Source organism: Pseudomonas sp. LBUM1664, from assembly GCF_059695895.1.
The window spans coordinates 4399117-4624170 of record NZ_CP166791.1 but is presented as its reverse complement, the minus strand read 5'-3'; the positions used below and the strand labels follow the sequence as shown (position 1 = coordinate 4624170).

At 58.9% G+C, this 225054-nt stretch carries 220 protein-coding genes, 7 tRNA genes, 3 rRNA genes and 7 pseudogenes (2 of these 237 cut by a window edge); 158 read left to right on the top strand and 79 right to left on the bottom strand.

Annotated elements, in window-relative coordinates; all coding sequences use genetic code 11:
• Positions 1–25 precede the first annotated feature (25 nt).
• On the bottom strand, positions 26–1315 hold the full coding sequence (gene gltA, locus ACA047_RS21635; RefSeq protein WP_497352789.1) for a citrate synthase: 1290 nt from the start codon (positions 1313–1315) through the stop codon (positions 26–28).
• A gap of 365 nt (positions 1316–1680) precedes the next feature.
• Between gltA and sdhC the strand changes: the two genes are divergently transcribed.
• The 11 genes from sdhC (at position 1681) to ACA047_RS21580 (ending at position 15664) form a co-directional block, all read left to right on the top strand.
• Positions 1681–2055 carry a succinate dehydrogenase, cytochrome b556 subunit gene (gene sdhC / locus ACA047_RS21630; protein ID WP_003179220.1) on the top strand — a complete coding sequence of 125 codons (375 nt, stop codon included), beginning with the start codon at positions 1681–1683 and terminating at the stop codon, positions 2053–2055.
• The gene (sdhD, locus tag ACA047_RS21625) at positions 2049–2417 is read left to right on the top strand and encodes a succinate dehydrogenase, hydrophobic membrane anchor protein (RefSeq protein ID WP_304554365.1); all 369 of its coding nucleotides are present in this window, start codon (positions 2049–2051) and stop codon (positions 2415–2417) included. The genes sdhC and sdhD overlap by 7 nt, the downstream gene beginning before the upstream one ends.
• A 3-nt stretch (positions 2418–2420) precedes the next feature.
• Positions 2421–4193 carry a succinate dehydrogenase flavoprotein subunit gene (gene sdhA / locus ACA047_RS21620; RefSeq protein WP_497352786.1) on the top strand — a complete coding sequence of 591 codons (1773 nt, stop codon included), beginning with the start codon at positions 2421–2423 and terminating at the stop codon, positions 4191–4193.
• 11 nt (positions 4194–4204) lie between these two features.
• Positions 4205–4909 (top strand): succinate dehydrogenase iron-sulfur subunit, encoded by a 705-nt coding sequence (locus ACA047_RS21615; protein WP_497352785.1) that lies wholly within the window; start codon positions 4205–4207, stop codon positions 4907–4909.
• Positions 4910–5171: 262 nt separating this feature from the next.
• On the top strand, positions 5172–8003 hold the full coding sequence (locus ACA047_RS21610; RefSeq protein WP_497352783.1) for a 2-oxoglutarate dehydrogenase E1 component: 2832 nt from the start codon (positions 5172–5174) through the stop codon (positions 8001–8003).
• A gap of 42 nt (positions 8004–8045) precedes the next feature.
• Positions 8046–9269, top strand: coding sequence for a 2-oxoglutarate dehydrogenase complex dihydrolipoyllysine-residue succinyltransferase (odhB, locus tag ACA047_RS21605; protein ID WP_497352781.1), 1224 nt, complete (start codon positions 8046–8048; stop codon positions 9267–9269).
• Positions 9270–9379: 110 nt separating this feature from the next.
• A complete protein-coding gene (lpdA, locus tag ACA047_RS21600; RefSeq protein ID WP_497352779.1) occupies positions 9380–10816 on the top strand; it encodes a dihydrolipoyl dehydrogenase in 1437 nt (478 codons plus the stop codon).
• Between the two features lie 196 nt (positions 10817–11012).
• Positions 11013–12179, top strand: coding sequence for an ADP-forming succinate--CoA ligase subunit beta (gene sucC, locus ACA047_RS21595; RefSeq protein WP_007919879.1), 1167 nt, complete (start codon positions 11013–11015; stop codon positions 12177–12179).
• Positions 12179–13063, top strand: coding sequence for a succinate--CoA ligase subunit alpha (gene sucD / locus ACA047_RS21590; protein ID WP_003179236.1), 885 nt, complete (start codon positions 12179–12181; stop codon positions 13061–13063). The genes sucC and sucD overlap by 1 nt, the downstream gene beginning before the upstream one ends.
• Positions 13064–13420: 357 nt before the next feature.
• Positions 13421–14734 (top strand): branched-chain amino acid transport system II carrier protein, encoded by a 1314-nt coding sequence (gene brnQ / locus ACA047_RS21585; protein ID WP_497352777.1) that lies wholly within the window; start codon positions 13421–13423, stop codon positions 14732–14734.
• A gap of 192 nt (positions 14735–14926) precedes the next feature.
• Positions 14927–15664 (top strand): DUF599 domain-containing protein, encoded by a 738-nt coding sequence (locus tag ACA047_RS21580; RefSeq protein WP_497352775.1) that lies wholly within the window; start codon positions 14927–14929, stop codon positions 15662–15664.
• Positions 15665–15733: 69 nt separating this feature from the next.
• Here the strand turns inward: ACA047_RS21580 and ACA047_RS21575 are convergent, their stop codons facing one another.
• Positions 15734–15982 carry a hypothetical protein gene (locus ACA047_RS21575; RefSeq protein WP_497352773.1) on the bottom strand — a complete coding sequence of 83 codons (249 nt, stop codon included), beginning with the start codon at positions 15980–15982 and terminating at the stop codon, positions 15734–15736.
• A 157-nt stretch (positions 15983–16139) separates the two neighbouring features.
• Between ACA047_RS21575 and ACA047_RS21570 the strand changes: the two genes are divergently transcribed.
• The 7 genes from ACA047_RS21570 (at position 16140) to ACA047_RS21540 (ending at position 21713) form a co-directional block, all read left to right on the top strand.
• Positions 16140–16616, top strand: coding sequence for a PaaI family thioesterase (locus ACA047_RS21570; RefSeq protein WP_497352771.1), 477 nt, complete (start codon positions 16140–16142; stop codon positions 16614–16616).
• On the top strand, positions 16613–17092 hold the full coding sequence (locus tag ACA047_RS21565) for a PaaI family thioesterase (RefSeq protein WP_497352769.1): 480 nt from the start codon (positions 16613–16615) through the stop codon (positions 17090–17092). Before ACA047_RS21570 ends, ACA047_RS21565 begins: the two co-directional genes overlap by 4 nt.
• 271 nt (positions 17093–17363) lie before the next feature.
• Complete coding sequence (locus tag ACA047_RS21560; protein ID WP_497352767.1) at positions 17364–18125, top strand: 2OG-Fe dioxygenase family protein; 762 nt, start codon at positions 17364–17366, stop codon at positions 18123–18125.
• 34 nt (positions 18126–18159) lie between these two features.
• Complete coding sequence (gene speD / locus ACA047_RS21555; protein WP_497352765.1) at positions 18160–18561, top strand: adenosylmethionine decarboxylase; 402 nt, start codon at positions 18160–18162, stop codon at positions 18559–18561.
• Between the two features lie 11 nt (positions 18562–18572).
• A complete protein-coding gene (locus ACA047_RS21550) occupies positions 18573–19022 on the top strand; it encodes an ester cyclase (protein WP_497352763.1) in 450 nt (149 codons plus the stop codon).
• Positions 19023–19053: 31 nt separating this feature from the next.
• Positions 19054–20232, top strand: coding sequence for an aminotransferase class V-fold PLP-dependent enzyme (locus tag ACA047_RS21545; protein WP_497352761.1), 1179 nt, complete (start codon positions 19054–19056; stop codon positions 20230–20232).
• A 26-nt stretch (positions 20233–20258) separates the two neighbouring features.
• Positions 20259–21713: a glutamine synthetase family protein gene (locus ACA047_RS21540; protein ID WP_497352759.1), complete on the top strand. Its 1455-nt coding sequence runs from the start codon at positions 20259–20261 to the stop codon at positions 21711–21713.
• A 42-nt stretch (positions 21714–21755) separates the two neighbouring features.
• On the opposite strand, the gene ACA047_RS21535 is transcribed toward ACA047_RS21540, so the two are convergent.
• Positions 21756–22613, bottom strand: a complete 858-nt coding sequence (locus ACA047_RS21535; protein ID WP_497352757.1) for a DMT family transporter — start codon at positions 22611–22613, stop codon at positions 21756–21758.
• A gap of 20 nt (positions 22614–22633) precedes the next feature.
• Entirely contained in the window at positions 22634–23545 is a 912-nt protein-coding gene (locus ACA047_RS21530; protein WP_497352755.1) for a LysR family transcriptional regulator, read from the bottom strand.
• A 175-nt stretch (positions 23546–23720) separates the two neighbouring features.
• Between ACA047_RS21530 and ACA047_RS21525 the strand changes: the two are divergent.
• The 3 genes and pseudogenes from ACA047_RS21525 to ACA047_RS21515 all read left to right on the top strand — a co-directional run.
• Positions 23721–23902, top strand: a pseudogene (locus tag ACA047_RS21525) (hypothetical protein); the annotation flags it as partial.
• A gap of 87 nt (positions 23903–23989) precedes the next feature.
• A complete protein-coding gene (gene htpG, locus ACA047_RS21520; RefSeq protein ID WP_497352753.1) occupies positions 23990–25894 on the top strand; it encodes a molecular chaperone HtpG in 1905 nt (634 codons plus the stop codon).
• A gap of 67 nt (positions 25895–25961) precedes the next feature.
• Positions 25962–26684 (top strand): dienelactone hydrolase family protein, encoded by a 723-nt coding sequence (locus ACA047_RS21515; RefSeq protein WP_497352751.1) that lies wholly within the window; start codon positions 25962–25964, stop codon positions 26682–26684.
• A gap of 133 nt (positions 26685–26817) precedes the next feature.
• Here the strand turns inward: ACA047_RS21515 and ACA047_RS21510 are convergent, their stop codons facing one another.
• Entirely contained in the window at positions 26818–27678 is an 861-nt protein-coding gene (locus tag ACA047_RS21510) for a pirin family protein (protein ID WP_497360476.1), read from the bottom strand.
• A gap of 127 nt (positions 27679–27805) precedes the next feature.
• Between ACA047_RS21510 and ACA047_RS21505 the strand changes: the two genes are divergently transcribed.
• The gene (locus ACA047_RS21505; RefSeq protein WP_497352749.1) at positions 27806–28822 is read left to right on the top strand and encodes an amidohydrolase family protein; all 1017 of its coding nucleotides are present in this window, start codon (positions 27806–27808) and stop codon (positions 28820–28822) included.
• Between the two features lie 134 nt (positions 28823–28956).
• A complete protein-coding gene (locus ACA047_RS21500) occupies positions 28957–29421 on the top strand; it encodes a DUF3859 domain-containing protein (protein WP_497352747.1) in 465 nt (154 codons plus the stop codon).
• A gap of 199 nt (positions 29422–29620) precedes the next feature.
• Here the strand turns inward: ACA047_RS21500 and fabB are convergent, their stop codons facing one another.
• The 5 genes from fabB to ACA047_RS21475 form a co-directional block, all read right to left on the bottom strand.
• Positions 29621–30841, bottom strand: a complete 1221-nt coding sequence (fabB, locus tag ACA047_RS21495) for a beta-ketoacyl-ACP synthase I (RefSeq protein WP_497352745.1) — start codon at positions 30839–30841, stop codon at positions 29621–29623.
• A gap of 11 nt (positions 30842–30852) precedes the next feature.
• A complete protein-coding gene (gene fabA / locus ACA047_RS21490) occupies positions 30853–31368 on the bottom strand; it encodes a 3-hydroxyacyl-[acyl-carrier-protein] dehydratase FabA (protein WP_497352743.1) in 516 nt (171 codons plus the stop codon).
• 281 nt (positions 31369–31649) lie between these two features.
• Entirely contained in the window at positions 31650–33551 is a 1902-nt protein-coding gene (locus tag ACA047_RS21485; RefSeq protein ID WP_497352741.1) for an ATP-binding protein, read from the bottom strand.
• Positions 33548–34480 carry an ABC transporter substrate-binding protein gene (locus ACA047_RS21480; protein ID WP_497352739.1) on the bottom strand — a complete coding sequence of 311 codons (933 nt, stop codon included), beginning with the start codon at positions 34478–34480 and terminating at the stop codon, positions 33548–33550. The genes ACA047_RS21485 and ACA047_RS21480 overlap by 4 nt, the downstream gene beginning before the upstream one ends.
• Complete coding sequence (locus ACA047_RS21475; RefSeq protein ID WP_497352737.1) at positions 34481–36604, bottom strand: TonB-dependent receptor plug domain-containing protein; 2124 nt, start codon at positions 36602–36604, stop codon at positions 34481–34483.
• A 221-nt stretch (positions 36605–36825) separates the two neighbouring features.
• Between ACA047_RS21475 and ACA047_RS21470 the strand changes: the two genes are divergently transcribed.
• From ACA047_RS21470 to ACA047_RS21435, 8 genes are all read left to right on the top strand, one after another.
• Positions 36826–37851 (top strand): NAD(P)H-dependent glycerol-3-phosphate dehydrogenase, encoded by a 1026-nt coding sequence (locus ACA047_RS21470; protein WP_497352735.1) that lies wholly within the window; start codon positions 36826–36828, stop codon positions 37849–37851.
• 27 nt (positions 37852–37878) lie between these two features.
• Positions 37879–38226 carry a DUF4389 domain-containing protein gene (locus ACA047_RS21465; RefSeq protein ID WP_497352733.1) on the top strand — a complete coding sequence of 116 codons (348 nt, stop codon included), beginning with the start codon at positions 37879–37881 and terminating at the stop codon, positions 38224–38226.
• Positions 38223–38666: a phosphohistidine phosphatase SixA gene (sixA, locus tag ACA047_RS21460; RefSeq protein ID WP_497352731.1), complete on the top strand. Its 444-nt coding sequence runs from the start codon at positions 38223–38225 to the stop codon at positions 38664–38666. Before ACA047_RS21465 ends, sixA begins: the two co-directional genes overlap by 4 nt.
• A 136-nt stretch (positions 38667–38802) precedes the next feature.
• On the top strand, positions 38803–39246 hold the full coding sequence (locus tag ACA047_RS21455) for a hotdog fold thioesterase (RefSeq protein ID WP_497352729.1): 444 nt from the start codon (positions 38803–38805) through the stop codon (positions 39244–39246).
• A gap of 187 nt (positions 39247–39433) precedes the next feature.
• On the top strand, positions 39434–40228 hold the full coding sequence (locus tag ACA047_RS21450) for an alpha/beta fold hydrolase (protein WP_497352727.1): 795 nt from the start codon (positions 39434–39436) through the stop codon (positions 40226–40228).
• The gene (locus ACA047_RS21445; RefSeq protein WP_497352725.1) at positions 40225–41076 is read left to right on the top strand and encodes an alpha/beta hydrolase; all 852 of its coding nucleotides are present in this window, start codon (positions 40225–40227) and stop codon (positions 41074–41076) included. Before ACA047_RS21450 ends, ACA047_RS21445 begins: the two co-directional genes overlap by 4 nt.
• A gap of 129 nt (positions 41077–41205) precedes the next feature.
• Complete coding sequence (locus ACA047_RS21440) at positions 41206–42024, top strand: DUF4892 domain-containing protein (protein ID WP_497352723.1); 819 nt, start codon at positions 41206–41208, stop codon at positions 42022–42024.
• Between the two features lie 62 nt (positions 42025–42086).
• A complete protein-coding gene (locus ACA047_RS21435) occupies positions 42087–43124 on the top strand; it encodes an AI-2E family transporter (RefSeq protein WP_497352721.1) in 1038 nt (345 codons plus the stop codon).
• Between the two features lie 88 nt (positions 43125–43212).
• On the opposite strand, the gene xopAW is transcribed toward ACA047_RS21435, so the two are convergent.
• From xopAW to ACA047_RS21420, 3 genes are all read right to left on the bottom strand, one after another.
• Entirely contained in the window at positions 43213–44055 is an 843-nt protein-coding gene (xopAW, locus tag ACA047_RS21430; protein WP_497352719.1) for a XopAW family type III secretion system calcium-binding effector, read from the bottom strand.
• A 249-nt stretch (positions 44056–44304) separates the two neighbouring features.
• Positions 44305–45351, bottom strand: coding sequence for a sensor histidine kinase (locus tag ACA047_RS21425; RefSeq protein ID WP_497352717.1), 1047 nt, complete (start codon positions 45349–45351; stop codon positions 44305–44307).
• Positions 45351–46109: a response regulator gene (locus tag ACA047_RS21420; protein WP_497352715.1), complete on the bottom strand. Its 759-nt coding sequence runs from the start codon at positions 46107–46109 to the stop codon at positions 45351–45353. The genes ACA047_RS21425 and ACA047_RS21420 overlap by 1 nt, the downstream gene beginning before the upstream one ends.
• A gap of 291 nt (positions 46110–46400) precedes the next feature.
• On the opposite strand from ACA047_RS21420, the gene pyrF reads away from it, so the two are divergent.
• On the top strand, positions 46401–47102 hold the full coding sequence (gene pyrF / locus ACA047_RS21415) for an orotidine-5'-phosphate decarboxylase (protein ID WP_497352713.1): 702 nt from the start codon (positions 46401–46403) through the stop codon (positions 47100–47102).
• A 109-nt stretch (positions 47103–47211) separates the two neighbouring features.
• Here the strand turns inward: pyrF and ACA047_RS21410 are convergent, their stop codons facing one another.
• On the bottom strand, positions 47212–48216 hold the full coding sequence (locus tag ACA047_RS21410) for an NADP-dependent oxidoreductase (protein ID WP_497352711.1): 1005 nt from the start codon (positions 48214–48216) through the stop codon (positions 47212–47214).
• Between the two features lie 226 nt (positions 48217–48442).
• Here ACA047_RS21410 and ACA047_RS21405 point away from each other — a divergent pair, with 226 nt between their 5' ends.
• The 4 genes and pseudogenes from ACA047_RS21405 (at position 48443) to ACA047_RS21390 (ending at position 52886) form a co-directional block, all read left to right on the top strand.
• Positions 48443–49204, top strand: coding sequence for an SDR family oxidoreductase (locus ACA047_RS21405; RefSeq protein WP_497352709.1), 762 nt, complete (start codon positions 48443–48445; stop codon positions 49202–49204).
• A 206-nt stretch (positions 49205–49410) separates the two neighbouring features.
• The gene (locus ACA047_RS21400; RefSeq protein ID WP_497352707.1) at positions 49411–50808 is read left to right on the top strand and encodes an aminotransferase-like domain-containing protein; all 1398 of its coding nucleotides are present in this window, start codon (positions 49411–49413) and stop codon (positions 50806–50808) included.
• Between the two features lie 110 nt (positions 50809–50918).
• Positions 50919–52025: pseudogene (locus ACA047_RS21395) on the top strand (HAMP domain-containing protein); the annotation flags it as partial.
• Complete coding sequence (locus ACA047_RS21390) at positions 52005–52886, top strand: methyl-accepting chemotaxis protein (RefSeq protein WP_497360474.1); 882 nt, start codon at positions 52005–52007, stop codon at positions 52884–52886. The pseudogene ACA047_RS21395 and the gene ACA047_RS21390, both read left to right, overlap by 21 nt.
• Positions 52887–52994: 108 nt before the next feature.
• On the opposite strand, the gene ACA047_RS21385 is transcribed toward ACA047_RS21390, so the two are convergent.
• A complete protein-coding gene (locus ACA047_RS21385; protein ID WP_497352705.1) occupies positions 52995–53753 on the bottom strand; it encodes a hypothetical protein in 759 nt (252 codons plus the stop codon).
• A gap of 370 nt (positions 53754–54123) precedes the next feature.
• Here ACA047_RS21385 and ACA047_RS21380 point away from each other — a divergent pair.
• From ACA047_RS21380 to ACA047_RS21360, 5 genes are all read left to right on the top strand, one after another.
• Positions 54124–54199 (top strand) — tRNA-Glu (locus ACA047_RS21380).
• A 2-nt stretch (positions 54200–54201) separates the two neighbouring features.
• A tRNA-Gly gene (locus ACA047_RS21375) sits at positions 54202–54277 on the top strand.
• Between the two features lie 105 nt (positions 54278–54382).
• A tRNA-Glu gene (locus ACA047_RS21370) sits at positions 54383–54458 on the top strand.
• Positions 54459–54461: 3 nt separating this feature from the next.
• Positions 54462–54537 (top strand) — tRNA-Gly (locus ACA047_RS21365).
• A 287-nt stretch (positions 54538–54824) separates the two neighbouring features.
• Complete coding sequence (locus ACA047_RS21360) at positions 54825–55457, top strand: LysE family translocator (RefSeq protein ID WP_497352703.1); 633 nt, start codon at positions 54825–54827, stop codon at positions 55455–55457.
• Positions 55458–55539: 82 nt separating this feature from the next.
• Here ACA047_RS21360 and ACA047_RS21355 read toward each other — a convergent pair whose 3' ends face one another.
• The 4 genes from ACA047_RS21355 to ACA047_RS21340 form a co-directional block, all read right to left on the bottom strand.
• Complete coding sequence (locus tag ACA047_RS21355; protein WP_497352701.1) at positions 55540–56796, bottom strand: aminotransferase-like domain-containing protein; 1257 nt, start codon at positions 56794–56796, stop codon at positions 55540–55542.
• A 63-nt stretch (positions 56797–56859) separates the two neighbouring features.
• The gene (locus ACA047_RS21350; protein WP_497352699.1) at positions 56860–58005 is read right to left on the bottom strand and encodes a trans-sulfuration enzyme family protein; all 1146 of its coding nucleotides are present in this window, start codon (positions 58003–58005) and stop codon (positions 56860–56862) included.
• Positions 58002–59483, bottom strand: coding sequence for an AmmeMemoRadiSam system radical SAM enzyme (amrS, locus tag ACA047_RS21345; RefSeq protein ID WP_497352698.1), 1482 nt, complete (start codon positions 59481–59483; stop codon positions 58002–58004). Before amrS ends, ACA047_RS21350 begins: the two co-directional genes overlap by 4 nt.
• A 99-nt stretch (positions 59484–59582) precedes the next feature.
• Complete coding sequence (locus ACA047_RS21340; RefSeq protein WP_497352696.1) at positions 59583–60299, bottom strand: YczE/YyaS/YitT family protein; 717 nt, start codon at positions 60297–60299, stop codon at positions 59583–59585.
• A gap of 201 nt (positions 60300–60500) precedes the next feature.
• On the opposite strand from ACA047_RS21340, the gene ACA047_RS21335 reads away from it, so the two are divergent.
• Positions 60501–60932 (top strand): Lrp/AsnC family transcriptional regulator, encoded by a 432-nt coding sequence (locus ACA047_RS21335; RefSeq protein WP_497352694.1) that lies wholly within the window; start codon positions 60501–60503, stop codon positions 60930–60932.
• A 131-nt stretch (positions 60933–61063) separates the two neighbouring features.
• Here ACA047_RS21335 and ACA047_RS21330 read toward each other — a convergent pair whose 3' ends face one another.
• The gene (locus ACA047_RS21330; protein WP_497352692.1) at positions 61064–61690 is read right to left on the bottom strand and encodes an alanyl-tRNA editing protein; all 627 of its coding nucleotides are present in this window, start codon (positions 61688–61690) and stop codon (positions 61064–61066) included.
• A gap of 90 nt (positions 61691–61780) precedes the next feature.
• Here ACA047_RS21330 and ACA047_RS21325 point away from each other — a divergent pair, with 90 nt between their 5' ends.
• Positions 61781–62779: a LysR family transcriptional regulator gene (locus ACA047_RS21325; protein WP_497352690.1), complete on the top strand. Its 999-nt coding sequence runs from the start codon at positions 61781–61783 to the stop codon at positions 62777–62779.
• 65 nt (positions 62780–62844) lie between these two features.
• On the opposite strand, the gene ACA047_RS21320 is transcribed toward ACA047_RS21325, so the two are convergent.
• Together ACA047_RS21320 and ACA047_RS21315 are read right to left on the bottom strand one after the other, a co-directional pair.
• Entirely contained in the window at positions 62845–63252 is a 408-nt protein-coding gene (locus ACA047_RS21320) for a PA2817 family protein (protein WP_497352688.1), read from the bottom strand.
• 88 nt (positions 63253–63340) lie between these two features.
• Complete coding sequence (locus tag ACA047_RS21315; protein ID WP_497352686.1) at positions 63341–65788, bottom strand: acyl-CoA dehydrogenase; 2448 nt, start codon at positions 65786–65788, stop codon at positions 63341–63343.
• Positions 65789–66028: 240 nt separating this feature from the next.
• Here ACA047_RS21315 and ACA047_RS21310 point away from each other — a divergent pair.
• The 4 genes and pseudogenes from ACA047_RS21310 to ACA047_RS21295 form a co-directional block, all read left to right on the top strand.
• A pseudogene (locus ACA047_RS21310) lies at positions 66029–66243 on the top strand (cysteine protease); the annotation flags it as partial.
• Between the two features lie 44 nt (positions 66244–66287).
• Positions 66288–66911 carry a glutathione S-transferase family protein gene (locus tag ACA047_RS21305; RefSeq protein WP_497352684.1) on the top strand — a complete coding sequence of 208 codons (624 nt, stop codon included), beginning with the start codon at positions 66288–66290 and terminating at the stop codon, positions 66909–66911.
• Positions 66912–67085: 174 nt separating this feature from the next.
• Positions 67086–68018 carry an ABC transporter ATP-binding protein gene (locus tag ACA047_RS21300; RefSeq protein ID WP_497352682.1) on the top strand — a complete coding sequence of 311 codons (933 nt, stop codon included), beginning with the start codon at positions 67086–67088 and terminating at the stop codon, positions 68016–68018.
• The gene (locus ACA047_RS21295; RefSeq protein ID WP_497352680.1) at positions 68015–68794 is read left to right on the top strand and encodes an ABC transporter permease; all 780 of its coding nucleotides are present in this window, start codon (positions 68015–68017) and stop codon (positions 68792–68794) included. Before ACA047_RS21300 ends, ACA047_RS21295 begins: the two co-directional genes overlap by 4 nt.
• An 83-nt stretch (positions 68795–68877) precedes the next feature.
• Here the strand turns inward: ACA047_RS21295 and ACA047_RS21290 are convergent, their stop codons facing one another.
• The gene (locus tag ACA047_RS21290; RefSeq protein WP_497352678.1) at positions 68878–69393 is read right to left on the bottom strand and encodes a DUF2062 domain-containing protein; all 516 of its coding nucleotides are present in this window, start codon (positions 69391–69393) and stop codon (positions 68878–68880) included.
• Between the two features lie 145 nt (positions 69394–69538).
• On the opposite strand from ACA047_RS21290, the gene ACA047_RS21285 reads away from it, so the two are divergent.
• From ACA047_RS21285 to ACA047_RS21230, 12 genes are all read left to right on the top strand, one after another.
• The gene (locus tag ACA047_RS21285) at positions 69539–71785 is read left to right on the top strand and encodes a DNA internalization-related competence protein ComEC/Rec2 (protein ID WP_497352676.1); all 2247 of its coding nucleotides are present in this window, start codon (positions 69539–69541) and stop codon (positions 71783–71785) included.
• 96 nt (positions 71786–71881) lie between these two features.
• Positions 71882–72517: a flagellar polar localization protein PocA gene (pocA, locus tag ACA047_RS21280; protein ID WP_497352674.1), complete on the top strand. Its 636-nt coding sequence runs from the start codon at positions 71882–71884 to the stop codon at positions 72515–72517.
• Positions 72514–72942 carry a flagellar polar localization protein PocB gene (pocB, locus tag ACA047_RS21275; RefSeq protein WP_497352672.1) on the top strand — a complete coding sequence of 143 codons (429 nt, stop codon included), beginning with the start codon at positions 72514–72516 and terminating at the stop codon, positions 72940–72942. The genes pocA and pocB overlap by 4 nt, the downstream gene beginning before the upstream one ends.
• The gene (gene lpxK / locus ACA047_RS21270; RefSeq protein ID WP_497352670.1) at positions 72942–73952 is read left to right on the top strand and encodes a tetraacyldisaccharide 4'-kinase; all 1011 of its coding nucleotides are present in this window, start codon (positions 72942–72944) and stop codon (positions 73950–73952) included. Before pocB ends, lpxK begins: the two co-directional genes overlap by 1 nt.
• 22 nt (positions 73953–73974) lie before the next feature.
• The gene (locus ACA047_RS21265; protein ID WP_497352668.1) at positions 73975–74160 is read left to right on the top strand and encodes a Trm112 family protein; all 186 of its coding nucleotides are present in this window, start codon (positions 73975–73977) and stop codon (positions 74158–74160) included.
• Entirely contained in the window at positions 74157–74921 is a 765-nt protein-coding gene (kdsB, locus tag ACA047_RS21260; protein WP_497352666.1) for a 3-deoxy-manno-octulosonate cytidylyltransferase, read from the top strand. The genes ACA047_RS21265 and kdsB overlap by 4 nt, the downstream gene beginning before the upstream one ends.
• The gene (locus tag ACA047_RS21255) at positions 74921–75385 is read left to right on the top strand and encodes a low molecular weight protein-tyrosine-phosphatase (protein WP_497352664.1); all 465 of its coding nucleotides are present in this window, start codon (positions 74921–74923) and stop codon (positions 75383–75385) included. Before kdsB ends, ACA047_RS21255 begins: the two co-directional genes overlap by 1 nt.
• Complete coding sequence (gene murB, locus ACA047_RS21250; RefSeq protein ID WP_497352662.1) at positions 75382–76401, top strand: UDP-N-acetylmuramate dehydrogenase; 1020 nt, start codon at positions 75382–75384, stop codon at positions 76399–76401. Before ACA047_RS21255 ends, murB begins: the two co-directional genes overlap by 4 nt.
• Positions 76402–76665: 264 nt before the next feature.
• Positions 76666–77136 carry a (2Fe-2S)-binding protein gene (locus ACA047_RS21245; protein ID WP_497352660.1) on the top strand — a complete coding sequence of 157 codons (471 nt, stop codon included), beginning with the start codon at positions 76666–76668 and terminating at the stop codon, positions 77134–77136.
• The gene (locus ACA047_RS21240) at positions 77133–79436 is read left to right on the top strand and encodes a xanthine dehydrogenase family protein molybdopterin-binding subunit (protein WP_497352658.1); all 2304 of its coding nucleotides are present in this window, start codon (positions 77133–77135) and stop codon (positions 79434–79436) included. Before ACA047_RS21245 ends, ACA047_RS21240 begins: the two co-directional genes overlap by 4 nt.
• Before the next feature lie 11 nt (positions 79437–79447).
• A complete protein-coding gene (locus tag ACA047_RS21235) occupies positions 79448–80419 on the top strand; it encodes an XdhC family protein (protein ID WP_497352656.1) in 972 nt (323 codons plus the stop codon).
• A 20-nt stretch (positions 80420–80439) separates the two neighbouring features.
• On the top strand, positions 80440–81030 hold the full coding sequence (locus tag ACA047_RS21230; protein WP_497352654.1) for a nucleotidyltransferase family protein: 591 nt from the start codon (positions 80440–80442) through the stop codon (positions 81028–81030).
• 163 nt (positions 81031–81193) lie between these two features.
• Here the strand turns inward: ACA047_RS21230 and rne are convergent, their stop codons facing one another.
• Positions 81194–84397 carry a ribonuclease E gene (gene rne / locus ACA047_RS21225; protein ID WP_497352652.1) on the bottom strand — a complete coding sequence of 1068 codons (3204 nt, stop codon included), beginning with the start codon at positions 84395–84397 and terminating at the stop codon, positions 81194–81196.
• A 698-nt stretch (positions 84398–85095) separates the two neighbouring features.
• Here rne and rluC point away from each other — a divergent pair.
• From rluC to sppA, 3 genes are read left to right on the top strand one after another with little or no spacing between them, the layout of a single operon-like run.
• Complete coding sequence (gene rluC / locus ACA047_RS21220; protein WP_497352650.1) at positions 85096–86052, top strand: 23S rRNA pseudouridine(955/2504/2580) synthase RluC; 957 nt, start codon at positions 85096–85098, stop codon at positions 86050–86052.
• Entirely contained in the window at positions 86042–86704 is a 663-nt protein-coding gene (locus tag ACA047_RS21215; protein ID WP_497352648.1) for an HAD-IA family hydrolase, read from the top strand. Before rluC ends, ACA047_RS21215 begins: the two co-directional genes overlap by 11 nt.
• A gap of 20 nt (positions 86705–86724) precedes the next feature.
• Positions 86725–87714: a signal peptide peptidase SppA gene (gene sppA / locus ACA047_RS21210; protein ID WP_497352646.1), complete on the top strand. Its 990-nt coding sequence runs from the start codon at positions 86725–86727 to the stop codon at positions 87712–87714.
• A gap of 64 nt (positions 87715–87778) precedes the next feature.
• On the opposite strand, the gene ACA047_RS21205 is transcribed toward sppA, so the two are convergent.
• Positions 87779–88357 (bottom strand): Maf family protein, encoded by a 579-nt coding sequence (locus ACA047_RS21205; RefSeq protein ID WP_497352644.1) that lies wholly within the window; start codon positions 88355–88357, stop codon positions 87779–87781.
• Between the two features lie 104 nt (positions 88358–88461).
• Between ACA047_RS21205 and ACA047_RS21200 the strand changes: the two genes are divergently transcribed.
• From ACA047_RS21200 to araH, 23 genes are all read left to right on the top strand, one after another.
• Positions 88462–88989, top strand: coding sequence for a YceD family protein (locus tag ACA047_RS21200; protein WP_497352642.1), 528 nt, complete (start codon positions 88462–88464; stop codon positions 88987–88989).
• A 13-nt stretch (positions 88990–89002) separates the two neighbouring features.
• Positions 89003–89185: a 50S ribosomal protein L32 gene (rpmF, locus tag ACA047_RS21195; protein WP_003179396.1), complete on the top strand. Its 183-nt coding sequence runs from the start codon at positions 89003–89005 to the stop codon at positions 89183–89185.
• Positions 89186–89188: 3 nt separating this feature from the next.
• Positions 89189–90199 (top strand): phosphate acyltransferase PlsX, encoded by a 1011-nt coding sequence (gene plsX, locus ACA047_RS21190; RefSeq protein WP_497352640.1) that lies wholly within the window; start codon positions 89189–89191, stop codon positions 90197–90199.
• 124 nt (positions 90200–90323) lie between these two features.
• A complete protein-coding gene (gene fabD / locus ACA047_RS21185; RefSeq protein ID WP_497352638.1) occupies positions 90324–91262 on the top strand; it encodes an ACP S-malonyltransferase in 939 nt (312 codons plus the stop codon).
• A 15-nt stretch (positions 91263–91277) separates the two neighbouring features.
• Entirely contained in the window at positions 91278–92021 is a 744-nt protein-coding gene (gene fabG, locus ACA047_RS21180) for a 3-oxoacyl-ACP reductase FabG (RefSeq protein ID WP_497352636.1), read from the top strand.
• 190 nt (positions 92022–92211) lie between these two features.
• Positions 92212–92448 carry an acyl carrier protein gene (gene acpP / locus ACA047_RS21175; RefSeq protein ID WP_003442511.1) on the top strand — a complete coding sequence of 79 codons (237 nt, stop codon included), beginning with the start codon at positions 92212–92214 and terminating at the stop codon, positions 92446–92448.
• A gap of 108 nt (positions 92449–92556) precedes the next feature.
• The gene (gene fabF, locus ACA047_RS21170) at positions 92557–93801 is read left to right on the top strand and encodes a beta-ketoacyl-ACP synthase II (protein WP_497352634.1); all 1245 of its coding nucleotides are present in this window, start codon (positions 92557–92559) and stop codon (positions 93799–93801) included.
• Positions 93801–94616, top strand: a complete 816-nt coding sequence (gene pabC / locus ACA047_RS21165) for an aminodeoxychorismate lyase (RefSeq protein WP_497352632.1) — start codon at positions 93801–93803, stop codon at positions 94614–94616. The genes fabF and pabC overlap by 1 nt, the downstream gene beginning before the upstream one ends.
• 3 nt (positions 94617–94619) lie before the next feature.
• Positions 94620–95777, top strand: coding sequence for an endolytic transglycosylase MltG (gene mltG, locus ACA047_RS21160; RefSeq protein ID WP_497352630.1), 1158 nt, complete (start codon positions 94620–94622; stop codon positions 95775–95777).
• Between the two features lie 19 nt (positions 95778–95796).
• Complete coding sequence (gene tmk / locus ACA047_RS21155) at positions 95797–96429, top strand: dTMP kinase (protein ID WP_497352628.1); 633 nt, start codon at positions 95797–95799, stop codon at positions 96427–96429.
• Complete coding sequence (locus ACA047_RS21150; protein WP_497352626.1) at positions 96422–97408, top strand: DNA polymerase III subunit delta'; 987 nt, start codon at positions 96422–96424, stop codon at positions 97406–97408. Before tmk ends, ACA047_RS21150 begins: the two co-directional genes overlap by 8 nt.
• A 28-nt stretch (positions 97409–97436) precedes the next feature.
• Complete coding sequence (locus ACA047_RS21145) at positions 97437–97793, top strand: PilZ domain-containing protein (RefSeq protein ID WP_497352624.1); 357 nt, start codon at positions 97437–97439, stop codon at positions 97791–97793.
• A gap of 10 nt (positions 97794–97803) precedes the next feature.
• Complete coding sequence (locus tag ACA047_RS21140) at positions 97804–98598, top strand: TatD family hydrolase (protein ID WP_497352622.1); 795 nt, start codon at positions 97804–97806, stop codon at positions 98596–98598.
• Between the two features lie 384 nt (positions 98599–98982).
• Entirely contained in the window at positions 98983–99621 is a 639-nt protein-coding gene (locus ACA047_RS21135; protein ID WP_003204240.1) for a TetR/AcrR family transcriptional regulator, read from the top strand.
• 138 nt (positions 99622–99759) lie between these two features.
• Positions 99760–100728: a GTP 3',8-cyclase MoaA gene (locus ACA047_RS21130; RefSeq protein WP_497352620.1), complete on the top strand. Its 969-nt coding sequence runs from the start codon at positions 99760–99762 to the stop codon at positions 100726–100728.
• Positions 100729–100919: 191 nt separating this feature from the next.
• The gene (locus ACA047_RS21125) at positions 100920–101525 is read left to right on the top strand and encodes a DUF4823 domain-containing protein (protein ID WP_497352618.1); all 606 of its coding nucleotides are present in this window, start codon (positions 100920–100922) and stop codon (positions 101523–101525) included.
• A 14-nt stretch (positions 101526–101539) separates the two neighbouring features.
• Positions 101540–102100 carry a DUF1285 domain-containing protein gene (locus tag ACA047_RS21120; protein ID WP_497352616.1) on the top strand — a complete coding sequence of 187 codons (561 nt, stop codon included), beginning with the start codon at positions 101540–101542 and terminating at the stop codon, positions 102098–102100.
• Positions 102101–102190: 90 nt separating this feature from the next.
• Positions 102191–102937, top strand: coding sequence for a FadR/GntR family transcriptional regulator (locus ACA047_RS21115; protein ID WP_497352614.1), 747 nt, complete (start codon positions 102191–102193; stop codon positions 102935–102937).
• On the top strand, positions 102934–103809 hold the full coding sequence (locus ACA047_RS21110) for an SMP-30/gluconolactonase/LRE family protein (protein WP_497352612.1): 876 nt from the start codon (positions 102934–102936) through the stop codon (positions 103807–103809). The genes ACA047_RS21115 and ACA047_RS21110 overlap by 4 nt, the downstream gene beginning before the upstream one ends.
• A 237-nt stretch (positions 103810–104046) precedes the next feature.
• Positions 104047–104865, top strand: coding sequence for an SDR family oxidoreductase (locus ACA047_RS21105; protein ID WP_497352610.1), 819 nt, complete (start codon positions 104047–104049; stop codon positions 104863–104865).
• 175 nt (positions 104866–105040) lie between these two features.
• Positions 105041–106045: a substrate-binding domain-containing protein gene (locus ACA047_RS21100; protein ID WP_497352608.1), complete on the top strand. Its 1005-nt coding sequence runs from the start codon at positions 105041–105043 to the stop codon at positions 106043–106045.
• Between the two features lie 66 nt (positions 106046–106111).
• Entirely contained in the window at positions 106112–107656 is a 1545-nt protein-coding gene (gene araG / locus ACA047_RS21095; RefSeq protein ID WP_497352606.1) for an L-arabinose ABC transporter ATP-binding protein AraG, read from the top strand.
• A gap of 9 nt (positions 107657–107665) precedes the next feature.
• The gene (araH, locus tag ACA047_RS21090) at positions 107666–108634 is read left to right on the top strand and encodes an L-arabinose ABC transporter permease AraH (RefSeq protein WP_497352604.1); all 969 of its coding nucleotides are present in this window, start codon (positions 107666–107668) and stop codon (positions 108632–108634) included.
• A 145-nt stretch (positions 108635–108779) separates the two neighbouring features.
• Here the strand turns inward: araH and ACA047_RS21085 are convergent, their stop codons facing one another.
• Together ACA047_RS21085 and ACA047_RS21080 are read right to left on the bottom strand one after the other, a co-directional pair.
• Positions 108780–109121 (bottom strand): hypothetical protein, encoded by a 342-nt coding sequence (locus tag ACA047_RS21085; protein ID WP_497352602.1) that lies wholly within the window; start codon positions 109119–109121, stop codon positions 108780–108782.
• Between the two features lie 83 nt (positions 109122–109204).
• Positions 109205–109861: an HD domain-containing protein gene (locus ACA047_RS21080; RefSeq protein ID WP_497352600.1), complete on the bottom strand. Its 657-nt coding sequence runs from the start codon at positions 109859–109861 to the stop codon at positions 109205–109207.
• Positions 109862–109978: 117 nt separating this feature from the next.
• Here ACA047_RS21080 and ACA047_RS21075 point away from each other — a divergent pair, with 117 nt between their 5' ends.
• Positions 109979–110461, top strand: a complete 483-nt coding sequence (locus ACA047_RS21075) for a GNAT family N-acetyltransferase (RefSeq protein WP_497352598.1) — start codon at positions 109979–109981, stop codon at positions 110459–110461.
• Positions 110462–110466: 5 nt separating this feature from the next.
• On the opposite strand, the gene ACA047_RS21070 is transcribed toward ACA047_RS21075, so the two are convergent.
• On the bottom strand, positions 110467–111099 hold the full coding sequence (locus tag ACA047_RS21070; RefSeq protein WP_497352596.1) for a glutathione S-transferase family protein: 633 nt from the start codon (positions 111097–111099) through the stop codon (positions 110467–110469).
• 188 nt (positions 111100–111287) lie between these two features.
• Between ACA047_RS21070 and ACA047_RS21065 the strand changes: the two genes are divergently transcribed.
• From ACA047_RS21065 to ACA047_RS21045, 5 genes are all read left to right on the top strand, one after another.
• Positions 111288–112271: a 2-dehydro-3-deoxygalactonokinase gene (locus ACA047_RS21065; protein WP_497352594.1), complete on the top strand. Its 984-nt coding sequence runs from the start codon at positions 111288–111290 to the stop codon at positions 112269–112271.
• Between the two features lie 13 nt (positions 112272–112284).
• Positions 112285–112905 (top strand): 2-dehydro-3-deoxy-6-phosphogalactonate aldolase, encoded by a 621-nt coding sequence (locus tag ACA047_RS21060; RefSeq protein ID WP_497352592.1) that lies wholly within the window; start codon positions 112285–112287, stop codon positions 112903–112905.
• A gap of 48 nt (positions 112906–112953) precedes the next feature.
• Positions 112954–114102, top strand: coding sequence for a galactonate dehydratase (gene dgoD, locus ACA047_RS21055; RefSeq protein ID WP_186707213.1), 1149 nt, complete (start codon positions 112954–112956; stop codon positions 114100–114102).
• A 189-nt stretch (positions 114103–114291) separates the two neighbouring features.
• Positions 114292–115602 (top strand): MFS transporter, encoded by a 1311-nt coding sequence (locus tag ACA047_RS21050; protein WP_497352589.1) that lies wholly within the window; start codon positions 114292–114294, stop codon positions 115600–115602.
• A 59-nt stretch (positions 115603–115661) separates the two neighbouring features.
• Positions 115662–116465 (top strand): IclR family transcriptional regulator, encoded by an 804-nt coding sequence (locus ACA047_RS21045; protein ID WP_497352587.1) that lies wholly within the window; start codon positions 115662–115664, stop codon positions 116463–116465.
• A gap of 6 nt (positions 116466–116471) precedes the next feature.
• Here ACA047_RS21045 and ACA047_RS21040 read toward each other — a convergent pair whose 3' ends face one another.
• Positions 116472–117524: an NAD(P)-dependent alcohol dehydrogenase gene (locus ACA047_RS21040; RefSeq protein WP_497352585.1), complete on the bottom strand. Its 1053-nt coding sequence runs from the start codon at positions 117522–117524 to the stop codon at positions 116472–116474.
• Positions 117525–117702: 178 nt separating this feature from the next.
• Between ACA047_RS21040 and ACA047_RS21035 the strand changes: the two genes are divergently transcribed.
• The gene (locus tag ACA047_RS21035; RefSeq protein WP_497352583.1) at positions 117703–118593 is read left to right on the top strand and encodes an AraC family transcriptional regulator; all 891 of its coding nucleotides are present in this window, start codon (positions 117703–117705) and stop codon (positions 118591–118593) included.
• Positions 118594–118686: 93 nt separating this feature from the next.
• On the opposite strand, the gene ACA047_RS21030 is transcribed toward ACA047_RS21035, so the two are convergent.
• Positions 118687–120351, bottom strand: coding sequence for an electron transfer flavoprotein-ubiquinone oxidoreductase (locus ACA047_RS21030; protein WP_497352581.1), 1665 nt, complete (start codon positions 120349–120351; stop codon positions 118687–118689).
• Positions 120352–120896: 545 nt separating this feature from the next.
• Here ACA047_RS21030 and ACA047_RS21025 point away from each other — a divergent pair.
• The 14 genes from ACA047_RS21025 to ACA047_RS20960 all read left to right on the top strand — a co-directional run bounded on the left by ACA047_RS21025 (position 120897) and on the right by ACA047_RS20960 (position 132411).
• On the top strand, positions 120897–121646 hold the full coding sequence (locus ACA047_RS21025) for an electron transfer flavoprotein subunit beta/FixA family protein (protein WP_014339477.1): 750 nt from the start codon (positions 120897–120899) through the stop codon (positions 121644–121646).
• A gap of 2 nt (positions 121647–121648) precedes the next feature.
• Positions 121649–122578 (top strand): electron transfer flavoprotein subunit alpha/FixB family protein, encoded by a 930-nt coding sequence (locus tag ACA047_RS21020; RefSeq protein ID WP_497352578.1) that lies wholly within the window; start codon positions 121649–121651, stop codon positions 122576–122578.
• Between the two features lie 91 nt (positions 122579–122669).
• Positions 122670–123494 carry a substrate-binding periplasmic protein gene (locus ACA047_RS21015; RefSeq protein WP_497352576.1) on the top strand — a complete coding sequence of 275 codons (825 nt, stop codon included), beginning with the start codon at positions 122670–122672 and terminating at the stop codon, positions 123492–123494.
• 9 nt (positions 123495–123503) lie between these two features.
• Positions 123504–123863 (top strand): DUF4398 domain-containing protein, encoded by a 360-nt coding sequence (locus ACA047_RS21010; RefSeq protein WP_497352574.1) that lies wholly within the window; start codon positions 123504–123506, stop codon positions 123861–123863.
• Entirely contained in the window at positions 123860–124669 is an 810-nt protein-coding gene (locus tag ACA047_RS21005; RefSeq protein ID WP_497352572.1) for an OmpA family protein, read from the top strand. Before ACA047_RS21010 ends, ACA047_RS21005 begins: the two co-directional genes overlap by 4 nt.
• A gap of 199 nt (positions 124670–124868) precedes the next feature.
• Entirely contained in the window at positions 124869–126308 is a 1440-nt protein-coding gene (locus ACA047_RS21000; protein ID WP_256232877.1) for an aminotransferase-like domain-containing protein, read from the top strand.
• Positions 126309–126396: 88 nt separating this feature from the next.
• Entirely contained in the window at positions 126397–126870 is a 474-nt protein-coding gene (locus ACA047_RS20995; RefSeq protein WP_497352570.1) for a translation initiation factor 2, read from the top strand.
• A 148-nt stretch (positions 126871–127018) separates the two neighbouring features.
• On the top strand, positions 127019–127273 hold the full coding sequence (locus ACA047_RS20990; RefSeq protein WP_497352568.1) for a YkgJ family cysteine cluster protein: 255 nt from the start codon (positions 127019–127021) through the stop codon (positions 127271–127273).
• A gap of 53 nt (positions 127274–127326) precedes the next feature.
• Positions 127327–127935, top strand: coding sequence for an START domain-containing protein (locus ACA047_RS20985; RefSeq protein WP_497352566.1), 609 nt, complete (start codon positions 127327–127329; stop codon positions 127933–127935).
• 150 nt (positions 127936–128085) lie between these two features.
• Entirely contained in the window at positions 128086–128322 is a 237-nt protein-coding gene (locus ACA047_RS20980) for a hypothetical protein (protein WP_497352564.1), read from the top strand.
• A gap of 201 nt (positions 128323–128523) precedes the next feature.
• On the top strand, positions 128524–128865 hold the full coding sequence (locus ACA047_RS20975; protein WP_041021831.1) for a ribonuclease E inhibitor RraB: 342 nt from the start codon (positions 128524–128526) through the stop codon (positions 128863–128865).
• 375 nt (positions 128866–129240) lie between these two features.
• Positions 129241–130650: a circularly permuted type 2 ATP-grasp protein gene (locus tag ACA047_RS20970; protein WP_497352561.1), complete on the top strand. Its 1410-nt coding sequence runs from the start codon at positions 129241–129243 to the stop codon at positions 130648–130650.
• A gap of 10 nt (positions 130651–130660) precedes the next feature.
• Positions 130661–131611, top strand: coding sequence for an alpha-E domain-containing protein (locus ACA047_RS20965; RefSeq protein ID WP_497352559.1), 951 nt, complete (start codon positions 130661–130663; stop codon positions 131609–131611).
• Positions 131608–132411, top strand: a complete 804-nt coding sequence (locus ACA047_RS20960; RefSeq protein WP_497352557.1) for a transglutaminase family protein — start codon at positions 131608–131610, stop codon at positions 132409–132411. Before ACA047_RS20965 ends, ACA047_RS20960 begins: the two co-directional genes overlap by 4 nt.
• 126 nt (positions 132412–132537) lie before the next feature.
• On the opposite strand, the gene ACA047_RS20955 is transcribed toward ACA047_RS20960, so the two are convergent.
• On the bottom strand, positions 132538–133350 hold the full coding sequence (locus ACA047_RS20955; protein ID WP_497352555.1) for a c-type cytochrome: 813 nt from the start codon (positions 133348–133350) through the stop codon (positions 132538–132540).
• A 607-nt stretch (positions 133351–133957) separates the two neighbouring features.
• Between ACA047_RS20955 and ACA047_RS20950 the strand changes: the two genes are divergently transcribed.
• The 3 genes from ACA047_RS20950 (at position 133958) to ACA047_RS20940 (ending at position 138145) form a co-directional block, all read left to right on the top strand.
• Positions 133958–135163: an acetyl-CoA C-acetyltransferase gene (locus ACA047_RS20950; protein ID WP_497352553.1), complete on the top strand. Its 1206-nt coding sequence runs from the start codon at positions 133958–133960 to the stop codon at positions 135161–135163.
• Positions 135164–135187: 24 nt separating this feature from the next.
• Entirely contained in the window at positions 135188–137332 is a 2145-nt protein-coding gene (locus ACA047_RS20945; RefSeq protein WP_497352551.1) for a 3-hydroxyacyl-CoA dehydrogenase NAD-binding domain-containing protein, read from the top strand.
• A 96-nt stretch (positions 137333–137428) separates the two neighbouring features.
• On the top strand, positions 137429–138145 hold the full coding sequence (locus ACA047_RS20940) for an amidotransferase (protein ID WP_497352549.1): 717 nt from the start codon (positions 137429–137431) through the stop codon (positions 138143–138145).
• 46 nt (positions 138146–138191) lie between these two features.
• Here the strand turns inward: ACA047_RS20940 and ACA047_RS20935 are convergent, their stop codons facing one another.
• The 3 genes from ACA047_RS20935 to ACA047_RS20925 form a co-directional block, all read right to left on the bottom strand.
• Positions 138192–139163 carry a magnesium and cobalt transport protein CorA gene (locus ACA047_RS20935; RefSeq protein ID WP_497352547.1) on the bottom strand — a complete coding sequence of 324 codons (972 nt, stop codon included), beginning with the start codon at positions 139161–139163 and terminating at the stop codon, positions 138192–138194.
• 128 nt (positions 139164–139291) lie between these two features.
• Positions 139292–140014, bottom strand: a complete 723-nt coding sequence (locus ACA047_RS20930) for a 1-acylglycerol-3-phosphate O-acyltransferase (RefSeq protein WP_497352545.1) — start codon at positions 140012–140014, stop codon at positions 139292–139294.
• A gap of 214 nt (positions 140015–140228) precedes the next feature.
• The gene (locus ACA047_RS20925; RefSeq protein ID WP_497352543.1) at positions 140229–140918 is read right to left on the bottom strand and encodes a crotonase/enoyl-CoA hydratase family protein; all 690 of its coding nucleotides are present in this window, start codon (positions 140916–140918) and stop codon (positions 140229–140231) included.
• Positions 140919–141226: 308 nt separating this feature from the next.
• On the opposite strand from ACA047_RS20925, the gene ACA047_RS20920 reads away from it, so the two are divergent.
• Positions 141227–141316 (top strand) — tRNA-Ser (locus tag ACA047_RS20920).
• A gap of 122 nt (positions 141317–141438) precedes the next feature.
• On the opposite strand, the gene ACA047_RS20915 is transcribed toward ACA047_RS20920, so the two are convergent.
• Together ACA047_RS20915 and ACA047_RS20910 are read right to left on the bottom strand one after the other, a co-directional pair.
• Entirely contained in the window at positions 141439–142065 is a 627-nt protein-coding gene (locus tag ACA047_RS20915; protein WP_497352541.1) for a LysE family translocator, read from the bottom strand.
• Between the two features lie 163 nt (positions 142066–142228).
• The gene (locus ACA047_RS20910; RefSeq protein WP_497352539.1) at positions 142229–142714 is read right to left on the bottom strand and encodes an Lrp/AsnC family transcriptional regulator; all 486 of its coding nucleotides are present in this window, start codon (positions 142712–142714) and stop codon (positions 142229–142231) included.
• Between the two features lie 390 nt (positions 142715–143104).
• Here ACA047_RS20910 and ACA047_RS20905 point away from each other — a divergent pair, with 390 nt between their 5' ends.
• Both ACA047_RS20905 and ACA047_RS20900 read left to right on the top strand, forming a co-directional pair.
• Complete coding sequence (locus ACA047_RS20905) at positions 143105–143323, top strand: hypothetical protein (RefSeq protein ID WP_497352537.1); 219 nt, start codon at positions 143105–143107, stop codon at positions 143321–143323.
• A gap of 99 nt (positions 143324–143422) precedes the next feature.
• Positions 143423–144043 carry a LysE family translocator gene (locus ACA047_RS20900; RefSeq protein WP_497352535.1) on the top strand — a complete coding sequence of 207 codons (621 nt, stop codon included), beginning with the start codon at positions 143423–143425 and terminating at the stop codon, positions 144041–144043.
• Between the two features lie 22 nt (positions 144044–144065).
• On the opposite strand, the gene ACA047_RS20895 is transcribed toward ACA047_RS20900, so the two are convergent.
• Positions 144066–144881 carry a DUF1206 domain-containing protein gene (locus ACA047_RS20895; RefSeq protein ID WP_497352533.1) on the bottom strand — a complete coding sequence of 272 codons (816 nt, stop codon included), beginning with the start codon at positions 144879–144881 and terminating at the stop codon, positions 144066–144068.
• Between the two features lie 173 nt (positions 144882–145054).
• The gene (locus ACA047_RS20890) at positions 145055–145564 is read right to left on the bottom strand and encodes a DinB family protein (RefSeq protein ID WP_497352531.1); all 510 of its coding nucleotides are present in this window, start codon (positions 145562–145564) and stop codon (positions 145055–145057) included.
• Positions 145565–145632: 68 nt separating this feature from the next.
• Here ACA047_RS20890 and ACA047_RS20885 point away from each other — a divergent pair, with 68 nt between their 5' ends.
• Positions 145633–146268 (top strand): TetR/AcrR family transcriptional regulator, encoded by a 636-nt coding sequence (locus tag ACA047_RS20885; protein ID WP_497352529.1) that lies wholly within the window; start codon positions 145633–145635, stop codon positions 146266–146268.
• Positions 146269–146280: 12 nt separating this feature from the next.
• Here the strand turns inward: ACA047_RS20885 and ACA047_RS20880 are convergent, their stop codons facing one another.
• Both ACA047_RS20880 and ACA047_RS20875 read right to left on the bottom strand, forming a co-directional pair.
• Positions 146281–146769 (bottom strand): GNAT family N-acetyltransferase, encoded by a 489-nt coding sequence (locus ACA047_RS20880; protein ID WP_497360472.1) that lies wholly within the window; start codon positions 146767–146769, stop codon positions 146281–146283.
• Positions 146770–146775: 6 nt separating this feature from the next.
• Positions 146776–147270: pseudogene (locus ACA047_RS20875) on the bottom strand (GNAT family N-acetyltransferase); the annotation flags it as partial.
• Between the two features lie 183 nt (positions 147271–147453).
• Between ACA047_RS20875 and ACA047_RS20870 the strand changes: the two are divergent.
• Both ACA047_RS20870 and ACA047_RS20865 read left to right on the top strand, forming a co-directional pair.
• Positions 147454–148260, top strand: coding sequence for a DeoR/GlpR family DNA-binding transcription regulator (locus ACA047_RS20870; protein WP_497352527.1), 807 nt, complete (start codon positions 147454–147456; stop codon positions 148258–148260).
• Between the two features lie 105 nt (positions 148261–148365).
• On the top strand, positions 148366–149292 hold the full coding sequence (locus ACA047_RS20865; RefSeq protein WP_497352525.1) for a Gfo/Idh/MocA family protein: 927 nt from the start codon (positions 148366–148368) through the stop codon (positions 149290–149292).
• A gap of 46 nt (positions 149293–149338) precedes the next feature.
• Here ACA047_RS20865 and ACA047_RS20860 read toward each other — a convergent pair whose 3' ends face one another.
• Complete coding sequence (locus tag ACA047_RS20860) at positions 149339–150226, bottom strand: LysR substrate-binding domain-containing protein (RefSeq protein WP_497352523.1); 888 nt, start codon at positions 150224–150226, stop codon at positions 149339–149341.
• Positions 150227–150405: 179 nt separating this feature from the next.
• Between ACA047_RS20860 and ACA047_RS20855 the strand changes: the two genes are divergently transcribed.
• Together ACA047_RS20855 and ACA047_RS20850 are read left to right on the top strand one after the other, a co-directional pair.
• Positions 150406–150780 carry a tautomerase family protein gene (locus ACA047_RS20855; RefSeq protein WP_497352521.1) on the top strand — a complete coding sequence of 125 codons (375 nt, stop codon included), beginning with the start codon at positions 150406–150408 and terminating at the stop codon, positions 150778–150780.
• Between the two features lie 213 nt (positions 150781–150993).
• Positions 150994–151734, top strand: a complete 741-nt coding sequence (locus tag ACA047_RS20850; RefSeq protein ID WP_497352519.1) for a transporter substrate-binding domain-containing protein — start codon at positions 150994–150996, stop codon at positions 151732–151734.
• Between the two features lie 88 nt (positions 151735–151822).
• Here ACA047_RS20850 and ACA047_RS20845 read toward each other — a convergent pair whose 3' ends face one another.
• Complete coding sequence (locus tag ACA047_RS20845) at positions 151823–152485, bottom strand: NADPH-dependent F420 reductase (protein ID WP_497352517.1); 663 nt, start codon at positions 152483–152485, stop codon at positions 151823–151825.
• Between the two features lie 100 nt (positions 152486–152585).
• On the opposite strand from ACA047_RS20845, the gene ACA047_RS20840 reads away from it, so the two are divergent.
• A complete protein-coding gene (locus tag ACA047_RS20840; protein WP_497352515.1) occupies positions 152586–153482 on the top strand; it encodes a LysR family transcriptional regulator in 897 nt (298 codons plus the stop codon).
• Positions 153483–154167: 685 nt separating this feature from the next.
• Here ACA047_RS20840 and ACA047_RS20835 read toward each other — a convergent pair.
• The 3 genes from ACA047_RS20835 to ACA047_RS20825 form a co-directional block, all read right to left on the bottom strand.
• Positions 154168–154737 (bottom strand): GNAT family N-acetyltransferase, encoded by a 570-nt coding sequence (locus ACA047_RS20835; protein WP_497352513.1) that lies wholly within the window; start codon positions 154735–154737, stop codon positions 154168–154170.
• A 452-nt stretch (positions 154738–155189) separates the two neighbouring features.
• Complete coding sequence (locus ACA047_RS20830; RefSeq protein ID WP_497352511.1) at positions 155190–156188, bottom strand: NADP-dependent oxidoreductase; 999 nt, start codon at positions 156186–156188, stop codon at positions 155190–155192.
• A gap of 48 nt (positions 156189–156236) precedes the next feature.
• Positions 156237–157025, bottom strand: a complete 789-nt coding sequence (locus ACA047_RS20825; protein ID WP_497352509.1) for an SDR family NAD(P)-dependent oxidoreductase — start codon at positions 157023–157025, stop codon at positions 156237–156239.
• Positions 157026–157198: 173 nt separating this feature from the next.
• On the opposite strand from ACA047_RS20825, the gene ACA047_RS20820 reads away from it, so the two are divergent.
• Positions 157199–157777: a TetR/AcrR family transcriptional regulator gene (locus ACA047_RS20820; RefSeq protein WP_497352507.1), complete on the top strand. Its 579-nt coding sequence runs from the start codon at positions 157199–157201 to the stop codon at positions 157775–157777.
• 52 nt (positions 157778–157829) lie between these two features.
• On the opposite strand, the gene ACA047_RS20815 is transcribed toward ACA047_RS20820, so the two are convergent.
• A complete protein-coding gene (locus ACA047_RS20815) occupies positions 157830–157991 on the bottom strand; it encodes a DUF2986 domain-containing protein (RefSeq protein WP_461966011.1) in 162 nt (53 codons plus the stop codon).
• 199 nt (positions 157992–158190) lie between these two features.
• Between ACA047_RS20815 and ACA047_RS20810 the strand changes: the two genes are divergently transcribed.
• Positions 158191–158865, top strand: coding sequence for a BON domain-containing protein (locus ACA047_RS20810; RefSeq protein ID WP_497352504.1), 675 nt, complete (start codon positions 158191–158193; stop codon positions 158863–158865).
• 74 nt (positions 158866–158939) lie between these two features.
• Here the strand turns inward: ACA047_RS20810 and ACA047_RS20805 are convergent, their stop codons facing one another.
• Positions 158940–161216, bottom strand: a complete 2277-nt coding sequence (locus ACA047_RS20805) for a response regulator (RefSeq protein ID WP_497352502.1) — start codon at positions 161214–161216, stop codon at positions 158940–158942.
• A 473-nt stretch (positions 161217–161689) separates the two neighbouring features.
• On the opposite strand from ACA047_RS20805, the gene ACA047_RS20800 reads away from it, so the two are divergent.
• From ACA047_RS20800 to ACA047_RS20775, 6 genes and pseudogenes are all read left to right on the top strand, one after another.
• Positions 161690–163072, top strand: a complete 1383-nt coding sequence (locus tag ACA047_RS20800) for an NAD-dependent succinate-semialdehyde dehydrogenase (RefSeq protein WP_497352500.1) — start codon at positions 161690–161692, stop codon at positions 163070–163072.
• A gap of 63 nt (positions 163073–163135) precedes the next feature.
• Positions 163136–164287: an NAD(P) transhydrogenase subunit alpha gene (locus ACA047_RS20795; RefSeq protein WP_497352498.1), complete on the top strand. Its 1152-nt coding sequence runs from the start codon at positions 163136–163138 to the stop codon at positions 164285–164287.
• The gene (locus ACA047_RS20790; protein ID WP_497352496.1) at positions 164284–164625 is read left to right on the top strand and encodes an NAD(P) transhydrogenase subunit alpha part 2; all 342 of its coding nucleotides are present in this window, start codon (positions 164284–164286) and stop codon (positions 164623–164625) included. The genes ACA047_RS20795 and ACA047_RS20790 overlap by 4 nt, the downstream gene beginning before the upstream one ends.
• Before the next feature lie 9 nt (positions 164626–164634).
• Entirely contained in the window at positions 164635–166071 is a 1437-nt protein-coding gene (locus tag ACA047_RS20785; protein WP_497360470.1) for an NAD(P)(+) transhydrogenase (Re/Si-specific) subunit beta, read from the top strand.
• 79 nt (positions 166072–166150) lie between these two features.
• Positions 166151–167185: an alcohol dehydrogenase AdhP gene (adhP, locus tag ACA047_RS20780; protein ID WP_497352494.1), complete on the top strand. Its 1035-nt coding sequence runs from the start codon at positions 166151–166153 to the stop codon at positions 167183–167185.
• 36 nt (positions 167186–167221) lie between these two features.
• Positions 167222–167332 (top strand): annotated as a pseudogene (locus ACA047_RS20775) (GNAT family N-acetyltransferase); the annotation flags it as partial.
• A gap of 32 nt (positions 167333–167364) precedes the next feature.
• Here the strand turns inward: ACA047_RS20775 and ACA047_RS20770 are convergent.
• On the bottom strand, positions 167365–168330 hold the full coding sequence (locus tag ACA047_RS20770) for a DMT family transporter (RefSeq protein WP_497352492.1): 966 nt from the start codon (positions 168328–168330) through the stop codon (positions 167365–167367).
• A 92-nt stretch (positions 168331–168422) separates the two neighbouring features.
• Here ACA047_RS20770 and ACA047_RS20765 point away from each other — a divergent pair, with 92 nt between their 5' ends.
• From ACA047_RS20765 to dapF, 3 genes are all read left to right on the top strand, one after another.
• On the top strand, positions 168423–169331 hold the full coding sequence (locus tag ACA047_RS20765; RefSeq protein WP_497352490.1) for a LysR substrate-binding domain-containing protein: 909 nt from the start codon (positions 168423–168425) through the stop codon (positions 169329–169331).
• Positions 169332–169525: 194 nt separating this feature from the next.
• A complete protein-coding gene (locus ACA047_RS20760) occupies positions 169526–170104 on the top strand; it encodes a GNAT family N-acetyltransferase (protein WP_497352488.1) in 579 nt (192 codons plus the stop codon).
• Between the two features lie 52 nt (positions 170105–170156).
• Positions 170157–170978, top strand: coding sequence for a diaminopimelate epimerase (gene dapF / locus ACA047_RS20755; protein WP_497352486.1), 822 nt, complete (start codon positions 170157–170159; stop codon positions 170976–170978).
• 7 nt (positions 170979–170985) lie between these two features.
• On the opposite strand, the gene ACA047_RS20750 is transcribed toward dapF, so the two are convergent.
• Positions 170986–171927: a LysR substrate-binding domain-containing protein gene (locus ACA047_RS20750; RefSeq protein ID WP_497352484.1), complete on the bottom strand. Its 942-nt coding sequence runs from the start codon at positions 171925–171927 to the stop codon at positions 170986–170988.
• A 109-nt stretch (positions 171928–172036) separates the two neighbouring features.
• Between ACA047_RS20750 and ACA047_RS20745 the strand changes: the two genes are divergently transcribed.
• Positions 172037–173089, top strand: coding sequence for a Gfo/Idh/MocA family protein (locus ACA047_RS20745; protein ID WP_497352482.1), 1053 nt, complete (start codon positions 172037–172039; stop codon positions 173087–173089).
• A 65-nt stretch (positions 173090–173154) separates the two neighbouring features.
• Here ACA047_RS20745 and ACA047_RS20740 read toward each other — a convergent pair.
• Positions 173155–173282, bottom strand: a pseudogene (locus ACA047_RS20740) (NIPSNAP family protein); the annotation flags it as partial.
• A gap of 42 nt (positions 173283–173324) precedes the next feature.
• Positions 173325–174188 carry a LysR family transcriptional regulator gene (locus ACA047_RS20735; protein WP_497352480.1) on the bottom strand — a complete coding sequence of 288 codons (864 nt, stop codon included), beginning with the start codon at positions 174186–174188 and terminating at the stop codon, positions 173325–173327.
• Positions 174189–174300: 112 nt separating this feature from the next.
• Here ACA047_RS20735 and ACA047_RS20730 point away from each other — a divergent pair, with 112 nt between their 5' ends.
• Positions 174301–174909: a LysE family translocator gene (locus tag ACA047_RS20730; protein WP_497360468.1), complete on the top strand. Its 609-nt coding sequence runs from the start codon at positions 174301–174303 to the stop codon at positions 174907–174909.
• A 350-nt stretch (positions 174910–175259) separates the two neighbouring features.
• Here ACA047_RS20730 and ACA047_RS20725 read toward each other — a convergent pair whose 3' ends face one another.
• Both ACA047_RS20725 and ACA047_RS20720 read right to left on the bottom strand, forming a co-directional pair.
• Positions 175260–176129 (bottom strand): AraC family transcriptional regulator, encoded by an 870-nt coding sequence (locus ACA047_RS20725; RefSeq protein ID WP_497352478.1) that lies wholly within the window; start codon positions 176127–176129, stop codon positions 175260–175262.
• A gap of 92 nt (positions 176130–176221) precedes the next feature.
• The gene (locus ACA047_RS20720; protein WP_497352476.1) at positions 176222–176938 is read right to left on the bottom strand and encodes an SAM-dependent methyltransferase; all 717 of its coding nucleotides are present in this window, start codon (positions 176936–176938) and stop codon (positions 176222–176224) included.
• A 183-nt stretch (positions 176939–177121) separates the two neighbouring features.
• Here ACA047_RS20720 and ACA047_RS20715 point away from each other — a divergent pair, with 183 nt between their 5' ends.
• On the top strand, positions 177122–177610 hold the full coding sequence (locus ACA047_RS20715; RefSeq protein ID WP_497352474.1) for a GNAT family N-acetyltransferase: 489 nt from the start codon (positions 177122–177124) through the stop codon (positions 177608–177610).
• A gap of 32 nt (positions 177611–177642) precedes the next feature.
• Here ACA047_RS20715 and ACA047_RS20710 read toward each other — a convergent pair whose 3' ends face one another.
• The 3 genes from ACA047_RS20710 to ACA047_RS20700 form a co-directional block, all read right to left on the bottom strand.
• Positions 177643–178407, bottom strand: a complete 765-nt coding sequence (locus ACA047_RS20710) for a Fic family protein (RefSeq protein WP_497352472.1) — start codon at positions 178405–178407, stop codon at positions 177643–177645.
• Entirely contained in the window at positions 178404–178664 is a 261-nt protein-coding gene (locus tag ACA047_RS20705) for a hypothetical protein (RefSeq protein ID WP_497352470.1), read from the bottom strand. The genes ACA047_RS20710 and ACA047_RS20705 overlap by 4 nt, the downstream gene beginning before the upstream one ends.
• A gap of 203 nt (positions 178665–178867) precedes the next feature.
• A complete protein-coding gene (locus ACA047_RS20700; RefSeq protein ID WP_497360466.1) occupies positions 178868–179086 on the bottom strand; it encodes a short-chain dehydrogenase in 219 nt (72 codons plus the stop codon).
• 474 nt (positions 179087–179560) lie between these two features.
• Between ACA047_RS20700 and ACA047_RS20695 the strand changes: the two are divergent.
• From ACA047_RS20695 to ACA047_RS20670, 6 genes and pseudogenes are all read left to right on the top strand, one after another.
• Positions 179561–181750: pseudogene (locus tag ACA047_RS20695) on the top strand (response regulator).
• A 96-nt stretch (positions 181751–181846) separates the two neighbouring features.
• Positions 181847–182098 (top strand): hypothetical protein, encoded by a 252-nt coding sequence (locus tag ACA047_RS20690; protein ID WP_497352468.1) that lies wholly within the window; start codon positions 181847–181849, stop codon positions 182096–182098.
• A gap of 319 nt (positions 182099–182417) precedes the next feature.
• On the top strand, positions 182418–182831 hold the full coding sequence (locus ACA047_RS20685) for a glycine zipper domain-containing protein (RefSeq protein WP_497352466.1): 414 nt from the start codon (positions 182418–182420) through the stop codon (positions 182829–182831).
• Positions 182832–182982: 151 nt separating this feature from the next.
• Positions 182983–183156, top strand: a complete 174-nt coding sequence (locus ACA047_RS20680) for a hypothetical protein (protein ID WP_497352464.1) — start codon at positions 182983–182985, stop codon at positions 183154–183156.
• Between the two features lie 66 nt (positions 183157–183222).
• Complete coding sequence (locus ACA047_RS20675) at positions 183223–183420, top strand: hypothetical protein (RefSeq protein WP_497352462.1); 198 nt, start codon at positions 183223–183225, stop codon at positions 183418–183420.
• A 191-nt stretch (positions 183421–183611) separates the two neighbouring features.
• Positions 183612–184307 carry an HAD-IA family hydrolase gene (locus tag ACA047_RS20670; RefSeq protein ID WP_497352460.1) on the top strand — a complete coding sequence of 232 codons (696 nt, stop codon included), beginning with the start codon at positions 183612–183614 and terminating at the stop codon, positions 184305–184307.
• A gap of 76 nt (positions 184308–184383) precedes the next feature.
• Here ACA047_RS20670 and ACA047_RS20665 read toward each other — a convergent pair whose 3' ends face one another.
• Positions 184384–185130, bottom strand: a complete 747-nt coding sequence (locus ACA047_RS20665) for a 3-oxoacyl-ACP reductase family protein (protein ID WP_497352458.1) — start codon at positions 185128–185130, stop codon at positions 184384–184386.
• Positions 185131–185256: 126 nt separating this feature from the next.
• On the opposite strand from ACA047_RS20665, the gene ACA047_RS20660 reads away from it, so the two are divergent.
• Positions 185257–186180 carry a LysR family transcriptional regulator gene (locus tag ACA047_RS20660; RefSeq protein ID WP_497352456.1) on the top strand — a complete coding sequence of 308 codons (924 nt, stop codon included), beginning with the start codon at positions 185257–185259 and terminating at the stop codon, positions 186178–186180.
• A gap of 10 nt (positions 186181–186190) precedes the next feature.
• Here the strand turns inward: ACA047_RS20660 and ACA047_RS20655 are convergent, their stop codons facing one another.
• Both ACA047_RS20655 and ACA047_RS20650 read right to left on the bottom strand, forming a co-directional pair.
• Positions 186191–186919 (bottom strand): aspartate/glutamate racemase family protein, encoded by a 729-nt coding sequence (locus tag ACA047_RS20655; protein WP_497352454.1) that lies wholly within the window; start codon positions 186917–186919, stop codon positions 186191–186193.
• Between the two features lie 38 nt (positions 186920–186957).
• Complete coding sequence (locus ACA047_RS20650) at positions 186958–187698, bottom strand: phosphoadenylyl-sulfate reductase (RefSeq protein WP_497352452.1); 741 nt, start codon at positions 187696–187698, stop codon at positions 186958–186960.
• Positions 187699–187872: 174 nt separating this feature from the next.
• Here ACA047_RS20650 and thrH point away from each other — a divergent pair, with 174 nt between their 5' ends.
• Entirely contained in the window at positions 187873–188490 is a 618-nt protein-coding gene (gene thrH, locus ACA047_RS20645) for a bifunctional phosphoserine phosphatase/homoserine phosphotransferase ThrH (RefSeq protein WP_497352450.1), read from the top strand.
• Between the two features lie 148 nt (positions 188491–188638).
• On the opposite strand, the gene pabB is transcribed toward thrH, so the two are convergent.
• The 4 genes from pabB to rloA all read right to left on the bottom strand — a co-directional run bounded on the left by pabB (position 188639) and on the right by rloA (position 193207).
• Positions 188639–189982 carry an aminodeoxychorismate synthase component I gene (pabB, locus tag ACA047_RS20640; RefSeq protein ID WP_497352448.1) on the bottom strand — a complete coding sequence of 448 codons (1344 nt, stop codon included), beginning with the start codon at positions 189980–189982 and terminating at the stop codon, positions 188639–188641.
• A 164-nt stretch (positions 189983–190146) separates the two neighbouring features.
• Positions 190147–191133, bottom strand: a complete 987-nt coding sequence (locus ACA047_RS20635; RefSeq protein WP_497352446.1) for an alpha-L-glutamate ligase-like protein — start codon at positions 191131–191133, stop codon at positions 190147–190149.
• Entirely contained in the window at positions 191133–192665 is a 1533-nt protein-coding gene (gene rloB / locus ACA047_RS20630) for an osmotic stress tolerance membrane protein RloB (RefSeq protein ID WP_497352444.1), read from the bottom strand. The genes ACA047_RS20635 and rloB overlap by 1 nt, the downstream gene beginning before the upstream one ends.
• 5 nt (positions 192666–192670) lie before the next feature.
• Positions 192671–193207, bottom strand: a complete 537-nt coding sequence (rloA, locus tag ACA047_RS20625) for a retropepsin-like aspartic peptidase RloA (protein WP_497352442.1) — start codon at positions 193205–193207, stop codon at positions 192671–192673.
• 281 nt (positions 193208–193488) lie between these two features.
• Between rloA and ACA047_RS20620 the strand changes: the two genes are divergently transcribed.
• The 5 genes from ACA047_RS20620 (at position 193489) to prpF (ending at position 200308) form a co-directional block, all read left to right on the top strand.
• A complete protein-coding gene (locus ACA047_RS20620; protein WP_497352440.1) occupies positions 193489–194202 on the top strand; it encodes a GntR family transcriptional regulator in 714 nt (237 codons plus the stop codon).
• Positions 194199–195089, top strand: coding sequence for a methylisocitrate lyase (prpB, locus tag ACA047_RS20615; RefSeq protein ID WP_497352438.1), 891 nt, complete (start codon positions 194199–194201; stop codon positions 195087–195089). Before ACA047_RS20620 ends, prpB begins: the two co-directional genes overlap by 4 nt.
• Before the next feature lie 91 nt (positions 195090–195180).
• The gene (gene prpC / locus ACA047_RS20610) at positions 195181–196308 is read left to right on the top strand and encodes a bifunctional 2-methylcitrate synthase/citrate synthase (RefSeq protein WP_497352436.1); all 1128 of its coding nucleotides are present in this window, start codon (positions 195181–195183) and stop codon (positions 196306–196308) included.
• Between the two features lie 139 nt (positions 196309–196447).
• The gene (gene acnD / locus ACA047_RS20605) at positions 196448–199039 is read left to right on the top strand and encodes a Fe/S-dependent 2-methylisocitrate dehydratase AcnD (RefSeq protein ID WP_497352434.1); all 2592 of its coding nucleotides are present in this window, start codon (positions 196448–196450) and stop codon (positions 199037–199039) included.
• A 69-nt stretch (positions 199040–199108) separates the two neighbouring features.
• Positions 199109–200308, top strand: a complete 1200-nt coding sequence (gene prpF, locus ACA047_RS20600; protein WP_497352432.1) for a 2-methylaconitate cis-trans isomerase PrpF — start codon at positions 199109–199111, stop codon at positions 200306–200308.
• Between the two features lie 54 nt (positions 200309–200362).
• Here the strand turns inward: prpF and ACA047_RS20595 are convergent, their stop codons facing one another.
• The 10 genes from ACA047_RS20595 to soxR form a co-directional block, all read right to left on the bottom strand.
• The gene (locus ACA047_RS20595) at positions 200363–201262 is read right to left on the bottom strand and encodes a metal ABC transporter solute-binding protein, Zn/Mn family (protein ID WP_497352430.1); all 900 of its coding nucleotides are present in this window, start codon (positions 201260–201262) and stop codon (positions 200363–200365) included.
• On the bottom strand, positions 201263–202162 hold the full coding sequence (locus tag ACA047_RS20590; RefSeq protein WP_497352428.1) for a metal ABC transporter permease: 900 nt from the start codon (positions 202160–202162) through the stop codon (positions 201263–201265).
• A complete protein-coding gene (locus tag ACA047_RS20585) occupies positions 202162–202914 on the bottom strand; it encodes a metal ABC transporter ATP-binding protein (RefSeq protein ID WP_497352426.1) in 753 nt (250 codons plus the stop codon). The genes ACA047_RS20590 and ACA047_RS20585 overlap by 1 nt, the downstream gene beginning before the upstream one ends.
• The gene (locus ACA047_RS20580; RefSeq protein ID WP_497352424.1) at positions 202911–203840 is read right to left on the bottom strand and encodes a metal ABC transporter substrate-binding protein; all 930 of its coding nucleotides are present in this window, start codon (positions 203838–203840) and stop codon (positions 202911–202913) included. The genes ACA047_RS20585 and ACA047_RS20580 overlap by 4 nt, the downstream gene beginning before the upstream one ends.
• 35 nt (positions 203841–203875) lie before the next feature.
• Positions 203876–204451 carry a DUF6162 family protein gene (locus ACA047_RS20575; protein WP_497352422.1) on the bottom strand — a complete coding sequence of 192 codons (576 nt, stop codon included), beginning with the start codon at positions 204449–204451 and terminating at the stop codon, positions 203876–203878.
• Positions 204448–204774 (bottom strand): hypothetical protein, encoded by a 327-nt coding sequence (locus ACA047_RS20570; protein WP_497352420.1) that lies wholly within the window; start codon positions 204772–204774, stop codon positions 204448–204450. The genes ACA047_RS20575 and ACA047_RS20570 overlap by 4 nt, the downstream gene beginning before the upstream one ends.
• A complete protein-coding gene (locus ACA047_RS20565) occupies positions 204771–205313 on the bottom strand; it encodes a PA2404 family protein (protein WP_497352418.1) in 543 nt (180 codons plus the stop codon). The genes ACA047_RS20570 and ACA047_RS20565 overlap by 4 nt, the downstream gene beginning before the upstream one ends.
• The gene (locus ACA047_RS20560) at positions 205310–206515 is read right to left on the bottom strand and encodes a PepSY-associated TM helix domain-containing protein (RefSeq protein WP_497352416.1); all 1206 of its coding nucleotides are present in this window, start codon (positions 206513–206515) and stop codon (positions 205310–205312) included. Before ACA047_RS20560 ends, ACA047_RS20565 begins: the two co-directional genes overlap by 4 nt.
• A 217-nt stretch (positions 206516–206732) precedes the next feature.
• On the bottom strand, positions 206733–207191 hold the full coding sequence (locus tag ACA047_RS20555) for a VOC family protein (protein WP_497352414.1): 459 nt from the start codon (positions 207189–207191) through the stop codon (positions 206733–206735).
• 105 nt (positions 207192–207296) lie between these two features.
• Entirely contained in the window at positions 207297–207749 is a 453-nt protein-coding gene (soxR, locus tag ACA047_RS20550; RefSeq protein ID WP_497352412.1) for a redox-sensitive transcriptional activator SoxR, read from the bottom strand.
• A 97-nt stretch (positions 207750–207846) separates the two neighbouring features.
• Between soxR and ACA047_RS20545 the strand changes: the two genes are divergently transcribed.
• From ACA047_RS20545 to ACA047_RS20525, 5 genes are all read left to right on the top strand, one after another.
• A complete protein-coding gene (locus tag ACA047_RS20545) occupies positions 207847–208212 on the top strand; it encodes an antibiotic biosynthesis monooxygenase (RefSeq protein ID WP_497352410.1) in 366 nt (121 codons plus the stop codon).
• A gap of 116 nt (positions 208213–208328) precedes the next feature.
• Positions 208329–208595, top strand: coding sequence for a hypothetical protein (locus tag ACA047_RS20540; RefSeq protein ID WP_497352408.1), 267 nt, complete (start codon positions 208329–208331; stop codon positions 208593–208595).
• Positions 208596–208697: 102 nt separating this feature from the next.
• Positions 208698–209312 (top strand): LysE family translocator, encoded by a 615-nt coding sequence (locus ACA047_RS20535; protein WP_497352406.1) that lies wholly within the window; start codon positions 208698–208700, stop codon positions 209310–209312.
• A 159-nt stretch (positions 209313–209471) separates the two neighbouring features.
• Positions 209472–210638: a cysteine desulfurase family protein gene (locus ACA047_RS20530; protein ID WP_497352404.1), complete on the top strand. Its 1167-nt coding sequence runs from the start codon at positions 209472–209474 to the stop codon at positions 210636–210638.
• A gap of 49 nt (positions 210639–210687) precedes the next feature.
• Positions 210688–212496, top strand: coding sequence for an aminopeptidase P family protein (locus ACA047_RS20525; RefSeq protein WP_497352402.1), 1809 nt, complete (start codon positions 210688–210690; stop codon positions 212494–212496).
• Between the two features lie 40 nt (positions 212497–212536).
• On the opposite strand, the gene ACA047_RS20520 is transcribed toward ACA047_RS20525, so the two are convergent.
• Together ACA047_RS20520 and rhtA are read right to left on the bottom strand one after the other, a co-directional pair.
• Positions 212537–212818, bottom strand: coding sequence for a hypothetical protein (locus tag ACA047_RS20520; protein WP_497352400.1), 282 nt, complete (start codon positions 212816–212818; stop codon positions 212537–212539).
• A gap of 168 nt (positions 212819–212986) precedes the next feature.
• Positions 212987–213874, bottom strand: coding sequence for a threonine/homoserine exporter RhtA (rhtA, locus tag ACA047_RS20515; RefSeq protein ID WP_497352398.1), 888 nt, complete (start codon positions 213872–213874; stop codon positions 212987–212989).
• A gap of 615 nt (positions 213875–214489) precedes the next feature.
• On the opposite strand from rhtA, the gene ACA047_RS20510 reads away from it, so the two are divergent.
• The 5 genes from ACA047_RS20510 to rrf all read left to right on the top strand — a co-directional run bounded on the left by ACA047_RS20510 (position 214490) and on the right by rrf (position 219686).
• Positions 214490–216026: ribosomal RNA gene (locus ACA047_RS20510) — 16S ribosomal RNA — on the top strand.
• An 81-nt stretch (positions 216027–216107) separates the two neighbouring features.
• Positions 216108–216184, top strand: a tRNA-Ile gene (locus tag ACA047_RS20505).
• A gap of 30 nt (positions 216185–216214) precedes the next feature.
• Positions 216215–216290, top strand: a tRNA-Ala gene (locus ACA047_RS20500).
• Between the two features lie 235 nt (positions 216291–216525).
• Positions 216526–219417: ribosomal RNA gene (locus ACA047_RS20495) — 23S ribosomal RNA — on the top strand.
• A gap of 153 nt (positions 219418–219570) precedes the next feature.
• Positions 219571–219686, top strand: a 5S ribosomal RNA gene (rrf, locus tag ACA047_RS20490).
• Together the 16S, 23S and 5S rRNA genes with 2 tRNA genes alongside form the textbook arrangement of a ribosomal RNA operon.
• Before the next feature lie 114 nt (positions 219687–219800).
• Here the strand turns inward: rrf and ACA047_RS20485 are convergent.
• A complete protein-coding gene (locus tag ACA047_RS20485; protein WP_497352396.1) occupies positions 219801–220202 on the bottom strand; it encodes a lysozyme inhibitor LprI family protein in 402 nt (133 codons plus the stop codon).
• A gap of 151 nt (positions 220203–220353) precedes the next feature.
• Between ACA047_RS20485 and ACA047_RS20480 the strand changes: the two genes are divergently transcribed.
• Positions 220354–220812: an SRPBCC family protein gene (locus ACA047_RS20480; protein WP_497352394.1), complete on the top strand. Its 459-nt coding sequence runs from the start codon at positions 220354–220356 to the stop codon at positions 220810–220812.
• A 535-nt stretch (positions 220813–221347) separates the two neighbouring features.
• On the opposite strand, the gene ACA047_RS20475 is transcribed toward ACA047_RS20480, so the two are convergent.
• Positions 221348–222295 (bottom strand): AraC family transcriptional regulator, encoded by a 948-nt coding sequence (locus tag ACA047_RS20475; RefSeq protein ID WP_497352392.1) that lies wholly within the window; start codon positions 222293–222295, stop codon positions 221348–221350.
• A gap of 202 nt (positions 222296–222497) precedes the next feature.
• On the opposite strand from ACA047_RS20475, the gene ACA047_RS20470 reads away from it, so the two are divergent.
• A complete protein-coding gene (locus ACA047_RS20470) occupies positions 222498–223235 on the top strand; it encodes an SDR family oxidoreductase (RefSeq protein ID WP_497352390.1) in 738 nt (245 codons plus the stop codon).
• 70 nt (positions 223236–223305) lie between these two features.
• Here the strand turns inward: ACA047_RS20470 and inhA are convergent, their stop codons facing one another.
• Entirely contained in the window at positions 223306–223992 is a 687-nt protein-coding gene (inhA, locus tag ACA047_RS20465; protein WP_497352388.1) for an isonitrile hydratase, read from the bottom strand.
• A gap of 99 nt (positions 223993–224091) precedes the next feature.
• Here inhA and ACA047_RS20460 point away from each other — a divergent pair, with 99 nt between their 5' ends.
• Positions 224092–225054 carry the 5' portion of a GlxA family transcriptional regulator gene (locus tag ACA047_RS20460; protein ID WP_497352386.1) on the top strand. It continues 30 nt past the right edge of the window, so only the first 963 of its 993 coding nucleotides appear in the window; it begins with the start codon at positions 224092–224094; the stop codon falls past the right edge of the window.
• On the bottom strand, positions 225053–225054 hold a 2-nt sliver of the coding sequence (locus ACA047_RS20455; protein ID WP_497352384.1) for an alpha/beta fold hydrolase. It continues 901 nt past the right edge of the window; just 2 of its 903 coding nucleotides fall inside the window; the start codon falls outside the window, past its right edge; only part of the stop codon is in view: it crosses the right edge, with 2 bases visible at positions 225053–225054. The two genes, ACA047_RS20460 and ACA047_RS20455, sit on opposite strands and share 32 nt — an antisense overlap.

The following is a 225054-nucleotide window of genomic DNA, read 5'->3' as shown; positions in this document are numbered from 1 at the left end:
TTGAGACCTTATTGCAAGGCGGGTCTTACTTGCGGTCTTCCAGCTTGGTGATGTCACGCGACTCGTAGCCGGTGTACAACTGGCGCGGGCGGCCGATTTTGTACGGGCTGGAGAGCATTTCTTTCCAGTGGGAGATCCAGCCCACGGTCCGCGCCAAAGCGAAGATCACGGTGAACATGCTGGTTGGAATGCCGATCGCCTTGAGGATGATCCCCGAGTAGAAGTCGACGTTCGGGTACAGCGAGCGCTCGATGAAGTACGGGTCGGTCAGGGCGATCTCTTCCAGGCGCATGGCCAGTTCGAGTTGCGGATCGTTGTTGATCCCCAGTTCCTTGAGTACTTCGTCGCAGGTCTGCTTCATGACGGTGGCGCGCGGGTCGCGGTTCTTGTAGACCCGGTGACCGAAGCCCATCAACTTGAACGGATCGTTCTTGTCCTTGGCCTTGGCGATGAACTTGTCGATGTTCGAGACATCGCCGATTTCATCGAGCATGGTCAGTACCGCTTCGTTGGCACCGCCGTGAGCCGGGCCCCAGAGTGCGGCGATACCGGCGGCGATACAGGCGAACGGGTTGGCACCCGACGAGCCGGCCAGACGCACGGTGGACGTGGAAGCGTTCTGCTCGTGGTCGGCATGGAGGATGAAAATCCGGTCCATGGCCTTGGCGAGCACCGGGCTGATCGGTTTGATCTCGCACGGGGTGTTGAACATCATATGCAGGAAGTTCTCTGCATAATTGAGGTCGTTGCGCGGGTACATCATGGGCTGGCCCATGGAGTACTTGTAGACCATGGCTGCCAGGGTTGGCATCTTCGCCACCAGGCGGATCGCGGAAATTTCGCGATGCTGGGGGTTATTGATGTCCAGGGAGTCGTGGTAGAAGGCCGAGAGGGCGCCGACAACGCCGCACATGACGGCCATCGGATGGGCATCGCGACGGAAACCGTTGAAGAAGGTTTTCAACTGCTCGTGAACCATGGTGTGGTTCTTCACGGTGCTGACGAACTGGGCCTTTTGCTCTACGGTTGGCAGCTCGCCGTTGAGCAGCAGGTAGCAGGTTTCCAGGTAGTCCGATTTTTCAGCCAGTTGCTCGATCGGGTAGCCGCGGTGCAGCAAAATGCCGTTGTCGCCGTCGATATAGGTGATTTTCGACTCGCACGAAGCGGTCGACATGAAACCTGGGTCAAAGGTGAAACGGCCCGTGGCCGTCAGGCCCCGTACGTCGATTACATCGGGACCAACGGTGCCGGTTAAAATGGGCAGCTCGACGGGGGCTGCGCCCTCGATGATCAACTGCGCTTTTTTGTCAGCCATGTGGCCTCCTATTAATGCTTGAAATCATCAGACAGACCCCCCACGCAGGGCCCGCACCACTATAGTGAGATAAATCCGAAAGTCAATTTGCCTAAAGTCTTGCTCCAGAAGGCTTTAACCGGACTTTTTCCGCGAAATTACCTGCCGTTTACGCCTTTTGCCCCACTTGTGCAATGCGCTATATGGGGGAGGTGAACGCGTTGTCATTAGTAGCCTAACTGTCTATACTCGGCCACCGACCGCCAGGGGCTTTTGGGCCTGCTTTTCTTGGGGGTCGTCACTCCCTGGGTGGTGAGTACCTGACCAGTGCGCGCCCCAACAACTTTGCCCTGATTGTTAGGGGCTCATCAGTGTGAAAAAAAGCCGTGAAAAGCCAACGACCTGTAAACCTAGACCTAAGGACCATCAAACTCCCAGTCACTGCTTACACGTCCATTCTTCACCGAATTTCCGGTGTCATTCTCTTCGTCAGCCTGGCCATCATGCTTTATGCATTGGACAAGTCGCTCGACTCGGAAGAAGGCTTCGGTCAGGTGAAAGCGTGTCTGACCAGTCCGCTAGCCAAGCTAGTGATTTGGGGCATCCTGTCCGCCTTGCTGTATCACTTGGTTGCCGGTGTGCGCCACTTGATCATGGACATGGGCATCGGTGAGACGCTGGAAGGCGGCAAACTGGGCTCAAAAATCATTATCGCCGTGTCTGCGGTGTTGATCGTTCTGGCAGGAGTCTGGATATGGTAACCAACGTCACGAACCTCTCGCGTTCGGGCCTCTATGACTGGATGGCGCAGCGTGTGTCTGCGGTCGTTCTCGCGGCTTACTTCATTTTCCTGATCGGATATGTCGTAGCAAACCCAGGCCTTGGCTATGCCCAATGGCATGAACTGTTCGCAAGCAACTGGATGCGTATCTTCAGTCTGTTGGCACTTGTCGCGCTGGGCGCTCACGCCTGGGTCGGCATGTGGACCATCGCGACCGACTACCTGACGCAAATGGCGTTTGGCAAGTCGGCGACTGCCATACGTTTCCTCTTCCAGGCAGTATGCGGCGTCGCGATGTTTGCGTACTTCGTCTGGGGTGTGCAGATTCTTTGGGGTATCTGATTCATGGCTAACATTCCTACGATTTCTTTCGACGCCATCATCATTGGTGGTGGCGGTGCCGGCATGCGCGCAGCGCTGCAACTGGCACAGGGCGGTCACAAGACTGCCGTGATCACCAAGGTTTTCCCGACCCGTTCGCACACTGTATCCGCCCAGGGCGGTATCACCTGCGCCATCGCTTCGGCCGACCCGAACGATGACTGGCGCTGGCACATGTACGATACCGTCAAGGGTTCCGACTACATCGGTGACCAGGACGCTATCGAATACATGTGTCAGGAAGGCCCGGCTGCAGTTTTCGAACTGGATCACATGGGTCTGCCGTTCTCGCGTACCGAAACCGGCCGTATCTACCAGCGTCCGTTCGGTGGCCAGTCCAAGGACTACGGCAAGGGCGGCCAGGCTGCGCGTACTTGCGCGGCGTCCGACCGTACCGGTCACGCACTGCTGCACACCCTTTATCAGGGCAACCTGAAAGCCGGTACCACGTTCCTGAACGAGTACTACGCGGTTGACCTAGTGAAGAACCAGGACGGCGCCTTCGTCGGCGTGATCGCGATCTGCATCGAAACCGGCGAAACCACCTACATCCGCGCCAAGGCCACCGTGCTGGCGACCGGCGGTGCCGGTCGTATCTACGCGTCCACCACCAACGCCCTGATCAACACCGGTGACGGCGTCGGCATGGCTCTGCGTGCTGGTGTGCCGGTACAAGACATCGAAATGTGGCAGTTCCACCCGACCGGCATCGCCGGCGCCGGTGTACTGGTCACCGAAGGTTGCCGTGGTGAAGGCGGTTACCTGATCAACAAGCACGGCGAGCGTTTCATGGAGCGTTATGCTCCGAACGCCAAAGACCTTGCCGGTCGTGACGTCGTGGCCCGTTCGATGGTCAAGGAAATCATCGCCGGTAACGGTTGTGGTCCCAATGGCGACCACGTGATGCTCAAGCTCGACCACCTGGGCGAGGAAGTGCTGCACAGCCGTCTGCCAGGCATCTGCGAACTGTCGAAGACTTTTGCTCACGTTGACCCGGTTGTCGCGCCAGTTCCGGTCGTTCCAACCTGCCACTATATGATGGGCGGCGTTGCCACCAACATTCACGGCCAGGCGATCACCCAGAACGCCGAAGGCGTAGACGAAATCATCCCTGGCCTGTTCGCAGTGGGTGAAGTGGCATGCGTATCGGTTCACGGTGCCAACCGTCTGGGCGGCAACTCGCTGCTCGACTTGGTGGTATTCGGCCGCGCGGCCGGCCTGCACCTGGAAAAAGCGCTGACCGACGGTATCAGTTACCGCGACGCCAGCGACACCGACATCGACGTGGCTCTGAAGCGTCTGGCTGGCCTTAACGAGCGCACCGAAGGCGAAGACGTTGCCACCCTGCGTCGCGAGCTGCAAAACTGCATGCAGAACTACTTCGGTGTATTCCGTACGGGCGAATACATGCAGAAGGGTATCGCTCAGTTGGCTCAATTGCGTGAACGAATTGCCAACGTGAAGATCAACGATAAGTCGCAGGCGTTCAACACTGCACGTATCGAAGCGCTGGAACTGCAGAACCTGCTGGAAGTGGCCGAAGCCACCGCCATCGCGGCAGAAGTGCGTAAAGAGTCCCGTGGCGCTCACGCCCGCGAAGACTACGAAGACCGTGACGACGAAAACTGGCTGTGCCACACCCTGTACTTCCCAGGTGATAAACGCGTCACCAAGCGTGCCGTGAACTTCTCGCCGAAGACTGTTCCGACGTTTGAACCCAAGATTCGGACTTACTAAGGGTGGCCGCCATGTTGCAAGTCAGTGTTTATCGCTACAACCCTGATCAGGACGCCGCGCCGTTCATGCAGGAATTCCAGGTTGATACCGGTGGTAAAGACCTGATGGTGCTGGACGTGCTGGCCCTGATCAAAGAGCAGGACGAGGGTTTCTCCTATCGTCGCTCTTGCCGTGAGGGCGTTTGCGGCTCCGACGGCATGAACATCAACGGCAAGAACGGCCTGGCATGCATCACGCCGCTGTCTGCTGTGGTCAAGGGCAACAAGCTGGTTGTTCGTCCGCTGCCAGGTTTGCCGGTTATTCGTGACCTGGTCGTCGATATGAGCATCTTCTACAAGCAATACGAGAAGGTGAAGCCATTCCTGCAGAACGACACGCCGGCTCCGGCCATCGAGCGTCTGCAGTCTCCGGAAGAGCGTGAGAAGCTTGATGGTCTGTACGAGTGCATCCTGTGCGCCTGCTGCTCGACCTCGTGCCCGTCCTTCTGGTGGAACCCGGACAAATTCCTGGGTCCGGCTGCTCTGCTGCAAGCGTATCGCTTCCTGGCAGACAGCCGTGACACCATGACGTCCGAGCGTCTGGCTGCACTGGATGACCCGTTCAGCGTATTCCGCTGCCGCGGGATCATGAACTGCGTCAACGTCTGTCCGAAAGGCCTGAACCCGACTAAGGCCATCGGTCACGTACGTAACATGCTGCTGCAAAACGGCGTGTGATTCAGCTGCTGTACCCGTAGGACCGCTGTACCCGTAGAGGCTAGGGCGCGGGCTTCAACCCGCGTCGTAGCTATAACCAGAACAGCCGCTTACAAAGCGGCAGTTCTTATTTTGAAGAAATGAGACAAGCAGGGGCATCCGGGCTGGTACCCGGACTATCAGCGTGATCCTAAGTGGCTTGTTTTAGTCGCTGCACTCGGACTTCTGCAAGTTTGCTCGGTGTTTTCGCCGATGGTGTTCCCCTAATCGAGGGTGACCAAGCATGCAAGAAAGCGTGATGCAGCGCATGTGGAACAGTGCCCACCTCTCCGGTGGTAACGCTGCCTATGTGGAAGAGCTCTACGAGCTCTACCTGCACGACCCTAACGCTGTGCCAGAAGAATGGCGCACCTACTTTCAGAAGTTGCCGGCTGACGGTAACTCTGCCACCGATGTTTCGCACTCGACAATTCGCGATCATTTCGTGCTGCTGGCAAAGAACCAGCGCCGCGCTCAACCGGTGTCTGCCGGCAGCGTGAGCAGTGAGCACGAGAAGAAGCAAGTTGAAGTGCTGCGACTGATCCAGGCCTACCGGATGCGAGGCCACCAAGCAGCCCAGCTGGACCCGCTGGGGCTGTGGCAGCGTCCTGCACCTGCAGACCTGTCGATCACTCATTACGGCTTGACCAATGCCGATCTTGATACGACCTTCCGTGCCGGCGACCTGTTCATCGGCAAAGAGGAAGCGAGCCTACGCGAAATTCACGAAGCGTTGCAGCAGACATATTGCCGCACCATCGGCGCCGAATTTACGCACATCGTCGATTCCGAGCAGCGCCAGTGGTTCCAGCAGCGTCTGGAAAGCGTTCGTGGCCGTCCGACGTACTCCGCCGACATCAAGAGCCACTTGCTCGAGCGCGTCACCGCCGCTGAAGGCCTGGAAAAGTACCTGGGCACCAAATACCCGGGCACCAAGCGTTTCGGCCTGGAAGGTGGCGAAAGCCTGATCCCGCTGCTGGACGAGCTGATCCAGCGTTCGGGTTCCTACGGCACCAAGGAAATCGTCATCGGCATGGCCCACCGTGGCCGTCTGAACGTACTGGTCAACACCTTCGGCAAGAACCCGCGCGAGCTGTTCGACGAGTTCGAAGGCAAGAAGAAGGTCGAGCTGGGCTCCGGTGACGTGAAATACCACCAGGGCTTCTCGTCCAACGTGATGACCACAGGTGGCGAAGTGCACCTGGCCATGGCTTTCAACCCATCCCACCTGGAAATCGTTTCCCCGGTGGTCGAGGGTTCGGTCCGTGCCCGCCAGGATCGTCGCAACGACCCGACCGGTGAAAAAGTCCTGCCGATTTCCATCCACGGTGACGCTGCGTTTGCAGGTCAAGGCGTGGTCATGGAAACCTTCCAGATGTCGCAAACTCGCGGCTTCAAGACGGGCGGTACCATTCACCTGGTGATCAACAACCAGGTTGGCTTCACCATCAGCAACCCGGAAGACTCGCGCTCCACCGAGTACTGCACCGACGTTGCGAAAATGATCCAGGCGCCGATTCTCCATGTGAATGGCGATGACCCGGAAGCCGTGCTGTTCGTGACCCAGTTGGCCATCGACTACCGCATGCAGTACAAGCGTGACGTGGTGATCGACCTGGTCTGCTACCGTCGTCGCGGCCACAACGAGGCCGACGAGCCAAGCGGCACCCAGCCTCTGATGTACCAGCAGATCGCCAAGCAGCGCACTACCCGTGAGCTGTACGCCGAGCGCCTGACCCAGAGCGGTGTGCTGGAAGCAGAGCGCGTCCAGGAAAAAGTCGATGAATATCGCAATGCCCTGGACAACGGCCTGCATGTTGTAAAAAGCCTGGTCAAAGAGCCGAACAAAGAGCTGTTCGTGGACTGGCGTCCATACCTGGGCCACGCCTGGACTGCTCGTCACGACACGCGTTTCGACCTCAAGACCCTGCAGGAACTGTCCGCCAAGCTGCTGGAAATCCCGGAAGGCTTCGTGGTTCAGCGCCAGGTCTCGAAAATCTACGAAGACCGTCAGAAGATGCAAGCCGGCGGCCTGCCGATCAACTGGGGTTACGCTGAAACCATGGCGTACGCGACCCTGGCTTTCGAAGGTCACCCGGTTCGTATCACCGGTCAGGACGTAGGCCGTGGCACTTTCTCGCACCGCCATGCGGCGCTGCACAACCAGAAAGACGCCAGCACCTATATCCCGCTGCAACACCTGTACAAAGGCCAGCCACGTTTCGACCTGTACGATTCGCTGCTGTCCGAAGAGGCCGTCCTGGCGTTCGAATATGGCTACTCCACCACCGAGCCGAATGCGCTGGTGATCTGGGAAGCCCAGTTCGGCGACTTCGCCAACGGTGCCCAGGTGGTTGTCGACCAGTTCATCACCAGCGGCGAGCACAAGTGGGGCCGTCTCTGCGGTCTGACCATGCTGTTGCCACACGGTTATGAAGGGCAGGGGCCGGAGCACTCTTCGGCACGTCTGGAGCGTTACCTGCAACTGTGCGCCGAGCACAACATCCAGGTATGCGTACCGACAACCCCGGCTCAGATCTACCACTTGCTGCGCCGTCAGGTGATTCGCCCGCTGCGCAAGCCGCTTGTAGTGCTGACACCGAAGTCATTGCTGCGTCACAAACTGGCGATCTCGACCCTGGAAGATCTGGCCGAAGGCTCGTTCCAGACCGTTATCCCGGAAATCGACGCTCAGGATCCGGCCAACGTCGGTCGCGTGGTTCTGTGCAGCGGCAAGGTCTACTACGACTTGCTGGAAAAACGCCGTGCCGAAGGCCGTGACGATATCGCCATCGTGCGTCTCGAGCAGCTGTATCCGTTCCCCGAGGACGACTTGATCGAAGTCCTGGCTCCGTACAAAAACCTCAAACACATCGTTTGGTGTCAGGAAGAGCCGATGAACCAGGGTGCGTGGTACTGCAGCCAACATCACATGCGCCGCATCATCAGCGGTCACAACAAGTCGCTCGTACTCGAATACGCCGGCCGTGACGCTTCTGCTGCACCTGCTTGTGGTTATGCATCGATGCACGCCGAGCAGCAGGAAAAACTGCTCAAAGATGCCTTTACCGTTTAATGCCTACGCGCACCTGAAACCGAATTTAAGGAACCACTGATAATGGCTATCGAGATCAAAGCCCCCACTTTTCCGGAATCGGTTGCCGACGGCACCGTTGCCACCTGGCACAAACAACCGGGCGACGCTGTAAAGCGTGACGACCTGATCGTCGATATCGAAACCGACAAGGTTGTGCTGGAAGTGTTGGCCACCGCTGACGGCGTGCTGGGCGCTATCGTCAAGAACGAAGGCGACACCGTTCTGTCCGACGAAGTCCTGGGCTCCATCGAAGAAGGCAGTGCTGCTGCCGCTGCCCCGGCTGCCGCTGCTGCACCGGCCGCCGCTCAGGCTGCTGCTCCAGCTGGCGCTGGCGAAGACGATCCTGTCGCCGCTCCGGCTGCTCGCAAGCTGGCTGAAGAGAATGGCATCAACATCGCTTCCGTTGCCGGTACCGGCAAAGGTGGTCGTGTGACCAAGGAAGACGTGGTTGCAGCCGTTGCCGCCAAGAAAGCTGCTCCGGCCGCTGCCCCGGCCAAGCCTGCCGCACCTGCCGCTGCCGCTCCGGTGTTCGCTGCCGGTGATCGCGTTGAAAAACGCGTTCCGATGACCCGTCTGCGTGCCAAGGTTGCCGAGCGTCTGGTAGAAGCCCAGTCGAACATGGCGATGCTGACCACTTTCAACGAAGTCGACATGACCGAAGTCATGGCGCTGCGTTCCAAGTACAAGGATCTGTTCGAGAAGTCCCACAACGGCGTACGCCTGGGCTTCATGTCGTTCTTCGTCAAGGCTGCCACCGAAGCGCTGAAACGCTTCCCGGCTGTCAACGCTTCGATCGACGGTTCCGACATCGTTTACCATGGCTACGCCGACGTCGGTGTTGCGGTCTCCAGCGACCGTGGCCTGGTGGTTCCGGTACTGCGTAACGCCGAACTGATGAGCCTGGCCGAAATCGAAGGCGGCATCGCCACCTTCGGCAAGAAGGCCCGTGACGGCAAGCTGTCCATCGAAGAGATGACCGGCGGTACGTTCACCATCACTAACGGTGGTACATTCGGTTCGATGATGTCGACCCCGATCGTCAACCCGCCACAAGCGGCGATCCTGGGCATGCACAACATCCTGCAGCGCCCGATGGCGATCAACGGTCAGGTCGTGATTCGTCCGATGATGTATCTGGCACTGTCCTACGATCACCGCCTGATCGACGGTAAAGAAGCCGTGACTTTCCTGGTAACCATCAAGAACCTGCTTGAAGATCCGGCTCGTCTGCTGCTGGATATCTGATTTCGCCGCGAGGGCCGGTCTGTTGACCGGCCTCTTGCTGAAACAACCGGTTTCGTCCCACGACGGTCTCCACAAGTAACCGTCCGGTTTGATTCGAGAAGGAATGACTCATGACTCAGAAATTCGACGTGGTAGTGATTGGTGCGGGCCCTGGCGGCTACGTAGCGGCTATCAAGGCTGCGCAACTTGGCCTCAGCACTGCCTGCATCGAGAAATACACCGACAAAGAGGGCAAACTGGCCCTCGGCGGTACTTGCCTGAACGTCGGCTGCATTCCATCCAAGGCGCTGCTGGACAGCTCCTGGAAGTTCCACGAAGCGCAAGATGGCTTCGCGATCCACGGCATCAGCACTGGCGACGTGAAAATGGACGTGCCGGCGATGGTTGGCCGCAAGGCCAACATCGTCAAAGGCCTGACCTCCGGCGTTGCCACCCTGTTCAAAGCCAACGGCGTGACCTCTATCCAGGGTCACGGCAAGCTGCTGCTGGGCAAGAAAGTCGAAGTGACCAAGCCAGACGGCTCGGTTGAAGTGATCGAAGCCGAGAACGTCATCCTGGCACCGGGCTCGCGCCCGATCGACATTCCACCCGCTCCAGTCGATCAGAACGTGATCGTCGACTCCACCGGCGCCCTGGAATTCCAGACCGTGCCAAAACGCCTGGGCGTGATCGGCGCTGGCGTGATCGGCCTCGAGCTGGGTTCGGTATGGTCGCGCCTGGGCGCGCAAGTGACCGTACTGGAAGCCCTCGACACCTTCCTGATGGCCGCTGACGCTGCGGTTTCCAAGGAAGCGCTGAAAACCCTGACCAAGCAAGGCCTGGACATCAAGCTGGGCGCTCGCGTGACCGGTTCCAAGGTCAATGGCGAAGAAGTCGTGGTGACTTACACCGACGCCAACGGCGAACAGACCATCACGTTCGACAAGCTGATCGTTGCGGTCGGCCGTCGTCCGGTGACCACCGATCTGCTGGCCGCCGACTGTGAGGTATCCCTGGATGAGCGCGGTTTCATCAAGGTTGACGATTACTGCGCCACCACCGTACCGGGCGTCTTCGCCATCGGTGACGTGGTGCGTGGCATGATGCTGGCGCACAAGGCGTCTGAAGAAGGCATCATGGTCGTTGAGCGCATCAAGGGTCACAAAGCCCAGATGAACTACGACCTGATCCCGTCGGTTATCTACACCCACCCGGAAATCGCATGGGTCGGTAAAACCGAGCAGGCCTTGAAAGCCGAAGGCGTTGAAGTTAACGTCGGCACCTTCCCGTTCGCCGCCAGTGGCCGTGCCATGGCAGCCAACGATACCGGTGGTTTCGTGAAAGTCATCGCCGATGCCAAGACGGATCGCGTATTGGGTGTTCACGTCATTGGCCCAAGCGCTGCCGAGCTGGTACAGCAAGGCGCGATCGGTATGGAATTCGGCACCAGCGCTGAAGATCTGGGCATGATGGTCTTCTCCCATCCAACCCTGTCCGAAGCCTTGCACGAAGCGGCCCTGGCCGTAAATGGCGGCGCCATCCACGTGGCCAACCGCAAGAAGCGTTAATAGACAATAAGAAACCACGGCGGTATGGCCCGTCGTGAGCCTTGCGAGCAAGACTCACCGCGGAAAGTCCGCCGGACGCAGTCTTGCGTAGCTGAACCGGTTGACCGGAAGGCTACGCAAGCAGCAGTCACAGGTGGTGCGGCACTAGAACGGTGCAGCACCGAATGCGCAGTACCTAACGAAGACGGTAATAAGCATGAATCTTCACGAGTATCAGGGTAAGCAGCTGTTCGCTGAGTACGGCCTGCCAGTATCCACCGGTTACGCGGTAGACACCCCGGAAGCGGCAGCAGAAGCTTGCGACAAAATCGGCGGCAGCGAATGGGTTGTCAAAGCCCAGGTTCACGCCGGTGGTCGCGGTAAAGCGGGCGGCGTCAAGCTGGTTCGCAGCAAAGAAGACGCCAAAGCCTTCGCACAGCAGTGGCTGGGCAAGCGTCTGGTGACTTACCAGACTGATGCCAACGGCCAGCCAGTCACCAAGATCCTGGTTGAATCGTGCACTGATATCGCTAAAGAGCTGTACCTGGGCGCTGTCGTTGACCGTTCGAGCCGCCGCATCGTGTTCATGGCTTCCACCGAAGGTGGCGTGGACATCGAGAAAATCGCTCACGATACCCCTGAGAAAATCCTCAAGGCCACCATCGATCCACTGGTTGGCGCTCAGCCATTCCAGGGTCGCGAGCTGGCATTCCAGCTGGGTCTGGAAGGCAAGCAAGTTGCTCAGTTCGCCAAGATCTTCGTAGGTCTGGCCAAGCTGTTCAAGGATCACGACCTGGCGCTGCTGGAAGTGAACCCGCTGGTGATCAAGGCCGACGGCGATCTGCACTGCCTCGACGCCAAGATCAACATCGACGCCAACGCCATGTACCGTCAGCCTAAGCTGAAGACTTTCCACGATCCGTCGCAAGACGATCCGCGCGAAGCGCACGCTGCCAAGTTCGAACTGAACTACGTAGCCCTGGAAGGTAACATCGGCTGCATGGTCAACGGTGCCGGCCTGGCCATGGGTACCATGGACATCGTCAACCTGCATGGCGGCAAGCCAGCCAACTTCCTCGACGTAGGCGGCGGTGCTACCAAGGAACGCGTAACCGAAGCGTTCAAGATCATCCTGTCCGACACCAACGTCGCAGCAGTACTGGTCAACATCTTCGGCGGCATCGTTCGTTGCGACATGATTGCCGAAGGCATCATTGGCGCCGTGAAAGAAGTCGGCGTGAAAATCCCGGTTGTTGTTCGCCTCGAAGGCAACAACGCTGAGCTGGGCGCTAAAGTACTGGCAGAAAGCGGTTTGAACATTATCGCTGCTACCAGCCTGACCGACGCTGCTCAACAAGTCGTTAAAGCTGCGGAGGGCAAATAATGAGCGTCCTGATCAATAAAGACACCAAGGTTATCTGCCAGGGTATTACCGGTTCGCAAGGTAGTTTCCACACCCAGCAAGCCATCGAATACGGCACCAAGATGGTTGGCGGCGTAACGCCGGGCAAAGGCGGCACCGAGCACCTGGGTCTGCCTGTCTTCAACACCGTGAAAGACGCTGTGGCTGCTACTGGCGCCACCGCCAGCGTGATCTACGTTCCGGCTCCTTTCTGCAAGGATTCCATCCTTGAAGCGGCGTTCGGCGGCATCAAGCTGATCGTGTGCATCACCGAAGGCATCCCGACCATCGACATGCTGGAAGCCAAGGTCAAGTGCGACGAGCTGGGTATCACCCTGATCGGCCCTAACTGCCCAGGCGTGATCACTCCAGGCGAATGCAAGATCGGCATCATGCCAGGTCACATTCACTTGCCAGGCAAGGTCGGTATCGTTTCCCGTTCCGGCACCCTGACCTACGAAGCCGTCAAGCAGACCACTGACGCCGGTTTCGGTCAGTCGACTTGCGTCGGCATCGGCGGTGACCCGATCCCAGGCTCCAACTTCATCGACATCCTGAAGCTGTTCCAGGAAGACCCGAAGACCGAAGCGATCGTGATGATCGGTGAGATCGGCGGTTCGGCTGAAGAAGAAGCGGCTGCCTACATCAAGGCAAACGTGACCAAGCCGGTTGTTTCCTACATCGCGGGTGTGACTGCTCCTCCGGGCAAGCGCATGGGCCATGCTGGCGCAATCATCTCTGGCGGCAAAGGCACTGCAGACGAGAAATTCGCTGCACTGCAAGACGCAGGCGTGAAAACCGTGCGTTCGCTGGCAGACATCGGCAAGGCCCTGGCCGAGCTGACTGGCTGGGAAATGAAGAAGTAAGCTTCGGCTGACTTTTTTGTTCCAGCAACAAAGGCCACCTTCGGGTGGCCTTTGTCGTTTCTGGCATTGGGAGTTTGTGGGCAGCTTTTGTGGCCAGGGAGACAAGCTCCCTCGCCAGGGGGGTGGGTGGGAAAAATAGATATGTAAACACGACATGGAAATGTCGTGTATCGGATACTTCGCCCTGTAACAGTGCGTTTGTCGTCCAAATTAGTTAGGCTAGCAGCCATTTTTGCGGCCGCTGCCCACAAGGCAGTGACGCGTTAAACGGGTCGGTCTTATACGGATCGGCAGCATTTCCCTCACCCATAAGGGAAATCCCTCTCTAAATTCCGATTCAGTAGTGTGGTTTCCTTAATGAAAGTGTTGAAAGGCCAGGACATCCTGGCACTTGGTTTCATGACATTTGCTCTGTTCGTCGGGGCTGGCAACATCATCTTCCCGCCTATCGTCGGTTTGCAGTCCGGGCCCCATGTCTGGATGGCGGCGCTGGGCTTTCTGATCACGGCGGTCGGGCTGCCGGTCATCACAGTCATTGCGCTGGCCAAGGTCGGTGGCGCGATGGATGCCTTGAGCAGCCCCATCGGCAAGACCGCCGGTGGTTTGCTGGCGGCGGTATGCTACCTGGCCGTCGGCCCGTTGTTCGCCACGCCGCGTACTGCCACCGTCTCGTTCGAAGTGGGCCTGGCGCCGCTGACCGGTGAAAGCCCGCTGGCGCTGTTGCTCTACAGTTCGGTGTATTTCCTGCTGGTGTTCTTCATCTCGCTCTATCCGGGCCGCCTGCTGGACACCGTCGGGCGCTTCCTCGCGCCGCTGAAGATCATCGCCTTGACCGTGCTCGGCATTGCCGCGTTTGCCTTGCCCGCCGGTGGTATCAGTGTGGCGACACCTGAGTACGTGGCGGCGCCGTTCTCCCAAGGGTTCATCAATGGTTACCTGACCATGGATACCCTGGGCGCCTTGGTATTCGGCATCGTCATCGTCAATGCGATCCGTTCCCGGGGCGTCGAGTCGCCAGCCTTGATCACTCGCTACGCCATCATCGCCGGGCTGATTGCCGGGTTGGGTCTGGCGCTGGTCTACATCAGCCTGTTCCGCCTGGGTTCGGGCAGTCATGAAGTGGCAGTGGGGGCGACCAACGGCGCCGCTGTTCTGCACGCCTATGTGCAACATACGTTCGGCAGCCTGGGCAGCGGTTTCCTGGCTGTGCTGATCTCCCTGGCCTGCCTGGTGACTGCGGTTGGCCTGACTTGCGCCTGTGCCGAGTACTTCAGCCGTGTCCTGCCACTGTCTTACAAGGCATTGGTGGTGATTCTGGCGGCGTTTTCGCTGCTGGTGTCCAACCTGGGCCTGACCAAGCTGATTGCTTTCTCGATTCCGGTCCTGACTGCGATTTACCCGCCTTGCATCGCCCTGGTGGCCCTGAGCTTCTGCAAGGACTTCTGGTTCGAGCAGGGCCGTATCGTTGGCCCGGTGATGCTGGTGTCGTTCCTGTTTGGCCTGATCGATGCGCTTAAGGGCGCCGGATTGGCGGACTGGATGCCGGCACAACTGGCCCACCTGCCGCTGAGCGAGCAAGGCCTGGCCTGGTTGGTGCCTTCGGTGATGACCCTGGCGGTTGCGGTGGTGTGTGATCGTCTGTTGGGCAAGCGCAGCGAAGCCCTGGCCTAAACCGCCGAGGCCTAACGGTAAAAACTGAAATGCCCCGTATCAATCGATACGGGGCATTTTTTATGGCGCAGCTGCGGTGTCTTTTTCCTTGGGCTAACGTCGAAGCAGTGTCTTAAGAGAAGCTGGCTCATACACAGAACCTGTGGGAGCTTTGCTCCTGCAATGTTGTGTTTTCGTCACACAGGGAATCGAATGTCATTCATCCAAGCCAACCTGATCCATCTTCTTGCCGCCGCCTGGTTTATCGTCTGCTGGGGCGGCTACACCCGTTATGCATCATGGAAAGCCCGCGACACCGCCTGCCTGGCCACCGTGATGCACCTGTACCGCGAAGACTGGATGCGCCGCATGCTGCTGCGCGAGAACCGCATCGCCGATGCCAGCGTGATCGGTAACCTGGAGCGCAACGCGTCATTCTTCGCTTCCAGCACGCTGATTATCCTGGCCGGTATCCTGACGGTGCTCGGCGCGTCTGATCGTGCGGTGTCGTTGCTGGCGGACCTGCCGATGGTGCAGCAAGCTTCCCAGGGCATGGCGGAAGTCAAGTTGCTGTGCCTGGCGTTGGTGTTTGTGTATGCGTTCTTCACGTTCAGCTGGTGCATGCGTCAATACAACTTCGCAGCGGTGCTGGTGGGGTCGGCGCCGATGATTGGCGAGCGACATGTGTCGGAGCAGGAGCGCAAGGCCTTTGCGCTCAGGGCGGCGCGGGTGATCTCCATGGCGGCCAACCAATTCAACTTCGGCCTGCGCTCTTATTATTTCGGCATGACCATGCTGGCGTGGTTCGTCAGCCCCTGGTTATTCATGTTGATGAGTGCCGGCGTGGTATTTGTGCTGTACCAGCGCGAGTTTCATTCCGACGTGCTGGACGTCATGGTCTATACCCCGACGGAAGCGCCCTTGCCTGAAGTTGGCAAGGAAACCGCCTAATAGGCCGGTTAAATCCCAGGCAAAAGAAAACCCGCATCAGGCGGGTTTTCTTTTGCCGCTAAAACCGTATCAGTTGGTTTTAGGCGCGGTGGCAGGGGCTTCCTTCGCGGCTTCTTCGTTCGATTCAGCCTGCTTTTTGGCGGCTTCGGCGTTTTCTTTCGCCGCGTCGTTAACCTTATCCTGTGCTTTGTTCATGTCTTGCTGAGCTTGCTCAGCGTGTTGGTTGGCATCTTGAGCTTTGTCCTCGGATTTTTTATCGCAGGCAGCGAGACCAAGGGAGGCGGCCAACATCAAGGCAATAGCTAAAGTCTTACGCATGGGGTGTTTCTCCTTATGGAAATAACTACTGGCCTTTTGAGCGCCCCCCCTCAGATTAAGTTCCAGCGGCGTTACAGATATATAACTGTGCATTGGGATGGAACTTTATGGGGCTCACCTTTGACCAGGCCTCGTCACCAACAAGAGCATGAATCAGATGGCCGAAAACCCCGTTTTTGAGCGTGCGACACGCTTTTTATCCGCGCTGAGACACTGTCAGGTGCTGGGCTTGAAGCTGCACAGCGCCAGTCGTGAAGGGCTGACCGTGATTCTGCCTTACAGCCCCCAGATCGTCGGCAATCCCCTCTCGGGCATCATCCATGGCGGGGCGTTGACCTCGTTGATGGACACCGCGTGTGGCATGTCGACCCTGTGCGTGTTGCCGCAGTTCGAGGTCTGCCCGACCCTGGATCTGCGCATCGATTACATGCACGCCGCCGCGCCCCACAAGGATATCTACGGCTTCGCTCAATGCTATCGGGTCACCCCGGACGTGATCTTCAGCCGTGGTTTTGCCTATCAGGATGACCCCGAGCACCCCATCGCCCATGTGGTGGGCACCTTCATGCGCCTGGGCGAGCACGCCAGGGGGATCAAGGGGGGTGGCCCAGCGGCCACCGCAGACAAGCCATGACCGATATTACCCAGGATCAACTGCGCCAGGCCTGCGAGCAAGGCGACTATGCGCTGCTGCTGGCCTCGATTCCCTATGCACAACTCATCGGTGTCGAATGCACGCGCCAGGACGATGAGCTGCTGTTCCGCCTGCCCGCCAACCAGGACAACATTGGTAACCCTTTATTGCCAGCCATCCATGGTGGAGTCATCGCCGGGTTCATGGAACTGTCGGCTGCTGTTCATTTGCTGATCGCCACCGGCGCGCCGGGCGTGCCGGGCGTGCCGAAAATCATCGATTTCTCTCTGGATTACCTGCGCGCCGGGCACTTTCGCGACACTTATGCCAAGTGCCAGGTCTGGCGCCAGGGGCGGCGGGTGGCCAATGTTGCGATCACGGCTTGGCAAGGCGTTGAAGCCGAGCCCATTGCCACTGCCCGGGCGCATTTCAAAATCCAGGAGCCCTCAAAACCGAACCGCCCTGGTGTTCGCTAGCTGATAAATAAGTTATTGCACGAAGCAAAGATTAAAAACTCAATTTAATGCTATTAAAAAATTATAGCTCGTTGTTTTTATGAGGTTTTTGCTCGGTGTGATTGTGTTGGAAACACTTTCTTGGCTGTGGGTGTTGACCGGGTGGTTGCCGGTTGGTCAGGATTGTTCCTGTTGAGGTGTCTATGTTCGGGGCGTTGAACGTTAGTTGCGGGCTGGGTCTTTACGCCGCCTGACGCCCATCAATTTTTAAGATTGGCAAAAGGACTTAAGAATGGATCTTAAGGTGTTTGATAAGGTTGTCGTGCCCGCTCGCCTTGGTATATATGATTCGTCAATCTCGTTCCTGCATTCGCAAGTAGCATTGAAACAGCATGCCCTGGATGAACAGGACTCGCTGTACCAGGAGTTTATAAAGTTTCAAACGGCGTTCGCTAACTTGCCCCTCGATGAATATATGAAAGAGGGTGATACCTATCGCCGGCGTCGTTTTAACGAAATGCTCCTTCGGGACGAGGGTGAGTGCATTTCACTGACGTTGAAACCGTCAAGAGGTTTTTATCAAGCCGCCACCGTCAATGGCTATTCGGGTGGGATCGATCGGGTCTACCAACCTCTAGAACCCTCGACGCTGAGTAATCCGTTTTTGCATCAACTGATCGTCGATATGTATTTGCTTTTACCTGCCGAACGCCGGGGCGTTTCGCGGGTATGGGATATCGGTATCCACCTCTACCGGATTACCGCGCAGCCCCATGTGCCGGGCCAGCCCGTACCAGAGGGACCGCACCGTGACGGTCATGAGTTCACCTCCATTACCTTGGTCAATCGGCACAATGTAGAGGGTGGCGAGAGTCTTTTTTGCGACCAGACGGCCGCCGTGCGGTTACGGCACACCTTGAAGCAACCACTTGAAACTGCGCTGTTTGATGACGCGCAAGGCTTGCACGATGTTACGCCCATTCACTGTCAGGACCCTGCGAGGGATGGGTACAGGGATGTTTGTGGTTTTTCCCTGAATCCGGTCATGGACTAACGCTGGCCTTTATTACTGTTCTTCAGGGGAAGTTATGCAGAATAACGAGTGTGTCGCCGCGAACGTGTATGTGTTGTCGGATCAACAGGGTGCCTATGCCGGTAAACATCTGTTGGTTGACTTCTATGGTGCGAAAAATATCGACAGTGTCGAGCGTGTCAGTCAAGCATTGGTTGCCGCGGTCAAGGCTGCCGGCGCGACTTTACTTCATCAGTACTTTCATTACTTTACGCCCAACGGTGGAGTGTCCGGCGTGTGTGTACTTGCCGAGTCCCATATTTCTATCCACAGCTGGCCGGAGTTCAACTATGCGGCGGTGGATATTTTTATGTGTGGTGAGGCCGATCCCCACCGGGCCGTGGAAGTGCTTAAACAATCATTCTCACCGTCGAGCGTGCTCGTTGATGAGATTCGTCGCGGTAAAAATATCATTTAAGGAGTTGCAGTATGTCCATTGATTTGGCCCAGGAAAAAATGCGTAACGCTTATGTCAATATCTGGATTGGTGAAGTCTGGAATAAGGGGAATGTTAATTTTGTGGATTCGATTTTTCACCCTGACTTTGAAGACCATCGTCCCATTCCTCAGTTTCCCGGCAATGTAGAGGGCCATAAGTTGATGGCTGCCGACTGGCATCAGGCGTTCCCGGACGTGGTCTTCAACATCGAAGACGTCATTATTCAGGGCAATCTCCTTGCCGCACGTTATGTCGCAGAAGGCACCCACACGGGGGTGATTCTTGGCATCGAGGGCACGGGCGTCCCGGTGAGCTTGACCGGGATAGACATCTTTGGTTTCGAGAACGGCTTGGTGCGCCATTGGTGGCATGAAGAAGACTTCGACACGTTTATCAAACCGATCCTTGCGGCCGACGCCGAACGAAAAAAAGCAATTTAGGCCGCATAGGTCTCTGGGCAGGGGAAGCATCATGGGTAATGAAGACAGGTATCGTGCAACCGAAAAGGCTTATCGACGTGAGAAGTTCGTCATGCCCAGGGAGCTCACTTACTTGGCCGGTAATTCATTGGGCCCCGCGGTGGCCTCAGTCGCGGATCGCCTGGTGCGCACCAGTAACGATCAATGGGGACAGCACTTGGCAGGTGCCTGGAAGAAAAACGGGTGGTTAAGCGCCCCGGAGAAAATTGGGGACAAGATTTCATTGCTATTGGGTGCAGACCAAGGCACGACCCTGGTGTGCGATAGCACCTCCATCAATTTATTCAAACTCTTGAATGCGGCGCTGGCAGTTGATCCTCAACGCAAGGTGATACTGACGGATCAAGGCAATTTCTCCACCGATCTCTACATCGCCAAAAGTGTCGGGTTGATCCATCAGGATGTCACGGTTCGCATCGTGCCGCGTTCAGCGCTGATCGAGAGCCTCGACCCGTCCGTTGCCGTGTTGATGTTATCCCATGTCGACTATCGCTCGGGACAGGCCCATGACATGGCCTCATTCAATGAAAAAGCCAGGTCTGTGGGGGCGTTGACGCTCTGGGACGTGTCCCACAGCGTGGGCATTATGGCCTTGGACTTCAACGCAAGTGGCGTCGATATGGCGGTGGGCTGTGGATATAAATATTTGAACGGCGGGCCGGGCGCCCCGGCCTTCGTTTACGTCAAAGCTGATCTTCAGAACAAACTGAGCAACCCGATTCAAGGCTGGTTAGGGCACGCTGAACCCTTTGTGTTCAGTGACAATTACGTACCGGCCAGTGGGATTAAACGCTTGCAGGTCGGAACGCCCACGACCTTTTCCCTGGCCGCCTTGGAGGAGGGTGTGGATTTGCTTCTGGAAGCTGGAATACAGCTTGTCGAGCACGACAGCCAGGAGTTGTTTGAGGCCTTCATGGCAGGGCTCGAACCCCTTGTGCGCAAAGGACACGTCCACTTCTTGCACGATGTTCAACGCGGCAACGTCAGCGGCCATATCGGTTTTAAAGTCAATGACGCCGAGGCGCTGCACCCTCGCTTGATGGCGGAAAATATTGTGACGGAATATCGCTATCCGGACTTGCTACGTATTGCCTTCAACCCGCTCTACACGACCCTGGATGAGATCGAGCGAACCGCTGAAAAACTAAAGCATTTGCTGGGCCGGCACTGAAAACTCAGCTAGGGGAGAATGGATCAATGGAGCATGAAATATTCAGGGACTCGCCCGAGCGAAAAGACAAACTGCTCAAGGCCTGGGAATACATCGAGAAAAGTGGAATCGAGTACGTTTATATGCAGTTTCCCTCTCTCACCGGTCGTCTGCAGGGCAAGGGGATTCCGGCCAAGCATTTTGTCGGCATGTGTGAGAAGGGCTTCTCAATGGTGTACGGAGCCACAGTGAATGTGGCGCAGGATCGATTCGGCCAGTACCTGGGCTATCCATCCAACGCCTCGGAACTGCTGGCTTACCCTGAACCTGAGACGCTGGTTCAGTTACCGTGGGATAAGCGCGTCGGGCGGGTGTTCTGCACCCTGTTTCGCAACCCCAAGGATCGGGAATTTCCGGGCCAACGACTCGACGCCGATTGCCGGGGTAACTTGCGGACTATCCACCAAGCCTTCCAAGCCAAGCATGGCCTGCAACTGCGGGCCGGGATGGAACCGGAAATGATGTGGCTACGCAAACTGGAGGGTGAGCACCAGTATGTGGGCGTGACCGATCCGTGCTGTTATCACATCGGTCAGTTTGAAACGTTGCGTCCGGTGTATATGAAAGTCCTGGAGTATGCGCAGGCCATGGGCTTGGACATGATTCAAGGTGATCACGAAGATGCGCCGGGTCAGCTGGAGCTTAATTTTGCTTTCGACGACGTGCTTGTCAGTTGTGACCGACTGATGACTTACCGGCAAATCTGTCATCAGGTTGCGCAAGAGTTCAATCTGGTGGCTTGCTTTTTACCCAAGCCGTTTGCTGGCGTATCCGGCTCCGGATGCCACTTTAACTTGTCGTTATGGGACGGTGGGCGGGCGGTGTTTCGCGAGGATGTGTTCCCCCTGAAGTATGGAATGGAGGAGGTTTATTGCCATTATGAAGGCGGCAATAACATGTTCCTGCCGAGCGCAAGCGATTCGGGTCTCACCGATATTGGAAAGTACGCAATTGGCGGCATTCAGAAACACCTTAAGGCCTTGACCGCGATTGCTGCACCCACGGTCAACTCATACAAGCGTCTGTGGGAAACCGGTTTCTGGGCGCCGGTACGGGCTAATTGGGGTTACCAGAATCGTACCTGCGCGATCCGGGTTTCCGCGCCGGATCGAGTGGAATACCGAACCGCCGACGCCCTGGTCAACCCGTACCTGATGGCTGCTTCATTGTTAAAGGCAATGGATGATGGCTTGTCCAACCAACATGAGCCGGGCCCGGCAACGGACGCTGACAGCTATTCGGATCATCCTGCTGCCACGGCCTTCGTCCCCCGAAACCTCGGACAAGCGTTGGAAGCACTGGATAACGACCCCGTTGTGTTATCGGCGCTTCCTGGCGACATGAGTGATTTGTTCCGAAAGATCAAGATGAATGAGTGGGAGACGTTCTTGGCCACCGTCACCCACTGGGATTTCGACACCTACCTGAATCACACGCCCTAGCAGCCTTGTCCTCGGCAGGGGCCATCGCCCCTGCCGGGATGCTTAGTTCTTTTGTTCGATCCTGAAGGACAGATAGTTTGAGGCGAAGATAATCAACGCGCCGACTAATACCCAGATTTCAAGGCTCTCGCCGTAGAGAAAAAACCCAACCACGGCAATGAGCGGCACCCTGAAAAAATCAATCGGTATGGCAATGGACGCCTCCATGACGCTCAGCGCTTTGGCCATGGCGAAGTGTGCGCTTAAGCCCGTTATGCCTAACAGTAGAATCCATGGGATGCATTCGAGCGTAGGGGTACGCCATTGTGCCAGGGACAGACCAAAACCCAGGGGCAGTTGTAGCAGTACCATCCAGATCACGATGAGGGTGGGGCTGCTGGTCAACGTCAGTTTCTTAACCATGATGATGGATGTTGCATACCCCATGGCGGCCAGCAGAACGATAAGTGCGGCGGGTTCAATGCTGTCAAGGCCGGGTCTTAGAACGACCAGGACGCCGATAAAACCGCCGATGGCGGCGAGCACCCTGGCGGTGGAGAGTTTTTCTTTCAAGAATAAGAACGCCAGCAGGGAAACCCATATCGGGGTGGTGAACTCCAGCGCAAAGACCTTAACCAATGGAAGCGACGCCACGCCAACGGTCCAGGCATATTGTCCGGCGAAATGAACCGCATTCCTGCCAACCTGCAGGCCAATATCTCGTGCTTGTCTGAGTTTGGCGCGCTGTTTGTAAATGATAGGAGAAATAATGATCAAGCCGACAAAGGACCTGAAAAACAGGATCTCGAAGATCGACATGAACATTGAAAGCTCTCTGGCCGCCACGGCCATGCCAATGAATGAGAGCAGGCTTGCTGCCATCCATAATGCTCCACCTAATGGCAGTTTTACCTGATGCATTTTTGCGCCTCTTTACTCAGTCATTGTTCGTGTGATTCATGAGGGGCAGTGCCCAGTTTGGCGACCAGATAATCAATAAAACGGCGAGCCTTTGTCGGCAGCCTGATGCAGTTGGGGTAAAGAATATTGATGGGCATTGCGCTGAACTCATAATGTGGAAATAATCGAATAAGCTTGTTGGCCTGGATATCGTCTTTGAGCATCCAGGCTGGCAGGACGGCTATGCCAAGGGAGAAAAGAGCCATTTGGTGAGTTAAGGTCAACGAGTTCGAGCTGTAACGGGTCACGGGTTTTATGGCGAACTGTTCTGTTCGACCTTTTCTCAGGATCAACTTTCCTTCTTTATAGAGTTTTTCATTGGCAATCCACGGTAAGGTATTAAGGCAGTTAATGTCTTCCAAGGCGTGCTGTTCGATGAATTCCGGGCTGGCGATCAGGTAACTGCGGAACTCCGATATCTTTCGGCACTTGAATGAAGAATCCTGAAGGCTCCCAAGGCAGATGGCCAGGTCGTGTTTGCCGCTGGCGAGCTCGGAAAGCGGTGCGCCGACATCATGGACGATTTTTAACTGAGGGTATAACTTCGAGAATTCGGCGATGATCGGCACGATAAAACGTGAGCCGTAATCCCTGGGCGATACAATTCGCAGCACGCCACAGACGTGCTCTGATTCACCTTTTAAGGTTTCAAGGGAGCAATCGATTCGCTGTTTGATGTCGATAAAGTCATCATAGAAGCGTTGCCCTGCTTCTGTCAGGACCAATGATCGAGTGGTTCTGCTGATTAAGGTTGTGCCCAAAGAGCGCTCAAGCTCTTTGATATGAACGCTGACCATGCCGGTGCTAATATTTAGCTGTACCGCTGCGCCGGAAAATGACTTGAATTCGGCAACTTTTAGGTAAGCAAGAATCCTGTTGTAGTTAAAGTCCATTGACGTTCCAGCTCCTGGGTCGTTGAGCTTGAACAGTTAATCAGAGCTCGACACGATGCGTCGTACGATACCTGTCGACAATAGGTATGGCAATAACACCCACGCGACTACCCAGAAGACAGTGTTCGATATCTGAAGTCTCTGACAGATATAGGTGAAGTGCCATTACGGTGCGCTAATGTTTCCCCTGCCCGCCAATAAGGACAACATGGGTAACCCTTTACTGCCAGCCACCCACGCTGGGGGGCTGCGGCTGGCCAGCGTTGCGATCGCAGCTTGGCAGAGGATGTCGTAGCCGAGCCCATTGCCACGCGCACGCCTTTCAAAAACCAGGAGCCTTCACAACCGAGCCCTTGAAATCATCAGCGTTGCCCCCACCTTGAGAACATCCCGCCGCCAATCTCAGCGAGGCGGACACCACTATCCACTTGGAGTTTGATGACCATGAGCGTGGAAACTCAAAAGGAAACCCTGGGCTTCCAGACCGAGGTGAAGCAACTGCTGCACCTGATGATTCACTCGCTGTATTCAAATAAGGAAATTTTCCTTCGCGAGCTGATTTCGAACGCCTCTGACGCTGTCGACAAATTACGTTTCGAAGCCCTTTCCAAGCCTCAATTGCTGGAAGGCGGCGCTGAGCTGAAAATCCGTGTGAGCTTCGACAAGGACGCGAAAACCGTCACCCTCGAAGACAACGGTATCGGCATGAGCCGCGAAGAGGTGATCACGCACCTGGGCACCATCGCCAAGTCCGGCACCGCCGACTTCATGAAAAACCTCTCTGGCGATCAGAAGAAAGATTCCCACCTGATCGGTCAGTTCGGTGTCGGTTTTTATTCCGCGTTCATCGTCGCCGATCAGGTCGAAGTCTTCAGCCGTCGTGCCGGCCTCGCTGCGGGCGAAGGTGTGCACTGGTCGTCCAAAGGCGAAGGCGAATTTGAAGTCGCCACGGTCGATAAAGCTGATCGCGGGACCCGCATCGTGTTGCACCTCAAGTCCGGTGAGGACGAGTTCGCCGATGGTTGGCGCTTGCGCAACATCATCAAGAAGTACTCCGACCATATCGCGCTGCCGATCGAGCTGCCGAAGGAAGTCACCGCCGCTGAAGGTGAAGAAAAGCCAGAAGTGGAATGGGAAACCGTCAACCGCGCCAGCGCCCTGTGGACTCGCCCACGCACCGAGGTGAAGGATGAGGAATACCAGGAGTTCTACAAGCACATCGCCCACGATTACGAGAACCCGCTGAGCTGGAGCCATAACAAGGTTGAAGGCAAGCTGGAATACAGCTCGCTGTTGTATGTGCCGGCCCGCGCTCCGTTCGACCTGTACCAGCGCGAAGCACCACGCGGCTTGAAGCTGTACGTGCAGCGAGTGTTCGTGATGGACCAGGCCGAGTCGTTCCTGCCGCTGTACCTGCGCTTCATCAAAGGTGTGGTGGACTCCAACGACCTATCCCTGAACGTCTCCCGGGAAATCCTGCAGAAAGACCCGATCATCGACTCCATGAAGTCGGCGCTGACCAAGCGCGTGCTGGACATGCTGGAGAAACTGGCGAAAAACGAGCCTGAGCAGTACAAGGGCTTCTGGAAGAACTTCGGCCAGGTGATGAAAGAAGGCCCGGCCGAAGACTTCGCCAACAAAGAGAAGATCGCTGGCCTGCTGCGCTTTGCTTCGACCCAGGGTGAGGATGGCGAGCAGATCGTTGCTCTGGCCGATTACCTGGCCCGCGCCAAGGAAGGTCAGGACAAGATCTACTACCTCACCGGCGAAACTTATGCACAGGTCAAGAACAGCCCGCACCTGGAAGTCTTCCGCAAGAAAGGCATCGAAGTGCTGCTGCTGACCGACCGCATCGATGAGTGGCTGATGAGCTACCTCAGCGAATTCGACGGCAAGAGCTTCGTCGATGTAGCCCGTGGCGACCTGGATCTCGGCAACCTGGATTCGGAAGAAGACAAGAAAGCCGCCGAAGAAGTCGCCAAGAGCAAGGAAGGCCTGGTTGAGCGGATCAAGACTGCCTTGGGCGATGCTGTCAGCGAAGTGCGGGTTTCTCACCGTCTGACTGATTCCCCGGCGATCCTGGCCATCGGTGAGCAGGACCTCGGCCTGCAGATGCGTCAGATCCTGGAAGCCAGCGGCCAGAAGGTCCCGGATTCCAAGCCGATCTTCGAATTCAACCCGGCCCACCCGCTGGTGGAAAAACTCGACAACGAGCAGAGCGAAGAGCGTTTCGGCGACCTGTCGCATATCCTGTTCGACCAGGCGGCCCTGGCGGCGGGTGATAGCCTCAAGGACCCGGCGGCTTATGTCCGTCGCTTGAACAAGCTGTTGGTAGAGCTGTCAGCCTAATCAAGGCAGGAAAAACCCGCTTCGGCGGGTTTTTTCATTTTGGTGTTCGGTTAAAGAGGAGTCAGTGATGAGTCAGATTACGGTTCGTTCAGTGGTCTATCAGATCGAAGGCCAAAACTATGAAAGCCGCCTGGCTTTCGACGCCAGCCAGCAGGGGCTACGCCCCGGTTTGCTGATGGCGCCGAACTGGATGGGGGTAGGGGCGGGTGCCGAGGAAATCGCCAAGTCGGTGGCGGCCAAGGGCTATGTCGTGTTGATTGCCGACCTGTACGGCCAGGTCGTGCGCCCGACCAATGGCGACGAGGCTGGGGCGGCGATGATGCCGCTCAAGAACGACCGGGCCCTATTGCGCAAGCGCATGCAGGCGGCGTTTGAGCAACTGCAGGGCCAAGCGCAGGTCGATACGTCGAACCTCGCCACGTTCGGTTTCTGCTTCGGTGGCTGCTGCTCCCTGGAACTGGCCCGTACCGGCGCACCGCTGAAAGCGGCCATCTCGTTTCACGGCACCCTGGATACGCCGAACCCGGCGGATGCACAGAACATCAAGGGGGCGGTGTTGGTGATGCATGGCGCTTCTGATCCGCTGGTACCGAAAGAGCAACTGCCGGCCTTCGAGGATGAAATGAACGCTGCCGGGGTGGATTGGCAATTGCTGAGCTACGGTGGCGCGGTGCATTCGTTCACCGATCCACAGGCCAATGTACCGGGCAAGATGATGTACAACGCCAAGGTCGCCGAACGTGCGTTCAGGTCGATGCATAATTTGTTGGATGAGGTGTTCAGAGGCTGAAATCGGGCTTGGCGCTGAATGTACTGTCGCCTGCCAGATTGCTATCGCGAGCAGGCTCGCTCCCACATTTGGCCGAGGTGTTCGCAGCATTCGCGAACTGCACCGGTCCAGTGTGGGAGGGACAACCCTGAGTTCAGGGCAATTCGATCCGCTCGCTTTCCCCCGGTACGGTCGGCCAGTCCCTGGCCGACCAACGCCGGCGGGCTTCGTCTATCCGGGCCGGGTCGCTGGAGACGAAGTTCCAGTTGATCCGCCGCGGCCCGTCCAGCGGCGTACCGCCGAACAGCACGGCATGGCAGTCACTGGCGGCACACAGTGTCATCTCTTCCCCAGCCGGCAGTATCACCAACGAATGAGGCTCCACCGGCTCGCCCTCCAACTGCGCCTCACCGCTCAACACATACAGTGCCCGCTCTTCATGTTCGGTGGGAATCAGCAACGTCGTCGCGCTTTGCAGGTTCAACTCGGCGTAAAGCGTAGGAGACAAGACCGGTACCGGCGATTCCAGGCAAAAGCCTGACCCGGCGATCATCCGGATTCTTACCCCCAGGTTATCGCTGACTGGCAGGCTGTGTGCCGGATGATGGCTGTAGTGCCCAGGTCCCTGTTCGTGCGACTTGGGCGAGGCCAGCCAGACTTGCAACCCGTGCATGACGAAGTCGCCGCCCAGCAGTGACGCCGGCGTGCGTTCGACATGGGAAATGGCGCTGCCGGCGGTCATCCAGCTGACATCCCCGGCGTCCACCACCTGGTCGGAACCGAGGCTGTCCTTGTGCTGGAGTTTGCCCTCGAACAAGTAGGTGAGGGTGGACAGCCCGATGTGGGGATGCTGACGGATGTTCATGCCATTACCGGCCTGGTAGGAGGTTCGCAACATGTGGTCGAAAAACACGAAAGGTCCGACGCTGCGGCACTTGGCAGACGGCAGCGGGCGAAGAATGGGCTGGCCTTCGACATCTTCTGCACGGGGACGGATGGTCAGGGGCGTGGTCATCGTGTCTTCCAGGTTGAGCAACGAATGCACAAAGCATAACCCGCCGCCGCGAGCGGCGGCACATGCCGCTTGAACCCTGGCGGGACGGGCGCGGTCTATGCTGCTCATGGCCTTTTGGAGACTGCCTGTGCCATTGACCCGTCTGATTTTCGCCTGGCTGCTGGCTGTTTTGAGCAGTGGTGCCATGGCCCGCGAATATGCCTACAGCGATGCGCATCTGCATTACGTCGATTTCTTTCAAGAAACCGCCGGCATGCCCCAGCTGCTCAAGGCGATGGCTGACAATCGCATCGAGCACGTGATGATTTCCGGCATTCCAGTGGCCAAGAAATGGCATGAGGACGAGCCCAAGCGTCCGCGTTACTACGCCGGTGACGATGCAGACGCCTATTGGTACAGCGCCACCGACGTGATTGTCGCAGCGGCGGTGAGCAAGCTGACCGCTGAACAACGCCAGCACTTTCATCCCTTTCTGTCCGGCTTCAATCCCAACGACAAGAACTCCGCCGCGCATATCCAGCGCATGCTCGATTTGTACCCGGGGCTGTGGCAAGGCATTGGTGAGGTGTTCACCCGTCATGACGACCTTACGGCGCTGACGTCGGGCGATACTCCGCGAGCCAACAACGAAGCGATGGCGCGGATCTATCACCTGGCGGCCGAGAACGACCTGCCGGTGATGTTGCATTCCAATATCACTTCCAAGCGTGAGAAAAATCCTCTGTATCTGGCAGAAGTCGAGGAGCCGCTGCGTAATCACCCGCACACGCGGTTCATCTGGGCCCATGCCGGCACCAGCATGGAAATCCATCGGCACCAGACCCAGCTGGATTTTCTGTTGCCGACGCTGACCCGGATGCTCGAGTCCTACCCCAATCTGTACGTTGACCTGTCCTGGAGCGTGCTCACGCCGTATTTGCTCGACGAAGCGGGCAAGCCTCGTGAGGCGTGGGTAAAGCTGGTGGAGCGCTTCCCGGAGCGCTTCATGGTGGGGTCGGATGTGGTAGGGCGTTTCAACAAGCTCGGTAAGGAGCTGCACGGCTTTGACCCGTTCCTCGATGCCTTGCCCGAAGCGGTGGCCAGGAAGGTAGCGCGGGATAATTTCCTGGCGGTATTGTGTGGGAGCAAGGCTTGCCCGCGATGAAGATCATGCGGTCTTGGAGGCTGAGGTGCCTGCATCGCGAGCAAGCTTTGCTCCCACAGGCAAACACTGCTTTGTCATCAGCCTGTCACTCCCGCGTCATACCCTCGCGCTCATCTCAATCAAGGAGCGCACGTATGTACCTCACCCGTTCAAGCGCAGTGGTCGCGCTGTTATTGTCTTGCGGCCTGGCTCAGGCAGACGTCCGTGTCGAAGGCCCGGTGGAGTACGGCGTCTTTGAAGGGCCGAAAGCCGAAGTGCAATCGGGGGAGCGGGTCCTGCGTCGCAGCAACGAGCAGATCCGTCAGACCGAAAGCATACCGGCGAAGCTGGGGACCAAGTTCGGCCTGCGCTACCAGTTGGTGGGTAAGGTCGCTAATGACCAGCCGCTGACCCTGCTGTATTTCACACCGGGCATCCGCACCAACGATGGCGTGCTCCACGATAAATTCGAAATTACCCAGCAAGTGGTACCCGGCGCGCCTCAGGATATAATGGCCTACGAATTCACGGAAAGCGCCGAAGTGGTACCGGGGGAGTGGCGGTTCATGGTGTTCCAGGGGGATCGGTTGCTGGCGCAGCAGCGCTTTGTGGTGCGCTGAATTCAATCCACTGCAGATCAAAAAAATGTGGGAGCGAGCCTGCTCGCGATAGCGGTCGGTCAGCCAATATTGATGCTGAAGTAAGACCGCAATCGTGAGCAGGCTCGCTCCCACAGGGTCCCACACGGTGTATTTCGCAGGCACAAAAAAACGCCCCGAACCAGTCGGGGCGTTTTTGTGTGTGGCGTAGCGGCGGGGCTTACTTGCCCTGCCAGCGCTTCAATACCAGGGTGGCGTTGGTGCCACCGAAGCCGAAGCTGTTGCTCATCACGGTGTTGATGGTGGCGTCTTCGCGAGTCTTGGTCAGAATTGGCATGTCGGCCACTTCCGGGTCCAGTTCGTCGATGTTGGCAGAACCTGCCATGAAGTTGCCTTCCATCATCAGCATGCAGTAGATCGCTTCGTGAACGCCGGCAGCGCCCAGGGAGTGACCAGACAGGCTCTTGGTGGAGCTGATGGCCGGGGCCTTGGCGCCGAAGACTTCACGCACACCTTTCATTTCCGCGACGTCACCGACCGGGGTCGAGGTGCCGTGGGTGTTCAGGTAGTCGATTGGCGTGTCGACGGTGGACATGGCCATCTGCATGCAGCGGATGGCACCTTCGCCGCTTGGGGCGACCATGTCGTAACCGTCGGAAGTGGCGCCGTAGCCGACGATTTCCGCGTAGATTTTCGCGCCACGGGCCAGCGCGTGTTCCAGCTCCTCGACCACCACCATGCCGCCGCCGCCGGCGATGACGAAACCGTCACGCTTGGCGTCGTAGGCGCGGGAGGCCTTTTCCGGGGTTTCGTTGTACTGGCTGGACAGGGCGCCCATGGCGTCGAACAGGAACGATTGGCTCCAATGTTCTTCTTCACCGCCGCCAGCGAACACGATGTCCTGCTTGCCCATCTGGATCTGTTCCATGGCGTTACCGATGCAGTGGGCACTGGTGGCGCAGGCAGATGCGATGGAGTAGTTCAGGCCCTTGATCTTGAATGGCGTGGCCAGGCAAGCGGAAACGGTGCTGCTCATGGTCCGTGTGACGCGGTACGGGCCGACGCGCTTGACGCCTTTTTCGCGCAGGATGTCCAGCGCTTCCATCTGGTTCAAGGTCGAGGCACCGCCGGAGCCGGCGATCAGGCCGGTGCGCGGGTTGGACACTTGCTCTTCGGTCAGGCCGGAGTCAGCGATGGCGTCTTTCATGGCCAGGTAGGCATAAGCCGCCGCGTGGCCGACGAAACGGTAGATCTTGCGATCGATCAGCTCTTCGAGATTGAGGTCAATGGAGCCGGAAACCTGGCTACGCAGACCCATTTCGGCGTATTCCGGGTTGAACCGGATGCCAGGGCGACTTGCACGCAGGTTAGCGGAGACGGTCTCTTTGTCATTGCCCAGGCACGAAACGATGCCCAGACCAGTGATAACGACGCGGCGCATGCGGATAACCCTTAGAAGTTGTCAGTGGAGGTAAAAACGCCGACCCGAAGGCCTTCGGCGGTGTAGATCTCGCGACCGTCCACGGTAACCGAACCATCGGCAATGGCCATGTTCAGCTTGCCCTTGAGGACGCGTTTGATATGAATGTTATAGGTGATTTTCTTGGCGGTCGGCAGAACCTGACCGAAGAACTTCACTTCGCCCGAACCCAGGGCGCGACCGCGGCCCGGCAGGCCTTGCCAGCCAAGGAAAAAACCGACCAGTTGCCACATGGCATCCAGGCCCAGGCAGCCGGGCATCACCGGATCACCTTCGAAATGGCAGGCGAAAAACCACAGGTCCGGAGTGATATCCAGCTCGGCGACCAATTCACCTTTGCCGTACTTGCCACCCTCTTCGCTGATATGGGTGATGCGATCCACCATCAGCATGTTCGGGGCGGGCAGTTGCGCGTTACCTGGGCCGAACAGCTCACCGCGACTGCAGCGCAGCAGATCTTCCCGAGTAAAGGCGTTTTGTTTGGTCATGCGAGCTCCTCAATAGTCCCATGCGGCAGGGTGGGGCAAATCTTCCCGGCCGATCGAAGCGTTCATGCCTCGAATCGACAGCCTACTCATAGACTATTGCGTTGTAGTGAAAGTCACAGCACACGGGAAATGAATGTACACCTGTGCACTGAAATTTTTATTCAAGCCTCAATCGAGGCCTGTTCGGGTGCCTAAGACTGCCGCACTTTCGCCTTTCACGCCAGTCACAGATGGTCTTGTGGCCTGTGTGGCTCGCCGCACAAGTCACCAAGACCCTGCATTCAAGGCAGCCAGCGCTGCAGAATCTGCTGCAGATCAATCCTTTTGAACGGTTTGGCGAGGTAATCGTTCATGCCTGCTTCAAGGCAGGCTTCGCGGTCGCCCTGCAAGGCATTGGCCGTCAGGGCGATGATCGGCACTTCGCTGCAGCCGGGTAACTGGCGGATCTGCCGCGTGGCTTCGTAGCCATCGATAATGGGCAGCCGGCAATCCATGAGGATCGCTTCGAAAATCAGGCTCTCGGCGCTACGTACAGCCTGGGCACCATCGGTGGCGACGCTGACCGTGAAGCCCAGGCTGCGCAGCATGGCTTCGATCACCGCTTGATTCACCGGATTGTCTTCCACCAGCAACACGTTACGGCCTTCGCCATCGCCGGTGCCACCAGGCAGCCGCGGCACCAGGGCCGGCTGGGTCTGCCGCGACAGGGCCAGCGGGATCTCCAGGGTGAATACCGAGCCATGGCCTTCTTCGCTCTGGGCCCGCAGCGTACCGCCCATGCGTTCGGCCAGGGTGCGGGCGATCGGCAGGCCCAGGCCTGTACCGCCGTAGCGCCGGGAGATCGAACTGTCGGCCTGCTGGAAGGCATCGAACATGCGCTCCAGGCTCTCGATCGGAATACCGATGCCACTGTCGCGCACCGTGCAAGTGAACCACAGCAGTTCGTGATCCAGAGCCTGCCATTGGCACTGCACGGTGATGCGGCCTTGTTCGGTGAATTTCAGTGCGTTGCCGATCAGGTTCACCAGGATCTGCCGTATCCGCGTCGGATCGCCTTGCACTTGCAAGGCCAGCATGTCGTCGGGGATCAGCAGGTCCAGGCCCAGCTTGCGTTGCGCGGCACTGTGCTGGAACGACTGGGCGCAACTGCCCACCAGCTCCGACAGATTGAACGGGATGTGCTCCAGCTCCAGGGCCGAGCGTTCGATGCGCGAAAAGTCGAGAATGTCATTGATCACCTTCAACAGGTGCTCGGTGGATTCCGACGCCAGCGCGGTGTATTCGTGCTGCTCGTCGGTCATGCGGGTGGTTTCCAGCAATTGCAGCATGCCCAGTACGCCGTTCATGGGCGTGCGCAGTTCATGGCTCATCATCGCCAGGAACTCGGACTTGGCACTGTTGGCCTTTTCCGCCTCTTCCCGGGTCTTGATCAGTTGCGCCATGGCCTGGTGTTGTTCCCGGCTGGCTTGCTCAAGCCCTTCGGCCAGGTTGTTGATATGCCGCGACAAGGCCCCCAGTTCGGCGTCTTCGACGATGGGCAGCGGGGTGTTGTAGTCGCCTTTCTGGATTGCCTTGACCGCGTTGCCGATGTCGCGGATCGGCCGGGACAGGTTGGACGCCAGGCGACGCGCCACCAGAAAAGTGAACAGCAGGGCGAACAGCGCCAGGATTGCGGCCTTGAGCAGGATTTCCTGCTGTCGCTGGCTGAAGGCGTCACTGGACATGCCGACGATTACCCGGCCCAGATAATCCTCGCCGGGCGACTCGCTGGAGGTGCTGTTGCCTTGCAAGAAGTCATTGTTCAGGGCAATGCGCTGCAAGCGAACCGGCGCCTGGAACACTTCGATCTGCTGGGTGCGACTGTGGCTTTGCTCGGGTTGCTCGACGTACACCAGAACTTTGTCTGTGCTGTCCTGAACCTCCAGGAAGCGCACGTGGGGTGTCGCCAGAGTGGCGGTGAGCAGACTTTCCAGCACGTCGTTGTTGCCGGAAATCACCCCGTATTCCGTGGCGGGGGCCAGTTGGTTGGCGATCAGTTGGCCGGTGTGGTTTAGCTCCTGGCGCAGGTCCTGGATCCGCACGAAGGTAAAGAAGCTGATTAACAGCACGGTCAGCAGCAATGCCGGGCCGAGGGCGATGAGCTGGGTGCGGGTATTGATATCCCAGCGACGACGCAAGGTCATGGGCGGTGTTCTCCTTCGGCCAACGTTGCAGCGACGGATTCGGCATCAATCGGTTCGATCCCCAGTGAGCGGGTGACCTGCCGGTTGCTCAGCACTTTGAAACGGGCTGGGTACAGGGTGCGCGGCCAGGCGGCGGCGGGGCGGTCGAGCAGATCGTCGAGAATTGCCAGCCAGTCCTCCTGGTCGCTGTAGGTGCTGGCCAGGCTACCGGCCTTGACGAACGCGGCGCTCGGCCCAATCAGCACACGTTGCCGGGCATAGCTGCTGAGCAACAGGTTCTTCACCGTCTTAGGGTTGTAGAGGTCGGGGTCGTCGAGGCCCAGGAGCACATCGCTCTGCGTCAGCAGGTTTTGCAGGGGGCGGCTGTCGTTGATGTCGTCCCAACGCTCGCTCACGATCTCCAGGCCCAGCGGTATGGCTGCCTGGCGGATGTCCTTGAGCAAAAACTCGCTGTGCCTGTCGAACAGCACACCGACTCTTCGCACTTGCGGCAGGATCGTGCGAATCAACTGTAATTGCCGTGCCACTGGCGGGTCGCTCCACAGCAGGCTCAGGTGAGCGGGCGTTGCCTCGCCCAGGCGGTCCCGGGCTTGCTGGCGGCTGATTCGCAGCACCAGAGTGGCCGGTCCGCTGGTCTCTTGCAGGCGCCAATCGAGGCTGGGCAGGTCAAGCAGGACCAGGCGGATATTGCCCGGTAATTTGTCCGGCGCCGGCAGGCTGGCCAGTGGGATAAACCGCACATTGTCTTCGGGGCGCCGGGCTTTCAGGGCCTGGGTGAAGGACTGCACGCCGGGGCCGTCCTGGGCACCCGTCAACAGAATCTCGGCGGCTCGGGCCTCGATCGTCGCCAGCCAACCTGCAAACACCAGGCATAGCGCCAGCGCCAGGCGGCCATGAAATGACCTCTTGCGTGGTTGCTCCCGGGACATCTAGAAGGACAGCTCCGCGCTGAAATACAAGGCATGACGGGAGTCGTAGCGGTTGTCGACGAATGTGGTCGGCTGGTTGTCGAGGCGTTGTTGCAGGATGCCCGCCAGCTCCAGGTTGGCCTTGGCCAGCGGGATGCGCCGGGCGAGGCGGGTGTCGACTCGTTCGAAGCGATAACCGTTGAGGGCATCGGCGGCGTAATAGAAGACCGCGCTGGTCCAGCCCAGGCCCCAGTCCCGCAGCCAGCCGGCCGAACCACTGTTGCGTGCGGTCAGTTGTTCGTCGAGGGGGTTGCTGGCCAGGGCATCGACGTAGGCGTAGGTGAGGCGCAGGCGGTCGGCGCTGCTCATGCGCCAGTCGAACTGGGTTTCGGCCCCGGAGAACTGTGATTCGTTGGTGTTGCTGGCAATGTACTGATTGTTGCGCAGCGGTTCGCTGATCATGCCGGTGATTTCGTCATGGAACAGTTTTACATCGACCGTCAGGCCCAGGTCCATGAAATAACCGTTGTAGCCCAGCTCCCGGGAGCGCATGTGCTCTTGCTCCAGGTTCCCCGGGCCACGGGTTCGGACAAAGTAACGGGCGCTGCTCTGGCCGAAGGCCGCCGGTTGGAGGTTGGTGACCTGATAGCTCCAGTTGACGTTGTTCTCGAACATGTCCGGGGAGCGCACCGCTTCGGAATACACCGCGCGCAAGCCATGGCGCGGCGTGATCAGGTAGTTGATTGCCACCCGCGGTGTCAGCGAGCTGCCGGTCAGGCGGGTGTCTTCGAACATTGCGCCGCCCTGCAACAGCCAGTGCTCGCTGGCCCGCCATTCGAGCTGGCCGAACAGCCGCCAGGTGGTGTCGTCCAGCGTGCCGTTGAAGTACGTCTCGGAGTCGGCCCGGTCGTAGCGAAAATTCGTCCCGGTGACCAGTCGCAGGCTGTCGGACAGGCTCAAGGTGTCCTGGATTTCCAGGTCGTAGCGTGACTCCCGTGCGCTTTGGTCGATATCGCCGCACAAGGTTTGCGAGGCGCCATTGCGCCACTGATCGATGACTTGATTGGCCAGCGCCTGTTCCTGTTGGGTGCCAGGCGGCGCACCGGTGTCTGTGAAGGAGGGAATGTTGCGCGCCAGTTTCTCGGCGTAGTAGGGGTTGAGTTGCCACAGGTCGGTCAGTTGCGGGCTGAAGGACACCTCGGCATCGCAGGCGCGCCAGGTCTGCTGACGATCCCAGTGCTGGATCGAGCCTTGTACATAAAGGCTGTGGTTGGGGGCCAGGTCCAGATTCCAGCGCAGCGAACCGGCATAGTCTTTGGCGATGATGTCGGAGTTATCCCCAGCGGCTGTAATCCCGGCGAACACGGGGCGGTAGGTATAAGGCCGCTGGTTGGTTCCGTCCTTGGCGTTCAGTTGCCAGTCGATGCTCTGCTGTTCATTCAAGGTCTGGCTGACGGACAGATTGAAGCGCTCCAGGCGACGACTGTCGCGGTAATCGGCGCCGTTGCGGTTGCTGTCAAAGCCGTCGTCTTCCTGGCCGGACAGCGAAAGCCGCAGGTCGCCGCCCTCCCAGCCGCTGCCTTGACTGGCGTACCAGTCGTTGATGCCGCGCTGGCCCTGGGTGACTTTCAGCCGGGTGCCATGGCTGTCGGCCGGGGCGCGGGTGATGATATTGACCACCGCCATCAGCGCATTGGCGCCGTAGCTGACGGTGTTGGGGCCGCGGAAGACTTCGATCCGGTCGATGTCTTCCATGGCCACCGGAATATCGCTCCAGTCCACCGTCGCCAGGCCGGCGCGGTACACCGAGCGGCCATCGATCAGTACCTGCATGCGTCGTGCTTCGCTGGCGTTGGTGCCGTGGTAATTCACGGTGGCCTGGTTGCCGCTGAGGTTGCCGACCATCATGCCCGGCACCAGGCGCAACAGTTCGCTGATGTCCCGGGCGCCGCTGGCCTTGATCAATTCGCTGTCCAGCACGGTCATGCTGCCCGGCACCGACGCCGGCGATTGCTTCAGGCGCGTGGCGGTCAGCACCTGGGGCAGGGACTGGCTGTCCACAAACAAGTCGTCGGCCAACACTGGCGGGCTGATGAACAGCGCCAATAGCAGCGACGAACCGGAACGGGAAGGGCCAACGGACACGGCACTGCCTTCGATAATGGAAAGGTGGCGGGCATGTTAACCGAGCTGAACGAGTTTTCCATTCACGCTGACGGCCTTTTCCTTGTGGTTTGTCGGTGGATTCGTGAAAAGATCACAGCCTTCGGCAGCATCTGCAGGGGCTGTGATCTTTTGGCTGACTCTGTCGGGCTGCTCCGTATAATGCCCAGCATTGCCACTTGGTATGGATGAACGGATTGCATATGACTGATCAGCGCCCGATTGCGGTCCTGGGAGGCGGGAGTTTCGGCACCGCCGTGGCTAACCTGCTGGCCGAGAATGGCCACCCGGTGCGCCAATGGATGCGTGACCCGGAGCAGGCCGAGGCCATCCGGGTCAATCGCGAGAACCCGCGTTACCTCAAAGGCATCAAGATTCGCCCGGAAGTGGAACCGGTGACCGACTTGCAGGCAACCCTTGAAGGCAGCGACCTGTTTTTCGTCGCCTTGCCGTCCAGTGCCTTGCGCTCGGTATTGGCGCCCCATGCCGAACGCCTCAGCGGCAAGCTGCTGGTGAGCCTGACCAAGGGCATCGAAGCCCAGACCTTCAAGCTGATGAGCGAGATCCTCGAAGAAATCGCCCCTAAAGCCCGCATCGGCGTCATTTCCGGGCCGAACCTGGCCCGGGAGATCGCCGAGCACGCGCTGACCGCCACCGTGGTGGCCAGTGAAGATGAAGCGCTGTGCCAGCGGGTCCAGGCTGCGCTCCATGGCCGTACCTTTCGGGTCTACGCCAGTGCCGACCGTTTCGGTGTGGAGCTGGGCGGGGCGTTGAAGAATGTCTACGCGATCATCGCCGGCATGGCGGTGGCGCTGGGCATGGGTGAGAACACCAAGAGCATGCTGATCACCCGGGCGCTGGCGGAAATGACGCGCTTTGCCGTCAGCCAGGGCGCCAATCCGATGACCTTCCTGGGGTTGGCCGGAGTGGGCGATCTGATTGTCACCTGTTCATCCCCCAAGAGCCGTAACTATCAGGTCGGTTTCGCCCTCGGTCAGGGCCTGAGCCTGGACGAGGCTGTGTCGCGCTTGGGCGAAGTGGCCGAAGGGGTCAACACCCTCAAGGTGCTCAAGGCCAAGTCCCAGGAGGCCGGTGTTTATATGCCGTTGGTTGCCGGGCTGCATGCGATCCTGTTCGAAGGGCGCACACTGGAACAGGTGATCGAACTGTTGATGCGTGGCGAACCGAAGACCGACGTCGATTTCATTTCCACCAGCGGTTTCAACTGAGCCTCTGATCAGAAGCAGGAGCGAGCTATGAACGATCCGAAAGAACCGGCCCAATATGAGTCCATCCTGCTGCGCGTGTTGTGGATGGTGATTTATCTGCTGGTCTGGCAGGTGGCGCAATTCATCCTCGGCGCCGTGGTACTGGTGCAATTGATCTATCGGCTGATCTACGGCGCACCCAGTGCCAGCCTGATGAATTTCGGCGACAGCATGAGCCAGTTCCTCGCCCAGATCGGCCGTTTCGGTACCTTCCACAGTGACCAGAAACCCTGGCCGTTTGCTGACTGGCCAACGCCGCGCGCGCCGGAAGGTGAAGCGCCTCACGTCGTGGCAGCGGCCCCGCATCCCGTCCGGGACGAAGAGCCGAAGCTATGAAACTCTGGATATTGCGTCATGGTGAAGCCGAGCCATACGGTGCCCGTCCCGATCCTGAGCGGGCCCTGACCGCTCACGGTCGCGAAGAAGCGTTGCGCAGCGCCGCGCAACTGATCGGCCAGCCGTTGACCGCCATTTATGCCAGCCCGTACCTGCGCGCCCAGCAGACCGCGCAACTGGTGCGCGAAGCACTGGGTTTGCAGCCCGAACTGATCACGGTGCACTGGCTCACGCCGGACACCCGGCCGCAGAAAGTCCTGGAACACCTCAATGTTCAGGGCGATGTGCTGCTGGTCAGCCATAACCCGCTGGTGGGCAGCCTGCTGGGCTTGTTGCAACACGGTCACCTGCAACAACCCGAGCAGGTGCAGACGGCTGGCCTGGCCGAGCTGGAAGGCGACCTGCTGTTGGCCGGGGCGATGAAGCTCAAGCGTCTGTAATGTGGGAGCAAGGCTTGCCCGCGATGGTGTCGACGCGCAATACCTGATCCACCACTGCGTCTGCATCGCGTCAAGCCTTGCTCGCGCAGTGCTGTGCAGGATTGAATGCAATAAAACCTACAAAGGAAGGACCGCGATGAGTCTGTGGCGCACCACTCCCAACATTGAGCAATTGAACGCCGCCGGTAAAAACACCATCAGCGAGGTGCTGGACATTCGTTTCGAGTCTTTCGACGATGAGTCCCTGACCGCCAGCATGGTAGTTGATCACCGCACCCACCAGCCGTTTGGCCTGTTGCATGGCGGCGCTTCGGTGGTGCTGGCCGAAACGGTCGGCTCCATGGCCGCGTACCTGTGTGTGGACCCCGGCAAGTTCTATTGCGTGGGCCTGGAAATCAACGCCAACCACCTGCGCGGTGTGCGCAGTGGGCGGGTGACCGCCACGGCCCGGATGGTGCACCTGGGCCGTACCACCCAGGTCTGGGACATCCGCCTGAGCAACGATGACGGCAAGGTCAACTGCGTGTCGCGCCTGACCATGGCGGTGGTGCCGCTGGGTGAGCAACCGCCTGGGCGTTGAAACTTGGACTGGAGCGCGATCTCTTGTGATGAGGGGGATAAATCCCCTCGCCACAGGTTCGCGCAGCTCATACAGCTCACAGCCCCATAGCCCAAGCTCGACTGTCATCATTCCTGTCAGTTACGGTCATTGCCGCGCCGTCGGGTTCTGCGGACAATCAGTCCCAGTTCTTCCATGGATCGCTGTCATGTCGCAACAGGTGTTTTTCACCCACGCCAATGGTTTCCCCTCGGCCACCTACGGCAAGCTGTTTGCCGCGCTGGCGCCGCAGTACAAGGTCGCGCATCTGGAATTGCACGGCCATGACCCGCGTTTCCCGGTGGACGATAACTGGCACAACCTGGTGGACGAGCTCATCCATCACCTGGAACAGCAACCAGAGCCGGTGTGGGGCGTCGGCCATTCACTGGGCGGCGTACTGCACCTGCACGCGGCGTTGCGGTGCCCTCAACTCTATCGTGGCGTGGTCATGCTCGATTCGCCGGTGCTGACCCGCGCCGACCGGTGGGTGATCCTGGCCGCCAAGCGCCTGGGGTTCATTGATCGCCTGACCCCGGCCGGCCGGACCTTGGGGCGGCGTGAAGAATTTTGTGACCTGGAATCGGCCCGGCAGTATTTTGCCGGCAAGACCTTATTCCGTGGTTTCGATCCGGAATGCTTCGACGCCTACCTGCAACATGGCCTGCAGCAAGTCGGCGACCGATTGCGGCTGCGCTTTGACCCGGCCACGGAAATCAGTATTTACCGCGGCGTACCGCACACAAGCCCCGGGCGGGCCCGTAAGCTCAAAGTGCCGCTGGCGGTGGTGCGAGGCCGGCAGAGTCGCGTGGTGATGCGTCATCACACCCGTTCGGTGGGCCGCATGCCCCATGGCGAATCCCTGAGTATGCCCGGCGGCCATATGTTTCCCCTCGAGCGTCCGCAAGACACGGCCGATCTGCTCAAGGATCTGTTCCAGCGGTGGGAAGGACGCAGCGCATGAGCGCGGTCGAAGAAGTCCGTCTGAGCCTGCCCCACATCGAACTGGCCGCCCACTTGTTCGGGCCGGAAGATGGCCGACCGGTGATCGCCTTGCATGGCTGGCTGGACAATGCCAACAGTTTCGCCCGGCTGGCACCCCGGCTGGAGGGCGTGCGGGTGATTGCCCTGGACATGGCCGGTCACGGTCATTCCGGACACCGCCCGCCTGGCGCCGGCTACGCCCTGTGGGACTACGCGCATGATGTGCTGCAAGTCGCCGAACAGCTGGGTTTAAAGCGTTTCGCCCTGCTGGGACATTCCATGGGGGCCATTGTGTCGCTGGTGCTGGCCGGTGCCTTGCCAGAGCGGGTAACACACTTGGGGCTGATCGACGGAGTGATTCCTCCTACCGCCAAAGGCGACAATGCGGCCGAACGCATGGGCATGGCCCTGCAAGCGCAATTGGATTTGCAGCAAAAACGCAAGCCGGTCTACAAAACCCTCGACCGGGCCATCGAAGCCCGCATGAAAGGCCTGGTCGCGGTCAGCCGCGAGGCCGCCGAGTTGCTGGCCCAGCGCGGCCTGATGCCGGTGCCGGGAGGCTACACCTGGCGCACCGACAATCGCCTGACCTTGCCATCGCCGCTACGCCTGACCGATGAACAGGCCATGGCGTTCGTGGCGCGCGTCGGTTGTCCTGCGCACCTGGTGGTGGCTGCCGACGGCATGCTTGCCCGGCACCCTGAGCTGCTGGAGCGGCTACCCTTCAGCCATGAACAGTTGCCCGGCGGCCATCATTTGCACCTGAACGATGAGGTCGGCGCCGCGCTTGTAGCAGACTGTTTCAATCGGTTTTTCACCGTTCCTTGACTTGCGCCGGGCAACTGTCGAGGCTGGGCGGGTTGAAAGGGAGACAACCATGACAGATCTCTGTTTACCAGCCTCGCGACGCATCGACGACGCCAGTTCCGTCCAAGAGACCCAGGCCAAGCCGATCCGATGAAATTATCCGTTCATTCACTCGCCCTGCTGGCGCTCGCCTGCTTCAGCCCGGCGTCGTTCGCCGCCGATGTGCCCGGCAGTCGGGACCTGGAGCGCGTACCACGCATACCCGACGCGCAGATCGTCGATTATCGGCAAACCAGCGGCCTGGAGCGGGTTTACCCCCTGGGCTCGATCCGCAAGATCAGCGGCCAGTTGCGCTTCGACGGGCAAGTCGATGCCCGTGGTAGCGCCACGTCGGTGACCTACGAACTGCCGCCGGAACATTCCGCCACCCAAGGCTTTACCGTCGCCCGCGAAGCATTGCAGAAGCAGGGTGCCGAGCTACTGTTCTGGTGTCAGGCTCGCGATTGTGGCGAAAGCAGCCTGTGGGCCAACGACGTCTTCGGCAATGCCAAGCTCTACGGCGACGACAATGGCCAGGCCTATCTGCTGCTGCGCCTGGCGCCGCCAGCGGACAACACGCTGATTGCGCTGTATGGCATTACTCGCGGCAACCGCAAGGCCTACCTGCACGTCGAGCAATTCGAGGCGAGCACACCGCTGGGGGACTTGCTGCCGACCTCGGCCACGCTGTTGCGCCAGCTCAAGGACACCGGCGTGCTGGACTTGCCGCGTCTTGCCGGTGAGCCGGACGAAACCTGGTTGCGCCTGCTGTCCCGGGCGCTGAACCTGGACACGGGCCTGCGGGTCAGTATCGCCGGCCCCGAGGCGCAGGCCTGGCGTCAGGCGCTGATTGACCAGGGCGTCCGGGCGGCGCGTATGGAGGCCGCCAGTGGCGATGCGGCGGGCCTGCACCTTGAGTTACTGCGATAAGCTGTTTCGGGTGACGGGTTTTACGCCGTCGCCCTGGCCCTGTTCATTTTTCGAGACCTTACATGCTCAATAACGATCGGCTGTTGGTGCAGATCCTGCTCCTGGTGTTGTTTGGCGCGAGCCTTTGGGTGATGGCTCCGTTCTGGTCGGCGCTGTTCTGGGGGGCGGTGCTGGCTTTCGCCAGTTGGCCGCTGATGCGCCTGCTGACCCGCTGGGTCAACGGTCGCGAATCCCTGGCTGCGGCGTTGCTGACGGTGGGCTGGATGCTGCTGGTGGCGGTGCCGCTGGTGTGGCTCGGTTTCAACCTGGCCGACCATGTGCGCGATGCCACGGCGTTCATCAAGGACGTGCAGGTCGACGGCCTGCCCGAGGCCCCGGTCTGGCTGGCCGGCGTACCGCTGGTGGGTGGACGATTGGTGGGTATCTGGAACAGCATCGACCAGCAGGGGGCGGCGATGATGGTGTCTGTCAGGCCGTACCTGGGGCAGGTTGGCAACTGGCTGCTGGCCCGCAGTGCACAGATCGGTGGCGGCATTCTCGAACTGACGCTGAGTATTGTGTTCGTGTTCTTTTTCTATCGTGACGGCCCGCGACTGGCGGTGTTCGTCCACGGGTTGCTGGAGCGTCTGATCGGCGATCGCGCCGGCTACTACATCGAATTGGTGGCCGGTACGGTGCAGCGGGTGGTCAACGGCGTGATTGGCACTGCAGCGGCCCAGGCCGTGCTGGCGCTGATCGGTTTCCTGATTGCCGGGGTACCGGGTGCGCTGGTGCTGGGGGTAGTCACCTTCCTGCTCAGCCTGATTCCCATGGGCCCGCCGCTGGTCTGGATTCCCGCCACGGCTTGGCTGGCGTGGAAGGGCGAATACGGGATGGCGGTGTTCCTGGGCATCTGGGGGGTCTTTATCATCAGTGGCGTGGACAATGTGCTCAAACCCTACCTGATCAGCCGTGGCGGAAACCTGCCGTTGGTGATCGTGTTGCTGGGGGTGTTCGGCGGGCTGATCGCCTTCGGTTTCATCGGCCTGTTCATTGGTCCGACCCTATTGGCGGTGGCGTATAGCTTGCTGACGGACTGGAGCAAAAGCCAAGCACGTTAGCAATGCAGCCCTCGCCACAACGTCATCATTTCGATCAGTAGCGAACCTGCCCCCTGTAGGGGCAGGCTTGTTGAAGGCTATGGGTGAATCAGGTCGCCACGTCCAGGTATTTCCCCACGGTGGCAACGTTATCCAGCGAGTATTGCCGGCTGAGGTTGGCGATCATCCTGTTCAGTGCTTCGCTGGTATTGGCCTGATCGGTGGAGCTGCCGCTGCTGCGGCTGGCCTGCAAGGCGCTGTCGAGCTCGTCGCTGCTGATCCCGCCGCTGCTGTCGCTGTCCAGTGCTGTCATCAACAACGCGCTGGCATCGGTGCTCGTGGAGGAACTGTTGCCGGTCTGCAAGGCGCTGGTCAGTTCGCTGGCAGTGACGGAGCCGTCGTCATCGACGTCGAGCTGGCTGAACAGCTCTTCACTGGAGGCCTGTTGCGGTGGTGGAGGCGGTGGCGCGAGGCTGGCGGCGAGTTCATCGGCGCTGACGATACCGTCTTCATTTTTGTCCAGGGCGGAGAACACTTGCTGGCTGTCGGCAGTGCTGCCGGCGCTGGTCAGGCCACTGCTCAACTCGTCGCTGCTGACCCCGCCATCACCGTCGGCGTCCAAGGCGCTGAGCAGCGCATCGGCCAATTCGGTATTCGGCGCCTGGTCCCGTGGCGGCGGAGGCGGCAGTGCCATCGCGGCTATTTCCTCGCTGCTCAGGTCGCCGCTGCTGTCACTGTCCAGGTCACCAAAGTTGTCGCTCAGGCTGACCAGAATGCCGTCATCGCTCTTCTGCGACAGGGCCGAGCTCAATTCGTCCTGATCGACCGAGCCGTTGCCGTTATTGTCGAGCTTGGAGATCAGTTCTTTTTGAAATTGCTGGCTTCGGGCACTGCTGGTCACGGTATTACTGGTACTGGAGTACGTCGAATAACTGCTGACGCTACCGATCATGAGCGCTCTCCTTGGGCTGGAATAGCCGATGGGTGCACCGGCTTATGTAGCCTTTATGGAGAAGTTGTCGTGGGTGTGTATGGTTTGTACTTGAGTGGATACATAGCGTTCGAGCCACGCGGACGGACCCTGTGCGAGTCTGTTCGCGATGACGGTCGGTCTGCGGCATCTATGCTGGATGTGCCGACGCTTTCGCGAGCAGGCTCGCTCCACAAGGGATAGGTATTCTATGGAGAATTGACCTTGGGCTCAGGCGCGAGGCAGGCGGATGACAGCGGTCAATCCGCCCCCCGGCGTTTCTTCCAGGCATAGCTGCCCGCCCAGGCGTTCGGCGGCTTCCCGGGCGATGGTCATGCCCAGGCCGACGCCGCCGGAATTGCGGTTGCGCGAGCCTTCCAGGCGATAGAAGGGTTCGAACACCGCTTCGCGTTTGTCCGCCGCAATACCGGGACCGTGGTCGATGACCCGAATCAGTACGTGGTGACGCTGGTCTTCCAGGATGATCAATGCATGGCCGGCGTAGCGCAGGGCGTTGTCCATGAGGTTGTTGAGACATGAGCGCAGCGCCATTGGCTGCACCTGCAACGGGGCGCAGAAACCGTTGACCTGCACATCTGCACCCTGGTCCTGGGCGTTTTCGCTCAGCGATTCCACCAGGGCCTGCACGTCCATCCATTGCGACGCTTCGCTGGTGCGCTGTTCGTGCAGGTAAGTGAGCGTGGCATCGAGCATGCCGATCATGTCGTTCAGATCCTGACGCATCTGGCCTTGCAGCTTGATGTCATCAATCTGTTCCAGGCGCAGCTTGAGTCGCGAAAGCGGGGTGCGCAGGTCATGGGATACCGCACCGAGCATGCGTGAGCGCTGCTGCACCTGCTCGCGAATTCGCCGCTGCATCGAGTTAAACGTGTGGGCGGCTTGCCGCGCCTCCCTAGGCCCGGTCTCGTCCAGCGGCGGGCTGTCTAGGTTCTCGCTCAGGCGTTCGGCGGCGTCGCTCAGGCGTTGGATCGGTCGGGTCAGCAGTTTGGCGCCGTACCAGGCCGCGACGATCAGGAATATAAACTGAAACGTCAGCGGCACTATCGGGCCGCCGAACCAAGGGCGCGGGGGGCGGTTGGACGACGGACTATAGGTTGGCGCTCCTTCGACTTGCTGGGCATGTTCCGGCGCTAATCCGGGAAGGGGCGGTCGGTCGTAATGAGAAAACCAGACGAAGGCCAACAAATGCGCCAGGACGATTGCCAGCAACAACACGCCATACAGGCGGCCGAACAGCGAGTCGAGGCGCAATTGCATCAGCCAATGTCCCGTGCGTCGAACAGGTAGCCTTCACCGCGTACGGTCTTGATCAGTTGCGGGGCCTTCGGGTCGTCGCCCAGTTTCTGGCGCAGACGCGAGACCAGCAGATCGATGCTGCGGTCGAACGCCTCGATGGAGCGTCCGCGGGCGGCGTCCAGCAGCTGTTCGCGGCTGAGCACCCGACGCGGTCGTTCGATAAAGACCCACAACAGCCGGAACTCGGCGTTGGACAGCGGTACTACCAGCCCGTCGGCGGAGATCAGTTGGCGCAGTACGCTGTTGAGCCGCCAGTTATCGAAGCGAATGTTGGCCCGCTGTTCGGTGCGGTCGTCACGCACGCGGCGCAGGATCGTCTGGATTCGTGCCACCAGTTCCCTCGGTTCGAAGGGCTTGGCCATGTAATCGTCGGCGCCCAGTTCCAGGCCGATGATGCGGTCAGTGGGTTCGCAGCGGGCGGTCAGCATCAGGATCGGAATGTCCGATTCGGCGCGCAGCCAGCGGCACAGCTGCAAGCCGTCTTCGCCCGGCAGCATCAGATCGAGCACGACCACGTCGAAATGTTCGGCCAGCATCGCCTGGCGCATGGCTGCGCCATCGGTCACGCCGCTGGCGCGTATGCTGAAACGGGCCAGGTAATCGATCAGCAGCTCACGGATTGGTACATCGTCATCGACGATCAGCGCGCGGATGCTCCAGCGCTTGTCATCGAAAAGCGCTTTTTGATCGTCAGAATTCGCAACTGGGGTGTTCTGCATGGGTGCATCATCTGCCAGGTAAGCTGCCAACCGTAAAGAAGGCGGCGAGGTTGTGGCTCCAGCATAGGCTTCAGGCCGCGAGGCGTGAAGCGCTGAAAGGACGGGTTGCGGCGACGGACGGTAGCGGGTCGGCGTGTTGGGCGCGTGTCATGATTGTATCTGTTTGGATACAAACTCCTACATTGCCATTGCTGTCCGAGGCGCGATGATGATTTACCGATCATTGGGTCCCGCACCGGCGCTGGTTCCGCTACAATGCGCGCCGATTTCGACTTGCCTGAGAGCCCGCTCATGTCCGCCTGCCAGACGCCTATTATCGTCGCCCTGGATTTCCCTACCCGTGACGCCGCCCTGAAGCTGGCCGACCAGTTGGACCCCAAGCTCTGCCGGGTCAAAGTCGGCAAGGAGCTATTCACCAGTTACGCATCGGAGATCGTTGGTACTTTGCGTGACAAGGGTTTCGAAGTGTTCCTTGACCTTAAGTTCCACGACATTCCTAACACGACTGCGATGGCTGTCAAGGCCGCCGCGGAGATGGGCGTGTGGATGGTCAACGTGCATTGCTCCGGTGGCCTGCGCATGATGGCGGCCTGCCGTGAAGTGCTGGATCAGCGCAGCGGTCCAAAACCGCTGCTGATCGGTGTGACCGTGCTGACCAGCATGGAGCGCGAGGACCTGGCTGGGATCGGCCTGGACGTCGAGCCTCAGGTGCAGGTGCTGCGTCTGGCGGCGCTGGCAAAGAAAGCTGGCCTGGACGGTCTGGTCTGTTCGGCCCAGGAGGCCCATGCCCTGAAAGCGGCGCATCCGTCGCTGCAACTGGTGACCCCGGGGATTCGTCCGGCAGGCAGCGCCCAGGACGATCAACGTCGCATCCTGACCCCGCGCCAGGCGCTGGACGCCGGTTCCGATTACCTGGTGATCGGTCGTCCGATCAGCCAGGCGGCGGATCCGGCCAAGGCGCTGGCTGCCGTGGTGGCCGAGATCAAACACTGAAGATCCCTATGTGGGAGCGGGCTTGCTCGCGAATGCGGTGTGTTATTCAGCGATATGCCAACTGATATGCCGCATTCGCGAGCAAGCCCGCTCCCACAATAGTTTGGTGTCAGACCTTCAATACCAACTTCCCCACATTCTCTCCGCTGAACAATTTGGTCAGTGTCTCGGGGAAGGTTTCCAGCCCTTCGACAATGTCTTCCTTGCTCTTGAGCTGCCCCTTGGCCATCCAGCCGGCCATTTCCTGCCCGGCGGCGGCGTACTGCGAGACGTAGTCCATGACCACGAAGCCCTCCATGCGCGCGCGGTTGACCAGCAGGGATAGATAGTTGGCTGGGCCCTTCACCGCTTCCTTGTTGTTGTACTGGCTGATAGCGCCGCAGATCACCACGCGAGCCTTGAGGTTCAAGCGGCTGAGCACCGCATCCAGGATATCGCCCCCGACGTTATCGAAATACACATCCACGCCTTTGGGGCATTCGCGCTTGAGACCGGCATGCACGTCTTCACTCTTGTAGTCGATGGCGCCGTCAAAACCCAATTCATCGATCAGGAATTTGCATTTGTCGGCCCCGCCGGCGATGCCCACCACGCGACAACCTTTGATCTTGGCGATCTGTCCGGCAATGCTGCCCACCGCACCGGCGGCGCCCGACAGCACCACGGTCTCGCCGGCCTTGGGTGCGCCGACGTCCAGCAGGGCGAAATAGGCGGTCATGCCGGTCATGCCCAGCGCGGACAAATAACGTGGCAGCGGCGCCAGTTTCGGATCGACCTTGTAGAAACCTCTCGGCTCGCCGAGGAAATAGTCCTGCACGCCCAACGCACCATTGACGTAGTCCCCGACCGCGAACCCCAGGTTGTTCGAGGCAATCACCTGGCCTACACCCAATGCCCGCATCACTTCGCCGATGCCTACCGGCGGTATGTAGGACTTGCCTTCGTTCATCCAGCCACGCATGGCCGGGTCCAGGGACAGATACTCGTTCTTCACCAGGATTTGACCGGCTGCCGGTTCGCCGACCGGTATTTGCTGATACGTGAACGTCTCGCGGGTCGCGGCGCCCACTGGGCGTTTAGCGAGCAGGAATTGGCGATTGGTCTGGGCAGTCATGACGGGCACTCAAGATGAATGAAGCTTTGTTGATAGACCTTCGAAACGTTTGCCGCAAGATTTGCTGACGCAGCGAATGCACTGCGATCCAATACGGTGATAGTGCTGCCGGGGGCTTTATCACTGACGCTCATGAATCCTCAAACGCCAATTGGATAGTGCTGCCGCGTCATCGAGGCCTGTGACTAGACTGGCGTCATCCCCCGCATTCTTCGAGGAACTGACAATGAGCATGACGTTTTCCGGACAGGTCGCCGTGGTAACGGGCGCAGCCGCAGGCATTGGCCGCGCCACTGCCCAGGCGTTCGCGGCAGAGGGCCTGAAAGTGGTGGTCGCCGACCTGGACGTGGCGGGCGGCGAGGGCACGGTGCAGTCGATTCGTGATGCGGGCGGCGAGGCGGTGTTCGTGCGCTGCAACGTGACGCTGGAAAACGACGTGCAGCATCTGATGAGCGAGGTGATTAATACTTACGGTCGCCTCGATTACGCCTTCAACAATGCCGGGATCGAGATCGAGAAGGGCAAACTGGCCGACGGCACCCTCGATGAATTCGACGCGATCATGGGCGTCAATGTGAAGGGCGTTTGGCTGTGCATGAAATACCAGTTGCCATTGCTGCTGGCCCAGGGCGGTGGTGCCATCGTCAATACGGCCTCGGTGGCGGGCCTGGGGGCAGCGCCGAAGATGAGCATTTATGCGGCCTCCAAGCATGCGGTGATTGGCCTGACCAAGTCGGCGGCCATCGAATACGCCAAGAAGAAAATCCGCGTGAATGCGGTCTGCCCGGCCGTGATCGACACCGACATGTTTCGCCGTGCCTATGAAGCGGATCCGAAAAAAGGCGAGTTCGCCAACGCCATGCATCCGGTGGGGCGTATCGGCAAGGTCGAAGAAATCGCCAGCGCCGTGCTGTATTTGTGCAGCGATGGCGCAGCGTTCACCACCGGCCATTCCCTGGCGGTGGATGGCGGCGTCACGGCGTTCTGAGGGAAGCTGTGTTCAGCTTGTAGGATGAAGCCCGCACTGGTTGCGGGCTTTTTCGTGGGCGGCGAAAAATTCCTTGGGTCTGCCCATCAATGTGTTGCAAAGGGTGAGAAAAGGCTGTTTTTGCGACGTTGTCGTACATCGTCCGGCGGTGGCCTGTGCTTAACTGTTTCCAGAAATAAAACAAACGCTTAGGAGCTTGGTTACTCATGGAGTTGAGAATCGACCGACAGGCCCTGGTGCCTGTCGTGCAGCAAATTGTCGACGCGCTGGCCGGCTGGATTCGACAGGATGCGGTGCAACCGGGAACCCGCCTGCCATCCATCCGGCAACTGGCACGGGAGAATCTGCTCAGCCAATCCAGTGTCAATGAAGCGTGTGAACGCCTGGTTGCCCAAGGACTGTTGGCGTCCCGACATGGCTCAAGCTTTTTTGTCGCGCCGCCACCTTCGTTCAAGGACGAGTCCACCGACAAGAACTGGCTGGAAGATGCGCCGCTCACCCAAAGCAATGTCGCCGACAGCTCGCAATGGGAACTGAAACTGGGCTGTGGCGGGCTGCCCGAGAGTTGGCGCGAAAGCGATGACCTGGGCTATGCGATCCGTCAGGTCACCCGCACCGATATGGCGGGGCTGTTCAACTACAGTACGCCGTTGGGGCTGCCGGCCCTGCGTGAGCAACTGTCCAGGCGTCTGAAACAGTTCAATATTGAAGTCGACAAAAACCTGATCCTGACCACGACCGGGGCTACCCACGGGTTGGACCTGATCGTGCGGACACTGCTGCAGCCAGGATGCTGCGTAGTGGTGGAGAGCCCCGGCTATTCGAAGCTGTTCGAACTGCTCAGGCTGCATAAAATCGACATGATCGAGCTGCCCAGGACCCCGCGCGGTCCCGACGTCGATGCGCTGCAATGCCTGTTGGCGACTCACCGGCCCAGTGCCCTGTTCATCAACAGCGCGTGCCACAACCCCACCGGTAGCAGCCTGGCACCGGCGGTGGCACATCGGTTACTACAACTGGCGAAAAAACACGCCATGCTGGTGATCGAGGACGATGTGTACGCCGACTTCCAGGGCTCGACGCGGACCCGACTGGCAGCGATGGATCCCGACGTGGTCTACGTTGGCAGTTTCTCGAAAACCCTGAGTAGCTCGCTGCGAGTCGGTTTCGTGGTGGCCGAACCGTCTATCGTCGCGCGGCTGAGTGAGGTCAAGGGGATTACCAGTATGGGCGGGTCGCGGTTCTGTGAGTCGGTTGTTGCCAGCCTTCTGGCCAACGGTGCCTATCGCAAGCTGGTCCAGCGCCAGCGGCAACGTCTGAATGTCGATATGGCGGCGGTGCTGCAGGTGCTGGAGGATGCCGACTGGAAAGTCTTTGGCAAACCGGCCGGCGGGCTATTCATCTGGGCGCGTGCGCCATTGTGTGACTACGCTGGATTGCAGCGCTTGGCCCAGCGTTTTGGCGTGCTGCTGTCTTCGCGTACGGCGTTCAGCCCATCGGGCGCCAACAGTGACTGGCTTCGGATTAACGTGGCCTATGCCCGAGACTCGAGAGCACTGGCGTTCTTCCGGGCCACGGCCCTGGATCGACCTCAAGCGTTCTGAAAACGACGCAGTTGTAGCTTTTTGCCATTATTCCGACGCCGGCATCTTGTGTTGCAGGGCGTCTCGTTGCGAATCTGCAAGCAACACACACTGGCAGAGGACTGAGCGCAATGATTTCGGCCGTGCAAGGACGTTTTGCCAACCTGGGTATGGCAAAGAAACTGGGTATCGGGTTTGTCCTGGTGCTGCTGCTCACCGCTGTGGTGGCGGCCATCGGTGTCTGGTCCCTGCAGACCATCAGCTATCGCTTCGATGGTTTGAAGCAGATGTCGTCTCTCAACAGCGGGTTGCTCAAAGTCCGGCTGCTTGAGCAGGAATACGCCTTGCGCTCCGATCCGAAAACGGCCGATGCCCTGCGTCAGGGGGTCGATGGGCTGATTGCCCTGGCGAACGAACTCAAGGCGCAATCGGCTGCCAATGTCCCGGTGATGAACGATGTGGAGCAGGCGCTGGCGGCTTATCGCAAGGCGTTCGATGAGTTCGTCGAGTTGAGCCAGAGCAAGGACCTGGCGCTGGAGATGGCCAGTTGGTCGGTGTCCAGCGTCGCCAATAACCTGGATGTTCTGCAGGCTGGGCTGGCGGATGATGGCGCCTATACCTTGAAAGATTCCGAAGGTAAGGAGGGCGCAGAGTTCATCGAACAGGCCAACCAGGTCAGCGAAGTGTCGCGGTTGATGCTGCAGGCCATGAACGAAGCACGGGTGCGTCTGGACCAGAGCCGCAAAGGCAGTGATGAGGGGGCCGGGCAGGGCACTATCGAACAGGCCGAGCAAGCCATGAAACAGGCCGAAGCACTCAAGGCCACCGTCAAGGATCCGGGTTACCAGACCGTGCTTAATGAAGTGGCCGGGCATATTGCCGGGTTCAACCAGCAACTGGCCGAATACACCGGCCTGTTGGCCAAGGAAAAAACCGTCTACCAGCAACTGCACGAGCGTGCTGCCCAGGTAGTAGAGCGGGTTGATCAAGCCTATGGGGCCGAAGACCATGCCATGCAGGTGGAGCTGAAAAAGAACTCGCTGCTGATCATTGGTTCGTCGGCCCTGGCACTGCTGGTAGGGTTGATTGCGGCCTGGGTCATTACCCGGTTGATCGTTGCACCGCTGCGCAGCGTCATTCGCGTCGCCCAACAGATTGCGGCGGGCGACTTGAGCGCAACGGTCGAAGTGACGCGCCGGGATGAGATTGGTCAGTTGATGCTTGCGATGCAACAGATGGGCGCCGGTCTGAGCAGTATCGTCAGCGGCTTGCAGGCCGGTATCGAACAGTTGGCCAATTCCGCCCAATCGCTGTCGGCCGTGACTGAACAGACCAACCTGGAAGTCAGCAGCCAGAAAGAGGAAACCGAACAGGTTGCCACGGCCATGAACCAGATGACCGCCACCGTGCACGACGTGGCGCGCAATGCCGAAGAAGCAGCACAAGCGGCCCAGACCGCCGACGACAAAGTTGAAAGCGGCCAGCAGGTGGTACGTCAGAGCATGGTACGTATCGAGCAACTGGCCGACTCGGCTACGTCGGCCAGCACCAGCATCGAAAGCCTCAGCGCCGAGATCCAGAACATCGGCACGGTGCTGAGTGTGATCAAGAGCGTGGCCGAACAAACCAACTTGCTGGCGCTCAACGCCGCCATCGAGGCAGCCCGCGCCGGTGAGCAGGGCAGGGGCTTTGCCGTGGTGGCCGATGAGGTGCGAGCCCTGGCCAAGCGCACGCAACAGTCCACAGAGGAAATCGAGCGGCTGGTGAGTGCCTTGCGTTCAGCGGCCCAGACCTCCGTGCAGCAGATCCAGAGCAGCGGCGAGCTGGTGAAAATGGCGGTCAGCGATGCATTACAGACGGAAAGCGCCCTGGGGAGCATTGCGGCCGCGGTGTCGTTGATCCAGCAGATGAACCAACAGATCGCAGCGGCTGCCGAGCAGCAGAGTTCGGTCGCTGAAGAGATCAACCGCAGTGTCACCAGCATCCGGGCCAGTGCCGATCAATCTTCCCTGGCGATGCAAGGCAACGCTGCGTCCAGTATTGAACTGGCGCAGTTGGGGGTTGAGCTGAAGGGGATGGTGGGGCATTTCAGGTTGTGAACCTGCGAGTTACAGATGAACGCTGAACCTGTGGCAAGGGAGTAAATCCCCTCGCCATAAATGAGGTCGGTCCTAAAGGGTGTCAGGCTTGATATCTCAGCCCGAGTATCAGTCGTAAACCTTCTTCTTCTTCCACTCGTCGTCTACTTCGGCTTCCTTCAGCCCTTCAGTCAACTGGTTGACCTCGCCTTCGACTGGCTGGCTGCTGGCCAGGACCATGGCATTGGAGCGGGCCAGGAGTTTTTCCAGATAGGCCAATTGTTCGGCGTAGACCTGAGGTTCCTGTTGCTTGCGCAAATATTGCACGCCGCGTTCGAACGCCAGGCGGGCCTGCCCTGGTTGGTCTTGTTGCAAGGCTTGTTGGCCGAGGTTGTTGAAGAACTCAATGTGCAGCAGAACCAGAATGTGCCGCACTTCGCGGATCCAGCGCTTGGCTTCGTTGGCCGGCAGGAAACCGTCCTGGGCGGCGCGGGTGATCTGACCGTGCAAGGCCTCGAGCAGAAACCGCACGTCCTTGGCCTTGGCTTCGGTCTGGATCGGAGCCGGCGGATTGTTCACCGGGATCGATTCGCCTTGGGCGGCCAGTGCGTTCAGTTCGTTCAGGCGTGCCTTGACTGCCGAATTGGTTTTCTCCAGGTTCAGCAAGCGCTGGCAGACGTTGAGCTCAAGGCGTGTCATCAGCAACTTCAGGGCCGGGGTCATCAACTGGCCTGGGAAGGTTTCGGTGAGCTCGCCACAACGTCGCAAGCGGTCGTTGAGTTCAACCTTGGTGCGGGCCTTTTCCAGCTTGTTGTTTTCCACCACATGGTTCATGTAGCCAATGGCGATCAACAGTGCGATCCCGGCTACGACGAGCAGGGTGATCATGAGTGGTGTCACCGGTAAGACCTCTTTATTGGGGTTCGCATATTATGAGTGTAGTGGCTTGGCTTTTAAGCGCATAGGCCCGTGCGACGAGATTAGACGGGCGTCGTGCTGTCTATAAAAGGCAGCGAAGATAGATGCACATTGCCACTATTTGTCGGGCGCGACTATAACGTCTTGGCGGGCAACGGAATATAGGCGTCAGAGGCCGGGCGAGCAAAATCTGCGAATCGCCCCTAAACCGGGCGAAGTCATTGATTTAAATAAATTTATATCTGGGGGTTGACGACCCTCCAATCCATCCATAGAATGCGCGCCACTTACAGCGTAAAGCACTCAGCCAAACGCGATAAGTAGTGAATGTTGTACGTGTGTCCCCTTCGTCTAGTGGCCTAGGACACCGCCCTTTCACGGCGGTAACAGGGGTTCGAGTCCCCTAGGGGACGCCAATGCGGGAATAGCTCAGTTGGTAGAGCACGACCTTGCCAAGGTCGGGGTCGCGAGTTCGAGTCTCGTTTCCCGCTCCAATTTTAAACAGCTTTGCTTTAGGGCAGAGTTGAGTGAAACCAGAACCGATATCTTCGGATACGGATCTGGGCACTGGGACACACACCATGTGTTCCGGGCAGCGTGTCCCCTTCGTCTAGTGGCCTAGGACACCGCCCTTTCACGGCGGTAACAGGGGTTCGAGTCCCCTAGGGGACGCCATTTGCGGGAATAGCTCAGTTGGTAGAGCACGACCTTGCCAAGGTCGGGGTCGCGAGTTCGAGTCTCGTTTCCCGCTCCAAATTCAAAAAAACGCCGCTCATTGAGCGGCGTTTTTTTATGCCTGTGAAAAGGCCACTTCAACCCTCAAGGCTATCAACGGGTTCGCCCGGCGCTCCCCATGACTAAGCGAGCTTTTTCGTCGGTTGCTCTTGTTTTAGGGTGGAGCACTGTCTCGCCTTAATAATGAAGGGAAAACAGAAGTATTTCATGCAAAACCGTCAGAGAAACTGAGTGTAAGTTTAATAATTAATTTCTAAAAAATGGCGCTTCTCTTAACCTTCCAGTACCCATTCTGGAGGTGTATCTATGTTGATTTTCGTTAAATCAATGGTCATTGGGCTTTGTATTGCAGCCCCTGTGGGACCCATTGGGCTGTTGTGCATACAGAGGAGTCTGATGCTTGGGTGGCGAGCTGGTTTCGCGACAGGATTGGGGGCGGCAACAGCCGATTCCATCTATGGATTTGTCGGCGCCCTGGGGATCACGGCGATCATCGCGACACTCATTAGCTTCAAGCCATGGTTGTGTATTTTGGGTGGGATATTCCTTGCGTACATTGGTTATCAAACAATCAGATCGAAGGGGAGCACCACGGCCCTGGCGGGTGAACGAGCCAGCATGTTCAAAGCCTACTCCACCACACTGTTTCTGACGCTGTCGAACCCGATGACCATCTTATCGTTTATCGCGATATTTGCTGCACTGAGTGACGGCATGGTTAATGATCAAAGTAGTCAACACGCCGTGCTGCCTATGGTCACAGGTATATTCCTGGGCTCTGCTGCCTGGTGGCTGGGGTTGAGCGGGTTCTCCTCCCTATTCAAGACCAGGATTGCTCAATCGAAGCTGAAGTTGATCAACTATTTTTCGGGGGCAACCATAACCGTCCTGGGGGTTTACCAGGTAGCCACTGGCGTTGTACTCGCCACAGGAGCCTAAGCGGGAAGTCATGCAAGGCTTATCTCATTGAATGTGCATGAGCCTTGGCATCCATCCCCTGCGGGGGCACCAGAGGGCGCTTTTATTGCATTCTGAATTCAATGTATGCCTTGAGCCGGCCGATGGCTTGTTTGACTTCTGATGCTGACGCATTACTAAACGACAACCGGACCTGAGTAACAGCCTCTTTCGTCAGTGAGAACAAGGAGGTGGGAAATACAATCACCTTGAAATTCTTGGCGCACTCGCACATTTCAGGGTATTCAAAAACGAACGGCAGTTGCACGTTGATGAAAAAGCCTCCGGGCGGATGGTTCCAAGTGACCCGTTTGCGCAAGTCAGCCGTGGCAGAGAACTCACCTTCAAGGCATTCAATCATATGGTTTCTTTTTTTTGTGTAGGACAGCGCTCTTGGTTGGTTCAGTCCTTTCAAAGAGTAATTGTTTTCGATCAGTAAGCCCCCGACAACGGCTTGGCACAGGGGCGGCGTATTGACCGTGACCAAGCTTTTGGCTTTACACAATCGGGTGCTAAAGGGCATGACTCCGGCGCCCTCAGGTGCGGCCACGTAGCCCATACGCAAACCCGGAAAAATCGACTTTGAAAAAGAGCCCAGCAGGAACACCCGCCGGCTGTCGATCGACTTCATCAAAGGGATTTTATCGCCCTCGTACCTGAAGTAACTGTAGGCATTATCCTCCAGGATAAAAAAATTCATTTCATTGGCTAAGGCAAGCATTGCCTGCCTGGCTTCATAGCAAAGGCTGTCAGCGGTAGGGTTGCTAAAGTCTGAAATCGCGTACAGCGCCTTTACTTTTTCTCCCTTGGATTCAAGCTCTATAACTGCCTCCCGCAGGGCAGTGGGATCGAGGAAGGTGGCCATGGGAAGGGGGGCCATTTTTATTCTTAATAGTTTCGCAATCCCGGTGATCCCGGAAAACACCGGGTCTGGCACTAATAACACACCGCGTTCTTCAAAAATGGATAACAGCGTCAAGGTGCAAGCTTCCTGAAACCCCATGCACATGACAATATTTTCAGGGTTGAAGATCTTGATGCCTTCGTCCACCTGTAGGTATTTGGCGATGACCTCATTGATAATTCCAGAGGTTTTCCCATATTGGCACAGTCGTGTCGCAAGTGAATGCTCTGTATCGCTGATATGTCGGGCATAGCTGGCCAGCCCTTTATCGATGAGGGAAGGATCGCATTGCTCATCATCCGGTCGACCCGAAGCCAGAGAAATGGCCTGCGGGTTGTCATGCGAAATGGAGTTTAGAAGGTGGATGACATTCAGGGTTGGGTCGTCGAATATCGTTTTTTCGAAAGCACTGGACACACTCGCTTCTCCATGAAAAAAGCAACGAGCTCTTGAAAGCTCGTTGCTGATGGTTAACATCCGTTAGGCAGGTTTAAGTGCACTTTTTTGATCAGCTATGTTCTCCATGGCTTCGAATGCCTGAAGCAGGTCCTCTTTAAGATCTTCAAGGGCCTCTAAACCAAAGCACAATCGAACCAAGCCCTTTTCAATTCCCATGTCCGCTTTTTCCTGATCCGTCATCGAGGCATGGCTTCCGCTAAAGGGTTGCGCAACCATCGACGTAACACAGGCCATTCCCGTGCCTGTTCCAAACCATTTGAGCGCGCTGGTGAAGGTCTTGTAAAAGGGGACCAGGTCGGGCCGAATATCAACAAACACAATGCCACCATAGCCCGTCAATTGTTTGCCATCGACGTGGGGGTAGTACACATGCTCAATAAATGGCAGTTGCCGCAGGTAGTTGAGCATGTTGGACGTTGTATGACTGTGTTTCTCCATGCGCAGGTTAAACGTCTGCATGCTTCTGCGAAGCAGCCAGGCGCTATTCGGGGTCAGGATAGCGCCTGAATAAAAACGGCCTTCAAGCAGGCGGTTATAAATCACTTCACTGTTGACCAGCACCAGGCCGCCCATGACATCGCTGTGGCCGGAGAAGTATTTTGTTGCACTGTACAGGGAAATATCGGCGCCAAAGTTCAGAGGCTTCTGGAATATCGGAGTGGCCCAGGTGTTATCAACGACCACCAAGGCCTGCGGATTGTTTTGCTTAACGGCCCTGCTCACCGCATGAATATCAATGTCCTTCAGGAACGGATTGGTCGGCGTTTCGAAAACGACCATGTCGACGTTCGCCGGCAATGCTTTCAGTCCGCTTTCCGTGGTGAGATCAAGGATCGTCAGTGTTGCACCGATGCGTGCCGCATAGCGCTGGAACAGCTTATAAGAACAGCCGTAGATATATTTGTTGATCACCAGCGACCCACCCGGTTTCAGCAGCTCCAAAACCATGTAGATGGCGCTCATTCCGGTGCTGTAGGCCAAGGCATATTCGCTTCCTTCCAGGGAGGCGACAACCTGTTCCAGCTCGGTGACATTGGGATTGGCTTTTCTCGAGTAGAAGAACGCCGAGTCAGCGTTAAATGCGCTGCACTGATAGATTGGCGTGACGGAGGGGTGAGCCTCTCGGTCATCTACCCGGATATGAAGTATTTCAGTAGACACTTTCATGACTGGCTGACCAGTTTGATAACTTGTTCATACATGTTCTGCTTACCCTCATAGCCAATGGTCGGGGTGATGTCATTTTGCGAAATACCAATCTCTTCAATCGATTCGGTTGGGAAGTGAGCCCGGTCGAATACTTCATGAAGATTTGAGTTCACCCCTTGAGGAAGCCAGACCTCAGGCCCTGATTCATCAATCCGCGCCTTGGCGATAATGAATCGATAGCTTTCATAGGGCCGCAATGCCAGCGATGTCCAATCGCTGTTGAGCCCGTCCGTATAATTGCGCCGCAGGTAGACGGTCTGTTCAAAGTCTTCGGTATTCAGCACCTGGGCGTGCAGCGATACGATATCCCCGTGCCACTCGAACTTTCGTTTCTCGTAAGCGGTCAGCTCAGTTTGCGGTTCAACCAGAAGCTTCGCCTTGTGTTCGCCCAGTAACTTGAAGTGTGCGTCGTGTCCGCACTGAGAGCAGCAACCTTTGCTGTCCAGCCCGATTATTTCAGCGTTCAAGCCGTAGCGGGTAACGAGCAGAGCGTTACAGTTATTGCAACTGGTATTGGTGCCCTCGACATCATTCACGTTGCCCAGATAAACATGTTCAACCCCCATGCTTCGAGCGATATCCCGAGCCTTCAGGAGCCTGTCCACCGGAGTTCTGATGCTGTTACTCATTTTATAATCGGGGTGGAACCTTACAAAATGCAGAGGCACATTCGGCCCCAGTTCATCCAGCACCCACTGGCTGATTTTTCTGGCGGTGTCCTCGTCGTCGCTGATGTCGGTCACCATCAAGGTACTGACTTCAACGTATTTGCCAGCGTCGTACACTTTTTTGATGCCGGCCAATACGGGTTCTACCCAACCTGTTGTGACTTTTCGGTAGTATTCCGGAGAAATCGACTTTAGCGAAATTGAGAATATATCAATGACCGGCAATAACTCATCAATGGCTTCTTCGCTGATAAAAAAGGCCGATTTATATAAATTGATTAACCCGGCCTCCTTGGCCAGCTTTGCCGTGTCGAGGATAAATTCATGCCAGACAACAGGATCATTATACGTCCAGGAGATGACGCGAATACCGTGCTTCAATGCCGTTTCCACGACCTGCTCAGGGGTGTAGTAGTAGACATCTTTGTCGGTCACATACTTGGCCTGAGACGTCTTCCAGTTGTGGCAATAGCCACAGTTGAGCATGCAGCCGATATTGCCCAGGGACAGGATTCTCTCCCCGGGAGCAAAGTGGAAAACGGCCTCGGTTTCGATGGTTTCCTCGGTGCTATGGACGCCTTTGCCATAGTTCAATGTGACGAGCCGACCCCCTCTGTTTCCTCGTACCTTGCAAAAGCCTACCTTGCCCTCCTGTATGACACAGTTTCGGGGCGAAAGATGGCACTTTACATTACCGTTGGGGAGTATTTCTTCCAACTTTGCAGGTGTGCTTTCCAAGGTCCAGTTTTTATTTTTTGTAGTGTCCATTTATCACGCCTCATCACGGAAGTTGCTGTCAACATCATCGGTTAAAATAGTCAGGGCGAAGCAATGCCGGCGCCACAGTCGTGGCACTTTCTCTCGGAATTATGGGTAGATAGAAGACGCGCGGATCAGTCCGTAGTTTTTAAGTGAAAAGCGCCTGGCATTCATGTTCATGAAGGGTTGTATCAGTGGGCCTATGACCAACAGGAATGCAAGGGTGCCCAGGCCGAATGGCCCACCTAAAAGCCAGCCGGTTGTAAAGATACCCACTTCAATTATCATTTTGGCTTTGGTGAATGACCACGCCCATTTGGAAACCATGGTGAGCACTACCAAGTCCATGATTCTGATGCCAATACCGCTCATGATGATCAGTGCGGATGAATAAGCACACAGCATCAGTCCCATTGCCAATAGCGTGTACTCACTCACTCGGGTAATCAAATACTCTCCCAGTCCCAATACGGACCAGAGGTCAATCAGCAGGCCTGTTAGCGTGGTTGTAATAAATGGACTGATCGGAGGGTACTTTTTGTTCCAGAGCATCCACCACAGCAGAAAGAATAGAGACACAATCGCCGAGCAAACACCCATGCCGAGCAGGAGCATTTTATCTATCGAGATGATCAGGACATCTAAAGGATCCGTTCCCAGTTGACTGACGATGAAGAACTTGGCACCCACCGAGAAAAAGGTGACGCCCGCCAGATACATCAGAATTTGATCCCTCTTGAAACGACGGAAATCTAGGACTTGCGTTCCAATATACTGGGTGAGTAGATAGGACTTTTTTACACACTTTATTTTTTCATCTTCCATGCGAGCGCTGTCCCTGGAGAGAAATATTTTATTATGCAGTGCTTCATGCTAAAGAGGAGGGGCTATTGATTGCCCGGATTCTTTTTAGGCTTTTCAGGCAGGAAATAGACTAGCACTCTGCTTTATTTTGGTGCATGATTTTTTTAATGAAAAACTCGTGCTTTTCATTAAAATTTATACTTCTTGCAGGGGGAAACGCACATGGATCGTATAGACATAAAAATCCTGGGGAAGGTGCAGGACTGTGGTCGCATTTCCATCACCGAGCTGTCCAAGCACGCAGGTCTGTCTATTCCCGCCACCACGGACAGGCTGCGCAAGCTCGAAGACTCCGGTGTCATCAAGGGTTATAGCGCTCAGTTAGATCCAACCAAGCTCGGGTACGGTATATCTGCCGTCGTTGGCATCACCACCCTCAAGCCGGCGAAATCCAAATTGATTGCGACACTCAACGACATCCCTGAAGTCGTTGAGTGTCTACACATCACGGGTAACGACTCTTACCTGATCCGAATCTATGCCAAGTCAATGGCCGAGATCGAAAACATCATTGCGAATATCAACGCGTACGGCGAGACACGTACAAGCATTGTGTTGTCAGTCCCTATAGAGAGAAGAAAGCTTGCCCCTTGAGCCGCTACGTTGCGCAGCGGCTGCCCTCGTGTAACGCCATGTCTCGGTATTTCATCAACATGCAAACGGACTGCGAACGGAGTAAGGGAATAAGCCGGCGGGCCTGTTCCTGGGGGCCGGGGCCGGCGTTATCAGTCCACGTGGTAGTGAACCGACAGCGTTCCTTTCTTCTGTGAAAGCGAGGCGATGGTAACCGTCCCTAACTCCTGCAAGCGCCGCACATGGGTACCGCCGCAGCCATAGCCGGCCAGCTCACCGAAACCGACTTCCCGCGAGCCTTCGCGCGACGCGATCAGGCGAGGCAGGTCGTTGGCGATCCACTTATCGATGCCTTGTTGGATCATCGACGCGTCCAGTTCCTGGGGATTCTCCGCCGGTTTGAATTGCACACGGCATTCGCCGGGCCAGTGATGGGCTTTGATCGGTATCCAGCCGCGGGCTTCGGCGAAATGACCGATCAGATGCCCGGCCGAATGCAGGCGCGAATTCAACAGCCGACGCTGCTCGTCCACGTAGATCGAGGTCATACCCAAGGCCACCGGGCGGTCGACATAATGAATGATCTGCGGCCCATCCTGGACGACGCGCAGCACCTGGCTTTTACCGATCCAACCGGTGTCACAGGGCTGGCCGCCGCCCTGAGGATGAAACAGAGACGCGCCCAGTACCACGGCAAATTCGTTTTCCCGGGGGCTGCACTCCAGGACTTCCACGGTGGCTTCAAGGTCATCACTCTGGAAAAAGAGGCGGAGCGTCATATCTCATACCCACATCAAAATTTGTGTCTGGATTATAAGTGGCGTTGAAATTGGTGATAATCCGCTAACATTTCAAAGGACTGTTGCGCCATGAGCACAAATCTACCGCTGCCGTTGCTCGCCGAGATGGCCATCTTCGTCAAGGTCGTGGAGACCGGCAGTTTCTCCGAAGCGGCCCGCCAGTCGGGCTCATCGCCGTCGGCTGTCAGCCGCAGCATTTCTCGCCTGGAGAAAGCCCTGGCTACCCGATTGTTGCAGCGCACCACCCGCAAGTTGCGTTTGAGCGATGGCGGGGAAGAGGTGTTCAAGCGCTGCCAGGAAATGGTCGCCGCTGCGCGGTCGGTGATGGAAATCAGCGGCCAGTTCACCCATGAAGCCGAAGGGCGGATTCGCGTCAGCGTGCCCAAGGCGGTGGGGCGCTTTGTGATTCATCCCCACATGCCCGATTTTTTGCGTCGCTACCCCAAGATCGATGTGGAGCTGCTGCTGGAAGATCGGCAGGTCGATCTCATCGACGATCATGTCGACCTGGCCATCCGGATCACCGATCAGCCGCCGGCCGGCCTGGTGGGCCGTCAGTTGTTGACCATCGATCACCTGCTCTGCGCCACGCCGCAATACCTGGCCGAACATGGCATCCCCGAGCATCCCCATGATTTGCTTGAGCACAGCTGTATTTATCTGGGGGAAACCCCAAACGATGCTCGCTGGAAACTCAGGAGAGGCACCAAGTCCGTCACGGTGGGCGTGCGCGGACGCTATGCGGCCAATCACACAGGCGTGCGATTGGGAGCGGTTTTGCAGCACATCGGCATCGGTAGCCTGCCGTATTTCACGGCCCGACACGCGTTGGAGCAAGGGTTGATCGTGCAGGTGCTGGCAGATTGGACGTTCCTGGCGTCCTACCATGGCGGCTTGTGGCTGCTGCACTCGCCGACCCGCTACCTGCCGCCGAAACTGCGGGTGTTCATCGATTATCTGGTGGCGTGCATGGAGAAGGAGCCGACCTTGAATAAGGTGGGCAAGTCGAGTGGTACGGCCAGCGTTGCGGCGCACTATGAGCTGCCGGAGAGTGATGGGTTGTTTTGAGGCCAAGGATCAATAAAAAAGGCCCGCAGGGTTAACCGTGCGGGCCTTTGCAGGACTGGTGGTAATCAGTGCTTGCTGTCCTGATCCGACATGGCCAGCAATTGCTTTTCCTGGTTCCAGTCGAAGGGCTCGTCGTTTTGTTCCGCTTCGAAACGACGTTCTTCCAGGGCCTGGTACAGGGCGATTTCTTCGTCAGGCATGTAGTGCAGGCAGTCACCAGCGAAGTACCACAGCAGGTCGCGAGGCACCAGGTGGGCGATCTGTGGATAACGGACAACCACCTGGCACAGGAGGTCCTGACCCAGGTACTGGCTTTCGATCGGGTCAACGGGCAACAGCGCACGCAATTCGTCGAAGCGCTCCAGGAATAGCACATGGCTTTCTTCGGGAACCTGTTCGGCCTCACCCACGGCGACCAGGATGCTGCGCAAGTGGTCAAGCAAGACAAGGTGATCGGCAACGACATTGGACACGAGATAAGTCCTCAAGAGCAAAACGGGCGCAGGAGTATAAAGCTCTTGCGCCCGCTTTTACATGGTAGAGAGCATATGGCCGCCAGGATCAGCGGACCTTGGCTTCGGCGAGCATCAGGTCCTCCTTGGCAAAGTCATCCACGTCGATCACCTTGCGTCGCGCCGCTTCGGCTGCGCGTAGGGTCTGGGCTTCACCGGCCTGCAGCACACCTGCCTCCAGGGCAGCGTCGATGAGGTGTTCGCCGGGAGCCGGGTTGAGCTGACCCTGCTTGAGCGCACCGTGCAGTTTTTTGTGCAGCGGATGGGCGGCGGCCAGCAGATCGGAGGCGTGTTGCAGCGCACCCACTGGATCGTCGGCCGATTGCGGGCGATAGCAACCCTGCAATAACTCCTCGAGGGTCGGATCGCCCTTGGCACGGCCGATCACTGCGGCCACTTCGGCATCGAGCCTGTCGCTCGGGCCCTTGTGGCGACGGCCGAAGGGGAATACCACCAGTCGCAACACGCAACCCAGCACCCGGTTTGGGAAGTTGCCCAGCAGTTCGTCCAGTGCACGCTCCGACTGGCCCAGGCTTTCTTCCATGGCCCAGGTAAACAACGGCGCCATGTGGTCCGGCGAATCCAGGTCGTGGTAGCGCTTGAGCGCTGCGCTGGCCAGGTAGAGGTTGCTCAATACATCGCCCAGGCGTGCCGACAGCCGTTCGCGACGTTTGAGTTCGCCGCCCAGCAGCATCATGCTCAGGTCCGCCAGAAGGGCGAATGCCGCCGCCTGCCGGTTGAGTGCGCGGAAGTAACCCTGGCTCAAGGCGTTGCCGGGGGCTCTTTCGAAACGCCCCAGGCCCAGGTTCAGCACCAGGGTGCTGGCGGCGTTGCTGATGGCAAAACCGATGTGCTTGAGCAACAACCCGTCGAACTCGATCAGCGCCTGGTCTTTGTCTTCACGACCTGCCAGGGCCATTTCCTTGAGCACGAACGGATGGCAGCGGATCGCACCTTGACCGAAGATCATCAGGTTGCGCGACAGAATGTTCGCGCCCTCCACTGTGATGAAGATCGGCGCACCTTGCCAACTGCGGCCCAGGTAGTTGTTCGGGCCCATGATGATGCCCTTGCCGCCGTGCACGTCCATGGCGTGGCTGATGCACTCGCGGCCACGTTCGGTCAGGTGGTATTTGAGGATCGCCGAGAGCACCGAAGGTTTTTCACCCAGGTCCACCGCGTTGGCGGTCAGCATCCGTGCGGCATCCATCATCCAGGCGTTGCCACCGATACGCGCCATGGCTTCCTGAATGCCTTCGAAGGCCGATAACGGTACGTTGAACTGTTCCCGCACCTGAGCGTATTGGCCGGTTACCAGGCTGGTGAACTTCGCCGCACCGGTGCCCACCGCCGGCAGGGAAATCGAGCGCCCGACCGACAGGCAATTCATCAGCATCATCCAGCCCTTGCCGAGCATGCCCTGGCCGCCGATGAGAAAGTCCAGCGGGATGAACACGTCCTTGCCCCAGTTCGGTCCGTTCATGAACGCAGCGCCGAGGGGCAGGTGACGACGGCCGATATTGACGCCGGGGGTGTCGGTGGGAATCAAGGCAAGGCTGATGCCCAGGTCTTCTTCGTCACCCAGCAGGTGGTCGGGGTCGTAAGCCTTGAAGGCCAGGCCGAGGAGGGTGGCCACCGGGCCCAGGGTGATGTAGCGCTTTTCCCAGTTCAGGCGCAGGCCCAGGGTTTGCTGGCCTTCCCATTCACCCCGGCAGATGATGCCGGTGTCTGGCATCGCCCCGGCGTCGGAGCCGGCCAGCGGTCCGGTCAGGGCGAAGCAGGGGATATCGTCGCCACGGGCCAGTCGCGGCAGGTAATGGTTGCGTTGTTCGTCGGTGCCGTAGTGCAGCAGCAGTTCCGCCGGGCCGAGGGAGTTGGGGACCATTACAGTAGAGGCCAGGTCACCGCTGCGGGTGGCCAGTTTCATTGCCACCTGGGAGTGGGCGTAAGCGGAAAAGCCTTTGCCGCCATACTCCTTCGGAATGATCAGCGCAAAAAAACCGTGTTCCTTGATGTGGGCCCAGGCTTCAGGCGGCAGGTCCATGGCCTGGCCGATCTCCCAGTCGCTGACCATGGCACAGAGTGCTTCGGTAGGGCCGTCGAGGAAAGCCTGCTCCTCTTCGGTCAGTTGCACCTTGGGGTAGGCCAGCAGCATGTCCCAGTCCGGTCGGCCGCTGAACAGTTCGCCATCCCACCACACCGTGCCGGCGTCGATAGCGTCGCGCTCGGTTTCTGACATGGGGGGCAGGGTTTTCTGGAACCAGTCGAACATCGGCGCGCTGAAATATTTGCGGCGCAGGTCTGGCAGCAGCAGAGGGGCCGCGACGGCGGCGAGCACCACCCAGAGGATCAGCATCAGCCAACCGGGGGCGTGGCTGAAGACGCCCATGGCCAGCAGGTAGACCGCGACAATACCCAGGGCGGGCAGCGGGTCAGTGCGTCGATGCGCCAGCCAGGCGATCCCGATGACCAGAACCAGTATCCACAACAACAGCATATTTAATCCTCCGTGAACCAAGGCAAAACCGACCCTCAGAGCTTAGACGGCATCTGCAAAACCGGCGGTCAGCGCGATGTGATTGACCTCGTGGGAAATTCTGGATGCATTGCGCCAGTCTGGTTGGCAACAGCCGTGGGAAATCGTTCGTTGGCAAAGTGAGAAAGCGCCATTGTTTGGCCGAAACGCCGTTATCTCTGTGTTGGAGCTGTGGATAGACTCGAGGCGTACATCCCATTGCTCAAGAGTGACGTGTTCGCCATGCACGGTTATACCGAACTGTACCTGAACGGGCGCTGGGTCAAAGCCACGCCAGCCTTCAATCAAGGTTTGTGTGAGTTGTTAGACGTGGCGCCCCTGGAGTTAGACGGTCGCCATGAATGCTATCGGCAGCTGTTCGCCGATCAATTGTCGCCCCGCTCGGTGACATGCAGGGCGATTTGAGCCGCGGCTGATCCGGCGTATGCTGCTGCGGCATTTATCCATTGAGGACGCCGTGATGCTGAAAATCTGGGGCCGGAAAAATTCATCGAATGTGCGCAAGGCGCTGTGGTGCGCCGAAGAGTTGGGGCTGGCCTACGAGGCCATCGACGCGGGCGGCGCGTTCGGTGTGGTGGACACGCCCGAGTACCGCGCGAAGAACCCCAATGGCCGCGTTCCGATGATCGAAGACGACGGTTTCGTACTCTGGGAATCCAACACCATCGTGCGTTATCTGGCGGCTCGCCATGCGTCGGGCTCGGCCTGGTATCCGACCGATGTGCAGGCTCGAGCCAATGCTGAAAAATGGATGGACTGGACCACCTCCACCCTTGCCGATCCGTTTCGCCCTGTGTTCTGGGGTGTCTTGCGCACCCCGGCCGAGCAGCAGGATTGGGCTGCTATCAACGCAGCGGTCAAGGTTTGCGACGGCTTGCTGGCGATGGCGGACCAGGCGTTGAGCGAACAGCCTTACCTATCGGGCGACGAAATCGGCATGGGCGATATTCCTCTGGGCAGTTTCATTTATGCCTGGTTCGAGATGCCTATCGAACGGGCTGAGCTGCCGCACCTGCAGGCCTGGTACGCGCGGCTGCAGCAGCGTCCGGCTTACCGCAAGGCCGTCATGACCGCGTTGACTTAATACCTACTATCGACACACTTGACTGTACTTGTGCGGCGACGCCACGCACCATTGCCTTCGTGCGCCGCGGTTGCATTGTGCGCCGACCGCCCTTATCTAATGTCCTGCCTCATAAACACTGTTTGGGAGGCAGGACACTAACTCTTTCATCCCTTCTTGGTGCGTAAATCCGATATGAGTTCCGCTCTGTCCATCCGGCAGCTAACCAAAACCTACGGCAACGGTTTCCAGGCCTTGAGTGGTATCGATCTGGACGTCGCCGAAGGTGACTTTTTCGCCTTGCTCGGCCCCAACGGTGCCGGCAAATCCACCACCATTGGCATTCTTTCCACGCTGGTGAACAAAACCAGCGGTACGGTGAATATTTTTGGTCATGACCTGGACCGCGAGCCCGCCGCTCTCAAACGCTGCATCGGCGTGGTGCCCCAGGAATTCAATTTCAACCAGTTCGAGAAGACCTTCGACATCGTCGTGACCCAGGCTGGTTACTACGGCATCCCGCCGAAAATCGCCAACGAGCGAGCCGAGCAGTACCTGACCCAGTTGGGGTTGTGGGACAAGCGTGACGTGCCGTCCCGTTCGTTGTCTGGTGGCATGAAGCGGCGATTGATGATTGCCCGCGCGCTGGTGCATGAGCCGCGTCTGCTGATCCTCGATGAACCAACTGCAGGCGTGGACATCGAGCTGCGTCGTTCGATGTGGACCTTCCTGACCGAACTGAACCAGAAAGGCATCACCATCATCCTCACCACGCATTACCTGGAAGAGGCCGAGCAGCTGTGCCGCAACATCGGCATCATCGACCACGGCACCATCGTCGAGAACACCAGCATGCGGCAGTTGCTCAGCCAACTGCATGTGGAAACTTTCCTGCTGGATCTGAAAAACGACCTGAAGATCGCACCGCAGCTCATGGGTTATCCGGCCCGGCTGGTAGACAGCCATACCCTGGAAGTCCAGGTGGATAAGGCCGTCGGCATTACCGGCTTGTTCTCCCAGCTGTCGCTGCAGAACATCGAAGTGCAGAGCCTGCGCAACAAAACCAATCGTCTCGAGGAGTTGTTCGTGTCTCTGGTAGAGAAAAATCTGGCCAAGGTGGCGATATGAGTTCCGAATTTCGCCCCAACCTAATCGCCCTCAATACCATCGTTTACCGCGAAGTCCGGCGCTTCATGCGGATCTGGCCGCAGACCTTGCTGCCGCCGGCCATCACCATGGTTTTGTACTTCGTGATCTTCGGCAACCTGATCGGCCGGCAGATCGGCGACATGGGCGGTTTCACGTACATGGACTACATCGTGCCGGGGCTGATCATGATGTCGGTGATCACCAATTCCTACGGCAACGTGGTGTCGAGTTTCTTCGGCAGCAAGTTCCAGCGTTCGATCGAAGAACTGATGGTCTCGCCGGTTTCGCCCCATACGATTCTGATCGGTTACACCTTGGGCGGCGTGTTGCGAGGCCTGGCCGTAGGCCTGATCGTGACCTTGTTGTCGCTGTTCTTCACCCATTTGCAGGTGCATCACCTGGGGGTGACGGTACTGGTCGTGGTGTTCACGGCGACGATCTTTTCCCTGCTTGGGTTCATCAATGCGGTGTTTGCACGCAACTTCGATGACATCTCCATCATCCCGACGTTCGTGCTCACGCCGCTGACTTACCTGGGCGGGGTGTTCTACTCGATCTCCCTGCTGCCACCGTTCTGGCAGACCGTATCCCTGGCCAACCCGGTGCTGCACATGGTCAACGCCTTCCGCTACGGCATCCTCGGGGTTTCGGACATCAAAATCAGTGTCGCGATTACCTTCATGCTCGTGGCGACCGTGGTGCTCTATGTCGGTTGCGCGCGGCTGTTGGTCAGTGGGCGTGGGATGCGTACTTGATCCAGCATGTATGTTGACTGATATATCGCCATCGCGAACACCACAAAAAAGGCCTCCATGCTCAGGAGGCCTTTTTTTGCATTTCACATCCGGTTTTTCTTGCGTCGATTCCATTGCCGGGTGACCCACCAGCGCCAGTAGCTCATGGTGATGAAGTAGGCCAGGGCGCCGAGCACCAGGCCGGTCACCACCGAGCCCAGCAGAAACGGTTGCCACAAGGTGGACAACTGGTCGGTGATCCACTCCCAGGTCAGTTCTTCCGGCAACGTGCGGGGTGGAACGTCCATCAGCCAGGCGCCGGTCTGATAGGTGCAGAAAAACACCGCCGGCATGGTGATGGGGTTGGTCAGCCAGACCAGGCTCACCGCAATCGGTATATTGCCGCGCACAATGATGGCGAGTGCGGCGGCCACCAACATCTGCAACGGTATTGGCAGGAAAGCAGCAAACAGACCGACGGCCATCGCCCGGGCCACCGAGTGGCGATTGAGGTGCCAGAGGTTGGGGTCGTGCAGCAGGGTGCCGAGAAAACGTAAGGACTTGTGTTCCCGAATGCTCGCTGGGTCAGGCATGTAACGTTTGAATAGGCGCCGGGGCATAAGGGTTCTCGGTCGGTTCAAAGCAGTAAGGCCGCAAGTATGTCCGGATTCTACGGCCGACAGATTCAGACTTTGTGACAATTGATAACGCCCACGGTGCCCCAGACCGGCTATGCCTGAAGAGGGGACTCTCAAGGATGGGGTTATGCGCACAGGGATGGTCGCGCTTGCACTGGGGCTGTTGGCCCCGGTTTTTTTACCGGCATTGCCGCCGTTGTGGCTGATTGCAGCCATGCCAGTGCTGGCGCTGATGGTTTTGCCGTTTCGAGCTTACCCGCTGGGTTTTTTCCTGCTCGGGTTGGCCTGGGCCTGCTTGTGTGCGCAGTTTGCACTGGACGACCGGCTGCCCGTCGCACTGGACGGAGAAACCCGCTGGGTCGAGGGACGTGTCGTCGGTTTGCCGCAGAACAGCGACGGCGTAGCGCGCTTCGAACTGGACGATGCCCGTTCACGCCGCACCCGGTTACCGTCGTCGATGCGCCTGGCCTGGTTCGGTGGACCGCCTGTCAGCAGCGGCGAGCGATGGCGGCTGGCAGTGAAGCTCAAGCGGCCTGCCGGGCTGCTGAACCCACACGGCTTCGACTATCAAGCCTGGCTGTTGAGCCGGGGCATCGGCGCCACCGGTACGGTCAAGGACGGTCGCCGCCTGCACGCGGCCCAAGGCGCTTGGCGCGACGGAGTGCGACAGGCGCTGGCCCAGGTCGATGCCCAGGGCCGCTCCGGTGCGCTGGCGGCCTTGGTCCTGGGCGACGGCGCCGGGTTGAGCCGCGATGACTGGCAGGTGCTGCAAGACACCGGCACGGTTCATTTATTGGTGATTTCCGGGCAACACATCGGGCTGCTCGCTGGCCTGGTGTACCTGTTGGTGGCCGCTGCGGCGCGCTATGGCGTGTGGCCTGTCCGTCTGCCGTGGTTGCCCTGGGCCTGCGTGCTGGCCTTCAGCGCGGCCCTGGGTTATGGCTTACTCGCCGGGTTTGAGGTGCCGGTGCGGCGGGCCTGCGCGATGATCGGCCTGGTGCTGTTGTGGCGCCTGTGCTTCAGGCATCCGCACCCGTGGTGGGCGTGGCTGCTGGCCTTCGATGGGGTGCTGGTGTTCGATCCGCTGGCCAGCTTGCGGCCAGGGTTCTGGCTGTCGTTTGCTGCGGTGGCGATATTGATGTTCACCTTTGGCGGTCGCCTGGGCCCCTGGCGTTGGTGGCAAAGCTGGACCCGTGCCCAGTGGCTGGTTGCGGTCGGGCTGTGCCCGCTATTGTTGATATTGGGTTTGCCGGTCAGCCTCAGCGGGCCACTGGTGAATCTGTTGGCGGTGCCCTGGATCAGCCTGTTGGTGTTGCCAACGGCGCTGCTCGGCACGGCGTTGTTAGCGGTGCCATTCGTCGGTGAAGGGCTGCTGTGGATCGCCGGTGGTTTGCTCGATCTGTTGTTCAAGGGGCTGGCGCTGGTTGCCGGGCGAATGCCGGCGTGGGTTCCCGCTTCGGTTCCATTTTGGGCCTGGTGCATTGCCGCCCTCGGTGCTTTTTTACTGCTGCTGCCCAAGGGCGTACCGCTGCGGGTGCTGGGCTGGCCGATGTTGCTGCTGATGGTTTTTCCTCCACGAGAAGATGTACCGCAAGGGCAAGCCGAAATCTGGCAACTGGACGTGGGCCAGGGGCTGGCGGTGCTGGTGCGCACCCGTCACCACACCCTGCTTTACGATGCGGGGCCGCGCTTTGGCGAGGCCGATGCGGGTGAACGCGTCGTTCTGCCCGCCTTGCGCAAGCTGGGTGTGCAAAGGGTGGACCTGATGCTGCTCAGCCATGCCGACGCCGATCACGCCGGCGGCGCCCAAGCCGTGCACAGCGGGCTGCTCACGACGCGGGTGATCAGTGGCGATCCTGCCGCGTTGCCCTCCACCCTGCAGGCTGGGGCGTGCGACAGCGGCGTGCGCTGGGAATGGGACGGGGTCAGGTTCGAGCTGTGGCAGTGGTCATCTGCCTTCGAAAGCAACCAGAAGTCCTGCGTGTTGCTGGTCGAGGCCGGCGGCGAGCGGTTGCTGTTGACCGGCGACATCGACACCCATGCCGAGCGCGCCTTGCTCGACGGGCCCCTGGCGATACCGATCCAGTGGCTGGCCGCGCCTCATCATGGCAGCCGCAGCTCATCGTCGATGGCCCTGCTGTCGCGCCTCAAACCTCATTCGGTGTTGATCTCCCGAGGCCAAGGCAATGCGTTCGGCCATCCGCATCCCCGGGTGATGGCGCGTTACCGACGGTTGGGTATGGCGATCTACGACAGTGCCGAGCAGGGTGCTATTCGTCTGCAACTGGGCGCCTTCGAGCTGCCGCGCACCCAGGCCGGGCTTCGGCGCTACTGGCGTGACCCACCGTTTGCGGGGCCATGGGCGCATCATTGACCAGGCGTACCTTGCGCGAGGGTGTTATCAGTGGGTCGGGCCTCCAAGGCGAGTCTGTATGATAAAGTGGCGCACTTTTTCGAGGGGGCTTTCACTGTGTGGGAATTGGTCAAATCCGGCGGCTGGATGATGTTACCGATCATTCTGAGTTCCATCGCGGCACTGGGCATCGTTGCCGAACGCCTGTGGACCCTGCGGGCCAGCCGCGTGGCTCCGGAGCATTTGGTCGGACAGGTCTGGGTCTGGATCAAGGACAAACAACTGAACAAGGACAAGCTCAAGGAGCTGCGGGCCAGTTCGCCTTTGGGGGAAATCCTCGCCGCGGGCCTGGCGAACTCCAAGCATGGTCGCGAGATCATGAAAGAGTGCATTGAAGAAGCCGCCGCCCGGGTCATCCATGAGCTGGAGCGCTACATCAACGCCCTGGGCACCATCGCCGCTATGTCCCCGCTGCTGGGCCTTTTGGGGACGGTGCTGGGCATGATCGATATTTTCAGCGCGTTTACCGGCTCTGGCATGACCACTAACGCCGCGGTGCTGGCGGGCGGTATTTCCAAGGCCCTGATCACCACCGCCGCTGGCCTGATGGTGGGTATCCCAGCCGTGTTCTTCCATCGGTTCCTGCAACGACGCATCGACGAACTGGTGGTGGGCATGGAACAGGAAGCCATCAAACTGGTCGAGGTGGTACAGGGTGACCGTGACGTGGACCTGGCCGGGGACAAGAAGTGAAATTCCGCCGCAAACCACGGGAAAACATTGATATCAACCTCGCGTCGCTGATCGACGTGGTGTTCATCTTGTTGCTGTTTTTCGTCGTGACCACCACCTTCACCCGGGAAACCCAGCTCAAGGTCGAATTGCCGGAAGCCGTCAGCGGCTCGCCGGCCGAAGACCAGCAGCTGAAAAACCTGGAAATCACCATCAGCGCCGAAGGGGCGTTCTCGGTGAACAACCAGTTGCTGCCCAAGAGCGACCTGGCGAGCCTGATCGAAGCCTTGCAGAAGGAGTCCGGCGGCGACACCAAGCTGCCGCTGTCCATCAGCGCTGACGGCAAGACCCCTCATCAATCCGTCATCACCGCCATGGACGCGGCCGGCAAGCTCGGCTTCAGCCATCTGCGCATGACCACGGTCGAGGCGGCGCCTGCACCCTGATGGCCATGTCCGATCGATTGCTCGCCGCCTGGTACGAAGGTCACCCGGCCTTGACGTTGTTGCGGCCACTGGAGTGGCTGTACCGGCGGGTGGTGGACAGTAAGCGCAAGCGTTTCCTGGCGGGTGAGGGTGAGATTTACCAGCCGCCCGTGCCGCTGATTGTCGTCGGCAACATCACCGTGGGGGGCACCGGCAAGACGCCGCTGATCCTGTGGATGATCCAGCACTGCCAGCGCAGTGGCCTGCGGGTTGGCGTGGTCAGCCGGGGTTATGGCGCCAAGCCGCCGCAACTGCCGTGGCGAGTCGAAGCTGATCAGGGGGCCGACATCGCAGGCGACGAGCCGCTGCTGATCGTCCAGCGCACCGGCGTACCGCTGATGATCGATCCGGACCGCAGCCGTGCGGTCCGGGCGTTGCTTGCAGCCGAACCGCTGGACCTGATTTTGTCCGACGACGGCATGCAACATTATCGGCTGGCCCGGGACCTTGAACTCGTACTGATCGACAATGCCCGAGGCCTGGGTAACCGGCGTTGTCTGCCTGCCGGCCCGTTGCGCGAACCGGTCGAGCGCCTGCAATCGGTAGACGCCGTACTCTACAATGGCGCCAGTGCCGACCGTGAAGGCGGCTTCGCCTTCGAGTTGCAGCCCACTGCCCTGGTGAACCTGGCCAGCGGCGAACGACGGCCCCTCGACCATTTTCCGCCCGGCCAGGCATTGCACGCCGTGGCTGGCATCGGCAATCCGCAGCGTTTCTTCAAAACCCTCGAAACGCTACACTGGCGGCCAATACCTCACGTGTTTGCCGATCACGCCGAATACAGCGCCCAGGCCTTGAATTTTACGCCGGCGTTACCGGTGGTCATGACGGAAAAGGACGCGGTCAAATGCCGTGCCTTCGCCGCGCCTGACTGGTGGTACCTGGCGGTGGACGCAGCGCCATCACAGGCCTTCGCGGTCTGGTTCGATATGCAGTTGATGCGTCTGTTGCCGGATCGGCTTTTACCTTAAACCTTTTATCCAGGGGAATTTCATGGACACCAAATTGCTCGACATTCTGGCCTGCCCGGTCTGCAAAGGCCCACTCAAGCTCAGCGCCGACAAGACCGAACTGATCAGCAAGGGTGCTGGCCTGGCTTATCCGATTCGCGACGGCATCCCGGTGATGCTCGAAAGCGAAGCCCGCACCCTGACCACCGATGAGCGCCTGGAGAAATGACCGCAGCCTTTACCGTTGTCATTCCGTCGCGCTTCGCCTCGACGCGCCTGCCCGGCAAACCGTTGCTGTCGATCGCCGGCAAGCCGATGATCCAGCACGTGTGGGAGCAGGCTTGCAAGAGCAGCGCCCAGCGTGTGGTGGTGGCGACGGACGATGCGCGCATCGTGGAGGCCTGCAAGGGGTTTGGCGCCGAGGTGGTGCTGACCCGCGAAGATCACAACTCGGGTACCGATCGCCTGGCGGAGGTCGCTGCGAAGTTGAGCCTGGAACCCGACGCCATCGTGGTCAATGTGCAGGGCGACGAGCCGTTGATCCCGCCCAGCGTGATCGATCAGGTTGCTGCCAACCTGGCGGCTCACACCGAAGCGCGCATGGCTACTCTGGCCGAGCCGATCAAGGATGTGCAGACCCTGTTCAACCCTAACGTGGTCAAGGTGGTCAGTGACCTCAACGGTCTGGCGCTGACGTTCAGCCGCGCGACATTGCCCTGGGCCCGGGATGCGTTCGCTCAAGGCCGGGACGTGCTGCCGGAAGGCGTGCCGTATCGCCGTCACATTGGTATCTACGCCTACCGCGCCGGTTTCCTCCAGGACTTCGTTGCCTGGGGCCCGTGCTGGCTGGAAAACACCGAATCCCTGGAACAGCTGCGTGCCCTGTGGCACGGCGTGCGGATCCATGTTGCTGATGCGCTGATCGCCCCACCGACCGGCGTTGACACTCCCGAAGACCTCGAGCGCGTTCGTCGCCTGCTGGAGGCCTGATGCGGGTTCTGTTCGTCTGCCTCGGCAACATCTGCCGATCACCCACCGCCGAAGGCATCTTGCGGCATAAGCTGCGTGAGGCCGGGCTGGCCGGGCAGGTAGAAGTTGCCTCCGCCGGCACTGGTGACTGGCACGTGGGCAAGGCCCCGGACAAGCGCAGCCAGGCTGCGGCCCTGCGACGCGGCTATGACTTGTCGGCCCAACGTGCGCAGCAGGTGACCCGTGCCGATTTTGCCGCCTACGACCTGATCCTGGCGATGGACAGCAGCAACCTGCACAGTCTCAAGGCCCTGCAACCGGCCAATGGCGGGGCTGAGCTGGATCTGTTCCTGCGTCGCTACGAGGCCGAACTCGATGACGTGCCGGACCCGTACTACGACGGCGAACAGGGCTTCGAGCACGTGCTGGATTTGCTCGAACTCGCCACGGACCGCCTGGTCGTCGAATTGAAGGGGCGGTTATGACCTTGCAGGTACAGGCGGGCGTCAGCCTCAAACCGTTCAACAGCTTCGGTGTGGACGTTACGGCTCGGTTGTTCGCTCAAGCCCACAGCGATGGGGATGTTCGCGAGGCGCTGGCCTATGCAACCGCACATGAAGTGCCGTTGCTGGTGATCGGCGGCGGCAGCAACCTGCTGCTGACCGGCAACATCGATGCACTGGTGCTGCGCATGGCCAGCCAGGGCGTTCGACTGCTCAGCGATGACGGCGAACGGGTGGTGGTCGAGGCCGAAGCAGGGGAGCCGTGGCACCCATTTGTTCAACACACGCTGGCGCAAGGCTGGTCGGGGCTGGAGAACCTCAGCCTGATCCCCGGTACGGTGGGCGCCGCGCCGATGCAGAACATCGGTGCCTACGGCGTGGAGATCAAGGATGTATTTGCCGGCCTCACCGCCCTGGATCGTCAAACCGGTGAGCTGCACGATTTCACACTTGAAGAATGCCGTTTCGCCTACCGCGACAGCCTGTTCAAACAGCAAGCAGGTCGCTGGTTGATCCTGCGGGTACGTTTTGTCCTCAGTCGCGCCGCGCATTTGCATCTGGAGTACGGCCCGGTCCGCCAACGGTTGACCGAGCAGGGCATCGATCAGGCAACTCCCACCGATGTCAGCCGGGCCATTTGCAGCATTCGCAGCGAAAAACTCCCAGACCCCGCCGTGCTCGGCAACGCCGGAAGTTTCTTCAAGAACCCGCTGGTGCCGGCCACGCAAGTGGCGCAACTCAAGGTGCAATACCCGGATCTGGTGGCTTATCCACAGCCCGAAGGGCAGATGAAAATCGCCGCGGGTTGGCTGATTGAGCGGGCCGGTTGGAAGGGCTTTCGCGAAGGTGACGCCGGGGTGCATCAGTTGCAGGCGCTGGTGCTGGTCAACTATGGCAATGCCACTGGCCCGCAACTGCTGGACCTGGCCCTGCGCATCCAGAAAGACATTGCCGAACGTTTCCAGGTCGATCTGGAAATGGAACCCAATCGGTACTGAACGCCGCTTTCATCGACGGCCAAAAACGCCCTGTACAACCTCGCGCAAGGATCATTTGTGCAGGATCGTGCAGGGCGTTTTGCTTGATCCTGGGTTAATTTAGCTCCCTACGGTGCGACCATCGCACCCTTGAAGGCCCGGTGCAGATACCCGCGTGTGTGCACAAGAGAGCCCGATCAGCCTGAGCCAGTCTGCGACAACCGAACCGATACCCAAGCGGCAGATTGCTCGACCCCATAACTCGATAACTATGCGGGCGTGCCCATGATTACCCTGAAACTCAATGGAAAAAATCATCAACTGGATGTGACCGAGGACATGCCTCTGCTGTGGGCTATCCGGGATGTGGCCGGTTACAACGGCACCAAATTCGGTTGCGGCATGGGCCTGTGTGGCGCGTGCACCATCCACATCGACGGCGCCCCGGCGCGCAGTTGCATCACGCCAATCGGCTCTGTGAAAGGGCAGAACATCAGCACCATCGACGAGCTTCACGCTGACCCGGTTGGACAAGTCGTCCAACAGGCCTGGCTCGATACCGCTGTGGCACAGTGTGGTTACTGCCAGGGCGGGCAGATCATGTCCGCCACCGCATTGCTCAAGACCAACCCCGACCCGAGCGATGAGCAGATCGAAGAAGCCATGGTCGGCAACATCTGCCGCTGTGGCACCTATAACCGGATCAAGACCGCGATCCGCCAGGCCTCCACTCACTTGAAGGAGGCCAAGGCATGAGCCGCTTACCCAATGATTTTGTGCTGAGCAACCTCAGCCGTCGTGGCTTCCTCAAAGGCGCGAGCGCCACCGGTGTACTGGTGCTGGCCGCCAGTTGGGGCATGCCGGATGCCTTCGCCGAAGAAAAGAAATTCGGCGCCGAGGGCATGCCTCATGGCGCGGTCGACGATCCGAAGGTGTACGTGAGCATCGCCGCCGATGGCCGTGTGACGGTGATCTGCAACCGTTCGGAAATGGGCCAGGGCGTGCGCACCAGCCTGGGCATGGTGGTGGCCGATGAACTGGACGCCGACTGGGCCCGGGTTTTGGTGCAGCAGGCGCCGGCTGATGAAGTGCGCTTCGGCAATCAGGACACCGACGGTTCACGCAGCATGCGCCACTGGTACGAGCCGATGCGCCGTTGCGGTGCCGCCGCCCGGACCATGCTGGAACAGGCCGCCGCCGCGCAGTGGAACGTCCCGGTGGGCGAATGCCGTGCCCAATTGCACAAGGTCGTGCATCAGTCGTCTGGTCGGGAGCTGGGTTACGGCGCGTTGGCCGCTGCGGCCAGTGCCTTGCCGGTGCCAGCCCGTGACAGCCTGCGTCTCAAGGAGCCTTCGGCGTTTCGCTACATCGGCAAGGAAGCGACCCGGGCCATCGATGGCGCAGACATCGTCAACGGCCGTGCGGTGTACGGTGCCGATGTGCATTTGGACGGCATGCTTTACGCCGTCGTTGCTCGCCCGCCGGTCTATGGCGGCAAGGTCAAGTCCGTGGACAGCAGTGCGGCGCTGAAAGTACCCGGCGTGATTAAGGTGGTGCAGATCGAAGGGCGTCCGCTGCCCTCGGAATTCCAGCCCTTGGGCGGCGTGGCAGTGGTGGCGAAAAACACCTGGGCGGCGATCAAGGGCCGCGAAGCGCTGAAAATCGAGTGGGACGATGGCCCGAATGCCGGTTATGACTCCATCGCCTACCGTAAGGAACTGGAGGCCGCTGCTCTCAAACCCGGAAAAGTCCTACGCAACACCGGTGACATCGACGACGCGCTGGCCAAGGCCGACTCGACCCTGGAAGCCGCGTATTACCTGCCGCACTTGTCTCAGTCGCCTATGGAGCCGATGGTCGCCGTCGCCCGTTTCAAGGATGGCCAGTGCGAAGCCTGGGCGCCGAGCCAGGCACCGCAGGTTACTCGTGAACGCATTGCTGAACGCCTGGCAATCCCCTTCGACAAGGTCACGGTGAACATCACGCTGCTGGGCGGTGGTTTCGGACGCAAGTCAAAGCCCGACTTTGTCATCGAAGCGGCCGTGCTGGCCAAGGAGTTTCCAGGCCAGGCGGTGCGGGTGCAATGGACCCGTGAAGACGACATCCATCACTCGTATTTCCACACCGTGTCGGCCGAATACCTGAAGGCTGGCCTGAACCAGGATGGCATGCCGTCCGGCTGGCTGCACCGCACCGTAGCCCCGAGCATCACCGCGCTGTTTGCACCGGGCATGACCCACGAGGCGCCGTTCGAAGTGGGCATGGGCGTGACCAACATGGCCTACGCCATTCCCAACATGCGCCTGGAAAACCCTGAAGCGGTGGCCCATACCCGGGTTGGCTGGTATCGCTCGGTGTCGAACATTCCCCACGGTTTTGCGATTCAGAGTTTCATCGACGAATTAGCCCACAAGGCCGGTCAGGATCCGTTGAAGTACCAGATCAAATTGCTTGGCCCGGATCGTAAGATCGATCCGCGGACGTTGAATGAAGAATGGAACTACGGCGAATCCCCCGAACGTTATCCCATCGATACGGCGCGGATCCGCACCGTGCTGGAAACCGCTGCGAAGGCGGCCGGTTGGGGCCGAAAACTGCCCAAGGGGCGCGGTCTGGGGCTGGCGGTGCACTACAGCTTTGTCACTTACGTGGCGGCTGTCATCGAGGTGGAGGTCAAGGGCGATGGCACGGTGATCGTGCACAAAGCAGATATCGCCGTGGACTGTGGCCCGCAGATCAACCCCGAGCGCATCCGCTCCCAGTTCGAAGGCGCCTGCGTCATGGGCCTGGGCAATGCGATGGTGGGGGAAATCAGCTTCAAGGATGGCAAAGTCCAGCAGGACAATTTCCACATGTACGAAGTGGCACGCCTGTCCCTGGCGCCCAAGGAAGTGGCCGTGCATTTGGTCACTCCTCCGGGTGAGGTGCCGTTGGGCGGCGTCGGTGAACCGGGTGTGCCGCCGATTGCGCCGGCGTTGTGCAATGCGCTTTTTGCGGCCACGGGCAAGCGCATCCGTAGCCTGCCGGTGCGTTATCAACTGCAAGGCTGGCAATAGGCGAAAATTTGATGGACAGCGTCGATCTGAACGTCCTGCGCAGCGTGCTTCAATGGCGCCGCGCCGGGCAGCGAGTCGTGTTGTTCACCGTGGTCCAAACCTGGGGCACGGCGCCAAGGCCTCCGGGAGCGATGCTGGCCTTGCGCGAGGATGGTGTGGTGATTGGCTCGGTGTCTGGCGGTTGCGTCGAAGATGACTTGATCGCCCGGCTGCATGACGGTCGCATCCCGGCGGACGGGCCGCCGGTGCAGTTGATCACCTACGGCGTCACCCGCGAGGAGGCGGCGCGTTTCGGTCTGCCGTGCGGCGGCACTCTGCGTCTTACCGAAGAGCGGGTTGGCGATTGGCAATGGGTCGCCGAATTGCTGGAGCGTTGCCAAGCCCATGAGATTGTCGCCCGTGAGCTGACCGTCGCCACCGGCAGCGTAGCTCTGACCCCGGCCAGTAAAACTGACGCCTTGCTGTTCGACGGCCAAGTCCTGCGGGCGATTTACGGCCCACGCTGGCGGCTGCTGTTGATCGGCGCCGGACAGCTGTCGCGCTATGTGGCAGAAATGGCCCGGCTGCTGGACTTCGAAGTGCTGATCTGCGATCCGCGCAAGGAATTTGCCTACGGTTGGGAAGAGCAACAGGGTCGCTTCGTCTGCGGCATGCCCGACGAAGCGGTGTTGAACATCCAGACCGACGAGCGCACGGCGATTGTTGCCCTGACCCATGACCCACGCCTGGACGACATGGCGCTGCTGACAGCCCTGGACTCCAAGGCTTTTTATGTCGGGGCCCTGGGTTCTAGGGTCAACAGTCAGAAGCGCCGGGATAACCTGGCTCAGCTAGGCTTGTCAGCACAGGCCATTGAACGGCTGCACGGGCCGGTCGGCTTGCACATAGGTAGCCATACTCCGGCGGAAATCGCCTTGTCGCTGCTGGCCGAAATCGTTGCCATCAAAAATGGTGTCGAGCTGCGTCAGAAAAAGCCGCTGTAAGCCGCAGGCAAGGAGGGTGTATGGCTGAATCGATTGGCGTGATCATTCTCGCTGCCGGATCGGGTAGCCGTTTCCGTCAGGTTGCAGGCCCGGACAAGGATAAATTACTGGCCAACTGCACGGGGCGTGACGGCGCCGTCCGATCGGTGATCGAGCAGGTGCTGATGAATTTGCCAGCCTCTCTGGATAAGCGCGTGCTGGTGACTCGCGAGGATCGCCCACAGGCCATTCGCATGGCCCAGGCCTATGGATGCGATTTCGTAGCGCTGGACTCGCCTGGCCTGGGTGACAGCATCGCGGCGGGAGTCCGGGCCTGTCCAGATCTTGATGGCTGGTTGATTGTGCTGGGAGACATGCCGTTCATCCTGCCGTCGAGTATCGAGCGGGTGGCGGCGGGGATCCGTGAGGATGGCATCAGCGTGCCGGTTCTTGCGGGTGAGTACGGACATCCCGTGGGGTTTGGCCGTCAGTTTGGTCCGAAATTAATGGCGCTGAGCGGCGATCGCGGTGCCAAGGCATTGTTCGCCGGGGCGCATGGGGTCGAAGTGGCGGTGGACGATCCTGGCGTGGTGTGGGACGTGGATGTGCCTGAAGCGCTGACCTTCAAATAACAGCCCACGCAGACCCCCTGCTCGCGAAGTCGGTCTGACATTCAACATTGATGCAAGCTGACCCACCGCCATCGCGAGCAAGCTCGGCTCCCACAATAAGTCTGAAGGCATAAAAAAGCCCCGCCTGGCATTACCAGGCGGGGCTTTTTACTGGGCGGTGGAATCAGGCGTGAGGTTTAGGCTCGTGCTCTTTTTCCAGGGCTTCAGCGTGTTGCGGCGCAACTTCTTCAGCGTGATGCTGAGGTTCGTCGATCACCGGAGCCGATTCAACCGGGGCGGGTTCGGCAGGGGTTTCAGCGACCGGGGCAGGGGCTGCCTCGACTGCTTCCACTACCGGAACTGGCTCGGCGGCAGGTGCTTGAGCAGCGGCAGCTTGTTCGGCTTCCTTCTGCAGACGCTCGGCTTCACGCTTGCGACGGCGTACTTCACGCGGATCGTTCGGCGCGCGGCCGTTCGGGGTCAGAGCGCTGGCAGGTGCAGGCTCATCCACCGGGGCCGGTGCTTCGGCAACCACCGGCGCCTCGACCACTGGAGCAGGCTCAACCACTTCTGGTTCGACCGCCTTCACTGGCTCTGGCTCGGGTGCTGGCTCAACGACCGGCGTCGGTGCGGCTGGCTCTGCGTGCCAGTTGAACGCGGTCTGCTCCTCACGTACAGGCTCCGGTGCCTGTTCCTGAACCGGTGCTTCAACGGCTGCTTCAACGGCAACCACTGGCTGCTCGACGACCGGTGCAGGCTCGGCGACAACTTCGGCTTCAGGCTGGGTTTCACGAGCCGGTGCGACTTCCACTTCTGGCGCAGCAGCGATTTCTACCGGGGTAGTGGCTTCGACCACAGGTGCTTCAACCGACGCGTTTTCCACCACAGCGGTGGCGCGTTCGGCCTGCTCGTGAGCCTCGGCTTCGGCCGGGGCGCTGATCGAGCTGCTGGCAACCGCGGCGGTGACGGCCAGGCCGGCGGCCAGGTCGGCAGCGCTTGGCGCTTCGGCGTTCTCAGCGGATTCGGATTCTTCCGAACCTTCGATCACGTTGCCGTTGGCATCGCGCTGACGTTCACGACGGTTGCTGCGACGACGCTGACCACGGGAGCGGCGGCGTGGACGATCGCCTTCGGCGTTGTCCTGACCGTCTTCCTGCAGTTGCTCTTCGGTGTTCAGCACTTCTTCTTCTTCTTCGCTGGCAGCGGCGGCTGCCTGCTCGGCACGTGGCTGACGCTCTTCACGTGGGGCGCGCGGTGCGCGTTCCTCGCGAGGCTGGCGAGCCGGACGCTCTTCAGCGATGGCGGCAGCGGCCGGGGCGGCATCCAGTGGCTCGCGCAGTTCGCGAACACGCTCTTCACGCTCGCCACGTGGCTTGCGCTCTTCGCGGGGAGCACGCGGCTGGCGTTCTTCACGCGGTGCACGCGGCGCGCGCTCTTCACGGGCTACGGCTGCTGGTGCTTCCTCACGGGCTTCACGAGGCTGGCGCTCTTCACGCGGTTCACGTGGGGCGCGTTCTTCACGCGGTGCACGTTCTTCGCGCGGCTTGCGCTCTTCGTCACGACGACCGTTGCGGTTGCGGGTCTGTTGGCGACCGTTACGGCGTTCTTCGTTGCGGGCAGGACGTTCGGCGGCAGGCTTGGCGACCACGACCGGCGCGGCAGGCTCTTCCTTGATGGCGAACAGGCTGACCAGCGATTTCACCAGGCCCTTGAACAGGCTCGGCTCAGGCACGACGGCGGGGGCGGCAACCGGAGCGGCCTCTTCGGTCGGCACCGGAGCGTTGGCACGGGCCGGAGCGGTCTTGACCGCTGCTTCCTGGCGAACCAGGGTACGGGTGGCGGCGGCAGCCGGCTGGACTTCTTCCACTTCGGCAGCGGCAGCGGCGATCTCGTAGCTGGACTGGTTGGTGTGGGCTTCCGGGCTGTCGTCGCGCAGGCGCTGGACTTCGAAGTGCGGCGTCTCGAGGTGATCGTTCGGCAGAATGACGATACGGGCCCGGGTGCGCAGTTCGATCTTGGTGATCGAGTTGCGTTTTTCGTTGAGCAGGAACGCCGCCACCGGGATCGGCACTTGGGCGCGAACTTCGGCGGTGCGATCTTTCAGGGCTTCTTCTTCGATCAGGCGCAGGATCGCCAGGGACAACGACTCGACGTCACGAATGATGCCGGTGCCGTTGCAACGCGGGCAGACGATGCCGCTGCTTTCGCCCAGGGACGGACGCAGGCGCTGACGGGACATTTCCAGCAGGCCGAAGCGCGAGATGCGACCGACTTGTACGCGAGCGCGGTCGGCTTCCAGGCATTCACGGACTTTTTCTTCCACGGCGCGCTGGTTCTTGGCCGGGGTCATGTCGATGAAGTCGATGACGATCAGGCCGCCGATGTCGCGCAGGCGCAACTGACGGGCGATTTCTTCGGCGGCTTCAAGGTTGGTCTGCAGGGCGGTTTCTTCGATGTCGCTGCCTTTGGTGGCGCGCGCCGAGTTGATGTCGATGGACACCAGGGCTTCGGTCGGATCGATGACGATGGAGCCGCCGGACGGCAGTTCGACGACGCGCTGGAAGGCGGTCTCGATCTGGCTTTCGATCTGGAAACGGTTGAACAGTGGAACGCTGTCTTCGTAGAGCTTGATCTTGCTGGCGTACTGCGGCATCACCTGACGAATGAAGGTCAGGGCTTCGTCCTGGGCTTCGACGCTGTCGATCAGCACTTCGCCGATGTCCTGGCGCAGGTAATCGCGGATGGCGCGGATAATCACGTTGCTTTCCTGATAGATCAGGAACGGCGCGGAGCGATCCAGTGAGGCTTCTTTGATGGCGGTCCACAGTTGCAGCAGGTAGTCGAGGTCCCACTGCATTTCTTCGCTGCTGCGGCCAAGGCCGGCAGTGCGCACGATCAGACCCATGTCAGCCGGGGCAACCAGGCCGTTCAGCGCTTCACGCAGTTCGTTGCGCTCTTCGCCTTCGATGCGACGGGAGATGCCACCGGCACGCGGGTTGTTCGGCATCAGGACCAGGTAACGGCCGGCCAGGCTGATGAAGGTGGTCAGGGCTGCGCCCTTGTTGCCACGTTCTTCTTTTTCGACCTGAACGATGACTTCCTGGCCTTCGCTCAGGACGTCCTTGATGTTGACGCGGCCTTCAGGGGCTTTCTTGAAGTATTCGCGGGAGATTTCTTTGAGGGGCAGGAAGCCGTGGCGCTCAGAGCCAAAATCGACAAAGGCAGCCTCAAGGCTTGGTTCGATGCGAGTAATCCGGCCTTTATAGATGTTGGCCTTCTTCTGCTCGCGTGCACCGGATTCGATATCCAGGTCATAGAGGCGCTGGCCATCTACCAGTGCAACACGCAACTCTTCGGGTTGAGTTGCGTTAATCAGCATTCTTTTCATGTAGTACCGTCGGTTTCCGGGCTGCCGGAAACGGCGTTCGGCACACACGACTTCTCACGGTCGGTGTCAGGTGCGTCATGGAAGTGGTTGGCCACTCCAGTGTCCAGCGAGTTCGACCCAATAATGGCGAAGTCGCGACGGACGCGTCCTGCTTGCTGGCTGTTCAAGCACTCAGTCAGGAGGAGGAATCAACCGGCGCCTGTGGACGAGATGAAGCGTCTAAATATAAGCCTAGTGCTACACAGTCCGACGGTTGTACATCTCCACCCTACACGTATCCCTGATAATCGGGTGCTGCCGCGCGCAGAATCCGCAGCGGGTTGGCATTTACCGTGAGCTCCGAAAGGGGAGGTCACGCATCATGGCTAATTTAGGCGTTGTTTCCGAAGCGCTCGCTCGGGGTCGTTCCCAGCTGACTGCACTTTGTGAACTGGCCGTGAATGTGGCGCGCAAGGCGAGTCAAAACTCTGCTCTGCGGCGTATTTCAGGCCTCATGTCACCTGCGCTCGTTACACCTGCAAACTCTACCGTTACGTAGCGAAAGCTCCGTAGGACGGCCTCTCGTCCTCGTGAATTGCGTTGGTCAGGGCCGGTTTTTGACCGCTAGTCCGCTGTCCAGCCACTTTTGGCGGCGTTCGCGACTATAGCAGCAATGATTAAGTGCTTCAATTCCATAAAAAATTGTTATGATCGCCGCCATGACAACTACTGCCCCTTCGACCCCTGCCGTTCAACTGCTCGAGGTCTCGCCGGAATATGCCGGCCAACGAATCGATAATTTCCTGCTAGCCCGGCTCAAAGGCGTGCCCAAGACCTTGATTTATCGCATTTTGCGCAAGGGCGAAGTGCGGGTGAACAAAGGTCGGATCAAGCCCGAGTACAAGCTCCAGGCGGGCGACATCGTGCGCGTGCCGCCGGTTCGCGTGCCCGAGCGCGATGAGCCGGTGCCTCTGGCCCAAGGTCTGTTGCAGCGCCTGGAGGCCTCGATCGTCTATGAAGACAAGGCGCTGATCGTGATCAACAAGCCCGCGGGCATTGCGGTTCACGGCGGCAGCGGCCTGAATTTCGGCGTGATCGAAGCCTTTCGTCAGTTGCGTCCCGACACCAAGGAGCTGGAGCTGGTCCATCGCCTGGATCGCGACACCTCTGGCCTGTTGATGATCGCCAAGAAGCGCAGCATGCTGCGCCACTTGCACGAGCAATTGCGCGGCGACGGCATCGACAAACGCTATATGGCGCTGGTGCGCGGTCGTTGGGATACCTCTATCAAGCAAGTCCGCGCGCCGTTGCTCAAGAGCAACCTGCGTTCTGGCGAGCGCATGGTTGAAGTCAACGAAGAGGGTAAGGAGGCATTGACGGTTTTCAAGGTGCTGCGCCGTTTCGGCGACTTTGCCACCATGGTCGAGGCCAAGCCGGTGACTGGTCGTACTCACCAGATTCGCGTCCACACCCTGCACGCCGGGCATTGCATCGCCGGTGACAGCAAGTACGGTGATGACGATTTCACCAAGGAAATTCGCGATTTGGGCGGCAAGCGTTTGTTTCTCCATGCCTACATGCTTACCGTACCGCTGCCCGATGGTGGCGAGCTGAAATTGCAGGCCCCAGTCGATGACATGTGGGCCAAGACCGTGGAGCGGTTGAGTGCATCCTGATTACAAACTGCTGATCTTTGATTGGGACGGTACGCTGGCCAATTCCATTGGTCGGATCGTGGAGGCGATGCATGTCGCTTCGGACCGGACGGGTTTTGCCAGGCGTGACGACTTTGCGGTGAAAGGCATCATCGGCCTCGGGCTGCCGGAAGCGATTCGCAGTCTCTACCCGGCGATCGACGACGATGAGCTGGTGGTTTTCCGTCAGCATTACGCCGACCACTACATTGCGCTGGAGGTCGAGCCTTCGCCGTTGTTCGATGGCGTGGCCGCCACCCTTGAAACCCTGCGGACCGAGGGCTATCACCTGGCTGTCGCGACCGGCAAGGCCCGTCGCGGGCTGGATCGGGTGTTGAAGTCTCATGGCTGGGAAGATTATTTCGACATCACCCGCGCCGCGGACGAAACCGCCAGCAAACCGCACCCTCTGATGCTTGAGCAGATCCTTTCCCACTGCGACGTACGGCCTGAGCAGGCGCTGATGGTGGGGGATTCGTCGTTCGATCTGCAGATGGCGCGCAATGCCGGCATGGGGTCGGTGGCCGTCAGCTACGGCGCGCAGACGATCGAGGCGCTACGGGCATTCGAACCGCAACTGGCTATCGACCATTTTCCTGAATTGCACGCCTGGCTGAGCCGGCGAGCCCATTAAGTTTTGCTGGGGATTGATGCATGACCGACGAATGGAAAGCACCTGCCAAGGCGAGCGCCGAGAGCGGTGACGATAAAAGCTGGAAACTGTTGGAAAAGACCTTGCTGGCCGGCGTGCAGGAGCAGCGTCGCTCCCGTCGCTGGGGGATCTTCTTCAAGCTGCTGACGTTTGTTTATCTCTTTGTCGCGCTGGCGCTGTTCACGCCGCTGATGGATATGGAAAAAAGCGCTGTCAGCGGTTCGGCGTATACCGCGGTGATCGACATCGAAGGCGTGATCGCCGACAAGGAGCCTGCCAGTGCGGACAATATCGTCGGTAGCTTGCGGGCTGCTTTCGAGGATTCGAAGGTAAAAGGCATAGTGCTGCGCATTAACAGTCCGGGCGGCAGCCCTGTGCAGTCGGGTTACGTTTATGACGAGATCGTTCGATTGCGCGCCTTGCATCCGGATATCAAGGTTTACGCGGTGATTTCCGATCTCGGGGCTTCCGGTGCTTATTACATTGCCAGTGCTGCGGACCAGATCTATGCCGACAAGGCGAGCCTGGTGGGCTCCATTGGGGTGACGGCGGCCGGTTATGGCTTTGTCGGGACGATGGAGAAGCTTGGCGTGGAGCGCCGGGTGTACACCTCTGGGGAGCATAAATCGTTCCTGGATCCGTTCCAGCCGCAAAAGCCTGAAGAAACTGCATTTTGGCAGGGCGTGCTCGACACCACTCACCAGCAGTTCATTGCCAGCGTCAAGAAAGGGCGCGGCGAGCGGCTCAAGGACAAGGAGCATCCGGAGTTGTTCTCCGGGCTGGTCTGGTCTGGAGAGCAGGCTTTGCCGCTGGGCCTGATCGACGGCCTGGGCAGTGCCAGTTCGGTGGCGCGGGATGTGATTGGCGAAAAAGAACTGGTCGACTTCACCATCGAAGAATCACCCTTTGATCGCTTCTCGAAGAAGCTGGGCGCGAGCATCGCCGAGCATCTGGCGATGTGGATGGGGTTCCAGGGGCCGTCGTTGCGCTGAGTATTTTGGCAGGAGAGCGTTTGCTGTGGTGAGGGAGCGCCCTCGCCACAAGTGATTTTTCGGCTCAGGGAACCCGTACACCCTCGGCCAGCAACATATCCACAAGGCGAATCAACGGCAGGCCGATCAGGCTGGTGGCGTCCGGGCCTTCGGTGCTCTGGAACAGGCTCACGCCAAGCCCCTCAGCCTTGAAACTGCCGGCGCAATCGTAGGGTTGCTCGGCCAGCAGATAGCGTTCGACGCGCTCTGGATCCAGCGTGCGCATATTGACGGTAAACGGAACGCAATCGACCTGGCAGGTACCGGTGTGGCTGTTGAGCAGCGCCAGGCCGGTCAGGAAGGTGACCTTGGCGCCGCTGGCGGCCAGCAGTTGTTCGCGGGCATTCTCGAAGGTGTGAGGCTTGCCCAGGATGCGCTCGCCGAGTACGGCCACCTGGTCTGAGCCGATGATCAGGTGTGCCGGGTGGCTGTCGGCCAGCGCCAGGGCTTTTTCTCGCGCCAGGCGTTTTACCAGTTCAAGGGCGGGCTCGCCAGGGCGGTGGCTTTCGTCGATGTCCGGCGAGCTGCAGACGAACGGCAGCCTCAGGCGGGCGAGCAAATCCCGGCGATAGACTGAGCTTGAGGCAAGTAATAAAGGCAGCATGGGCATCTCCAAATGGCTGGCCGAATTCTAGCGGGGCGCGCAAGTGACGGACAGGGCTGAATTTCCTTTGACATGGCCGGGTGCATCCCTATAATGCTGCGCCTATGTTGAATGACCCGATTCCACCTCACGTTGACCCGCGCAAATTGGCTGACCGTGGCACCACCCTTAAAGGTGAACTGCTGCTGGCCGATTTGAAGAGACTCTGCGACCCGCTTTCCGACGACGTCGGTACGGTCCAGGCCAAATTCGTTTTTGAGCGAGATGAACGTAAATCTGTGGTAATCCACAGTTTTATCGACACTGAAGTCAAAATGATTTGCCAGCGTTGTCTTGAGCTGGTCACCCTGCCGATCCACAGCGAATGCAGTTACGCCGTGGTGAAGGAGGGTGCGAATACCCAGTCGTTGCCGAAAGGTTATGACGTGCTGGAACTGGGCGAAGATCCATTGGATCTGCAGTCACTGATCGAGGAGGAGCTTCTGCTCGCCTTGCCCATTGTGCCTGCTCATCATCCGGAAGAATGCCAGCAGCCGGCGGGAGCAAATGAGCCCGAACCGAGCGAGGACGAGGTAACGCGGTCCAACCCGTTCAGTGTATTGGCGCAGTTAAAGCGTGACCCAAACGTTTAGGAGTTAATCAATTATGGCTGTTCAGCAGAACAAAAAATCCCGCTCTGCCCGCGACATGCGCCGTTCGCACGACGCTCTCGAGGCTAGCACCCTGTCTGTAGAAAAAACCACCGGTGAAGTTCACCTGCGTCACCACGTATCGCCAGAAGGCGTATACCGTGGTCGCAAAGTGATCGACAAGGGCGCTGACGAGTAATCCTTGTCCGCTCAAGTCATCGCGATTGACGCAATGGGCGGGGACTTCGGTCCCCGCAGCATTGTTCAGGCCAGTCTTGCTTGTCTGAATGCTACGCCCTCGCTGCACCTGACCCTTGTCGGTCAACCTTCCCTTCTAGAAGAAATGCTCAGCGGCCAATCGGCTGTGGATCGCGCGCGCCTGACCATTGCGCCTGCGTCCGAGGTCATTGCCATGGACGAAAAGCCGGCCCAGGCCCTGCGTGGCAAGCCCGATGCCTCGATGCGGGTGGCCCTCGAGCTGCTGCGCGACGGCAAGGTCCAGGCGTGTGTCAGTGCGGGTAATACCGGTGCGCTGATGGCGTTGTCACGCTACGTGCTCAAGACTTTGCCAGGTATCGACCGGCCGGCGATGGTGGCGGCGATCCCGACCCAGCGCGGTTTTTGCCAATTGCTCGATCTGGGCGCCAATGTCGATTGCAGCGCCGAGCATTTGCTGCAGTTTGCGGTGATGGGTTCGGTGGCGGCTGAGACCCTGGGCATCGTGCGCCCTCGCGTGGCGCTGCTGAACATCGGCACCGAAGACATCAAGGGTAACCAGCAGGTCAAGCTGGCGGCCACCTTGTTGCAGGGTGCGCGGGGCATCAACTACATCGGTTTCGTCGAGGGCGACGGTTTGTACCGGGGTGAGGCGGATGTGGTGGTGTGTGACGGCTTTGTCGGCAATATCCTGCTCAAGTCCAGCGAAGGCCTGGCAACCATGATCGGCGAGCGGATCGAGACATTGTTCAAGCAGAGCCTCGTTTCGCGGATGGTCGGGGCCCTGGCGCTGCCGTTGATGCGTCGGCTGCAGGCGGATCTGGCGCCGGCGCGGCACAACGGGGCAAGTTTCCTCGGGCTGCAGGGCATTGTGATCAAGAGTCATGGTTCGGCGGGTGTGCAAGGCTTCCAGAGCGCGATTAATCGGGCGGTGATCGAGATCCAGGGGAACTTGCCCGAGCGCCTTCATGGTCGCCTTGAGGATTTGTTAACTTAGGCGTTTTCGTCCGACAATGCTTACAATGTGACCGGTCGGTTCAACCCGCCATCCAACTGTCAGTTTCCTTGCGCCCCCAGGGGCGTCAATTTTTGACGGCAAGATCATTAGGGGCTTTGTTTTCATGTCTGCTTCCCTCGCATTCGTCTTTCCAGGACAGGGCTCGCAGTCCCTCGGCATGCTGGCCGAGCTGGGCGCGCAATACCCGCTGGTCCTGGACACATTCAAAGAAGCTTCCGATGCACTCGGCTACGACTTGTGGGCACTGACCCAGCAAGGGCCGCAAGAGCAACTCAATCAAACCGATAAAACCCAACCGGCTATCCTGACTGCCTCGATCGCGCTCTGGCGCCTGTGGCTGGCCGAAGGTGGTGCGCGCCCGGCGTTCGTTGCCGGTCATAGCCTGGGCGAATACAGCGCCCTGGTGGCGGCTGGCAGCCTGAGCCTGGGCGATGCGGTGAAACTGGTGGAGCGTCGTGGCCAGTTGATGCAAGAGGCCGTTCCGGCCGGGCAGGGCGGCATGGCCGCGATCCTCGGCCTGGAAGATGCCGACGTACTGGCAGCCTGTGCTGAAGCGGCGCAGGGCGATGTGGTCAGTGCGGTGAACTTCAACTCGCCGGGCCAGGTAGTCATTGCTGGTGCCAAGGCGGCGGTGGAGCGCGCCATCGAAGGTTGCAAGGCTCGCGGCGCCAAGCGCGCGATGCCGCTGCCAGTCAGCGTGCCGTCGCACTGCGAGCTGATGCGCCCGGCCGCTGAGCGCTTTGCCGAGTCCATCGCGGCCATCGATTGGCAGGCGCCGCAGATTCCTGTGGTGCAGAATGTCAGTGCCAGTGTGGCGCCGGATCTCGAGACTCTTAAGCGTGATCTGCTGGAACAACTCTACAAGCCGGTTCGCTGGGTCGAATCGGTACAGACCCTGGCAGCCAAGGGCGCGACCGAACTGGTCGAGTGCGGCCCTGGCAAGGTGCTGGCCGGTCTGAACAAACGCTGCGCCGAAGGCGTGTCGACTTCCAATCTCAACACCCCAGACGCTTTCGCTGCCGCCCGTGCAGCGCAGGCCTGAACAGGAGAAGCTTGCATGAGTCTGCAAGGTAAAGTTGCACTGGTGACCGGCGCAAGCCGTGGCATCGGCCAGGCCATTGCCCTGGAACTGGGTCGTCAAGGCGCCATCGTTGTCGGCACCGCGACTTCCGCTTCGGGCGCCGAGCGTATCGCCGCGACCCTGAAGGAAAACGGCATTCAAGGCACCGGCCTTGAACTGAACGTCACCCGTGACGAATCCGTTGCGGCGGTGTTGGCAAGTATTCAGGAACAGTTCGGTGCGCCGGCGATCCTGGTCAATAATGCCGGCATCACCCGCGATAACCTGATGATGCGCATGAAAGATGATGAATGGTTCGATGTCATCGATACCAACCTGAACAGCCTGTACCGGCTGTCCAAGGGCGTTCTGCGTGGCATGACCAAGGCTCGTTGGGGTCGAATTATCAGTATTGGCTCGGTTGTGGGTGCCATGGGCAACGCAGGCCAAGTAAACTATGCTGCGGCGAAGGCCGGTCTGGAAGGTTTCAGCCGTGCACTGGCTCGTGAAGTGGGTTCGCGGTCGATTACGGTAAACTCGGTAGCACCGGGTTTCATCGACACCGACATGACCCGTGAACTGCCAGATGCGCAGCGCGAAGCGTTGTTGACACAGATTCCGCTGGGTCGTCTGGGGCAAGCTCAAGAAATCGCGTCCGTGGTCGCTTTTCTTGCGTCGGACGGTGCGGCATACGTGACCGGGGCTACAATCCCGGTTAACGGCGGGATGTACATGAGTTAAATGTGACGGATCGCTTCAAAAAAATGTCATACGAGCTGTCTAAAATCCGTTATAAAGCTGCAATTAATTTATAGACGGCGGCCGCAGGGTTTGAGGAGTGAAGCTTTCGGTTGAAAAACCGAAAAGTTCTTCTATACACTTACCCACTGGCCAGCTGCCTGAATTTGTCCATTAGGAGTGAAAACAAGGTATGAGCACCATCGAAGAGCGCGTCAAGAAAATCGTTGCCGAGCAACTGGGCGTTAAAGAAGAAGAAGTTGTGAACACCGCTTCCTTCGTTGAAGACCTGGGTGCCGACTCCCTTGACACCGTTGAGCTGGTGATGGCTCTGGAAGAGGAATTCGAGACCGAAATCCCTGACGAAGAAGCTGAGAAGATCACTACTGTACAAGCTGCTATCGACTACGTTACCAACCATCAGGCGTAATCGTTTTTAGTCGTCGCTAGCTGTCATGGAAAAACCGCACTGCCATCACGGCGTGCGGTTTTTTCTTTAGGCCTGATGCAAAGTCGTCATTAGAAAAAGGAGAGTGCTGTGTCGCGTAGACGCGTCGTAGTCACCGGTATGGGTATGTTGTCGCCACTGGGCACGGATGTGCCGAGCAGTTGGCAGGGCATTCTGGCTGGCCGCAGTGGCATTGGTCTGATCGAACACACCGACCTTTCTGCCTATTCCACCCGTTTTGGCGGCTCGGTAAAGGGCTTCAATGTCGAGGAATACCTGTCGGTCAAGGAAGCTCGCAAGCTTGACCTGTTTATTCAATACGGCTTGGCAGCCGGTTTCCAGGCGGTGCGTAACGCCGGTCTGGAAGTCACCGACGCCAACCGTGAGCGTATCGGCGTGGCCATGGGTTCGGGTATTGGCGGTTTGACCAATATCGAAGAAACCAGCCGCACGCTGCACGAGTCGGGTCCGCGACGGATTTCTCCGTTCTTTGTGCCAGGCTCGATCATCAATATGATTTCTGGTTTCCTGTCCATCCATCTGGGTGCCCAGGGACCTAACTACGCCATTGCCACGGCGTGCACCACGGGCACCCACTGTATCGGCATGGCCGCGCGTAACATCATGTACGACGAAGCCGACGTGATGATTGCCGGTGGCGCCGAGATGGCGGCTTGCGGCTTGGGCATGGGCGGCTTCGGTGCGTCCCGTGCGCTGTCGACCCGCAACGACGAGCCGGCCCGCGCGAGCCGGCCGTGGGACAAGGGTCGCGATGGCTTCGTGCTGTCCGACGGTGCCGGTGCGTTGGTCCTTGAAGAGCTGGAGCACGCCAAGGCGCGCGGCGCGACCATCTATGCCGAGCTGATTGGCTTTGGTACCAGCGGTGATGCGTACCACATGACATCGCCACCGGCCGATGGCGCCGGTGCTGCCCGTTGCATCGCCAATGCCTTGCGCGACGCGAAAATCAACGGCGACCAGGTGCAGTATATCAACGCCCATGGCACCTCGACCCCGACCGGCGATCTTGCCGAAGCCCAGGCGATCAAGACCGTGTTCGGCGAGCACGCTTACAACCTGGCTGTCAGCTCGACCAAGTCCATGACCGGTCACTTGCTGGGCGCCGCGGGTGCGGTGGAGGCGATTTTCAGCGTCCTGGCGATCAACAGCCAGGTGGCGCCGCCGACCATTAACCTCGATGAGCCGGATGAAGGCTGCGACCTGGACTTCGTGCCGCACACGGCCCGTAGCATGGACATCGATGTGGTGTTGTCCAACTCCTTCGGTTTTGGCGGGACCAACGGCTCGCTGGTGTTCCGCCGGTTCGCCGGTTGATGGAAAGCTGGGTCGACGGTCAGCCAGTCGACGTTCTGTCGCTCAAAGATCGCGGCCTGGCTTACGGCGATGGATTGTTTGAAACCATCGCTGTGCGCGAAGGCGAGCCCGTGCTGCTGGAGCGTCATCTGCAACGCCTGGGGCTGGGTTGCCAGCGGTTGTCGCTCAAGGTCGACATGACCGAGTTGAGCGCTGAGCTGAGCACCTACGCGCAATGCCTGGGTGAAGGCGTGTTGAAGCTGATCGTGACGCGTGGCGACAGTCTGCGCGGTTATGCCGCTGATCCCTCGGCCCAGGCTCGGCGCATCCTGCAAGGGAACCCGCCGGCCGCTTATCCTGCTGCGCATGCCGAGCACGGCGTTCGCCTGTTTCCTTGCACCACGCGCTTGTCCGAGCAACCCTTGCTCGCCGGCCTCAAGCATCTCAATCGACTTGAACAAGTGATGGCCCGGGCGGAATGGACCGATGCGGGGTACGCCGAAGGCTTGATGCTGGACATGTCCGGACGGGTGATTGAAGGCGTATTCAGCAACCTGTTCCTGGTGCGCGATGGCGTGTTGATCACGGCGGATTTGAGCCGTTGCGGCGTGGCCGGCGTGATGCGTGCAGAATTATTGTTTCAAGCCGAGTCTCAAGGCATCGCCACGCAAATCACCGACATCCGCCTTGAGCAGTTGCACCAAGCTGACGAAGTCTTCATCTGCAACAGCGTTTATGGTGTGTGGCCGGTACATGAATACGCTTCGGCGCGCTGGTCGGTTGGGCCGCTCACCCGTAAACTGCAGACCCTTGCCCGCGCGCTATTGGATGTTTGATTCGTGAGACGTAAATTCTTGCTGCTGCTGGAAACCGGACTGGTTCTGGCAGGGCTGTTGTTGGGCGCTTCGGCCTGGAAGATTCATTCGGCGCTGCAACAGCCGCTGAACATCACCCAGGAAGAAATGCTGGACGTGCCCAACGGGACCACCCCGACCGGAACCCTCAAGCGCCTCGAAGCCGATGGCCTGATCAAGGACGCGTTCTGGCTGCGGATCTATTGGCGCTTCAATCTTGCCGACCAGCCGCTGCACTCCGGTGAGTACCGGATGGTGCCGGGTATGACGATGGAAAACCTGATCGGTGTCTGGAAGCGCGGTGAAGTGGTGCAGTACAGCGTGACGCTGGTGGAAGGCTGGAATTTCCGTCAGGTCCGCGCAGCGTTGGCCAAGGATGAAAAACTCCAGCAGTCCCTGGCCGGCCTGAGCGACAGTGAGGTGATGGACCGGCTTGGCCATTCCGGGGTATTCCCCGAAGGCCGGTTCTTCCCGGACACCTATCGCTTCGTGCGCGGTACCTCGGACGCCGACCTGCTGAAAAAAGCCTACGACCGGTTGGAAGACGTGCTTGCCAAAGAGTGGGCACAGCGTGCTGCCGATGTGCCTTACACCCAGCCCTATCAGGCGCTGATCATGGCGTCCCTGATTGAAAAGGAAACCGGCGTGCCACAGGAGCGCGGGCAGATCGCCGGCGTCTTCGTGCGCCGCATGCGCCAGGGCATGCTGCTGCAGACCGACCCTACTGTCATCTACGGCCTGGGCGAGCGCTACACTGGCAAACTCACCCGCGCCCATCTCAAAGAAGAAAATCCGTATAACACGTACCTGATCCCGGGTTTGCCGCCGACGCCGATTGCGATGGTGGGACGCGAGGCGATTCATGCGGCGTTGAACCCGGCGTCGGGTAACAGCCTTTACTTTGTGGCACGCGGCGATGGCAGCCACGTGTTTTCCGATGACCTGGAGGCGCACAACAACGCGGTGCGCGAATACCAGCTCAAACGTCGCGCCGATTACCGCTCAAGTCCGGCCCCGGCTACGCCAGACGAGCCGACGCCGAGTCCCGCTGCATCGCCCGATACGGCACCCGAAACCGTACCCCAAGCAGCTCCACAGCAACCTGCTCCCGAACCGAATGCCGGCGAGCCGAGCTCGCAATGACTTTGATTAAGGATCGCCCGTGACTGGCTTGTTTATTACGCTGGAAGGCCCCGAAGGCGCCGGCAAGAGCACCAACCGCGAATACCTGGCCGAACGCCTGCGGGCCGCCGGTATCGAGGTGGTGTTGACCCGTGAGCCAGGTGGTACGCCGTTGGCCGAACGAATTCGCGAGGTGCTGCTGGCGCCGGTCGACGAAGTCATGAACCCTGACACCGAGCTGTTGTTGGTGTTCGCTGCCCGGGCGCAGCACCTGGCCGAGGTGATTCGCCCGGCGCTGGCCCGTGGGGCGGTGGTGCTCTGCGATCGTTTTACCGATTCAACCTATGCCTATCAGGGCGGTGGCCGGGGCTTGTCCCTGGAGCGCATCACCGCGCTGGAAACCTTCGTCCAGGGCGACCTGCGGCCAGACCTGACCCTGGTCTTCGATCTGCCGGTGGAAATCGGCCTGGCCCGCGCCAGCGCCCGTGGCCGGCTGGATCGTTTTGAGCTGGAAGGCCAGGCCTTCTTCAATGCGGTACGCAATGCCTTCCTGAATCGCGCCAAGGCCGATCCGGCGCGTTACCTGCTGATCGATGCGGCTCAGCCGCTGGCGCAGGTCCAGCAGTCGCTGGATGGCTTGTTGCCGCGTTTGCTGGAGCGTGCCCGTGGCTGAGGCCTATCCTTGGCAGGACGGTCTCTGGCAGCAATTGGCCGGTCGCGCCCAACATGCCCATGCGTATTTGCTGCATGGCCCGGTCGGGATCGGCAAGCGGGCGCTGGCCGAGCGCTTGATGGCCAGCCTGCTGTGCCAGCGCCCGAGTGCCTCGAACGCGTGCGGTGAGTGCAAATCATGCCTGCTGCTCAAGGCCGGCAGTCATCCCGACAATTACGTGCTGGAGCCGGAAGAGGCAGACAAGGCGATCAAGGTCGACCAAGTGCGTGATCTGGTCAGTTTCGTGGTCCAGACCGCACAGATGGGCGGGCGCAAAGTGGTGTTGATCGAGCCGGTCGAGTCGATGAATATCAATGCCGCCAACGCTTTGCTCAAAAGCCTCGAAGAACCTTCCGGCGATACCGTGCTGTTGCTGGTCAGCCATCAGCCCAGCCGCTTGTTGCCGACCGTCAAGAGCCGTTGCGTGCAGCAGGCCTGCCCGCTGCCGAGCGAGGCGATAAGTTTGCAGTGGCTGGCCCAGGCTTTGCCTGACAGCACCGATGAAGAACGTGTCGAGTTGCTGACCCTTGCCGCCGGCTCGCCCCTGGCGGCTGTCAGCCTCCAGGCCCAGGGCGTGCGTGAGCAGCGGGCGTTGGTGGTGGACGGCGTGAAGAAATTGCTCAAGCAGCAACAATCCCCCACGCAGTTGGCTGAAGGTTGGAATGCCATCCCGTTGCTGTTGCTGTTTGACTGGTTCTGCGACTGGTCGAGCCTGATCCTGCGTTACCAGCTCACCGAGGACGAGGCTGGCCTGGGGCTGGCGGACATGCGCAAAGTGATCCAGTACCTGGCGCAAAAAAGCAGCCAGGACAAAATCTTGAACATTCAGGACTGGATTCTTGCCCAACGTCAGAAGGTGCTGGGCAAGGCGAACCTCAATCGGGTGCTGCTGCTCGAGGCGCTGTTGGTGCAGTGGGCGAGTTTGCCTGGTCGTAACTAGACTGAGCTCAATCGCAGCGGAGATCAGCATGAACGAACCTGTCAGTCCCGGGCCACGCAACGGTATCCTGTCCCTGACCATCAAGGACAAGTCAGTGCTTTACGCCGCCTACATGCCCTTTATCAAGAATGGCGGCTTGTTCATCCCCACCAACAAGAATTATCGCTTGGGTGATGAGGTGTTCATGTTGTTGAGCTTGATGGATGAGCCGGAAAAGATCCCGGTCGCCGGCAAGGTGATCTGGATGACCCCCAAAGGTGCCCAGGGCAACCGAGCCGCCGGGGTTGGCGTGCAGTTCAGCGATGGCGATAACTCGGCCCGCAATCAGATCGAAACTCACCTGGCCGGATCCCTGAAGTCCGACCGTCCCACCCATACGATGTAGCCCGCCTTATATGCTTGTAGATTCCCATTGCCACCTCGACCGTCTCGACCTTGCTGCCCATGGCGGCTCCCTGGATGCTGCGCTGGACGCTGCCCGTCAACGGGGTGTCGGACACTTCCTGTGCATCGGCGTCAGCGCCGACAACGCCGCCGACGTCAAGGCCCTGGCCGAACGTTATGAGGATGTCGATTGTTCGGTCGGTATCCACCCGCTGGATGTCCAGCCCGATGCCGCGCCGGCCCTCGACTGGCTGCTGCGTGAGCTCGACCACCCACGGGTCGTCGCCATTGGCGAAACCGGTCTGGACTATCACTACGAACCGGAAGCGGCCGAAGTGCAGCAGGCCTCGTTCCGCCTGCACTTGGAGGCCGCGCAGCAGACTGGCAAGCCGGTGATCATCCACACCCGGGGCGCCCGGGCCGACACCCTGGCCTTGCTGCGTGACGCTGCGCTTCCCCAGGCCGGTGTGCTGCATTGCTTCACCGAAGACTGGGACATGGCCAAGGCTGCCCTGGACATGGGTTATTACATTTCCTTGTCCGGGATTGTCACGTTCCGCAATGCCGATGCCCTGCGCGAGGTGGCCAGTAAAGTGCCGGCTGATCGCCTGCTGGTGGAAACCGACTCGCCGTACCTGGCACCGATTCCCTATCGCGGCAAGCCGAACCTTCCGCAATACGTACGGGAAGTGGCGGAGTTTCTGGCGATGTTGCGCGGCGAGTCCTACGAGCGATTCGCCAGTCAGACGACGGCGAATTTCAAGCGACTGTTTCCGTTGGCCCATGCCCGTGCGGCGCAAGCCTGAAATTCAGGCAAAAAAAACCCGGGTTCTGGGGGGTGAATCCGGGTTAAGACCATTAGGAGTAAAACAAAGGCACGCGGTCCGTTGGTACCTTTATCGGCGCGTCACTTGGGGGAGATGTCGCCCCGACAGTTCAAGTATTGATCAGTATCGCGACGCGTCCAGTTTGGCCAAGGTGGTTTTTTAAACAGATTTGGAATACACCCGCTTCGGATAAGTTCTCACTGTCGCCAAAGCCTGCCAGGGCGGCATGGTGGTGCGAAAAACGGGAAGCCCGGTTTGCATGGTTTTGTTAAGAACTGTGGCCGAGAGCGGATGATCCGTGCATTTTTGCGTAAGTTAGGCATAATACCCGGCTTCGAATTTTGACCCTTCAGACCTTTTCTTATGCACAAAGAACCCCGTAAGGTCCGTGAGTTTCGTCGCCGCGAGCAGGAAATTCTCGACACCGCGCTCAAGTTGTTCCTCGATCAGGGTGAAGACAGCGTCACCGTCGAGATGATTGCGGATGCCGTGGGTATCGGCAAAGGCACGATTTATAAACATTTCAAATCCAAGGCCGAGATCTACCTGCGCCTGATGCTCGATTACGAGCGCGATTTGAACGAGCTGCTGCATTCGGCCGATGTGGACAAGGACAAGGAGGCCCTGTCTCGGGCCTACTTCGAGTTCCGTATGCGCGACCCGCAGCGTTACCGCTTGTTCGACCGCCTGGAAGAGAAGGTGGTCAAGGGTAACCAGGTGCCGGAGATGGTCGAGGAGTTGCACAAGATCCGCGCCTCGAACTTCGAACGCCTGACCCTGCTGATCAAGGGCCGGATCAGCGAAGGCAAGCTCGAAGACGTGCCGCCCTATTTCCACTACTGCGCTGCCTGGGCGTTGGTGCACGGCGCGGTGGCGCTGTATCACTCGCCGTTCTGGAGCAACGTGCTGGAAGATCAGGAAGGCTTCTTCCAGTTCCTGATGGACATTGGCGTGCGCATGGGCAACAAGCGCAAGCGCGATACCGACGTTCCCAGCAGCTGAGTCATTCAGTCGCCTTATTGCGCCGTGTTCGCTTACATGGCGCAGTGTCCCAGTAATATACTCAGGCTTGGGTCTTGCGAAAACTTGAGTTCTAGGTCAAGTTTCGCGAGTCCGATTCTTCTTCTGCCGGAGTGGTCCATGATCGTTGACCGTCAAGGCAGGCGTTTCCGCAATTTGCGGATCAGCCTGACTTCAGCCTGCAACTATGCCTGTACCTATTGCGTGCCTGACGGCAAGCGGTTGGTGGCTGCGCAGGATGAGCTGTCGGCCGACGCGATGGCGCGAGGTGTGGCTTATCTGATCGAAGCCGCCGGTATCGAGCGGTTGCGCATCACTGGCGGAGAGCCGTTGGTCAGCCCCAAGCTTGAGTCTTTTATGGCGGCGGTGGGGCAGATGGGGCTGGAAGACATCAGCCTGACCACCAACGGCCAGTTGCTGGCGAAAAAACTGCCGATGCTGGTGGATGCCGGTATTCGCCGCATCAACGTTTCCCTCGATACCCTGGACCCCGCCGCGTTTCGCCGCATTGCCCGTGGTGGCGACCTGGCGACCGTGCTCGCTGGCATGGACCAGGCCCGAGCGGCAGGGATGAAGGTCAAGGTCAATATGGTGCCGTTGCGCGGGCAGAACCTGGACCAGGTGATGCCGCTGCTCCAATACTGCCTGGAGCGAGGCTACGAGCTGCGTTTTATCGAGTTGATGCGCATGGGTCACCTGGCCAGCGATTCCAATGGGTTTTTGCAGCAATTTGTCAGCCTTCAGCAACTGTTGAGCCTGATTGGCGATCAATACGAGTACTTGCAAGCCGACGCGCCGGTGGATGCGACGGCAGTGCGCTATGAGATCCCGGGGATGGGGCATTTCGGCGTGATTGCCAACGAAAGCGTACCTTTCTGCCGCACCTGCTCGCGGCTGCGGTTGTCTTCAACGGGCTGGTTGCATGGTTGCCTGTCATCGAGCAACCGTCACTACGTCGGCGATCTTCTGGATAAGCCCCGTCATCAGGCGTTGCCGGCCCTTCAGCGGCTGTTGGTCAAGGCGTTGGGGGATAAACAGGAAGTGGCGTTTTCCGGCGGCGCGACCGTGATGAAAATCATTGGCGGCTGACCGAATGCTATCGCGGGCAAGCCTTGCTCCCACAAGGTGAACACCGTACCTGTGGGAGCAAGGCTTGCCCGCGATAGCAATTTCCCATTCACTTGGGTACGTCTGGCCCTCCCTCATTTCGATGAGCTGGCGCAAAAGCTGCATCCAATGGCCATTCGCCGGTTTTCCGTCACCGGTTTTTGGAGGGTAGGATGCGTAGCCTGGTTTTGCTGCTGACCGTTTTGGCGCTTGGTGGCTGCATGAATGTCAGCGACATGGGAGAGGGCGTTCGTTATCACATGAGCGACGCCGGTCTGTTGGACCATAGCGACAGCCGTCGTGTGAATAATCTGCGTATTCAGGCGGATTCTTTCATCTACATCGCCCAGGGCGCCTTCGCTCCGCCAGGCAGTGCCTACCCGCGTCCCAACGTCGTGGCTGAGGAAGCCTTCAACGGTTTCATCGAGTATTTCCCCATGGTCCGTCGCGCCCGTGCCCCCGAGGGGCTCGACCAAGCCATGGGCGAAGCGCGCGCCGCCGGCGCCCATTACTTGCTATACACCCGGTTTGCCAAGGCCGATAACCGCATTGGCAACACCGACGAGTGGCAGGATGAAGAAGCCGTGGATCGCCTGGGTGTCGATACCAGCGTGATTCAGATCATGTTGATCGAGACCAGTACCCAGTATTTGATTGATACTGCACGTATCAAGAGTCGTGGCGGTTTACTGACGCTGCACGACACACTGCCACAAGACCTCATTGCCACGCCTTTGCGTGAATACGCCCGCAGCTTGCTGGGGATGAGCGACGAGTAAATAAAGGAGTCACCATGAGCGGACCGCAAAAAGCCAATGACCTGCTGGGGCAGATCCCCAAGACCAAAGGCCTGCCGCCGGTCCACTTGTGGAACCCTGACTTGTGCGGCGACATCGACATGCGCATCGCCCGTGACGGCGCCTGGTACTACCTGGGCACGCCCATTGGGCGAAAGCCGATGGTCAAGCTGTTCTCCACCATCATCCGCCGCGACGGCGATGATTACTTCCTGATCACCCCTGTGGAAAAAGTCGGCATCAAGGTCGACGATGCGCCGTTCGTGGCCGTGACCCTGGAAGTCGAAGGCCAAGGGGAAGGGCAGCTGCTGCGCTTCACTACCAATGTCGACGAAACCACTGAGGCCGGCGCCGAACATCCGATGCGAGTGGTGATTGATCCTCAAACCCAGGAACCTGCGCCTTATGTGCACGTGCGCAGCAACCTTGAAGCGCTGATCCATCGCAATGTGTTTTACCAACTGGTTGAGCTGGCGGTCAGCCGCGAGATCGACGGGCAACGTTGGCTGGGCGTGTGGAGTGGTGGTGAATTTTTCCCGATAGGCCTGGAACCGTAAGCCCACAGTGGGTTACGCAAAATTCAAATTGACACCCAATCATATGATGATTAGCGTGGGTTTCCATTGCGAGTGGCCCACGGGGTGTTCATGTCCAGCAGTTTTCATGCATCGACCGTCGATTGGCTGGGGGGGTGGATCGCCGCCGGCCAGGTCAAGCCTGGGCAGACCATCAAGGTCGAGGCGGACCTGGGCCAGCAACTGGGCGTCAGCCGCACGGTGATTCGCGAGGCGATCAAGACCCTGGTCGCCAAAGGCATGCTGGAGGTCGGACCGAAAGTCGGCACGCGGGTGTTGCCGGTTCGACGCTGGAACCTGTTTGACCCTCAGGTGGTCGGCTGGCTGTCGCGCAGTGGCCTGCCGGAAAACTTTGTCGACGATCTGCTGGACCTGCGTCGTACCATCGAGCCAATGGCGGTGCGCTGGGCCTGCGAGCGGGCCACGGCCGATCAGGTGCAGGCGATCCGCCTGGCCTACCATGCGCTGGAGCGGGCCGTGGACAGCGGCGTCGATTACAACCGCGCCGATCAGTTTTTCCACGAGTGCATCCTCGCCGCCAGCCATAATCAATTCATCGAACAAATGGTCCCGGCCCTGGGCGCGCTGCTGGCAGTATCGTTCGAGGTGTCGGCCGCCGACCCCGATGAACTGCGCCGCACCTTACCCATCCACAAGGATATCGCCGAAGCCATCGCCGCCCGTGACGCGGCGCGGGGTGTCTGGGCCTGCATGACGCTGATCGATAACGCCGACCTGGCCATCAAACGTTTTTACCCGGATGTCATGGCCGGTCGAACAGACACTGCCGGGCAAGCCGGGAACGGGAGGTTTCAATGAAGTGGACGGCTATGACCGAACACCGGGCGACATTGGGCGAGGGGCCGTTCTGGGATGAACCGACCCAGGCCTTGTATTGGGTCGATATTGCCGGCAAGCAAGCGCTGCGGTTGATCGGCGCCAATGTGCAGATCTGGCAGATGCCCGAACACGTGTCTGCCTTTATCCCGACGCAAAGTGGTGACGCGCTGGTAACTCTGAACAGTGGTGTTTACCGGTTGGATCTGGACTCGCCCGGCCTGGAACCCCGCCTGACCCTGCTGTGCATGGCCGATCCTCAGCCAGGCAATCGGGCCAACGAAGCCCGTTGCGATGCGCTGGGCCAGCTTTGGCTGGGCACCATGCAAAACAACATCGGTAATGAGGGTGAAGACTTGCCTATCGAACGGCGCTCCGGTGGCCTGTTTCGTATTGGCACTGATGGCCGGGTCATGCCGTTGTTGCGGGGGCTGGGTATCCCAAACACGTTGCTGTGGAGCCCCGATGGCACCACGGTGTATTTCGGCGAAAGTCTGGATGGCACGTTGTACCGGCACTTTATCTATCCCGACGGCAGCCTGGCGCCCGCTGAGGTCTGGTTCGGTCCTCACTCGCGTGGCGGGCCGGACGGGTCGGCGATGGATGCCCAGGGTTACATCTGGAACGCTCGCTGGGACGGCAGTTGCCTGCTGCGGTTAGACCCGGACGGTCATGTCGATCGGGTGATCGAATTGCCGGTGAGCCGACCCACCAGTTGCGTGTTCGGTGGTGCAGACCTCAAGACGTTGTACATCACCAGTGCGGCGAGCCCGCTCGGCCATTCGCTGGACGGCGCGGTGCTGTCGATGCGGGTCGATGTGCCGGGTGTGGCCTGTACGAGGTTTTCTGGTTAAATCCCAAAATATGGGATGTAAATATATATATTGAGATTATTTGGCGGTCGGGTTTATAGTCGGCTCCATCAGCAGTACGCACTCACACTAAAAAATACAAAACAGGTGAAGTGATGCAAGGATCTTCCTCCGTACGCCTCGGCGGCGTACGAGCCCCACTGTTTGTTCAAAAGCCTTTCGGCCGGTCATCCTTGGATGCCCGGTTTTTGTCGTGCGTTCAAACAGGAGTCTTGAACCATGGCTGAGCCGCTTTGCTTGCCGCCGGTGCCGGAGCCTCCGAAGGGCGAGCGACTGAAAAACAAAGTAGTGCTGCTGACGGGCGCCGCCCAGGGTATTGGCGAGGCAATCGTTGCCGCGTTCGCTTCGCAGCAGGCACGGTTGGTGATCAGTGACATTCAGGCCGAGAAGGTCGAGACAGTTGCCGCTCACTGGCGTGAACGCGCAGCGGATGTGCAAGCGCTGAAAGCCGATGTATCGAACCAGCAGGACCTGCACGCCATGGCCCGTCGCGCTCTGGAGCTGCACGGGCGTATCGACGTGCTGGTGAACTGCGCTGGCGTCAACGTATTCCGCGACCCACTGGAAATGACCGAAGAAGACTGGCGCCGCTGCTTCGCCATCGACCTGGATGGCGCTTGGTACGGTTGCAAGGCTGTGTTGCCGCAGATGATCGAGCAGGGCGTGGGCAGCATCATCAATATCGCTTCGATCCATTCGTCCCACATCATTCCCGGCTGTTTCCCTTACCCGGTGGCCAAGCATGGCTTGCTCGGCCTGACTCGCGCATTGGGCATCGAATACGCGCCCAAGGGTGTTCGCGTCAACGCCATCGCGCCGGGTTATATCGAGACTCAACTGAATGTCGACTACTGGAACGGCTTTGCCGATCCTCATGCCGAACGCCAGCGTGCGCTGGATCTGCACCCGCCACGTCGGATCGGCCAACCGATCGAAGTGGCAATGACGGCCGTGTTCCTGGCCAGCGATGAAGCGCCTTTCATCAACGCCTCATGCATCACCATTGATGGTGGACGTTCGGTCATGTACCACGACTGAATATTGCGGATTGCAGTCGAAACTTTGCCTGTAATCCAATCATCATACGATATGACTATTTGGACCTATGCTTGTGTAGCAACATGATCTGACCGCCCAGCCTGCGCATTTCCACCGATGGTGGAGCAGAACCCTGGACGTTTTGGCTTTCAATAAAAAAAACAAGGAGTCAGCTATGAATCGTCGTCGTGGGATCCGTTCCCTATGCTGTGCCGCTCTGGCGGTTACCGCGATCAGCCTCAGCAGCAGCTTGCTGGCGGCTGAAGAAGTGAAAATCGGTTTTCTAGTCAAGCAGGCCGAGGAGCCCTGGTTCCAGACCGAATGGGCATTCGCCGAAAAGGCGGGCAAGGACAAAGGCTTCAAGGTGATCAAGATCGCCGTGCCTGATGGCGAGAAGACCCTCTCGGCCATCGACAGCCTCGCTGCCAACGGCGTCAAAGGCTTTGTGATCTGCCCGCCGGACGTGTCCCTCGGCCCGGCCATCATGGCCAAGGCCAAACTTAACGATATGAAAGTGATCGCCGTCGATGACCGTTTTGTCGATGCCAACGGCAAGTTCATGGAAGACGTACCGTACCTGGGCATGGCCGCGTTCGAAGTGGGCCAGAAGCAGGGTACCGCCGTGGCCGCCGAAGCAAAAAAACGCGGCTGGGACTGGAAAGAGACCTATGCCGTGATCAACACCTACAACGAACTGGACACCGGCAAGAAACGCACCGACGGCTCGGTCGCTGCCCTCAAGAAGGCCGGCCTGCCCGATGACCATTTCCTCTACACGGCGCTCAAGACCCTCGACGTCCCCGGCAGCATGGACGCCACCACCTCGGCCCTGGTGAAGCTGCCCAAGGGCGCGAAGAACGTGATGGTCGTCAGCATGAACGACAACACCGTACTGGGCGGCGTGCGCGCCACCGAAAGCGCCGGGTTCGAGGCGGCCAATGTGATCGGGATCGGCATCAACGGCACCGACGCTATTGGCGAGCTGAAGAAACCCAACAGTGGCTTCTTTGGTTCGATGCTGCCAAGCCCGCACCTCGAAGGCTACAACACCGCCGTGATGATGTTTGAGTGGATCACCACCGGCAAGGAGCCGCCGAAGTACACCGCCATGGACGAGGTAACGCTGATTACCCGGGAGAACTTCAAGCAAGAGCTGGAAAAAATCGGCCTGTGGAACTGACGGCCGGTTGATTCAAAAGCGGCCTTGGCAACGAGGCCGCTTGATCTCTGTAAGTTCGAGGTGGTTATGCAAGCGCAAACAGCGACACAGCAACACAACATCGGCGGCAGCTTGCGGTTCAACGGGATCGGCAAGGCCTTTCCCGGCGTGCAGGCGCTGGCCAATATCAGTTTCGTTGCTCATCCAGGGCAAGTGCATGCATTGATGGGCGAGAACGGCGCGGGCAAGTCCACGTTGCTGAAGATCCTCGGCGGTGCCTACATCCCCAGCAGTGGCGATTTGCAGATCGGCGAGCAGACGATGGCCTTCAAATCCACCGCCGACAGCATTGCCAGCGGTGTGGCGGTGATCCACCAGGAACTGCATCTGGTGCCGGAAATGACCGTTGCCGAAAACCTGTTCCTTGGCCATTTGCCGGCTCGTTTCGGCCTGGTCAATCGTGGGCTGCTGCGTCAGCAGGCGTTGACGTTGCTCAAAGGCCTGGCCGACGAAATCGACCCTCAGGAAAAAGTCGGTCGCCTGTCCCTCGGTCAGCGCCAGTTGGTGGAAATCGCCAAGGCCTTGTCCCGTGGCGCCCATGTCATTGCTTTCGACGAACCCACCAGCAGCCTCTCGGCGCGGGAAATCGACCGTTTGATGGCGATCATCGCTCGTCTGCGGGACGAGGGCAAAGTGGTGCTGTACGTCAGTCACCGCATGGAAGAGGTGTTCCGTATCTGTAATGCGGTGACGGTGTTCAAGGACGGCCGCTTCGTCCGTACCTTCGAGAACATGAGCGAGTTGACCCATGATCAGTTGGTGACGTGCATGGTCGGTCGCGATATCCAGGACATCTATGATTACCGTACCCGCGAGCGCGGCGAAGTGGCGCTGCAGGTCGAAGGCCTGCTCGGCCCGGGGCTGCGTGAGCCGGTAAGTTTCAAGGTGCACAAAGGCGAAATCCTTGGGCTGTTCGGGCTGGTCGGCGCCGGCCGTACCGAGCTGCTGCGCCTGCTCAGCGGCCTGGAGCGCCAGACTGACGGGAGCCTGGTCCTGCATGGCGAGGAGCTGAAACTGCGTTCGCCCCGGGACGCCATCGCCGCCGGCGTGTTGCTCTGCCCGGAAGACCGCAAGAAGGAAGGCATCATGCCGCTGGCCAGCGTCGGCGAGAACATCAACATCAGCGCCCGCGGTGCTCATTCCACACTCGGTTGCCTGTTGCGCGGCGATTGGGAGCGGGGTAACGCCGATAAGCAGATCAAGGCGCTGAAAGTGAAGACCCCGACAGCGGGGCAGAAAATCATGTACCTGTCCGGCGGCAATCAACAGAAGGCGATTCTGGGTCGCTGGTTGTCGATGCCGATGAAAGTCCTGCTGCTGGACGAGCCGACCCGTGGCATCGACATCGGTGCCAAGGCCGAGATCTACCAGATTATCCACAACCTGGCGGCCGGCGGCATCGCGGTCATTGTGGTGTCCAGCGACCTGATGGAAGTGATGGGTATTTCCGACCGAATCCTGGTGCTCTGCGAAGGGGCCATGCGCGGTGAACTGCTGCGTGACCAGGCTAACGAATCCAACCTGCTGCAACTGGCGCTGCCACGCCAACGCGTTGCCGACGCGGCGAACTGAGAGGTAAACATGACCATTCAAAATAATGCACTGCCAACGGCACGCAAACCCCTGGACCTGCGCCGTTTCCTGGATGACTGGGTCATGCTGTTGGCGGCCATCGGCATCTTCGTGCTCTGCACCCTGATGATCGACAACTTCCTGTCGCCGCTGAACATGCGCGGCCTGGGCCTGGCGATTTCCACCACTGGCATCGCGGCCTGCACCATGTTGTATTGCCTGGCGTCCGGGCACTTCGATCTGTCGGTGGGTTCGGTGATTGCCTGTGCCGGCGTGGTCGCGGCGGTGGTGATGCGTGACACCAACAGCGTATTGCTGGGTGTCTGTGCGGCGCTGGTGATGGGCCTGATCGTCGGGCTGATCAACGGCATTGTCATTGCCAAGCTGCGGGTCAATGCGTTGATCACCACCCTGGCGACCATGCAGATCGTTCGGGGCCTGGCCTACATCTTTGCCAACGGCAAAGCGGTGGGTGTGTCCCAGGAGTCGTTCTTCGTTTTCGGCAACGGCCAGATGTTCGGCGTGCCGGTGCCGATCCTGATCACCATCGTCTGCTTTCTGTTCTTCGGCTGGCTGCTGAACTACACCACCTATGGGCGCAACACCATGGCCATCGGTGGCAACCAGGAAGCGGCCTTGTTGGCGGGGGTGAACGTCGATCGCACCAAGATCATCATCTTTGCCGTCCATGGCGTGATCGGTGCCCTGGCCGGTGTGATTCTGGCTTCGCGCATGACCTCGGGCCAGCCGATGATCGGCCAAGGTTTCGAGCTGACGGTGATCTCGGCCTGTGTCTTGGGCGGGGTGTCATTGAGCGGCGGTATCGGCATGATTCGCCACGTTATCGCCGGGGTGCTGATTCTGGCGATCATCGAAAACGCGATGAACCTGAAGAACATCGACACCTTCTACCAGTACGTCATCCGCGGCTCGATCCTGTTGCTGGCGGTGGTGATCGACCGGATGAAACAGCGCTGAAATCTGCGTTAACCGGGCAAGCCCGGCTTCCATTAATTGTGGGAGCGGGCTTGCTCGCGAAGGCGACAGCACATTCAACATGGATGCAAGCTGACCCACCGCTTTCGCGAGCAAGCCCGCTCCCACAGCAACGTGTGAGCAGAGCTTACTGACTGGCCCCACCTTCCGAACCCGAACCGCCGGTAGTGGTTTTCGAGCCGACGCCGGTCTCGGCGTTATCGGGGGTGGTGGAGTCCGGCGTATTCATTCCACCCTGACGACCCGTGTCATTCCCCTGCACGCGGGGATCGGTGCCCGTGGCGGGCGTCTGATCATTGTTCAGGTTGCTACCGGCACCGTCGGTGTTCAACTTGGGCATGTCTTGGGTGGCCGGGGCGCTGGGCCCCTCGACCGGATCAGTCGGCCCGGTGTCGGCGGTGGAAGCCGCGAAGGCCACCGAGGACAGCAGCGTGGCGAAGGTGAATGCAGTCAGCCTTGAAGTGATCATGGTGTCGCCTCCATTTTTCAGAATGCCTACATGATTTTGGGCCGCGCTGGTTTGGGGTTGGTGCCTCGGGAACGACGAATGGTTCAGTGATCGAGGCCGGCTTCTTCCATGAATTGTTCCATGAAGCCTTTAAGCCTTTCGTGACGGATCAGTGCCATGCGTTGCCCGGTGGCGGTCTGGAAACCCTTGGCCAGGTGCAATAATTTGGTCTGGAAATGATCGAGGCAGAAACGACCGTCATCGTAATCTCGAGACTTGGCCTGCGGATCCAGGGGGTCGTAGAGCGCGCTGCCCATGCGTCCGGCCACGTAAAACGTGCGCGCCACCCCGACCAGGCCCAGTGAGTCGAGGCGGTCGGCGTCCTGGACGATTTTTGCCTCAAGGGTGATCGCAGGGATATTGGCCGAAAAGCTGTGGGCTTCGATGGCATGGGCCACGGCGCTGATTTTTTCGTCTGGCCAGTTCAGCGTCGACAACAGCGTCGATGCTTTGTCCGCTGCCAATCGAGACGCCTGGGCGCGCAACGGTGAGTTTTTTTCCACCGCCACACAGTCATGCAGCAAAGTTGCCGCCAGCAGGATAGACAGATCACCGCCTTCATGGTGCTGGAGAGTGCGCACGTTGTGCCAGACCCGTTGCAGATGCGACAAGTCGTGAGCGCCGTCCTCCGAGGGTTCCAGTGCATGGGGCAATAGTTGAGCAGCGACGGCCTGCAATGGCGCAAAGGCGGCAGCGGTCATGACAGATCCTTTGTATGAAGAGACTGGGGTGGTTCGAGGGTGATGTTCACGTTCATATGTGACGAGCGCTCCATGGCGGCTTAGTATGGCGCTTTCCATTGGCTACAAGGCCTGTTCATGTCGATCGTGATCCGTCCCGCGCAGCCCAGCGATGCGCCTCAAATCCTTGCCTTCATCACTGAGCTTGCCGATTACGAAAAGGCCCGCCACGAAGTCATCGCCAGTGTGGCCGACATCGAGCGCAGCCTGTTCAGCGAAGGCGCGACCGCCCATGGGCTGATCTGCTTGCGTGACGGCGTGCCTATTGGTTTTGCGGTGTTTTTCTTCAGCTACTCCACCTGGCTGGGCACCAATTGCCTGTACCTCGAAGATTTGTACATCACGCCTGACCAGCGCGGTGGCGGGGCGGGCAAGACGTTGCTGCGTCATCTGGCAAAGATTGCTTGTGACAACGACTGCGGTCGCTTCGAGTGGAGCGTCCTGGACTGGAACACTCCGGCGATCGAGTTCTACAAATCCCTCGGTGCGCAACCCCAGGAAGAATGGGTGCGCTACCGAATGGACGGCAAAGTGCTACGGGATTTTGCCCTGGGCAACTGAGCGGTTCATGAGTACGCGTCGGATGCGTATTCGGCAAACCCCGGTCGTTGCTCGAGGCGCTTGCAATAGGCGGCCACGGCCGGGTAGTCAGGTCGCTCCATGGGCGTCTGGCGCCAGCGGTGCACGGACAGGCCGATGAGCACGTCCGCGAGGGAGAAATCCGCACCGGCCACGTAGGCGCCGGTGCGGTTCAATTGATCCTCCAACAACCCCATTTTCTCGTTCCAGCCTTTGATCCCATCGGCGATGGACTGCGGGTCCTGGAAATCCGGATTCTTGCGCACCAGCGCATGGAACGCATAACCCCAAGACGGATTGAGCTCCGTCGCCTGCCAGTCCATCCACTGCTCGATGCGTGCCCGTGCGGCCGGCTCGATGGGCAGCAAATCGCTACGCCCATGCAGACCCACCAGGTAGCGACAGATGGTGTTTGACTCCCAGAGCACACCGTTCTCATCAATGATCACTGGCACCTGTGCATTGGGGTTGAGTGTCAGGAACGCCGGGTCATGGGTCGAGGAAAAGCCGATACCCCAGTCTTCGCGGTCGTAGGCGATTTCCAATTCCTGGCAGGTCCACAGCACTTTTCTGACATTGATTGAGGAAGTGCGGCCGAGGATTTTCAGCAGTTGTCCCATCACTTTTTTCCTGAGTTTTAAGGCATCCGGACGGAAAACGTAACAGGGTCGCGGGCGCATGGCGATTGGCTTTGTAGGTAATGCTATTTATCCCACTATATGGGAGTATCATTTATATATTGAGATTTCCATGTGCTCAGGTTTATAGTCCGGTCACTCACTGCTAAAAAACAAAACAGGTGAAACGGATGCAGGCGCAATTGATCGCGCTCGATTGGGGAACCACCTCACTACGGGCTTACAAACTTGCCGCCAATGGCGAGGTGCTCGAACAGCGCTCGTTGTCGTCGGGGATCATGCAGTTGCCCTCCGGGCCGCGAACCGTGGCCGGCCAGGTGTGCATCGATGGTTTCGAGCTGGCGTTCGATGAGGCTTGCGGCGACTGGCTCGATGCGCAACCGGATCTACCAGTGATTGCCTGCGGCATGGTTGGCAGCGCCCAAGGTTGGCGCGAAGCGCCTTACTGCGACACGCCCGCCAACGTCGCCAATCTCGGACATTCCCTACAAACCATTCGCAGTCTTCGCGGCGTCGATGTGCACATCGTGCCTGGTGTGATCCAACGTTCACGGCTGCCCAATGTCATGCGCGGCGAAGAGACCCAGGTGCTCGGTGCCTTGCACAGCCTGCCGAACGAAGCCGTGCTGATTGGCCTGCCCGGCAGCCACTCGAAATGGGTGGAAGTGGCCGACGGCTGCATCGTGCATTTCGACACCTTCATGACCGGCGAGATTTTCGCCGTGCTCAGCGACCACAGCATTCTCGGCCGTACCCAGCAGCGTGGCGCGGCGTTCGATGGCCAGGCCTTTGATCGCGGCGTGCAGGTGGCCTTGTCGACAGACGGCCAGATCGGTCCGTTGTCCACGGTGTTCAGCGCCCGCAGCCTGGGCCTGACCGGAGAACTCGGCGCCAGCGCCCAGGCGGACTACCTCTCTGGCCTTCTGATCGGTCATGAGCTGACGGCGCTGGCCGCCGTACAACGCCAGCGGCGTAACAGCGTCCACCTGCCGACGGTGGTGCTGATCGGTAATTCCCAACTCTGTGCCCGGTATCAACGGGCCCTCGACGCCTGCGGTTTCGCCCGGGTGACCCTGGCCGAACAGGCCACTGAACGTGGTTTGTGGCAACTGGCCGTAGCGGCCGGGCTGCTCGATTCCACCGCATCGCGTTAACTGGAGGTCTGACATGCTCACACAAGCACTGGCGCACAATGGGCTGATTGCGATCCTGCGCGGTCTGCGTCCCGAGGAGGCGGCCGCCATCGGCGAAGTCCTATACAGCGCCGGATTTCGCGTCATCGAAGTACCGCTCAATTCCCCCGAGCCGTACGAAAGTATCCGCATCCTGCGCAGTACGTTGCCCGCCGATTGCCTGATCGGTGCCGGCACCGTGCTCACACCGGAACAAGTGGAGCAGGTGAAAGCCGCAGGTGGCCAGGTGATCGTCATGCCCCACAGCGATCCGAAAGTACTCAGGGCGGCGAAGGCGGCGGGGTTGTACCTGTCGCCAGGCGTCGCCACGCCCACCGAAGCCTTTGCCGCACTGGCCGAGGGCGCTCACGTATTGAAGATGTTTCCAGCCGAGCAAATGGGCCCGGCGGTGGTCAAGGCCTGGCTCGCGGTGCTGCCGGCCGGGACCGTGCTGGTGCCGGTGGGCGGGATTAAACCGGACAACATGGCGGTCTTCGTCGAGGCCGGCGTCAAGGGGTTCGGCCTCGGTACCGGGTTGTTCAAACCGGGCCTGACGGCAGATGAGGTGGCGGTGCGCGCCAAGGCCTACGTGGCCGCGTGGAATGCCCTGAACTGAAGACTTTCCAGCGCCCGGTGCGCTGCATCTGACAAGAGAGACAACAAGATGAAAATCACCAAACTGACCACTTTTATCGTTCCACCGCGCTGGTGCTTCCTCAAGGTCGAAACCGACGAGGGCGTGACCGGCTGGGGCGAGCCCGTGGTTGAAGGCCGTGCCCACACGGTGGCGGCGGCCGTTGAGGAATTGTCCGACTACCTGATCGGCAAAGACCCACGCAATATCGAAGACATCTGGACTGTGCTGTATCGTGGTGGCTTCTACCGGGGCGGCGCCATTCACATGAGCGCCCTGGCTGGCATTGACCAGGCATTGTGGGACATCAAGGGCAAGGCCTTGGGTGTGTCGGTCAGCGACTTGTTGGGCGGTCAGGTGCGCGACAAGATCCGTGTGTATTCGTGGATCGGCGGTGACCGGCCGGCGGACACCGCCCGCGCGGCGAAGGAAGCCGTAGGACGGGGCTTCACGGCGGTGAAGATGAACGGCACTGAAGAACTGCAATTTCTCGACACCTTTGAAAAAGTCGACCTGGCCCTCGCCAACGTGGCGGCGGTGCGGGATGCGGTAGGGCCGAACGTCGGCATTGGCGTGGACTTCCATGGCCGGGTCCACAAGCCGATGGCCAAGGTGCTGATGAAGGAGCTCGACCCCTACAAACTGATGTTCATCGAAGAGCCGGTGCTCAGCGAAAACTACGAAGCGCTCAAGGAACTGGCGCCGCTGACCAGCACCCCGATTGCCCTGGGCGAGCGGCTGTTTTCACGCTGGGATTTCAAACGGGTGCTCAGCGAGGGCTACGTGGACATCATCCAGCCGGATGCGTCCCACGCCGGCGGCATCACCGAAACCCGCAAGATCGCCAACATGGCCGAGGCCTACGACGTCGCGCTGGCGCTGCACTGCCCGCTGGGCCCCATCGCCCTGGCGGCGTGCCTGCAGCTGGATGCGGTTTGCTACAACGCGTTCATTCAAGAACAGAGCCTGGGCATCCACTACAACGAGAGCAACGACCTGCTGGACTACATCAAGGATCCACAGGTGTTCGACTACGACAAAGGCTTCGTGAAAATCCCCAACGGGCCGGGCCTGGGCATTGAGATCAACGAGGAGTACGTCATCGAACGCGCGGCCATCGGCCACCGCTGGCGCAATCCGATCTGGCGCCACGCTGATGGCAGTTTTGCCGAGTGGTGAGAGAGTCCTGACTCCACTCGATTCCCTTGTGGGAGCGAGCCTGCTCGCGATAGCGATCTAGCATTCAAGATAAGTGTCGACTGACACACAGCTATCGCGAGCAGGCTCGCTCCCACATTTGATCTCCATAAATAGGGAGATCTCTTCGATACGCCCGATCCTCAACAAATATAAAAAGAGGCACCTCACATGCAAGCGCACACCCTGAGCGCGCAGGCGTCGTTGGTGACGCCCAGTCGCAAGCGTTTTTTCATCATGGTCCTGCTGTTCATCACCGTGGTGATCAACTACCTGGACCGCAGCAACCTGTCGATTGCCGCTCCCGCGTTGACCAGTGAACTGGGCATCGATCCGATCCATGTCGGGCTGATTTTCTCGGCGTTCGGCTGGACCTACGCGGCCATGCAGATCCCCGGTGGCTGGCTGGTGGACCGGGTGCCGCCGCGCATTCTTTATAGCGTCGCGCTGCTGTTGTGGTCGGTGGCCACGGTGATGCTCGGTTTCGCCGCCAGTTTCATCGCACTGTTCGTGCTGCGCATGGCGGTCGGCGCCCTGGAAGCACCGGCTTACCCAATCAACAGCCGTGTGGTCACGACCTGGTTTCCTGAGCGTGAGCGGGCCACGGCCATCGGTTTCTACACCTCGGGGCAGTTTGTCGGGCTGGCGTTTCTGACACCGGTGCTGGCCTGGCTGCAGCATGCCTTTGGTTGGCACATGGTGTTTGTAGCGACCGGTGCGGTGGGCATTATCTGGGCGCTGATCTGGTACGCGGTGTATCGCGAACCGCGGGATTTCAAAGGCGCCAATGCCGCTGAAATCGAACTGATCCGCGAAGGCGGCGGGTTGGTGGACATCCAGGCCGAAACCGCCAAGGCCAAGGCGAAATTCAGCTGGAGCGACCTGGGGATCGTCCTGACTCAGCGCAAGCTGTGGGGCATTTACCTGGGCCAGTTCTGCCTCAACTCCACGCTGTGGTTTTTTCTGACGTGGTTCCCGACCTATCTGGTGAAATATCGCGGAATGGATTTCATCAAGTCCGGTTTGCTGGCGTCGCTGCCATTTCTGGCGGCGTTCGTCGGTGTGCTGTGTTCCGGGTTCTTTTCCGACTGGCTGATTCGGCGCGGCGCCACGGTGGGGTTTGCTCGCAAACTGCCGATCATTGGTGGGTTGCTGATCTCCACTTCGATCATTGGGGCCAATTTCGTCGAGTCCACGCCACTGGTGATCGCTTTCCTGGCCTTGGCTTTTTTCGGTAACGGCCTGGCGTCGATCACCTGGTCGCTGGTCTCGACCTTGGCTCCGGCGCGGCTACTCGGGCTGACGGGTGGGGTGTTCAACTTCATTGGCAACCTGTCGGCCATTGCCACGCCCATCGTCATCGGGTTTCTCGCCAGCGGCGATTCGTTTGCCCCGGCCATCACCTATATCGCCGTTCTTGCACTGATTGGCGCGCTGTCCTACATCCTGCTGGTCGGGAAGGTCGAGCGCATCGAGTTGTAGTCCGAGGGGGCGGGCGACCATAATGCCGCCCGTTCCCCGCTCACTGTTAAAGGCCGGATATGCAGGAAGACGCCCCAAACATCACCAAGGACGCAGCGCCTACAGGCACCCAGACATTGCTGCGGGGCCTGGGTGTGGTCCAGGCGGTCGCCAGTGGCGCCCGTGACTTGAAGGAAATCGCCCGGCTGATCGGCACCACCCGCAGCACCACCCATCGCCTGGCCAGTTGTCTGGTGGACGAACGTTATCTGCGTGTGGTGCCGCAGGTGGGGTATCTGCTGGGGCCGAAGCTGATCGAACTGGGTTTTCAGGCCCGCGAAGAACTGCCATTGGTGAGCCTGGCGGGGCCGTATCTGGACGAGCTGTCGGCGCTCACCGGTGACACCGTGCACCTGGCGATTCGCGAGGGCGACGAGGTCTTGTATTTGCTGAAGAATCCGGGGCGTAACGGCCCGGAAATGCGCTCGCGCGTCGGCCATCGCATGCCGTTGGCACGTACCGGGATCGGCAAGGCGTTGATGCTGGATGACACTCAGGAACAATGGCAGCGGTTGTACGAAATCAGCTTGCCAGCCGGTGGGAAGAATCAGTTCTGGCCCCAGCATCAGGAACAATCCTGGGAACAGTTCCAGCAGCGGATGGTGGAGTACGTGGCGGGGGGCTATGCCTTCGACCTGGAAGACAACGAACCGTCGATTCGTTGCGTGGCGGCACCGATCCGTGACGCCGGAAAGCGCATCGTCGCCGGTATCAGCATCGCCAGCACCGTGCCGTACATGCCGCTGGAAAAAATGGCCGAGCTGATTCCCCTGGTCAAAGGGGTCACAGCCCGGCTGTCAGCGGAGTTGGGCGCCAAGGTCTGACACAGGTCAGGCCTTGAGGGTCGCCATGTCGATGACGAAGCGGTATTTCACGTCCCCGGCGATCATGCGGCTGTAGGCCTCATTGATCTGGCGGATGTCGAGCATTTCAATGTCGCAACTGATGTTGTGCTCGGCGCAGAAATCCAGCACTTCCTGGGTTTCTGCGATACCGCCGATCAACGAGCCGGCCAGGACGCGACGACCCATGATTAGTTTTGCGGCATGTACCGGCGGATCAATCGGCTCGACCAGACCCACCAGGATGTGCACACCGTCGAAACGCAAAGTGTCGAGGTAGGGATTGAGGTCGTGCTGCACCGGAATGGTGTCCAGCAAGAAGTCGAAACGTCCGGCGGCAGCGGTCATCTGTTCGGCTTCGGTGGACACGATCACGTGGTCCGCGCCTTGGCGACGGGCTTCTTCAGCCTTGCTGGCCGAGCGGGTGAACAACGTGACTTCGGCGCCCATAGCCTTGGCGAACTTGATGCCCATGTGGCCGAGACCGCCCATGCCCAGCACGCCGACCTTGTCGCCGGCCTTCACGCCGTAGTGCTTGAGGGGTGAGTAGGTGGTGATGCCGGCACAGAGAATCGGTGCAGCGCCAGCCGGGTCGAGTGTTTCCGGGATGCGTAGCACAAAGTGCTCGCTGACCACGATGCTGTTGGAGTAACCGCCCATGGTGTGGCCGCCATCCACGCGGTCCGGGCTGGCGTAGGTCTGAGTCATGCCTTCGAGGCAGTATTGCTCCAGGTCGGCGCGGCAGGCTTCACATTCGCGGCAGGAGTCGACCATGCAACCGACCCCCACCAAATCGCCTACCTTGTAGCGGGTAACGTTCGCACCGACGGCGGTGACTTTGCCTACGATCTCATGACCGGGCATCAGCGGGTAAACAGCGATGCCCCATTCATTACGAGCCTGATGGATGTCGGAATGGCAGACACCGCAGTAGAGAATGTCGATCGCCACATCGTCGGCGCGCGGGCTGCGGCGTTCGAACTTCATGGGGGCGAGGGGAGTGGTGGCCGATTGGGCGGCGTATCCGATGGCGGTGTACATAATGAACCTCGCTAAGCAGTGAACGGTGAGGGGCCCATTCTGGGAGGTTTGTCGGTCTGTGGCGATGGCGATTCCTACGCATGTCATGCCTATTCCTCCGGGCTTGGCCCAGGTTTGATCCTATGAAGCGCCAGACCTGCGATGATGGTCTCATCCCTTTTTTCGTGAAGTTTTCCCTATGTTGTTGACCCGCCATCTCGATGCCAACGCCGCTCTGGTTTCGCTGATTGAACCCCTGGCGACCCGTGATGGTTTTATTCCCACGCGCTTGTCCGGCGTGCAGGTCCTGCGGGCCAGCCAGGATGTCGCCCGTGGCCCGCAGCTGTACGAGCCGAGCCTGGTGATCATTGCCCAAGGTAGCAAACTGGCGTACCTGGGGCCTCGTACGATGGAGTACGGCGCCGGGCATTATCTGATCCAGGCCCTGCCGGTGCCGTTCGAGTGCGAAACCTACGCCATGCCCAATGCGCCGTTGCTGGGGGTTTCTGTTGCCATCGACCGGGCGATGTTGGGGGAGTTGGTGTGGGCCATGGGGCTGGTGCCAGGGCGGAATCTGGCACCGCAGACACCGGAATCCATGACCTCTGTGGTACTCGATGACGCCATGCGTGGGTGTGTCGAGCGCTTGTTGCACTGCCTACACGATCCGCTGGAATGCCAGGTCATGGGTCAGGCGCGGCTGCGGGAGTTGCTGTTCGTCGCCTTGCGCGGGCCCCAGGCCGATGTGTTGCGGGCGCTGGTGGAACAGCAAGGACAGTTTGCCCGGGTTGCCGCTGCCCTGAGCCATCTGCACGCGCACTTCACTGAACCGCTGAACGTCGAGACGCTGGCCAGTTGCGCGAACATGAGCGCTTCGACCTTTCATGAGCATTTCAAGCGCAGCACGTTGCTGTCACCGGTGCAGTACCTCAAGCGATTGCGTCTGCTCAAGGCTCAGCGGCTGTTGCTCACCGAAGGCATGGGCGTGGCCCAGGTCGCGCATCAGGTGGGGTATCAGAGTTCGTCGCAGTTCAGTCGGGAGTACAAGCGTTATTTCGAGCGCAGCCCTGGAGAAGAGCGCGTGGCTTGAGCCACTGGAAATCACATTGATCTGGGTGGTTGTTGGGATTGCAGGCAACAAAAAGGCCCCCGTTGCGGGAGCCTTGATGTTCAGCGGATCAGCTTACATGTTCGGATAAGTCGGCCCGCCGGCGCCTTCCGGCGAGACCCAGGTGATGTTCTGCGAAGGGTCCTTGATGTCGCAGGTCTTGCAGTGAACGCAGTTCTGGGCGTTGATCTGGAAGCGCTTTTCGCCGTCTTCCTGGGTCACCACTTCGTACACACCGGCCGGGCAGTAGCGCTGGGCCGGTTCGTCGTACAGCGGCAGGTTCTTGCTGATCGGGATGCTCGGGTCGGTCAGCTTCAGGTGGCAGGGCTGTTCTTCTTCATGGTTGGTGCCGGAGATGAACACCGAACTGAGTTTGTCGAAGCTGAGCTTGCCGTCCGGTTTCGGGTAGTCGATCTTCTTGCTATCGGCCGCCAGTTTCAGGCAGGCGTAGTCCGGCTTGGTATCGTGCAAGGTGAACGGCAGCTTGCCGCCGAAGATGTTCTGGTCGAGCCAGTTGAAGCCGGCGCCGACGATGGGTCCGAACTTGTGCATCGCCGGACCGAAGTTGCGGCTGGCGAACAACTCTTCATACAGCCAGCTGGCCTTGAATGCGTCGACGTAGGTGGTCAGTTCGTCCGCGCCTTCGGAACCGGCGAACAGCGCATCGGCCACCGCATCGGCGGCGAGCATGCCGGACTTCATCGCGGTGTGGCTGCCCTTGATCTTGGCGAAGTTCAGGGTGCCAAGGTCGCAACCGATCAGCGCGCCGCCCTTGAAGATCATTTTTGGCAGCGAATTCAGGCCGCCTTTGCAGATGGCGCGAGCGCCGTAGCTGATACGCTTGCCGCCTTCCAGGTACTGCTTGAGTACCGGGTGATGCTTGAGGCGCTGGAACTCGTCGAACGGCGACAAGAAGGTGTTGCCATAGGACAGGTCAACGATCAGACCAACCACCACCTGGTTGTTTTCCAGGTGATAAAGGAAGGAGCCGCCGGTGTTTTCGGTGCCCATGATGTCCAGCGGCCAGCCGGCGGTGTGCACCACCAGGCCTGGTTGGTGCTTGGCCGGGTCGATCTCCCAGATTTCCTTCAGGCCGATGCCGTAGTGCTGGGCGTCGGCGTCGCTGTCCAGGTTGAAACGCTTGATCAGTTGCTTGCCGATGTGGCCACGGCAGCCTTCGGCGAACAGCGTGTACTTGGCGCGCAGTTCCATGCCGGGGGTGTAGAGGCCTTCCTTCGGGTGGCCTTCACGGTCGACACCCAGGTCGCCGGTGATGATCCCGCGTACCACGCCGTTCTCGTCGAACAGCGCCTCCTGGGCGGCGAAGCCGGGGTAGATTTCCACACCCAGGTTCTCGGCCTGCTGGGCCAGCCAGCGGCACAGGTTGCCCAGGGAAATAATATAGTTGCCTTCGTTGTGCATGGTCTTGGGCACAAAGAAGTCAGGGATTTTGCTCGCGGCGTCGGCGTTTCTCAGAACATAAATGTCATCGCGCACAACCTTCGTATTGAGTGGCGCGCCGAGTTCTTTCCAGTCCGGGAACAGTTCGTTCAGGGCGCGGGGTTCGAACACCGCACCGGAGAGGATGTGCGCACCGACTTCGGAGCCTTTTTCGACCACGCAGACGCTGATTTCTTTACCGGCTTGGGCGGCCTTGTGTTTCAGTCGGCAAGCGGCAGACAGGCCAGCGGGGCCGGCACCGACGATGACCACGTCGAATTCCATGTATTCGCGTTCCACAGGCTATCTCCTACTCAAGGCTCACAGTTTTTTCTAATTGGAGGTTTGGCGTTGCATCCGTTATTTCCTTCGCAAAAGCGACGAAAGCGGCAATGGATGCCCCGCCGTTCTCTCTTAAGCGGCGCATTATATCTACACCACTCTCAGGGTCCAATACAAACGTTTGTTTGAAAATGCTGGAGCCCAGATAAATCACTGACGTGCGGCTTATGACTGACCATTTTGCCGTATTGACCGGAATAGGCGTTCCGGTCAAGATACGGGCGGTTTTGCGCTCGCCGTAGGCTGACTGTTGGTTTCAAGAGCACCTCTAAAGACAGGGCGAAGGCAGCACAAAGTGACGTAACGCACGGTTCGGCCGCGCAGTTTACACGCCGCGATAATGAATGACTCATCGGTCACCACTGACGAACGGTCTTCACTCCCGTGAGCAAGGTCATGTGTGGTTCATGCCGGCGTTTTTAGAGGTGCCCTTGCGCCCACGAGCATCAACCGCCAGGTTCGCCTAGGCGACTTTCTTTTCACCGGAGAGTAACGAGGAATCCATGAAGGTTCTTGTAGCTGTCAAACGAGTGGTCGACTATAACGTCAAGGTTCGCGTCAAGGCGGACAACTCCGGCGTCGACCTCGCCAACGTCAAGATGTCGATGAACCCTTTCTGCGAAATCGCCGTAGAAGAAGCCGTACGCCTGAAAGAAAAAGGCGTGGCGACTGAGATCGTCGTTGTCTCCATCGGCCCGACCACCGCCCAGGAACAACTGCGCACCGCGCTGGCACTGGGTGCCGATCGCGCCATCCTCGTCGAATCCGCCGAAGACCTGACCTCCCTGGCCGTGGCCAAGCTGCTCAAGGCCGTTGTCGACAAGGAACAGCCATCGCTTGTGATCCTCGGCAAACAGGCCATCGACAGCGACAACAACCAGACCGGCCAGATGCTCGCTGCATTGAGCGGCTACGGTCAGGGCACGTTCGCGTCCAAGGTCGAAGTCAGCGGCGACAGCGTTGCCGTGACTCGCGAAATCGACGGCGGCGCGCAGACTGTTTCCTTGAAACTGCCGGCCATCGTCACCACCGACCTGCGTTTGAACGAGCCGCGCTACGCGTCTTTGCCAAACATCATGAAAGCCAAGAAGAAGCCGCTTGAAGTGCTGACTCCTGACGCTTTGGGCGTTTCCACCGCCTCCACCAACAAGACCCTCAAAGTCGAAGCGCCGGCTGCACGCAGCGCGGGCATCAAGGTCAAGTCGGTGGCTGAACTGGTCGAGAAACTGAAAAACGAAGCGAAGGTGATCTGATCATGACTATCCTCGTAATCGCCGAACACGATAACAAGGCGCTGGCTCCGGCCACGCTGAACACCGTTGCTGCCGCTGTCAAAATCGGTGGCGATGTGCACGTTCTGGTGGCCGGGCAGGGCGTTGGCGCTGTGGCTGAAGCCGCTGCGAAAATCTCGGGCGTGTCAAAAGTGCTGTCGGCCGATAACGCTGCCTACGCGCACCAACTGCCGGAAAACGTTGCTCCGCTGGTGGTTGAGCTCGGCAAGGGCTACAGCCACATCCTGGCTGCCGCCACTTCCAACGGCAAGAACATCCTGCCGCGCGTAGCCGCTGCGCTGGACGTCGACCAGATCTCCGAGATTATCTCGGTAGAAAGCGCCGACACCTTCAAGCGTCCGATCTACGCCGGTAACGCCATTGCCACCGTGCAATCGAGTGCTTCGGTCAAGGTCATCACGGTCCGCGCTACCGGTTTCGACCCGGTTGCCGCCGAAGGTGGCTCGGCTGCCGTCGAAGCCGTCGGTGCTGCCCATGACGCCGGCCTCTCCAGCTTCGTCAACGAGGAACTGGCCAAGTCCGATCGTCCTGAGCTGACCGCTGCCAAGATCGTCGTTTCCGGCGGCCGTGGCATGCAGAACGGTGACAACTTCAAACACCTGTACGCCCTGGCCGACAAGCTGGGTGCTGCCGTCGGCGCTTCCCGCGCGGCGGTCGACGCAGGTTTCGTACCCAACGACATGCAGGTCGGTCAGACCGGCAAGATCGTTGCACCACAGCTGTACATCGCTGTCGGTATTTCCGGCGCGATCCAGCACCTGGCCGGCATGAAAGACTCCAAAGTGATCGTTGCGATCAACAAGGACGAAGAAGCGCCGATCTTCCAGGTGGCCGACTATGGCCTGGTAGCGGACCTGTTCGAAGCCATCCCTGAGCTGGAGAAGCTGGTCTAATCCGGCATCTTCACTTATAAAGAGCCCGGCCTTTTGGCCGGGTTTTTTATTGTCTGCACTATGGGTGTCACTGCAAGGGGAGCGTATTGCCATGGATCTTCGCCGTTTGGCCGGCTGGTCGTTGTTGTGGGCGCTGGCGGCTCTGCCGGGCCTGGCTGCCGCTGCCGGCAAGTGTGAGCGACTGATCGCCACCGGCAGCCCGGATGCGCCGCCCTACCTGTGGCAAGACCCTCAAGACCCCAAGCACTTGATCGGCGCCGGTGCCGACCTGCTGGCGCAAGTGGCGGGGGAGTTGGGGATCAAGATCGAATTGCTCTACGCCGGCAAGCGCGCCCAGGCACTGGACGAGGTGCGCAGCGGACGCATGGACCTGCTTACCGACGCTCCGCTGACCACGACCGGGCTCGAAGCCCTGGACTACGTCCATCCGCCCTTGCTGGAAAACGATTACCTGGTCTGGACCCGCAAGGATTCGACACTGGTCATCAATCAGCCCCAGGACCTTCATGGTCATCCCGGCGCGTTGTCGGAAAAGGCGCGAATGACCCAGGCATTTGGCATTTTTGCCGAGCAGCAATTGACCCTGACCCATACCCCCAACCTGACCCAGGCCTTTCAGAAATTGCTGCTGGGGGAGGTGGAATATGTCCTGGCGGGGCGCTATTCGGGCCTGGCGATGGCGCAGTCACTGGGCATGGCGAATGACCTGCAGGCCGCACCGCAACCGATGGATAAACCGGGGCTGTTCCTCGCGGTTTCCCATAACTCCGCCTGCAATGACCCATGGTTACGCGGACAGCTGGCGCAAAAGATGACAGAATTGGCCGCGTCCGGCCTGACGGAGGCTGTGTTGCAGCGCAATCTCGAGCGTTGGAAAACACAGTTGCAGCCACCTGTCGGTGCCTCAAAACAGTAGGGAACATTAGTGACTATTCGACCTCTTTTCGCTGCCCTGGCCGTTCTGGCTCTGGCGGGCTGCGCAGCCGATCCGGCGCCGAATGAACAGATCCGCCTGACCGAACAGGCGTTGGAGCAAGCCCGGGCCGTGGGCGCCAATGCCGACGAAGTGCCCGAATTGAAACTCGCCGAAGAAAAGTTCGCCCGGGCCAAGAGCAACATGGCCGACGAATCGTACAAGAAGGCGCGCATGCGGGCCGAGCAGGCCGAGCTGGATGCACGCCTGGCCGAAGCGAAGGTGCTGACCCTCAAGAGCCAGGAGCAACTGAACGTGCTCAACACCCGCATCGAGCGATTGCGCAAACAGCTGAGGGATGATGCCCAATGAAGCAGTCCCATGTATTCGGCGGTTTGATCCTGGCAGGCTTGGCCAGTTTGTACGGCTGCGCGGGTCAGCGCAGCGAAGCGGCGTTGGAACAGGCCGGCACCGACTTCCAGAAGGTCAAGGAAGACTCCAACGTATTGCGCGCCGCGCCCAAGGACGTGATCCGCGCTGGCGAATCCCTGGCTCGGGCCGACCGTTTGTCCAGCTACTGGGGCAGCGGCGAGGATGTGCTGCATTACGCCTACCTGAGCCAGCGTTACAGTGAGATCGCCCGGGAGCACAGCAATCAGGTGCTCAACGAAGAACGCGCGGCGAAGCTTGAGTTGGAGCGCCAGCGTTTGCAGTTGGCCCTGCGTGAATCCAAGCTGCTCAGTGTCCAGCAGCAGGGCAAGTGGCTGGAAGAACAGATCATGGCGATGGCGACCACCCAGACGGATCGTGGCCTGGTGATGACGCTGGGTGACGTCCTGTTCGACACCGGTGAAGCGGAATTGAAGAACTCGGCCAACCGGGTCGTGCTCAAAATCGTGCAGTTCTTGCAGCTCAACCCCAAGCGTGTAGTGCGCATTGAAGGGTATGCCGACAGCACCGGCGGCAAGCAGGAAAACCTCAAACTGTCCCGTGACCGTGCACAAGCGGTGGCAGACGTGCTGGTGGACTTGGGGATCGACGAAAAGCGTATTCAGGTCGAGGGCTACGGTGACGAGTACCCGGTGGACGTCAACGCTTCCGAGCGTGGTCGGGCACAGAACCGTCGCGTTGAAATTGTGTTCTCCGATGAGAAAGGCCAGCTCGGCGCCGCCCGCTGAGGGCTGCGTCACTGGAAAACCCGGCCCTTCAAAGGTGCCGGGTTTTTTTGGGCCTGCGGATTGATCATTAATGAGTACAGTTGGGGCTGTCACTGCGCTGTACTGTCGAGTAATCTAATAACTGTCCCAGTACACTTCTAAACTGTTCCGGTATCGTTTCTGACAACAATAAAATGCCCGCGAAATCGAGTGCTGCGTCATGACCAACCTCTTGCTCTATCAACGTATTGCTCAACAACTGGCTGAAGACATCCGGCGCGGTGTGTATCAGCCCGGTGAACGCGTACCTTCGGTGCGCAAGATGAGTTCGCAGCTCAACGTCAGCCATGCGACGGTGCTGCAGGCCTACGCCAACCTTGAAGACCAGGGGCTGATCCGCGCGCGGCCGCAGTCGGGCTACTACGTGCACCAGACCCCGGCTCTCACCGCGCCGACACCGGACATCGCTCGGGTCGAACGTCCAGGGCTGGTGACTCGCAGCAGCATCATCCAGCAGGTATTGGTCGAGTCGCGCCGCGAAGGGGTGTTCCCACTGGGGGCGGCGGTGCCAAGTGTCGATTACCTGCCTGTACGGGCATTGCATCAGCAATTGGCCAAGGTCACGCGTTTCCACAGTCCGCGGGCGTTCAGCTACATGTTCAGCCCGGGCTTCGAGCCGTTGCGTCGCCAGGTGGCGATTCGCATGCGTGACGCCGGCGTAGTGGTGGATCCCTCCGAGGTGGTGATTACCCACGGCTGTGTCGATGCGCTGCAAATGTCCTTGCGGGTGCTGACCCGGCCAGGGGATCTGATTGCAGCCGAATCGCCCACCTACTATGGCTTGCTGCAATTGGCGGATCTGTTGGGCCTCAAGGTCATCGAGATCCCCAGCGACCCGGTCACCGGCATGAGCCTTGAGGCCCTGCAACTGGCGGCCAACCAGTGGTCGATCAAGGCGCTGGTGCTGACCACGCGCCTGAGCAACCCCCTGGGCGGCACCATGCCCGAGGAGCGGCAAAAGCAACTGTTGCGTCTGGCATCGGACTTCGACATTCAGATCGTCGAGGACGATATCTATGGCGAGTTGATGTTCGAGCAGGGACGCACCAAGGCGCTCAAGGCCTATGACCGGTTGGACCGGGTCATTTACTGTTCGAGTTTTTCCAAGACGTTATCTCCGGGTGTGCGCATCGGCTGGATGATCGCCGGAAAATTCCAGCAGGAAATCCAACGGCTCCAGACCTTCAGCACTCACTCGGCGTGCAGCGTCACGCAGATGGGCATCGCGGCGTATCTGGAAAATGGCGGCTATGACCGGCACTTGCGCTATATCCGCCAGGAGTACCGCAAGAACCTCAGCGCCTTTCAGTTGGCGGTGCAGCAGTACTTCCCTGAAGGCACGCAAATGAGCCGTCCCACCGGCGGTTTCATCCTGTGGGTCAGCCTGCCGGGGCGGGTCAATACCCAGGAGTTGCATGTGCGGGCACTGCAACAAGGCATCAGTATCGCGCCAGGGCTGATTTTCAGTAACACCGAGCAGTTCAATCACTGTATCCGCCTGAATTGCGGCACACCTTGGAACCGCGAAGCCGAGCGGGCCTTGATGACGCTGGGCCTGTTGGCCACTCAATTGTGCCAGGAGACCGCCAGCGGTTTTTGAAAGGAATCAACCGCTTAGCCTGATGTGCTTGTCAGCACCTTATTATCAGGCGAGCATGGGGGTCTCTGCCGTAAATGCCGTTGTATTTATGAAAGCCATTGTTCCTGCCGCCTGGGTTTTGATCGGCCTGTTGACTGCCTTCCATACGGGAGGCGTCGTGGCTGCTTCGGCACAGGAGAAAACAGCCGCCAGCGCCACGAAAAATGTGCCGAAAAAACCGGCAGTGGTCAAAAAGGCTCCCGCGAAAAAAGCGGCTCCGGCGAAGAAAAAACGCGCCCCTGTCGCCTCCAAGAGCAAATCTGCCCGTGAGGTCGCCAAGATCCCGTTGCCGCCGGCCAAGCTGGACTTAAGCCTGCCCCATGAGATGGTCGAGAAACTGCAACCGCCGGGTAAGGTGCTGTCGCCCAAGCGTGAGCAGCTGTTGCCGTCCATGTTCGAGGAAAAGCCCGGACCGTTCCAACTCAATGGCCGTTTGCTGAGCAATGAAATGCAACTGCCACTGCGTAATCAGGAACGCAAGGAAGTGGACGGCGCGGCGCTGGAGTTCGAGTTCAAGCAATAGCCCATCGCCTTGAATGCAGTTCGTCGATGACTGTCCGGTCATCCTGCCGTGGGCGAAAAAACACGCGGACGGTAATTTAAAACGAGTGTTTTAGCCGTTACTCTGTGTTCTGTTACTAACTATTACCTGCCGTGAGGATGATGTCGTCATGAAATGCCGTGAAGGCTGTGGCGCCTGTTGCATCGCCCCTTCCATCAGCTCGCCCATCCCTGGCATGCCCCAAGGCAAACCGGCGGGAGAACGCTGCGTGCAATTGTCGGTCGATAACCTGTGCAGGATCTTCGGCCAGTCGGAACGACCGTCGGTGTGCTCGGCGTTCGAAGCCGACATCGAGGTTTGTGGCAACAGCAGCGAAGACGCCATCCGGCTCATCGGTTGGTGGGAGCAAGTCACTGCAGCGTAGTGGGTCAATGATCGGAACTGAAATGAACGAACTTGGACAATAAGGAAAAAATTATGGGTTCGCTGCATCGTATGGCTGTGTTGTGTGGTTTGACCGTGTTGTTGGCAACGGCCACCGCCCAGGCAGAAGACTGGCAAGTCGCTAAGGATCAGGACGGTATCAAGGTTTCCCTCAGTGAAGTGGCCGGCTCCAAATACAAGGCCTATCGCGGCGTGACCGTCATGACAACCACCATGGCCAAGCTGCGGGCCCTGCAGGAAGACGTCTCGGGCGCCTGCGCCTGGATTCATGAGTGCAAGAGCCAGAAACTGCTCAAGCACGAAGGCAATCAGAGCTGGACCTATACCCAGTTCAATACGCCGTGGCCGGTTACGCCTCGGGACTCGGTGCTGAAAGTCATCACCGTCGAAGGCGCTGATGGCAGCCTGACGCGCAATCTTGAAGGTGTGCCGACCTATCTGCCCGAAGAAAAGGGTTTTGTGCGGGTGGCGCAGGTCGAGGGCTTCTGGAAGTTCACGCCCAAGGGCGCGAACCAGGTCGAAGTGACCTACCAGGTGCACACCGAGCCGGGTGGTCAGGTACCGTCTTGGCTGGCCAACAAGTTCGTGGTGGACGCGCCGTTCAACACCTTGAAAGCGTTGAAGGAACGTGCCGAGAAATAATCGGCAGGGCTGTGCAAATGGCTGCATGGAAAGACCGCCCGCGAGGCGGTTTTTTCATGCGTGCCGTCCAACCACTCAGCGGAACGAATGTTGCGCTTTCAATGTCGAGATAAAGGTAAGCCAGGCCCTGAATTGATCGAGGAGACACCGATGCAAAAGTGGGAAATCACTTTCGTTGATGACCACGGCGAAACTATCGTCGAGCCGTTCTACTGTGACCAGGAGCCCACCATGGAGCAGGCTGCACAACTGATTCGAGAAAGGTTGCTTCCAGTGCTCGAGCAACTGGACCTCAACGATCTGGAGGGGCGTACCGAAGACCCTACAGTCAAGAACCTAAAATCCCAGCACAGCATCGAAATTATCAGCATTACTCCAATTTCATGAAGTTCATTGCCAAGCTCCGCTTGGCACTCGCCACGACTTGAGGCTACTCTGCAATTGAGATCAGCGAGGGATCGCGAAGGTCCGGTCTTGTCAGCTACATGCTTGTGTCCCGACGGTAATTTGATGCCGCATCGCGTGTAGCTCACGGGTTGCGCGTACGGGAAGACGGAAAGTCTATCCATCAGTTCAGGAGGACGTTTCATGAGCACAGCCTATCAAGAAGACATCAGCACCAGCGTGTTGCGCCGCATGAAAGAAGGCGGTTTCGATTTTTCACGATTCCATCCCATCGAGTTCTACGCCATTTTCCCGGATGAGGAGCGGGCGCGCAGGGCAGCAGGTCATTTTCGCGGGGAATCGTTAAATGCGCAGATCAGTGCACGGGACGACGGGGCTTGGTCATTGGAGCTGAGCCGGGTGATGTACGCCACCTATGATGACATTGGAGACTTCGAGCAAGACTTTGAGGCGGTGGTCGAGCCCTTGGGCGGCATCATCGAAGGCTGGGGCGTCAAGCAAGAGATTCGGCGCCTGCAGGCCTGACATTTCTCTCACCGCAACCAAAGCAACGGCTGACCTTTGTGTCGGCCGTTTTCATGTGCGATGCCAAACAAGAACATCACCCACTGATCTACCGCCAACATCACCTCAACTGACCCACACTCTGGCGAATGCTCATCCCCGCAGGTTTTGTACCTAACTGTATCCAGGGCAGGTTGTGTCCTTTTTCCGTGGCTATGCTCAGGAGAGCCGCGCCTTGCGTCGTAATGAAGCGAGGCGCGGCGGGGTGGGGGCATTTTTTGCACTATAAGGGTGCGGGGGCTATCGGTGGATAATCCAACCCGTTGATCATAAGGCGTTTATGCCGATGGCACGGGCCTTGCGAAGCCTTGATGTCAGGGTGACAAGGAGTACGGCATGATCCGCACTGGTTTTGATGAAATGTACGACGCCGACGGCCAGGTCCGCCCGCATTACCGGGCATTTTCCCGTTGGCTGGCCGAAACGCCTGACGAGCTTCTGGCCCAACGCAGACGCGAAGCCGATCTGCTGTTTCATCGCGCCGGGATTACGTTCACGCTCTACGGTGACGAGCAGGGCACAGAGCGCCTGATCCCTTTCGACACCATCCCGCGCAGCATCCCCGCCAGTGAATGGCGAGTGGTCGAGCGTGGCTGCATCCAGCGGGTCAAGGCGCTGAACATGTTTCTCGCCGACCTCTACCACGAACAACGGATTATCCGGGCCGGCATCATCCCGGCCGAGCAGGTGCTGGCCAACGAGCAGTATCAGTTGGCGATGCAAGGGTTGGATCTGCACCGCGACATCTATGCCCACATTTGCGGTGTCGACCTGGTACGCGATGGCGACGGCACGTACTACGTGCTCGAAGACAATCTTCGTACGCCCAGCGGCGTCAGCTACATGCTCGAAGATCGCAAGATGATGATGCGCCTGTTCCCCGAGCTGTTCGCCGTCCAGCGCATCGCCCCGATTGACCATTATCCCAACCTGCTGCTCGATACCCTGAAAAGCTCCAGCCCGCTGGATGACCCCAGTGTTGTCGTGCTCACGCCTGGGCGTTTCAACAGCGCTTTCTTCGAACACGCGTTCCTGGCCCGTGAGATGGGCGTGGAGCTGGTGGAAGGCGCTGATCTGTTCGTGCGCGACGACAAGGTGTTCATGCGCACCACTGACGGGCCGAAAGCGGTGGATGTGATTTACCGTCGTCTCGATGACGCATTCCTCGATCCACTGGCCTTCAATCCGGATTCAATGCTCGGTGTACCGGGGCTGCTGTCGTCCTACCGTTCGGGCAATGTGGTGCTGGCCAATGCCATCGGCACTGGTGTGGCGGACGACAAGTCGGTGTACCCGTTTGTCACCGATATGATCCGTTTTTACCTGGACGAAGAGCCGATCCTGAAGAACGTCCCTACATGGCAGTGCCGTAATCCCGCTGAACTTTCCCACGTTCTGGCGAACCTTCCGGATCTGGTGGTCAAGGAAACCCAAGGCTCCGGCGGTTACGGAATGCTGGTGGGGCCGGCCGCGACGACGGCGCAGATCGACGCCTTCCGCGAGCGGATCAAGGCCAAGCCGCACGCCTACATCGCTCAGCCGACGCTGTCGCTTTCGACGTGCCCGACCTTTGTCGAAAACGGCATCGCCCCGCGCCACATCGACTTGCGTCCGTTTGTGCTGTCCGGTCGTGAAACCCGCGTGGTGCCTGGCGGCCTGACCCGCGTTGCGCTACGCGAAGGCTCCCTGGTGGTGAACTCGTCCCAGGGCGGTGGTACCAAGGACACCTGGGTGGTCGAGGATTGAAGGAGCTGCCATGTTAAGTAGAACCGCCTCGGATCTGTATTGGATGTCGCGTTACCTGGAGCGCGCGGAAAACCTCGCGCGGATGCTCGACGTCAGCTATTCGCTGTCACTGATGCCCCAGGACGGGCGCGGCGACGGCTTGCACGAACTGGCGATGCCGTTGTTGATTACTGGCACGCTGGACGATTACCGAGAACGACATGGCGATTTGCATGCCGAGCGATTGCTGCATTTTTTTGCCCTGGAAGCTGCCAACCCGACCAGCATCTACAGTTGCCTCGGCTCCGCGCGGGCCAGTGCCCACGCGGTGCGTGGGCGAATCACCGCCGACATGTGGGAAAACATCAACGCCACCTGGCTGGAGATTCGCGATATTGCCGAGCAAGGCCTGAGTCGCTACGGCATGAGCCGTTTTTGCGAGTGGATCAAGGAAAGGTCCCACCTGTTTCGAGGCGCAACCTACGGCACCATCATGCGTAACGACGCGTTCAGGTTCATTCGTCTGGGGACCTTTATCGAAAGGGCCGACAACACCTTGCGCTTGCTCGACGCCCGCTACGAAATGGCGGGCGATCAGGCCGACGCGGTCAGCGACGGCACGGCCCACGCGTACTACCAATGGAGTGCGCTGTTGCGGGCCTTGTCTTCCTTCGAGGCCTACACCGAGATCTATCGCGACGCCCCCGGTGCCCGCCACGTGGCTGAACTGCTGCTGTTGCGCGCCGACGTGCCGCGTTCGCTGCGTGCCTGCACCGAAGAGATCGACCAGATCCTCGCGAGCCTGCCGGGCACTACCGGCCGACACGCACAACGCCTGGCGGCGGAAATGGACGCACGCTTGCGCTACACCGGCATCAACGAAATCCTCGGCGGGGGCCTGCATGCCTGGCTCACCGAATTCATCCCACTGGTCCGCGAACTGGGCAACGCCATTCACAGTTCCTACCTGGAGGTCATATGAGACTCTCAATCAGCCATGAAACGGCCTACCACTATGAAGACCAGGTTCGCGCCAGCATCCAGTACCTGCGCCTGACCCCCCACGACAGCGAACGCCAGCATGTACTGAGTTGGCAACTCGATTTGCCCCGGCCTGTGCGGGCGCAACTGGATCCGTTCGGCAACATCCTTCATGTGCTCACTCTGGACGAGCCTCACGAAACGATCGTCATCGGCGCCCGCGGCCAGGTGGACATCGATCCGTTACGCGAAGCCGAGCACGAGAGCCAGTCGGCGCTGCCGTTCCTGCGGTTCACCCGGCTGACCGAGGCGGACGAAGCGCTTCGCGGGTTTGCCCAGCAGCAATGCAAGCAACGGCGCGATCGCACGGCGTTGATCGACTTGATGCACGGACTGAACCAGCACATGACCTATACGCCCGGCTCGACCGAAGTCGAGACCAGCGCGGCCCAGGCTTTTGCCGGCCGCAGCGGCGTGTGCCAGGATCACGCCCACGCATTCCTGGCCTGCGCCCGTAGCCTGGGTGTGCCGGCGCGGTATGTGTCGGGCTATCTGTTCAGCGACAACAGCGAACACCTGGCCAGCCACGCCTGGGCCGAAGCCTGGCTGGACGACGCCTGGTACAGCTTCGACGTGACCAACCAACTGGCCCGTCCGGAACGACACCTGAAACTGGCCGTGGGCCTGGATTACCTGGATGCCTGCCCGGTTCGCGGCATGCGCCGGGGCGGCGGTTGTGAGCAGATGCATGCCAAGGTGGTCGTGATACCGGCGCCGGTGATCACGGTGCAGCAGCAATAACCGCCTGGCGAGCGAGCTTTTGTGGCGAGGGAGCTTGCTCCCGCTCGAGTGCGAAGCGCTCGCAAGCTTTTTAAGGGGCTGCTGCGCAGCCCATCGGGAGCAAGCTCCCTCGCCACGGAAGCAAACTTACTGGCTCAACGGCTGTTTACGCCCCGCCATATGCTTCAAATACCCCACCAGTAAATCCAGTTCCGAGTCCGGCAGCCCCGCCTCTGAGAACCCGGGCATCTTGCCTTGGGGCCAGCGACGCAGGCTTTGCGGGTCGCGGATATAGCGCTTGAGGAAATCCCCCGAGAAGTATTCGGTAGGATTGAAGGGAATGTTCAGGTCCGGGCCGAACTGCGCATCGCCTGCGCCATTGAGGCGATGGCATGCCAGGCAATTTTTCTGGAACAGTTCGAAGCCTTTATTGACCGGATCGTCCTTGGCCAGAGTGGCCGCGGGCAAAAGGGCAGGGAAGCGTTCAGCCACCGCTGCCAGGCGCTTGATACTCGTTACCGCGTACGGCCACTGTTCGGGGCTGATATGGCCCGCTTGAGGATCGGTCCAGACCAGATAGAAAGGCCCGGCACTGGACTTGCCTTCAGCCAGCGGCGGCCAGGGGTTAGCGGGGTCTTCAATCGCCAGCCAGGCCCGGGCGCCGCTCTTGTTGAGTAACGGCGCGGCGGGCATCTCGGCGGCGAAGCCATCCAGCGCCACGGCCTGCAGATGGTCATCGGGTTGGACGCCGGTCAACAACGCTGTCAGCGGCACGGCGCGATAACTCATCGGTTTCTTGTAGGAAACGTCGTCAGCGATCTGGACCGTTCGGGCTTCAGGGTGCTTGAGCAACTCTTCGGTTTGCCAGGTGCGAGTATTCGTGCCCAACTCCAGCACCAGTTGTGCGGCATACAGCGGCGTGCTGAGTAGCAACGCCCCGAATACGATGAGAGCTTTCAAAATGGATCGCCTTCCATGTCGAGGGGGTGTTGCAAAGGTTGGCACAGCCACCGTCGCTGGAACAACGAACCCGTCACATTTTTTGGCGATACAAGGTGTTGAAGATACAGGCGCCCGCGCGCAAGACTCAGCCGATTACCTTGGTGATATTTGGCAAAATCAACAGCAGCGTCGTGGCGAAGAGAATGAGCCCGGCTTGACGAATTTTCGAATGTTTGAACATGGCTGACCCGCCTTATTGTTATTTCCTGAGGCCAGCCTGCATATCTCCATGACGGCTGGCGTTGCACTTCCTGTTTGACAAGCGCCTCGGCAAAACCCGACGACATTCTTGTACAAGGATTACATTAGGGGCCGCAGCAGCCTTGGCTTAGATCCAATTAATCTCATATATTCACTATATGCTATTAAAAAGGAATGAGGCATATGGCCATCTTCTTGCGGGCCCTTTTGCTAGACAGCTTGCTCACCTGAATCGGTTAACCCGATAGCACGCTACCGTTCGTCTGAGCGTGGTCGTCAACGTCGTTGAGCACTGCGGTCATTGAATCCCGCGCCACTGGGCTTATGGTTGGGGCATCGCATTCCCCTGCAGTCCGAGGATGTCATGACCCAAGCTTTGATTTTCGACGCCTTACGCACGCCCCGCGGCAAGGGCAAGGCCGATGGCGCCCTGCACAGTGTCAAGCCCGTGAATCTGGTGGGCGGCTTGCTCAACGCTCTGCAGCAGCGCATGAGCCTGGACACCCGCCAGGTCGACGACATCGTGCTTGGTTGCGTGACGCCGGTGGGCGACCAGGGCGCCGATATCGCCAAGACCGCTGCCCTGGTGGCGGACTGGGATGTCAGCGTGGCGGGCATGCAACTCAATCGGTTCTGCGCCTCGGGTCTGGAAGCGGTGAACCTGGCGGCCATGAAAGTGCGATCCGGGTTCGAGGACCTGGTGGTGGCCGGCGGCGTCGAGTCCATGTCCCGGGTGCCCATGGGCAGCGACGGTGGGGCGTGGGCGCTGGACCCGCAAACCAACCTGCACGGCCACTTCACACCCCAGGGCATCGGTGCCGACCTGATCGCCACGCTGGAAGGCTTCAGCCGCGAAGATGTCGATGCCTACGCGCTGCACTCCCAGCAAAAAGCCGCCCGAGCCCGGGCCGACGGTTCGTTCGACAAATCCTTGGTGGCGGTACGGGACCAGAACGGCATCGTGCTGCTGGACCACGACGAATTCATTCGCGCCGACTCGACCCTCGAAGGCCTGGGCAAGCTCAAGCCGAGTTTCGAAGCGATGGGGCAGATGGGCTTCGACGCCACGGCGCTGTGGGTCTATAGCCATGTCGAGCGGATCAACCATGTGCATACGCCGGGCAACAGCTCCGGCATTGTCGATGGAGCGGCGCTGATGTTGATCGGTTCCGAGGCCAAGGCGCGTGCGCTGGGCTTGCGACCCCGGGCGCGGATTGTCGCGACCGCCGTTACCAGCACCGAGCCGACCATCATGCTCACCGGCCCGGCGCCGGCCACTCGCAAGGCTCTGGCCAAGGCTGGCCTGCGGGTGGAGGACATCGACCTGTTTGAGGTCAATGAAGCCTTCGCCTCGGTGGTGCTCAAGTTCATCAAGGACATGGCCATCGATCCGGCCAAGGTCAACGTCAACGGCGGCTCCATCGCCATGGGACATCCCTTGGGCGCCACGGGGTGCGCAATCCTTGGCACTTTGCTCGATGAGCTGGAGGCGCGTCGCCTGCGTTATGGCCTGGCGACTCTATGTGTCGGCGGCGGCATGGGCATTGCCACCGTCATCGAGCGACTCTGAGCCACGACTTCAAGGAACACTTTCATGACCGATGCCATCCGTTACGAAACCGGCCAGGACCGGATCGTCGTCCTGACCCTGGACATGCCGGGCCAGAGCGCCAACACCATGAATGCGGCGTACCGCGAGTCTATGGCCGCCTGCGTCGCCCGTTTGATCGCTGAACAGGACTCGATTGCCGGCGTGATCATCACCTCGGCCAAAAAAACCTTTTTCGCCGGCGGTGACCTCAATGAGTTGGTCAAGGTCGGCAAGTCCGAGGCCAAGGCTTTCTACGAGATGGTCCTGGGGCTCAAGGCCCAACTGCGGGCCCTGGAAACCTTCGGCAAACCGGTGGTGGCCGCCATCAATGGCGCGGCTTTGGGCGGCGGCTGGGAAATCTGCCTGGCTTGTCATCATCGCGTGGCACTGGATCACCCCTCGGTGCAAATCGGCCTGCCGGAAGTCTCCCTCGGCCTGCTACCGGGTGGCGGCGGGGTCGTGCGGATGGTGCGCCTGCTCGGGTTGGAAAAGGCGTTGCCGTATTTGCTGGAGGGGAAAAAGGTTCGCCCACAACAAGCGCTGCAGGCCGGTCTGGTCGATGAACTGGCGGCGGATCGTGATGATCTGCTGGCCAAGTCTCGGGCCTGGATTTTCGCCAACCCGAGGGCGGTCCAGCCTTGGGACGTGAAGGGTCATCAGATCCCGGGCGGCACGCCGTCTCACCCGAAAATCGCGCAGATGCTGGCGATTGCACCCTCGATCCTGCGTAACAAGACCCAGGGTTGCCTGCCGGCGGCGGAGAAAATCCTTTGCGCCGCGGTGGAGGGCGCCCAAGTGGATTTCGCCACGGCGCACCTGATTGAAACTCGCTACTTCACCGAGCTGACCACTGGCCAAGTGGCAAAGAACCTGATCGGCACCTTCTGGTTCCAGCTCAACGAGATCAAGGCAGGCGGCTCTCGCCCACAGGGTTTTGCGCCTTATCTGACAAAAAAAGTCGGTGTGTTGGGTGCCGGCATGATGGGTGCCGGTATCGCCTACGTCAGCGCAATGGCTGGCATTGAGGTGGTACTCAAGGACGTCAATCTGGCCGCAGCGCAGAAGGGCAAGGCCCATTCGGCGGCGCTGCTGGACAAAAAAGTCGCCCGCAGTCAGCTCACTGCCGAGCAGCGTCAAGCCACGCTGGCGCGGATTCACACCACCGACAGCGACGCTGATCTGGCCGGTTGCGATCTGATCATCGAGGCGGTGTTCGAAGATCGTTCCCTGAAAGCCAACGTATCGGCCGCCGCCCAAGCGGTGGTGGGGCATGATGCGGTGATCGCCTCCAACACCTCGACCTTGCCCATCACCGGGCTGGCGACGGCAGTGCCAGACCCGACGAAGTTCATTGGGCTGCACTTCTTCAGCCCGGTGGAAAAAATGCCCCTGGTGGAAATCATCAAGGGCGAGCGCACCAGCGCTGAGACCCTGGCGCGGGGTTTCGACTTCGTCCTGCAAATCAACAAGACGCCGATTGTGGTCAACGACAGTCGCGGCTTCTTTACCTCTCGGGTGTTTGGCACCTTTACCCACGAAGGCATCGCCATGCTCGGCGAGGGCGTGAGCGCACCGATGATCGAGACCGAAGCGCGCAAGGCTGGGATGCCGGTCGGGCCTCTGGCGATCTCTGACGAAGTTTCCCTCAGCCTGATGAGCCATATCCGTGCGCAAACCACCAAGGACCTGCAAGCGGAAGGGAAAACGCCGATTGAGCACCCGGCGTTCGCCGTGATTGACTTGTTGCTCAACCAATACAAGCGGTCGGGCAAGGCCGCCGGGGCCGGTTTCTATGAATACCCGGCCGATGGGCAGAAACATCTGTGGCCGGAACTCAAAAGCCGTTTCCAGAAAGCCGCCGGGCAGATTTCGCCCCAGGACATTCGTGATCGCCTGCTCTTCATCCAGGCCCTGGAAACCGTGCGCTGTGTGGAGGAGGGCGTGCTCACTTCGACTGCCGATGCGAACGTCGGCTCGATCTTCGGCATTGGCTTCGCGGCCTGGACGGGCGGTGCGTTGCAGTTCATCAACCAGTACGGCCTGGCGGATTTTGTCGCCCGTGCCCAATACCTGGCCGAGCAATATGGCGAACGCTTCTCGCCGCCGGCCTTGTTGCTGGCAAAAGCGGCTCGGCAAGAATTGTTCTGACGGATTCATCCCGAGGGAGGGGCTTGCCTTGGGACGGTGTTTCAAGGCAGGCTCTGGGGGTGTGCAATATTCCCATCATCGTGTCAGGTATTTTTTATGTCGCTACGCATCTGCATTCTTGAAACCGATATCCTGCGTCCGGAACTGGTCGATCAATATCAGGGTTACGGGCAGATGTTCCAGCGCCTGTTTTCACAGCAGCCCGTCGCGGCCGAGTTCACTGTGTACAACGTGATGCAGGGCCATTATCCCAGCGATGATGAGCAGTTCGACGCCTATCTTGTGACGGGCAGCAAGGCTGACTCCTTCGGCATCGATCCCTGGATTCAAACCCTCAAGACCTACCTGTTGGACCGTTACAAGCGTGGCGACAAATTGCTGGGCATTTGCTTCGGCCATCAACTGTTGGCGCTGTTGCTGGGTGGCAAGACCGAACGTGCGATCCAAGGCTGGGGCGTTGGCACCCATCGCTACAAACTTGCCGCCAAGGCTCCATGGATGAGCCCGGTGATGGAAGAACTGACCCTGCTGATCAGCCATCAGGATCAGGTCACCGAACTGCCCGAAAACGCCACGGTCATCGCCTCCAGCGATTTCTGCCCGTTCGCCGCCTACCACATCAACGATCAGGTGCTGTGCTTCCAGGGCCACCCGGAATTTATCCACGATTATTCGCGGACCTTGCTGGAAATGCGCCAGCAACACCTCGGCGAGCAAATCTACAGACAGGGCGTGGCGAGCCTGGCCCACGAGCACCATGGCACGACGGTGGCGGAGTGGATGATGCGGTTTGTGGCTCAGAAGCAGCTTTAAGCTACAAGTTAAGAGCTGCAATCCTGAGGTTGCAGCTGTTCCTCTCCTACAACCACCCCGAGCGCTTGAAGCTTCCCCACAACGCGGTACAGCCGACCGCAATAAACCCAAGCACGGCGAAATACCCGTAGTGCCAGTTCAGCTCCGGCATGTCCCGGAAGTTCATCCCGTAGATCCCGGCCACTGCCGTTGGAAACGCCAGGATCGCCGCCCACGCCGCGAACTTGCGTTGCACCACGCTCTGGCGCGACGCTTCGAGCAGCACGCCGACCTCAATGGTCTGGCTGGCGATGTCGGCCAGGGTCGCTAGGTCTTCCATTTGCCGCGTGACATGAATCTGCACATCGCGGAAATACGGACTCATGTTTTTGTCGATGAAGGGAAAGTCCAGTCTCTGCAGTTCTTCGCTGATCTCCACCATGGGGGCCGCGTAGCGACGCAGGCGCACTACGTCGCGGCGCAAGCTATGCAGGTTCTGGATGTCTCGCTCGTTCAAGGCGCTGCACAGCACGTTGCGTTCCAGTTCATCGATCTCGGCATGAATGGCTTCACCCACCGGCTGGTAGTTTTCAATCACGAAATCAAGGATGGCGTAGAGTACGAAATCTTCCCCGTGTTTCAGCAAAAGGGGACGCGCCTCACAGCGTTGTCGGACGTGGGCGTAGGACGCTGAGTGGCCGTTACGGGCGGTGATGATGTAGCCCTTGCCGGCGAAAATATGGGTTTCGATGAACTGCAGCTTGCCGTCCTTGCGTATCGGCGAATACGTGACGATAAACAGCGCATCGCCAAAGGTCTCCAGCTTCGGGCGGCTGTGTTTCTCCATGGCGTCTTCAATCGCCAGTTCGTGCAGGTTGAATTGACGCTGCAGGTTGGTCAGCTCCTGGGCACTGGGCTCCTCAAGGCCGATCCATACAAAATGACCTGGTTTTGCAGCCCAGGCGCTGCCTTCGTCGAGGGTGATGTTGGTGACTTTCTTACCGGCGCTGTAAACCGCAGCAGCAACGACTCTACCCATGATGGTGGTTCACTTCTTGTTAGTAAATGGCAGTGGCAGGCAATGTTCAGCTTAGCGCGCCCTGTTGCTTGAGAGTCAGCAAAGTCCGCTGAGTTCGCTGGCAAAAGAAAGCTTATGTGCAGGTGCGCTCAAGCGGCTTGCAGTTGCCGGTCCATCGACTCGATGCACTCGCGCATTTGCTCGCGGCATTGGGCGATGAGCCGGGGCATGTCATCCATGCTCAGCCCTGCTGTAGGAATTGCCGGCAGCGAGCGTATGAGGATGTCACCGCTGCGCCAGCGATTGAGGCGCATGTGCTTGATGTAGCTGCTGACGCACACCGGAACAATCGGCACCCCGGCGGCTATCGCCATTTGAAATGCGCCTTTCTTGAATGGCAGCAGATCCTCGCCAAGATTGCGCGTGCCCTCGGGGAACACCCAGATGGACGTGTTTTCATGTTGCAACGTATGAGTGGTGGTCAGCATCGACTTGCGTGCTTTGATCGCGTTGCCACGGTCGATCAACACATTGCCCGCCAACCAGAACAGCTGCCCGAACAGTGGCACCCACTTCAGGCTCTTCTTGCCGATGCACACGGTGCGGTACGGCACCACGTTGCCGCATACGAACAGGTCATAGTTGGACTGGTGGTTGGCGATGATCACGCAGCTCTGGGGTTTATCCACCAGCGTGCTCACCTCAGCCTTCACCCGCAGGCGCAAAATGCACATGGCGGGCAATGCATACAACCTGGCGCATAAACGGCTGTTGTCTGGGTTGAACGGTCGGCATAGACCCAGGATTACACCGAGCACACCCGCCAGAACAAAGTGCAGGCCCATCAAGAACATACGCAGTACGAACAGCATCTACAGGCCCCATCGGGACAAAAGGTGGCGCAGTGTACGGATGTGCACTGTTTTCGGCAATTGCCACTATAGAGGTAGGAGATGGGCGATGTTTAAGCGCATGTTTCCGAATAACGTCACAGAAGCAGGCTAGAGCGCTTGCTGATTTTTAAACGGTGTACGTAAGAAAAAGCCCGACGCTGGGATCGGGCTTTTCGGTTCGTGATGCGGGACGTTAGCCCAAGTGTTCCTGATCCAGCAGAATCGCACTGTCCAGGGTTTCCAGCAGGGCCTTGCGAACTTTCAGCTTGGTGTTCTTGTGGGCGTTCATGTTGATTTTCTTCAACTGACGCGCCGCCTCCAGCGCGGCCTCCTGCAGTTCCTCGGTCGACACCACCTTATCGAGGAAACCGGCATCCACTGCGCTCTGCGGGTTGAACATCTCGCCATTGATGACCGAGCGATGAAACGCGGACTTGCGCAGACGATCACGGGCCAGTTCGATACCGGCATGGTGCATGGTCATGCCGATCTGCACCTCGTTCAGGCCGATGCTGAACGGCCCGTCCACACCGATGCGGTAGTCCGCCGACAGCAGCAGGAACGCCCCTTTGGCCACCGCATGCCCGGGGCACGCGACAACGACGGGGAAGGGGTGCGACAACAAGCGACGGGCCAGGGTCGAACCGGCCGTGACCAGGTTCACTGCTTCCTTGGGGCCGGCGGTCATTACCTTCAAATCGTAACCGCCCGACAAAATCCCCGGTTGCCCGGTAATGATCACCACCGCCCGATCCGCCACAGCCTGATCCAGCGCAGTGTTGAACGCGACAATCACGTCCGGCGAAATGGCATTGACCTTGCCGTTGTTCAAGGTCAGGGTCGCGATACCGTCTTCGAGATGGTAAGCAATCAGGTCGCTCATGACGCTATTCCTTGTAAGAGAAGTGACGCAGACGTTACCCACCGCCGCTGGCCAGGTAAAGGGCCGTGACTGACTCGCCGGTCAGCCCCAAGCCTCACAAACAGCCTGGCTCGCCCAACCGGCCGCGTCTTCATCTATAGAGTTGCGCATACACACACCCGGAGATTGGCCGGTTTGCCATGCCCCGACGCGTTTGAAATGCCCGATCACCTTAACCGCATGAAAATTCTGAAAAAAACCTTTGCCATCGGAAAAGCTTTCGACTACATTAGCGCGCCTCGACAGACTGAAACAGTTTGCCGAGACACGGTGAAGTGTCCGAGTGGCTTAAGGAGCACGCCTGGAAAGTGTGTATACAGGAAACTGTATCGAGAGTTCGAATCTCTCCTTCACCGCCACATTCTACAAACACAAACCCCTGATTTTTCTAGAGAAAGTCGGGGGTTTGTGGTTTTTGGCGTCTGAAAAAGGGCGGTATGGACAGATATGGGAATGGAGGGTCGTGTTTCCCTGTGAATAGCTACCGGCGGCTTAACGCCAGGCGAATACCCAATCCAATAAACGCCATCCCCACTATTCGGTCCATCCAAAGTCTTATGCTGGGTCTTGAGCTAACTGCTTTTGAGGCTTTAGCGGCTAGCAAAGCAACACCTAAATCGTTGATAAAACCAAGCAAAACAAAAACCGCACCTAGGGTAAGGAAGGCTGCTGTCTTGTCAGGACTGTCCGGCGCTACAAACTGCGGGAAAAAGGCAATATAGAAAAGCAGGACTTTTGGATTCGAGGCGTTTGTTAAAAATCCTCGGAATAAAAGAATTTTACCAGGCAGAGAAGGTACTGAGGCGTTCATCTCAGATGAGGCTTTAGTCAATAGCAGTTTCACACCCAAATAAACCAGGTAAATCCCACCTAGATACTTAATTGCAATGAATGCGGAGGGAGAGGCCGCTATCAGTGCTGTGAGCCCAAATGCGCAGCAAACGGTGTGTAGGCACCCTCCTAAAGCGACCCCCAGTGTCGATAAGATACCCGCTCTGCGCCCATGCACTACGCTTTGGCCTGCTACATAGGCAATGTCTGGCCCCGGGGTCGCGTTAAGCGCGATGACGGCTAATACGAAAAGCGGAAACTGAACTATACCGAACATGAGAACCCCTTTAGGCAAAGGTGGCCATATATAATATCTATGCGTAGAGGACCTTGCCTCTGCCTCGGACCATAGCAGGAATTTCCTGAGCCGGTTTCACCGTTTATTTCAAATAGGCCCTCACATCGGCGCTCCTGGCGTTCTAGGGTTTCGCCAGGCACTCTCAGATCGCCTGGGGCCGCTTGACCGGGAAGGATACGAAAGGCTTGATTTCCTTGAGCACGAACATGCTCTGCATTTCCTTGATGCCAGGTAACTGTCGAACCACGGTCATGGCAAAGTCAGCAAACGAATCAAGATCATACGCCACCACCTGCAACAGGAAGTCGGCGTCGCCACCTATGCTGTAGCACGCCACCACATCCTCCAGTTGCATGACTTCCTGCTCGAATTTCTTTGCTTCGGCCTCGCTGTGGTGGTCGATGCTGATCCGTATGAACACCATGACCCCCAAGCCGATCTTGCGTCGGTCCAGCACCGCCTTGTAGCCCTGAATATAGCGATGCTCCTCCAACTGCTTCACCCGACGCCAGCAGGGTGAGGCCGACATACCGATAAGGTCGGCCAAGGCCTGGTTGGTGACCCTACCGTCCTGTTGCAGGGCTGTAAGGATTTTGACATCTGTCAGATTCAATGCCTGCTCGGTCATAAATTTCACCACACCATGAAAATTTGAAAAATTTTACCTATTTCAATGGAGATGGCAATGAGAATAGATGATTTTTTCCGGTTTAAAGGGGTTAGTATTTTCCTACTTGTTAACTTTGGAGGCTGGTCAGTTAATAAGTTAATTGTTCCACTTTAATCGTCATGCAAATAGATATCGGATGGTTCTTTAAGTGACCAATCGAGTGGCTACTTACTTTGTGACGTGGCCTGTTGGGCTGGCTTGAGTGGTACATCATTCGAAGCGCTGAATAAGTATTGACCGTCGTCGAGTCTCTTTTTTGAAACGGCCTTTTTCAGAGCTTCCTTATGGGTTGCCACAGAGATTCTAGGGAAGGAAAAAATCATGTGCCAAGGTGATTGCTAATGCTATTTGGAGTCGGACGAATACAAAGCCTACAAGGAGATTGAGGCGCTGATCGGCCACTGCACGCCTGAGCAAGCCTGGGCCATGTATTACTTCTCGGCCGGGGAGGTGCGTGAAAACATAACCTTGGCGGTGATGGAACACATCGCCAGGGGGAATAAGGCACTGCTGCTTGAGTTCCCCGAACTTGCACCGGTTGGAAAGGGCGATTACGAATCGAGTTAAGGAAACTCTGTGGCGGTATCCGAATGCGCAGTGAACCTTGCGTGCCAGAGGCGTGAGCCTTCGCCAAACACTGCTAATTAATTACCTGAGGGGTGCGACATGCTCGATCTGACACAAGTACTGAGCTATTCAGTGGCCCTGGGCATCGCCGCGGCCATTCCCGGCCCCGGCATGGCGGCGCTGGTGGCGCGGAGCGTCAGTGGGGGGGCGATATCAGGTTTTTGCCTGCTGGCCGGGTTGATCCTCGGCGATTTGACCTACCTGTCATTTGCCGTTTTTGGCCTGGCGATGATTGCCGAGCACTTCAACGCGTTGTTTCAACTGGTGCGTTGGGGCGCGGCACTTTACCTCTGCTACCTGGCCTGGCAGTTCTGGTTCGCCAACCATCAGGCGATTGAGGTGGGCAGCCCGGCGAAGAAGAAAGAGCTGTTGTCGGCGGCGATTTCCGGATTGACCATTACCTTGGGTAATCCGAAGACCATTGCTTTCTATCTGGCGCTTTTACCGCTGGTGATCAACTTGGAGAGCATTTCCTTGCAGAGCTGGGGACTGATGCTGGTGCCACTGACCATCGTGGTGTTACTGAGCGTCGGCGCGCTGTTCATCTTCGCTGCTTTGCGCATCCGGCACCTGCTGTCGAGCCAGCGCGCTCAACAAAAGTTGTTCCGCGGCGCGGCGGCGATCATGGTGGTGGCGGCGGCATCCATGTTGGTTCGCTGAGCTGCCTGGCTTGAAGTCGGCTCTATGCTTTCGATATTCCAGGCACATCCATATTGATCTTGCGCCAAGCGGCTTCCGAAAAGCTGTAGACCGAAAAGGCGATCAGCCCCAGGGCCATCACCATCAAAACCATACCTCCAGCCGGCAGGTCCTGAAGCGCATTGAGGGCGTCTTTCATGCCGGGTGGGTCCATGGCTTTATAAGTCGAGCCGCTGAGTATCAGTAGCAGGGCGATTTCAATAAAAACGACCCCTCGGGCGATAAGACCGAACCGCGACACCGGACGCACGTATCGCATGACCTCTTCGTCAGCTTCAAAGTACTTCTCGAACGATGCCTTCCAGCCCTTAATGATGTGAGCGATGCCTACGCCAAGTGGGACGAGTGCGATGAGGTAGAGCAACAAGTTCGAGTGATCCCAAGACAACAAGCGCGCCAGTAAATCCTGGGTTTGTTCCCCGCCGGAGCCGCCCGAGCTTTTGAGACCGCTGATGAGCAGGCTCAGTGCAAAAAACGCCAGCGCGCCGTTGACCAGGCCTCCCGCCAACAAACCTGCCCGAATCACCAAGCCTTTGAGTTCTTTGCCGTGATGATCCACGTCGCGGGTTGCTTGCAACACACGCCAACCGGCAAAGGCGAGCAGACCTGTCACCACTAGTCCGACTAAAGCATGGCCCAATGGCTGGCTTAACAATGCCTCCAGGCTGCTGTGGCTATCCTTCGGGTTGGCCGAGTCTTGAGCCGCCAGCAAGGCAAAGATGCCAATGATCAGGTAAATAACGCCTCGAGCGGTATATCCGCTGCGGGCAAGTACAACCAGGCTTTGTTGTGGGGACATAGGAGCAAATTCCGCAGAAGTCATACAGGAGCAGACCGATGGCGTTGCGAGGGGTTCGATTGAGGTTCAGGGGGTGAAAATAGTCCTTATTTCTTCAGATCGCCGGGGTTGCTGGCGTTATAAAAAACGGCTCGTTAAACAAAACAGTGATGCACGGCAAGATGGCAATCGGGCTATTGCTCGCCCTGTCGCCTGCGCGCAGGCTCGGTCTGGTGAAGATAGACAGCAAAGGTATCCCACGGCGGGGTGATCGAACGCTGCCAGAGAATCCGGCCAATTTCACCCCGGTGATAACCGCCATGCAGCACAACGTGGGTCAGCATCTCTTCTCTGGACATGTAACCCTGGTCACCGTCGGTAAAGGTAAAGGGTAGGGTCTCGGACAGATTTACGGACGAGCTGTTTCGCAAGTAGTCCAGATACCATTGATCAGAGATCGTCACGGCAGTACACAGCTCATCCAGCGTTGGTGTTTCGGCCGTGTTATCGCAAATATAGGTATGCGGCGTGCCGCTTAGATGCGCGGCAAATATTTGGGCCACGACATGAGCGTGGTTGATCAGGCGCAAGGCGGTATGCAGTTCCGTTCTGTGCTTTTGCTCATCCAGAGTGCCCAATTTTTCGAGCAAGTCTTTATTGGCCCACGCATGATAACTATAGAGTTTCTGCAACAAGATGCTCATAGCGGTCGGTCCTCCCGAGTTGCGCAGAATGTGAGTAATGTTTTCATATTCTGTAGGAGGGGATTTTGTTGTCTACTCGCATTGCAAAACAGGGATCGATGATGCGCAAGGAACCACGCCAAGCCCGCTCCCGTGCAACGGTTGAAACCATCATCCAGGCAGGGGCTCGCATTTTGAGCGATGAGGGGTGGGCAGGATTCACGACCAATAAGGTTGCAGACCTTGCCGGAGTGAGCATCGGCTCGCTGTATCAGTATTTTCCGGACAAGCTCTCGTTGGTCGATGCTATTCGCAGCGGCCACCTCAATGATTGCCTTACTGTCATGCGAAAAATCAAAGCCAAGGGGCTGTCACCGGTGCAGTTCGTGACGAACCTCGTACACGCCATGATCGCTGCTCATAGCATCTACCCTGGGCTACATAGGGTATTGCTTGATGAGGCGCCAAGCTCTGACGACTACCGCAACCCCAGCAGTGAGTTTGAGATCGAGTATCTGGCCTACTACGCAGAGGCCGTATCCACCTATCGGAACCGACAGCCCAATAGTGCTGATCACATCACCGCGCTGATCATTTCCGATGCGATTGATGGCGTCATCCATAACGCGGCACGCCGTGGTCTGTTGGGAGATCCCGCGATACAGAGTGAACTTATCCGTTTGGTCAGCCAATACATCGCAGGCGAAGACGCCAGTTGTGCGTAGGAGGATTGCCAGCTATCGCGCCGGGCCCGCCGCAGGAGCGCTCTGGCGAACATAATAATTGTCGAACTCGCTGCTTTCGACGAATTGGAAGCCGTGGCGAATGTAAAAGCGATTCGAAGCGCTTTCTTTGAGAGCACCCACTCTTATCGGTAGCGCAGCAGCGTCCGCCGTTATGAAAATCTGAGAGAGAACCGCAGAGCCTATTCCTGATCCTTGCGCGGTCGGTCTTACATACAAATGGTCAAGCAAGAGTTCATGGTGGTGATGCTTGACCACAACGAACCCAACCCTCTCTCCCAACACCTCGATGTGGCAGGTGTCGCGAGGTTCGAAACCGCTCAGAAACCGCTCGCGCGCGCGTACTGGATCAAATCGACCCACCCGTTCCAGGCTTTCGCGCATGGCCTCAATTCGAATGCCAACAAGATCCTCCCAATCGCTTTGTTGAGCGGGGACCAAAATGACGGGGGGATTTTGACTGGGGGTGAAGGATTCACTCATGTAACTCGAAAGGTCAAACCGATAAACGTGCTCTGTCCCTTCGTGTCCAGAGAGAGGGTCGATCAAGAAGCCACACCGTTTGAGTACTTTTGCCGAGCCGATATTCTCAGCGTACACGTTGGCAACTAGTTGTCTAAGCCCCCAATGCCACTGAGCTTCTTGGATCAGATGCCTCACCGCCAGCGTTGCCAGTCCCCGTCCGCAAGCGCTTTGAGCAATCCGATAACCGACTTCTGCCGACCGCTCGGACATGTCGATGCCTTTGAGGTTCGCTCGACCGACTATTTCTCCGCCAGCACCCTCAATGACAAATGGGTGCCAGGTTCCGGCAGCAAAGTCAGATAAGTAAGCCGCGATGTGGTCGGTGACGCCCTGCACCGAGTAAAAAGCAGAACCGCGCGCATCAATGTGGCGCTCGAACCATTGGCGATTGTCCAGTTCGAATTTCAGCAACGCCTCGACATCAGTAGTGTGTAGCGTACGAATTCTGACAGGCTTCATAAGGTCGCTCTCTTTTCTGCTAGAACTACTCGGATCATTGTGCAGTGGAACAACAGGCCGCTCTTGCCGATTGCAGTCGTTCGAAGCTTGGTGTCCGCCCCGTGGGTTTGACGCTCCCCTGGATAATTGGCATAGTTTGCTCGTTTGTGATTATTTGTGCTCGATTATGCAGGCTGTTAACTCATGACTTCAACTCACGAAGCGTTTCCCGGCGAACGCCAGCAATTGATCCGCGAGCGTCTTGCCCGGTACGGCCGGGTAATTGCTGCTGATTTGGCCAGTGAATTCAATGTGTCCGAGCACTCGATACGGCGCGATTTGGGCGCCCTGGCAGCGGCGGGGTTGTGCAAGCGCGTCTACGGCGGCGCAATACGCTTGCCCGCCGCTGAAGGGCCGATGGAGGTTCGAGTACGGCAAGACTCCGTGCGCAAGGACAGTCTGGGCCAGGCGGCTGCCTCGTTGCTCAGCGCAGGCCAGCATGCCTTTATCGATGCCGGGTCAACCAACCTGGCCATCGCCTGCGCCATTGATCCACGACTTCAGCTGACCCTCACCACCAACTCACCGTTGATTGCGGTGCAGTTGATGAAGCTGCCCTGCGCCAAGGTCATTGTGTTGGGTGGCTGCTTGAACCCGGTAGCGGGAGGTGCCATCGGGCTGACGGCTGTACAGCAATTGCGGCAGTTCAATTTTGACTTATGCTTTCTCGGCGCCTGCGCCATCGACCCGGACAACGGCATCACGGCGTTCGGTCTGGATGACGCTGAGTTCAAACGCGCGGTTGTCGCGGCGAGCGGTCAGGTGGTGGTGGCCGTGACCAATGAAAAACTGTCCAGCGTTGCTCATTATCAGGTGGCGTCGTGTGAAGAAGTTGCAGCCCTGGTGGTGGAGCACGACGCGCCCCGTGAGCGGCTGGATCCTTTTTCAGGCAGGATTTCCAACGTCATGACTGCGGCCTGCGAGCAGCGCGGAGCGCAAGAGCAGGCTTGAGATAGTTGCGGTAGCACGAACGACAACGGGCCCCCCATTGTCCGCCAAGGGATTTACGTCTAGTTTGCTGCCCCATCATAAGTACAAAAAAATCAGGAGTCATTGATGCAACCGATTCGTCTCGGTCTGGTGGGCTACGGCAAGATTGCCCAGGATCAACACGTTCCAGCTATCCACGCCAACCCCGCGTTCCAGTTGGTGTCCGTTGCCACGCAAGGGCAGCCCTGCGCCGGGGTGGAGAACTTTAAGTCCTTGGGCGAGCTGCTCGAAAACGGCCCGCAGGTCGATGCGATTGCGTTTTGCACACCGCCGCAAGGTCGATTCGCATTGGTGCAACAAGCGGTGTCCGCTGGCAAACACGTTCTGGTAGAAAAGCCGCCATGCGCCACCTTGGGTGAAGCGATGGCGTTGGTCAGTCAGATACAGGAGCAAGGCGTCAGCGGCCTGTTCGCCTGGCACTCGCGTTACGCACCCGGCATCGAAGCCGCCCGTGACTGGCTGGCCACCCGGACTTTGCAAAGTGTAAAGATCGACTGGAAGGAAGACGTGCGCAAGTGGCACCCCGGTCAGGCGTGGATCTGGCAACCCGGAGGCCTGGGCGTTTTCGATCCCGGCATCAATGCCCTTTCGATTGCGACCCATCTGCTGGCGCTGCCGCTGTTCGTTGAGTCTGCAGACCTGCGCGTCCCTGGCAACTGCCAGTCGCCTATCGCCGCCAGCATCAAAATGTCTGACGAGCGCCAGCTCGATATCCGTGCGGAGTTCGATTTTGACCACGGTCATGATGAACTCTGGAGCATTGAAATTCGCTGCACCGAAGGCATCTTGCGACTGGACAATGGTGGCGCACTGTTGAGTATCAACGGTGTGCGCCAGGCCGTTTCGCAGGAGGGCGAATACGCGGCGGTGTATCGACATTTTCAACGGCTGATGGGTGACAAGGCCAGCGACCTGGACCTGCAGCCGTTGCGACTGGTCGCGGACAGTTTTTTTGTCGGCAGTCGGACGTCGGTTGAGCCGTTCTACGATTAGCCGTCGTTCAGGCATAGGCAGCAACTGACGCCCCGGGCGCCTTCAATTATTTCGTGGTGGTGAAACCGAACGCCTGCTCTTGCAGACTCGCTTCTATCTGCGCAGCCAATTGTCTGATGGCCGGCGAGAGGTGTTCGCCACCGAAGTGAAGCACGTAGCCCAGGGTCGGCACCGGGGGTAAGCCGCAAATGACGGTGAGATAGCTCGGCAGCCCAATGCGGGTTCGCAGTGTCAGGCCCAATCCCGCCGCAACGGCCGCCCAGATTCCGCCCACGCTAGGGCTGGTCAGCGCGATTCGCCAGGGCATTCGAGCTTCATCCAGAGCCCGGATGGCGGCACTGCGCAGCACGCACGGCGCGTCGAACATGATCAATGGCAGCGTTAAGTCAGCGAGGCTTTTCAGCGGCGGCATGTCACGAGCGCCAATCCAGTGCATCTGTGTCTCACCCAGGCGGGTGGCATGGGGAGACGTATGCCCGGTGTCCCAAGTCAACGCCAGATCCAGGCCATCACCGTCGATCAGTGCGAGCAGTTCAGCATTTCGCCCGATCCTGACTTCGAGGCGCACCCTCGGGTAAGCCTGGACGAAGCGTCGCAGGATGTCGCTGAGAAAGTGTTCACCAAAATCTTCCTGAAGCCCGAGGCGTACCGTCCCGGCGGTTTGGCTTTCATGAAGGGCCTGGAAAATGCTGTCGTTCATGTCCAGCAATCGGCGGGCGTGGCCGAGCAGTGATTCACCTACCGGCGTCAAAACCAGGCCCCGCCCGGATTTTGCCAAGATCGGGGCGCCAATTTTCTCCTCAAGTTTTTTAAGTTGCGCGCTCACGGCGGAGGTCGAGCGACCGAGTCGATTCGCTGCTTTGGCGAAGCTATTGAACTCCACGCCGGTGACGAAAGTTCGCAGTACCTCAAGATCAAAGGTTGGGTATCGCATCCAATGGTCCATTATTTCGGGATGGTAGCGACCATTAAATCTGATATTCAGGATTGTTTCGACTTGATACTTTCCCCCGTCGATTGGTTATCCAGAGGGCAGAGTCATGAAGGCGTCCACGGGGCTGAGCCTTCTGTGAGCAACCGACGCCCATCGTCACAGTTCAGGAGTGAGCGTTTATGCCGTATACACGTATTTCACTGCACCGGGGGAAGTCCACCGAGTATTTAAAGGCCTTGTCACAAGGGTTGCATGATGCATTGGTAGAAAGCTTCGAAGTACCGGCGAACGACCGCTTCCAGGTCATTCACCAACACGACGCGGGTGAGTTGATATTTGATCCCGACTACCTGGCTGGCCCACGTAGCCATGACTTTGTGCTGATAGCGATTACGGCGGGTCGCCCGCGTAGTACCGAGACGAAACAGCGCTTCTATCGCGACCTGGTCGAACGGCTGCGCCTCGCGCCGGGAGTCGACCCTGAGGATGTCATGGTGGTGATAACCACCACTGCGGCAGAGGATTGGTCGTTTGGTGGTGGGCGGGGCAACTAGTCTTCGAAAGCCAAGGCAACCTTCAGCCCTCAGCATGTCAATTCCGTCAGGGTGAAATCGCTGAAGGCATTTCGCTTTGGGCAGGGTTTGAATCAACACGGGCGCAACGCTTCTGTCCGGTCCCTGCCATGCAGTTTCACTGGTAGCATTGTTGCAATACCGGCATGAGGTGAGCAGCCTCGAAACATCGGAACCTGAAAGGAGCGGATAGCTGTGAAGTTTGATATCACCTCGGTACGTAAAGATTTGGCTCCCTCTGGCGAGTTGCGGGTCGCGATCAATCTGGGCAACCCGGTCCTGGCGCAACGTGATGCAAGCACCGGGCTTCTCGCGGGTGTGTCAGTCGCGTTGGCGAACGCATTGGCAGAGGAACTCGGCCTCTTGGCCTGCCTGACACCATACGATGCCGCCGGCAAGGTGTTCGCGGCGATGGAGGATGCGTCATGGGACTTGGCGTTCCTGGCCATCGAGCCGGTGCGTGCGCAGAAGATCGCCTTTTCGAGCCCCTACGTGTGCATCGATGGCACCTACCTGGTGAGAAACGAAAGCACATTCCAAAGCGCATCGGAACTCGACGCGCACGGTACCCGCATTGCAGTGGGGCATGGCGCTGCCTACGACTTGTATCTGTCTCGAACCCTGACGCGAGCCGAACTCGTCAGAGCGCCGACATCGGCAGGTGCTGTCGATGCCTTCCTGGAGCAGGGGTTGGACGCGGCGGCTGGCGTTCGCCAGCCTTTGGAGCGATTTGCGAAAACGGCTTCAGGTGTAAGAGTCCTGAGGGACAACTTTACGCAAATCCGTCAGGCGATGGCTGTGCCTAAAAACAGAGTGATCGCGGCGTCGTACATTCAAGACTTCATCAATCGTCACCTGCGAAATGGTTTCGTCAGCAAAGCGTTGGCTGAAAGTGGCGAGAGTGATGCACAGGTTGCACTGCCGGTCGCAATGTAGTCCCGTTACCGAAGGGCGACTTTTCAGAGCTGACATCGTCCTCAGTCAGCTCTAAGTCCCCCTATCGGTTCAGTGGGGTGTGGGCTGTTCAGCGGCGCCACGACCCTGCGGGTAATTCGACCTGCCGCTGGGCGGCTGCCAAGGCCACCTTCAGCCCCTCTTTATCCAGAGGTATGCAGTAAGCGGGTTTGGCCCGTTCGAATCGCCAGCTTTCATCAAGGCTGCCGGCATCTACCGCGTCGAATCCAATCTCGTCCAGCAACTTGATCACCAACGCTTTTGCCGCCGGATCATCTGCCGCGATGGGCAGTGCGCGGCGGTCGGGAGCCGCTTTCGGGCGTGCGTCCTTCAGCAGGTCCCCGGCGAGGATTGCATTGAACACCTTGACCACGCTGGAGTGGGGCAAGTGCTCGGCGAGCAGGCGGCTGGTGGTGGTTTCGAAGCGGTCGAGCGCGCCAATGTGACCGTCGCGCTCGGGGTAGTAGTTGTTGGCATCGAGCACGACTTTGCCCTCTAGCCACTTGGCCGGCACGCGTTGGTAATGCTCAAGCGGAATGGCCACGAGTACAACGTCGCCAAAGTGTGCCGCGTCCTCGACAGTGCCAACCTGACTGCCAGCAATGCCACTGAGCACGCTGCTCAGGGTCTGTGGCCCACGTGAATTGCTGAGCATTGCCTCATGTCCCGCCGCGATGGCCAGTTGCGCCACTGCACGGCCGATGAAGCCTGCCCCAATAATGCCGATACGCATGTCTGTGCTCCATGGGTTGGTAAGAAGGATTGATGATGATTGCCAACCAAGAGAAGATAAATAATCATCGATTACTTAGTCTCGTTACCAGGAGTATTGAATGATGGATCGCCTGACGAGCATGGGGGCGTTTGTGATGGCGGCGGAATCCGGCTCCTATGCCAGCGCCGCCGAGCGATTGGGCCTGTCGCCGCAGATGGTGGCCAAACATGTTGCCGCGCTGGAGCAACGGCTAGGGGCGCGGCTGCTGAACCGTACCACCCGCCGGCAGAGCTTGACCGAGCTGGGTAGCGCCTACTACGAACGCTGCAAGCACATTTTGAGCGAGGCTCAGGCGGCCGACTCCCTTGCGCAGATCATGAACGACACCCCGCGCGGCAAACTGAGAATCAGCGCTCCCGTAACGTTCGGCTCCTATAGCCTCATGCCCTTTGTGACAGAGTTTTTGCGCCAATACCCAGAGGTCGAAATCGATCTGCATTTGACCGATCGTTTCGTCGATCTGGTGGAGGAGGGGTATGAAGTGGCTTTCAGGATTGGCCCAGTGGCCACGTCCAGTCTGACCGCCAGGCCGTTGGCGCCTTATCGATTGGTCGCCTGTGCGGCACCCCGCTATCTGACCGACCGCGGAGTGCCGCAAACACCGGGTGATCTGGAGAACCATGAGTGTCTGGGGTACGCCTATTGGTCCCGGCCGGCCGACCGCGAATGGATATTCTGCAAAGGTGCTGCAGTTGAACGGGTACAAGTCGCCAGTCGATTGCAGGTCAACGAAAGCAAAGCACTGCTGTCGGCAGCACTGGACGGGTTCGGAATTGTTCTGGGTCCCGAAGACTTTCTCGATCCCGCATTGCGCAGCGGCGAGCTGGTTCGACTGTTAGCTGATTACGAGGCACCGAGCCGACAGATGCATTTGCTCTACACGGCCAATCGTCAACGAACAGCCAAGCTCCGACGATTTATCGACGCTGTGCTCGCCCGCTTTGGGGGGGCTTGAACGGCTGTTTCGATGGATTTTAGTGGCCCGGACCAGTACCCCAGAACACGAACAACCGTGGCGAGGGAGCTTGCTCCCGCTCGGCGGCGCAGCCGTCGTAAACCCGGCTGATTCGGTCTGCCTGAACGATTGAGCCATCCCATTTGGGGCTGCTTCCTAACCCAGCGAGGGATAAATCCCCTTTTGCTTCATTGGCTGGCAGCTTTTGGCGATTCCTGCTCCACACCAGCTCTACAGCACACCAAGCAGAAGCTCAGGTCATGAGAGCTATAAAATCGAGGTAGCCGACAACGATGAGCTTTTCATTATCAACGGAGAAAAATTTGAATCACAAACTTATTGCCTGGGCTGGGAAGAAGGAGACGAAGTTCTATTTCTAGAGGGAAGTCCGGTCGGTGCCTGTACAAGCGCAGAGTTTCTAAACCTGAGAACAGGCGAAAAGTGCAATGCATGGTGCGAGTAGCCGCATCTAACAAACTATTCCAGCCGGTGATCTGACTCCGCTTCGGCCCGGCAAACCCGCGGCTGAACCTAGACGTTATGAATGTCTGCAAAGCCGATCGCTGCCTGCCGTAACGGGCAGTAATCGAACCACCCGGTGTTTGCTGTTGACCCAGAACACTTCTTTAGCGCGCTCAACTGCTGCCAAAGCATCAACGCGAACAGGTCACCCGGCTGTTTAAAACTAGGGTGCTAAAACATATTCATGAAAAATCTGCGGCCCATGTTGGCCATCGATTCTGCTGGTAAATCCCATACTGACTGACAAGCCGTGCATCGCCTCGTTACCTGACGAATCCATTGACGAGATTTTGCTGAAACCTTCGCGAGTTGCGGTGTCCATCAAATGTTGTAACAGCGCCGTGGCGACCCCTCGTCGTTGCCAGCGGTCAACCACAGCCACGGCGAACTCGCAATGAGCATCGCCTTCATACGCCCCGTAGCGAGCAGTGCCGACTTCAATGAGCTGATTGCCTTCGTATGCCAGAGCAAGGTACGCCATGCGATTGTGCAGATTGATGTCCATGAGCTGGTCGTGGGGTTCGACCAGATTGCTGAACGAGGCCAGAAAATGAAAATGCGGTTTGCCTTTGCCTAGCTCGTTGAAAAAGGCCAGATCCCGGTCTCGATCTGTTTCTGCCAATTCACGAATCAGTAGGGGTGTACCGTCCGCCAGGGATTCCACCCAGTATTCGCCGGTCAGCCCTTCCGTTTCATCATTGAAGCGTTTGTTGATGCTTGCGTCATAAGACATGCGATGAACTCCGGCTCATTTATGGGACCTCTCATTCACCCTAGTCTCATGCGAGGTTAGCGGGAGCAATAACTGCTCACTGACAGGTTTAAGAGACAGCCGGTATTGCCGCCGGCAATCAATACAAACGCATCACTCGTCCTGACGAATGCCTGCTTCTGGCCAATTGGTGCATATCGCGATGGGCAGCAACCCAAAGCGGCCGTTCGCGACGAGCCTGTGGCGAAGTAAACATCCTTTCAACGGATTATGTGGAAGAGTGGCATGAACCATTCCTCATTACTGCCCAAGCATCAAGCTGCGCCAATGATTGTCGGCGGTTTGACAGGCGTGACTTCTGGTTGCAGCTGTTCCTGTTTTTGTCGGTTTTGCGTGGTCGGCTCATTTGGTTCGGGTGACGGATCCTGATGCGCGACAGGATGCGCATTTCTACTGGCATTTGTGTGGGGCACCTATTTGATCGTTAGGGTGACCTTGCCTTTTGATCTGCCCTGTTCGACATACCTCAACGCATCTGCCGTCAACTCAAAGGAGAAGGAACGGTCAATGACCGGCTTGATAACACCTGCCTCGATGAGGGGGGTGATTTCTCGCAGTTGCGCGCCGTTTGCGCGCATAAACAGGAATGTATAGCTGACCTCATGCTTGCGTGCTTTTCTTCGAATACCGCTGCTCAGCAGGCGCATGACTTGCCTCAAACCCCAGGACAATCCTTGCTCCTGGGCGAACTGCGCTGTCGGCGGTCCCGAAATGGAAATGAGCTGGCCACCCGGCTTCAGAACCTTGAGCGACTTCTCCAGTGTGTCGGTGCCCAGGCTGTTTAACACCACGTCATAACCGTGTAACTCACTTTCAAAGTCCTGCTGTGTGTAATCGATGATCACGTCCGCCCCCAGTGCCTTCACCCACTCGACATTTGGGGTGCTGGTGGTGGTCGCGACAAAGGCTCCGAGGTGTTTGGCGAGTTGGATGGCAACGGTGCCGACACCGCCGGAACCGGCGTGAATCAGTACCTTCTGGCCCTTTTTCAATTGGGCGGTTTCAACCAGCGCCTGCCAAGCTGTCAGAGCGACCAAGGGGATGGAAGCGGCTTCAGCCATGCTGATATTGGACGGTTTCAGCGCGAGCGCATTTTCGTTCACGGCAATCAGTTCAGCAAAAGTCCCGATTCGTTCTTCAGGAGGGCGTGCATAGACTTCGTCTCCTGGCTTGAATTGCTTTACCGCCGAGCCTACGCGAACCACGATCCCGGCCAGGTCATTGCCCAGTACCAACGGAAATGAATAGGGCAGGATCAGTTTGAATTCGCCTGTTCTGATCTTCAAATCCAACGGGTTCACGCTCGTTGCATGCACCTGAATCAAGACGTCATGGACACCTACCGCAGGGTCGGGCACTTCGCCAATCCCCCCATTCTGCTTGCCGTAGCGGTCGATAAAAAATGCCTTCATGATGATGCTGCTCTCGTCAGTGCGAATGGGGGGCCTGCTCTAAAAAGGTCAGGCTTGGACTTGGTATCGTTGCGCAACAGCAGACTGCCTAATCTGCGACAGTAGCGCCTGACGCGCTGTTTGCAAGGCATCCCAGCGCTCTCCTTCATGCAGTGGTGGAATGGTCACCGGCTCGCGACGATCAAAGCCGACCAGCGCGGCATCGACCAGATCATCCACTTCCATGACTTCGCTCAGGGTATTGATGTCGACGCCGGCGCGATCCCAGATCTCTGTACGGGTAGCAGCAGGCAGTACGGCCTGCACGTAAACGCCCTGGGGTGAGAGCTCCAGGCTAAGTCCCTGGGAAAGGAACAGCACAAACGCCTTGGTCGCCCCGTAGACCGTCATGCCGAACTCTGGAGCCAGACCGACCACCGAGCCGATGTTGATAATCGCGCCGTTGCCCGCTTTGGCCAGGCGTGGAGCGATAGCACTGGCGAGGCGTACCAGCGCGGTCGTGTTGAGTGCTACCAGATTCGCGACACTGTCGGTGCTCTGATCGATGAAGTTGCCGGACTGCGCGGCGCCGGCGTTATTGATGAGGATGCCAATACTGGCGTCATCGCGCAGGCGAGCTTCGACGCGCGTCAGATCGCTGAGTTGGGTCAGGTCCGCTTGAAGCACGTCAATGGCGACGTTCTGTTCGCTGCGCAACTTGTCTGCAAGCGTTTGCAGACGCACATGGTCACGGGCGACCAAGACCAGATTGTGCCCTCGCTGGGCAAAGCGCTCGGCGTAAACAGCGCCTATGCCGGTGGAAGCGCCAGTGATGAGAACGGTGGGATGAGTGGTCATAGTGTTACCTCTTTTTCAGGGATATCAATAGGGCGCTGATGAGCGCAAATGAACCGAGATGTCGCTTTTTAATTATGATGATGATCGAAATCTAAGCTGTCAACGCAATTTGATTATGCTCAACATCTATGTATCATTGGCGCATGATTTCTGAGCGGACACGAGGTATTGCAGTGAGAGTCACCAAGGCCCAGGCGCAGGCAAATCGCAAGCACATCGTCGAGACAGCTTCTGTGGTGTTTCGCGAGCGAGGTTTTGACGGCGTAGGCGTGGCTGACCTTATGGCGGCTGCCGGATTCACCCACGGAGGGTTCTACAAACATTTCGGCTCCAAGGCTGACCTGATGGCCGAGGCTTCCGCCAATAGTCTTTCCCGGTCACTGGCCAGTGCCGAAGCACTTGATGTTCAGGGCTTCATCGATTTGTACGTGTCGAGGGATCACCGGGACGGACGCGGTAGCGGTTGCACCATGGCTGCTTTGTGTGGCGATGCTGCGCGCCAGTCGGACGAGCTGAAGGTGGCGTTTGCCGAAGGGATAGAGGGCATGCTGCAGACGCTGGGAGAAAAATATCCAACGGGGCCAGATGCGGCGCCGGGGGAAGAGAGGGTGAAGATGCTCGACATGCTGGCGCGTGCTGTCGGCGCGATCATGTTGTCGCGTGCTTGTCCGGATGACTCGTCTCTGGCCGATGAAATACTCGAGGTCTGCCACGCTCAGATGACGGCATCATTGCGTGCAGTCGGGGAGTGAACCGTAGGGGAGGATAGACGGGCGTTCACAAAGCGTGCCTGCCTCGATATCGTCAGCTCTCAGAGGAAACGATGGAGTCGTGACTGGATTCAGCCGCTAGCTTCAATCGGTCAGCTTTACTAATGTATTTAGACTTGCTTGGCGGTGCCAATTTGGCACTGGCCTTTTTGGCGTGAGCCTTTAATAACTGCTTTATTTTTTTACGACGATTCATGTTTTGTTACTCGGTTTGTGAGTGCTTGAATGATACTACGCGCTCCCCACCATTGCAGCGGGGCATGAGTGGCACTGGATGAAGCTGGAGCAGCGCTTTACGTTGCTCCTGATGGGTAGTTTCCGAACTGCTGAAGAGCGTTGGAAGGGGATACCATTTAGCCGATGGGATCTCTCGGATAATCTCTGGAGCTTTTTGAATGAATACAGATGAAGCGCTACGACAGCAGGTGCTTGAAGAGCTGAGCTGGGATTTGGCATTGCAGGCCGAGCAAATTCTGGTTCAAGTGTCCGAGGGGATCGTGACGATTTCTGGCAATGTGCCCAGTCACGCCGAGAGGTGGCACGCCGAACAGGCTGTCTCCCACGTGTCGGGGGTTGTGGATCTGATCAACAACATCGAGGTCGTACTGCCTTCGAAGCATGTGCGCACGGACAGTGATATCGTCGCCGAAGCCGTCTCGGCATTGCAATGGAACACGTCGCTGGCAGACCACCGAGTCAAGGTCAGTGTGTCAGATGGCTGGCTGGTACTCAGTGGTGAAGTGGATACGGAGCATCAGCGCCAGACGGCGGGCTATGCGGTGCGCTACCTGCGGGGTGTCAGGGGAATCAGCAACGATGTCGTTGTCAAACATCATGCCTCTCCAGATACGATCAAGACAGATATTGAAGCCGCCTTCAGGCGCAGAGCAATCATCGATGCCCAGGGTATCGACGTGAGCGTGCATGAGGGGCAGGTCACGCTTTCTGGCGTTGTATCGTCTCTCCCCGAGCGCGAGACGGCCCGCCTGACTGCATCGGGTACTGCTGGCGTCCAAAAGGTTGTCAATAACCTGGTGGTATCGGCAGCCAGTCAAAATCCTGATACGTAAAGCAGGACCAGGTGCCGTCATTCGCGGTTTTCATGGGGCAGCGGACACTCCATTGCCCATCTGGTCTGTTGCTGTCAGGGTATTTGCTCGCCAGCCGCCATGGCTATGCGGGCCAATTCAGGGATGGACCTCGCCTCAGTCCTGGCCATAATCGAGGCTCTGTGTTTTTCAACGGTCCTTTGACTGATCCCCAGGTCGACAGCGATATTTTTGCTGGGTTGGCCGGCCAGTACCATCTCCATAATCTGTCGCTGACGTGCCGTGAGGCTGGCGATATGGTCAATGGCTGACTTGCGGCGAGTTTTGGAAGTCTCGGTTTCCCGATGAATGAGCAAGGCGTTCATCACGCTGGTCAGTACATCCTGGAAACGAAACGGCTTTTCAATAAAATCGCAGACGCCAACTTTCATCGCGTCGACGACTGTTGCAATGCGGCTGTTACTGCTGATCATGATAATCGGCAGTTCATCACCTGCAGCTCTTAGCCGGCCCACCACCTCAAGCCCACTGATTCCTGATATGTGCGCATCAACAATCAGGCAGGCCTGTTGCTCCCTGGCGTAACGGTCGAAAAACTCTTCAGAGCTGCAACAGTCCTGTACTCCATAACCATGAGCCTCTAACACCCTGCGTAAGGTTTTGCGCAAAAAATGGTTATCGTCCACCAAGTACACCACCGGATGAAGGCCGTGATTCGGTGAGAACCCGGCCTGTTCCTCAGGAGGCGTCCTCAGTGCGGTTTCGATGGTAAAGAGCAGCATCTTCAGGCCAACGGGCTTGCGAAGTTGCAGGCAATTCCCCGCCAGGATCGATTGGGAAACCTGTTTTCTTGTGTCGGCGGTCAGCACGATAGCGGGTGTTATTCGGTTGAATAAATCTCGTATTTTTTGCATGAGTTGGACGCCGTCCATCTGCTGTTCAAACGAGTACTCCGTCAAGACCAGGTCTGGTTGAATACCCGACTGGGCTATCCACTCCAAGGCAGTGGTGGCATTACTGGCAGTTGCAATCTGATACCCGCGCATACCTAACGTACGACTTAGCAGGTCACGCAGCCATCCATCTGGTTCGACGATCAATACCAGGCGAACGAGCGCCTTGTTCAATCTCTGAACGGCCTGTGTTCTTATCGCCGGGGCGGGAGCTGTCGGGTGGAATAATGAGGCGGATAGCGGCACGCTGATGGAAATGAACGTGCCTTTTCCTGGCTGGGTCTTGACCTGTAATTGGAGATCTAACATCACACCCAGTTCGTAGACTGAATGCGCGCCCTGGTTGCCAAACGAATCGCTCAGGGAGGCGTTGTTTTCTGGTGTCGACAACATGCGCAACGCGTCGTCGCGTTTTCCGGCCCCCGTATATCTGAGTTCTATGCTGACCCACTCTGAGTGCCACCTGCAGCCTATCAGCAGGCGCTCGCCATTGGCGCTGGTCATAATGCTGAAAATCAGACTGCTGAGCATTTGTCTGAGGTAATCGGGATGGCTTCTGACCCGCAGCGAACTGGGAACGATCCGAGTCTGGATTTGCTGTATGACAGCCACCGGCAAAAGGTCTTCTGCCAACTGGCTGAACATGTCTTGTAGAGAGAAGTCCTGTGCATTCTGTTGGCCGATACTGCCTGCAGCGCGGTTCGACTCGAGCCCCACACTGAGTCGATCGAACAGAATCTCCACGGTTTCACCCAATTGTTCGAGCAGGCCCCGTGTCGATGAGATGGGATCGAATTCAACCGTCTCAAGTTGCCCTGCAATCAGCGCGATGGATTGTGCTGGCTGACGAAGTTTTTGGTCGATGCAGCGCCAACGTTCAACACGGGACATAGAGTGGGGTGACGGGTGTGCGCGAAGGTGGGTAAGTGCGCTACTTAAGTGACGTACTTCGTTCGTTTCCGTAAAGATCACCACGACGGTATTCGGCTTATCCTCCCACGGCGGACAATATTTGATGGTGCACTCGAAAGAGCGCCCATCTTTCAGCGCGATGACTGTTTTTCGTAACGCAGTGCTTCGTACCGTTTGTTGAACGTCGGTCAATAAATGGAGGGTTGCCGCCCTGAAGCAAATATCGGCCAAGGGGCGGCCCAGGTCGCTGGGCTGGATACCTAGCAGATCCATCATTGGTGGTGTGAAAAATACAATGTCGAGGTTGCTGTCGAGGAAAAGCACAGGCGCGGCAATCTGACACAATACCTCTTGGATGGATTTCTGATTGAGCGTTCGCAAGCAGGTCGTCAACATCCGGTCGTTATAGAGCCTGGCCAGGTGCCTTGGTTGTTGATCCACCAAAGACGGTTTTGCAAGTGTCTTGTCCGGCAATGGTTCTTCCGGGGTGTATCGGCTTACTCGCATGATTAATCTTCCTGACAAGAGGCGATGTGGAGAGACCTGCTTTGGATGCTATGCCCTTTGAAAGCCGATTTAATTGATCTATGTAAGTAATTCCCGAGCCTATCTGTCTTTAACCCCGGTCGGCGTGTCGTCAGAAAACATGCCGTTACGGTAGCTGCCCCTATATCCCTCAATCGTGAGCGTGATGCACGCCAGTACGCACCATTGAAGTGCGCCCACGGTGCTGCTCCGGCGCTGACATCCAGGCACGGCAACCTATCCTGCAAAGGCCTCTGCACGCTGATGTGTCGTGGGTTATCGAAACCTTGTCGCTGGTAATACATCGGGCAATGAATGAGTTGAGTATGGGTAGATTCCGACGCTAGTCACCCACCTCCAAGGGGCGTCATCGTGATGCCGTGCTCGACGTATGTAACAGATGATTTCAATCCGTTGCGTGTCGGATGACTCAACCTCATGGGAAGGCAACCGTTATGGCCTATACGACGATCAATCCTTACAGCGGCGAGTTGCTCGCACAATTCGAGACGCTGACCAATCAGCAACTGGAGCAGAAGCTGGCTGTTGCGGCGCAGTGTTATTCGACCTGGAAAAACAAGACGTATGCACAGCGTGCTTCAATCATCGCCAAGGCCGGCGAACTGATGCATGTGCGATTCGACGAGCTGGCCCGCAAGGTCACGCTGGAGATGGGCAAACGCATCAATGAGGCTAGAGGCGAAGTGAAATTCAGCGCCGATATCCTGGCGTACTACGCTCAAAACGCCGAGCGCTTCCTGGCCCCCGAGACACTTCATCCGATCGCGGGTGAGGCTCATATGGAAAGCAGCCCCATCGGCGTGGTTTTCGGCGTCGAACCCTGGAACTTTCCGTTCTATCAGTTGGCTCGTGTGGCAGGTCCACATTTGATGGCAGGCAATGTGCTGGTGATCAAACACGCCGGTTGTGTGCCCCAATGCGCGATTGCCTTTGAGCAGCTCCTCCTCGATGCCGGCGCTCCCGAGGGGCTCTACACTAACCTGCTGATTTCCCATGAGCAGTCCAAACAGGTGGTCGATGACGACCGTATCCGAGGCGTCGCACTGACCGGCAGTGTTGCCGCCGGACGCAGCCTGGCTTCGTGGGCAGGGCAGAATCTGAAGCCATCATCGATGGAACTGGGTGGTAGCGATGCGTTCATTGTGCTCGAAGATGCCGACCTGGATCTGGCGATCAAATGGGCGATTTGGGGGCGGATGTATAACTGCGGGCAGACTTGCTGCGCCGCAAAACGCTTCATTGTCGTGGATAAGCTGGCCGACGCATTTCTGGAAGGATTTCAGGCTGGGCTAGCGGCTTTGGTGCCTGGTGATCCCATGGACGAAAATACCACCCTGGGCCCATTGTCGTCGGAACCCGCGTTGTTGCAGTTGCTGGAGCAGGTGCAGACGGCGGTTGCTCACGGTGCCACGGTTCTCCTGGGGGGCGGGCGGATCGATCGCCCTGGCTCATTTATGGCACCCACCATCCTCACGGATGTTACACCCGACAATCCGGCGTTCCGGGACGAGTTCTTCGGCCCCGTGGCTCAATTTTTCCGTGTGGCCGACGAAGACGCAGCCATTGCTTTGGCAAACGATTCCGACTTCGGCCTGGGTGGCTCGGTGTTCACTCGTGACCTTGCCCGGGGGCGTCGTGTCGCCAGCCGTATCGAGACCGGCATGATGTTTATCAACAACATCAGTTGGAGCGATGCCGAGCTGCCATTTGGAGGCATCAAGAACTCAGGCTATGGCCGCGAGCTTGGCGATATGGGCATCCAGCAATTCGTCAATAAAAAGCTCGTGCGTTACGTGGTGGCTCAGGCGCCTGTCTGAAGCCGTCGCCCGGAGACATTTCCAGTGCCCGGCAATGGTTGGGCACCTCCAACGGAGCGCGTGATGTACGTCAATGTGGCTGTGATGAAAGAAACCCACCCGCACGAGCGGCGTGTGGCTTTGGTACCGACCCTTTGCGCAAAACTATGTGCGCTGGGCGCCAAGCTTCATATGCAATCGGGGGCTGGCGACGCGAGTTTTCTCCCGGACTCCGCTTATCAGGACGTTATGTTCCTGCCCAGCGGCGGGCAGTTGGTGCATGAGGCCGATGTGGTCCTGGCCGTGCAAGCTCCTTCGCTGGAAGTCATAGGCAAGATGAAACCTGGCTCAGTACTCCTGAGCTTTATCTATGCGCAAAACAATCCGGCGTTGGTGCAACGTCTGCTGGAGCGCCAAGTCACCTGCTTTGCCATGGAGCGCTTGCCGCGCATTACCCGGGCCCAGTCGATGGATGCACTTTCAAGTCAGTCGGCCTTGTCGGGGTACTACGCGGTCCAGCTTGGCTCGGTGCACATGTCTCGCATACTGCCCAAGGTCACCACGGCGGGGGGAATCGTTGGCCCCGCGCGCGTGCTGGTACTTGGATTGGGGGTGGCTGGGCTGGAGGCCATCGCTACCGCGCATCGGCTGGGTGCAGTTGTAGAAGGTTACGACGTACGTCCGGAAACCGCAGAGCAGGCGAAATCCCTGGGTGCCACTTTCGTCGACGTCGGCATTGATGCGCGAGGCAAGGGGGGGTATGCACGGGAGTTGAGTGAAGCGGAAAAAGCGCAAGTCGCTCAAGTCCTGACCGAGCATATCCAACAGGCGGACCTTGTCATTACCACCGCCGCGGTACCAGGGCGGCCCTCTCCACGGTTAATCAGCGCCGCGCAGCTCGCGGGTATGAAACCCGGGGCGGTCATTGTCGATCTTGGCGCCGAAGGCGGTGGCAATTGCGAAGGCTGCGTGCCTGGACAGACCGTCATGGTCGGCCGGGTTACGCTGATGGCACCGCTGAATCTGCCATCGTCCTTGAGCCAGGACGCCAGTCTGCTGTACGCGAAAAATCAGTTCAACTTGCTGGCGCTGATGTTGAAGAACAACGTCATCAGCATCGACTGGGACGACCAGATTCTGGCGCAAACAGTGCTGACCCACGCCGGCAAGCTCATGCATCCACCGGCCCCGACCAATGCCGAGCCGGACCATGCAACCAAGGAGCAGACTTCGTGAATAGTGTTGGTTTCGTCGGTCTTTATATTTTCATGCTCGCCGCGTTCGCCGGCTGGGTCATTATCGGCCGGGTCCCGGCCATTTTGCATACCCCGTTAATGTCGGGATCGAACTTTATCCATGGCATCGTTGTGGTCGGCGGGCTGATTGGCCTACTCGATGCCACGACGGTAGCCCAACAAGCGGCAGGCTTTGTTGCTGTCTTGTTGGGTGCGGGTAATGCGGCAGGAGGGTACGCCGTAACCGATCGGATGCTCGCGATGTTTCAAACCAGCGCGCCTGAACCCAAACGGCGCAAAGCTCACCACTCCGCGACCAGAAAACCTGGAAAGGCCTGAGGCTTGAGTATGCTTATTTTGACTTCGCAATGGCTTATAGGGCTGGTGTATCTCGGCGCGGCCTTTTTAATGATTTTCGGGTTGTGGCGGATGTCTTCGCCTGTCACTGCTGCGGGCGGCATTCATGTGGCCGGTTGGGGCATGATAGCGGCGGTGGTGGTGAGCTTTCTCTACGTATTGTCCGCCAGCGATGCGGCTCGACCGCAATTGCCCGTCAACGTCAGCCTGGCGCTCATTGCCCTGTTGCTTGGCGGCGGTGCTGCCTGGTGGAGTGGGCGCAAGGCGGCAATGACCTCCATGCCGCAGATGGTTGCGATATACAACGGCATGGGAGGAGGGGCGGCAGCAGCGATTGCCGCCATGGAATTGTTCGGGAACCGGGTTTTCGACCTCTCGACATTGGCCGGCACTTTGTTTGGCGCCTTGATCGGGGCGATTTCGTTATCCGGCTCTTTGATCGCCTGGGCCAAGCTGGACGGCCGCATCAACAAGCCACTGCGCCTCAAAGGGTTGCAACTGATCAACGCACTGTTGATGCTCGTGACCCTCATTGTGGGCGGTTGGTTGATGGTCGTCATGCAAGACGCGGACGGTTCGTTGAATAACGTCCTTGGGCTGATCGCTGTGTTCTTCGGCTGTGCCTTGCTGTTCGGCGTGTTAATGACGCTGCCTATAGGCGGTGCCGACATGCCAGTGGTCATTTCCATCTACAACGCCTTCACCGGCCTGGCGGTCGGCCTCGAAGGTTTCGTGTTGCAGGTTCCAGCAATGATGATCGCCGGCATGCTGGTCGGCGCCGCTGGCGTTCTGCTTACCCTGCTAATGGCCAAGGCCATGAATCGCTCGGTAGCACATGTGCTCTTTGCGCGCTTTGGGGATCAGCCCACACGCAAAGGCGCAGTGATTGAGGGCGAGCTCAAGCCGACAGCCGCGAGCGATGCAGGCGTGGCCATGCGTTACGCCAATAAAGTCATCATCGTTCCGGGCTACGGCCTGGCAGTCGCCCAGGGCCAACAAAAACTCTATGAATTTGTGAAGTTGTTGCAGGCGCACGGCGTGCTCGTGAGATTCGCCGTGCACCCGGTGGCGGGGCGCATGCCGGGGCAAATGGACGTGTTACTGGCAGAAGCTGGGGTGCCCTACGATCTGATTTTCCAATTGGAAGACATCAATACCGACTTTCCCGACACCGATGCGGTGCTGGTGATTGGTGCCAACGACGTGGTCAACCCTGCCGCGCGCAACGACAAGTCTTCACCCATCTATGGCATGCCGATCCTTGATGTCGACAAGGCCCATCATGTGTATGTGGTAAAGCGCGGGGAGGGCAAGGGCTATGCCGGTATCCAGAACCAGCTGTTTTACGGAGAAAACTGCAACATGGTTTACGGCGATGCACAGGCCGTGTTGGTAAAAATGATCGAGGCGGTCAGGGGGTTGGCTTGAGTGTCATCCGTTGACGTTTGCCATGTGCTTGCCTGGCATCTGTCAGCAAGCCAGTACCACGCTTGAGGAGGTTAGCTCGATGGAAACTAAAATGTTGGCCGCTGTAGTCGAGACGTTCGGACAGCCATTGGTGATGCGTCATCTGGATATCCCCACACCCGGTCCGGGGATGATCCTGATCAAGGTTGAAGCTTGTGGTGTTTGTCACACCGACTTGCATGCGGCGCGGGGCGACTGGCCACTCAAACCCGGATTGCCCTTTACGCCTGGACACGAAGGCATCGGCATTGTCGTGGCGCTGGGCACGGGCGTCACGGCGGTCCAAAAGGGCGAGCGGGTGGGCGTACCGTGGCTCTACTCGGCCTGTGGTCACTGTGAGTATTGTCTCCAGGCTTGGGAAACCGTCTGCGCCAAAGCCGAGTTTGGTGGCTACACCCGCAACGGCGGATTCGCCGAGTACATTCTGGCGGACCCTGAGTATGTCGCGCACATACCGCCCACCCTGAAACCCTGTGAGGCCGCACCGATCATTTGTGCCGGGGTGACGACCTACAAAGGCATCAAAGAGGCAGACGTTCGTCCGGGGCAGTGGATCGTTATCTCGGGCATTGGCGGCTTGGGGCACCTCGCGGTCCAGTACGCCAAGGCAATGGGGCTACGGGTTTGTGCCGTGGACATTGACGACGGCAAGTTAGCCCATGCCACTGCACTGGGTGCTGATTGCGTAGTGAATGCCAAAGGCGATGACCCGGTGGCTGCCGTCATTGCCGCCACTGACGGCGGTGCTCATGGCGTGCTGATCACCGCCCCCTCGCTTGGGGCATTTAAACAGGGCGTCGCGATGACCCGAAAATTGGGCACCTGCGTCCTGGTCGGTCTGCCGCCTGGCGAGTTTCCCATGGCTTTATTCGATGTAGTCGCCAATTGCATCACGGTGCGCGGTTCTTTCGTTGGTAACCGACAGGACATGGCTGAGGCCCTGGCTTTTGCCGCAGAGGGTAAAGTCAAAGCGGATATCGAGCGCCAGCCGCTGTCGGCTATAAATGACGTCTTCGACAGACTTGAAAAGGGCGATGTGGCGTCGAGGGTTGTGATTGATTTCAGTCTTGGTTGATTTTTTTGAGGTGATAGGGAGGGGCGGATCTGTGCCGCCTCAATCATGACAGAAGGCTTTTTCACAACGCTGGGATTTCAAAAAGTACGTGACGAATTCCACGGTGCCGAGCGCACGATCATCATGCGCAAACTGTTGCTGAAGTAGTGGTTGCTGATCAGGAACAACGGCGCCGTTTTTTATCGTACTGGCTCGGCTATTGGTTTACTGGAAGTCAGAATGATACGAACCGCCATCACCACCCCCACAAGAACCGCAACAAGGCCTGACGCTTCCAAGGGCGTCGGCAGCCGGTTATGAAACAACAAGCCGAGCAGGGTGGCGAATAGCGACTCCAGGGATATCAGTTGCCCCGAAAGCACCATGGGAAGGCGACGGGACGCTGCGTTCCACGCCCAGGCCCCGACGACGGATGACATCAGCGCAATGGCGAAGCCCCAGGCGTACAAACCTCCTGCAACAGAAACACGCAAACCCAGGCTCGGCAGCTTGAGAAGATCAAGCGCCAGTACCGCCGGTAACAAGCACAAGGTGCCGATCCCGGCGCCGACCATCATGAGGCCGGTCCAAGCACCCGATGCATTGGCTGGAAGCTTTCCCAGTGCCCTCTGATTCAGCACGCTGAATGCGAGCCACAAGACAGCGGCACCGATCGAGAAAAACACGCCCATCAGCCACGAACGGTCGCCCGTGTGGGGTTGATGGAGGCTGCCGATGTTCGACAGTAAAAGCCCTACCGTCATAAACGCCAGCGGCGTCGCCAGTCTGCGCCAGGGGAGGGTTTTTGTTGTGGCGTTGCCGAGCAGTGCCAACAGGACCGGCACGATGCCGATGAACGCAGGGGTCAACACTGGCCCGCTAAAAATGACACCGGCGGCAATACAGAGGCTGTATCCGAGGTATCCGATAACCCCCAGGCTTGCGCCAAGCAGCAACTGTCCACGCTGCAGGCGCCGAAGCTGGGCGCGATAGAGCAGCACGACTCCCATCCCCAGCAAACCTGCGATCAGAAACCGAACGAGCATCAAGTCGTAGAGGGTGTAGGCACCGGTGACGTAGGGCGCAATGAAATTCAAAGCCCAGCTCAGCGTCGCGACCACGGCAAGGGTCACTCCGGTAACGATGTTTGAGCGAGTACTGACCATCAGGCGCATCCATAAGCTATTGAGCCCATGTTGCCCGGCGTCAGCGCTATGCTACAAACGAGTTATCGACCTTGGATGCATAACCTCCGATTATGAATACGCTTGGGAAATCACTGCCGCCACTTGCCAGTTTGCTACCTTTTGAAGCAGCGGCACGGCTGGAAAGCTTTTCGAAAGCCGCCGATGAGTTGCACATCACTCAAGCGGCGATCAGCCGCCAGATCCGGGGGCTTGAAGACAATCTTGGACTGAAGCTTTTCCACCGCCGCAACCGCGCAGTCTTCCTGACGCAAGAGGGCCGGGAGTTGGGCCGCGTGGTGAGTGCGGCGCTGCAAAGTATCAGCGACAGTGCCGTTACCCTTCGTCAATCGACGGGTAAAAACCGTGTCGTTTTACTGTGTCAATTGTGCGAGGCGTTCTACTGGCTGATGCCGCGCCTTTCAACGTTCCATCAGCGATACCCGGAAATCGAGATCCAGGTGGCCACCTCCACCAAGCCGCTGACTGAGTTCAATGATCACTTTGACGTGGCGCTACAAAGCACCGGACGTCCCAGCGGCTCGCATGTTTTGGCGTTTACCGCGGCGGATGAAGTGTTTCCGGTGTGCAGCCCGCATTACCTGCGCACCCGCACGCCGTTGCGAGTCAGTGACCTTCAATCCCACACACTTTTGCACTATCGCACCACGCCACCTCACTGGATGCAGTGGGACGGCTGGCTAAAGCTGTTTGGACAGACATCCCATGATTGTTCTCAGGGCTGCGTGTTTGATAGTTACCCCTTGATGCTGCAGGCCGCGGTCCAGGGGCATGGCGTTGCACTGGGGTGGCGCCGAACCGCAGAGACGCTTATTGAAAGCGGGGCGTTGGTGAGACCTTGTGCGCAAAGTGTTCCTTTACCGGATGCCCTGTCTGTTTTCAGACGGCAGGGCGGGGAAGATCGGGTGCAGGTGCGCGCGCTGATTGATTGGCTTGAAGATGAGTTGGGAAGTGAGAGCTGAGTGATTCACTAACGTTCGCGACCCTGCGTTCCCCACCATGCAGTCGGGAACTGACAAGCATTGCAGCGAGCAATCGAACCCTTTATAAAACTCGTGCTGGCATCGCGACGATCAGGGTAATGGATTCGTCCCGCTACCGAGAGTGTCTGTGTATTTCCGAAGGACGCGATATCGTTTGAAAAGGAATCTTCATTATGAAAATCCTCCCCACGTTCCAGACCCGCCGCCTCATCATCACGCCTCTCGAACTGACGGACGCACCGGCTATTCAACGGCTATTTCCCCACTGGGAAGTGGTGCGTTACCTCGACAGCCGCGTCCCGTGGCCGTACCCGGATGACGGCGCGCTGACTTACGTTCGCGACCACGCACTGCCCGCTATTGCCGCAGGGCGGGAATGGCATTGGATGATCCGCATCGGCGAAGATCCGGCAAACAGCATCGGGAGCATCAGCCTGTACGACCAGCCTGGGAACAACCGAGGCTTCTGGCTCGCGCCCCAATGGCAGGGAAAAGGCTACATGCGTGAAGCCTGCGAGGTCATCAACGCCTATTGGTTCGAAACGCTGGAGCGCCCGACCCTGCAAGTGCCCAAGGCAGTGGGCAATCATGCTTCGCGAAAAATTTCGGAACACGAAGACATGCGCATGATTGCAACGCGGCAGGGCAATTTTGTCTGCGGGTCGTTGCTTAAGGAAATATGGGAAATGACGCGTGAGGATTGGTTTAAGAGAAGGGCTGCGCGAGGGGCGCATCGAGCGCAATTCAAATGAGCCAGATCGCCTTCAAAGGCCAATTCACCCCACTCGTCACCAGGACCTGTTTATGCCGCTGAGCTTTCACAAAATGCACGCCAATGGCGATGACTTCGTCATTGTCGACGCGCGAAACTTGGCCAATCCTCTGACCAGTGCCATGGCTCGGCGAATGGGTGATCGGAACCGAGGTGTGGGCTTCAATCAAATCGCGGTGCTGCTCGATTGCGATGATGCAGACGCGCGCTTGATGTTCTGGAATGCAGATGGCTCTACGCTGGATGTGTGTGGCAGCGCGACGCGGGGCGCTGCGGATAGGCTCATGGGCGAAGCAAACGTTACGTCGGTCTTGCTGCGAACCAACCGTGGCCTGCTCACTTGCGAGCGAACGTCAACCGGCGCCATTTCTGTCAGCATGGGCGTGCCGCTGTTTAGCTGGTCGGACATTCCCTTGGCGCGCGAACTGGACACCGCTGTTTTGCCATTGGCAGGCGACCCAATAGCTTGCAGCATGGGCAATCCGCACTGCACTTATTTTGTGGATGATCTGGCAGCCGTTGATATCTCGGCAATCGGACCGGTCATTGAAACCAACGCCCTGTTTCCACTCAAGACCAACGTCCATTTCGTCCAGATCATTAATCGCAAGCACATTCGGTTGCGCATTTGGGAGCGCGGGGCCGGCATTGCCCTCGGTTCAGGTTCCTGCTCTTGCGGCGCCGCTGTTAACGGAATTCGTCGTGGCTTGTTAGACAGTTGCGTTGAGGTTGAATGTGATGGTGGAAGCGTAACGGTTCAATGGGATGGCGTGGGGCCGGTCTTTCTCACCGGGCCGGTGCAGACAACGTTTTCGGGAACGATTGCGGATAGTTTATTAGCCGAGGTGTCGTGATAAACCTTCATATCCGTCTGAGGGCATAAGGGCCTGTAGTCAATTGTTCACTTAGAAACTCGAGGCACACTTTGATTTTTTCGGACTGGGATGCTCGCACCGTAGTGACAGCCGAGACATCGGCAGGTTGGCAGTAGGCAGGTAACAGGCGCGTGAGTTTGCCCTCCTCGAAACTGGGGGCGACGTCCCACATGGAGGCCATGATGATTCCCAAACCGTCATGCGCCCATTCACGCACGATACCGCTGTGGTTCGAAGCCAGAGGCCCCGTCACTTTCGCGGTTTCCATTCCATTCGGACCTTCAAGCCGCCATAGGCCAAAACTGCTGTCCCTGTCGCGAAATAGCAGGCAGTCGTGGTGGGCCAGGTCTGCTAACGAAGCAGGGTCACCGCGCTCGGCCAAATAGCTTGGGGCAGCACACAGAATTCTCTGACTGCTGGCGATTTTGTGGGCAATCAAATTCTGCTCTGTCACATCGCCAACCCGAATATCAATATCGAACTGCTCACCCGCCAGGTCCGTGCGCCTGTCCATCACCTCGAGCCAGACTTCAAGTTTTGGGTATCGTTTGCGCAGTAACGCAAGAACGGGGGCTATATGGAAACGGCCCAATCGTTGACTGGTGCTGATCCTCAACAGGCCTCTGGGTTCCACTCTGTCACCGTGGGACGTCTCCAGCATGCCATGCACATTTTCTAGAATCTGTTTCGCCCAGATCAGCATTGTCTCGCCTTCACGGGTAATGGTGACCCGGCGAGTCGTCCGGTTGAAAAGCTTACAGTTGAGGCTTTCCTCAAGTGTCGCGACCCGTTTACTGACGTGAGCTGGCGAGATACCCAAATCAGCGCCGGCGCTTACGAAGCTCGAACGCCGGGCAATTGTTGTGAAGAGCAGAAGATCCCGCAGGAAGGGATCATTATTCAGTAGTGGAGAATTCTGATATTCCATTTGAGTCGATTATGGTCTGTGGAGGGGATAGTAATCTGGATCCTAGCAGTATCTGACAAGGCAGGGATGCTCATCGGAAACACCACAATAAACCTGTGAAGATCAGACCATGTCCAAAATTAGAATTGCCGTGGCCGGTGTTGGCCAGATCGGTCGCCGCCACATCGAACTCGTGCAAGCGAGTCTGTCTTGCGAACTGGTTGCGGTCGTCGATCCGATGACGATCCCGGCCGACTACCTGACATCCCTTGGCGTTCCTCAATACGCTGATCTGGCATCGCTTTTCAACGAAATAAAACCGGACGGCGTGATACTTGCCACTCCCAACGCGCTGCATGTTGCCCAGGCGTTGCAGTGTATCGACGCCGACGTGGCGGCTTTGATCGAAAAACCTGTTGCCCATAGTGTCGCGCAAGGCAAGCGTCTGCTTGACGCTTCAACATCAAGGGGCGCGCGTTTGCTGGTGGGACACCATCGAGCACACAGTCCTGTCCTCGCCAAGGCGCGCGAGATAATCAGCGAAGGCGTGCTCGGCGATATTGTCGCCGTGCAAGGCAGCGCCATGTTCTACAAGCCGGATGAGTATTTCGATGCCGCCGTATGGCGCCGCCAGGAGGGTGGTGGTCCCATCCTGATCAACATGATTCACGAGATTGGCAACTTGCGCTCCCTGTGCGGCGAAATCGTTGCGGTCCAGGCCATGCAATCGAGTACCGCGCGCGGCTTTCCTGTCGAAGACACTGTGTGCATTGGCCTGCGTTTTGAAAACGGAGCTTTGGGCTCGTTCCTTCTATCGGACTCTGCAGGTTGCGCGCGCAGCTGGGAGCAAACGTCCCGGGAGAACGCCAGCTATCCCGCTTACGACGATGAAGATTGCTACGTCATCAGCGGAAAAAACGGGTCACTTTCAGTGCCGACCATGCGGCTCAAATATTACGCAGGGGTTGAAGACCGCTCCTGGTTCAAGCCTTTCCAAGAGGCGACTGCCGAGGTTGAACGTCGGGACCCGCTGGAGATTCAGCTTGAGCATTTCTGCCAGGTCATTCGAGGGCTTGAAGAGCCCCTGGTTACCGTGCAGGACGGCCTGAGAAATCTGATCATCACCGAAGCCATCGCTGAAGCGGCGAAAAGCGGAACGATTGTCTGCACAGACCGTATCTGATCCACACCTTTCGAAGGTGAGCGGGATTTCCTCTTGGGGGAGCCTTTCGCGCGAATTCGGTCAACTCAATCAAGAACAGGGCGCAGGAAACTACGTTCATAGCTCAGGATGAATCTTTGCTCCCCAGGCAGTAAGCGATGTTGTTGGCGCCTTCGGCAGGTAGAAAATAGCCATGGTGTTTTTCGTCCATTCTTAAGGCTGGTGTGATTCATTGTGGCGAGGGACTTGCTCCCGGCTACACCTGAAGTCTTAGCGCGCTGATGATGAAAGCATGAAGGCTATTGACCGCTTTAGACCCGCGAGAGGCTCGACTGCGTAGAATCGAAACTTCCATAGGTTCAATGTTTCCTAAGCCGTGCTCGCTACTTAAGATGTGAAGCGATGCTTGCACGCTGCACTGAGTGATCGCGGCAATAGCGAGCCCACCCTCAACTGCGGCCACCTGGCCAGCAAGGCTGGAGCTGTTGTATACCACCTTGAATTGGCGTCCCTGTTGGGTCAGCGAGTTCACTGCATAACGCCGAGCCAGGCTTTCACTTTCGTAGACTGCGATAGGCACCGGGTCTCGCCTCCACAGTTCGAACTGGGGTGAGCCAACCCAAACCATGGGTTCTTTGAAGAGAAATGTACCGCTTTGAGGCGAGTCCCTGGACACCAGCGCAAGATCAAGATCGCCGCTTCGCACACGCGGGATAAGCGTGGTCGACTGTTCACAGGTCAGTTCTATTTCCACGCCTGCGTAGCGCGGCGAAAAACGCTTCAGAACCGGCGTGAGATACCTTGCCGCGTAGTCCTCCGCGACGCCAAGGCGGATTCGTCCGGTTAACTCTTCACCGTGAAAAGCCGCTTGGGTCTCAGCGTGAAGTGCGAGCATGCGACGGGCGTAGCTCAGCAGTGTCTGGCCGTCAGCGGTCAGTTGAAGGTGCCTCGGACCACGATTTAATAACTGCCTTCCAAGCGCGGCCTCCAGTTTCTTCATCTGCATGCTGACGGCGGACTGCGATCTGTTTACCTCGTGGGCTGCGCCAGATAGCGAACCTGCATCCACCACTGCCACGAAGCACTTGAGCCAATCGATCTGCAAATCGCTGCCAGCCATCGCTGTTACCTCTATTCGTTAATCGAATGGCTACGACGTGAATTATGCGCTTTTCATGGTAGTTGTTCACCCGCAAGATGCTGGCCTGAATCAACACATACTGGATCTGATCATGCCATTTGAGACCTGGTTGCTCTATCTGTTTACCTGCTGCGGCATAGCGGTAGTGCCAGGGCCCAATGCGTTATTGGTGCTTACCCATGGAGCAATTCACGGGAGTCGGAAAACGCTGTTCACTATCACGGGCGGCGTGCTCGGCTTTGCAATCGTGCTTTCGCTTTGCGCTTTGGGATTGGGTGCACTGATCCAAGCGTCGGCCACCTGGTTCACAGCATTGAAGGTTGTCGGCGGGCTATACCTGATCTGGTTGGGCTTCGGGCTGTGGCGGTCTGCCCCCGTCAGTCTTGATACGACCGGTACTACACGCTTCCAACGTTGGTCGCTGTTCCGCCAAGGGCTGGTCTCGGCCATTTCAAACCCCAAAGCATTGCTGCTATTCACCGCCTTTATTCCACCATTCCTGGATCCGCACAGGAGCATCATCGCGCAGACGACCGCCGTCGCGCTGACCTACGCAGTCGTGGAGTTCGTCGTTGAATATATAGTGGCCAGCGCAGCGCACCGGGTCAGACCCTGGTTAGCTCGAACTGGGCGCCGATTCAATAAAGTCTGTGGTGGTTTTTTTGTACTTTTTGGGTTGGCCCTACCCATCCATACCTGAAGGCACGACTACTCCACTTGGCACCAAATCTCGCTGGGTCAACATCCATTCAGGCAGCGTTTGATGATCGGTGCACTTCGTAAAAGCCGCCAATCGAGTGCAGCGCCTGTTCGGCCAACTGGCTTCCGTTTGCCACATGCAGATAGAACAATCACACCTGTGTTCAGCGAGCAGACAGGTTTCGCTATTGCAGCAAAAAAATCGAGCTCGTAACTGTTCGTAGCTGACTGGAAGAGAGGGGCCTCTCTTCCAACTTGGTGGTGACCGAACGGAGGTAAGCCTTATGGGCAAATTCTGTGTTGTTACATCAGGCGGGGGCTAATGGCAGGGACTACAGCACTGTGATTCCGCTATTGCAGCGGAACATACACATCAGTTTGCCATTGATCCTGCGGTGTCTCGGGATAGACACTCAGGTAATGGAAGAACAGCGGCTGATCACGAAGTTCCTCGCCACTGGCAGGAAGCCAATCGCGGTAAATCGGATAGATCGTTTCGCCGATGTGATCCGGTGACCCCACGTGTCGCACCACGACGCAGCGACCACCAGGAATGACGATCTCGTGCACGCCGAACTCATTTGGCGCCACGGCCTCATGAATCTCGCCGCAGATTGCGAAGCGGAATGCGTGTGGAGGTGTCGTATCGGGGTTGCCATAGGGAATGCCAAAGGTGCGACTCGATGCCACCGGTGACTGCCTGCTCTGCATGCGCCACTCGATGAACCTGCGCACGCTCTCATTGACGAGCCCGGTGGGTCCGCGGTGCTCAAGCACCGCCACCCTGACTTCAGGGAATTCCACGATTCGTACTTGCATGATGATAGTCCTGGAAAAGTGAGGGATTGCGAATACCGCATTCCAGACCTGCCAGTTCGGCCCCTTCCTGAACGCACTTGGCGTCATACCGAAGGCCCGCCTGAACGCCCTGCAGAATGCCTCGGGGCTTTCAAAGCCGGCACCGAGTGCGGCGTCCAGTACCGAGTGATCAGCGAAGGCGGCCAGGCAATGTGCCGCGCGTCGTAATCGCATCAGTTGCACATAACGTGAGACAGGCACGCCTACGAACGCAGTGAATTGTCGATGGAAGTGAAACGCCGAAAAGTTCGCCACATGGCTCAACGTCTTCACCGACAGGTCACCTTCGAGATGGGCATCAATGTAGGCGAGTACGGCGTTGAAGCGTTTTGTGTAAGCGAAGTTAGTCGGCATGTCAGACACTGGGAAGGACTCTTGGAAGTACGGTCGGCAATAGAGTCGACTATATCGGCGTGAGCGTGCCTAGCCGCGTTTGCTCGTCTATCGGTTCCGTTTTAAATACGCCTACGGGTCAGCCAGGCCCCCCAAAACAGACTACTAAAGAAACGAGTAGCGTCTGCGAATCCAGCGTCATGCAACAGTTGTTGAACCGCAGCCTCGGAGTGTGGCGGGTCAGCGCCTTGAAGGATTTTCCCTAACTTGGCTTTCACCTCATCCGCGGTGGCGCCGTGCTGCCGCCACCGTTGTCCCCAGGCATCCAGCAACAACGGTTGGCTGGCATAGGCATACTGATTGCCTGCCACAATCAACGGTGCCCCCGGCTTTAGACGAGTCCGGATGGATTGAAGAATTTTGCGCTTGGCGTCATCTCCCTCCAGATGGTGGAGCACGCCAATCAAGGTGGCTGCGTCGTATAACTCGTCTTCAGGCAGGTCGTCGACTTGCCCCAGGCGTATATCCGTTCGGTCGAGTAACTTGTTGGCTTTCAACTGTTGTGTCGCCGCCTCCAGCATGGGCTCAGAAGGATCTATGGCAGTGAAATGCCAACCCGGCTCCAACGCGGCCATCGCAATGATCTCTTGGGCGGTACCGCCAGCGCCGACGGCCAATATTCTCGCGGAGTTTGTATGACCCAGGCTTGCCGCCAACATACACGCGGCAAGATCGTGGCAGGCGTCATACCCTGCCAATGCGATACGGCTCTGTCGTCCATATTCATTGGCCCGAGAGGTGTCGAATTTTTCAACGGCTTCCAGAGGGGATGATTTCAAGGCTGTTCTCCATGTCCTTGAATCAACCTACGCCACCTGGTGCAATAATAAAAATTCATTAATTTTATAAGATGCATTCCTATCGGGAATAATTAATTCACGTCGCGGAAGGTTTCGATATACGGTATTTGAGCAAATCCAGATGAGCTAGAATGCCGGACGCACAGCTCTCAAGGACGCGCGATGATATTGCGACACAGGCCAGTGAAGGCGGGTGACATTAAAACCATCTGTAGCTTTCCTCTCGATGCTCGGGAACTGTTTTATATGTTCCCGAAAGCTCACTACCCTCTGACTGAGGCTCAGTTGTCTGACGCTATTGCCCAACGATTCGACTCGACGGTTTTCGAAATCGGGAATAACGTCGTCGGCTTTGCGAACTTTTATCGGGCTGAAACGGGTGGGGTTTGCTGTATCGGCAATGTCGTGGTTGCTCATGAGGCACGAGGTAAAGGCGTGGCGACCTTCATTGTGGAGACGATGACTGCATTGGCGTTCGACCGCCATGACGCCACTGAGGTGCATATCTCTTGCTTCAATGAAAATACCGCAGGCTTGCTGCTTTATCCAAAACTGGGCTTCTTGCCCTTTGCCATCGAAGAGCGAGTTGCTCCGGATAGTCGAAGAGCAGCGCTCATCCATATGACGCGCAGCAGAGTGAGCCTACTATAGTACTCACCTGATCAGGCGATTGAGCTTGCTTTTCAGTCATCCGATTCAGGAGACGCTTCAGCGCCGAGTGACTTTACCCTGTATGTCTTATAAATCTGCTGGACTTCTGGGTTGTCCAGGCTCTCGTACGTGATGTCTTCCTTGTCCAGACCATCTAGGCCTCGGATGCCACTGATGGTTTCCGGCCACTCGTCGCGGCTGGATATGGCTACTATGAACGGTTTCAGGTAGTTATCGAGATGCCCTTGGCCAGGCTCACGGATTTCGTCGCTGAGTGCCCGCAGGTAATTGTCCTTGCTTGTTTTTGACCAATCAATAGCGAACTTGGCCCGATAGCAGAGCTCCATGAAGATCAATAGAATCGTGCGCCCATTGCCATCAAGAAAGGGGTGTGCGAAAGCCAGTTGACCTATCACTTCGCCTGGATGCTCTTTGAAGCGCTTCTTATCGGCCGCCAGTTTAAGCGCATAGTCGACAGACCTCTTGATGAGGTCCGGGCGCTCGAAAGCGGTATTGCGGGGATCGCCGTGCGAACCTTTGAAGACGGCCAAATGAGGAACAAGTTCGTTCCGATCTTTCCCTGCCCAGTGATAAAAGCCCGAAAATAGAATCTTGTGAACTTTGAGCACCGTCTGGAAGGTGATGGGCTTTCTCTTCGCCAGGCAGGCAAGCGCATCTTCGATACTTGCCTCGAAGGAAAGATGCTCGGACTCTTTTACTTCAATGGGATCTTTAAGCCGTAGGGAGTTTTGAAGATATCCTGCGGTTTCGAAATCACCGAACGGATCAAAACTCATGCGCTACGTTTCTTGGAGCGTCTTTTCTCCTGAAGGTACTCACCCTGGAGCGTCAGGATCTCAGACTTGCTCAGAATGCCTTTTCTCTTGAGATTGACTAGCAGCTGTTCGACGCTATCCAGCTCGACGATATCGCCAGCCAGACGGGTGATGGTCACGGCCATGCGACTCATGCCGTCAAGTTCCGCCGTGACATTGTGGGCTTTAGCAAGCCTGCGGACCTGAGTCGCGACGCTATCAGTAGCTGTTTGGGTCATTGGAAAGTCCTCTACTAACAGCCAAACCATAGCATGGAGATGTTTTTCTGTCTTCACTGGCTTATGGGCAAAGATCCCGTAATTCACCGTATTGAGTGGCGCCAGTATCGCGGTTGACTGGTTGTAAATGAAAGCCCCTGATTCGTGTTGAATCAGGGGTTTTGTGGTTTCTGGCGTTTTAAAATGTCGCGGTACGGTCGGGCTTATAAAGTGGATCCTGCCGGCGCCGCGTCCAGTCGTCGTGCGATCACATCCATCACGTCGCAACCATCACGCAGCGGGATGCAGCAAAGCTGCGCTAAATCTTGAAGGGCTGCGGGGTCGACAGTCTGCCCATCGCGCAAGACGTGTAGCGGGGCGGTGGTGTCGACGTAAAGGGGTTGGTCGTCGGCGTTGCTGGTAAGGTTCATATATCGGTTCATATCAATTCCTTGTGTCATGAATGAACTGTCACGCTTCGTCGCCAAACGAAGGGTGACAGCTGTACGCAGGTTGGCGAACCGGAGACACAAGGAGCCGGCAGACCCGAAGGTCTCCCGCGCACAGCTGCCATAAAAGCAGTTTCGTGAGCACAAGGGTGCTGCTGCCACAGCAGAAAGCACCGTTGCACTTGTGTCAATCGAGTCGCCAAACCCGGTCGCCATCTGGGCGACGCCAAGACTATAGACGCCACAGCAAAAAATACGCAAGGGATTGATAGGAAAGGGGATTCCCAACGATACGTAGGACATCGCCGTAGCCCCACCCCCCATTTTCGCCACTAAGCCTCCATTTACAGCGCCACGCGTCCCACAATCCAATCGCGCATTCCCACCCGACGCGGGATAATACGGGCCGGCTTGAGGTCACAAGCGCTTCCCCTCGATGGTATTGGCGGCAGAGAAGGATCGAACGCAATGACGGATTGGCTGCAGAGCTACGGAGAAATGGCCGAACGGGTGCGCCGCCATAATTGGGACGACACGCCGCTCGGACCGTCGAAACAGTGGCCCGATGTGTTGAAGACGACTGTGGCGCTGAGCCTTGCCTCCCATTTCCCCCAGGCTATCGTGTGGGGGCCGGCCATGATCACGTTGTACAACGATGCATTTGTGACCATCCTCGGCAATAAGCCCGAAGCGCTGGGCCGACGGTTCGATGAGGTGTGGCGGGAGGTCTGGAGCGAGATCGGCCCGATTGTGCGGGAAGCCTTCGACGGACAAGCGACCTATATAGAAAACTTCCCTCTTGTTATTGAACGCGGCGGTGGCCTTGAACAGGCCTATTTCACGTTCTGCTACAGCCCCATTCGGGACCAGTTCGGCAAGGTCGTGGGCATGCTGGATACGGTCACCGAGACCACCTCGACGGTGTTCATGACCCAGCGCCTGGCCCTGCTTGATGCCATCGGCAACGCCGTGGCGAACGCCACCGACTCGCAGACCATCATGGCGACCACCACGCGGATTCTGGCGGCGCACCTGAACCTGTCCAACTGTGCCTACGCGGACATGGATGAGGACGAGGATGGCTTCACCATTCGCGGTGATTGGGCCAGGGCGGGCTCGCCGCATATTGTCGGGCATTATCGGTTGGCTGATTTCGGTCGACTGGCGGTCGCCAATCTTCGGGCCGGCAAGCCACTGGTGGTCAACGACAATCTGAAGGAGCTGGCGCCGGACGAAGCGGCGACGTTCCAGTCGATCGGCATCGCTGCCACCATTTGCGTCCCGCTGATCAAGGGCGGGCGTCTGACCGCATTGATGGCTATCCACGATAAAACGCCCCGGGTCTGGTCATCCAACGACCTGGCGCTGCTGATGGAAGTCACGGGGCGATCCTGGGCCCACATCGAGCGTGCCCGGGCGGACGCTGCCGTGCGTGAAGGCCTGGCGGCCCTGGCTGAACTGAACGCGACGCTGGAGGAACGGGTCGAGGAACGCACCACGCGCCTGAAGCAGACTGAAGCGGCGCTTCGCTAGTCGCAAAAACTCGAAGCCATCGGCCAGCTCACCGGCGGCGTGGCCCATGACTTCAACAACCTGCTGACGATCATCCGCTCCTCTGTCGACTTCCTGCGCATGCCAAATCTGTCTGAAGAGCGCCGGCACCGCTATATGACGGCAGTTTCCGAGACGGTGGATCGCGCCGCCAAGCTAACCAGCCAGTTGCTCGCGTTTGCCCGGCGCCAGCCCTTGAAACCGCAAGTCATCGATGTGGGCAAGCAGGTACAGAGCCTGGGGGACATGTTGCAAACGGTCACAGGCGCGCGAATTCAAGTCGTTGTCGAGTTGGGCGACCGGCCTTGTTACATCCGGGCTGATTTGAGCCAGTTTGAAACGGCCCTGATCAACATGGCCCTGAATGCCCGGGATGCCATGAACGGGCAGGGTACGCTGTGGCTTCGGCTCAATTGCGGTGACGGCATGCCGCCGATTCGCGGTCACGCCGGGGCTGGGCAGTCCTTTGCCGCCATTGCCCTGGCGGACACCGGCACCGGTATTACGTCTGAAGTACTTGAGCACATCTTCGAACCCTTCTTCACCACCAAGGAAGTGGGCAAGGGCACGGGGCTGGGCTTGTCCCAGGTGTTCGGCTTTGCCAAGCAGTCCGGCGGCAACGTCGATGTTTCGACAGTTGTGGGCGAGGGTACGGTGTTTACTTTGTACCTTCCGAAGGTGGAGTCTGAGGGGATCTCCGAACCCAGCAAGGAAGAAACCACGCACCTGGTGCTGGAAAAGGGCAAGCGTCGGGTGTTGATCGTGGAAGACAACCTGGAAGTGGGACGTTTTGCCAATCAGATCCTGCAGGACTTGGGATACGAAACGGCCTGGGCAACCAACGCCGAAGAGGCGCTGGAGATGGTCGGCCCGGATGCGATGGCGTTCGACGCGATATTCTCCGACGTTGTCATGCCGGGCATCAGCGGCATTGCCTTGGCCAAAGCGTTGCGCCAGCGCCGCAAGGACTTGCCGGTGGTCCTGACGTCCGGTTATAGCGAGGAGCTGGCCCACAGTGGTCATGAAGGTTTTGAGTTTTTGTCCAAACCTTACTCGGCCGACCAGGTCTCCCGGGTTTTAAGCCGCTCGATGTTGGAAACTGATTGAATAACGTTGTCGGTTTTGTAACAGAGTTGATCCATTCGTCGGTCAAGCACGTTCCTGAATAGTCGGTCTGTTGATGACCGGCTAGTCTGAAAAATCGTGAAGGTCGATATTTTCAGGCAATTGGTTGTTGCCGGTATGGGCTTCGACGAAAGGAGAACGGCGATGGAACCACCGTACAGCGAGGAATACGCAGCTGCATATCCGATCAATGAAGGGTTGCAGTGTGGTCAATCGGCCTATCGGTCAGACTTTGGCGACGAGCCGATCAGGTCCATCAAGACGAAGGTGACCAAGGTACCGCGGGGGGAAAAAGCCAAGTTTTTGCCCAGAGTCCCGGTCAGGAAATAACAGCAAGCGCAGCCCCGTCACTGAACGGGGCTTTTTTTAGGCGATTTCCCCAGGAAAACCGGATGTCTCCTAAATATTTTTCATCTTTTTCCTACTGACGATTTCTTTCACGTTTCTTTCACAAGCAGGCACGTAGTCTGAGCTCATCCGTTAGAAAGCAGTACCTGCCCGTTTCCCCAGCGGGCTTTTTTTTGCCTGTCACAAAAATTACACCTCCGTTTGTTGTCCAATCGTCATGGCTGACGCTGCTTGGCGTAAACTGAGCGCTCGCGCGCACCGGCCATCTCCCCCCCGATGCGGCACTCTTGAGGTTTTTATCATGCGTTTGACTTTATCCACCTTGGTGCTTGGGCTTTTGGTTGCCCAAGGCGCGATGGCTGCTGGCGACGGTACCGCTGCGGTCGGTGGTGGCCTAGGCGGTGCGTTGGGTAATGTGGTCGGCCAGCAAATGGGCGGCAGCACAGGCGCTGCAATTGGTGCAGGTGTCGGTGGTGCAGCCGGCAGTGCGGTAGGGGCTCGCAAGGGCAGCCGTACGGAAGCAGCGATTGGTGGCGGTCTGGGTTCGGCCGGTGGTTCGATCGTCGGCAATAAATTGGGCGGTTCCACCGGCTCCACTATCGGTGCAGGCCTTGGTGGTGCGGCTGGCGGCGCGCTGGGCAGCAATCTGTCCAAAGATGATGATGGCCATTCCGGCGGCAAGAAGTACAAGCACAAGAAGAAAAAGCATCGTTAAGCGGATGCTTGGATGAAAAAGACCCGGCCTTGCGCCGGGTTTTTTATTGCCTGGTGGTCTCGGATGACCTGCTCATACCCTTATTTATCCGGAACGATTGCCGTCCCCCCGCCTCGAATTCATACATCCATTAGCAATTGCGAGGTGTGCCATGACGCCGGAAACCGAAGGCAAGGAAGAGAAAGGCCCGTCGGGCGTGCCTTTCGTCAATGATCCAGGCCTCAATGACCCAGGCAATGAAGACCCCGGCTCCCTGATGGATGACGCCCAGGTTCCGTTGATTGAGGCTGAAGACGCTGAGCTTGAGGACGAGTCCTACGATTGAGGCCTTGGCTGACCGTCCCGCGTTTAAAAATTACATGACGTGTTGTCCCGTCATCAGGAGGTTGTTATGACTGCCGATTCGCAAGTTCCCGACGATGAAACCCCGGAATACCCGCTGCCATCGCCAACCGATTCCCTGAGCCGCGATCAGCGCCCGCCTGACGACGAGGCTGAAGAGCAATCACCGAGCGCGGATGAAGAGGTCGAGGTGATGCCGGATGACCCGGATATTGCTGGTAACGATGCTTCTGGCGAGCCGAGCTGATCGCCAGCGCCGCCTGTTGATTCGCAGTGATCTTTTGTGGCGGGGAACTCCCTCGCCACGAGTGGCGAAAATTTCCCGTTGCCTGCCCCAAGCCCCCCTCGTTATTCTGCTGAATCCTTTAAGGCGAACACGTTGCCCTGGCCGCACCTGAGCCATCCCTGGAATGTTGTGTTGATAACGGATCAGATGCGATGAATGCACCGCTGAAAGAGTTTGGCCCGATCAAGGCTGTGATTTTTGACATGGATGGGCTGCTGCTGGACACCGAGGGCATTTACACCGAGGTCACGTCCATCATCGCCGAACGCTACGGGCGCACGTTCGACTGGAGCGTCAAGCAGAACATCATTGGTCGCGGCGCTGAGGATCTGGCCCGTTATGTGGTTCAGGCGCTGGAATTGCCGATCACGCCGGAGGAGTTCCTGGTCATTCGCGAACCGTTGATGAGCGAGCGCTTTCCCCACGCACTGGCGATGCCGGGCGCCGAGGAGCTGGTGCGGCACCTGAAGGCCAGCGGCATTCCGATAGCGGTGGGTACCAGTTCGTCGAGTCAGTCATTCGCGCTCAAAACCACCTTGCACCGGGATTGGTTCGCACTGTTCGACTTCATCGTGACGGCGGACGATCCCGAAGTGGGCGCGGCGAAACCGGCACCGGATATCTTCCTCACCGCGGCACGCCGACTGAGCGTTGATCCTCGCGACTGCCTGGTATTCGAGGATTCACCGTTCGGCGTGACGGCAGCCAAAGCGGCGGGCATGACCGCTATTGCCATTCCCGATTCGGCCATGGCTGACGAAAAATATGCCCATGCCGACGCGATCATCCGTTCGTTGAAGATGTTCCAGCCAAGCCTTTGCGGTTTGCCGGAACTGGACTGGGCCTGAGGCCTGCCGACACAACGCGACACAGCCAAACGCCGGTCATGGTTGAACCCATGGCCGGCGTTTTTTATTGCCTGGATCAGGCGCCAAAACCACCGTCGATGGTCAGGCTGGCCCCGGTGATATAGGCCGCTTCCGGGCCCGCCAGGTAGGCGACGAAGCTGGCGATTTCTTCGACCTTGCCGTAGCGCCCGACGGCCATCAGCGCCATCAGGCTGGAGGCGAACTCGCTGTCGGCCGGGTTCATGTCGGTGTCCACCGGGCCGGGCTGCACGTTGTTGACCGTGATGCCGCGCGGGCCGAGGTCGCGGGCCAGACCTTTGGTCAGGCCTACCAGTGCTGCTTTACTCATGGCGTATGGCGCACCGCCGGCGAAAGGCATGCGGTCGGCGTTGGTGCTGCCGATATTGATGACGCGCCCGCCTTCGGTCATGTGGCGCGCGGCTTCCTGGGTGGCGATGAACACGCTGCGCACGTTGATGGCCAGGGTCTGGTCGAAGTCTTCGAGTTTGAATTCGTCCAGCGGTGCCATTGCCAGCACACCGGCGTTGTTGACCAGGATATCTACCCGGCCAAAGGCTTGGACGGTGGCATTGACGGCGTTGCGGATGGCGTCGGCATCGGCGCTGTCGGCCTTGATTGCCAGGGCCTTGCCGCCCGTCGCGGTGATGCTGTTTTGCAGTGCTTCAGACTTGGCGGCGGAGCTGACATAGGTAAAGGCCACAGCGGCGCCTTCTGCAGCGAGGCGTTTGACGATGGCGGCGCCAATGCCGCGAGAACCGCCCTGGATCAAGGCGACTTTACCGCTCAGTGTTTGAGTGCTCATGATGTTCTCCAAACGTGCCGGGGCGAGATGCCGCGGTTGATGGAGGTGAGTATCAAGAGTTGGTTGTCGGCTGTGTAGACGCTTATTGATACAGTCTGTGCAAACCAAAAGTTTAGAGTGGGCCTTATGGAAACCTTCAGCAGTATCGAATGCTTTGTGCGCAGCGCCGAAGTCGGCAGCTTTGCCGAAGCCGCGCGGCGCTTGAGCGTGACCCCTGCGGCGGTGGGTAAAAGTGTGGCCAAGCTTGAAGCACGGCTGGGCGTACGCCTGTTCCAGCGCAGCACCCGCAGCCTGACACTGACCGAAGCCGGCCAGCTGTTTTTGAGGGAAGTCAGCGCCAGCCTCAATACCATCCAGAACGCCGTCGCCAACCTGGCCAGCGCCGGTGGGCAACCGGCGGGCACGCTGAAGGTGAGCATGGGCACGGTATTCGGTCGATTGTATGTCGTGCCGTTATTGGGAGAGTTTTTGCAGCGGTATCCGGCGATCAACCCGGACTGGCATTTCGATAACCGTCAGGTGGACCTGATCGGCCAAGGCTTCGATGCGGCCATCGGTGGCGGCTTCGAATTGCCCCTGGGTGTGGTGGCGCGCAAATTGACGGTGGCCCATCGGGTGCTGGTCGCCTCGGAGGCGTACCTGCAACAGCATGCTGCGGTGATCGAACCCGAAGACCTGATGCAACATCAGGGCATCTTGATTCGTTCGCCACAAACCGGGCGTATCCGTTCATGGCAACTAACTAGTCGCACCCGGCAACACAGCCCGCTGACGCTAAAGGTGCACATCACCATGAGCGACTCGGAAGCCGCTTGCGCCACCGCGACCCAAGGGTTGGGCATCGCCCTAGTGAGCATGCCGTTCGCCGCCCCCTACCTGGAATCCGGCGCGTTGCAGCGGGTGCTGCCGGACTGGTACGTCGACGATGGCAACATTTCCATCTATTACGCCGAGCACAAACTGCTGCCGGGCAAGACCCGGGCGTTTGTGGACTTCATCATCGAGCAGTTTGCCGAGCAGGGATTGGGGGAGCGGTTTAGCGCGGTCTAGAGTTGTGAACTCACCGCCCAAACCGCCCCGGCCAGCCAATGATGGTCTTGGGCCGAGGTGTCGCATAGGTGCGTACCTTCGAGGTCGACAACCCTAGCCGCACCAGGGATTCGGCAATGGTCACCGCCGCGGTCACGCCATCGACCACCGGCACGCCGGTGCGTTGGCGGATCTGTTCATCGAGCCCGGCCATGCCGCCACACCCCAGGCAGATGACCTCGGCTTTGTCCTGGCTGACCGCCAGTTCGGCCTGGTGCACGATGGCCTCGATCGCCCGCTGTGGGTCTTGCTCAAGCTCCAATACCGCTAGACCACTGGCCCGTACCGAAGCGCAGCGGTCGAACAGACCGGAAAGCTTGAGGCGGTCTTCGATCAGCGGCACGGTGCGATCCAGGGTGGTAACCACCGAATAGGCGTGGCCCAGGAACATGGCGGTGCTCGCACCGGCGTCGGTGATGTCCACCACCGGCACGTTGAGCAGTTCCTGCAAGCCTTCCCGACCGTGCTCGCCGTAACCGGCCTGGATCACCGCATCGAACGGCTGATCGTAAGACATCACCCGGTCCATCACCGCAATGGCGGCCAGGTAGCTTTCGAAATTGCCTTCGACGGAATCGGCACCGAAATGCGGCGTGAGCCCGACGATTTCGGTGCCCGGCGCGGCCACGGCCTGGGCCTGCCGGGCGATGGCCTGGGTGATGGATTCGGTGGTGTTGACGTTGACCACGAGAATTCGCATGAGCTGTCCTTCCCCATAAGCGCAGGTGCGGCGGTTTTTCAGGCCTTGGATGTGCTGATGATATTCCCGGCGTGCAGCCCGCATTCTTTCTGCGTGGCTTCTTCCCACCACCAGCGGCCTTCGCGTTCGTGCTGGTTTGGCAGCACCGGGCGAGTGCAGGGCTCGCAGCCGATGCTGATGAAGCCGCGCTCATGCAGGCTGTTGTAGGGCAGCTCCAGCATGCGGATGTAGCCCCAGACTTCTTCGCTGGTCATCTGCGACAGCGGGTTGAATTTGTACAGGGTGCGCTGCGCAGTGGAAAATGCCGTGTCGATTTCCAGCACGGCCACCTGGCTGCGGGTGCCGGGGCTCTGGTCGCGCCGCTGGCCGGTGGCCCAGGCGCGGACATCGGACAGTTTGCGTCGCAGTGGCTCGATCTTGCGGATGCCGCAGCATTCGCCATGACCGTCCTTGTAGAAGCTGAACAGGCCTTTTTCCTTCACGAACGGCTCAAGTTTCGTGTAGTCCGGAGAGACCAGCTCGATATCGATCTTGTAGTGCTCGCGCACCTGATCGATGAAGCGGTAGGTTTCCGGGTGCAGGCGACCGGTGTCGAGGCTGAACACCTTGACGTTCTTGTTCAGCTTCCAGGCCATGTCCACCAGCACCACATCTTCGGCGCCGCTGAAAGATATCCACAGGTCGTCGCCGAATTCGGCAAAGGCCAGTTTGAGGATGTCCTGTGGGGACTTGTTGGCATAGGTCGTGGCGAGTTCCACGACGTCAAACGTTGGGCTCATCAGGGCGGTTTCCTACAGGTCGGTGGCGCTGGGCGCTCTATATGGGGCTGATGGTAACAAAAGCTGTCGGGGCTGGCGCGCTCCTGTGCGTTGCGCAGGCTTCGGCGAATGGCTAGAGTCGGCAAGCCTTTTGTTCGCTCAACCGATAAACATCAAAATAAATGGGAGTGTCTTGTGGAAATTGCCTGTCTCGACCTGGAAGGTGTGCTGGTCCCGGAGATCTGGATCGCCTTCGCTGAAAAAACCGGGATTCAATCCCTCAGGGCAACCACTCGGGACATCCCCGACTACGACGTGCTGATGAAGCAACGGTTGCGCATCCTTGATGAGCACGGCCTCAAACTCTCCGATATTCAGGAAGTGATCGCCACACTCAAGCCGCTGGACGGCGCCATCGAGTTCGTCGACTGGTTGCGTGAGCGCTTCCAGGTGGTGATTCTTTCCGACACGTTCTACGAATTTTCCCAGCCCCTGATGCGCCAATTGGGTTTCCCGACATTGCTGTGCCATCGGTTGATCACCGATGACAGCGGGCGGGTGACCGGGTACCAACTGCGTCAGAAAGACCCTAAGCGGCAGTCGGTTTTGGCCTTCAAGAGCCTGTATTACCGGGTGATTGCGGCGGGGGATTCCTACAACGACACCACGATGCTCGGTGAAGCCGACGCCGGGATTCTGTTTCATGCGCCGGACAATGTGATCCGTGAATTCCCGCAATTCCCGGCAGTGCACAGTTTTGCCGAGTTGAAGCAAGAGTTCCTCAAGGCCTCAAACCGCAACCTGAGCCTGTAAACACAGTCTCTGTGGGAGCGGGCTTGCTCGCGAGGGCGGTGGTCCAGCCAGCATTGATGTCGACTGACACGCCGTCATCGCGGGCAAGCCTTGCTCCCACCAGTGGTACGACGCCAGCCTGTGGGAGCAAGGCTTGCCCGCGATGCTTTTAGAGGCTCTGCAACGTCTCGAGCAACACCCGAACCTTGGTAATCGACTCCTGATACTCAGCCTGCCAATCCGAGTCCGCGACAATCCCGCCGCCGCCCCAGCAACACACTTGCCCATCCTTGACCAGCAGGCTGCGAATGGCGATGGAGCTGTCCATTTCCCCGCGCACGTCCAGGTACAGCAGCGAGCCGCAATAGAGCCCGCGCCGGGTCGGTTCGAGCTCGTCGATGATCTGCATGGCGCGGATTTTCGGTGCGCCGGTGATCGAGCCGCCGGGAAAACTGCCGGCGATCAGGTCCAGGGCGTCCTTGTGCTCGGCCAGCTCGCCGGTCACGCTGCTGACCAAGTGATGCACGTTCGGGTAGCTTTCCAGGCTGAACAACTCCGGCACGCGTACCGAACCGATGCGGCAGGTGCGCCCCAGATCGTTGCGCAGCAGGTCGACGATCATCAGGTTTTCCGCGCGGTCCTTGGGGCTGGCCAGCAGCTCGGCGGCGTGGGCCGCGTCTTCGACTGGCGTGGCTCCCCGGGGCCGGGTGCCCTTGATCGGCCGGGTTTCCACATGACCTTCGCTGACTTTGATGAAGCGTTCGGGCGACAGGCTCAACACCGCGCCGCCCTCCGGCAGGCTCTGGAAGCCGGAAAATGGCGTAGGGCAGGCCGCCCGCAGCGCCTGATAAGCGCTCCAGGCATCGCCCTGGCAAGGGGCGCGGAAGCGCTGGGCAAAGTTGACCTGGTAGCAGTCGCCGGCCTGGATGTACGCCTGGATTCGTTCGAACGCCTGTCGATAGGCTTCGGCGCTAAGGTCAGGCGTCATCGGCCCTTCAAGGCTGAAGGCGCTAACGGGTGCCGTGGTCGGCTGGCTGAACAGTGCGATCAGTCGCTGGCGTTCGCGTTCGCCGCAATGGGGGTGGAACACCAATTGGCTGGTGCTGGCCTGGTGATCGCTGACCAACGCCCAGTCGTACACGCCGAACCGCGCATCGGGCAGTTGCAAGTCGTCCATGGCGTAGGAAGGCAAGGCTTCCAGATGTCGGCCGAAGTCGTAGCTCAAGTAGCCGATCAGGCCGCCGGCAAAGGGCAGTTGCACCGTGGCGGGTAGCGCCGCGTTCCCCAGTTGCGCCAGTTGGCGGCGCAAACGTTGTAGGAAATCGGTACCGCTCTCGTCCGGCAGCACCGCCAGTTGCTCCAGCGGCCAGGCGCTGAGCAGGTCATAACGCCCGCGTTCGGCACTCGGCCGGCCGCTGTCGAGCAGCACACTGCCAGGCGCGTGACGGATCGCGGCGAAATACTCGGCGGGGTTGGGGCGATAGGGTAGCGGGTGTACGGAGCAGGTTGGCATGGGCGAGGCGGGTCAGCCGTTGAGGCGGGGGGGCGATTGTAATCCTTCTGTAGGATTGGCTCCTAGAGGGATGTCGGAGTTGTGGGAGCAAGCTTTGCTCCCACACAGCGGGGCAGTGCGACGTTTCGATAAACCCCCTCACCACAAAATCTGGATTTCAAGGATTACCCCTCAACCGGCGGAATATGCCCAAACAACTCCTGGGCAAACGCCACGCGCTCCTCTACGGTTTCAATGACGCCCTGGGTCTTGAGTTCTTCCAGGCGTGCTTCCACCGCATGGGTGCGCAGGGTCAGGCCGCAATCGTTGGCGATCTGGATGTTCAGCCCCGGCCGGGCGTTGAGTTCCAGGATCAACGGGCCTTTTTCCTGATCCAGCACCATGTCGACGCCGATGTAGCCCAGCCCACACAGCTCATAACAACCAGCGGCCAGTTTCATGAAACCGTCCCAGTAGGGCAGTTGCACGCCGTCCACTGCGTTGGTGGTGTCGGGGTGTTTGGTGATGATGTTGTTCAGCCAGGTACCGCGCAGGGTCAGGCCGGTGGCGAGGTCGACGCCCACGCCGATGGCGCCCTGGTGCAGGTTCGCCTTGCCGCCGGACTGGCGGGTTGGCAGCCGCAACATGGCCATCACCGGATAGCCCATCAGGACGATGATGCGAATGTCCGGTACACCTTCATAGCTGATGCTCTTGAAGATCTGGTCCGGCGTCACGCGGTACTCGATCAGCGCCCGGTCACGGTGTCCGCCCAGGGAGTACAGGCCGGTGAGGATGCTGGAGATATGGTGCTCGAGTTCCTCATGGCTGAGGATCTTGCCGGACACCGTACGATAGCGGCCCTCGAAGCGATCGGCGATCACGATGATGCCGTCGCCGCCAGCGCCCTGGGCCGGTTTGATCACGAAGTCGGTACGCCCGCCGATGATCTCGTCGAGTTTGTCGATTTCCTTCTCGGTGGAGATCACACCGTACAGTTCTGGCACATGAATGCCGGCGGCGATGGCCCGTTCCTTGGTGATGATCTTGTCATCGACGATGGGGTACAGGCTGCGCTTGTTGTATTTGAGCACGTAGTCGGCATTGCGCCGGTTGATGCCCATGATGCCCCGGGCTTCCAGGGCCTTCCAGGTCTTCCAGAGGCCAAACATTACGAGTCAGCCTTGAGGAAAGCCTTGAACCGCACCAGCTCGGTCAGGCGGTAGCCGCGATAGCGACCCATGGCCAGCATGAAGCCCACCAGGATCAGCAGGACCGCCGGGAACGTGAACACGAAGTACACCAGCTCCGGCACGCTCATGATCAGGTGCGCCAGGGACGCGGCGAACAAGGTGCCGATGGCGACTTTCATCGCATGGCCGGCACCGCGCTCTTCCCAGGTGATGGACAGGCGTTCGATGGTCATGGTCAGGATCACCATCGGGAACAGCGCCACCGACAGGCCGCGCTCCAGGCCCAGCTTATGACTGAACAGGCTGATGGCGGCGATCAGCACCACCACGAACGTCAACACCACCGAAAGCCTTGGCAACATCTGCAACTTGAGGTGTTCCAGGTACGAACGCAGCGACAGGCCCAGCGCCGTGATCACCGTGAATAGGATGATGCCGAAGCCCAGTTGGGTTTCCCGGAAGGCGAGGGCGATCAGTACCGGGGTGAAGGTCCCCAGGGTCTGCAGGCCGATCAGGTTGCGTAGCACGAGAATCACCAGCACGCCGATCGGGATCATCACCATGATCATGAACGTCTGCTGGGTTTGCAGCGGCAGGCCGTAGAGCGAGTATTCGAGGAAGTTGGCGTCGGTGTTCTCGTCCGTCAGCTTGGCCAGGCGAATGGCGTTCATTTCGCTGTTGTTCAGGCTGAAGGTGACGGTGGCTTTCTTGCCACCATCGACGGTGATCAGGTTTTCATCGCCGGTCCACCACAGCAGGCGGTCGGTGGGCAGGCCCTGTTCGCCGGTGTCCGGGTTGTAATACAGCCAGTCGGTGCCGTTGAAGCTGCGCAGCCACAGTTCAGGTGTCTGCGGCTGCTCGGCCACCAGGCGGATGGTGTGGACCTTTTCCACCGGTACGTGGGCAATGGACAGCACCAGTTCGACGATTTTCGCTTTGTGGGCTGACGAAGGGTCGCCGGCCAGCAGCAGCTTGACGTTGTCGTCGCTGAGGTTGTTGACCCGCTTGATGGCTTCACTGATGAAGGTCTCGACGTCGGCCGAATGTTGGCGGATCGGCGCGAGCAATGCCTCGGCGGCCAGCTTTTCCGGGCCTTCGACGGCGATGCTGTCGCGGAAGGTTGGGCCCTTGACCTTGGTTTTTTCGGCGCTGTAGCGCTTGGTCAGCACCAGGCGGTAATACAGCGTCTGGTTACCCTTGGCCCGACGGGCCGACCACGTCACCTTGCGGTTCCCGTCAACCCGGTTCACCGCTACACCGTAATTATTGGAAATGAAGCTTTCGTTGAGGCTGACGTAATCGCGGCTCAGGGGCGGCACGAACATCTGGATCTTCACCGGGTCCTTGGCATTGGGAACGAATTCGACCTTGGCGTCGATGTTCCACAAGTCGTCGGTAGCGTCTTCGGTCACTGGAATGCCGAGCACGAAAATCTGATAGGCCGTCACCGACAGGCCCAGCGCCACCAGGATGGCGATCAGCATTTTCAGATGGAGGGTAAGAGCGCGCATTGGAATTACTCTGCGGTATGAGCGGCATTGGCGCAGGCGGGTTTGCCGGCAGCGTATTTAAGACTGGGGTCGACCAGCGCGTCGAAGCGCTTGAGCGCCTCGGAGCCGATCAACAACGGGTATTGGAAGGCGCTTCGGTCAGTCAGGTTCACTTCGATGCTGCGCAGGGCCGAGCCCATGCAGATGTCCAGTTCGATGACCGGCCGGGCCGTGTATTTCTTGCCTTCTTCCGGGTCGTAGTCACCGGCGCGGCGTTTGATCTTGCTGACCCGGGCCAGCGGACGTTCGATGGGATGCGAATGGGCCGCGTCGATGGCCAGGTAAAAGCGCACCCAGGATTCGCCATTGCGTTTGAAGCGTTTGATGTCCCGGGCGCTGAGCGAAGCCGTCTTGGCGCCGGTGTCCAGCTTGGCGGCGACCTCCAGGTCGATGCCCTGCAGGGCGGCATATTCGTTGAGGCCGTACACGGTTTTTTCACCCGCCGCAGCAAGCCCCGGCAGGCACATGAAATAAAGAACAGCAGAAAAGGGCTTGAGTGTCATAGATCCTGGTGCACAGCGTTCCGTTTATCGGTTCAGGCCCTGGCATTACTGCACAAGCTCCCTAGGCAGCCTTCTCTAATAAAGGAGAGCGGCAAATAGCGGCGGCATTCTAGCACGGTGCTTTTGTGACGCCACCGCTGGCCGGACGCTACGACGCGTCCAGTCGCTCGGTTATGGCCGATGCGCTTATTAGACGATTGTCGACAATGCAGATTTTTTCTTTGACGTTTACTGCTCTATTGGTTAGTTTTTGCCATATTGATTTCAAAGGTGTCGACAATATGCTCGATCAGCTCGCAACCCCGATGATGGTTCAGGACGACTCGGAAACCCTTTCCGAGAACGTCTTCCGGCGTATCCAGGCCGCCATCGTCAAGGGCGAGATTGCCCCTGGCAGCAAGATCTCCGAGCCCGAGCTGGCACGCACTTATGGCATCAGCCGCGGGCCGCTGCGCGAGGCGATCCATCGCCTGGAAGGCCAGCGCCTGCTGGTGCGGGTGCCCCATGTCGGCGCCCGGGTGGTGTCCCTGAGCCACGCCGAGCTGCTGGAACTCTACGAAATCCGTGAATCCCTGGAAGGCATGGCCTGCCGCTTGGCGGCCGAGCGCATGACCCTGGAAGAAATCGACGAACTGCGCCGGGTTCTGGAAACCCACGAACGCGATGCGGCGTTCCAGGCCGGTGTCGGCTATTACCAGCAGGAAGGTGATTTCGACTTTCATTACCGGATCATCCAGGGCAGCGGCAACCGTACCCTGACGCAAATGCTCTGCGGCGAGCTGTATCAACTGGTGCGCATGTACCGCATCCAGTTTTCCACCACGCCCAACCGTCCGCGCCAGGCCTTTGCCGAGCACCACCGGATTCTCGATGCCATCGCCGACCGTGACGGCGAACTGGCTGAATTATTGATGCGCCGGCACATCGGCGCCTCTAAACGCAATATCGCGCGTCATTTCCAGGACAGCGCCGCCACTGAACGAGGTGAGTCATGAGTTCCAGCAAGAGCACGCCAGGCCAGCGATTCCGCGATGCGGTCGCCAATGAGCATCCGCTGCAAGTGGTGGGCACGATCAACGCCAACCACGCGCTGCTGGCCAAGCGCGCCGGTTTCAAGGCGATCTACCTGTCGGGCGGCGGCGTGGCGGCCGGCTCCCTCGGGGTGCCGGACCTGGGCATCACTGGCCTGGATGACGTGCTGACCGATGTGCGCCGTATCACCGACGTCTGCGACCTGCCGCTGCTGGTGGACGTGGACACCGGTTTCGGTTCCTCGGCGTTCAACGTGGCCCGCACGGTCAAGTCGATGATCAAGTTCGGCGCGGCGGCTATTCATATCGAAGACCAGGTCGGCGCCAAGCGCTGCGGTCATCGTCCGAACAAAGAGATCGTCTCGCAGCAGGAAATGGTCGACCGTATCAAAGCCGCGGTCGATGCCCGTACCGATGACAGCTTCGTGATCATGGCCCGTACCGATGCCCTGGCAGTGGAGGGGCTGGAGTCGGCCCTGGATCGCGCGGCGGCGTGCATCGAGGCCGGTGCCGACATGATCTTCCCCGAAGCCATTACCGAGCTTGAGATGTACAAGCTGTTCGCCAGCCGCGTGAAAGCGCCGATCCTGGCCAACATCACCGAGTTCGGCGCGACACCGCTCTACACCACCGAGCAGCTTGCCGGTGCCGACGTGTCCCTGGTGCTGTACCCGCTGTCGGCCTTTCGCGCCATGAACAAAGCGGCCGAGAATGTCTACACCGCGATCCGCCGCGACGGCACGCAACAGAACGTCATCGACACCATGCAAACGCGCATGGAGCTTTACGATCGCATCGACTACCACACCTTCGAGCAGAAGCTCGATGCGTTGTTCGCGTCGAAGAAATGAAAAGCGCGCAGCCTCGCTTCCCGTAGGAGCTGCCGTGTGAAACGAGGCTGCGATCTTTCCCTCTACAAATAAAAAAAACTGGAGACAGCAAATGGCCGAAGCAAAAGTACTCAGTGGCGCCGGGCTCCGTGGCCAGGTGGCCGGGCAAACCGCATTGTCCACCGTAGGCCAGTCGGGCGCGGGCCTGACCTATCGCGGCTACGACGTTCGCGACCTGGCGGCTGACGCGCAATTTGAAGAAGTCGCTTATCTGCTGCTGTACGGCGAGCTGCCGACCCAGGCACAGCTGGACGCCTATACGCGCAAACTGAGCCAGCTGCGGGACCTGCCCCAGGCCTTGAAAGAAGTGCTGGAACGCATTCCCGCCGACGCCCACCCGATGGACGTCATGCGCACCGGCTGCTCGTTCCTGGGCAATCTGGAACCTGAGAAAGATTTCTCCGTGCAGCACGACAAGACTGACCGCCTGCTGGCCGCGTTCCCGGCGATCATGTGCTACTGGTATCGCTTCAGCCATGAAGGCCAGCGCATCGAATGCGTGACCGACGAAGCGTCCATCGGTGGCCATTTCCTGCACCTGCTGCACGGCAAGAAACCGAGCGAGTTGCACGTCAAGGTGATGAACGTGTCGCTGATCCTGTATGCCGAACACGAATTCAATGCCTCGACCTTTACTGCCCGGGTTTGCGCGTCGACCCTGTCGGACCTGTATTCCTGCGTCACCGCCGCCATCGGCTCGCTGCGTGGCCCGTTGCATGGCGGCGCCAACGAAGCGGCGATGGAAATGATCGAGCGCTTCAAATCGCCGGAAGAGGCGATCAAGGGCACCCTGGCGATGCTCGAGCGCAAGGACAAGATCATGGGCTTCGGCCACGCGATCTATAAGGACAACGACCCGCGTAACGAGGTGATCAAGGGCTGGTCGAAAAAACTCGCTGATGAAGTGGGCGACACGGTGCTGTTCCCCGTCTCGCAGGCCATCGACAAGACCATGTGGGAGCAGAAGAAACTGTTCCCCAACGCCGATTTCTACCATGCCTCGGCGTACCACTTCATGGGCATCCCGACCAAGCTGTTCACGCCGATTTTCGTCTGCTCACGCCTGACCGGCTGGGCCGCCCACGTGTTCGAACAACGCGCCAACAACCGCATCATCCGCCCGAGCGCCGAATACACCGGCGTCGAACAGCGCAAGTTCGTGCCAATCGAACAACGCTGAGTTGGAGGGAGTTTAGCCGCAGGTACTGGATAAACCCGGAACCCTGTGGGAGCGAGCCTGCTCGCTCCCACAGGGGAACATGTTCACTTCAGTAGCTGCGCCAGCCCCTTCTGAAACCACCGTGACCCGAGTCCTGACGATGAACACAGAATTTCGCAAACCGTTGCCCGGCACTTCGCTGGATTATTTTGACGTTCGTGGGGCGGTCGATGCCATCCGGCCTGGTGCCTACGACGGCCTGCCGTACACCTCCCGCGTGCTGGCAGAAAACCTGGTTCGTCGCTGCGACCCGGCCACGCTGGGCGAGTCGCTGCTGCAACTGATCGAGCGCAAACGCGACCTGGACTTCCCGTGGTTCCCGGCCCGGGTGGTGTGCCATGACATTCTCGGCCAGACCGCCCTGGTGGACCTGGCCGGCTTGCGCGACGCCATCGCCCTGCAGGGCGGCGACCCGGCGCAGGTCAACCCGGTGGTGCCGACCCAACTGATCGTCGACCACTCCCTGGCGGTAGAAAGCGGCGGTTTTGACCCCCAGGCGTTCGCCAAGAACCGCGCCATCGAAGATCGGCGCAACGAAGACCGCTTTCACTTCATCAACTGGACCAAGAAAGCCTTCAAGAACGTCGATGTGATTCCGCCGGGCAACGGGATCATGCACCAGATCAACCTGGAAAAAATGTCACCGGTGATCCAGCAACGTGACGGCGTGGCGTTCCCCGACACCTGCGTGGGCACCGACAGTCATACCCCCCACGTCGATGCCCTGGGCGTGATCGCCATCGGCGTCGGTGGCCTGGAAGCCGAAAGCGTCATGCTCGGCCGCGCGTCGTGGATGCGCCTGCCGGAAATCGTCGGCGTCGAGCTCACCGGCAAGTTGCAACCGGGCATCACCGCCACCGACATGGTGCTGGCGCTCACAGAGTTCCTGCGCAAGCAAAAAGTCGTGGGTGCCTGGCTGGAGTTTTTCGGCGAAGGCGCGAAAGCCCTCACCCTGGGCGACCGCGCGACCATCTCCAACATGGCCCCGGAATACGGCGCCACGGCGGCGATGTTCTACATCGACCAGCAGACCATCGATTACTTGAAACTCACCGGCCGCGAAGATGAGCAAGTGCAATTGGTCGAGACCTACGCCAAACAGGCAGGCCTGTGGGCCGACAGTCTCAAAGGTGCGCAATACGAGCGCGGCCTGACGTTTGACCTGTCCTCGGTGGTGCGCAACATGGCCGGTCCCAGCAACCCTCACGCCCGCGTCGCGACCAGCGATCTGGCGGCCAGCGGCATTGCCGGGCAATGGACCGAAGTGCCAGGGCAAATGCCTGACGGTGCAGTGATCATCGCCGCCATCACCAGTTGCACCAACACCAGTAACCCGCGCAACGTGATCGCCGCCGGCCTGCTGGCGCGCAACGCCAATCGCCTGGGTCTGGCCCGCAAGCCGTGGGTCAAGTCGTCCCTGGCGCCGGGTTCGAAAACCGTGGCGCTGTATCTGGATGAAGCCGGCCTGACAAAAGAACTGGAGCAACTGGGTTTTGGCGTGGTGGCTTTCGCTTGCACCACCTGCAACGGCATGTCCGGCGCGCTGGACCCGGCGATCCAGCAGGAAATCATCGACCGCGACCTGTACGCCACCGCCGTGCTGTCGGGCAACCGCAACTTCGACGGGCGCATCCACCCGTACGCCAAGCAGGCGTTCCTTGCCTCGCCGCCGCTGGTGGTGGCCTACGCCATCGCCGGGACCATCCGCTTCGACATCGAAAAAGATGTGCTGGGCGTGGTGGACGGTCGGGAAATCCGCCTCAAGGACATTTGGCCGAGCGACGAAGAAATCGACGCGGTGGTCAAGGCCTCGGTGAAACCGGAGCAGTTCCGTCAGGTGTACATCCCGATGTTCGCCATCCAGGAAGACACCGGGCCGAAAGTCACGCCGCTGTACGACTGGCGCCCGCAAAGCACCTACATCCGTCGCCCGCCGTATTGGGAAGGGGCGTTGGCCGGTGCGCGGCCGCTCAAGGGCATGCGCCCGCTGGCCGTGCTGCCGGACAACATCACCACCGATCACTTGTCACCGTCCAACGCGATCATGCTCGACAGCGCCGCCGGTGAATACCTGGCGAAAATGGGCCTGCCGGAAGAAGACTTCAACTCCTACGCGACCCATAGGGGCGACCATTTAACCGCGCAACGTGCCACCTTTGCCAACCCGAAACTGTTCAACGAAATGGTCCAGGAAAACGGCAAGGTCAAGCAAGGTTCCCTGGCCCGTGTCGAGCCGGAAGGTAAGGTCATGCGCATGTGGGAAGCCATCGAAACCTACATGGAACGCAAGCAGCCGCTGATCATCATTGCCGGCGCCGACTACGGCCAGGGTTCGTCCCGCGACTGGGCGGCCAAGGGCGTGCGCCTGGCCGGGGTCGAGGCGATTGCCGCTGAAGGCTTTGAGCGTATCCACCGCACCAACCTGGTGGGCATGGGTGTGTTGCCGCTGGAGTTCAAGCCCGGTACCGACCGCAAGACCCTGGGCATCGATGGCAGTGAAATCTACGACGTGATCGGTGAGCGCACCCCACGTGCGACGCTGACCCTGGTCATCACCCGCCAGAACGGCGAGCGCATCGAAGTGCCGGTGACCTGCCGCCTGGATACCGCCGAAGAAGTGTCGATCTACGAAGCCGGTGGCGTGTTGCAACGCTTCGCCCAGGACTTCCTCGACTCGGCGGTTGCCGTTTAAATCTGCTGTGCGGGCGAGGGGTTTCAAGGCCCTTGTCCGCCTGCTTTACGCTCAGGAGTAGGAGCAACCATGGCTCACGCAGCTCAAATCAGAATCCCCGCCACTTACATGCGTGGGGGCACCAGCAAAGGCGTGTTCTTCAGCCTGCAAGACCTTCCTGAAGTGGCCCGCGTTCCCGGTCCGGCCCGGGATGCCCTGTTGCTGCGGGTGATTGGCAGCCCCGACCCGTATGAGAAACAGATCGATGGCATGGGCGGTGCGACGTCCAGCACCAGCAAGACCGTGATCTTGTCCAAAAGCACGCGGGCCGACCACGATGTCGACTACCTGTTTGGTCAGGTGTCTATCGACAAGCCGTTCGTGGACTGGAGCGGCAACTGCGGCAACTTGTCGGCGGCGGTGGGTTCGTTTGCCATCAGCAGTGGCCTGGTGGAGGCCAGCCGTATTCCGCAAAACGGCATGGCCGTGGTGCGCATCTGGCAGGCCAATATCGGCAAGACCATCATCGCCCATGTACCGATCACCTACGGTGCGGTGCAGGAAACCGGTGACTTTGAACTCGACGGCGTGACCTTTCCGGCGGCTGAAGTGCAGCTGGAGTTCATGGACCCGGCGGCCGAGGAGGAGGGCGGTGGTGGCTCGATGTTTCCCACCGGCAACTTGGTGGATGACCTGGAGGTGCCGGGCGTTGGTACGTTCAAGGCGACCTTGATCAATGCGGGCATCCCGACGATTTTCATCAATGCCCGGGACGTTGGCTACACCGGCACTGAATTGCAGGGCGCCATCAACGGCGATCCCAAGGCTTTGGCGATGTTCGAAAGCATCCGCGCCCACGGTGCCTTGCGCATGGGGCTGATCAAGCACCTGGACGAAGCCGCCCAGCGTCAACATACGCCGAAAGTGGCGTTTGTCGCACCGCCGGCGGACTACACCGCCTCCAGCGGCAAAGCCGTGGCGGCCCGGGACGTCGACTTGCTGGTGCGGGCGCTGTCCATGGGCAAACTGCACCACGCCATGATGGGCACCGCCGCAGTTGCCATCGGCACGGCCGCGGCGATTTCGGGCACGCTGGTGAACCTGGCGGCGGGTGGCATCGACCGCAACGCCGTGCGCTTCGGCCACCCGTCCGGCACGCTGCGCGTAGGCGCCGAGGCCAGCCAGGTCAACGGCGAATGGACCGTGAACAAAGCCATCATGAGCCGCAGCGCACGGGTGTTGATGGAAGGGTTTGTGCGGGTGCCTGGGGATGTTCTGAACTTGTGGTGAATACGGAATCTGTGAGCATCCGCAATCAAAACTGTGGGAGCGGCATTCCTGCAGTCAGCCCGCCGTCAGCGCCGCGACGACCAGGTTCACATTGCTCTCCAACTCTGACACTGGGTCGGTGGCGTCGGTGCTCAGCACCAGCAACTGGCTGCCACCCTCGGCGATGGCCGCCTTTAGCGCCTGCGATGGTGGGCGATGATGCAGCACCAGTGCTACGTCGTTGTCTTTAAGCGTAGCGGTCAATTGCTTGAGGGCTTCAGGCGTCCATTCGGCGTCGGGCCGGGTATCGGTGCTGATCCCGTCCAGGTTGAGCCCGCTGATCAGGTAGCCAAAATGTTCGCTCAAACTGACCACGCTCAAGTTGTCGGCACTGGCCAGGCGCTTTTCGCTGTCGGCGCTGAGCTTGAGCAGGCGTTGCTTGAGGGCCGCCAGGTTGGCTTCGATCTTCGGCTTGGCGGTCGGGGCCAGGCGCACCAGGTCGGCGGCGATCACATCGGCCATGCGGCCCAGGTTATGGCTGGCCATCCACGGCTGGCTCGCCAGGCCGTCGGCCATGCCCGGTTGCACGGCAATGCCGGGCAGGGCGCCGTCCACCGGGCGGGCGGCATCGACTTCGACGATGCGGATGTTGCTGCGTCGGGCCATGGGGTACAGCGGATCGTCCGGCCACAGTGAGCGCAGGCCGATTACCGCGTCGGCATTACTGGCCAGTTTGCTCAGTTGCAGCGCGCCACGGCCGGTGAAGTAGGCGCTTTGTCGAGTACCGGGCAGATTGGCGGGCGCGGCTCGCTCCAAACTGACGTCAGTGCCCTTGAGCAAGGCATCGCTCAACCCATAGGTGACCGGTAACGAGGCCAGCAGATGCACCGGCCGGCTTTCGGCGGCGAATGAAGAGGTGGTGACCAAGCCACACAGGGCCCCGGTCAGGGCCAGTTGTCGCAATGAAAAAACCATTTATCCAAGATTCCCTTTGAGGCTGGGGACGACACCGCGGGCGATGGCGGACAGGGCGAACGCGATGCCGGCTACCAGAATGATCGCGGCACCGGACGGGATCGGCAGATCGAAAACAATTGGCGCGAGAATGCCGCACAAGGTGCTGACGGTAGCGATCAGCACCGAGCACCAGAAAAAGCCCTTCAACGACTGGCTGAGCAGGCGCGCCGCCGCTGCTGGAATCACCAGCAACGCTCCCACCAGAATGGCCCCGATGACTTTCACCGCCGCCACGGTGATCAGCGTCACCAGCACCACGAACAGGTAATCCAGGGTCTTGACCGCCACCCCGCGCACCGCCGCCAGTTGCGGGTTGAAGCTGGCCAGCATGATGCGGTTGTACAGCGGCAACGCCAGGGCCATGACCAGCGAGCCGACGACCGCCAGCACCAGCAAGTCATTACTGTTGACCGTCAGCACCGAGCCAAACAGCACGTTCTCCAGAATGTGTACGTTGATCTTGCCCGCCAGAATCAACAGCAGGCTGGCGCCCAGGGCCAGGGATACCGAAAGGAAGACGCCGATCAGTGTGTCCGGTGCCAGGCCGGTGCGGTTGCGCAGGTAATTAAGCAAGATGCCGAACAGCAGGCAGTAACCGAACAGGCTGCCGTAGGGCCCGGTGTAGGGTTCGCCGAGCAGGATGCCGACCGCCACCCCGGTCAGCGCCGCATGGCCCACCGCTTCGGAGAAAAACGCGAAGCGCTTGACCACCACCAGCGTGCCGAGGCCGCCCAGGACCGGGCCGATCAGCAACCCTGCCAGCAACGCATTGACCACAAACCCGTAGGCCAGCGCTTCGGGCAGGTAACCGGACGAGGCCCAACCCTGGACCATCAAACGAAAGGCTTCGTAACTCATCAGGCAGCGCTCCCGCTCGTACGTGGGTGGGTGGAAAACAGCGTCAGCAAGCGCTCCGGGGTCAGGGCTTGGCGTGGCGGGCCGTCGAACAGAACACGACGGTTCAGGCCGGTGACACGGTCGGCCAGGCGCCCGACGGCCTCCAGGTCGTGTTCGATCCAAAGCACGGTGATCCCGGCCTGGCGCCAGTCTTGTAGCAACCGTTCGAACACTTGGATGCCGGCCTCGTCCAAAGCCGACATCGGTTCGTCGAGCACCAGCAATTGCGGCGCTGGAATCAGCCCCTGGGCCAGCAACACCCGCTGGCGCTCGCCACCGGACAGCGCACCCATGCGACGCTTGCGCTTGTCCTGCATGCCGACCCGTTCCAAGGCCTGGCCAATGGCGCCAGCGTAATGCTTGCTCAAACCGAGAAAGGCCGGTCGCCGCTGGCACATCGCCGCCATGAAATCATCCACGGTCATGGGCAGGCCCCGGTCGAACTCCAGCGCCTGAGGAACATAGCCGATCACACCGGGCTCGCCCGGCCATTGCAGGCTCAGGCGTCCCTGGTGCGGCATCTGCCCCAGCAAAGTCTTGATCAGCGAACTCTTGCCACCGCCGTTGGGGCCCACCAATGCATGGATGCTGCCGGGCTGCACGTCAAAGGCCACGGTGTCGAGAATCGTGGTGCGGCCCAGGTTCAGGCTGACGTCGGCAAACTCAATCAAAGGGCCGACATGCTGCAGGGTGAGGGTTTCCTGAACAGTCATTGGCCAGACTCCTGGATAGCCCGGACCACGGTATCGAGGTTGCCGGCCATTTCCTTTTCGTACTTCTCGGCGCTGTATTCGCCGTAGGAAATGTGCGAGAGCGGGTACAGCTTCACCCCGGACTCACGCTGGATGGTGTCGACGTAGGTGGACGGAAAATCCATCTCCGAGAAGATTACTTTCACATCCAGTTCACGCAGTTGATCGATGGTTTTTTTCAACTGGCTGGGGCTCGGCTCGATGCCGTGGGCCGGCTCGACTACAGCGGTCACTTCCAGGCCGAATTCGCGCAGCAGGTAATCGTAGGCGGCGTGCACTGTGGCGACCCGCAACTCGGCATTTGGCGCCTGGGTCAGCTTCGCCAGGGCGGCGGCGCGCATCTGCCGCAGACGTTTGCCGTAGGCGCGGGCGTTCTGGGTGTAGAGCTTGGCGTTGTCCGGGTCGAGCTTGCCCAACTCCCGGGCAATATTGTTGACCTGGGCGATGGAAGCGCTGATGGAGAGGAAAGTGTGCGGGTTGACGACTTTGCCCGCGCCACGGGCAGCGGTGCCGGTGGCAGCCAGCAACGGCACGTTTTCGTTGGCCTCGATCACTTTCACGTTTGGGGTTTCGCTGGCGGCGATCATGCGGTCGGCGAAATCGTCGTGGCCCACGCCGTTGAGCACGATCACGTCGAGGCCGCTGATGCGCTTGATGTCCTCGGCCCGTGGTTCGTAGGCGTGCGGGTTGAAGCCCGCCGGGATCAGCGGGACCACATCGGCCTTGTCACCGACGATGTTGGCCACGTAGCTGTAATAAGGGTGCAAGGTGATGCCGATGCGCAGGCGCTTGGCCGTTTCGGCGCTGACCTGTGGGGTAAACAGGCAGGCCAGCAGGCCGATCAGCAGCAGGCGCAGCAAGGGGCGGCGTTGAGATGCAATAGACATGGGCAAACGGTCTTCTCTCGGATGAGGGCGTGGGGTCAGTGCCGCTGTTGGCGGGTCACGCCGGTGTCGAATTGCGCGACGATCTGTTGCCAGCCGTCGCCCGACAAAGTGGCATCGTCCAGCGCGGTGGGGGCAGTGAGGTCGTTGCTGCGGTTGAGCCAGATGTCCGGGGCTGCGTCGGACGCTTCGCTGATGCGCATCAGAAACGAACCGGCGACGGATGCATGGGCACTCGCGCCGAAGTAGGCCCGGTCCCCCAGCTGTTGCCAGACATGGCCGCCGCGGCTGACGGAACTGGCGTCCTGGGCGAATGGGGCAAAGCCTTCTTCGGCCAGCGTTTGCGAACCAGGCAGGGCCTGTTGCTCCTCGTGCAACAGGTGGATCTCATCCAGGGTCACCCGCAGATCGGCATAGATGCCTTGCTCGGCAGCGCTGAGGTCGCGGCGGGCGTCGAGTTGGTTCGAGGCGAGGTGGCTGACGTCCTGGGTTTCCCCGTGCCAGGCCACTACCGACCCGGCCACCAGCACGATGATCAGACACAGCAGCAACACATACAGGGTTTCATGGCCAGCGCCGGCGGGGCGGATGACTTGCGTGGTGGGGTTGCTCATGGGGCCTCGATGTCGGCTTGGTCGATTTCCACCACGTGGCCGGGGCCGGCGTCGAAGAGTACGTAGAATTCAGCGTTCGGTTTCTTGAAGGTCAGCTTTGAATCGGCGCCGAGCTTGCCCGGCACCAGGATGGTTTCGTCGTAGCCGATCACGTCCAGGGTTACCCCGGGCGCGCCGCTGCCGTCGGAAAAGCCGCCGGTGCACTGGATCTGCTCGGCGTCGATGGCTTTGCATTCACACATGGGGTTGTGGGCCAGGGCGCTGGCACTGAAACCGGCGCAGAGTAGCAATGCCAGGCTGTTGAGGCCGGTGCGGGTGGTCATGGTTGGGCTCCTTGGGACTTCAGCCAGGCGACGGTGGCCGGGGAGGCCTGGCTCAGGGGAAGGGAGGCTTGATGCATCGAACCGTCCCAACCTTCGAGGGTGATCCACAGTTCGGCGTCGGGTTGAGTCTTTTGCGGCACCGGCAACAAGGCGCCCATGCGATAGGGCGAACCGAAGAAAATCACCCCGGCGGCCCGCAGGCTGCGAGGTTTGCCGATACGCAGGTAGGTGGCCTTGACCTGGCCAATACAGCTTTGGCATAGCGCGGCAGTGAACTGTTTCATGTGCCCGGCCGGGCCGTTGGGGCGGGGGGCTTCGTCGCGAAGCTCGGCCAGGCGCAGGCTCCAGGGCCCGACCTGGATTTCACCGAGCTCCCGTTGCCCCAGCCCGGCATCGCCGCGAAACAACGCCGCTTCCGAGAAGTACTTGGGCATGAAACCCAGGGGAATCAGCAACAACAGCACGTTGAGGTGAAAGCGCCATTTATGCCAGAACAGACTCAGGCGTGACGGCGGCGGGGCGGTGGTGAATGGGTTCACAGGTTGCCCTCCGGCGATTCACGGTGGATGGACGGCTGCAACGACCAGGTTTCTCGTGTGGTTTTTTGGCTGCGCTTGAGGGCGTTGGCGGTGGCCAGGGCCGTGCGTTTGGTCCAGATCAGCAGCCCGCTGAGGACCATCATGCTCAGGATCAAACCGAAGAAAAACCAAATGAGTTTGATCCAGATACCGCCGAAATCCCCGGTGTGCAGCGGACGCATGGATTCGGTGACGAATTCCAGTGTCGTACGGTCCGACAGCAGCCGCGAGGCGGCCACGTCACCGTTATAGGGATTGATGCTGGCGGTCTGGAATATCAGCGGATACCCACTGCGACCGCCGATTTCCAAATGGCTGTAGGCGTTGCCGGGCAGGCTGACGAAGCTCGCATCCAACCCCGGGATTCGCTGCTGGGCGATTTCAATGGCGCGGTCCAGGTTCAGTTGCGGCGGTGCAACGCCATCGGCTGACAGGGGAACGCTTTCGCGCGCGACGACCGGAATGACCGGGGCGCTGGAAATGGAGACCTGGTTGTCGGACAGCAGGGCCTCGATCAGAAACCAGGTGCCGGTAATGGAAATGACCGCGATGAACCAGATCGACCAGATACCGCTGAGCCGGTGGAAATCGCCCCAGAAAATCCGTGCACCGTGACGGATCCGCAGGGTCGGACGGAAAAAACCTTTCCAGAAACGCTTATAGACCACCAGCCCCGTCACCAGGGACGCCAGCAACGGCAGACCGAGGAACGACACCAGGTACCAACCCCAGCTGTAACCGTTGGTGAACGGCACCAGCCACCACCCATGCAGGGCCCGGGTGAATCCCTTGAAGTTGAACGTCGGCGCCGAGCCCTGGACGACCCCGCTGTAAGGGTTGACGTAGACCGTGTCGGCTCGGCCGTCAGGGTAGGTGACGCGAGCCTCCAGCGCAAAATGCGACTCGTCCGGACGGACAATGCTTTGCACCTGGGTTTGCGGCTGGGCTTGCTTGATGGCGGCGATGACCTGGTCGTAGCTGAGTAGCGGCGCATCGTCCGAGGGCTTGCTGGCGCGCATGTCGGGGTTGGCCAGCCAGACGATCTCCTGGCTGACCACCGCCAGGGTGCCGGTGACGCAAACGATGAGCACGAAAAACCAGATGGGCAGGGCCAGCCAGCTATGGACCAGGAACCAGAGTTTGGATCGGGATTTCTTCGACATGATTGAACGTCTTGATTCGATGAAAGATTCCGTATTACGGGCTTCGCAATACCGTGAACCCTGAAAAAGCCGGCCGTGGCTTTTTCCGACGCGGCCTGCTGCATCTAACTAAGACGAACGAGCAAGCAAAATCCCGAAGCGGAACATGAAAGAAAATGTTTCGCGTTTGCTGCCCATGCTTTTTGTGGCTAGGGGTCAGTTGACCTTAGAGGACAAGTCAGCCTTGCTGAAACATCTCCCTGGCCCGCTGCTCAATCTGTTGCTGGGTCAGATCTTCCTTGTGAGTGGCCAGAAACCACACATGTCCGTAAGGATCCTTCAAGGTTCCGGTGCGGTCCCCGTAAAACTGATCCTTGACCTCGGAAATCACCGCACCACCGGCGGCAATCGCCTGGGCAAACACGCTGTCCACGTCTTCGACATATAAATGCAGGCCCACCGACGGCGGTTGGTCCGGGTTGCTCAGCGGGCCTTGATCGCAAGGCGTGCCGAGCATGATCGGGCAGTCGCCGATCCGCAGTTCGGCATGACCGATACCCCCGTCGGGCATGACCAGGCGCATGACCTCGGTAGCATTGAAGGCTTTTTTGTAGAAATCGATGGCTTCGGCGGCTTTTTGAATGCCCAGATAGGGCGTGATGCTGTGGAAACCTTCAGGGATGGCTTTGATGCCCATGACGTTTCTCCTTTTTGTTATGGGAGGCGAAGAGAGTCTTCGTCGATTTGCGCTCATCCACTATAAGGCAGCGTCTTGGGGCCGGCTCACGTCCCGACGAACGTCTTACGGCTCGTCCAGCAGATGCGCTCCCGGCCCGCGCTTGCCCAGCACATCGCCCTGATTGCGTAACGGGCAACCTTCCATCGACAGGCAACCGCAGCCGATGCAACCGTTGAGCCGATCACGCAGGGCCATCAATTGGTTGATGCGTTCATCCAAATCCCGGCTCCATTGCGCCGACAGCGTCTTCCAATCGGCGGCCGTTGGGGCACGGTTGTCCGGCAGGTTTTTCAACGCCTGGCCGATTTCGGCCAAGGGGATTCCCAAGCGTTGGGCGACCTTGATCAGTGCCACTCGCCGCAATACTTCCCGTGGGTAACGGCGTTGGTTGCCCTGGTTACGGGCGCTTTTGATCAGCCCCTTGGATTCATAAAAGTGCAGGGCCGTGACCGCCACGCCGCTGCGGGCGGCCACTTGGCCGACGGTGAGCTCTTTGTGGACATTTATTTGCGTCATTGCATGAATTCACTGCTTGACCTTGACTTAACTAGAGGTTTTACCCTGCATGCCTTCGGATCGCAAGATTCGCCGTATCTGCATCGGGGGACCCTTCATGCAATCGCCAAGGAACAACCGCAGTTTTACCCAACTGATGGAATTCGACATCGAACCGCAATGGCAGCAGGCGCTGGTGACGGCCCTGTCGGAACAGACCGAGCGCCTGGCGCGCGATCATCAAGGTTTTCTGAGTGCCAGTATCCAGGCCAGTGAAGACGGTCGACGCGTTCTCAACTACTTGCAGTGGCAAACCCGCGAGGCGGGCGAAGCGGCGTTTCAAAGCTTTGAAAACGGTGAGCAGGATTTCTGGCAGCTGATCCAGGCTCACCGAGCCAAAGCCGTGACGTTCGGCTCGTTTCAAGTGCTGCGCAACATCGAGCTCAGCCCGGACAACGCGCTGCATTGCCAGTTGGTCGAGTGAATGCAGCAGGTGATCCGAGGGGGCAATACCCACTATCAAGAGGGTTGATTTCTGCGGTGCGGGGTCGGCGGGTAGCCTGTGTTCATCGCCCAACTTCAGAACACCGGACACCCGCCATGAACCGTACCTTTGCTGTTTTGCTGCTGTTGACTGCCACCGTATTGAGCGGTTGCGCCACCTCATCCCCGGAACTGCGCGCCTACACCGCCGACGAAACCCGTGAACTGGCCCTTGAAGCCTTGAATCGCCGGGGTCTGTCGTTCGACGAATACCATGCGAAAAAGGCTGAATTGCTCGGCCCGTCGCAAAAAAATATGGGTTTCGACGATCGGGGCGAGATGAGCGCCGAGCGGGTCGTACAGTTGCCAGGTCGGCCAAGCTAAGCGACTGTACCGCTCGAAGTTTTGCCCAACTGTCCGTGGGTTTGCGCCAGAGCGTGGGGTAGGGTCATGACTTGACTGACTGCCCCGATGGATTTGCCTGCCATGACCCTTTCGCTTGACCTGCTGCTGGGCTTCGCCCTGTTTGCCCTCGTGACTTCGATCACACCCGGCCCCAACAACACCATGTTGCTGGCCTCGGGGGTCAATTTCGGTTTCAACCGCACCATTCCTCACATGTTGGGTATCACCTGCGGCTTCTTTTCCCTGGTGCTGGCAGTGGGACTTGGCTTGGGCGCGGTGTTTCAGGCCTATCCGTTGCTTTACACCGTACTGCGTTACGTCGGTGCGGCCTATCTGTTGTACCTGGCGTGGAAAATCGCCCACTCCGGCCCGGTTTCGGAAAGTCGGCCGGGGGAAAATACGCCGATCAGTTACTGGGGCGCAGCGGCGTTCCAGTGGGTCAACCCCAAAGCCTGGATCATGGCCATCGGCGCCATCAGCACTTACACACCGCTTCAGGGTTATTTCTTCAATGTGGTGGTGATCGCAGCCGTGTTTGCCCTGATCAACCTGCCAAGCGTGAGCCTGTGGGTGGTCTGCGGCAGCTTGTTGCGCAACCTGTTACGTGATCGTCGCTGGCTGCGCCTGTTCAACTGGGGCATGGCGCTGTTGTTGGTCGCCTCGCTGTATCCGTTGTTGCTCGAAAGCATCAGATGAGGGGCTGAGCTTCGGCGCGATGCCTGCTAAGCTCGCTGTTTAGGAGCGTTCCTACGCACTTTTAAATGAAGTCCGACTTCTTTAAGGTCATGATCAGGTACAGCTTGTCTCGAACCCAACGAGGGCACCCGATCCCGGAACAGGCTCTGCGAGTTTCCTATGAATAAACGTCCTTTATATTTCGATTACGCCGCCACCACACCGGTGGATGAGAGAGTCATCCAGGTCATGGTCCAATGCCTGGGTTTTGACGGTAACTTCGGCAATCCGGCTTCCAGCTCCCATGCTTTTGGCCAGGAGGCCCGACGCTCGGTGGAGCTGGCGCGCGAGCAAGTGGCGCAATTGGTGGGGGCACAGCCCGGGCAGATTGTCTGGACGTCCGGTGCCACCGAATCCAACAACCTGGCCCTCAAGGGCGTGGCGCAGGCGCGTCGTGTGTCCGGCGGCCATGTCATCACCAGCCTGATCGAACACAAGGCGATTCTCGACACGGCCCGGCAGCTCGAAGAAAGCGGTGTCGCGGTGACGTGGCTGGCGCCGGACGCCGATGGGCTGATCAGTCCGCAAGCTGTGCGCCAGGCCCTGCGTGAAGATACGTTCCTGGTATCGCTGATGCTGGTGAACAACGAGCTGGGCACCGTCAATGATGTCGTCGCCATCGGCGAGATCGTTCGCGAGCACGGCGCGCTGTTTCATGTGGACGCGGCCCAGGGCGCCGGCAAGGTGAAGATTGACCTGGCCCAGTGGCCGGTGGATCTGATGTCTTTCTCTGCGCACAAAATCTACGGCCCCAAGGGTATCGGTGCACTCTACGTTGGCGACCGTGCCCGGCCGCGTCTGTCGGCCCAGATTCATGGCGGCGGTCACGAAGGTGGTTTGCGCTCCGGCACCCTGGCGACCCATCAAATTGCCGCCATGGGCGCCGCATTCGAACTGGCGTCTCAGTCGTTCGACGAAGATCTCGCTAAAATCACCCGGTTGCGCAATCGTTTGCTTGAGCCACTGCTGGCCCTGCCCGGTGTGTGTATAAACGGCAGCGCGACCCAGCGTATTCCCCACACGCTGAGCCTGACTTTCAACGAAGGTGAGTTCAACCCGGCAACATTGGGCACGTCGATTGCATTTTCCGCGACCTCGGCCTGTAATTCGGCCAATAACACGCCGTCTTATGTGCTATTGGCCTTGGGGCATGATGCACGTGCGGCTGGCCGGACCATTCGCTTGAGCCTGGGGCGTTTCACCCGTGAGCAGGATGTCGACGAGGTGGTGCGGCTGATTCAAGCGGCCTGCGCGACTGCGCCGGCGTTCTGGGCCACTACCCCATAAGCCGAGTGTCTTTGGCATTGAACAATAATATTGATAAGCAGGAGAAACGATGAGCACCGAGCCTTTGACCCATGGACTGGTTCCCCAGCGCCTGGCCCGAATCCGCCAACTGATGAGTCGCGAAGGCATTCACGCGCTGCTGGTGCCATCGGCCGACCCGCATCTGTCGGAGTATCTGCCGGGTTATTGGCAAGGGCGGCAATGGTTGTCGGGGTTCCATGGCTCGGTCGGTACCTTGATCGTGACCGGGGATTTCGCTGGAGTCTGGGCCGACAGCCGTTATTGGGAACAGGCGACCAAGGAGCTGGAGGGCAGTGGTATCGAGCTGGTCAAGCTCATTCCCGGTCAACCTGGCCCGCTGGACTGGCTGGCCGAACAAACGCCTGAGGGCGCGGTGGTTGCGGTCGACGGAGCGGTCATGGCCGTGGCGTCGGCCCGAACCCTGAGCGGCAAGCTTGAGGAACGGAGCGCGCGGCTGCGTACCGACATCGATCTGCTCAAGGAGGTCTGGACTGATCGCCCTAGCCTGCCCGATCAACCGGTCTACGCGCACCTACCGCCGCAGGCGACCGTCAGCCGGGTCGAGAAACTCGCCAAACTGCGCGAAACGCTCAAGGAGCGCGGTGCCGACTGGCATTTCATCGCCACGCTGGATGACATCGCCTGGCTGTTCAACCTGCGCGGCGCAGATGTGTCGTTCAACCCTGTGTTTGTCTCCTTTGCCTTGATTAGCCAGCAACAGGCGACACTTTTTGTGGCGCTGGATAAGGTTGATGCGCCGCTGCGGGCCATTCTTGAGCAGGACGGCGTGACCCTGCGCGATTACCGCGAAGCAGCCGCCGCGTTGCGTGAAGTACCGAGCGGCGCGCGCCTGCAGATCGATCCAGCGCGGGTCACGGTCGGCTTGCTGGATAATCTGGACAGTGGCGTGAAACTGGTCGAAGGACTCAATCCCACGACGCTGGCCAAGTCCCGTAAAAGCCCGGCCGACGCCGAGCACATCCGTCGGGCCATGGAGCAGGACGGAGCGGCGCTCTGCGAATTCTTCGCCTGGCTGGAAAGTGCCTGGGGCTGCGAGCGCATCACCGAGCTGACTATCGATGAGCACTTGACCGCAGCCCGCACACGCCGGCCGGATTTTGTCTCTCTGAGCTTCAACACCATCGCTGCATTTAATGCCAACGGCGCGATGCCCCATTACCACGCGACAGAAGAAGCCCATGCGGTCATCGAAGGTGATGGTTTGCTGTTGATCGACTCGGGCGGTCAGTACCTCGGCGGCACCACCGACATCACTCGCATGGTTCCGGTCGGAACACCCACAGCAGAGCAGAAACGTGATTGCACCCGCGTGCTCAAGGGGGTGATCGCGTTGTCCCGGGCGAAATTCCCACGTGGGATTCTGTCGCCGTTGCTTGATGCCATCGCCCGCGCGCCGATCTGGGCCGAGCAGGTGGATTACGGTCACGGCACCGGCCACGGCGTCGGATATTTCCTCAACGTTCACGAAGGCCCGCAGGTGATTGCCTATCAGGCCGCTGCCACGCCACAAACCGCGATGCAGCCGGGCATGATCACGTCCATTGAGCCGGGTACTTATCGTCCGGGGCGTTGGGGTGTGCGCATTGAGAACCTGGTGTTGAACCGGGAGGCGGGTACCAGCGAGTTCGGTGAGTTCCTTGAGTTCGAAACCCTGACTCTCTGCCCGATCGATACCCGCTGCCTGGAGTCGTCGCTGCTGACCCAGGATGAAAAAGACTGGTTCAACGTCTACCACGCCGAGGTTCAACGTCGTTTGAGTCCGCTGTTGGAGGGCGACGCCCTGCAATGGCTGAACACGCGGACCATGGCGATCTGACTGGGGTGGCCAATCGAGTCGGTTCGACTGGCCACACCGCTTATTTACAGATGACGATCATGCTACGGCTGGTGTAACCGGCGGGGTTGAGGCCGAAAGGATAATCCCCCGGTTCCTCGACGGCGTCACCCGATTTGGCGATGACTTTGTAATTTTTTGGGGCGCATAAATTCGCGGCGCGGGCGCTGCACTGGTCCCAGGATGAAGACAAGCCGGAGCAGTTGATGTGCAGGCCTTTCTTACCGCGCTTGACTTCAGTTTTAGAGGTCGCCGCGCAGCCCGCAACTGCAAATACAGCGATCAATATCAAAATTCGTTTCATTCCCGTCCTTAATGCCGTCGTGGATCTTATGTCCGCGTACGGCTGCGTTCGCTTTCGCTTAAAGCGTTCATGACGTCCTGTATGAAAAAATCCATGTCTGACATTGGGTTACGGACCTAAACATGGCCTAAATGCGCGGTAAATACCAGACCTTCGTTAAATCTTGCCTCAATCTGCCGCGACGGCGGGCTTTGCGGCGCTGCCCATGGTCAGTGTTGCGCCGACCGAGGCAAGAATGATGCAGGTAATGGCGGCCCACTGGGCCAGTGATAAGTATTCCTGAAGGAACACTAGCCCCGACAAGGCACCGAATGCGGGTTCGATGCTCATCAGGGTACCGAAGGTCCGGGCTGGCATCCGTGTCAGAGAGATCATCTCCAGGGTGTAGGGCAGGGCAGTGGAAAGGATGGCGACCCCAATGGCGACCGGAATCAGGCTCGGCGTCAGCAATGCGGCGCCTGCATGGACGATGCCGATAGGGGCGACGAACAGCGCGGCGATCATCACTCCCAATGCGGCGGTTTGCACGCCGTTGTCCGCCCCGGCCTTCTGGCCAAACAGGATATACAGCGCCCAACAGACTCCTGCGCCCAGGGCATAGCCGGCTCCGACCAGGTCAATGCCGACATTGGTGGCTCCGCTCGGTATCAACAAAAGCAGGCCAATCACTGCCAGGGTAATCCAGAGAAAGTCGATTGCCCGGCGCGAGGCGTAAATGGCGACCGCCAGCGGGCCAGTGAACTCCAGCGCCACGGCGATTCCCAGCGGAACGGTGCGCAGTGACATATAGAAGAGAAAGTTCATGCCGCCCAACGCCATCCCGTAGACGATCACTGTGCGCAAGGATTGGGTATTGAGCTTGGCGCGCCAGGGGCGCAGCAATATAAGCATGATGATGCTGGCAAAAATGAGCCGTAGCGTCGTAGTGCCTTGCGCACCCACTACCGGGAACATGCTTTTGGCCAAGGAGGCTCCAGACTGGATGGAGGCCATGGCTATTAATAGCAGGGCAACCGGGTACAGGGTGGATGCCAGGCTGCGAGGTGGGGGAGTCATTACGAAGTGTCGTCCAGGGTAAGGGCAGAGGAAGGCTGATATTGAGCAATATATTGCTCATTCGAAGCGATCCCGTCTATATATAAGGCGGATTTAAGCGGGGGCGTCCCGAACAGATAGAAAAGCAAAATTAAGGGTTGACGGCAGATTCTAGACGTCTATAATTCGCCCCACTTCCGGCGCAGTCGAAACGAAAAACTCCTTGAGTTTCAATTAGTTATACGGTTTTCGACAGTGGCCCGCTTCAGTTCATCGAAGCCTGGAAGGGGTTGAAAAAGAGGTGTTGACAGCAGCGAGTAACGCTGTAGAATTCGCCTCCCGCTGATGAGAGATCAGAAGCGCAAGTGGTTGAAGTTGCAGAGGAAACTTTGAAAACTTCTTAAAATAACCGCTTGACAGCAACACCAGGCGCTGTAGAATGCGCGCCTCGGTTGAGACGAAAGACTCAACCCACCGCTCTTTAACAACTGAATCAAGCAATTCGTGTGGGTGCTTGTGGAGTCAGACTGCTAGTCAACAGATTATCAGCGTCGCAAGTTACTCCGCGAGAAATCAAAGATGTAACCAACGATTGCTGAGCCAAGTTTAGGGTTTTCTCAAAACCCAAAGATGTTTGAACTGAAGAGTTTGATCATGGCTCAGATTGAACGCTGGCGGCAGGCCTAACACATGCAAGTCGAGCGGTAGAGAGGTGCTTGCACCTCTTGAGAGCGGCGGACGGGTGAGTAATGCCTAGGAATCTGCCTGGTAGTGGGGGATAACGCTCGGAAACGGACGCTAATACCGCATACGTCCTACGGGAGAAAGCAGGGGACCTTCGGGCCTTGCGCTATCAGATGAGCCTAGGTCGGATTAGCTAGTTGGTGAGGTAATGGCTCACCAAGGCGACGATCCGTAACTGGTCTGAGAGGATGATCAGTCACACTGGAACTGAGACACGGTCCAGACTCCTACGGGAGGCAGCAGTGGGGAATATTGGACAATGGGCGAAAGCCTGATCCAGCCATGCCGCGTGTGTGAAGAAGGTCTTCGGATTGTAAAGCACTTTAAGTTGGGAGGAAGGGCATTAACCTAATACGTTGGTGTTTTGACGTTACCGACAGAATAAGCACCGGCTAACTCTGTGCCAGCAGCCGCGGTAATACAGAGGGTGCAAGCGTTAATCGGAATTACTGGGCGTAAAGCGCGCGTAGGTGGTTCGTTAAGTTGGATGTGAAATCCCCGGGCTCAACCTGGGAACTGCATTCAAAACTGTCGAGCTAGAGTATGGTAGAGGGTGGTGGAATTTCCTGTGTAGCGGTGAAATGCGTAGATATAGGAAGGAACACCAGTGGCGAAGGCGACCACCTGGACTGATACTGACACTGAGGTGCGAAAGCGTGGGGAGCAAACAGGATTAGATACCCTGGTAGTCCACGCCGTAAACGATGTCAACTAGCCGTTGGGAGCCTTGAGCTCTTAGTGGCGCAGCTAACGCATTAAGTTGACCGCCTGGGGAGTACGGCCGCAAGGTTAAAACTCAAATGAATTGACGGGGGCCCGCACAAGCGGTGGAGCATGTGGTTTAATTCGAAGCAACGCGAAGAACCTTACCAGGCCTTGACATCCAATGAACTTTCTAGAGATAGATTGGTGCCTTCGGGAACATTGAGACAGGTGCTGCATGGCTGTCGTCAGCTCGTGTCGTGAGATGTTGGGTTAAGTCCCGTAACGAGCGCAACCCTTGTCCTTAGTTACCAGCACGTAATGGTGGGCACTCTAAGGAGACTGCCGGTGACAAACCGGAGGAAGGTGGGGATGACGTCAAGTCATCATGGCCCTTACGGCCTGGGCTACACACGTGCTACAATGGTCGGTACAGAGGGTTGCCAAGCCGCGAGGTGGAGCTAATCCCACAAAACCGATCGTAGTCCGGATCGCAGTCTGCAACTCGACTGCGTGAAGTCGGAATCGCTAGTAATCGCGAATCAGAATGTCGCGGTGAATACGTTCCCGGGCCTTGTACACACCGCCCGTCACACCATGGGAGTGGGTTGCACCAGAAGTAGCTAGTCTAACCTTCGGGAGGACGGTTACCACGGTGTGATTCATGACTGGGGTGAAGTCGTAACAAGGTAGCCGTAGGGGAACCTGCGGCTGGATCACCTCCTTAATCGACGACCGCAGCTGCTCCATGAGCTCCCACACGAATTGCTTGATTCATTGAAGAAGACGATAGAAGCAGCCCTAAATTGGGTCTGTAGCTCAGTTGGTTAGAGCGCACCCCTGATAAGGGTGAGGTCGGCAGTTCGAATCTGCCCAGACCCACCAATTTTGTGTGGGAAACGCCTGTAGAAATACGGGGCCATAGCTCAGCTGGGAGAGCGCCTGCCTTGCACGCAGGAGGTCAGCGGTTCGATCCCGCTTGGCTCCACCACTACTGCTTCGATTGTATAAAGCTTAGAAATGAGCATTCCATCAAGGTGATGGTGAATGTTGATTTCTAGTCTTTGACTAGTTCGTTCTTTAAAAATTTGGGTATGTGATAGAAAGATAGACTGAACATCACTTTCACTGGTGATGGCTCAGGCTAAGGTAAAATTTGTGAGTTTAATCGCGAATTTTCGGCGAATGTCGTCTTCACAGTATAACCAGATTGCTTGGGGTTATATGGTCAAGTGAAGAAGCGCATACGGTGGATGCCTTGGCAGTCAGAGGCGATGAAAGACGTGGTAGCCTGCGAAAAGCTTCGGGGAGTCGGCAAACAGACTTTGATCCGGAGATGTCTGAATGGGGGAACCCAGCCATCATAAGATGGTTATCTTGTACTGAATACATAGGTGCAAGAGGCGAACCAGGGGAACTGAAACATCTAAGTACCCTGAGGAAAAGAAATCAACCGAGATTCCCTTAGTAGTGGCGAGCGAACGGGGACTAGCCCTTAAGCTTCTTTGATTTTAGCGGAACGCTCTGGAAAGGGCGGCCATAGTGGGTGATAGCCCTGTACGCGAAAGGATCTTAGAAGTGAAATCGAGTAGGACGGAGCACGAGAAACTTTGTCTGAATATGGGGGGACCATCCTCCAAGGCTAAATACTACTGACTGACCGATAGTGAACTAGTACCGTGAGGGAAAGGCGAAAAGAACCCCGGAGAGGGGAGTGAAATAGATCCTGAAACCGTATGCGTACAAGCAGTGGGAGCCCACTTTGTTGGGTGACTGCGTACCTTTTGTATAATGGGTCAGCGACTTATTTTCAGTGGCGAGCTTAACCGAATAGGGGAGGCGTAGCGAAAGCGAGTCTTAATAGGGCGTCTAGTCGCTGGGAATAGACCCGAAACCGGGCGATCTATCCATGGGCAGGTTGAAGGTTGGGTAACACTAACTGGAGGACCGAACCGACTACCGTTGAAAAGTTAGCGGATGACCTGTGGATCGGAGTGAAAGGCTAATCAAGCTCGGAGATAGCTGGTTCTCCTCGAAAGCTATTTAGGTAGCGCCTCATGTATCACTGTAGGGGGTAGAGCACTGTTTCGGCTAGGGGGTCATCCCGACTTACCAAACCGATGCAAACTCCGAATACCTACAAGTGCCGAGCATGGGAGACACACGGCGGGTGCTAACGTCCGTCGTGAAAAGGGAAACAACCCAGACCGTCAGCTAAGGTCCCAAAGTTATGGTTAAGTGGGAAACGATGTGGGAAGGCTTAGACAGCTAGGAGGTTGGCTTAGAAGCAGCCACCCTTTAAAGAAAGCGTAATAGCTCACTAGTCGAGTCGGCCTGCGCGGAAGATGTAACGGGGCTCAAACCATACACCGAAGCTACGGGTATCACGCAAGTGATGCGGTAGAGGAGCGTTCTGTAAGCCTGTGAAGGTGAGTTGAGAAGCTTGCTGGAGGTATCAGAAGTGCGAATGCTGACATGAGTAACGACAATGGGTGTGAAAAACACCCACGCCGAAAGACCAAGGTTTCCTGCGCAACGTTAATCGACGCAGGGTTAGTCGGTCCCTAAGGCGAGGCTGAAAAGCGTAGTCGATGGAAAACAGGTTAATATTCCTGTACTTCTGGTTATTGCGATGGAGGGACGGAGAAGGCTAGGCCAGCTTGGCGTTGGTTGTCCAAGTTTAAGGTGGTAGGCTGGAATCTTAGGTAAATCCGGGATTCTAAGGCCGAGAGCTGATGACGAGTTACCCTTTGGGTGACGAAGTGGTTGATGCCATGCTTCCAAGAAAAGCTTCTAAGCTTCAGGTAACCAGGAACCGTACCCCAAACCGACACAGGTGGTTGGGTAGAGAATACCAAGGCGCTTGAGAGAACTCGGGTGAAGGAACTAGGCAAAATGGCACCGTAACTTCGGGAGAAGGTGCGCCGGTGAGGGTGAAGCATTTACTGCGTAAGCCCACGCCGGTCGAAGATACCAGGCCGCTGCGACTGTTTATTAAAAACACAGCACTCTGCAAACACGAAAGTGGACGTATAGGGTGTGACGCCTGCCCGGTGCCGGAAGGTTAATTGATGGGGTTAGCTAACGCGAAGCTCTTGATCGAAGCCCCGGTAAACGGCGGCCGTAACTATAACGGTCCTAAGGTAGCGAAATTCCTTGTCGGGTAAGTTCCGACCTGCACGAATGGCGTAACGATGGCGGCGCTGTCTCCACCCGAGACTCAGTGAAATTGAAATCGCTGTGAAGATGCAGTGTATCCGCGGCTAGACGGAAAGACCCCGTGAACCTTTACTATAGCTTTGCACTGGACTTTGAATTTGCTTGTGTAGGATAGGTGGGAGGCTTTGAAGCGTGGACGCCAGTTCGCGTGGAGCCAACCTTGAAATACCACCCTGGCAACTTTGAGGTTCTAACTCAGGTCCGTTATCCGGATCGAGGACAGTGTATGGTGGGTAGTTTGACTGGGGCGGTCTCCTCCTAAAGAGTAACGGAGGAGTACGAAGGTGCGCTCAGACCGGTCGGAAATCGGTCGTAGAGTATAAAGGCAAAAGCGCGCTTGACTGCGAGACAGACACGTCGAGCAGGTACGAAAGTAGGTCTTAGTGATCCGGTGGTTCTGTATGGAAGGGCCATCGCTCAACGGATAAAAGGTACTCCGGGGATAACAGGCTGATACCGCCCAAGAGTTCATATCGACGGCGGTGTTTGGCACCTCGATGTCGGCTCATCACATCCTGGGGCTGAAGCCGGTCCCAAGGGTATGGCTGTTCGCCATTTAAAGTGGTACGCGAGCTGGGTTTAGAACGTCGTGAGACAGTTCGGTCCCTATCTGCCGTGGACGTTTGAGATTTGAGAGGGGCTGCTCCTAGTACGAGAGGACCGGAGTGGACGAACCTCTGGTGTTCCGGTTGTCACGCCAGTGGCATTGCCGGGTAGCTATGTTCGGAATAGATAACCGCTGAAAGCATCTAAGCGGGAAACTAGCCTCAAGATGAGATCTCACTGGGACCTTGAGTCCCCTGAAGGGCCGTCGAAGACTACGACGTTGATAGGCAGGGTGTGTAAGCGCTGTGAGGCGTTGAGCTAACCTGTACTAATTGCCCGTGAGGCTTGACCATATAACACCCAAGCAATTTGCATCGGCTCTTTAACACAGGGCAGCAGATTGCGGTGTGTGAAGACGACATGAACCGAAAGTTCGAGACAAACACACAAACTATCGCATACCCATTCGCTGGAACGTGTTTAGACACGCGCCGGCTACCGAATTTCTTGACGACCATAGAGCATTGGAACCACCTGATCCCATCCCGAACTCAGCAGTGAAACGATGCATCGCCGATGGTAGTGTGGGGTTTCCCCATGTGAGAGTAGGTCATCGTCAAGATTAAATTCCGAAACCCCTATCTGCTGATGCAGGTAGGGGTTTTGTTTTTGTGCTGGAATTTTGTGCTAAAAAAAGGATGACCTGCAGAGGTCATCCTTTTTTATGTTTGGGCGGTCAAGCCTCAGGCACTGGGCAGCTCAGGTCTCCTTCCTTGCATTTGAGGTAGGTCTTGAATGCCTCGACCCGGGCCTTGGTCAGGGCCGTGATGCAGTTGCTATAGATCAGCGGGTAGACGCTGCCACCCTCAACCCCAGACGCGGAAAAATTACATTCGGCGTCACGGAAGCCGATCCAGGACCGCTGTGCCTTGATCAGCAATTGCTTGGCCTCGGGGTTGTCCTTCAGGCGGGCTGTGATCTGCTTGTACAGGCTATTGAGCTCGTTGTCGGCGGCCTTGTTCTCTTGGGCCGCGCACTGGTTCATCTCTCCCTGAGTAGTGGCATTGGCGCAGTCGTCGGCTTGGGCAATGGTGACAAAAAGTAGCGGCACCAGGGCCAGAAGCAAGCGTGGTGGCATCGTCGGTCTCTCCTTGAGGGTTGAAATGCCGGGGGAGTTTACATCGCTCCAGGCCGTTTTAAAGCCGAGGCGTTGCAAACAACGCTCTGATACAACTTTCAGGTTGGCCTCGTGGTCTTACAAGCCTACTGTTGAAAACAGGAGGTGACCCATGCATTCATCCGATCGCATTGAAAGAAAGATCCTGCTCAAGGCGCCGCGCTCTCAAGTCTGGCGGGCCCTGGCCAATGCCGAAGCCTTCGGCCAATGGTTCGGCGTCTCCCTTGAGGGCAAACGGTTTGTGGCGGGTGAGCGTACCCAAGGGCAGATCACTTATCGCGGTTATGAACACCTCATCTGGGACGTGGTAGTGGAGCGGGTCGAGCCCGAACGGGTGTTCTCGTTTCGCTGGCATCCTTATGCCATCGAGCCGCAGGTGGATTACTCTAAAGAGTCCGAAACACGGGTGCAATTCGAACTCGAAGACATGGACGGCGGCACGTTACTCAAAGTGGTGGAGTCAGGGTTTAACAATATTCCCGAGGCGCGCCGACTCAAGGCTTTTCGCATGGACAGCCGTGGCTGGGACGAGCAGATGGCTAACATTGAAGCGTTCCTGAGCAAGTCTTGATCCTCCATCCGTTGAAGTAAATACCGGTTTCGGTTGCTGAGATCTTGGCCCGGCTCAGGGATTTGGAAGGTTGGTATAGCGAATGTCTTACACGCCATGACAGCTATGTCGTCTATTGCACTTTGGATCCGAGGCGTAATCTGGACTCATCCACTGAAGCACAGGAAGTGCTCAGGATCAGGGACGATCGACCTTGCAAGGATGGCTACCGACAGGGAGTCGTAATGGTCTTGGAAAAACCCGCTTAGGCGGGTTTTTTTTCGCCTGTCAAAACTGTACAGAAGCGTTGTATAGCGAAACGCTTACACGCCAGCGCTGCTTTGTCGTCTTTTTCCAAGGCTTCAGTGGGCCTAATCTATGTCTATCCACTGAGTACAGGGAGTGCTCGGGGTCATGGATGATGGGACCAGGCATGGAATGCCGGACAGGGAGTCAAATTGGTCCTCAAAAAACCCGCTTCGGCGGGTTTTTTTTCGTCTGTGGAAAAGTGCGTCGATTCCCGGCACCGCCCAAGTAGTCCTGTGTGAACACGGGATCAGGCGCTACTGGCCTGCAGCACCTGAGCACGCAAACGGGCGATGTCCTTACTTGGCGAGGCGCCGAACAGGCGGCTGTATTCGCGGCTGAACTGCGAAGGGCTTTCATAACCCATCTTGTAGCCGATTGACGAAACGTCGCTGTTCTCCGTCAACAGCAGCCGCCGGGCTTCCTGCAGGCGCAACTGCTTCTGGTATTGCAGCGGGCTCATGGCGGTCACCGCTTTGAAACGATGATGCAGCGCCGAAGGGCTGAGGTTGATCATTTGCGCCAGGCTGTCGATGCTCAGCGGCTCGGCATAATGGGTATTGAGCCACTCGATGGCGCGGCTGATGCGGTGGGTCTGGGTATCGGGAATGGCGATTTCGTGCAAGCGCTGACCTTGGGCGCCGCGCAGCAGCCGGTAGAAAATCTCCTGCTGGGCCAAGGGCGCCAGGGCGGCAATATCGTCCGGGCTGTCCAGCAGCCGCAGCAAGCGCAACACAGCATCGAGCAGCGGCGCATCGATGCGATCCAGAAACAAGCCGCGTCCGCTCCGTTGGGTCGGCACGCCGATGGGGCTGGCGTTGGCGATCAGGCGGCAGATCTGTGCCGGGTCGATGTCCAGGCGAATGCACAGGTAGGGGCGCTCGGGGCTGGCTTCGATCACCTGGCCGGCCACCGGCAGGGACACCGAGACCACCAAGTAGTTGAGCGGGTCATAAACGTAGCATTCGTCCGCCAGGCGCACTTCTTTACGCCCTTGGATAATCACGCACAGGCCGGGCTTGTGCACGGTGTGCAGGGCTTCGGTCGGCTGGTCGCTGCGGATCAGGTGCAAGGCCTCGATGGCCGTGGGGTGGACGCCGTATTCCGGCGCAAAGCGCTTCATCAGCTCCGCCAGCTCGGCGCGGCGCTGGTTGACGCCGTCGTCAGGCGCAATGTGCATGGGCGTGGATACCGACATGCCAATCAATCTCCCTGGACAAATGGATGAACCGAGTGAGTAAAGCCGATTGCGCAGCCGTCGGCCAGCGGCGGTTTTATCGGTACAGGATCGTGCAAGTGCAAAGGAGGATCCGGCTAACGGGTGCACCGGTCGGTTCTCTAGTCTGGGTCTGTCAAAACGCTCCCACCGGGGGCCAGCACGTCCAGACGAGGAAACCATCATGTCCGATATTCAAAACAAAGTTGTGGTCATCACCGGCGCCAGCAGTGGTATTGGCGAAGCCGCCGCGCGCTTGCTGGCCGCCCGTGGTGTGCGGGTAGTACTGGGTGCCCGGCGCGTCGACCGCTTGCAGGCGCTGGTGCAGGAACTTGAAGCCGCTGGCCAGCAGGCCGCTTGCAGAGCGGTGGACGTGACCCTCCGCGATGATGTCCAGGGCCTGATCGACTTCGCCGTCGAGCGATTCGGCAGGGTCGATGTGATCGTCAATAACGCCGGGGTCATGCCGCTCTCCAAACTCGAGGCGCTGAAAGTCGAGGAGTGGGATCGCATGATCGACGTCAACATCCGCGGCGTACTCCACGGTATCGCCGCCGGCCTGCCACTGATGCAGCGTCAACGCAGTGGCCAGTTCATCAACATCGCTTCCATCGGTGCCTACACCGTCAGCCCGACCGCTGCCGTGTATTGTGCCACCAAGTTTGCCGTGCGGGCGATTTCCGAAGGCCTGCGCCAAGAGGTCGGGGGGGATGTGCGGGTGACGGTGATTTCCCCCGGCGTGACCGAGTCGGAACTGGCAGAAAGTATTTCCGATGAGGTGGGCCGTGCCCAAATGCGCGAGTTCCGCAGGATCTCCATTCCCGCTCAAGCCATAGCCCGGGCGATTGCCTACGCCATCGAGCAACCGGCGGATGTGGACGTCAGCGAACTGGTGGTGCGGCCAACCGCCAGTCCGTTCTGAAACGATCGACCCGGCAGGAGACCAGAATTCAGGGCTGGCACCTTCCCTTTGTGCCTGGCTGAACTAATCGTTATGCCCGTTCCAATCGCGCCGCAGCCCGTTGGGTGATCTGCGAGCGTACCCGGAACGACTCCGCCGTGCGCCGATGGGCTTCTTCCAGTACCTGCGTGGGTGCGGTGTCCGGGCTGCCGGCGGCGAAGGGTGGGGCAGGGGCGTATTCGAGCTGCAACTGCACCAACTCGGCAGTGTCCTGGTCGAACAGTTCGGCTGCCAGGGTCAAGGCAAAATCGATCCCGGCGGTGATGCCGCCACCGGTGAACAGGTTGCCGTCACGTACCACGCGGTCCTTGACCGGTGTCGCACCCAGGGTTTGCAGCAAGCTGTGATAGGCCCAATGGGTGGTGGCCCGTTTGCCCTGCAACAGGCCCGCCGCGCCGAGCACCAGCGAACCGGTGCACACCGAGGTGATGTACTGCGCGTGGGCGGCCTGCTGCTTGATGAAGGCCAAGGTCTGCTCGTCTTCCATCAATGGCCCTACGCCGCTGCCGCCGGGAATGCAGATGACGTCGAGTTTTGGGCAGTCCTCGAACGTGGTCGTCGGCAAAAAAACCAGCCCAGTGCTGGCGGTGACCGGCTCCAGGTCTTTCCAGATCAGGTGCACCTTCACGTCGGGCAACGAGGCCAGCACGTCATAAGGGCCGGTGAGGTCCAATTGCTGGACCTGGGGGAATAACAGAAAACCGATCTGCAACGTCATGGCGATTTCTCCTGAAGATGATGCCCGAGGGGTGGACGGTTCTACTTTAGGGTCGTAGGCTCTGGCGCATACGCCAATAAACCCACGAATCACGCCAATATGCCAAGCACACCAAAAACCATTCATGTACTGGCCTTCGCCAACGTGCAAGTGCTTGATGTCACCGGGCCTTTGCAGGTGTTCGCGTCGGCCAACGACCTGGCCCGTCAGCAAGGCCTGCCGGTGCCGTATGCGCCGACGGTGATCGCCGCCGGTGGCGGTGCGGTGATGTCTTCGGCAGGGCTGGCGTTGATTGCCGAGCCGCTGCCGACCGAAGGCAGCGACACGCTGCTCATCGCTGGCGGTTGGGGTGTGTACGAAGCCGCGAAAGACCCGGCGCTGGTGGCCTGGGTCAAGGACCATGGCCTGCGTTCGCGACGGGTGACGTCGGTGTGCACCGGGGCGTTTCTGCTGGCCGCCAGCGGTTGGTTGGACGGTCGGCGCGTGGTCACGCATTGGACCCGCTGCGAACAGCTGGCCGAGCAGCATCCGCAACTGCGGGTCGAACCCAACCCGATTTTCATCAACGACGGCCCGGTCTGGACCTCTGCCGGGGTGACGGCCGGCATCGACCTGGCCCTGGCGCTGGTAGAAGACGACCTGGGCCGCGCTGTCGCCCTGGAAGTCGCCCGGCACCTGGTGGTGTTCCTCAAGCGTCCTGGCGGGCAATCGCAGTTCAGCGTGACGTTGTCGCTACAAAAACAGGGCGGCCGTTTTGACGATCTGCATGCCTGGATCGCCGAAAACCTCACCCGGGACCTGGGCCTGCCGAGCCTGGCCGCCGAGGTGGGCATGAGCGAGCGCAGCTTTGTGCGTCACTACCGTGCAGATACCGGCCAGACTCCGGCGCGGGCGGTGGAGTTGATTCGTGTGGAAACCGCCCGCCGCTTGCTGACGGACACCGAAGTGTCGATCAAACGGGTGGCAGTGCAATGCGGCTTTGGCAGTGAAGAAACCCTGCGCCGTAGTTTCCTGCGGGCCATGGACGTGACGCCACAGGCGTATCGCGAGCGGTTTTCGGTC

Excerpts from the sequence above, each read along its gene's own strand:
- ACA047_RS20915 (WP_497352541.1), bottom strand. The coding sequence starts at position 142,065 with ATGTTCGGTATAGTTCAGTTTCCGCTTTTCGTATTAGCCGTCATCGCG.
- ACA047_RS20700 (WP_497360466.1), bottom strand. The coding sequence starts at position 179,086 with ATGAACCGATATATGAACCTTACCAGCAACGCCGACGACCAACCCCTT.
- ACA047_RS20680 (WP_497352464.1), top strand. The coding sequence starts at position 182,983 with ATGACGCCGGAAACCGAAGGCAAGGAAGAGAAAGGCCCGTCGGGCGTG.
- ACA047_RS21110 (WP_497352612.1), top strand. The coding sequence starts at position 102,934 with ATGAAGTGGACGGCTATGACCGAACACCGGGCGACATTGGGCGAGGGG.
- ACA047_RS21435 (WP_497352721.1), top strand. The coding sequence starts at position 42,087 with ATGCTCAATAACGATCGGCTGTTGGTGCAGATCCTGCTCCTGGTGTTG.
- ACA047_RS21295 (WP_497352680.1), top strand. The coding sequence starts at position 68,015 with ATGAGTTCCGAATTTCGCCCCAACCTAATCGCCCTCAATACCATCGTT.
- sucD (WP_003179236.1), top strand. The coding sequence starts at position 12,179 with ATGAGCGTCCTGATCAATAAAGACACCAAGGTTATCTGCCAGGGTATT.
- ACA047_RS20980 (WP_497352564.1), top strand. The coding sequence starts at position 128,086 with ATGCAAAAGTGGGAAATCACTTTCGTTGATGACCACGGCGAAACTATC.
- pabB (WP_497352448.1), bottom strand. The coding sequence starts at position 189,982 with ATGCCAACCTGCTCCGTACACCCGCTACCCTATCGCCCCAACCCCGCC.
- ACA047_RS20745 (WP_497352482.1), top strand. The coding sequence starts at position 172,037 with ATGTCCAAAATTAGAATTGCCGTGGCCGGTGTTGGCCAGATCGGTCGC.
- ACA047_RS21455 (WP_497352729.1), top strand. The coding sequence starts at position 38,803 with ATGAGTCTGTGGCGCACCACTCCCAACATTGAGCAATTGAACGCCGCC.
- ACA047_RS21300 (WP_497352682.1), top strand. The coding sequence starts at position 67,086 with ATGAGTTCCGCTCTGTCCATCCGGCAGCTAACCAAAACCTACGGCAAC.
- ACA047_RS20540 (WP_497352408.1), top strand. The coding sequence starts at position 208,329 with ATGAACCGTACCTTTGCTGTTTTGCTGCTGTTGACTGCCACCGTATTG.
- ACA047_RS20735 (WP_497352480.1), bottom strand. The coding sequence starts at position 174,188 with ATGGCTGGCAGCGATTTGCAGATCGATTGGCTCAAGTGCTTCGTGGCA.
- ACA047_RS20765 (WP_497352490.1), top strand. The coding sequence starts at position 168,423 with ATGAATACGCTTGGGAAATCACTGCCGCCACTTGCCAGTTTGCTACCT.
- ACA047_RS21070 (WP_497352596.1), bottom strand. The coding sequence starts at position 111,099 with ATGGGACAACTGCTGAAAATCCTCGGCCGCACTTCCTCAATCAATGTC.
- ACA047_RS21000 (WP_256232877.1), top strand. The coding sequence starts at position 124,869 with ATGACCAACCTCTTGCTCTATCAACGTATTGCTCAACAACTGGCTGAA.
- ACA047_RS21440 (WP_497352723.1), top strand. The coding sequence starts at position 41,206 with ATGAAATTATCCGTTCATTCACTCGCCCTGCTGGCGCTCGCCTGCTTC.
- ACA047_RS20960 (WP_497352557.1), top strand. The coding sequence starts at position 131,608 with ATGAGACTCTCAATCAGCCATGAAACGGCCTACCACTATGAAGACCAG.
- ACA047_RS20860 (WP_497352523.1), bottom strand. The coding sequence starts at position 150,226 with ATGCGATACCCAACCTTTGATCTTGAGGTACTGCGAACTTTCGTCACC.
- ACA047_RS21485 (WP_497352741.1), bottom strand. The coding sequence starts at position 33,551 with ATGACCTTGCGTCGTCGCTGGGATATCAATACCCGCACCCAGCTCATC.
- ACA047_RS21080 (WP_497352600.1), bottom strand. The coding sequence starts at position 109,861 with ATGACCGCTGCCGCCTTTGCGCCATTGCAGGCCGTCGCTGCTCAACTA.
- ACA047_RS20975 (WP_041021831.1), top strand. The coding sequence starts at position 128,524 with ATGAGCACAGCCTATCAAGAAGACATCAGCACCAGCGTGTTGCGCCGC.
- fabA (WP_497352743.1), bottom strand. The coding sequence starts at position 31,368 with ATGACCAAACAAAACGCCTTTACTCGGGAAGATCTGCTGCGCTGCAGT.
- ACA047_RS20590 (WP_497352428.1), bottom strand. The coding sequence starts at position 202,162 with ATGAGTTACGAAGCCTTTCGTTTGATGGTCCAGGGTTGGGCCTCGTCC.
- ACA047_RS20935 (WP_497352547.1), bottom strand. The coding sequence starts at position 139,163 with ATGGGTAGAGTCGTTGCTGCTGCGGTTTACAGCGCCGGTAAGAAAGTC.
- ACA047_RS21340 (WP_497352696.1), bottom strand. The coding sequence starts at position 60,299 with ATGGAAGATGAAAAAATAAAGTGTGTAAAAAAGTCCTATCTACTCACC.
- ACA047_RS21580 (WP_497352775.1), top strand. The coding sequence starts at position 14,927 with ATGTCATTCATCCAAGCCAACCTGATCCATCTTCTTGCCGCCGCCTGG.
- ACA047_RS20470 (WP_497352390.1), top strand. The coding sequence starts at position 222,498 with ATGTCCGATATTCAAAACAAAGTTGTGGTCATCACCGGCGCCAGCAGT.
- adhP (WP_497352494.1), top strand. The coding sequence starts at position 166,151 with ATGGAAACTAAAATGTTGGCCGCTGTAGTCGAGACGTTCGGACAGCCA.
- prpF (WP_497352432.1), top strand. The coding sequence starts at position 199,109 with ATGGCTCACGCAGCTCAAATCAGAATCCCCGCCACTTACATGCGTGGG.
- ACA047_RS20940 (WP_497352549.1), top strand. The coding sequence starts at position 137,429 with ATGTCGCTACGCATCTGCATTCTTGAAACCGATATCCTGCGTCCGGAA.
- ACA047_RS20990 (WP_497352568.1), top strand. The coding sequence starts at position 127,019 with ATGAAATGCCGTGAAGGCTGTGGCGCCTGTTGCATCGCCCCTTCCATC.
- ACA047_RS21350 (WP_497352699.1), bottom strand. The coding sequence starts at position 58,005 with ATGAAAGTGTCTACTGAAATACTTCATATCCGGGTAGATGACCGAGAG.
- ACA047_RS21125 (WP_497352618.1), top strand. The coding sequence starts at position 100,920 with ATGCGTAGCCTGGTTTTGCTGCTGACCGTTTTGGCGCTTGGTGGCTGC.
- xopAW (WP_497352719.1), bottom strand. The coding sequence starts at position 44,055 with ATGATCGGTAGCGTCAGCAGTTATTCGACGTACTCCAGTACCAGTAAT.
- ACA047_RS21065 (WP_497352594.1), top strand. The coding sequence starts at position 111,288 with ATGCAGGCGCAATTGATCGCGCTCGATTGGGGAACCACCTCACTACGG.
- ACA047_RS20785 (WP_497360470.1), top strand. The coding sequence starts at position 164,635 with ATGCTTATTTTGACTTCGCAATGGCTTATAGGGCTGGTGTATCTCGGC.
- rne (WP_497352652.1), bottom strand. The coding sequence starts at position 84,397 with ATGAAAAGAATGCTGATTAACGCAACTCAACCCGAAGAGTTGCGTGTT.
- ACA047_RS21410 (WP_497352711.1), bottom strand. The coding sequence starts at position 48,216 with ATGACTGCCCAGACCAATCGCCAATTCCTGCTCGCTAAACGCCCAGTG.
- ACA047_RS20660 (WP_497352456.1), top strand. The coding sequence starts at position 185,257 with ATGGAAACCTTCAGCAGTATCGAATGCTTTGTGCGCAGCGCCGAAGTC.
- ACA047_RS20520 (WP_497352400.1), bottom strand. The coding sequence starts at position 212,818 with ATGAAACGAATTTTGATATTGATCGCTGTATTTGCAGTTGCGGGCTGC.
- ACA047_RS20950 (WP_497352553.1), top strand. The coding sequence starts at position 133,958 with ATGACCCAAGCTTTGATTTTCGACGCCTTACGCACGCCCCGCGGCAAG.
- ACA047_RS20900 (WP_497352535.1), top strand. The coding sequence starts at position 143,423 with ATGCTCGATCTGACACAAGTACTGAGCTATTCAGTGGCCCTGGGCATC.
- ACA047_RS21265 (WP_497352668.1), top strand. The coding sequence starts at position 73,975 with ATGGACACCAAATTGCTCGACATTCTGGCCTGCCCGGTCTGCAAAGGC.
- inhA (WP_497352388.1), bottom strand. The coding sequence starts at position 223,992 with ATGACGTTGCAGATCGGTTTTCTGTTATTCCCCCAGGTCCAGCAATTG.
- ACA047_RS21515 (WP_497352751.1), top strand. The coding sequence starts at position 25,962 with ATGAGTCAGATTACGGTTCGTTCAGTGGTCTATCAGATCGAAGGCCAA.
- gltA (WP_497352789.1), bottom strand. The coding sequence starts at position 1,315 with ATGGCTGACAAAAAAGCGCAGTTGATCATCGAGGGCGCAGCCCCCGTC.
- ACA047_RS20530 (WP_497352404.1), top strand. The coding sequence starts at position 209,472 with ATGAATAAACGTCCTTTATATTTCGATTACGCCGCCACCACACCGGTG.
- ACA047_RS20970 (WP_497352561.1), top strand. The coding sequence starts at position 129,241 with ATGATCCGCACTGGTTTTGATGAAATGTACGACGCCGACGGCCAGGTC.
- ACA047_RS21005 (WP_497352572.1), top strand. The coding sequence starts at position 123,860 with ATGAAGCAGTCCCATGTATTCGGCGGTTTGATCCTGGCAGGCTTGGCC.
- ACA047_RS21305 (WP_497352684.1), top strand. The coding sequence starts at position 66,288 with ATGCTGAAAATCTGGGGCCGGAAAAATTCATCGAATGTGCGCAAGGCG.
- lpxK (WP_497352670.1), top strand. The coding sequence starts at position 72,942 with ATGGCCATGTCCGATCGATTGCTCGCCGCCTGGTACGAAGGTCACCCG.
- ACA047_RS20815 (WP_461966011.1), bottom strand. The coding sequence starts at position 157,991 with ATGAATCGTCGTAAAAAAATAAAGCAGTTATTAAAGGCTCACGCCAAA.
- ACA047_RS20595 (WP_497352430.1), bottom strand. The coding sequence starts at position 201,262 with ATGGTTTTTTCATTGCGACAACTGGCCCTGACCGGGGCCCTGTGTGGC.
- ACA047_RS20870 (WP_497352527.1), top strand. The coding sequence starts at position 147,454 with ATGACTTCAACTCACGAAGCGTTTCCCGGCGAACGCCAGCAATTGATC.
- ACA047_RS21040 (WP_497352585.1), bottom strand. The coding sequence starts at position 117,524 with ATGTACACCGCCATCGGATACGCCGCCCAATCGGCCACCACTCCCCTC.
- ACA047_RS21575 (WP_497352773.1), bottom strand. The coding sequence starts at position 15,982 with ATGCGTAAGACTTTAGCTATTGCCTTGATGTTGGCCGCCTCCCTTGGT.
- ACA047_RS21325 (WP_497352690.1), top strand. The coding sequence starts at position 61,781 with ATGAGCACAAATCTACCGCTGCCGTTGCTCGCCGAGATGGCCATCTTC.
- dapF (WP_497352486.1), top strand. The coding sequence starts at position 170,157 with ATGCCGCTGAGCTTTCACAAAATGCACGCCAATGGCGATGACTTCGTC.
- ACA047_RS21510 (WP_497360476.1), bottom strand. The coding sequence starts at position 27,678 with ATGACCACGCCCCTGACCATCCGTCCCCGTGCAGAAGATGTCGAAGGC.
- htpG (WP_497352753.1), top strand. The coding sequence starts at position 23,990 with ATGAGCGTGGAAACTCAAAAGGAAACCCTGGGCTTCCAGACCGAGGTG.
- pyrF (WP_497352713.1), top strand. The coding sequence starts at position 46,401 with ATGTCCGCCTGCCAGACGCCTATTATCGTCGCCCTGGATTTCCCTACC.
- ACA047_RS21200 (WP_497352642.1), top strand. The coding sequence starts at position 88,462 with ATGTTGAATGACCCGATTCCACCTCACGTTGACCCGCGCAAATTGGCT.
- ACA047_RS20770 (WP_497352492.1), bottom strand. The coding sequence starts at position 168,330 with ATGGTCAGTACTCGCTCAAACATCGTTACCGGAGTGACCCTTGCCGTG.
- ACA047_RS21385 (WP_497352705.1), bottom strand. The coding sequence starts at position 53,753 with ATGATCACCCTGCTCGTCGTAGCCGGGATCGCACTGTTGATCGCCATT.
- ACA047_RS20890 (WP_497352531.1), bottom strand. The coding sequence starts at position 145,564 with ATGAGCATCTTGTTGCAGAAACTCTATAGTTATCATGCGTGGGCCAAT.
- ACA047_RS21315 (WP_497352686.1), bottom strand. The coding sequence starts at position 65,788 with ATGCTGTTGTTGTGGATACTGGTTCTGGTCATCGGGATCGCCTGGCTG.
- ACA047_RS20805 (WP_497352502.1), bottom strand. The coding sequence starts at position 161,216 with ATGCGAGTAAGCCGATACACCCCGGAAGAACCATTGCCGGACAAGACA.
- ACA047_RS21230 (WP_497352654.1), top strand. The coding sequence starts at position 80,440 with ATGGCTGAATCGATTGGCGTGATCATTCTCGCTGCCGGATCGGGTAGC.
- ACA047_RS21335 (WP_497352694.1), top strand. The coding sequence starts at position 60,501 with ATGGATCGTATAGACATAAAAATCCTGGGGAAGGTGCAGGACTGTGGT.
- ACA047_RS21420 (WP_497352715.1), bottom strand. The coding sequence starts at position 46,109 with ATGCAGAACACCCCAGTTGCGAATTCTGACGATCAAAAAGCGCTTTTC.
- rpmF (WP_003179396.1), top strand. The coding sequence starts at position 89,003 with ATGGCTGTTCAGCAGAACAAAAAATCCCGCTCTGCCCGCGACATGCGC.
- ACA047_RS20855 (WP_497352521.1), top strand. The coding sequence starts at position 150,406 with ATGCCGTATACACGTATTTCACTGCACCGGGGGAAGTCCACCGAGTAT.
- ACA047_RS21400 (WP_497352707.1), top strand. The coding sequence starts at position 49,411 with ATGGAGTTGAGAATCGACCGACAGGCCCTGGTGCCTGTCGTGCAGCAA.
- ACA047_RS20485 (WP_497352396.1), bottom strand. The coding sequence starts at position 220,202 with ATGCCACCACGCTTGCTTCTGGCCCTGGTGCCGCTACTTTTTGTCACC.
- ACA047_RS20585 (WP_497352426.1), bottom strand. The coding sequence starts at position 202,914 with ATGACTGTTCAGGAAACCCTCACCCTGCAGCATGTCGGCCCTTTGATT.
- ACA047_RS20810 (WP_497352504.1), top strand. The coding sequence starts at position 158,191 with ATGAATACAGATGAAGCGCTACGACAGCAGGTGCTTGAAGAGCTGAGC.
- ACA047_RS20800 (WP_497352500.1), top strand. The coding sequence starts at position 161,690 with ATGGCCTATACGACGATCAATCCTTACAGCGGCGAGTTGCTCGCACAA.
- ACA047_RS21020 (WP_497352578.1), top strand. The coding sequence starts at position 121,649 with ATGACTATCCTCGTAATCGCCGAACACGATAACAAGGCGCTGGCTCCG.
- odhB (WP_497352781.1), top strand. The coding sequence starts at position 8,046 with ATGGCTATCGAGATCAAAGCCCCCACTTTTCCGGAATCGGTTGCCGAC.
- ACA047_RS21360 (WP_497352703.1), top strand. The coding sequence starts at position 54,825 with ATGTTGATTTTCGTTAAATCAATGGTCATTGGGCTTTGTATTGCAGCC.
- ACA047_RS21245 (WP_497352660.1), top strand. The coding sequence starts at position 76,666 with ATGATTACCCTGAAACTCAATGGAAAAAATCATCAACTGGATGTGACC.
- rhtA (WP_497352398.1), bottom strand. The coding sequence starts at position 213,874 with ATGACTCCCCCACCTCGCAGCCTGGCATCCACCCTGTACCCGGTTGCC.
- ACA047_RS21085 (WP_497352602.1), bottom strand. The coding sequence starts at position 109,121 with ATGATCACTTCAAGGCTGACTGCATTCACCTTCGCCACGCTGCTGTCC.
- ACA047_RS21120 (WP_497352616.1), top strand. The coding sequence starts at position 101,540 with ATGAGCGGACCGCAAAAAGCCAATGACCTGCTGGGGCAGATCCCCAAG.
- ACA047_RS21285 (WP_497352676.1), top strand. The coding sequence starts at position 69,539 with ATGCGCACAGGGATGGTCGCGCTTGCACTGGGGCTGTTGGCCCCGGTT.
- ACA047_RS21045 (WP_497352587.1), top strand. The coding sequence starts at position 115,662 with ATGCAGGAAGACGCCCCAAACATCACCAAGGACGCAGCGCCTACAGGC.
- ACA047_RS20845 (WP_497352517.1), bottom strand. The coding sequence starts at position 152,485 with ATGCGTATCGGCATTATTGGGGCAGGCTTCATCGGCCGTGCAGTGGCG.
- rloB (WP_497352444.1), bottom strand. The coding sequence starts at position 192,665 with ATGCGCGCTCTTACCCTCCATCTGAAAATGCTGATCGCCATCCTGGTG.
- ACA047_RS20730 (WP_497360468.1), top strand. The coding sequence starts at position 174,301 with ATGCCATTTGAGACCTGGTTGCTCTATCTGTTTACCTGCTGCGGCATA.
- murB (WP_497352662.1), top strand. The coding sequence starts at position 75,382 with ATGACCTTGCAGGTACAGGCGGGCGTCAGCCTCAAACCGTTCAACAGC.
- sdhD (WP_304554365.1), top strand. The coding sequence starts at position 2,049 with ATGGTAACCAACGTCACGAACCTCTCGCGTTCGGGCCTCTATGACTGG.
- ACA047_RS20670 (WP_497352460.1), top strand. The coding sequence starts at position 183,612 with ATGAATGCACCGCTGAAAGAGTTTGGCCCGATCAAGGCTGTGATTTTT.
- ACA047_RS20665 (WP_497352458.1), bottom strand. The coding sequence starts at position 185,130 with ATGAGCACTCAAACACTGAGCGGTAAAGTCGCCTTGATCCAGGGCGGT.
- amrS (WP_497352698.1), bottom strand. The coding sequence starts at position 59,483 with ATGGACACTACAAAAAATAAAAACTGGACCTTGGAAAGCACACCTGCA.
- ACA047_RS20525 (WP_497352402.1), top strand. The coding sequence starts at position 210,688 with ATGAGCACCGAGCCTTTGACCCATGGACTGGTTCCCCAGCGCCTGGCC.
- ACA047_RS20560 (WP_497352416.1), bottom strand. The coding sequence starts at position 206,515 with ATGTCGAAGAAATCCCGATCCAAACTCTGGTTCCTGGTCCATAGCTGG.
- lpdA (WP_497352779.1), top strand. The coding sequence starts at position 9,380 with ATGACTCAGAAATTCGACGTGGTAGTGATTGGTGCGGGCCCTGGCGGC.
- ACA047_RS21470 (WP_497352735.1), top strand. The coding sequence starts at position 36,826 with ATGACTGATCAGCGCCCGATTGCGGTCCTGGGAGGCGGGAGTTTCGGC.
- ACA047_RS21390 (WP_497360474.1), top strand. The coding sequence starts at position 52,005 with ATGCTTGCGATGCAACAGATGGGCGCCGGTCTGAGCAGTATCGTCAGC.
- ACA047_RS21560 (WP_497352767.1), top strand. The coding sequence starts at position 17,364 with ATGGATCTTAAGGTGTTTGATAAGGTTGTCGTGCCCGCTCGCCTTGGT.
- sixA (WP_497352731.1), top strand. The coding sequence starts at position 38,223 with ATGAAACTCTGGATATTGCGTCATGGTGAAGCCGAGCCATACGGTGCC.
- ACA047_RS20715 (WP_497352474.1), top strand. The coding sequence starts at position 177,122 with ATGATATTGCGACACAGGCCAGTGAAGGCGGGTGACATTAAAACCATC.
- ACA047_RS20575 (WP_497352422.1), bottom strand. The coding sequence starts at position 204,451 with ATGAGCAACCCCACCACGCAAGTCATCCGCCCCGCCGGCGCTGGCCAT.
- ACA047_RS21290 (WP_497352678.1), bottom strand. The coding sequence starts at position 69,393 with ATGCCCCGGCGCCTATTCAAACGTTACATGCCTGACCCAGCGAGCATT.
- ACA047_RS21240 (WP_497352658.1), top strand. The coding sequence starts at position 77,133 with ATGAGCCGCTTACCCAATGATTTTGTGCTGAGCAACCTCAGCCGTCGT.
- speD (WP_497352765.1), top strand. The coding sequence starts at position 18,160 with ATGCAGAATAACGAGTGTGTCGCCGCGAACGTGTATGTGTTGTCGGAT.
- ACA047_RS20995 (WP_497352570.1), top strand. The coding sequence starts at position 126,397 with ATGAAAGCCATTGTTCCTGCCGCCTGGGTTTTGATCGGCCTGTTGACT.
- ACA047_RS21105 (WP_497352610.1), top strand. The coding sequence starts at position 104,047 with ATGGCTGAGCCGCTTTGCTTGCCGCCGGTGCCGGAGCCTCCGAAGGGC.
- ACA047_RS20650 (WP_497352452.1), bottom strand. The coding sequence starts at position 187,698 with ATGAGCCCAACGTTTGACGTCGTGGAACTCGCCACGACCTATGCCAAC.
- pabC (WP_497352632.1), top strand. The coding sequence starts at position 93,801 with ATGGAAAGCTGGGTCGACGGTCAGCCAGTCGACGTTCTGTCGCTCAAA.
- acnD (WP_497352434.1), top strand. The coding sequence starts at position 196,448 with ATGAACACAGAATTTCGCAAACCGTTGCCCGGCACTTCGCTGGATTAT.
- ACA047_RS21480 (WP_497352739.1), bottom strand. The coding sequence starts at position 34,480 with ATGTCCCGGGAGCAACCACGCAAGAGGTCATTTCATGGCCGCCTGGCG.
- ACA047_RS20925 (WP_497352543.1), bottom strand. The coding sequence starts at position 140,918 with ATGAGCGACCTGATTGCTTACCATCTCGAAGACGGTATCGCGACCCTG.
- ACA047_RS20710 (WP_497352472.1), bottom strand. The coding sequence starts at position 178,407 with ATGAGTTTTGATCCGTTCGGTGATTTCGAAACCGCAGGATATCTTCAA.
- prpB (WP_497352438.1), top strand. The coding sequence starts at position 194,199 with ATGAGTTCCAGCAAGAGCACGCCAGGCCAGCGATTCCGCGATGCGGTC.
- ACA047_RS21060 (WP_497352592.1), top strand. The coding sequence starts at position 112,285 with ATGCTCACACAAGCACTGGCGCACAATGGGCTGATTGCGATCCTGCGC.
- ACA047_RS21035 (WP_497352583.1), top strand. The coding sequence starts at position 117,703 with ATGTTGTTGACCCGCCATCTCGATGCCAACGCCGCTCTGGTTTCGCTG.
- ACA047_RS21025 (WP_014339477.1), top strand. The coding sequence starts at position 120,897 with ATGAAGGTTCTTGTAGCTGTCAAACGAGTGGTCGACTATAACGTCAAG.
- ACA047_RS21115 (WP_497352614.1), top strand. The coding sequence starts at position 102,191 with ATGTCCAGCAGTTTTCATGCATCGACCGTCGATTGGCTGGGGGGGTGG.
- ACA047_RS21140 (WP_497352622.1), top strand. The coding sequence starts at position 97,804 with ATGCTTGTAGATTCCCATTGCCACCTCGACCGTCTCGACCTTGCTGCC.
- ACA047_RS21130 (WP_497352620.1), top strand. The coding sequence starts at position 99,760 with ATGATCGTTGACCGTCAAGGCAGGCGTTTCCGCAATTTGCGGATCAGC.
- ACA047_RS20985 (WP_497352566.1), top strand. The coding sequence starts at position 127,327 with ATGGGTTCGCTGCATCGTATGGCTGTGTTGTGTGGTTTGACCGTGTTG.
- ACA047_RS20945 (WP_497352551.1), top strand. The coding sequence starts at position 135,188 with ATGACCGATGCCATCCGTTACGAAACCGGCCAGGACCGGATCGTCGTC.
- ACA047_RS21450 (WP_497352727.1), top strand. The coding sequence starts at position 39,434 with ATGTCGCAACAGGTGTTTTTCACCCACGCCAATGGTTTCCCCTCGGCC.
- ACA047_RS21235 (WP_497352656.1), top strand. The coding sequence starts at position 79,448 with ATGGACAGCGTCGATCTGAACGTCCTGCGCAGCGTGCTTCAATGGCGC.
- kdsB (WP_497352666.1), top strand. The coding sequence starts at position 74,157 with ATGACCGCAGCCTTTACCGTTGTCATTCCGTCGCGCTTCGCCTCGACG.
- fabG (WP_497352636.1), top strand. The coding sequence starts at position 91,278 with ATGAGTCTGCAAGGTAAAGTTGCACTGGTGACCGGCGCAAGCCGTGGC.
- ACA047_RS20535 (WP_497352406.1), top strand. The coding sequence starts at position 208,698 with ATGACCCTTTCGCTTGACCTGCTGCTGGGCTTCGCCCTGTTTGCCCTC.
- ACA047_RS20825 (WP_497352509.1), bottom strand. The coding sequence starts at position 157,025 with ATGACCACTCATCCCACCGTTCTCATCACTGGCGCTTCCACCGGCATA.
- araH (WP_497352604.1), top strand. The coding sequence starts at position 107,666 with ATGACCATTCAAAATAATGCACTGCCAACGGCACGCAAACCCCTGGAC.
- ACA047_RS20895 (WP_497352533.1), bottom strand. The coding sequence starts at position 144,881 with ATGTCCCCACAACAAAGCCTGGTTGTACTTGCCCGCAGCGGATATACC.
- rluC (WP_497352650.1), top strand. The coding sequence starts at position 85,096 with ATGACAACTACTGCCCCTTCGACCCCTGCCGTTCAACTGCTCGAGGTC.
- ACA047_RS21565 (WP_497352769.1), top strand. The coding sequence starts at position 16,613 with ATGACCGATATTACCCAGGATCAACTGCGCCAGGCCTGCGAGCAAGGC.
- ACA047_RS21500 (WP_497352747.1), top strand. The coding sequence starts at position 28,957 with ATGTACCTCACCCGTTCAAGCGCAGTGGTCGCGCTGTTATTGTCTTGC.
- sppA (WP_497352646.1), top strand. The coding sequence starts at position 86,725 with ATGACCGACGAATGGAAAGCACCTGCCAAGGCGAGCGCCGAGAGCGGT.
- ACA047_RS21405 (WP_497352709.1), top strand. The coding sequence starts at position 48,443 with ATGAGCATGACGTTTTCCGGACAGGTCGCCGTGGTAACGGGCGCAGCC.
- ACA047_RS20830 (WP_497352511.1), bottom strand. The coding sequence starts at position 156,188 with ATGAAGGCATTTTTTATCGACCGCTACGGCAAGCAGAATGGGGGGATT.
- ACA047_RS21050 (WP_497352589.1), top strand. The coding sequence starts at position 114,292 with ATGCAAGCGCACACCCTGAGCGCGCAGGCGTCGTTGGTGACGCCCAGT.
- ACA047_RS21610 (WP_497352783.1), top strand. The coding sequence starts at position 5,172 with ATGCAAGAAAGCGTGATGCAGCGCATGTGGAACAGTGCCCACCTCTCC.
- ACA047_RS20880 (WP_497360472.1), bottom strand. The coding sequence starts at position 146,769 with ATGAGTGAATCCTTCACCCCCAGTCAAAATCCCCCCGTCATTTTGGTC.
- ACA047_RS20840 (WP_497352515.1), top strand. The coding sequence starts at position 152,586 with ATGATGGATCGCCTGACGAGCATGGGGGCGTTTGTGATGGCGGCGGAA.
- ACA047_RS21545 (WP_497352761.1), top strand. The coding sequence starts at position 19,054 with ATGGGTAATGAAGACAGGTATCGTGCAACCGAAAAGGCTTATCGACGT.
- ACA047_RS20555 (WP_497352414.1), bottom strand. The coding sequence starts at position 207,191 with ATGGGCATCAAAGCCATCCCTGAAGGTTTCCACAGCATCACGCCCTAT.
- ACA047_RS21330 (WP_497352692.1), bottom strand. The coding sequence starts at position 61,690 with ATGACGCTCCGCCTCTTTTTCCAGAGTGATGACCTTGAAGCCACCGTG.
- rloA (WP_497352442.1), bottom strand. The coding sequence starts at position 193,207 with ATGACACTCAAGCCCTTTTCTGCTGTTCTTTATTTCATGTGCCTGCCG.
- ACA047_RS20620 (WP_497352440.1), top strand. The coding sequence starts at position 193,489 with ATGCTCGATCAGCTCGCAACCCCGATGATGGTTCAGGACGACTCGGAA.
- ACA047_RS21135 (WP_003204240.1), top strand. The coding sequence starts at position 98,983 with ATGCACAAAGAACCCCGTAAGGTCCGTGAGTTTCGTCGCCGCGAGCAG.
- ACA047_RS21570 (WP_497352771.1), top strand. The coding sequence starts at position 16,140 with ATGGCCGAAAACCCCGTTTTTGAGCGTGCGACACGCTTTTTATCCGCG.
- prpC (WP_497352436.1), top strand. The coding sequence starts at position 195,181 with ATGGCCGAAGCAAAAGTACTCAGTGGCGCCGGGCTCCGTGGCCAGGTG.
- soxR (WP_497352412.1), bottom strand. The coding sequence starts at position 207,749 with ATGACGCAAATAAATGTCCACAAAGAGCTCACCGTCGGCCAAGTGGCC.
- ACA047_RS20910 (WP_497352539.1), bottom strand. The coding sequence starts at position 142,714 with ATGACCGAGCAGGCATTGAATCTGACAGATGTCAAAATCCTTACAGCC.
- ACA047_RS21530 (WP_497352755.1), bottom strand. The coding sequence starts at position 23,545 with ATGGACTTTAACTACAACAGGATTCTTGCTTACCTAAAAGTTGCCGAA.
- ACA047_RS21550 (WP_497352763.1), top strand. The coding sequence starts at position 18,573 with ATGTCCATTGATTTGGCCCAGGAAAAAATGCGTAACGCTTATGTCAAT.
- ACA047_RS21540 (WP_497352759.1), top strand. The coding sequence starts at position 20,259 with ATGGAGCATGAAATATTCAGGGACTCGCCCGAGCGAAAAGACAAACTG.
- sdhA (WP_497352786.1), top strand. The coding sequence starts at position 2,421 with ATGGCTAACATTCCTACGATTTCTTTCGACGCCATCATCATTGGTGGT.
- ACA047_RS20795 (WP_497352498.1), top strand. The coding sequence starts at position 163,136 with ATGTACGTCAATGTGGCTGTGATGAAAGAAACCCACCCGCACGAGCGG.
- ACA047_RS21205 (WP_497352644.1), bottom strand. The coding sequence starts at position 88,357 with ATGCTGCCTTTATTACTTGCCTCAAGCTCAGTCTATCGCCGGGATTTG.
- sucC (WP_007919879.1), top strand. The coding sequence starts at position 11,013 with ATGAATCTTCACGAGTATCAGGGTAAGCAGCTGTTCGCTGAGTACGGC.
- ACA047_RS20635 (WP_497352446.1), bottom strand. The coding sequence starts at position 191,133 with ATGTTTGGCCTCTGGAAGACCTGGAAGGCCCTGGAAGCCCGGGGCATC.
- ACA047_RS20865 (WP_497352525.1), top strand. The coding sequence starts at position 148,366 with ATGCAACCGATTCGTCTCGGTCTGGTGGGCTACGGCAAGATTGCCCAG.
- ACA047_RS21535 (WP_497352757.1), bottom strand. The coding sequence starts at position 22,613 with ATGCATCAGGTAAAACTGCCATTAGGTGGAGCATTATGGATGGCAGCA.
- ACA047_RS20655 (WP_497352454.1), bottom strand. The coding sequence starts at position 186,919 with ATGCGAATTCTCGTGGTCAACGTCAACACCACCGAATCCATCACCCAG.
- ACA047_RS21145 (WP_497352624.1), top strand. The coding sequence starts at position 97,437 with ATGAACGAACCTGTCAGTCCCGGGCCACGCAACGGTATCCTGTCCCTG.
- ACA047_RS21425 (WP_497352717.1), bottom strand. The coding sequence starts at position 45,351 with ATGCAATTGCGCCTCGACTCGCTGTTCGGCCGCCTGTATGGCGTGTTG.
- ACA047_RS21015 (WP_497352576.1), top strand. The coding sequence starts at position 122,670 with ATGGATCTTCGCCGTTTGGCCGGCTGGTCGTTGTTGTGGGCGCTGGCG.
- ACA047_RS20685 (WP_497352466.1), top strand. The coding sequence starts at position 182,418 with ATGCGTTTGACTTTATCCACCTTGGTGCTTGGGCTTTTGGTTGCCCAA.
- ACA047_RS21465 (WP_497352733.1), top strand. The coding sequence starts at position 37,879 with ATGAACGATCCGAAAGAACCGGCCCAATATGAGTCCATCCTGCTGCGC.
- ACA047_RS20760 (WP_497352488.1), top strand. The coding sequence starts at position 169,526 with ATGAAAATCCTCCCCACGTTCCAGACCCGCCGCCTCATCATCACGCCT.
- ACA047_RS20480 (WP_497352394.1), top strand. The coding sequence starts at position 220,354 with ATGCATTCATCCGATCGCATTGAAAGAAAGATCCTGCTCAAGGCGCCG.
- ACA047_RS21445 (WP_497352725.1), top strand. The coding sequence starts at position 40,225 with ATGAGCGCGGTCGAAGAAGTCCGTCTGAGCCTGCCCCACATCGAACTG.
- ACA047_RS20930 (WP_497352545.1), bottom strand. The coding sequence starts at position 140,014 with ATGCTGTTCGTACTGCGTATGTTCTTGATGGGCCTGCACTTTGTTCTG.
- araG (WP_497352606.1), top strand. The coding sequence starts at position 106,112 with ATGCAAGCGCAAACAGCGACACAGCAACACAACATCGGCGGCAGCTTG.
- acpP (WP_003442511.1), top strand. The coding sequence starts at position 92,212 with ATGAGCACCATCGAAGAGCGCGTCAAGAAAATCGTTGCCGAGCAACTG.
- ACA047_RS21255 (WP_497352664.1), top strand. The coding sequence starts at position 74,921 with ATGCGGGTTCTGTTCGTCTGCCTCGGCAACATCTGCCGATCACCCACC.
- ACA047_RS20965 (WP_497352559.1), top strand. The coding sequence starts at position 130,661 with ATGTTAAGTAGAACCGCCTCGGATCTGTATTGGATGTCGCGTTACCTG.
- ACA047_RS20750 (WP_497352484.1), bottom strand. The coding sequence starts at position 171,927 with ATGGAATATCAGAATTCTCCACTACTGAATAATGATCCCTTCCTGCGG.
- ACA047_RS20580 (WP_497352424.1), bottom strand. The coding sequence starts at position 203,840 with ATGTCTATTGCATCTCAACGCCGCCCCTTGCTGCGCCTGCTGCTGATC.
- ACA047_RS20570 (WP_497352420.1), bottom strand. The coding sequence starts at position 204,774 with ATGACCACCCGCACCGGCCTCAACAGCCTGGCATTGCTACTCTGCGCC.
- ACA047_RS20475 (WP_497352392.1), bottom strand. The coding sequence starts at position 222,295 with ATGTCGGTATCCACGCCCATGCACATTGCGCCTGACGACGGCGTCAAC.
- ACA047_RS20545 (WP_497352410.1), top strand. The coding sequence starts at position 207,847 with ATGCAATCGCCAAGGAACAACCGCAGTTTTACCCAACTGATGGAATTC.
- ACA047_RS21075 (WP_497352598.1), top strand. The coding sequence starts at position 109,979 with ATGTCGATCGTGATCCGTCCCGCGCAGCCCAGCGATGCGCCTCAAATC.
- fabB (WP_497352745.1), bottom strand. The coding sequence starts at position 30,841 with ATGCGCCGCGTCGTTATCACTGGTCTGGGCATCGTTTCGTGCCTGGGC.
- ACA047_RS20835 (WP_497352513.1), bottom strand. The coding sequence starts at position 154,737 with ATGTCTTATGACGCAAGCATCAACAAACGCTTCAATGATGAAACGGAA.
- ACA047_RS20705 (WP_497352470.1), bottom strand. The coding sequence starts at position 178,664 with ATGACCCAAACAGCTACTGATAGCGTCGCGACTCAGGTCCGCAGGCTT.
- fabD (WP_497352638.1), top strand. The coding sequence starts at position 90,324 with ATGTCTGCTTCCCTCGCATTCGTCTTTCCAGGACAGGGCTCGCAGTCC.
- ACA047_RS21100 (WP_497352608.1), top strand. The coding sequence starts at position 105,041 with ATGAATCGTCGTCGTGGGATCCGTTCCCTATGCTGTGCCGCTCTGGCG.
- brnQ (WP_497352777.1), top strand. The coding sequence starts at position 13,421 with ATGAAAGTGTTGAAAGGCCAGGACATCCTGGCACTTGGTTTCATGACA.
- ACA047_RS20675 (WP_497352462.1), top strand. The coding sequence starts at position 183,223 with ATGACTGCCGATTCGCAAGTTCCCGACGATGAAACCCCGGAATACCCG.
- ACA047_RS21615 (WP_497352785.1), top strand. The coding sequence starts at position 4,205 with ATGTTGCAAGTCAGTGTTTATCGCTACAACCCTGATCAGGACGCCGCG.
- dgoD (WP_186707213.1), top strand. The coding sequence starts at position 112,954 with ATGAAAATCACCAAACTGACCACTTTTATCGTTCCACCGCGCTGGTGC.